The sequence below is a fragment of the Campylobacter concisus genome (assembly GCF_002913225.1).
GTDB lineage: Bacteria > Campylobacterota > Campylobacteria > Campylobacterales > Campylobacteraceae > Campylobacter_A > Campylobacter_A concisus_J.
Genome location: NZ_PPAW01000015.1, coordinates 55,506 through 253,912, shown reverse-complemented (window position 1 = coordinate 253,912; position 198,407 = coordinate 55,506). Strand labels below are relative to the sequence as shown.

The 198,407-nt window shown below is 39.2% G+C and carries 204 protein-coding genes, 2 tRNA genes and 2 pseudogenes (1 of these 208 only partly in view); 127 read left to right on the top strand and 81 right to left on the bottom strand.

Annotation, left to right across the window (positions count from 1 at the left end):
- The 3 genes from CYP26_RS03755 to CYP26_RS03745 all read left to right on the top strand — a co-directional run.
- The coding region (locus tag CYP26_RS03755; RefSeq protein ID WP_258031397.1) for a methyl-accepting chemotaxis protein at positions 1-437 on the top strand (437 nt) is incomplete at its 5' end.
- Between the two features lie 208 nt (positions 438-645).
- Positions 646-720 (top strand) — tRNA-Asn (locus CYP26_RS03750).
- Between the two features lie 289 nt (positions 721-1,009).
- Entirely contained in the window at positions 1,010-1,258 is a 249-nt protein-coding gene (locus CYP26_RS03745) for a hypothetical protein (protein WP_103630416.1), read from the top strand.
- Between the two features lie 26 nt (positions 1,259-1,284).
- On the opposite strand, the gene CYP26_RS03740 is transcribed toward CYP26_RS03745, so the two are convergent.
- Positions 1,285-2,307 carry a hypothetical protein gene (locus CYP26_RS03740; protein WP_103630415.1) on the bottom strand — a complete coding sequence of 341 codons (1,023 nt, stop codon included), beginning with the start codon at positions 2,305-2,307 and terminating at the stop codon, positions 1,285-1,287.
- 145 nt (positions 2,308-2,452) lie between these two features.
- On the opposite strand from CYP26_RS03740, the gene CYP26_RS03735 reads away from it, so the two are divergent.
- From CYP26_RS03735 to CYP26_RS03720, 4 genes are all read left to right on the top strand, one after another.
- Positions 2,453-3,931: a DUF2779 domain-containing protein gene (locus CYP26_RS03735; RefSeq protein WP_103630414.1), complete on the top strand. Its 1,479-nt coding sequence runs from the start codon at positions 2,453-2,455 to the stop codon at positions 3,929-3,931.
- Between the two features lie 55 nt (positions 3,932-3,986).
- Positions 3,987-4,823, top strand: coding sequence for a PD-(D/E)XK nuclease family protein (locus CYP26_RS03730; protein WP_103630413.1), 837 nt, complete (start codon positions 3,987-3,989; stop codon positions 4,821-4,823).
- A gap of 77 nt (positions 4,824-4,900) precedes the next feature.
- Entirely contained in the window at positions 4,901-5,194 is a 294-nt protein-coding gene (locus tag CYP26_RS03725) for a hypothetical protein (protein ID WP_103630412.1), read from the top strand.
- A 154-nt stretch (positions 5,195-5,348) separates the two neighbouring features.
- On the top strand, positions 5,349-7,097 hold the full coding sequence (locus tag CYP26_RS03720; protein WP_103630411.1) for a DUF262 domain-containing protein: 1,749 nt from the start codon (positions 5,349-5,351) through the stop codon (positions 7,095-7,097).
- Positions 7,098-7,163: 66 nt separating this feature from the next.
- Here the strand turns inward: CYP26_RS03720 and CYP26_RS03715 are convergent, their stop codons facing one another.
- Positions 7,164-7,820: a hypothetical protein gene (locus CYP26_RS03715; protein WP_103630410.1), complete on the bottom strand. Its 657-nt coding sequence runs from the start codon at positions 7,818-7,820 to the stop codon at positions 7,164-7,166.
- Positions 7,821-7,947: 127 nt separating this feature from the next.
- On the opposite strand from CYP26_RS03715, the gene CYP26_RS03710 reads away from it, so the two are divergent.
- Positions 7,948-8,280, top strand: a complete 333-nt coding sequence (locus CYP26_RS03710; protein WP_103630409.1) for a hypothetical protein — start codon at positions 7,948-7,950, stop codon at positions 8,278-8,280.
- Here CYP26_RS03710 and CYP26_RS03705 read toward each other — a convergent pair.
- From CYP26_RS03705 to CYP26_RS03690, 4 genes are read right to left on the bottom strand one after another with little or no spacing between them, the layout of a single operon-like run.
- Complete coding sequence (locus CYP26_RS03705) at positions 8,262-8,837, bottom strand: metallophosphoesterase family protein (RefSeq protein WP_103630408.1); 576 nt, start codon at positions 8,835-8,837, stop codon at positions 8,262-8,264. The two genes, CYP26_RS03710 and CYP26_RS03705, sit on opposite strands and share 19 nt — an antisense overlap.
- A gap of 16 nt (positions 8,838-8,853) precedes the next feature.
- Positions 8,854-9,390 carry a type II toxin-antitoxin system death-on-curing family toxin gene (locus CYP26_RS03700; RefSeq protein WP_103630407.1) on the bottom strand — a complete coding sequence of 179 codons (537 nt, stop codon included), beginning with the start codon at positions 9,388-9,390 and terminating at the stop codon, positions 8,854-8,856.
- A gap of 3 nt (positions 9,391-9,393) precedes the next feature.
- Positions 9,394-10,311: a helix-turn-helix transcriptional regulator gene (locus CYP26_RS03695; RefSeq protein WP_103630406.1), complete on the bottom strand. Its 918-nt coding sequence runs from the start codon at positions 10,309-10,311 to the stop codon at positions 9,394-9,396.
- Between the two features lie 53 nt (positions 10,312-10,364).
- Positions 10,365-11,183, bottom strand: a complete 819-nt coding sequence (locus tag CYP26_RS03690) for an SIR2 family NAD-dependent protein deacylase (protein ID WP_103630405.1) — start codon at positions 11,181-11,183, stop codon at positions 10,365-10,367.
- Between the two features lie 104 nt (positions 11,184-11,287).
- Between CYP26_RS03690 and CYP26_RS03685 the strand changes: the two genes are divergently transcribed.
- The gene (locus tag CYP26_RS03685) at positions 11,288-12,052 is read left to right on the top strand and encodes a hypothetical protein (RefSeq protein ID WP_103630404.1); all 765 of its coding nucleotides are present in this window, start codon (positions 11,288-11,290) and stop codon (positions 12,050-12,052) included.
- A 14-nt stretch (positions 12,053-12,066) separates the two neighbouring features.
- On the opposite strand, the gene CYP26_RS03680 is transcribed toward CYP26_RS03685, so the two are convergent.
- The gene (locus tag CYP26_RS03680) at positions 12,067-12,864 is read right to left on the bottom strand and encodes an agmatine deiminase family protein (RefSeq protein ID WP_103630403.1); all 798 of its coding nucleotides are present in this window, start codon (positions 12,862-12,864) and stop codon (positions 12,067-12,069) included.
- A gap of 134 nt (positions 12,865-12,998) precedes the next feature.
- On the opposite strand from CYP26_RS03680, the gene CYP26_RS03675 reads away from it, so the two are divergent.
- The 4 genes from CYP26_RS03675 (at position 12,999) to CYP26_RS03660 (ending at position 17,966) form a co-directional block, all read left to right on the top strand.
- Positions 12,999-13,586, top strand: a complete 588-nt coding sequence (locus CYP26_RS03675; RefSeq protein ID WP_103630402.1) for a hypothetical protein — start codon at positions 12,999-13,001, stop codon at positions 13,584-13,586.
- Between the two features lie 9 nt (positions 13,587-13,595).
- Positions 13,596-14,492 (top strand): hypothetical protein, encoded by an 897-nt coding sequence (locus CYP26_RS03670; protein ID WP_103630401.1) that lies wholly within the window; start codon positions 13,596-13,598, stop codon positions 14,490-14,492.
- A 43-nt stretch (positions 14,493-14,535) separates the two neighbouring features.
- Positions 14,536-15,816 (top strand): DUF2130 domain-containing protein, encoded by a 1,281-nt coding sequence (locus CYP26_RS03665; RefSeq protein WP_103630400.1) that lies wholly within the window; start codon positions 14,536-14,538, stop codon positions 15,814-15,816.
- 131 nt (positions 15,817-15,947) lie between these two features.
- The gene (locus CYP26_RS03660) at positions 15,948-17,966 is read left to right on the top strand and encodes an AAA family ATPase (RefSeq protein WP_103630399.1); all 2,019 of its coding nucleotides are present in this window, start codon (positions 15,948-15,950) and stop codon (positions 17,964-17,966) included.
- Between the two features lie 34 nt (positions 17,967-18,000).
- Here the strand turns inward: CYP26_RS03660 and CYP26_RS03655 are convergent, their stop codons facing one another.
- The 4 genes from CYP26_RS03655 to CYP26_RS03640 all read right to left on the bottom strand — a co-directional run bounded on the left by CYP26_RS03655 (position 18,001) and on the right by CYP26_RS03640 (position 19,701).
- A complete protein-coding gene (locus CYP26_RS03655; protein ID WP_103630398.1) occupies positions 18,001-18,462 on the bottom strand; it encodes a DUF1643 domain-containing protein in 462 nt (153 codons plus the stop codon).
- A gap of 53 nt (positions 18,463-18,515) precedes the next feature.
- Positions 18,516-19,154, bottom strand: coding sequence for a hypothetical protein (locus CYP26_RS03650; RefSeq protein WP_103630397.1), 639 nt, complete (start codon positions 19,152-19,154; stop codon positions 18,516-18,518).
- A 2-nt stretch (positions 19,155-19,156) separates the two neighbouring features.
- A complete protein-coding gene (locus tag CYP26_RS03645; protein WP_103630396.1) occupies positions 19,157-19,402 on the bottom strand; it encodes a hypothetical protein in 246 nt (81 codons plus the stop codon).
- Between the two features lie 98 nt (positions 19,403-19,500).
- Positions 19,501-19,701, bottom strand: coding sequence for a hypothetical protein (locus CYP26_RS03640; protein WP_103630395.1), 201 nt, complete (start codon positions 19,699-19,701; stop codon positions 19,501-19,503).
- Between the two features lie 651 nt (positions 19,702-20,352).
- Between CYP26_RS03640 and kwaA the strand changes: the two genes are divergently transcribed.
- The 9 genes and pseudogenes from kwaA (at position 20,353) to CYP26_RS10675 (ending at position 30,344) form a co-directional block, all read left to right on the top strand.
- Positions 20,353-20,937 (top strand): anti-phage protein KwaA, encoded by a 585-nt coding sequence (kwaA, locus tag CYP26_RS03635; RefSeq protein ID WP_103630394.1) that lies wholly within the window; start codon positions 20,353-20,355, stop codon positions 20,935-20,937.
- On the top strand, positions 20,934-21,929 hold the full coding sequence (gene kwaB, locus CYP26_RS03630; RefSeq protein WP_103630393.1) for an anti-phage protein KwaB: 996 nt from the start codon (positions 20,934-20,936) through the stop codon (positions 21,927-21,929). Before kwaA ends, kwaB begins: the two co-directional genes overlap by 4 nt.
- Before the next feature lie 473 nt (positions 21,930-22,402).
- Positions 22,403-22,990, top strand: coding sequence for a restriction endonuclease subunit S (locus CYP26_RS03625; RefSeq protein ID WP_103630392.1), 588 nt, complete (start codon positions 22,403-22,405; stop codon positions 22,988-22,990).
- A 1-nt stretch (position 22,991) separates the two neighbouring features.
- The gene (locus CYP26_RS03620; RefSeq protein ID WP_103630391.1) at positions 22,992-24,482 is read left to right on the top strand and encodes a type I restriction-modification system subunit M; all 1,491 of its coding nucleotides are present in this window, start codon (positions 22,992-22,994) and stop codon (positions 24,480-24,482) included.
- The gene (locus tag CYP26_RS03615) at positions 24,479-24,970 is read left to right on the top strand and encodes a restriction endonuclease subunit S (RefSeq protein ID WP_103630390.1); all 492 of its coding nucleotides are present in this window, start codon (positions 24,479-24,481) and stop codon (positions 24,968-24,970) included. The genes CYP26_RS03620 and CYP26_RS03615 overlap by 4 nt, the downstream gene beginning before the upstream one ends.
- 47 nt (positions 24,971-25,017) lie before the next feature.
- On the top strand, positions 25,018-25,686 hold the full coding sequence (locus CYP26_RS03610) for a restriction endonuclease subunit S (RefSeq protein WP_103630389.1): 669 nt from the start codon (positions 25,018-25,020) through the stop codon (positions 25,684-25,686).
- Positions 25,683-26,612: a hypothetical protein gene (locus tag CYP26_RS03605; RefSeq protein WP_103630388.1), complete on the top strand. Its 930-nt coding sequence runs from the start codon at positions 25,683-25,685 to the stop codon at positions 26,610-26,612. Before CYP26_RS03610 ends, CYP26_RS03605 begins: the two co-directional genes overlap by 4 nt.
- Positions 26,609-29,692: a type I restriction endonuclease subunit R gene (locus CYP26_RS03600; protein ID WP_103630387.1), complete on the top strand. Its 3,084-nt coding sequence runs from the start codon at positions 26,609-26,611 to the stop codon at positions 29,690-29,692. The genes CYP26_RS03605 and CYP26_RS03600 overlap by 4 nt, the downstream gene beginning before the upstream one ends.
- Positions 29,682-30,344 (top strand): annotated as a pseudogene (locus CYP26_RS10675) (M48 family metallopeptidase). Before CYP26_RS03600 ends, CYP26_RS10675 begins: the two are co-directional and overlap by 11 nt.
- Before the next feature lie 117 nt (positions 30,345-30,461).
- On the opposite strand, the gene CYP26_RS03590 reads toward CYP26_RS10675, so the two are convergent.
- The 5 genes from CYP26_RS03590 to aspS all read right to left on the bottom strand — a co-directional run bounded on the left by CYP26_RS03590 (position 30,462) and on the right by aspS (position 34,272).
- Positions 30,462-30,538 (bottom strand) — tRNA-Ile (locus CYP26_RS03590).
- A gap of 123 nt (positions 30,539-30,661) precedes the next feature.
- Positions 30,662-31,180, bottom strand: coding sequence for an inorganic diphosphatase (gene ppa / locus CYP26_RS03585; RefSeq protein WP_103579567.1), 519 nt, complete (start codon positions 31,178-31,180; stop codon positions 30,662-30,664).
- Between the two features lie 69 nt (positions 31,181-31,249).
- On the bottom strand, positions 31,250-31,570 hold the full coding sequence (locus CYP26_RS03580) for a NirD/YgiW/YdeI family stress tolerance protein (RefSeq protein WP_430747076.1): 321 nt from the start codon (positions 31,568-31,570) through the stop codon (positions 31,250-31,252).
- Between the two features lie 120 nt (positions 31,571-31,690).
- Positions 31,691-32,260, bottom strand: coding sequence for an adenylate kinase (locus tag CYP26_RS03575; RefSeq protein ID WP_103630385.1), 570 nt, complete (start codon positions 32,258-32,260; stop codon positions 31,691-31,693).
- Between the two features lie 254 nt (positions 32,261-32,514).
- Positions 32,515-34,272, bottom strand: a complete 1,758-nt coding sequence (aspS, locus tag CYP26_RS03570) for an aspartate--tRNA ligase (RefSeq protein ID WP_012140086.1) — start codon at positions 34,270-34,272, stop codon at positions 32,515-32,517.
- Between the two features lie 92 nt (positions 34,273-34,364).
- Between aspS and CYP26_RS03565 the strand changes: the two genes are divergently transcribed.
- From CYP26_RS03565 to mrdA, 13 genes are all read left to right on the top strand, one after another.
- Complete coding sequence (locus CYP26_RS03565) at positions 34,365-35,240, top strand: NAD(+) kinase (protein WP_103630426.1); 876 nt, start codon at positions 34,365-34,367, stop codon at positions 35,238-35,240.
- Entirely contained in the window at positions 35,233-36,753 is a 1,521-nt protein-coding gene (locus CYP26_RS03560; protein ID WP_181000851.1) for an AAA family ATPase, read from the top strand. The genes CYP26_RS03565 and CYP26_RS03560 overlap by 8 nt, the downstream gene beginning before the upstream one ends.
- Before the next feature lie 88 nt (positions 36,754-36,841).
- A complete protein-coding gene (locus tag CYP26_RS03555) occupies positions 36,842-38,098 on the top strand; it encodes a GGDEF domain-containing response regulator (protein WP_103630384.1) in 1,257 nt (418 codons plus the stop codon).
- Positions 38,095-38,880: a TatD family hydrolase gene (locus tag CYP26_RS03550; protein WP_103630383.1), complete on the top strand. Its 786-nt coding sequence runs from the start codon at positions 38,095-38,097 to the stop codon at positions 38,878-38,880. The genes CYP26_RS03555 and CYP26_RS03550 overlap by 4 nt, the downstream gene beginning before the upstream one ends.
- A 65-nt stretch (positions 38,881-38,945) precedes the next feature.
- Positions 38,946-40,157: a lytic transglycosylase domain-containing protein gene (locus CYP26_RS03545; protein ID WP_103630382.1), complete on the top strand. Its 1,212-nt coding sequence runs from the start codon at positions 38,946-38,948 to the stop codon at positions 40,155-40,157.
- Positions 40,144-41,004 (top strand): septal ring lytic transglycosylase RlpA family protein, encoded by an 861-nt coding sequence (locus tag CYP26_RS03540; protein ID WP_103630381.1) that lies wholly within the window; start codon positions 40,144-40,146, stop codon positions 41,002-41,004. Before CYP26_RS03545 ends, CYP26_RS03540 begins: the two co-directional genes overlap by 14 nt.
- 15 nt (positions 41,005-41,019) lie before the next feature.
- Complete coding sequence (gene hisB, locus CYP26_RS03535) at positions 41,020-41,595, top strand: imidazoleglycerol-phosphate dehydratase HisB (protein ID WP_180996204.1); 576 nt, start codon at positions 41,020-41,022, stop codon at positions 41,593-41,595.
- Positions 41,592-42,080 carry a KdsC family phosphatase gene (locus CYP26_RS03530; protein WP_004317467.1) on the top strand — a complete coding sequence of 163 codons (489 nt, stop codon included), beginning with the start codon at positions 41,592-41,594 and terminating at the stop codon, positions 42,078-42,080. Before hisB ends, CYP26_RS03530 begins: the two co-directional genes overlap by 4 nt.
- The gene (gene lptC / locus CYP26_RS03525; protein WP_021086384.1) at positions 42,071-42,598 is read left to right on the top strand and encodes an LPS export ABC transporter periplasmic protein LptC; all 528 of its coding nucleotides are present in this window, start codon (positions 42,071-42,073) and stop codon (positions 42,596-42,598) included. Before CYP26_RS03530 ends, lptC begins: the two co-directional genes overlap by 10 nt.
- The gene (lptA, locus tag CYP26_RS03520; protein ID WP_103568007.1) at positions 42,571-43,047 is read left to right on the top strand and encodes a lipopolysaccharide transport periplasmic protein LptA; all 477 of its coding nucleotides are present in this window, start codon (positions 42,571-42,573) and stop codon (positions 43,045-43,047) included. Before lptC ends, lptA begins: the two co-directional genes overlap by 28 nt.
- Positions 43,044-43,655 carry a ribosome biogenesis GTP-binding protein YihA/YsxC gene (gene yihA, locus CYP26_RS03515; RefSeq protein ID WP_103568006.1) on the top strand — a complete coding sequence of 204 codons (612 nt, stop codon included), beginning with the start codon at positions 43,044-43,046 and terminating at the stop codon, positions 43,653-43,655. The genes lptA and yihA overlap by 4 nt, the downstream gene beginning before the upstream one ends.
- 1 nt (position 43,656) lies before the next feature.
- A complete protein-coding gene (locus CYP26_RS03510) occupies positions 43,657-44,148 on the top strand; it encodes a hypothetical protein (protein WP_103568005.1) in 492 nt (163 codons plus the stop codon).
- Positions 44,145-45,965 (top strand): penicillin-binding protein 2, encoded by a 1,821-nt coding sequence (mrdA, locus tag CYP26_RS03505; RefSeq protein WP_103630380.1) that lies wholly within the window; start codon positions 44,145-44,147, stop codon positions 45,963-45,965. Before CYP26_RS03510 ends, mrdA begins: the two co-directional genes overlap by 4 nt.
- Before the next feature lie 1,281 nt (positions 45,966-47,246).
- Here mrdA and lon read toward each other — a convergent pair.
- Together lon and CYP26_RS03495 are read right to left on the bottom strand one after the other, a co-directional pair.
- Positions 47,247-49,664: an endopeptidase La gene (gene lon, locus CYP26_RS03500; protein ID WP_103630379.1), complete on the bottom strand. Its 2,418-nt coding sequence runs from the start codon at positions 49,662-49,664 to the stop codon at positions 47,247-47,249.
- A gap of 8 nt (positions 49,665-49,672) precedes the next feature.
- Entirely contained in the window at positions 49,673-50,320 is a 648-nt protein-coding gene (locus CYP26_RS03495; RefSeq protein WP_103630378.1) for an outer membrane protein assembly factor BamD, read from the bottom strand.
- Between the two features lie 112 nt (positions 50,321-50,432).
- On the opposite strand from CYP26_RS03495, the gene fliW reads away from it, so the two are divergent.
- From fliW to hpf, 6 genes are all read left to right on the top strand, one after another.
- Positions 50,433-50,819, top strand: coding sequence for a flagellar assembly protein FliW (gene fliW, locus CYP26_RS03490; protein WP_021087648.1), 387 nt, complete (start codon positions 50,433-50,435; stop codon positions 50,817-50,819).
- A gap of 53 nt (positions 50,820-50,872) precedes the next feature.
- Positions 50,873-55,237, top strand: a complete 4,365-nt coding sequence (locus tag CYP26_RS03485) for a hypothetical protein (RefSeq protein WP_141090079.1) — start codon at positions 50,873-50,875, stop codon at positions 55,235-55,237.
- Complete coding sequence (locus CYP26_RS03480; protein ID WP_103568605.1) at positions 55,231-55,872, top strand: type II secretion system protein; 642 nt, start codon at positions 55,231-55,233, stop codon at positions 55,870-55,872. Before CYP26_RS03485 ends, CYP26_RS03480 begins: the two co-directional genes overlap by 7 nt.
- On the top strand, positions 55,869-56,789 hold the full coding sequence (locus CYP26_RS03475; protein ID WP_103630376.1) for a prepilin-type N-terminal cleavage/methylation domain-containing protein: 921 nt from the start codon (positions 55,869-55,871) through the stop codon (positions 56,787-56,789). The genes CYP26_RS03480 and CYP26_RS03475 overlap by 4 nt, the downstream gene beginning before the upstream one ends.
- The gene (locus tag CYP26_RS03470; protein ID WP_103630424.1) at positions 56,789-57,220 is read left to right on the top strand and encodes a type II secretion system protein; all 432 of its coding nucleotides are present in this window, start codon (positions 56,789-56,791) and stop codon (positions 57,218-57,220) included. Before CYP26_RS03475 ends, CYP26_RS03470 begins: the two co-directional genes overlap by 1 nt.
- 80 nt (positions 57,221-57,300) lie before the next feature.
- The gene (hpf, locus tag CYP26_RS03465) at positions 57,301-57,828 is read left to right on the top strand and encodes a ribosome hibernation-promoting factor, HPF/YfiA family (RefSeq protein WP_004317788.1); all 528 of its coding nucleotides are present in this window, start codon (positions 57,301-57,303) and stop codon (positions 57,826-57,828) included.
- A gap of 572 nt (positions 57,829-58,400) precedes the next feature.
- Here hpf and rpsR read toward each other — a convergent pair.
- The 6 genes from rpsR to CYP26_RS03435 form a co-directional block, all read right to left on the bottom strand.
- Entirely contained in the window at positions 58,401-58,661 is a 261-nt protein-coding gene (gene rpsR / locus CYP26_RS03460) for a 30S ribosomal protein S18 (RefSeq protein WP_087582546.1), read from the bottom strand.
- Positions 58,662-58,677: 16 nt separating this feature from the next.
- Positions 58,678-59,205 (bottom strand): single-stranded DNA-binding protein, encoded by a 528-nt coding sequence (locus CYP26_RS03455; RefSeq protein WP_021087759.1) that lies wholly within the window; start codon positions 59,203-59,205, stop codon positions 58,678-58,680.
- A 13-nt stretch (positions 59,206-59,218) separates the two neighbouring features.
- Complete coding sequence (gene rpsF, locus CYP26_RS03450; RefSeq protein ID WP_004317779.1) at positions 59,219-59,638, bottom strand: 30S ribosomal protein S6; 420 nt, start codon at positions 59,636-59,638, stop codon at positions 59,219-59,221.
- Positions 59,639-59,715: 77 nt separating this feature from the next.
- Complete coding sequence (gene holA / locus CYP26_RS03445; RefSeq protein ID WP_103630375.1) at positions 59,716-60,714, bottom strand: DNA polymerase III subunit delta; 999 nt, start codon at positions 60,712-60,714, stop codon at positions 59,716-59,718.
- Positions 60,707-62,626 (bottom strand): RNB domain-containing ribonuclease, encoded by a 1,920-nt coding sequence (locus CYP26_RS03440; protein WP_103630374.1) that lies wholly within the window; start codon positions 62,624-62,626, stop codon positions 60,707-60,709. The genes holA and CYP26_RS03440 overlap by 8 nt, the downstream gene beginning before the upstream one ends.
- A complete protein-coding gene (locus CYP26_RS03435; RefSeq protein ID WP_103630373.1) occupies positions 62,623-63,441 on the bottom strand; it encodes an HDOD domain-containing protein in 819 nt (272 codons plus the stop codon). The genes CYP26_RS03440 and CYP26_RS03435 overlap by 4 nt, the downstream gene beginning before the upstream one ends.
- Positions 63,442-63,588: 147 nt before the next feature.
- Between CYP26_RS03435 and ilvC the strand changes: the two genes are divergently transcribed.
- From ilvC to ruvX, 4 genes are read left to right on the top strand one after another with little or no spacing between them, the layout of a single operon-like run.
- Complete coding sequence (ilvC, locus tag CYP26_RS03430; RefSeq protein ID WP_004317771.1) at positions 63,589-64,611, top strand: ketol-acid reductoisomerase; 1,023 nt, start codon at positions 63,589-63,591, stop codon at positions 64,609-64,611.
- 3 nt (positions 64,612-64,614) lie between these two features.
- Entirely contained in the window at positions 64,615-66,063 is a 1,449-nt protein-coding gene (locus tag CYP26_RS03425; RefSeq protein WP_103630372.1) for a divergent polysaccharide deacetylase family protein, read from the top strand.
- Positions 66,060-66,830, top strand: a complete 771-nt coding sequence (locus CYP26_RS03420) for a DNA-processing protein DprA (protein WP_103630371.1) — start codon at positions 66,060-66,062, stop codon at positions 66,828-66,830. Before CYP26_RS03425 ends, CYP26_RS03420 begins: the two co-directional genes overlap by 4 nt.
- A complete protein-coding gene (ruvX, locus tag CYP26_RS03415; protein WP_004317765.1) occupies positions 66,827-67,210 on the top strand; it encodes a Holliday junction resolvase RuvX in 384 nt (127 codons plus the stop codon). The genes CYP26_RS03420 and ruvX overlap by 4 nt, the downstream gene beginning before the upstream one ends.
- Here the strand turns inward: ruvX and CYP26_RS03410 are convergent.
- The 6 genes from CYP26_RS03410 to CYP26_RS03380 form a co-directional block, all read right to left on the bottom strand.
- The gene (locus tag CYP26_RS03410) at positions 67,205-67,999 is read right to left on the bottom strand and encodes a hypothetical protein (protein WP_103630370.1); all 795 of its coding nucleotides are present in this window, start codon (positions 67,997-67,999) and stop codon (positions 67,205-67,207) included. The genes ruvX and CYP26_RS03410 overlap by 6 nt on opposite strands.
- The gene (gene queA / locus CYP26_RS03405) at positions 67,996-69,018 is read right to left on the bottom strand and encodes a tRNA preQ1(34) S-adenosylmethionine ribosyltransferase-isomerase QueA (RefSeq protein ID WP_103630369.1); all 1,023 of its coding nucleotides are present in this window, start codon (positions 69,016-69,018) and stop codon (positions 67,996-67,998) included. Before queA ends, CYP26_RS03410 begins: the two co-directional genes overlap by 4 nt.
- Complete coding sequence (gene tatC, locus CYP26_RS03400) at positions 69,011-69,784, bottom strand: twin-arginine translocase subunit TatC (RefSeq protein WP_103630368.1); 774 nt, start codon at positions 69,782-69,784, stop codon at positions 69,011-69,013. Before tatC ends, queA begins: the two co-directional genes overlap by 8 nt.
- On the bottom strand, positions 69,784-70,182 hold the full coding sequence (gene tatB / locus CYP26_RS03395; RefSeq protein ID WP_035142300.1) for a Sec-independent protein translocase protein TatB: 399 nt from the start codon (positions 70,180-70,182) through the stop codon (positions 69,784-69,786). The genes tatC and tatB overlap by 1 nt, the downstream gene beginning before the upstream one ends.
- Before the next feature lie 67 nt (positions 70,183-70,249).
- Entirely contained in the window at positions 70,250-71,296 is a 1,047-nt protein-coding gene (gene hemW, locus CYP26_RS03385) for a radical SAM family heme chaperone HemW (protein ID WP_103630367.1), read from the bottom strand.
- Positions 71,297-71,351: 55 nt separating this feature from the next.
- Entirely contained in the window at positions 71,352-72,236 is an 885-nt protein-coding gene (locus CYP26_RS03380) for a helix-turn-helix domain-containing protein (RefSeq protein ID WP_103630366.1), read from the bottom strand.
- A 108-nt stretch (positions 72,237-72,344) separates the two neighbouring features.
- Here CYP26_RS03380 and CYP26_RS10455 point away from each other — a divergent pair, with 108 nt between their 5' ends.
- The 13 genes from CYP26_RS10455 to cmoA all read left to right on the top strand — a co-directional run bounded on the left by CYP26_RS10455 (position 72,345) and on the right by cmoA (position 84,547).
- Positions 72,345-73,367, top strand: a complete 1,023-nt coding sequence (locus tag CYP26_RS10455; protein WP_258031389.1) for a TonB-dependent receptor plug domain-containing protein — start codon at positions 72,345-72,347, stop codon at positions 73,365-73,367.
- A 46-nt stretch (positions 73,368-73,413) separates the two neighbouring features.
- Entirely contained in the window at positions 73,414-74,298 is an 885-nt protein-coding gene (locus CYP26_RS10450; protein ID WP_258031398.1) for a TonB-dependent receptor domain-containing protein, read from the top strand.
- Position 74,299: 1 nt separating this feature from the next.
- A complete protein-coding gene (locus CYP26_RS03370) occupies positions 74,300-75,391 on the top strand; it encodes a PepSY-associated TM helix domain-containing protein (protein WP_103630365.1) in 1,092 nt (363 codons plus the stop codon).
- Between the two features lie 63 nt (positions 75,392-75,454).
- Positions 75,455-75,919, top strand: a complete 465-nt coding sequence (locus CYP26_RS03365) for an RNA pyrophosphohydrolase (RefSeq protein ID WP_103630364.1) — start codon at positions 75,455-75,457, stop codon at positions 75,917-75,919.
- A complete protein-coding gene (locus tag CYP26_RS03360; RefSeq protein ID WP_103559136.1) occupies positions 75,919-77,118 on the top strand; it encodes an aspartate kinase in 1,200 nt (399 codons plus the stop codon). Before CYP26_RS03365 ends, CYP26_RS03360 begins: the two co-directional genes overlap by 1 nt.
- The gene (locus tag CYP26_RS03355) at positions 77,118-77,657 is read left to right on the top strand and encodes a HobA family DNA replication regulator (protein ID WP_021087775.1); all 540 of its coding nucleotides are present in this window, start codon (positions 77,118-77,120) and stop codon (positions 77,655-77,657) included. Before CYP26_RS03360 ends, CYP26_RS03355 begins: the two co-directional genes overlap by 1 nt.
- Positions 77,658-78,278 carry a DNA polymerase III subunit delta' gene (locus CYP26_RS03350; RefSeq protein WP_103630363.1) on the top strand — a complete coding sequence of 207 codons (621 nt, stop codon included), beginning with the start codon at positions 77,658-77,660 and terminating at the stop codon, positions 78,276-78,278.
- Positions 78,275-79,414 carry a dihydropteroate synthase gene (gene folP / locus CYP26_RS03345; RefSeq protein WP_103630362.1) on the top strand — a complete coding sequence of 380 codons (1,140 nt, stop codon included), beginning with the start codon at positions 78,275-78,277 and terminating at the stop codon, positions 79,412-79,414. The genes CYP26_RS03350 and folP overlap by 4 nt, the downstream gene beginning before the upstream one ends.
- Before the next feature lie 24 nt (positions 79,415-79,438).
- A complete protein-coding gene (locus tag CYP26_RS03340) occupies positions 79,439-80,299 on the top strand; it encodes an NADAR family protein (RefSeq protein ID WP_103630361.1) in 861 nt (286 codons plus the stop codon).
- A gap of 41 nt (positions 80,300-80,340) precedes the next feature.
- The gene (ligA, locus tag CYP26_RS03335) at positions 80,341-82,284 is read left to right on the top strand and encodes an NAD-dependent DNA ligase LigA (protein ID WP_103630360.1); all 1,944 of its coding nucleotides are present in this window, start codon (positions 80,341-80,343) and stop codon (positions 82,282-82,284) included.
- The gene (tlyA, locus tag CYP26_RS03330; RefSeq protein WP_103630359.1) at positions 82,274-82,987 is read left to right on the top strand and encodes a 23S rRNA (cytidine-2'-O)-methyltransferase TlyA; all 714 of its coding nucleotides are present in this window, start codon (positions 82,274-82,276) and stop codon (positions 82,985-82,987) included. The genes ligA and tlyA overlap by 11 nt, the downstream gene beginning before the upstream one ends.
- Positions 82,953-83,846: a bifunctional riboflavin kinase/FAD synthetase gene (locus CYP26_RS03325; RefSeq protein WP_103630358.1), complete on the top strand. Its 894-nt coding sequence runs from the start codon at positions 82,953-82,955 to the stop codon at positions 83,844-83,846. Before tlyA ends, CYP26_RS03325 begins: the two co-directional genes overlap by 35 nt.
- On the top strand, positions 83,843-84,547 hold the full coding sequence (cmoA, locus tag CYP26_RS03320; RefSeq protein WP_103630357.1) for a carboxy-S-adenosyl-L-methionine synthase CmoA: 705 nt from the start codon (positions 83,843-83,845) through the stop codon (positions 84,545-84,547). Before CYP26_RS03325 ends, cmoA begins: the two co-directional genes overlap by 4 nt.
- Before the next feature lie 145 nt (positions 84,548-84,692).
- On the opposite strand, the gene fdhF is transcribed toward cmoA, so the two are convergent.
- A complete protein-coding gene (gene fdhF / locus CYP26_RS10600; protein WP_346311040.1) occupies positions 84,693-86,969 on the bottom strand; it encodes a formate dehydrogenase subunit alpha in 2,277 nt (758 codons plus the stop codon).
- Between the two features lie 360 nt (positions 86,970-87,329).
- On the bottom strand, positions 87,330-87,602 hold the full coding sequence (gene rpsO / locus CYP26_RS03305) for a 30S ribosomal protein S15 (protein WP_004317763.1): 273 nt from the start codon (positions 87,600-87,602) through the stop codon (positions 87,330-87,332).
- 146 nt (positions 87,603-87,748) lie between these two features.
- Between rpsO and CYP26_RS03300 the strand changes: the two are divergent.
- The 7 genes and pseudogenes from CYP26_RS03300 (at position 87,749) to CYP26_RS03270 (ending at position 94,257) form a co-directional block, all read left to right on the top strand.
- Positions 87,749-88,153, top strand: a pseudogene (locus CYP26_RS03300) (Rrf2 family transcriptional regulator).
- Between the two features lie 2 nt (positions 88,154-88,155).
- Positions 88,156-90,351 carry a flagellar biosynthesis protein FlhA gene (gene flhA / locus CYP26_RS03295; protein ID WP_103630355.1) on the top strand — a complete coding sequence of 732 codons (2,196 nt, stop codon included), beginning with the start codon at positions 88,156-88,158 and terminating at the stop codon, positions 90,349-90,351.
- 9 nt (positions 90,352-90,360) lie between these two features.
- Positions 90,361-91,386 carry a DHH family phosphoesterase gene (locus tag CYP26_RS03290; protein WP_103630354.1) on the top strand — a complete coding sequence of 342 codons (1,026 nt, stop codon included), beginning with the start codon at positions 90,361-90,363 and terminating at the stop codon, positions 91,384-91,386.
- Complete coding sequence (locus CYP26_RS03285; RefSeq protein WP_002942640.1) at positions 91,383-91,610, top strand: hypothetical protein; 228 nt, start codon at positions 91,383-91,385, stop codon at positions 91,608-91,610. The genes CYP26_RS03290 and CYP26_RS03285 overlap by 4 nt, the downstream gene beginning before the upstream one ends.
- Before the next feature lie 9 nt (positions 91,611-91,619).
- Entirely contained in the window at positions 91,620-92,030 is a 411-nt protein-coding gene (locus CYP26_RS03280) for a tetratricopeptide repeat protein (RefSeq protein WP_103630353.1), read from the top strand.
- A gap of 17 nt (positions 92,031-92,047) precedes the next feature.
- Complete coding sequence (locus CYP26_RS03275; RefSeq protein ID WP_002942659.1) at positions 92,048-92,977, top strand: aspartate carbamoyltransferase catalytic subunit; 930 nt, start codon at positions 92,048-92,050, stop codon at positions 92,975-92,977.
- A gap of 2 nt (positions 92,978-92,979) precedes the next feature.
- Positions 92,980-94,257 (top strand): dihydroorotase, encoded by a 1,278-nt coding sequence (locus CYP26_RS03270; RefSeq protein ID WP_021084352.1) that lies wholly within the window; start codon positions 92,980-92,982, stop codon positions 94,255-94,257.
- 88 nt (positions 94,258-94,345) lie between these two features.
- On the opposite strand, the gene CYP26_RS03265 is transcribed toward CYP26_RS03270, so the two are convergent.
- From CYP26_RS03265 to CYP26_RS03235, 7 genes are all read right to left on the bottom strand, one after another.
- Positions 94,346-94,519, bottom strand: a complete 174-nt coding sequence (locus tag CYP26_RS03265; protein WP_258031388.1) for a hypothetical protein — start codon at positions 94,517-94,519, stop codon at positions 94,346-94,348.
- Between the two features lie 367 nt (positions 94,520-94,886).
- Positions 94,887-95,597 carry a 3-deoxy-manno-octulosonate cytidylyltransferase gene (gene kdsB, locus CYP26_RS03260; protein ID WP_103630352.1) on the bottom strand — a complete coding sequence of 237 codons (711 nt, stop codon included), beginning with the start codon at positions 95,595-95,597 and terminating at the stop codon, positions 94,887-94,889.
- Complete coding sequence (gene thrC / locus CYP26_RS03255; RefSeq protein WP_103630351.1) at positions 95,594-97,057, bottom strand: threonine synthase; 1,464 nt, start codon at positions 97,055-97,057, stop codon at positions 95,594-95,596. The genes kdsB and thrC overlap by 4 nt, the downstream gene beginning before the upstream one ends.
- Complete coding sequence (cutA, locus tag CYP26_RS10670; protein ID WP_103578738.1) at positions 97,054-97,368, bottom strand: divalent-cation tolerance protein CutA; 315 nt, start codon at positions 97,366-97,368, stop codon at positions 97,054-97,056. The genes thrC and cutA overlap by 4 nt, the downstream gene beginning before the upstream one ends.
- Positions 97,369-97,418: 50 nt before the next feature.
- Positions 97,419-98,339, bottom strand: coding sequence for a tetraacyldisaccharide 4'-kinase (locus CYP26_RS03245; protein ID WP_103630350.1), 921 nt, complete (start codon positions 98,337-98,339; stop codon positions 97,419-97,421).
- Positions 98,332-99,462: a DegT/DnrJ/EryC1/StrS family aminotransferase gene (locus CYP26_RS03240; protein WP_103620621.1), complete on the bottom strand. Its 1,131-nt coding sequence runs from the start codon at positions 99,460-99,462 to the stop codon at positions 98,332-98,334. Before CYP26_RS03240 ends, CYP26_RS03245 begins: the two co-directional genes overlap by 8 nt.
- Positions 99,463-99,472: 10 nt before the next feature.
- On the bottom strand, positions 99,473-100,210 hold the full coding sequence (locus CYP26_RS03235; protein WP_103630349.1) for an NAD+ synthase: 738 nt from the start codon (positions 100,208-100,210) through the stop codon (positions 99,473-99,475).
- Positions 100,211-100,330: 120 nt separating this feature from the next.
- Between CYP26_RS03235 and CYP26_RS03230 the strand changes: the two genes are divergently transcribed.
- Positions 100,331-100,933: an MBL fold metallo-hydrolase gene (locus tag CYP26_RS03230; protein WP_103630348.1), complete on the top strand. Its 603-nt coding sequence runs from the start codon at positions 100,331-100,333 to the stop codon at positions 100,931-100,933.
- Between the two features lie 137 nt (positions 100,934-101,070).
- On the opposite strand, the gene dnaK is transcribed toward CYP26_RS03230, so the two are convergent.
- From dnaK to CYP26_RS03215, 3 genes are read right to left on the bottom strand one after another with little or no spacing between them, the layout of a single operon-like run.
- Positions 101,071-102,942, bottom strand: a complete 1,872-nt coding sequence (gene dnaK / locus CYP26_RS03225) for a molecular chaperone DnaK (protein ID WP_103630347.1) — start codon at positions 102,940-102,942, stop codon at positions 101,071-101,073.
- 31 nt (positions 102,943-102,973) lie between these two features.
- Complete coding sequence (gene grpE / locus CYP26_RS03220) at positions 102,974-103,516, bottom strand: nucleotide exchange factor GrpE (RefSeq protein WP_009294121.1); 543 nt, start codon at positions 103,514-103,516, stop codon at positions 102,974-102,976.
- Positions 103,513-104,307 (bottom strand): HrcA family transcriptional regulator, encoded by a 795-nt coding sequence (locus CYP26_RS03215; protein WP_103630423.1) that lies wholly within the window; start codon positions 104,305-104,307, stop codon positions 103,513-103,515. The genes grpE and CYP26_RS03215 overlap by 4 nt, the downstream gene beginning before the upstream one ends.
- Before the next feature lie 368 nt (positions 104,308-104,675).
- Here CYP26_RS03215 and CYP26_RS03210 point away from each other — a divergent pair, with 368 nt between their 5' ends.
- The 3 genes from CYP26_RS03210 to CYP26_RS03200 all read left to right on the top strand — a co-directional run bounded on the left by CYP26_RS03210 (position 104,676) and on the right by CYP26_RS03200 (position 105,526).
- Positions 104,676-104,921, top strand: a complete 246-nt coding sequence (locus CYP26_RS03210) for a DNA-binding protein (protein WP_009294123.1) — start codon at positions 104,676-104,678, stop codon at positions 104,919-104,921.
- Entirely contained in the window at positions 104,922-105,101 is a 180-nt protein-coding gene (locus CYP26_RS03205; protein WP_103630346.1) for a hypothetical protein, read from the top strand. It abuts the gene before it with no gap.
- A 272-nt stretch (positions 105,102-105,373) separates the two neighbouring features.
- A complete protein-coding gene (locus CYP26_RS03200) occupies positions 105,374-105,526 on the top strand; it encodes a hypothetical protein (RefSeq protein ID WP_258031386.1) in 153 nt (50 codons plus the stop codon).
- A gap of 165 nt (positions 105,527-105,691) precedes the next feature.
- Here the strand turns inward: CYP26_RS03200 and dsbD are convergent, their stop codons facing one another.
- Complete coding sequence (gene dsbD, locus CYP26_RS03195; RefSeq protein WP_103630345.1) at positions 105,692-107,419, bottom strand: protein-disulfide reductase DsbD; 1,728 nt, start codon at positions 107,417-107,419, stop codon at positions 105,692-105,694.
- Positions 107,420-107,526: 107 nt separating this feature from the next.
- Between dsbD and ppk2 the strand changes: the two genes are divergently transcribed.
- Positions 107,527-108,336 carry a polyphosphate kinase 2 gene (ppk2, locus tag CYP26_RS03190; RefSeq protein WP_002942696.1) on the top strand — a complete coding sequence of 270 codons (810 nt, stop codon included), beginning with the start codon at positions 107,527-107,529 and terminating at the stop codon, positions 108,334-108,336.
- A 54-nt stretch (positions 108,337-108,390) separates the two neighbouring features.
- Here ppk2 and CYP26_RS03185 read toward each other — a convergent pair whose 3' ends face one another.
- The 6 genes from CYP26_RS03185 to CYP26_RS10240 form a co-directional block, all read right to left on the bottom strand.
- A complete protein-coding gene (locus CYP26_RS03185) occupies positions 108,391-108,822 on the bottom strand; it encodes a trehalose-6-phosphate synthase (RefSeq protein ID WP_103630344.1) in 432 nt (143 codons plus the stop codon).
- A 114-nt stretch (positions 108,823-108,936) separates the two neighbouring features.
- Complete coding sequence (locus tag CYP26_RS03180) at positions 108,937-110,256, bottom strand: major outer membrane protein (protein ID WP_103630343.1); 1,320 nt, start codon at positions 110,254-110,256, stop codon at positions 108,937-108,939.
- A 290-nt stretch (positions 110,257-110,546) separates the two neighbouring features.
- Positions 110,547-110,786, bottom strand: a complete 240-nt coding sequence (locus CYP26_RS03175; protein ID WP_035142306.1) for a hypothetical protein — start codon at positions 110,784-110,786, stop codon at positions 110,547-110,549.
- A gap of 44 nt (positions 110,787-110,830) precedes the next feature.
- A complete protein-coding gene (locus tag CYP26_RS03170; RefSeq protein WP_103630342.1) occupies positions 110,831-111,364 on the bottom strand; it encodes a thioesterase in 534 nt (177 codons plus the stop codon).
- An 8-nt stretch (positions 111,365-111,372) separates the two neighbouring features.
- Positions 111,373-112,242, bottom strand: a complete 870-nt coding sequence (gene cmoB / locus CYP26_RS03165) for a tRNA 5-methoxyuridine(34)/uridine 5-oxyacetic acid(34) synthase CmoB (RefSeq protein WP_103630341.1) — start codon at positions 112,240-112,242, stop codon at positions 111,373-111,375.
- Position 112,243: 1 nt separating this feature from the next.
- Positions 112,244-112,411 (bottom strand): hypothetical protein, encoded by a 168-nt coding sequence (locus tag CYP26_RS10240; protein ID WP_002942642.1) that lies wholly within the window; start codon positions 112,409-112,411, stop codon positions 112,244-112,246.
- 91 nt (positions 112,412-112,502) lie between these two features.
- On the opposite strand from CYP26_RS10240, the gene CYP26_RS03160 reads away from it, so the two are divergent.
- Genes CYP26_RS03160 through CYP26_RS03145 form a run of 4 tightly spaced genes read left to right on the top strand, consistent with a single transcriptional unit; the run spans position 112,503 to position 115,459 of the window.
- Positions 112,503-113,582 carry a transglutaminase-like domain-containing protein gene (locus tag CYP26_RS03160; protein WP_103630340.1) on the top strand — a complete coding sequence of 360 codons (1,080 nt, stop codon included), beginning with the start codon at positions 112,503-112,505 and terminating at the stop codon, positions 113,580-113,582.
- Entirely contained in the window at positions 113,579-113,902 is a 324-nt protein-coding gene (locus tag CYP26_RS03155) for a hypothetical protein (RefSeq protein ID WP_009294140.1), read from the top strand. The genes CYP26_RS03160 and CYP26_RS03155 overlap by 4 nt, the downstream gene beginning before the upstream one ends.
- A complete protein-coding gene (locus tag CYP26_RS03150; RefSeq protein WP_103630339.1) occupies positions 113,895-114,152 on the top strand; it encodes a heavy-metal-associated domain-containing protein in 258 nt (85 codons plus the stop codon). The genes CYP26_RS03155 and CYP26_RS03150 overlap by 8 nt, the downstream gene beginning before the upstream one ends.
- A 17-nt stretch (positions 114,153-114,169) precedes the next feature.
- Positions 114,170-115,459 carry a M28 family peptidase gene (locus tag CYP26_RS03145; protein ID WP_103630338.1) on the top strand — a complete coding sequence of 430 codons (1,290 nt, stop codon included), beginning with the start codon at positions 114,170-114,172 and terminating at the stop codon, positions 115,457-115,459.
- A gap of 35 nt (positions 115,460-115,494) precedes the next feature.
- Here the strand turns inward: CYP26_RS03145 and nth are convergent, their stop codons facing one another.
- The gene (gene nth / locus CYP26_RS03140; RefSeq protein ID WP_258031385.1) at positions 115,495-116,127 is read right to left on the bottom strand and encodes an endonuclease III; all 633 of its coding nucleotides are present in this window, start codon (positions 116,125-116,127) and stop codon (positions 115,495-115,497) included.
- Between the two features lie 93 nt (positions 116,128-116,220).
- Between nth and CYP26_RS03135 the strand changes: the two genes are divergently transcribed.
- The 7 genes from CYP26_RS03135 to CYP26_RS03105 all read left to right on the top strand — a co-directional run bounded on the left by CYP26_RS03135 (position 116,221) and on the right by CYP26_RS03105 (position 123,551).
- Positions 116,221-117,039: a peptidylprolyl isomerase gene (locus CYP26_RS03135; RefSeq protein WP_103630337.1), complete on the top strand. Its 819-nt coding sequence runs from the start codon at positions 116,221-116,223 to the stop codon at positions 117,037-117,039.
- 15 nt (positions 117,040-117,054) lie between these two features.
- On the top strand, positions 117,055-118,119 hold the full coding sequence (gene fbaA / locus CYP26_RS03130) for a class II fructose-bisphosphate aldolase (protein WP_103630336.1): 1,065 nt from the start codon (positions 117,055-117,057) through the stop codon (positions 118,117-118,119).
- 4 nt (positions 118,120-118,123) lie between these two features.
- Positions 118,124-119,437: a MotA/TolQ/ExbB proton channel family protein gene (locus CYP26_RS03125; RefSeq protein WP_103630335.1), complete on the top strand. Its 1,314-nt coding sequence runs from the start codon at positions 118,124-118,126 to the stop codon at positions 119,435-119,437.
- A complete protein-coding gene (locus CYP26_RS03120; RefSeq protein WP_103630334.1) occupies positions 119,434-120,525 on the top strand; it encodes an OmpA family protein in 1,092 nt (363 codons plus the stop codon). Before CYP26_RS03125 ends, CYP26_RS03120 begins: the two co-directional genes overlap by 4 nt.
- Positions 120,518-121,369, top strand: a complete 852-nt coding sequence (locus CYP26_RS03115; protein ID WP_103630333.1) for a pyridoxal-phosphate dependent enzyme — start codon at positions 120,518-120,520, stop codon at positions 121,367-121,369. Before CYP26_RS03120 ends, CYP26_RS03115 begins: the two co-directional genes overlap by 8 nt.
- A complete protein-coding gene (gene hisD, locus CYP26_RS03110; protein ID WP_103630332.1) occupies positions 121,366-122,658 on the top strand; it encodes a histidinol dehydrogenase in 1,293 nt (430 codons plus the stop codon). Before CYP26_RS03115 ends, hisD begins: the two co-directional genes overlap by 4 nt.
- 137 nt (positions 122,659-122,795) lie before the next feature.
- A complete protein-coding gene (locus CYP26_RS03105; RefSeq protein WP_181000849.1) occupies positions 122,796-123,551 on the top strand; it encodes a flagellin in 756 nt (251 codons plus the stop codon).
- Between the two features lie 516 nt (positions 123,552-124,067).
- Here the strand turns inward: CYP26_RS03105 and CYP26_RS03100 are convergent.
- Positions 124,068-124,802, bottom strand: coding sequence for a HugZ family heme oxygenase (locus CYP26_RS03100; RefSeq protein ID WP_181000848.1), 735 nt, complete (start codon positions 124,800-124,802; stop codon positions 124,068-124,070).
- A gap of 192 nt (positions 124,803-124,994) precedes the next feature.
- On the opposite strand from CYP26_RS03100, the gene CYP26_RS03095 reads away from it, so the two are divergent.
- Genes CYP26_RS03095 through CYP26_RS03075 form a run of 5 tightly spaced genes read left to right on the top strand, consistent with a single transcriptional unit; the run spans position 124,995 to position 129,312 of the window.
- Complete coding sequence (locus CYP26_RS03095) at positions 124,995-125,978, top strand: FecCD family ABC transporter permease (protein WP_103630330.1); 984 nt, start codon at positions 124,995-124,997, stop codon at positions 125,976-125,978.
- Positions 125,975-126,742: an ABC transporter ATP-binding protein gene (locus CYP26_RS03090; RefSeq protein ID WP_103630329.1), complete on the top strand. Its 768-nt coding sequence runs from the start codon at positions 125,975-125,977 to the stop codon at positions 126,740-126,742. The genes CYP26_RS03095 and CYP26_RS03090 overlap by 4 nt, the downstream gene beginning before the upstream one ends.
- A 19-nt stretch (positions 126,743-126,761) precedes the next feature.
- Complete coding sequence (locus CYP26_RS03085) at positions 126,762-127,571, top strand: ABC transporter substrate-binding protein (protein ID WP_103630328.1); 810 nt, start codon at positions 126,762-126,764, stop codon at positions 127,569-127,571.
- 8 nt (positions 127,572-127,579) lie between these two features.
- A complete protein-coding gene (locus tag CYP26_RS03080; protein ID WP_103630420.1) occupies positions 127,580-128,797 on the top strand; it encodes a radical SAM protein in 1,218 nt (405 codons plus the stop codon).
- Positions 128,794-129,312 (top strand): flavodoxin family protein, encoded by a 519-nt coding sequence (locus CYP26_RS03075; RefSeq protein ID WP_103630327.1) that lies wholly within the window; start codon positions 128,794-128,796, stop codon positions 129,310-129,312. Before CYP26_RS03080 ends, CYP26_RS03075 begins: the two co-directional genes overlap by 4 nt.
- 443 nt (positions 129,313-129,755) lie before the next feature.
- Here CYP26_RS03075 and rpoD read toward each other — a convergent pair whose 3' ends face one another.
- Positions 129,756-131,609 carry an RNA polymerase sigma factor RpoD gene (rpoD, locus tag CYP26_RS03070; protein ID WP_103630326.1) on the bottom strand — a complete coding sequence of 618 codons (1,854 nt, stop codon included), beginning with the start codon at positions 131,607-131,609 and terminating at the stop codon, positions 129,756-129,758.
- Positions 131,610-131,758: 149 nt separating this feature from the next.
- On the bottom strand, positions 131,759-134,704 hold the full coding sequence (locus tag CYP26_RS03065) for a TonB-dependent receptor domain-containing protein (protein ID WP_103630325.1): 2,946 nt from the start codon (positions 134,702-134,704) through the stop codon (positions 131,759-131,761).
- 188 nt (positions 134,705-134,892) lie between these two features.
- Here CYP26_RS03065 and CYP26_RS03060 point away from each other — a divergent pair, with 188 nt between their 5' ends.
- Positions 134,893-135,702, top strand: a complete 810-nt coding sequence (locus tag CYP26_RS03060) for a flagellar hook-basal body protein (RefSeq protein ID WP_103630324.1) — start codon at positions 134,893-134,895, stop codon at positions 135,700-135,702.
- A 15-nt stretch (positions 135,703-135,717) separates the two neighbouring features.
- Positions 135,718-136,506: a flagellar basal-body rod protein FlgG gene (gene flgG / locus CYP26_RS03055; RefSeq protein WP_002942100.1), complete on the top strand. Its 789-nt coding sequence runs from the start codon at positions 135,718-135,720 to the stop codon at positions 136,504-136,506.
- 121 nt (positions 136,507-136,627) lie between these two features.
- Here flgG and CYP26_RS03045 read toward each other — a convergent pair whose 3' ends face one another.
- The 3 genes from CYP26_RS03045 to CYP26_RS03035 all read right to left on the bottom strand — a co-directional run bounded on the left by CYP26_RS03045 (position 136,628) and on the right by CYP26_RS03035 (position 138,859).
- Complete coding sequence (locus CYP26_RS03045) at positions 136,628-137,371, bottom strand: tetratricopeptide repeat protein (protein WP_103630323.1); 744 nt, start codon at positions 137,369-137,371, stop codon at positions 136,628-136,630.
- Between the two features lie 78 nt (positions 137,372-137,449).
- Entirely contained in the window at positions 137,450-137,890 is a 441-nt protein-coding gene (locus CYP26_RS03040; RefSeq protein ID WP_103630322.1) for a hypothetical protein, read from the bottom strand.
- A 9-nt stretch (positions 137,891-137,899) separates the two neighbouring features.
- Positions 137,900-138,859: a tetratricopeptide repeat protein gene (locus tag CYP26_RS03035; RefSeq protein WP_103630321.1), complete on the bottom strand. Its 960-nt coding sequence runs from the start codon at positions 138,857-138,859 to the stop codon at positions 137,900-137,902.
- Positions 138,860-139,008: 149 nt separating this feature from the next.
- Here CYP26_RS03035 and CYP26_RS03030 point away from each other — a divergent pair, with 149 nt between their 5' ends.
- The 16 genes from CYP26_RS03030 (at position 139,009) to glyS (ending at position 152,246) form a co-directional block, all read left to right on the top strand.
- On the top strand, positions 139,009-139,671 hold the full coding sequence (locus CYP26_RS03030) for an AzlC family ABC transporter permease (protein ID WP_103630320.1): 663 nt from the start codon (positions 139,009-139,011) through the stop codon (positions 139,669-139,671).
- Positions 139,668-140,003, top strand: a complete 336-nt coding sequence (locus CYP26_RS03025; RefSeq protein ID WP_002942137.1) for a branched-chain amino acid transporter permease — start codon at positions 139,668-139,670, stop codon at positions 140,001-140,003. Before CYP26_RS03030 ends, CYP26_RS03025 begins: the two co-directional genes overlap by 4 nt.
- Positions 140,004-140,118: 115 nt before the next feature.
- Positions 140,119-141,135, top strand: a complete 1,017-nt coding sequence (locus tag CYP26_RS03020) for a type II asparaginase (protein WP_430747075.1) — start codon at positions 140,119-140,121, stop codon at positions 141,133-141,135.
- Positions 141,136-141,242: 107 nt separating this feature from the next.
- Positions 141,243-141,734: a DUF1877 family protein gene (locus CYP26_RS03015; protein ID WP_103630318.1), complete on the top strand. Its 492-nt coding sequence runs from the start codon at positions 141,243-141,245 to the stop codon at positions 141,732-141,734.
- A gap of 250 nt (positions 141,735-141,984) precedes the next feature.
- Entirely contained in the window at positions 141,985-142,584 is a 600-nt protein-coding gene (locus tag CYP26_RS03010) for a LysE family translocator (RefSeq protein ID WP_103630317.1), read from the top strand.
- Between the two features lie 10 nt (positions 142,585-142,594).
- Positions 142,595-143,488 carry a DUF4299 family protein gene (locus CYP26_RS03005; protein ID WP_103630316.1) on the top strand — a complete coding sequence of 298 codons (894 nt, stop codon included), beginning with the start codon at positions 142,595-142,597 and terminating at the stop codon, positions 143,486-143,488.
- Positions 143,489-143,638: 150 nt separating this feature from the next.
- Positions 143,639-144,493, top strand: a complete 855-nt coding sequence (locus CYP26_RS03000; protein ID WP_103630315.1) for a hypothetical protein — start codon at positions 143,639-143,641, stop codon at positions 144,491-144,493.
- Between the two features lie 278 nt (positions 144,494-144,771).
- Positions 144,772-145,257: a 3-isopropylmalate dehydratase small subunit gene (locus tag CYP26_RS02995; protein WP_103630314.1), complete on the top strand. Its 486-nt coding sequence runs from the start codon at positions 144,772-144,774 to the stop codon at positions 145,255-145,257.
- Between the two features lie 9 nt (positions 145,258-145,266).
- Positions 145,267-146,334 (top strand): 3-isopropylmalate dehydrogenase, encoded by a 1,068-nt coding sequence (gene leuB, locus CYP26_RS02990; RefSeq protein WP_009294095.1) that lies wholly within the window; start codon positions 145,267-145,269, stop codon positions 146,332-146,334.
- Entirely contained in the window at positions 146,331-146,576 is a 246-nt protein-coding gene (locus CYP26_RS02985) for a hypothetical protein (protein WP_103630313.1), read from the top strand. Before leuB ends, CYP26_RS02985 begins: the two co-directional genes overlap by 4 nt.
- The gene (locus tag CYP26_RS02980; RefSeq protein ID WP_258031384.1) at positions 146,558-146,980 is read left to right on the top strand and encodes a CiaD-like domain-containing protein; all 423 of its coding nucleotides are present in this window, start codon (positions 146,558-146,560) and stop codon (positions 146,978-146,980) included. The genes CYP26_RS02985 and CYP26_RS02980 overlap by 19 nt, the downstream gene beginning before the upstream one ends.
- On the top strand, positions 146,940-148,106 hold the full coding sequence (locus CYP26_RS02975; protein WP_103630311.1) for a CCA tRNA nucleotidyltransferase: 1,167 nt from the start codon (positions 146,940-146,942) through the stop codon (positions 148,104-148,106). Before CYP26_RS02980 ends, CYP26_RS02975 begins: the two co-directional genes overlap by 41 nt.
- Positions 148,107-148,204: 98 nt before the next feature.
- A complete protein-coding gene (locus tag CYP26_RS02970; RefSeq protein ID WP_103630310.1) occupies positions 148,205-148,684 on the top strand; it encodes a tRNA (cytidine(34)-2'-O)-methyltransferase in 480 nt (159 codons plus the stop codon).
- The gene (locus CYP26_RS02965) at positions 148,681-150,075 is read left to right on the top strand and encodes an endonuclease/exonuclease/phosphatase family protein (protein ID WP_103630309.1); all 1,395 of its coding nucleotides are present in this window, start codon (positions 148,681-148,683) and stop codon (positions 150,073-150,075) included. Before CYP26_RS02970 ends, CYP26_RS02965 begins: the two co-directional genes overlap by 4 nt.
- Positions 150,076-150,078: 3 nt before the next feature.
- The gene (locus tag CYP26_RS10235) at positions 150,079-150,231 is read left to right on the top strand and encodes a hypothetical protein (RefSeq protein WP_181000847.1); all 153 of its coding nucleotides are present in this window, start codon (positions 150,079-150,081) and stop codon (positions 150,229-150,231) included.
- Complete coding sequence (glyS, locus tag CYP26_RS02960; RefSeq protein WP_103630308.1) at positions 150,228-152,246, top strand: glycine--tRNA ligase subunit beta; 2,019 nt, start codon at positions 150,228-150,230, stop codon at positions 152,244-152,246. The genes CYP26_RS10235 and glyS overlap by 4 nt, the downstream gene beginning before the upstream one ends.
- A 41-nt stretch (positions 152,247-152,287) precedes the next feature.
- Here glyS and CYP26_RS02955 read toward each other — a convergent pair whose 3' ends face one another.
- From CYP26_RS02955 to alaS, 8 genes are all read right to left on the bottom strand, one after another.
- Positions 152,288-153,031, bottom strand: a complete 744-nt coding sequence (locus CYP26_RS02955; protein WP_103630307.1) for a phosphoethanolamine transferase — start codon at positions 153,029-153,031, stop codon at positions 152,288-152,290.
- The gene (locus tag CYP26_RS10170) at positions 152,991-153,173 is read right to left on the bottom strand and encodes a hypothetical protein (RefSeq protein ID WP_141090078.1); all 183 of its coding nucleotides are present in this window, start codon (positions 153,171-153,173) and stop codon (positions 152,991-152,993) included. Before CYP26_RS10170 ends, CYP26_RS02955 begins: the two co-directional genes overlap by 41 nt.
- Positions 153,174-153,257: 84 nt before the next feature.
- Complete coding sequence (locus tag CYP26_RS10665; RefSeq protein WP_181000846.1) at positions 153,258-153,401, bottom strand: phosphoethanolamine transferase domain-containing protein; 144 nt, start codon at positions 153,399-153,401, stop codon at positions 153,258-153,260.
- A 284-nt stretch (positions 153,402-153,685) separates the two neighbouring features.
- On the bottom strand, positions 153,686-154,000 hold the full coding sequence (locus tag CYP26_RS02945) for a helix-hairpin-helix domain-containing protein (protein WP_103630305.1): 315 nt from the start codon (positions 153,998-154,000) through the stop codon (positions 153,686-153,688).
- 8 nt (positions 154,001-154,008) lie between these two features.
- Positions 154,009-155,937, bottom strand: a complete 1,929-nt coding sequence (locus CYP26_RS02940) for a transglycosylase domain-containing protein (RefSeq protein ID WP_103630304.1) — start codon at positions 155,935-155,937, stop codon at positions 154,009-154,011.
- Entirely contained in the window at positions 155,934-156,476 is a 543-nt protein-coding gene (gene maf / locus CYP26_RS02935) for a septum formation inhibitor Maf (protein ID WP_103630303.1), read from the bottom strand. The genes CYP26_RS02940 and maf overlap by 4 nt, the downstream gene beginning before the upstream one ends.
- Positions 156,476-156,973, bottom strand: a complete 498-nt coding sequence (locus CYP26_RS02930) for a 3-isopropylmalate dehydratase (protein WP_103573022.1) — start codon at positions 156,971-156,973, stop codon at positions 156,476-156,478. Before CYP26_RS02930 ends, maf begins: the two co-directional genes overlap by 1 nt.
- On the bottom strand, positions 156,970-159,528 hold the full coding sequence (gene alaS, locus CYP26_RS02925; protein ID WP_103630302.1) for an alanine--tRNA ligase: 2,559 nt from the start codon (positions 159,526-159,528) through the stop codon (positions 156,970-156,972). Before alaS ends, CYP26_RS02930 begins: the two co-directional genes overlap by 4 nt.
- A gap of 170 nt (positions 159,529-159,698) precedes the next feature.
- On the opposite strand from alaS, the gene CYP26_RS02920 reads away from it, so the two are divergent.
- Genes CYP26_RS02920 through CYP26_RS02910 form a run of 3 tightly spaced genes read left to right on the top strand, consistent with a single transcriptional unit; the run spans position 159,699 to position 162,030 of the window.
- Positions 159,699-160,568 carry a Gfo/Idh/MocA family protein gene (locus CYP26_RS02920; RefSeq protein WP_009294081.1) on the top strand — a complete coding sequence of 290 codons (870 nt, stop codon included), beginning with the start codon at positions 159,699-159,701 and terminating at the stop codon, positions 160,566-160,568.
- Positions 160,568-161,521, top strand: a complete 954-nt coding sequence (gene hemH, locus CYP26_RS02915; RefSeq protein WP_103630301.1) for a ferrochelatase — start codon at positions 160,568-160,570, stop codon at positions 161,519-161,521. Before CYP26_RS02920 ends, hemH begins: the two co-directional genes overlap by 1 nt.
- 47 nt (positions 161,522-161,568) lie before the next feature.
- Positions 161,569-162,030 carry a response regulator gene (locus tag CYP26_RS02910; RefSeq protein ID WP_103630300.1) on the top strand — a complete coding sequence of 154 codons (462 nt, stop codon included), beginning with the start codon at positions 161,569-161,571 and terminating at the stop codon, positions 162,028-162,030.
- A gap of 88 nt (positions 162,031-162,118) precedes the next feature.
- Here CYP26_RS02910 and CYP26_RS02905 read toward each other — a convergent pair whose 3' ends face one another.
- The 13 genes from CYP26_RS02905 to sstT form a co-directional block, all read right to left on the bottom strand.
- Entirely contained in the window at positions 162,119-163,951 is a 1,833-nt protein-coding gene (locus CYP26_RS02905; protein ID WP_103630299.1) for a peptidoglycan D,D-transpeptidase FtsI family protein, read from the bottom strand.
- An 8-nt stretch (positions 163,952-163,959) separates the two neighbouring features.
- Entirely contained in the window at positions 163,960-164,253 is a 294-nt protein-coding gene (fliE, locus tag CYP26_RS02900; RefSeq protein ID WP_002941937.1) for a flagellar hook-basal body complex protein FliE, read from the bottom strand.
- Complete coding sequence (gene flgC, locus CYP26_RS02895) at positions 164,253-164,753, bottom strand: flagellar basal body rod protein FlgC (protein ID WP_009294076.1); 501 nt, start codon at positions 164,751-164,753, stop codon at positions 164,253-164,255. Before flgC ends, fliE begins: the two co-directional genes overlap by 1 nt.
- 8 nt (positions 164,754-164,761) lie before the next feature.
- Positions 164,762-165,196: a flagellar basal body rod protein FlgB gene (flgB, locus tag CYP26_RS02890; protein ID WP_103630298.1), complete on the bottom strand. Its 435-nt coding sequence runs from the start codon at positions 165,194-165,196 to the stop codon at positions 164,762-164,764.
- A 62-nt stretch (positions 165,197-165,258) separates the two neighbouring features.
- The gene (locus CYP26_RS02885) at positions 165,259-165,855 is read right to left on the bottom strand and encodes a thioredoxin (RefSeq protein WP_103630297.1); all 597 of its coding nucleotides are present in this window, start codon (positions 165,853-165,855) and stop codon (positions 165,259-165,261) included.
- A gap of 8 nt (positions 165,856-165,863) precedes the next feature.
- Positions 165,864-166,316, bottom strand: a complete 453-nt coding sequence (gene smpB / locus CYP26_RS02880; protein ID WP_035142320.1) for an SsrA-binding protein SmpB — start codon at positions 166,314-166,316, stop codon at positions 165,864-165,866.
- Positions 166,317-166,330: 14 nt separating this feature from the next.
- On the bottom strand, positions 166,331-167,074 hold the full coding sequence (locus CYP26_RS02875) for a 4-(cytidine 5'-diphospho)-2-C-methyl-D-erythritol kinase (RefSeq protein WP_103630296.1): 744 nt from the start codon (positions 167,072-167,074) through the stop codon (positions 166,331-166,333).
- Complete coding sequence (csrA, locus tag CYP26_RS02870; protein ID WP_002941828.1) at positions 167,071-167,301, bottom strand: carbon storage regulator CsrA; 231 nt, start codon at positions 167,299-167,301, stop codon at positions 167,071-167,073. The genes CYP26_RS02875 and csrA overlap by 4 nt, the downstream gene beginning before the upstream one ends.
- Positions 167,295-168,116 (bottom strand): tRNA pseudouridine(55) synthase TruB, encoded by an 822-nt coding sequence (truB, locus tag CYP26_RS02865; protein WP_103630295.1) that lies wholly within the window; start codon positions 168,114-168,116, stop codon positions 167,295-167,297. The genes csrA and truB overlap by 7 nt, the downstream gene beginning before the upstream one ends.
- Positions 168,113-170,182, bottom strand: a complete 2,070-nt coding sequence (locus CYP26_RS02860; RefSeq protein ID WP_103630294.1) for an ATP-dependent helicase — start codon at positions 170,180-170,182, stop codon at positions 168,113-168,115. The genes truB and CYP26_RS02860 overlap by 4 nt, the downstream gene beginning before the upstream one ends.
- 51 nt (positions 170,183-170,233) lie before the next feature.
- Positions 170,234-170,683: a hypothetical protein gene (locus CYP26_RS02855; RefSeq protein ID WP_103606013.1), complete on the bottom strand. Its 450-nt coding sequence runs from the start codon at positions 170,681-170,683 to the stop codon at positions 170,234-170,236.
- A 1-nt stretch (position 170,684) separates the two neighbouring features.
- A complete protein-coding gene (locus CYP26_RS02850) occupies positions 170,685-172,406 on the bottom strand; it encodes a M3 family oligoendopeptidase (RefSeq protein ID WP_103630293.1) in 1,722 nt (573 codons plus the stop codon).
- 87 nt (positions 172,407-172,493) lie between these two features.
- Positions 172,494-173,861: a serine/threonine transporter SstT gene (gene sstT / locus CYP26_RS02845; protein WP_430747074.1), complete on the bottom strand. Its 1,368-nt coding sequence runs from the start codon at positions 173,859-173,861 to the stop codon at positions 172,494-172,496.
- A 138-nt stretch (positions 173,862-173,999) separates the two neighbouring features.
- Between sstT and metK the strand changes: the two genes are divergently transcribed.
- The gene (gene metK / locus CYP26_RS02840) at positions 174,000-175,205 is read left to right on the top strand and encodes a methionine adenosyltransferase (protein WP_103630292.1); all 1,206 of its coding nucleotides are present in this window, start codon (positions 174,000-174,002) and stop codon (positions 175,203-175,205) included.
- A gap of 46 nt (positions 175,206-175,251) precedes the next feature.
- Here metK and CYP26_RS02835 read toward each other — a convergent pair whose 3' ends face one another.
- A complete protein-coding gene (locus tag CYP26_RS02835) occupies positions 175,252-176,544 on the bottom strand; it encodes an apolipoprotein N-acyltransferase (RefSeq protein WP_181000853.1) in 1,293 nt (430 codons plus the stop codon).
- Here CYP26_RS02835 and yajC point away from each other — a divergent pair.
- From yajC to CYP26_RS10435, 14 genes are all read left to right on the top strand, one after another.
- Positions 176,520-176,792 carry a preprotein translocase subunit YajC gene (gene yajC / locus CYP26_RS02830; RefSeq protein ID WP_002941849.1) on the top strand — a complete coding sequence of 91 codons (273 nt, stop codon included), beginning with the start codon at positions 176,520-176,522 and terminating at the stop codon, positions 176,790-176,792. The two genes, CYP26_RS02835 and yajC, sit on opposite strands and share 25 nt — an antisense overlap.
- On the top strand, positions 176,792-178,372 hold the full coding sequence (secD, locus tag CYP26_RS02825; protein WP_087582390.1) for a protein translocase subunit SecD: 1,581 nt from the start codon (positions 176,792-176,794) through the stop codon (positions 178,370-178,372). Before yajC ends, secD begins: the two co-directional genes overlap by 1 nt.
- A 2-nt stretch (positions 178,373-178,374) precedes the next feature.
- Positions 178,375-179,346: a protein translocase subunit SecF gene (gene secF / locus CYP26_RS02820; protein WP_021092267.1), complete on the top strand. Its 972-nt coding sequence runs from the start codon at positions 178,375-178,377 to the stop codon at positions 179,344-179,346.
- A 9-nt stretch (positions 179,347-179,355) separates the two neighbouring features.
- Positions 179,356-179,694: a DUF6394 family protein gene (locus tag CYP26_RS02815; RefSeq protein WP_002942000.1), complete on the top strand. Its 339-nt coding sequence runs from the start codon at positions 179,356-179,358 to the stop codon at positions 179,692-179,694.
- An 8-nt stretch (positions 179,695-179,702) separates the two neighbouring features.
- Complete coding sequence (gene leuS, locus CYP26_RS02810) at positions 179,703-182,168, top strand: leucine--tRNA ligase (RefSeq protein WP_103630290.1); 2,466 nt, start codon at positions 179,703-179,705, stop codon at positions 182,166-182,168.
- 3 nt (positions 182,169-182,171) lie between these two features.
- Positions 182,172-182,711: an LPS assembly lipoprotein LptE gene (gene lptE / locus CYP26_RS02805; protein WP_103630289.1), complete on the top strand. Its 540-nt coding sequence runs from the start codon at positions 182,172-182,174 to the stop codon at positions 182,709-182,711.
- The gene (locus tag CYP26_RS02800; RefSeq protein WP_103630288.1) at positions 182,692-184,266 is read left to right on the top strand and encodes a GGDEF domain-containing protein; all 1,575 of its coding nucleotides are present in this window, start codon (positions 182,692-182,694) and stop codon (positions 184,264-184,266) included. The genes lptE and CYP26_RS02800 overlap by 20 nt, the downstream gene beginning before the upstream one ends.
- Positions 184,263-185,465: a Mur ligase family protein gene (locus tag CYP26_RS02795; RefSeq protein ID WP_103630287.1), complete on the top strand. Its 1,203-nt coding sequence runs from the start codon at positions 184,263-184,265 to the stop codon at positions 185,463-185,465. The genes CYP26_RS02800 and CYP26_RS02795 overlap by 4 nt, the downstream gene beginning before the upstream one ends.
- On the top strand, positions 185,446-188,391 hold the full coding sequence (gene mfd, locus CYP26_RS02790; protein WP_103630286.1) for a transcription-repair coupling factor: 2,946 nt from the start codon (positions 185,446-185,448) through the stop codon (positions 188,389-188,391). The genes CYP26_RS02795 and mfd overlap by 20 nt, the downstream gene beginning before the upstream one ends.
- Positions 188,388-189,152: an ATP-binding protein gene (locus tag CYP26_RS02785; RefSeq protein ID WP_103630285.1), complete on the top strand. Its 765-nt coding sequence runs from the start codon at positions 188,388-188,390 to the stop codon at positions 189,150-189,152. Before mfd ends, CYP26_RS02785 begins: the two co-directional genes overlap by 4 nt.
- Positions 189,149-189,817 (top strand): endonuclease III domain-containing protein, encoded by a 669-nt coding sequence (locus CYP26_RS02780; protein ID WP_103630284.1) that lies wholly within the window; start codon positions 189,149-189,151, stop codon positions 189,815-189,817. Before CYP26_RS02785 ends, CYP26_RS02780 begins: the two co-directional genes overlap by 4 nt.
- Positions 189,818-189,910: 93 nt before the next feature.
- A complete protein-coding gene (gene cysK, locus CYP26_RS02775) occupies positions 189,911-190,816 on the top strand; it encodes a cysteine synthase A (protein ID WP_103630283.1) in 906 nt (301 codons plus the stop codon).
- A 4-nt stretch (positions 190,817-190,820) separates the two neighbouring features.
- Positions 190,821-191,372: a serine O-acetyltransferase EpsC gene (gene epsC / locus CYP26_RS02770; protein ID WP_103630282.1), complete on the top strand. Its 552-nt coding sequence runs from the start codon at positions 190,821-190,823 to the stop codon at positions 191,370-191,372.
- Positions 191,373-191,412: 40 nt separating this feature from the next.
- A complete protein-coding gene (locus CYP26_RS10435; RefSeq protein WP_258031380.1) occupies positions 191,413-192,204 on the top strand; it encodes a hypothetical protein in 792 nt (263 codons plus the stop codon).
- Positions 192,205-192,228: 24 nt separating this feature from the next.
- Here the strand turns inward: CYP26_RS10435 and CYP26_RS02760 are convergent, their stop codons facing one another.
- Positions 192,229-192,531 (bottom strand): c-type cytochrome, encoded by a 303-nt coding sequence (locus tag CYP26_RS02760; RefSeq protein ID WP_087582377.1) that lies wholly within the window; start codon positions 192,529-192,531, stop codon positions 192,229-192,231.
- Between the two features lie 92 nt (positions 192,532-192,623).
- On the opposite strand from CYP26_RS02760, the gene gmhB reads away from it, so the two are divergent.
- The 5 genes from gmhB to CYP26_RS02735 are packed head-to-tail and all read left to right on the top strand — an operon-like array spanning position 192,624 to position 196,477.
- The gene (gmhB, locus tag CYP26_RS02755) at positions 192,624-193,139 is read left to right on the top strand and encodes a D-glycero-beta-D-manno-heptose 1,7-bisphosphate 7-phosphatase (protein ID WP_103630281.1); all 516 of its coding nucleotides are present in this window, start codon (positions 192,624-192,626) and stop codon (positions 193,137-193,139) included.
- The gene (rfaD, locus tag CYP26_RS02750; protein ID WP_103630280.1) at positions 193,136-194,125 is read left to right on the top strand and encodes an ADP-glyceromanno-heptose 6-epimerase; all 990 of its coding nucleotides are present in this window, start codon (positions 193,136-193,138) and stop codon (positions 194,123-194,125) included. Before gmhB ends, rfaD begins: the two co-directional genes overlap by 4 nt.
- Positions 194,118-195,536: a D-glycero-beta-D-manno-heptose-7-phosphate kinase gene (gene rfaE1, locus CYP26_RS02745; protein WP_103630279.1), complete on the top strand. Its 1,419-nt coding sequence runs from the start codon at positions 194,118-194,120 to the stop codon at positions 195,534-195,536. Before rfaD ends, rfaE1 begins: the two co-directional genes overlap by 8 nt.
- Positions 195,511-196,080 carry a D-sedoheptulose 7-phosphate isomerase gene (gene gmhA / locus CYP26_RS02740; RefSeq protein WP_103630278.1) on the top strand — a complete coding sequence of 190 codons (570 nt, stop codon included), beginning with the start codon at positions 195,511-195,513 and terminating at the stop codon, positions 196,078-196,080. Before rfaE1 ends, gmhA begins: the two co-directional genes overlap by 26 nt.
- 1 nt (position 196,081) lies before the next feature.
- Complete coding sequence (locus tag CYP26_RS02735; protein ID WP_103611238.1) at positions 196,082-196,477, top strand: SseB family protein; 396 nt, start codon at positions 196,082-196,084, stop codon at positions 196,475-196,477.
- 733 nt (positions 196,478-197,210) lie between these two features.
- Here CYP26_RS02735 and tilS read toward each other — a convergent pair.
- On the bottom strand, positions 197,211-198,203 hold the full coding sequence (tilS, locus tag CYP26_RS02730; RefSeq protein ID WP_103630277.1) for a tRNA lysidine(34) synthetase TilS: 993 nt from the start codon (positions 198,201-198,203) through the stop codon (positions 197,211-197,213).
- On the bottom strand, positions 198,200-198,407 hold the end of the coding sequence (gene rimO / locus CYP26_RS02725; RefSeq protein ID WP_103630276.1) for a 30S ribosomal protein S12 methylthiotransferase RimO. Its footprint extends 1,103 nt past the window's final position; only the last 208 of its 1,311 coding nucleotides appear in the window; its start codon lies off the right edge, out of view — the gene reads right to left on this strand; it ends in the stop codon at positions 198,200-198,202. Before rimO ends, tilS begins: the two co-directional genes overlap by 4 nt.

The following is a 198,407-nucleotide window of genomic DNA, read 5'->3' as shown; positions in this document are numbered from 1 at the left end:
ATGCTATCTCTCAAAAGACAGCTGATGTCATAAGACAAAGTGATGAAATTAAAAACATCATAACTATCATTAGAGATATAGCAGATCAAACAAACCTTCTAGCTCTTAATGCTGCAATAGAAGCAGCCAGAGCAGGAGAGCATGGTAGAGGATTTGCAGTTGTTGCTGATGAAGTTAGAAAGCTAGCTGAGAGAACTCAAAAATCTCTAGGAGAGATAGAGGCAAATACAAATGTATTAGCTCAATCAATAAATGAGATGAGTGAATCAATTAAAGAGCAAAGTGAAGGAATCAATATGATAAATCAATCAGTTGCTCAAATAGATCACCTAACAAAAGAGAATGTTGTAATTGCAAACCAAGCAAATGAAGTAACATCAGAAGTAGATGAGATGGCTAAAGCTATAGTTGAAGATGTTAGGAAGAATAAATTTTAAAATACTTCTGATTTAGAGTTTTAAATAAACTCAGATTTGAACAAAACTACCAAAACAAAACGATCTTGTTTTGGTAAAACTCTAAACCACTCAGGCAATTTGCTTGAGTGGTTTGAAATATATAATTTATTAGAAAATGGCTAAAATTTTTAGTTATTTAAGCTATTTTTAAATGATTGCTAACTATAATACGACTTCTTTTAAGTATTCCGGATTAGCTCAGCGGTAGAGTAGGTGACTGTTAATCACTTGGTCGCTGGTTCGAACCCAGCATCCGGAGCCATTTCTTTTTATATATTCTTTTCAAATCCCAATTTTAACGATATTTCAAAAACCTTAAGATTTCTTGTTTTTTATATTTTCCCCCTTTATTTTCCCTCAGTTTTATTTAATATTTTAAAATTTTCTATTTTACTCTAATGTGTTTTTTGTATATTATTTTTTTGTTTTAAAGAGTTGTAGATAAAACATAAAATATTTTTACCATAATTCGCTCTAAGTTGTCCTATAATTGACGTTAATAAAGAATTAGACAACTTAATGCTGCAAAAGCAAAATCCAAGAAGTTAAGCATGTTAGTAAAATTCTTTAAAACTAAAAACGGCGGTAGTATTGCTGGCATCAACTATCTTTTAAATCATCGGGTGAAAGACAATACAGCGTTTGTTTTAAAAGGTAGCGAAGTGATTACTAGGCAGATAGTATCCAATATGACCAAAAAACAAAAATTTTGTATCGGTTGTTTGAGTTTTGAAGAAGCTGATATTGATTCGAATGCCAAACAAAAGATTATAATGGTTAGGTCATCTGCCTATTTATAAATTTCACCTTTTATAAGCTCTCTACCCTAACAATAATCAAGCGGATCAAAATCACTATACTCTTTTTCATAGTCTATATCTTCAGCCCAGTAATCAAAGCACCCAAGCTCTTTTAACGCTAGCCTTAGCTTCTTTCGCTCAAAATGCTCATATCTAAAGCTTATCGCGCGTTTTAAGATCCCTCTTATAAATTTTCTATCACTGCTAAATTTTTGTGCTGCACTTTTTAAAGTTGCTATGACATTTTTTATAAACACACCTTTGTAATAAGCCACTCCTAAAGCTTGAAGTAGCATTATCCTTGCTTTGTCAATAACTTTATTTTCATAGAAAATTTCTGCTATTTTTATGCATATTAGCGTGTCTTTTTCGAAGTAGATATCATTATCCCAAAGGCCAAATTCGTCTGATATCTTATCTAAACATATATTTTCTTCTACACTGCAGTTATTATAGGTGTCAAATTCGACATCAGGTCTTAAAAACCACTCAAATTTTATCTTCGCGTTTTTGCAGATGACGTAAGTTTGCCAGCTTTTTTTAGAAATTCTCATGGCGTAGTTAAATAGCTTGTGCTCGAGTTTTATGAAGTAACACTTGCTTTTAAGTGGGATTATCTTCACTGCTTCGCTTTTTGAAATTTGGTCCGCGATCTCTTTGTAGTATGAGAGCGGTTTTATCTCGCTTTTGATATATCTTTCTGCCTCATCAGCCACAACGAAAAATTCTTCTTTTGTTGTGGTGGCTTTTATTAGTTTTTTGAAAGCTTCACGAGCCCATTTGTGAAAGCCTATATGTGAAAAAAGATCGTCTTCTAGTTCATGTACTTGCCCAAATATCTCGGCACTTTTGCTCTTTTGCATGAGCTTAAATATAGCTGCTGCACCGGCTATGCCGTTTTCAGGCCCGCCGCACATCGTGCGGTATATCCATCTTGCACAGACGAAACATTGATTTGGTGCATCATTTAGCAAATGACCTAACATATCCTTTGCTTGCTTCTCTTTGCCGGCTTCAAATAGCTCTTTTATCTGTTTGATCTTCTTCATCGCCACTCCTTTTTGGGATGAATTCTAAAGTAAAAAACGGACAAAATTTATTCCTATTTTGTTGGTATGATCCCACAAAAGGACGTTAAAACAAAGATCTTTTTGACGATATATAGAAATAAAACAAATTTTAAAGGCATAGGTAATGGCGCTATCTAAATCCCTCTACATCCGTGGTCTTCAGTGTGAAAAGAGCTTGTGGCTTAAAAAGAAAAGGCCTGAGGTTTTGCAAGCTCCAGATGATAGCGCGCAGGCTGTGTTTGATACTGGCACATCGGTAGGCGAGCTAGCCTGTGAGCTATTTAGCGGTGGCGAGAGGATAGAATACACTGGCGACTTTGTCTCGCAGATGGCAAAGACAAAAGAGCTTATGGGGCGTGGCACAAAGGTCATATATGAGGCTACTTTTTGCCTTGATGGCATTCTTGTGATGGTCGATATCCTCCGTATTTGCGAGGACGGCCTCATCATCAACGAAGTAAAGAGCTCAACATCAGTAAAAGACGTCTATATCGATGATGCAAGTATCCAGTACTACGTCATTAGCTCGCTTGGCTACAAGGTGAGTGCCGTAAATATCATCCACATAGATAATAGCTACGTAAGAGGCGAGAAACTCGAGCTTGATAAGTTTTTTCACGCCGAAGACGTGACCGAGCAAGTAAAGCAAAAACAAGCAGATATCCCTCAAATTTTAAGTAAATTTGACGAAATTCTTAGCAAAGACACTGAGCCAGAGATTGATATCGGCCCACATTGCTCAGACCCTTATAATTGCGACGCTTGGGAGTACTGCTGGCGCAAGCAGCGAGGCATACCAGAGTATAGTATTTTTGACATATCTCGCCTAAGAAGCGATAAGAAATTTGAGCTTTATAAAAGTGGTGTGCTTAAATTTGAAGATATCAAAGAGCTAGATAAATTTAACGCCTCTCAGCAGATCCAAATCCGCTCCGAACTATCCAAAGAGCAGATCATAGACAAAGAGGCTATCAAAGAATTTCTAGACACTCTTAGCTATCCACTCTATCACCTTGACTTTGAGACCTTTCAGCAGGCCGTACCTGAGTTTGTGGGGCTTAGTCCATACGAGCAGATACCTTTTCAGTTTTCTATCCATAAAGATGATGGCAAGGGAAATTTGGAGCATTTTGAGTTCTTGGCTGAGGTCGGGGCCGATCCTAGATATGAGCTAGCGCTAAATTTGATCAAATTTATCCCGCAAGATGCCTGCGTGCTAGCCTATAATATGAGCTTTGAAAAAAGGGTGATAAGACGTCTTGCTGAAATTTATCCGCAAATTTCAAATGAGCTTATGGCTATCCACAACAACATAAAAGACCTGATGGCGCCATTTGCTAGCAAAAGCTACTACCACCCAAAGATGCAGGGCAGCTACTCTATAAAATACGTCCTACCAGCGCTCGTGCCTGAATTTGAGTCGGCATACAAGGATCTAAATTTGATCCATCACGGCGGCGAAGCAATGCAGGCCTATGAGGCTATGGCATATATGCCAGCCAAGGAGCGTGAGGCCTATAAAAAGGCACTTTTGGCATACTGCAAGCTAGATACTTTAGCTATGGTTAAGGTTTTAGAAAAACTGCGTGAAGTAGCAAAATAGACAAAAAGTGTCTGCTTTGCCGGCTATAATGCTTTAAAAATTAAAGGAGAAAAGTATGGATATAGAAAAATTTGAATCTATGCTAAAGCAAATCAAAATCCTAAATGACAAGCTAGAGATCAAAAAACTACGCGGCAATAACGACTATAACTTATTTTTAGTACTTCTTGATATAAATGATGAGGTGCGATTACACTCACGCTTTATCTATTCACTACTTGATCCAAATTCGTCACATTATCAAAAAGAGTTATTCTTAGAGCTTTTTATAAAAGCATGCGGGCTAGAAAATTTTGGACTAGACCCGCAAAGCGCAAAAGCCTATAAAGAATACAAAAACATAGATATCTATATAACTGACGGCGCGAAGCATATTATTTTAGAAAATAAAATAAATGCCGGCGATCAAGAAGCCCAAATAAAAAGGTATATAGAAACCATCCAAAAAGAAAACGACAGCGAAGCTGAAATTTACGTACTATTTTTATCGCCACAGGGGCGAGAGCCTAGCGGCTATAGTTTGAGTGGGCTAAAAATCGAAGACGGCAAATTTTTAGAAAAAAACGTTGATGAAGTGGCTAACTTTAAGGCGATTTCATACGACAAAGAGATAATGGCGTGGCTTGGCTTATGTCTTGATGAGGCTGGAAATTTGGCAAATTTAGCCGCCGTGATATCGCAATACAAAAACGTAATTGAAAAAATTTATGGAAAATATAAAGGAGTGCAGATGGATGAAAGAAAAATAATCGAAATAATACTTAAAAACTATGACTTAGTCGATGAAATAAGAAGTAAATACTTTGATATGGCCAATGCAAATAGACTTAATGAATTTATGTCAAATGTAAAAATTGAACTCGAAAAAGATTATCACAAGAATGGTGCGTAGAAATAGAAGAAGCTGATGCTAGTAGATATTTTACACCTATATATATTTTTAAAAGAAGTTGGGATAATGGCTATTTATTGGCATTTGTTTTAGAGTTTGATAGTAAAAATTTTTTATATCCATATATCGGACTCGCTTATGATACAGATAGAATAAATAAGGCATACGTTGATAGCATACAAGTTAAAATTTCTAGAGAATGGAATATAGGTACAAGATTTGCTAGATGGAAGTGGCTAAAAAAAGATCAGTTTTTGAGAGAGATAATTTTTTATAAATATAGCGAAGCCGAACTAGTGGATGAACTAATAAAAATGAAAGATGAGCTAGAGCCATTAGCTGATGAAATCGCTAAATTAATCGAGGTATAAGTCATGCACGACACAATACTTCAAGCAAAAGAGATCATTAAAAACGCAGACGCCATAGTTATCACAGCAGGTGCTGGCATTATTTGGATATTAATTCTTATAAAAATATAAATTTAGTTATAATGATAATATAAAATTTTACAAGGGGTAGAATATGGCTGGGTTTCAGCAAATAAAAATAGCAGAGGCAATACGAGAAATAGGGGCGGACAAATATCTTATTCCCGCATTTCAAAGGGAGTATGTTTGGTCTGGAGAGCAAGTAGAGAGACTATTTGATTCTATTATGCGAGGCTACCCTATTAGCTCTATGCTTTTTTGGAAAGTTAGAAGCGAAAGTGCAGAGCAATGGAAGTTTTACAGTTTTTTGAGATACTTTCGAGAATGGTATCATACCCATAACGAATACAAGCCCACCAAGAGTATTGGCGAATTTTCGGCCATACTAGACGGGCAACAAAGATTAACTTCTCTATATTTAGCGCTTTGCGGCGAATACCATACTCATAGACCGTATAAAAAATGGGAAAATACGGACGATAAATTTAAAATTTGTGAGCTTTATTTTAACCTAACCGCAAGTCAAGAGCCTAAAAATGATAACGTAGAATACGAATTTTTATGGTTGGAAAAAGCTGAAACCGGTAGTAAAAAGATTTATACGGATAAATTTGGACAAAAATGGTTTAGATGTAAGGATATATATCCTCATAGTGATGATGAAGTGAAGGCTGTGGAAATACAAGGAAAATTTGAACTGTCTAATAAAGAAACTAAAAATTTGGCGCTTTTCGAAAAAAGAATATTCTCAGAAGATATTATCAGCTTCTACCAAGAAGACGACCAAAATCCAGAAAAAGCAGTGAATATATTTATTCGTATTAACTCGGGCGGGACACACCTTAGCTATTCTGATATCTTATTTAGCTATGCTATTGCAAACTGGAAACAAAAAGATGCAAGAAAAGAGATCAATGAACTTGTCGATTTTATAAATGACTCTAAAGGCTTTAATATCTCGAAAGATTTAGTACTAAAAGCATTTTTGTATTTATATCACGAAAATATAAAATTTGACATAGGTAGTTTTAATAACGGATTTATAGAAAATATCGAACAGCAATGGGATAACATAAAAATGGCCTTTCATAGCATTTTTGATTTGCTCGAAAATTTTGGGTTTAATGCGCAAACAATGAGTTCAAATAATGCAATTTTACCGGTACTTTATTATGTATATCATAAAAATTTGGCTAGCTCCATAGTTCACGGTACTGGGCAAAAACAAACTAGAGAAGTTATAAAAAAATACTTACTAAGGGCTACGCTATTTAAGCCGTTTGGAGGAAGCGCAGATAGCGTTTTAACCGCAACGAGAAAAGTATTTAAAAAGGATTTTGACGGTAAAGTATTTTTTGACGACAACATTGATGAATTTCCGTTAGAGGGTATTGAAAAGTCTTATAAATATAACAATACTATCGATGATGACTTTTTGCAAGATTTGATGCTGTATAGAAAAAATAGTCCAGAAGCCTTTGCCGTCTTATCTATCTTATATCCAAATTTAGACACAAAGAATAACTTTCACAAGGACCATTTGCATCCAGAAAGTAAGTACAAAGAGTATAAAAAATTGATGGAGAAAAATAAAAAAGAATACTACGATTTTTCCATGTACGACGCTCTCCCTAATTTACAGTTACTAGATGCAAACGAAAACATGGCTAAAAATGATAAGAGTCTTGAAGAGTGGGTTGAAAGCGAATGCAGAAATAAAGACAAGAGTAAATTTTTAAAGGATCATTTAATACCTGATGTTGATTTATCTTTAGATAATTTTGATGATTTTTATGAAAAGCGTGAAAAGCTAATGATAAGCAAATTACGAGAGTTACTATAGGATACACTTTGTAGTTGTATAAATATATTTAAGCCCTGATTTCTGGGCTTAAATATTTTACATATCTCACATTTGATAAGCTAAAAGATGTTTATAAAATTTTTGAGTGGGTATTTGTCTAAAACGGGTGATAAAATTTTTATAACTTTTTGGCAAAATTTTATATTCAAAATCAAACCAAGAGGTCAAAAAACTGTTACGAATATACATATTATCAAAGTCTTTAAAGGTGTTTGCCTCTCTAACACCCTTTGGCAGATATATGTTGTAGTCATCAGAGCTTACAATAGGCATCCAAATGAGTTTCTCGTTGAGCGAGGCACCTATTTTTTCCTTTTTGTAGTATAGCCTTGGCTCAAAATGCCAACATATATCATCAATAGATAAAATTTCTTCTATAGTTATTGAGGCGCTAGACATCTTAGTGAGTATGATCGAGCAGTCAAAGCCATGTGGTCGCCCGTCGTAGCATAGCTCTATACCACTAAGATCATCATCTTCAAAGTAAAAGTCCTGTAACTCAACAGAGAGAATTTCCTCCTCGTAGTCTTTCATATAAAAAACAACCTCGCAGACAATGTCTATCATATCTTTATCATGGTCAAGATATGTCTTAAAAAGCTCCTTAATGCGCAGATACTCTGCTGTCATCTCGCGCTGTATCTCAAGTAGCTTTTGATCAAAAGCTACCAAAAGCTCTTTTTCTTCTTTGGTGCAAACCATTTTTTACCTCCTAAAAATTTAAGAGGATATTAGCGAGAGTTAAAGACAGAAAAATGTCTGTTTTTTGGATATTTTATAGACAAATTTTGTCCAAATTTTTATTTATAATAAAAACATAGGAGCAAAAATGAACGAGCAAGAAATTTGGCAAGAGTATGATGAGTTTTCTTTTTTGGCGCAGGCTAAGTCAAGCTATGACTACGTAAATAATGCAAATTTTACTAAATATAGCAATACGAAAATGTCAAAAGATTTTTACAGGCAAGCCGTTAAGGCATTAAATAATGCGTATGATGTTGTTACTGAGGCTAAATTTATACTGCAAAATCTAAAAAACGACTTTGGCTGTGAGAGCGAATTTATAAAAGAGATATGTTTTCAAATTTTAGATATAGAAATGACGCCATACGAGCATCAAGAGGTGGCTAAAATGATAGAAAACTATATCTCTATCTCTTGATAAAATGGCTCTTTTGCACCGCTACTTGCAGAGTTATAAATTTTAACTCCGTTTAAAACGTCCGTGCGAGATTTTGGCTCATGTATATGCCCACAAAGGATGATCTTTACATTTAAAAGATTATTTTTAATAAGCCTTGCAAGCTCCATATCTCCGTGATCCTTGTCATTTTTACTGATGCTCGTGCTTGTCTTTGCTGGTGGGACGTGGGTCAGCAAGATATCGCACTCTGCAAATTCAAGCAGATCATCACACAAGTAAGGCACGCAGCCAAATTTAACGCCGTTTATAGTCTTTATAGCGCCATCAGAGTATATGCCACTTATAGACTTTAGCCAAGAAGGCGGCATATCGTGGTTGCCAGAACACACAAATACCGGCTTTTTAAAGCTTTTTAGCCATAAAGTAGTTTGCTCTTTTTCTTGTGCGCTCTCTTTGCATAGAAAATCACCGCTAAAACAAAAAATGTCAAATTTGTCTTGAAGGGCTAAAATATAGTCAAAATAGCCAGAACCAAAGTGCAGATCGCTAGCGTGAAAAAGTTTTAAGCCACTCATTTGTATCTATCAGCCTTTAATCCACAAGTAAATTTGTGATCAAATTTACCATCATATCTTTTTGCTTTGGCTCGCTTTGAGCAATGAACAGTGCAAGTGCAACAAGGGCGTTGTCGTTTATCCTTAGCTCGCCACTACTTTTATAAAGAAGCCTGCACTTTGATAAAAACAAGATAAATATAAATGATCCGATGCGTTTGTTGCCGTCGCTAAAGAGGTGGTCTTTGATGATGTAGTAGATCAAATTTGCCGCTTTTTCTTGCGGGCTTGTTAAAAGATCACATCCGCCAAATGTCTGATAGATATTTTTTATTATCCCTTCAAATTCATCTGCCTTTTGAACGCCAAAGATATTTGACGCCTCGCCCCTTTTTATAAGCTCTCTTTTTAGCTCATCCACTGCTGTTAGCACCTCGTCATATCCAAGAGTAAAATTTTCGCCCACATCGCTTTTGTAAAGACCAAGTGAGCCATCATCAAATTTTTGCAGTAGCAACCAGCTCTTTTTGTAGTATCTAATAAGCTCTAGTGTCTCTTTATCATTGCTGCCCATGGCTTAGAAATTTATCTCTTTTAGATACTCGCTGACATCTTTTTTGACCTCGTCAGCCAGCTCCTTTGGCTCAAGCACTTTGATAAATGGCAGGTAGTAGTATATGAGCGGTTTTATCTCCATTATGTGCGTAAATTCTATCTCTATCTCGACTGAGCCGTCGCTATCTTGGCCAGTTATGCGCTGCTTTGCGTGTGGCTTTCGCTCGAAGTATTTTGCTACTTCTGGCGCTAGCAGTAGCCTTGCTGTTTTTGGGGCTTCTAAATTTGCCCATGCTGAATTCATCGCCTTTACACGCTCATCTAGCTCGCTACTTAGCTCAAATTTATCCCCACTACGCTTTATATCTTTTATGCTCTTTAGGTGAAATTTCTTAAATTTATTGCCCTTTTTGCTATCAAGCAAGAGCAGATACCAAAATCCCTCAAAAAGTGCCAGTTTTAGAGGCTTTACAAGAAACTCAAAGCCATTATACGTGCATGTTATCTCCGCTTTTTCTCTTATAGCATCCTCAAGCGCTTGAAAATTTACAAGATCCTCCTCGCTTAGCTTTTCGTTGTTTATGTTTGTCAGTATCGGGTGGTTTAGCTGCTGAGAAATTTGCTCTAGAAGCACGTGAGCCTTGCTGTAAAAATTTGATCCCATGTTTTTTGCCACGTTATCAAGGATATTTAGCACCACTCTATCATCGCCGTTTAGTCCGTCGCTCGCGTCCTCGTCGTTTAGGCTCCAGTAGTGTCCCTTTTTGACGGCGCCATACTCTCTTAGCGTGTCGTAAAGGTCGCGCTGGATGGTCTTTGAGGTCACTCCAAGCATGGCTGTTAGCTCTTTTATCGTGTGCGGTCTCTCTCTTAGCTTTAGGGCTATAAAATTTATACGTTCAAATTTGCTGTTTTCTTGTTTGGTTATGATGGGTTTCATTTGCTCTCCTAGTTTGGGGATTATATCCAAATTAGGACTAGAGGATGTCTTTTTTAGCATAATATCTGCCTAAGACCATCTAGCGCGCCACATTTTAGACTTATGCCGATATACTGCGAGATGTAGTTATCTCGTGGGTTTATGCGGATAAGAGTTGCTTTTTTGGAGCGTTTAACGAATTTCTCACCAAAATTTCTAATTGTTGGCACCGCAAGCCCAGCGCCCAGCTCTATGATCACAAAGCGGCTATCTTTGTTTTGCTCCAGCCACGCTTCATATCTTCTATACTGCTCGTTTATTCGCCTTGTATTTACCATCCAGTCGTAAAACATCACGATATTTGGGCGGCTCACACAGCCACACTCTGGGCAAACTGGCATATCTAAAGCTATAAATTTCTCTTCATCTACTTTTATATCGCTACAAGTCTGCCATATAGCGCCATCACGCTTGTGGATGCACTGAGAGTAGTGGATAGAGCCATGGCACTCATAAATTTTATCTTCGCTAAAGCCGGCTTTTTGAAAGTGACCATCGACATTTGAAGTATAGACGAAGTAGTTGTCGTTTTTGCTTTTTACAAGATCTAAAAGTAGCCTAAAACCCTCATGAGGTTCTGTCTTTTTGTATAAATTTAGCCTGTGCCCGTAAAATGCCCATGCTAGCTTTGGATCATCTAAAAACCACTGCGGATTTGCCATATCTTCAAAGCTTAAATTTTTCTCCCTTAAAAGTGGATAGGCTCTCCAAAACCCTAGATCTCCCCTAAAATCAGGCAACCCACTATCAACACCCATTCCAGCACCTGCTGTGATGATGACCGCATCGGCCTCCGCGATGATCTTTTTGATCCTGTCTATCTTCTCTTGCATTTTTATCCTTTTTAAGAAATTTTGGTAAGTATAATGAGTTGATCAGACATTTTTGTGTCCGCTCTCTTTTGGTAAAATAGTGAAAATTTTATGAAGGAGAGAAGATGACAAAGAAATATAAAACTAAAATGGAGGATAGTTTTAAAACAAAAGTTCAGCTATTTTTGTTTGACAAGGCTTTTTCTTGGGACAACTTGGATGAAAATGGATGCAATGATTACTACATTATGAGTAATATTGAAACTATAAAAAAGGATTTTAAAAATTTTAAGGTTACTAATGAAGTAGCAAATTTATATAGTAGTAAATACTATCAACTTGAGATAAATAGTGATAAAAGTAAAATAAAGCACAAGGGCAAAGAGTTAAACATTATGATTATAGAACAAAGACAATATTTTGTTCAAAAATCTAAAGAATTTACAGAAATTTTAGATGCACTGGAAAAAGAATATGAAAATGATTTTAAAGAAAAGTTTTCTGAAACAGATTTTAATAAGATGCTTGACAAAACAACTTGCTCATATTGCGGTATAAGCCTAGCTCAGATCGAGGAGCTTGGCAAAAAAGGCAAGCTAAATAATAAAAGAAGCGATACCCGCGGATATACGCTAGAGATAGATAGAATGCTACCAAATTTGGAGTATAGCAAAAAGAATTGTTGCATGGCTTGCTACTGGTGTAATAATGCAAAAACCGATGAATTTTCACCAGAAGAATTTAAGCCTATTGCTGAAGGTATTAGAAAGACTTGGAATGAAAGACTGAAGGCTATTGGGTATAGCGAAGAAGAAATAAAAGACGTGCCAGACCCAGAAATTTGGAACACTAAATTTGATACAAGCATGGAGCCAGATATAGAGAAATAATTAAGGCGGTAACTCTACCGCCCAAATTTCTCCGCCGTTATGCAGTGTAGAGCACCGCCAAGCTCTATTATCTCGCTTAAATTTATCGTCTCTACTTTATAGTCACTATAAAATTTCTTGATCTGCTGCAGCGCAACATCGTCATCATCTATGCCATATATTGGAACTATTAAAATATCCTTAATTTTAATAAAATTTAAGTAAGCGCCCCAGTCTCTCTTTTTAGTGAAAAATCCATCTTTATACTTCATAAATTTCACATCCAAACCACTCTTTTTAAGGGCTTTTATAAGCCTATCATTAAAGCTTTTACTCTCATTTGAAAAGTCATTTACTAACACGCTATTTTCATCTATCCACCTCACCATGGCGTCACTGTGGCCTAGCATATCGTAAGGCTGCTTTGGTATGATGATGAGCTCATTTAGCGCGCATTTTTGCTTTATAATTTCAGCTATCTCGGTTTTTATCTTCAGTGGATTTTCTCTAAAAATTTTATCAGTCATGATGGCTTTGCCTCCAAACCTTACGAAATTTCCGCCGTCTAGGGCTAAATTTATATGCTCTTTTAATGGCTGGATATTTGTTCTTAGGTGACTATATTTTTCATCTTTTAGGTAGTCTGGATCGTAGTCGTAAGAGATAAGGCGCCCATCATCAAGCAAAATCGGCATAAAGTCCCTCATCCAGATGTCTTTAGTCTCTAAAAACTCGTATTTGACCCCGTATCTGTCAAATATCTGGCACAAGCTTTTGGCTGTTTTGGCGTGATGTTTTGCCAAAAGTGTGGAAAGTAGGATAGTTGGCTGCATATTTGCTCCTAAATTTTATAGTTTTTGTGAAATTTTACTAGTAAATTTCTAGACATTTTTTGTCCATTTGAGTTGCTATAATTTCACAAATCACAAAAAATGTATCGGCGATAAAAATCAAAAAAGGATAATCAATGATCTACGAGCAACTTAAAATTCTCACACAAAACAGCGACAAAAAGGCGCTCTCAAAAGCACTTGGCTATGTTAGAGAGCAAAATTTCACAAGAGCACTTGCAAATTTAGAGGCGGCAAAGAGCCTTGATGAGTTTATCACAAAGGGGCACTTTGACTGGGCGCACAGCTCAGAAACGCTCATCCTAGCCCTTAGCAAGCACTTTGCTCTTAACATAGACGCAGAGCTTGGCGAGGTGCAAAAACTCTACAACGAGCGAGTAAAATTTAGAGGCTCATATATCTATATAGATACGGATTTTAAGCGCAAGAGTGAGCCTATATTTGCCCTTGCTATGGCGCAGCACTTAAGATATATCAGCCTAACACCATTTTTAGATGAGCTTTGTTTTAAAGCATTAGATGAGCAGCTAAAAGCTATCTCAAAGATCACTAAAAGCTACTATCAAAAAACGAAAACTCTGCCTATTTTTGGTGCCATAACTGGCTTTAAGCTCTATTTTCTAGGCAAAAATTATTCACTTGATACAAACGGAAATTTTACAGATAAAGAGATCGCCGAACAGGTGGCGGTGATTAAATTTTAAAGGACAAAAATGGGACAATTTACAAAGGAGCAAAGGCGAAAGCTAAATAGCATAAACGAAAGGCTCTATGACCTTGAGCGCCGTGTCGTGCCACGTGCAAAGCAGATAAATATGTCGGTAAAAGATGTAAAAGAGGCATGTGATCATTTTTGTGAGCTATTGCTCTATTTTTACTCAAAGGATGAACTTCTTATGCGATATGGGCAGTTCATGAATCACATAGATGACTACTTTTATACGGAAAATCAAAACGAATTTAGAAACTGGCCCACGCATGAGATGTCTGGCGAGTGGCACTGCTGGTTTTACCACTGCCTATATGACCATACGGATCTTAGCTGGGATGAAATTTTAACTATCGACAGGATGGAGGGCAAGCTTCGCTCATACTACGACTATACGCCTATAGACCTTTGCCTAAAAAAGCTAGAGTGTAGCGAGAGAGAAGAGTATATCTCTGATGCCAACAAAGATCAGTGGGAGCAGATAGAGAAGATAAATAAAGCGCTAGCTAGCTACCAAGATATCCTAATAAGAGATGCAAAAATGCTTGAAAACAGGCTAAAAGCAAGGTTTGAGGGTGGATTTATCGAGGATTATGCTATGGAATTTCGTTTGGTCTTTCGCTTGCGCGAAGATGATCCAGATTATGATGAAAATGACGACAATTTCTTAGCCATCATCAATGAGCCTATCGTTCCTGGCGAAATGAGCAAGCAAAAGAGCCGCTGGACGCAAAACTGCAATGAATATTTTGGTAGCTCTGTCTATTTTGATAAGAAGGCATATTTTTGCTATCTATTTGCAGCTTTTAACAATAACACACATATCAATAAGATCAAAGATATACTTCGTATAGGCTCTGTTGATATGACACTTTGCTGGGATGAATACTATGAAATTTAAAGAAAAAATAGCATAAGATAAAGATAAAAAATGGAGGTGAAAAATGACAAATCAAACAACGATAAAGTGCCCAAACTGTGGGTGTGAAATAGATATAAATGACGCCTTATATCATCAGCTAGAGGGAAAATATAAAGGTGAATACCTAGCCCAAAAGAAGCAGCTTGAAGCTGAACTTGAGGCTAAAAGAAAGGAACAGGAGGCTTATTTTGAGAGTTTAAGAGCAAAAGAGCAGCAACTGCAAGATCAAAAAGAGAAATTTGAGGAAGAAATCAAAAAAGCTACGCAAATACAGCTAAAAATGGAAAGAGCAAGACTTCAAGAGGAGCTGCGAAAAGAGATACTTGACGAGCAAAATGAGTCGGTGGCGCTCTTGCAAAAACAGCTTGAAGAGAAGTCAAATCAAGTAAAAGAGCTAAATATTACAAAGGCTCAAATTTTGCAGCTTCAAAGGGAAAAAGAGGAGATGGAGTCTGCCATAACTGCAAAGGCCGAGCTGGCATTAAATGAAAAGCTAAAAGAAGAAAAAGAGAAGATACAAAAGGCTGCAGATGAGCAAAATGAGCTTAAATTTAGACAAAAAGAGGAACAGCTAAAACAGCTTCAAGAGCAACTTCAAATAGCCCAAAGAAAGGCCGAGCAAGGCAGCATGCAGCTTCAAGGTGAGGTGCAGGAGCTCGCGATAGAAGAGTGGCTGAGGGAGAAATTTCCATTTGATACTATTGATGAGATCAAAAAAGGTGCAAGAGGTGCTGACTGCGTGCAGATCGTGCATACAAGAGAGTCTCAAAACTGCGGAACGATATATTATGAGAGCAAGAGAACGAAAGAATTTCAAAAGTCTTGGATAGAGAAATTTAAGGCTGACATGAGAGAAAAAGGTGCTGATATCGGTGTCATAGTTACTGATGCTATGCCAAGTGATATGCAAAGGATGGGGCTATATGAAGATGTTTGGATCTGTACGTTTGAGGAATTTAAAGGCTTAAGCGCTGTTTTAAGAGAACAACTCATAAGGATACACCACGTCTTGATCGCGCAAGAGAACAAAAGTGACAAGATGAGCTTGCTCTACCACTTTTTAACCAGCAATGAGTTTAAAATGCAAATAGAAGCGATAGTTGAGGCATTTTCAACCATGCAAAGTGACCTAGATAGCGAAAAGCGCGCGATTCAAAAGATATGGAAGCAAAGAGAGAAACAAATCGAAAAGGTACTAGATAACACCATAAGTATGTACGGCTCTATAAAGGGCATCGCTGGAAATGCGGTAGCAAATATAAAAGCCCTTGAGCTACCATATAGCAGCGATACACAGGAGTGAGTTAAAGAGCGTTAAGGCGCTCTTTTTAAATTTTTTCTCACAAAAATTTCTCAAATTTTTATAATTATGGACATAAAAATGTCTTTTATGCCGAGTAAAATAGCTTCAAACAAAAGCAAAAGGAATTTGTCGTGGAAAAAGAGATTTTTTACGTAGATAGCGAGATATATGAGCTTACGACACTTTGGACACTTCGTACTATTTTTAATCTTGGAGGAGAAAAAGAGTTACTAAGAAGCGGATGTGACGATGTTTTAGATTTTTTGGGTATCGAGTCAAAAGAGCCCAAAGAAGAAGAGATTCAAAATCTTAAAAACAGATTTGAAATTATTGAAAAAAGTCAAATTTCATGCGGACTAAAAGATCTTGAACACAATCTAAATTTACTTCAAGAAAATTTAGGTATAAATAGTACCGAGAGAGATATTTTGAGATTTGTTGCGATCATGTACAACTACGAAGTGATATCTAATGCTTGCAGTTTACTAGGAGATCTAAACAACATACAAGCCACAAAAGCCATCTCAAAGATACTAAATTTACGTTTCAGCGATGTTCAAAAAGCCTTTAGAAAAGATGGAATCTTTGCCAAGACTTCGATTGTAAAACTAGAAAATAATGTGCATAACCTAAAATATAAAATCGATGTCATAAATAATAACTTTATGTGTGATTTGTTTGTTAAATGTGAAAGCATGGACGAGATATTTGAAAGTGCGATAAAGCCATGTAGCAAGACAAATTTAACTACAAAAAACTATCCTCATATAAAAGAAGATGTGAAAATTTTACTCTCGTTTCTAAAAAATGCTATTCGCAAAAAGCAAAAAGGAGTAAATGTGCTTCTATACGGCTCAGCAGGAACTGGTAAAACTGAGCTTAGTAAAGTGATAGCCAGTGAGCTAAATTTAAAGCTTTATGAAGTAGCTTATGATGACGAATACGGATATGCGACTGAGGATCGAAGGCTAAGGTCATATTGCCTTGCACAAAACGTATTGTCTACTGGATCAAATTTGCTCATGTATGACGAAGCAGAAGATATATTTAACACAAATAATGACGAGAAAAGGCAGTATGGCAAAGCCTTTATAAATAGATCTCTTGAGACTAACGAAGTGCCAACTATCTGGATAACAAATAATATCCTTGATATGGATGAAGCCGTAGTTAGAAGGTTTAACCTAGCCATAGAGATAGGCATACCAACTGAAGATGTAAGAGCAAAGATCATAAAAAAATATAGTGAAAATTTGATAGATAGTAAACTCGTAAAAAAGCTAGCTAAAAATCAATTTGTAGCCCCAGCAGTCGTTAGTAACGCTAGCTTAGTCGTTTCAAATTTAAACACAAAAGATAAAAACAAAGCCTTTGAGCGAGTGATAAGCAACACTTTAAAAGCACAAGGATACGATGAGATAGAAAAAGACGAGAAGCCAAGCGTTGATCTGCCAAGTAGCTATGATCCAAATTTTGTAAACTCAGACTGCGACCTAACCGAGCTAATTCAAGGCATAAAAGAAAGCAAAAACGCAAGGATATGCCTTTACGGTGTGCCTGGAACTGGCAAAAGCGCTTACGCTAAATTTATCGCTAAAAGCCTAAAAAAGCCTATCATCATCAAAAAAGGAAGCGATCTTTTATCTATGTATCTGGGAGAAACTGAGAAAAATATAGCACTAGCCTTCAAAGAAGCCAAAGATCAACATGCTGTGCTAGTCTTTGACGAAGTTGATAGTTTTTTGCAAGATAGAAGCATGGCTGCAAGAAGCTGGGAGGTAACTCAAGTAAATGAGATGCTAGTGCAGATGGAGAGCTTTGATGGCATATTTATCGCCACGACAAATTTGATAGATAATCTTGATAAAGCCTGTCTTAGAAGATTTGATCTAAAGCTTGAGTTTGGATACTTGCTGCCAGAGCAAGCGCAAAATTTATTTAAAAAAGAGTGCGCGCTGTTAAAAGTCAAATTTGACGAAAACGCAAGCAAAAAGGTCTCAAACCTAGGCTTGCTAGCGCCTGGAGACTTTGCCAGCGTGAGAAGACAAGCTAAATTTAGGCCTATAAAAAATGGCGACGACTTTTACCGAAGGCTTGAGCTTGAAGTCGCACTAAAAAATGAAGAAAAGAGTGCGAAGATAGGGTTTTAGGAGAAGCTTTATCTCCTAACCCATACAGAGTGGTTTAAAATTTTTGAGGTTTTAAGTCAACTTTTAAAAATAATGGATGAGCAGGTTCTCCGCTGGCATTTAGTTTTATGTAAAATTTATTTTTTAGGGCATCTAGTACCTCTTTGCTCCTGCCTTGATACGATCCATTATTTCCCCAAGCGCATACTACTTTATCTACTTTGCTTGAATAATCTGCAAGCATTTTGTCGTTTTCTTTACCTATTGGATCTTTTACAGAGAATATAGCAGATGGATCTGTTGAAACTATTGCAAATAAATTAAGCATATAAAAACCTCCGTAACCCCAGTATTGCGCAAATTTTATACATTTTTTTATAGTGGAATCATCTTTGGTTTCATCTGCAATGGATGGATTTAATCCTACAAAAACAAGCATTGGTTTATTTTTATCCCAAACTCTTGTTAAAATATATCTATATTTCCTATCTTGTGAGAAAACCGCTGAACATTCCATTGTGTTGTCCTTTCAAAAAAATATTTTTCAATTATACCAAAAACCGTCATTATTTAAAAAACAATATCTTTTGCATTGTAAAAATTATTTTTAATAATATTAAAGTTTTTATCCACCAAACCAAGATAGTTATTCTTTTTTATTACAATCTTTTCATCATAGATAAATTTATATTCATCACATTCGATTGTTGTGATAAAATCGTTTCTATAAAGCCTATATTTACCATTGGCCAAGGAGTGGCTAAAAATCCCATTGCAAACATAGAGATTATCGCTTGCTTCGATAAAAATTTCAGTATCATCGCTCCAGCCGCTTTTTAGTGTATATTTGCCTTCTTTTTGAATGATAAATTTATCTCTATCAACCATCCAAATTTCATCAATATCATCCTTGTGTATCACGGTATGATCTTTTAGTACAAATGCTTTTTTATCAAATTCTTCACCGTTTATCAGCTCTGTACTAGCAGCTTTTATCGTGGCGATATCACCATCATAAAAAGATATAGAAATTTCGTCATATTCTTCTTCTAAAAGCACATTACCTTCTGTATCACAAAGTCCAAATTTAGGCTGGTAAAAATCATATGGACTTTTTTCGGATCGGCTAAAAGCAAAAAGTCCAAAAGCCAGATAGTTAAAAGAAAAATAGTTCGCCTCTAATTTGATATTTTCTTGGTGGTCTATCAAGCCTATTTTGTTATTTTTTCATAATAAAATATCTCTCCATTATAAATATCTTGTTCTATATCAGTTTGCACCATTATTTTGTTGATATAAAAGTAGTCAGTAAAAATGGGTTTATTATTAGCTAGATCAAAGTCTTCATTTTGACATTTTTCGTTACGAAGTTTTACAATTGTGTCGCAAATCATACTAACATCTAAATATTTTGATGGTACTTTTATATTTCCTTCTAAATCACTAACACCAAACAAATTTTCGTTCTCTGGATTTTTTACCGCAACTAAATTTTTTTCTAAAAATTTACCAGAAATAACCTCTTTTACTGTTTTGGTTATCGGATCAAAAAGTTCTATCTTGCTGTTATTAAAAGTATCTTCGTTGTCACTTTTGCTAATTTATACCCCTTTTTAATGTATCTTGTATATTTTTCAAGTAATATTCTATATTTTAGCTTAAATGCCATCAATACGCCGTTTCCAAGCAGCATGGCTGTATTTGATGGATTTACGGCAAAATTACCTTGTTTGGCAAAAAGTTTATACGATATCACGCAATACCTATCTTTTTTATTTAGAATTCATAGTAAAAAAACGAAAATAAAAATGTCCTATTTGATACAAAATAACTTAGATATGCAAATTTGCAATTGCTATAAATATAAAAAATTTTTAAAAAGCATTATAAAAAATTTTATTACTAAGAGATATTGTTGTTGACTTAATAATAAATATAGGATTTTAGGGATTATTCCTAACGAGATGTTTTGTCTGACTTATCAGATAAAACACTCACCTAACTATTAGGGTTTGTTTTAAAAAAAACATTTAGTCGACAATCCAAAAGATGAGCAGGAGAAAAACTGCTGAGATAAATTGCAGGTTTTTAAAATGGATTGGTTTATCAAAAAAATGCCATCAAAAGATAATATAAATAGATTTTATGCTTTAAAAATCAAAAATTTTCAACAAAAGATAAGTAAAAATTAAAATTTTTACATCAAATGTCAACCAGCGCTATATAGTAGTTGTAAATGTGCTTTCAATAAGTATTACTAACAATGAGATACTAAGAAACATATAAAATTGATGATGAAATTTAACTAATATTTGATAAAATCCAAAGCAATTAAGAGCAAATTTAAACTCTAAAATTTTACGATATGGACTTTGCCAAAATTAATTGGTAATCAGGTAAGAATAAAATGGTAAATAATATTAAAAAAATCAATTTATACATTATATCTTTATCGCTGCTATTTGTTTTTATGATAGTGGCAACGGCTAGTATTCCATGCGACAATTTTGATTTTAAAAACTTAGATAGTTGGTTTGTTTTTATAAAGATAAATTTTTTAAGCATTATTTGCTTTTGTATGTTGATTTATAGTTATTGTTCATATAAAAATTTTCAAGATAGTTTAAAGGGAGCAACACAAATTCCTTTTGAGATCAGAAAAATAGAAAGCATAAACTATGAACATTTAACTTTTTTGACAACATATGTTGTGCCTTTGATAAGCTTCGATTTTAATAAAACAAGGCAAATAGTTATCTTATTTTTATTGCTTATAGCAATTGGTGCTATTTATATAAAAACGGATCTTTTCTATGCAAATCCATCTCTTGCACTTCTTGGTTTTCAAATTTATAAAGCAGATGGAAATTTTAAAAATGGAGATAGAATCGGTATTATTTTGATTAGTAGGGAAAAACTAACTCCTGGACAGAAAGTTTCATATATAAAACTAGATAATAGAATTTACTATGTAAAAGGAAATAGTTTATGAACATTCAAGACCTAAGAGAAGAGCTTCAATATTTTTATGATAATCAAAAAGGTATTGGGATATCTATATATGCTCTTTTAAACACTACAAACAATAACAATCTATTCAAAATCAATATAGAAGATGAAGCTTCTGGGTCTTTAAAAAATATGTTTTTGAATAGTATAGAAAATTTAATTATGAAACAAGATGAGTTGTTTTTATTAAATTTATCCACTTGCGATGAGAGAACAAATGCAATTTATTTGTATGACATAGATGAGATTCCTGAAGATTTATTGCATATTGATACAATTTTAAATAGTGATGATGTCGAACTTATGAATATTGAGGAGTTGCGAATGTCATCAATTAAGGCTTTACTAGTTGAGATAGGTAACAATGAAAAACAGACTATTTTATACAAGACCATGACTCCTATAAATGTATTTAAAAGTTCTCCAAAATATGTTTTTTTAGGAAAAGAATTTGGAGAACACCCAACTCGGCTAAGGAAAATAGATGAAGATTTACTCAGAATAACTTCGCAATTTCAACTTATAAAAATATCAAATAATTTAATTGTAATGGATGTAAATGTGATAGAAAAAAATTTCGGTTTTGATAAAATTATAAAAAAAGAAGCCACTATTGGCCTTAATGCCATCAAAGCAATGTCAATTGTTGATAATATAGAGGTTTTAATAGAGTTGATTGAAAATTTAAGGTATGCTAGAAAATTTATAAAAATAGCTAAAAACTCTCCAGTAATCAAAGCTAATATCCCAAATCAAAACATCATAAATTTCTGCAGAACGTATACATCGATAGCTGGAAAAATAAAATTTAATACTGAGGGCACTAAAATTATTTTAGATACAAAAGCATCAAAAGACTGTTTTATAAGTTTATTAATGGATAATTTCTTAACATCTGAACTTACGCAATTTCACTATGAAAGTGTTGCAAAAGATAATTTGGAAAATAATAGTGCAGATAGTATCCAAGAATAGCGATGCCATATAAATTTACGAATTGGACATTGAACTAACTTATTTAATTCACTTCAATTTAAATAAGAATGCAATTGGTGTTGCGACGACTTCAAATTCCACTAGCGATTAAAAAGTGTCTATTTAAGTTAACGAGGTGGTATCAGATAGTGAATTTATCTTATAAAAAGTAATATATCAAAGATTAAAGTTAAGCTTGTAAAGTATTTGGCTATGGTAGAGAAGTTTTGAGGATTAAAAAATAAAAGTAGATTTAAAATGCTTTCTCCAAACTTTTTAAGAGCATATGAGAATTACTAAAATTAGGATTTTAAAAAAACACTATGTGATCTCTTTGGATATTTATTTTGCAAAAAGTAGTAATTTTTTTGTATTATTTATGAAATAGTATAAAAATCTATTGACATTTTCCATCTTACCTGATATACTTCGCCTAGTATTATTTGGAAAATAATACATAAAAAGGCTCTAAAATGATAAATTTAAACAAAATAGCCGAGATAAAAACCGGCTTAGTGTTAAGTAGGAAAAAGGCTGAGGCACATAGTCCGTCCGAGCACTCGTATAAAATCGTATCGCTAAAGTCGTTTACAGAAGATGCGTATTACGATGACGCTTTTGTGGACGAATTTATATCTAGCGAGCAGATAAACGAGGAGTATAAAGTAAGTCAGGGCGATATCTTGCTGCGACTTAGAGAGCCGAATTTCGCCGTTTATATAGACAAAGAGTATAGCGACCTCGTCTACACGTCTTTGATGGTGCGTATAAGGGTTAGTAGCGATAAATTTGATCCGCATTTTGTGGCGCATTATCTAAATAGCAGCGCCGTTAAAAGAGCCCTTGCGCCAGATGTTTCAGGCACTGCTATAGCGATGATAGGCGTTGCAAGCTTAAATAATATAAAAATACCAGCCATAAATTTGCAAACTCAAAACAAGATAGTAAAATACCTAAATTTAGCCCGCCAAGAGAGCGAAATTTTACAAAATTTGATAGCTGTAAAGCAAAAATACCACAAAAGCATATTTGAAAATTTGATAAAAAAAGAGGAGAACTAAGATGCAAAAGACCACACAAGATACCATAAACAACGTAGTTTGGAAGGCTTGCGACACATTTCGCGGCACGATGGATGGAAGCGACTATAAAGACTATGTTTTAACGATGCTTTTTGTTAAGTATCTATCTGATTTTTACAAAGAAAAGCTTGAGCAACTAAGAGCCGAGTACGGCGAGAAGCGCGAGAGGATCGAAGCAAAGCTAAAGAAAGAGAAATTTAAGCTTGATGAGAGTTGCACCTTTGAGTATCTTTTAGCGCACAAAGAGGCTGCAAATTTAGGCGAGATAATGAACAAAGCGCTAGAAAAGATCGAAGAAGACAACAAAGATAAGCTTGAAGGCATCTTTAGAAGCATCGACTTTAATAACAAAAACAAGCTTGGCGACACAAAAGAGAGAAACGCTATCTTACAAAATTTACTAGAGGATTTTAGCGACGCTAGACTAGACCTTCGCCCGTCTATGCTTGAGGGTAACGACATAATCGGCGACGCATACGAGTATCTTATAGCTCATTTTGCAAGTGACGCTGGCAAAAAAGGCGGAGAGTTTTATACGCCAAGCGAGGTTTCGACGCTTCTTGCAAAGCTGGTTGAGCCAAAAGAAGGTGATATGATCTATGATCCTACTTGTGGCTCTGGCTCGCTTCTTATCAAGGCTTCAAAAGAGATCGGCAGCAAAAATTTCCGCCTTTACGGACAGGAGAAAAACGGACAAACTCACGCACTTTGCAAGATGAATATGTTCTTGCACGAGATAAACGACGCCGTCATCGAGTGGGGCGATACGATCAGAAACCCGCTCCATCTACAAGATAACCTTATCAAAACATTTGATATAGTCGTGGCAAATCCCCCTTTTAGCCTAGATAAATGGGGCGCTGATTTTGCCTTAAACGATCCTTTTATGAGATTTACTAGCTACGCTTTGCCGCCAAAGAGCAAGGGCGACTACGCATTTGTCGTGCATATGATAAAAAGCCTAGGTAGTAACGGTAAAATGGGCGTCGTGCTTCCGCATGGCGTGCTATTTCGTGGATCTAGCGAGGGCAAGATACGCCAAAAGCTGATCGAGGAAAATTTGCTTGATGCTGTTATCGGACTACCGGAAAATTTATTTTACGGCACGAGCATCCCTGCTTGCATACTCGTTTTTAAGAAAAACCGCGTAAACGAAGACGTGCTATTTATCAACGCTAGCAAAGAATTTGAAAAAGGCAAAAACCAAAACTCGCTAACCGAGCAAAATATAAAAAAGATAGTCACTACCTATAAAAATAGAAGTGAGATAGAAAAATACTCCCATCTAGCAAGCCTTAGCGAGATAAAAGAGAATGATTACAACCTAAACATCCCTCGCTACGTCGATACTTTTGAAGAAGAAGAGGCTGTGGATATCGAGGCTACAAAGGCTGAGATTTCACGCCTAGAAGCCGAGCTAAAAAGCGTTCAAAGCAAGATGAGCGAGTATCTTGCGGAGCTTGGGCTATGAGCGAATTCAAAAATTTGCCTAGTGGATGGAAGGTTATGAAGCTTGGGGAAATAGCTGAAAAATCTATTCTTAAAAATAGAAATAGTTTGATTAAGTTAGTTTTGTCAAATTCTGCCATTGATGGATTGATTGCACAAAATGAATATTTTGACAAAGATATAGCAAATAAAGAAAATATACAAGATTATTATGTAGTTGATATTGGAGATTTTGTTTACAATCCAAGAATATCTCAGAATGCACCTACTGGACCGATAAATAGAAATATGTTGTCTAAAGGCATAGTGTATCCATTGTATACGGTTTTTAGTGTGCAAGATGAGACATTAGCAAAATTCTTAGCATACTTTTTTAAAACGATTATATGGCAAAATAAAATCAAAAGTGTAGCAAACTACGGTGCTAGGCACGATAGGATAAATATAACAGATAATGCTTTTTTTTCTTTGAAAATTTTACTTCCGCCATTAGACGAGCAAAAAAGATAGCGGAAATTTTATCTACTTGGGATGAGGCTATAAATTTAACTATAAATTTGATAGAAAACAAAAAGCAGTTTAAAAAAGCCCTTATGCAAAATTTACTCATAGCAAAAGTTCGCTTTCCTGAGTTCAAAGACGAGTGGCGAGAAACAAAACTTAAAGACATTTGCATTAAAATGCGTTCCGGTGGAACACCAAAGTCAACTAATAAAAAATTTTATAATGGCAATATTCCTTTTGTAAAAATAAACGATATGACGCTTGCGGGTAAGTATATTTATGACACGCAGACAAAAATCACAGAAGAAGGTTTAGAAAATTCTTCGGCTTGGCTTGTTCCTAAAAATAGTTTAATTTATTCAATGTATGCTTCATTTGGTTTTGTTTCTATTAATAAAATAGAGGTTGCTACAAGTCAAGCAATGATGTGTATCGTTCCAAATTTATCTAAGGTTGCTTTGGAGTATTTATATTATTTTCTTGATGATTTTCAAAAAAATGTTTGCTCTTTTGTAGAAACTGGAGCACAAGGAAATTTAAATGCCGAGATAGTAAAAAACTTTAAAATAAAACTCCCAAATTTAAAAGAACAACAAAAAATCGCAGAGGTTTTAACGGCTAGTGATGATGAGATAAATTTACTAAATTTAAAGCTTGAAAATTTGAAAAAACAAAAACAAGGCTTGATGCAAAAGCTACTAAGCGGAAAGGTGAGGACGTGAAAGGGCAAGAAAAATTTGAAAGTCAATTTATAATTCATTACTATTTGGGTGATAATTCACATTCTATGAATACTTTTGTAAGAAACGCCATGGAAAAAGATTTTCTAAGCATTGTTAATACAATTAGCTCTTCATTGAACTTAAAAATTGAATTAGAAAGCCGAGCTGCAAAAGAGGGTGGGTTTATTGAAATTTTGGACATAATAGAGGCACATTCTGTTTCATCAACAATTATAGTATCGTCGGCCGGATATGCCATTAAAAGATTTTTAGAATATCTCTTAACTGGCGCATATAAAAAGAATAAGCTTGAAAATGAAAAATTAGAATTAGAAATTTTAAAGCTTAAAAAAGAGTCTGCGGGAATAGATGACAATCAATTGGAGCAAAAACTGGCAAGACCGATTTCAAATTACTATGCAAAAATAGAAAAATACGAAAAAATACGAGCAGTTGGATTTGGAAATGAAGTAAATAACGAATATGTAGTTCAAAGGGATGAATTTAGAGATTTTATATTGGTTGACGATAAAGAAGAGGAAATAGATGATGATGCAAACATAGAATTAATATCGCCTGTTTTAAAAGAAGGTAGGCATAAATGGCGTGGAATTTATAGAAATGAAAGTATAGATTTTAGTATGGGAGATAGCAAATTTAAAAACGATATTATAGGCGGAAGGTATGATTTTGGCAATGGGTCATTTATCAATTGTCAATTATGTATAACAAAAACATACGATGAATTTGGAAATGAGTGCAAAAATAGATCTTATAGGGTCGCTAAAGTTTATGAAACAAAACGAGATATTTTAAATAACTGGGTAGCTACTAATAAGGGAATAAAAAAACAAAAGAATAAATTCAAAGATAGTTTTAAAGGCAAAAACCTATTTTCTGATCTTGAGGATGAGGAGACAAAATGACCCCCGATACTTCAGAATACAAAATCCAGCAAAACAGCATAAATTTACTACGAAATTTAGGCTATAAATTTATAAGCAGAGAAGAAAATTTAAAGCTTCGCGGCGGCAAGTCTAGCGAGGTTTTGTTTAGGGAAATTTTGATCAAAAAGCTTGGCGAGATAAACGGCTACGAGTATAAGGGCAAACGATATAAATTTAGCCAAAGCAGTATATTAAAAGCAGTCGATGAGCTGGCGGGGGTTTCACTAAACGAAGGGCTAATGGTCGCAAATGAAAAGATCACAAATTTGCTGTTGCTTGGCACTAGTATCGAGGAAAATTTAGAGGACGGAACGAGAAGGAGTTTCTCTTTTAAATTTATAGACTTTGAAAATTTACAAAACAACGACTTTTACGTAACGGAAGAATTTGAAGTAAGCAGGGCAAATCAAGGCGAAGTGCAAAAGCACAGAAGGCCTGATCTCGTGCTTTTTATAAACGGCATACCTATAGTCGTGATAGAACTTAAAAAATCAAGCGTGAGCTTTGAAAACGGCATAAAACAGCTCGAAAAAGAACAGGGCAAAGATGAGATAGCGCACCTTTTTAAATACGTCCAGCTAACTATCGCGGCAAACGGAAGTGGGGCAAGATATGGCACTACTGGAACGCCGTTTAAATTTTATAGCGTGTGGAAAGAGCAGGACGAAGCTAAAGCAAAAGAGAGCTTAAAGAGCTTGATAAATGGTAGAGAGGTGAGCACGCTTGATATGACGCTCTTTGCGCTACTATCTAAAGATAGGCTGCTAAGGCTAGTTAGGCACTATATAGTGTTTGATAAGAAAATGAAAAAGGTTTGCCGCTATCAGCAGTTCTTCGCTATCGAAGAGACGCTAAAGAGGGTATCGGCGAAAAAAGACGGAGCAAGAGCAGGCGGACTCATCTGGCATACGCAAGGAAGCGGTAAGTCGCTCACGATGGTGATGCTAACGAAGCTTTTAAAGCAAATTTATATAAGCTCAAAGATTATCTTAGTAACTGATAGGATAGATCTAGATGGGCAGATACACGAAACCTTTGAAAACACGGATGTAAAAGCAGGACGAGCAAGTAGCGGAAGCGATCTAATAGAAAAGCTACAAAGCGGCGTCAGCGTGATAACTACGCTCGTGCATAAATTTGAAAAAGTGAAAAATCAAAAGGTAGTGATAAGGGACGGTGATATATTTGTGCTAGTGGATGAGAGCCACCGCACGCAAGGCGGCGATCTGCATAAGGCTATGAAAAAGGCGTTGCCTCTTGCTTGTTATATAGGATTTACGGGTACGCCGCTTTTAAAGCGTGAGAAAAATAGCTTTGCTAAATTTGGCGGAGAAATTCATAGATATACGATAGATGATGCGGTAAAAGACGGAGCTGTGCTGCCGCTACTTTATGAAGGGCGATATGTGGGTCAAGAGGTGCTAGACCCTGAGGGGCTAACTAGGAAATTTGATCTCATATCAAGAGAGCTTGGCGATGAGGCTAAGAGGGACTTGCAGCAAAAATGGGCGAGGTTTGAGCGTGTGGCATCAAGCGAACAAAGGCTAGAGCTAATAGCTGTGGATATAAATGAGCATTTTAAAAAGACGCTAAAGATGACAAATGGCGGTTTTAAGGCGATGTTAGCAACGCAAAGAAAATACGACGCCATAAAATATCATAAGATATTTGAGGAATTTGGAGAGATAAAAAGTGCCTATGTGATATCAAGCAACGAGCATGAGGAGCTAGATGGTGGGCATAAAGAGTATGTCGCAAAGGAGTGGCAAGATACTATAAGGGGCTACGGTAGCGAGGAAGCTTATCTAAAGCATGTGAAGGATGAATTTGTTTATGGCGACGAGATAGATTTGCTTATCGTCGTGGATAAGCTTTTAACGGGATTTGACGCGCCAAGAGCAAGCACACTTTATATAGATAAACAGCTAAAAGAGCATAATTTACTCCAAGCCATAGCTAAAGTAAATAGGCTTTATGACGGAAAAGATTATGGCTACATTATTGATTATAGAGGGCTTCTTGGCGAGCTTGATCAGGCGCTTACTAGCTATGCTTCGCTAAGCGGTTTTGACCCAGAAGATATAACTGGAGTCGTAATAGACGTAAGAAGTGAGATCGTAAAGGCAAAGACCTACTATACTCATTTAGACGATCTTTTTAGCGGTGTGAAATTTAAAGATGATCTGGAAAGCTACGTGGCGGTTTTAGAAGACGCGCAAAAAAGAGACGACTTTAAAGAGTGGCTATCACAGTTTGCTAGGGCGTTTAAACTATCGCTTTCTAGCGAGAAAATTTATGACATATTAAACGAAGAGGAGATCAAAGCTTATAAACAAAGGGTTAAATTTTATAACGAGCTAAGAAAAGCGGTGCAACTAAGGTATCACGAGGCTTGCGACTTTGGCAAATACGAAGCGCAGATGCAAAAGCTGCTCGATATTTACGTAAATGCACAAGGGGTCAATGAGCTTACGAGGCTTGTAAATATCTTTGAGACAGAATTTGACGATGAGGTGCAAAGAGTTGAGGGCAAAAACGCAAAGGCTGATACGATCATCAGTGCCGTAAGCGCGGTAGTAAAAGAGAAAATGGACTCAAACCCAGCGTTTTATAAATCAATAGCGCAGCAGATACAAGACATCATCGACGAATACAAGGCAAAAAGGCTAGGCGAGGAAGAAAAGCTTGCCAAAGCAAAACTGCTAAAAGACCTAATAACGGGCGCTTTAAAGCCGAGCGAAGACAGGTATCCAAAAGAATTTAATGGTAAGAAAATTTTATTTGCTATTTATGATAATTTGCTTGATATTTTAGGCGATGTGGGGCTTGCGGATATAGAGGAGGTAGCTAAAAATTTGAGCCTAAATTTTTATGAAATTTATGAAAAAGCCTCCAAAAAACCAGAATGGCACAAAAATAAAGATGTAGAAAACGAGATAACAAGCGCTATGGAGGACGCTCTTTGGGAGGTAGAGGATGAATACGGCGTATTAATCGACAAGAAGGAGAAAATTTACCAAACTATCCGTGGAATAGGGATAAGCTTCTATGTCAAATGAGGTGAAAATCATCAAAAAAGAGGTGAAAAACATTACCTTAAAAGTTAGACCAAATGGCGAAGCTATCCTAACCGCGCCAAAAACGGCAAGCGATGAGCATATAAAATTTATTATAAAAAAAGAGCCAAATGGATAGCGCAAAAGCGTGCTTTTTTTGCCTCGTTTAAGACGCCACAAAAAGAATACGTAAGCGGCAAGGATTTTAGATATCTTGGGCGAAGTTATAGGCTAAAAGTGGTGCAGTCAAAATATGAGTGCGTAAAGCTACAAAGAGGTTATCTTGAGCTATTTGTAAAAGATAAAAACGACTTAGAGCGAAAAGAAAAATTGATCTATGAGTGGTATCACGAAAAGGCGATGCTCTGTTTTTTTAATATCTTGCAAGAGTTTAACAAGATAGTAAAACAAGACATTAAAAGCGTAAAAATAAGGTAGATGAAGACGAGGTGGGGGGGGGAGTTGCAATCCTTATAAATCATATATAAATTTAAACATAGAGCTTATCAAAAAGCCAAGAGCGTGTATCGAGTATGTTGTATTTCACGAGCTAGTGCATCTTCTCTATCCTGATCACTCAAAGAAATTTTATGACTATCTAGCGCTTTATATGCCTGACTGGCAAAAGCGAAAGGAAATTTTAGAGAGAGCTTAAAAATTTGGCTTATATTTTGGAATATTTAAAATTTTTACATTTTTAAATTTTGAAAAATATTTTAAAATTTAAAGAAAAAATGGTGAAATCTTGATCTTATGATGTTGGTGAAATAGGTGGTGGGTTCACCAGGACTCGAACCTGGGACCATCCGGTTATGAGCCGGATGCTCTAACCAACTGAGCTATGAACCCACAGTTGAAAGAAAATCGTATTATACAAGAAAAAGCTTATCTAAATATAAAAATAGCCTTTTTTATGTGGTGCATAAAATGAGCAAATTTAAAAGAGAAAAGCCCTAAAATAGGGCTTATAAATTATTTATAATTTTTTATTGCAGCGTCTAAAATCTCTTTTGCAGCGTTTGCATCTTTAAATTCTTTCACCTTAACCCATTTGTTTGGCTCGAGAATTTTATAAGTTTCAAAGAAATTTTTGATCTTATTTAGTGTTGCAGTTGGCAAGTCTTCGTAGCTTTTTATCGCTTCATATCTTGGATCGATCTTTGTAACTGGCACAGCTAAAAGCTTCTCATCCATGCCTGCTTCATCCTCCATCACCAAAACGCCTATCAAACGGCAAGGGATGACGCTACCAGCTTGGAGTGGATACTCGTTTAGCACCAAAATATCAGCTGGATCGCCGTCAGCTGCTAGTGTGTTTGGAACAAAGCCATAGTTTGCTGGGTAGAACATCGCTGAGTAAAGCACACGATCAACCACGACCGCACCGCTATCTTTGTCGATCTCGTATTTGATATTTGAGCCATAAGGTATTTCGATTACGGCATTGATTTTGTCTGGGTTTGAGCCAGCTTTGATCTTTGAAACGTCCATATATTCGTCCTTTTTATTAGAAATTTTCGTGATTTTAGTATTTTTTGCATTAAATACGCGTAAATTTAACTACTTTATAACCTCTACGCTACCTACGTCGATCTTCGTTTTTGTGAAGTCTTTATCCACCTCGCCTCTTATTCTTAAAAGCGTATCTTCGTTGGCTGTTATATTGCCCCATTTTTTGTTGTCGATCTCAACTACGATAACGTCGCCATTTTTATCAACAAATTCATATTTGTCTGATTTGATGTGCGACTTTATCTTGCCCTCAAGCACGACTTTGGCGTCGTCATTTAGTTTTAAAGCCTCTTTTACACTTATCGTCTCGCTTGAGTGTTTTGATGCGAAGCCTCCAGCCATTGCGATACTAGCAGCTAGTGAAGCGATAATGATTTTTTCATTTTTATCCTTTTTTGGTTGGTTGTTAAATTTAAAGGATATTACATTTTTGGTGTTAATAAATGGTAAGTTTTAAAACCTTGCACCTTTTGATGCAAGGTCTGTGAGTTATATAAGTTTAGCTAGTAAATTTTTGATGTCAGCTACGATCTCGTCGATGCCGCGTTCGCCATTTACTACGTGAAGTAGCTCTTTTTCGCTGTAAAACTTGCGTATAGGTTTGATCGGATCAATATAGACTTTCATGCGGTTGTTAAAGACTTCGTTGTTATCGTCAGCGCCTCTTGCACGGCCAAGCACTCTAGCTCTTGCCACATCTTCGCTAACATCCACTTCGATGACGCCTTTTAGAGAAATTTCATCTTGCTCGCTTAAGACTTTGTCAAGCTCAGTCATTTGCTCAACGCTTCTTGGGTAGCCGTCGATTATGATATTTGATTTATTTGAGCTTTTGATGGCTGATACGATCGCATTTACGACGACGTCAAGTGGGACCAAATTTCCTTTTGAGATAAAGCCGTCTATCAGTTTGCCAAGCTCGCTACCACTTGCGACTTCAGCTCTTAAAAGATCGCCAGTTGAAAAGTGTGCAAATTTCTCATCATGCTGTGCGATGATCGATGCGTCTGTTGTTTTGCCGCTGCCTGGAGCGCCGATGATTAAAAATAAATTTTTCATTTTGTCCCTTTTATTGCCTTTGTCTTTTGAGCGCTTTTTGCGGAGCTAGTAAAATTTAGCTTGATGAACTAAGTGTTCTATCTGCACAAAATTTTACGTCGCAACCACAAAAATCATCTCAAACTACTTAGGCAAGTTTTGATTTAATTAGCCGCCAAGTTGGAGGCATCTTTTTATAAATTTAAATTTAGGATGGAATTTTTTCTAAGAAAAATATTTAAAGACAAAATTCCATCTCTTTTTAAAGGCAAATTTTAAGCCTTTTGCTCTTTTTCTCTTATCCTTAGTCCTAGCTCCCTAAGCTGTTCGTTGCTGGCGTAGCTTGGTGCCTTTGTGAGTGGGCACTGAGCGCGCTGTGTTTTAGGGAAGGCTATGACATCACGGATCGAGCTTGCTTTATTTACAAGCATATTTAGTCTGTCAAAGCCGATCGCGATACCACCATGTGGAGGCGCGCCAAATGTCAAAGCATCAAGCAAGAAGCCAAATTTCTCACGCTGCTCGGCTTCATCTATGCCAAGAAGTTTAAATACTTTTTGTTGGATGTCGTTTTTGTGAATTCTTATGCTTCCGCCGCCAAGCTCAAAGCCGTTTAGGACGACGTCGTGAGCGATAGAGAGGATATCTTCAAGATCAGGCTCATCTATATTTTTTGGCATTGTAAATGGGTGGTGCATCGCAGAGTAGCTGCCATCGTCATTTTGCTCAAACATTGGGAAGTCAAGCACCCATAAAAACTCAAGTCTGTCTTGATCGATGATGCCCATTTGCTCAGCTAGGAAAATTCTAAATCGTCCCATATAATCAAGTACGATCTTCTTCTTACCAGCGCCAAAGAATACGACATCGCCAACTTTTAGCTCACATCTTGAGACGATCTCGTCAAGATCGCTTTGCTCGAAAAATTTGCAAAGCGGGCCTTTTAAGCCATCTTCTTTCATCTGGAAGTATCCAAGGCCTTGTGCGCCAAATTTACGTACAAATTCCTCAAATCTATTCATCTCGCGCTTACTAAAGATATTGTCGCCATTTGGCACTTTTAGCGCTTTTATGCGGTTTTTCTTCTTATCTTTTGCGATAGAGCTAAAAATTTCATTGCTTGAGCGCTCAAAAATATCGATCACATCGATCATTTTTAGATCATATCTAAGATCAGGCTTGTCTGAGCCGTAAGTCTCAGTGGCCTCTTTGTAGCTCATACGTCTAAATGGCGTTTTGATATCGTGTCCGCAGGCTTTAAAGATATCTTTTAGCATAGTCTCTGCCATATTTATGATATCTTCTTGCTCGACAAAGCTCATTTCGATATCTATTTGAGTAAATTCTGGTTGGCGATCAGCCCTTAAGTCCTCGTCACGGAAGCATTTTGCTATCTGAAAATACTTATCAAAGCCAGAACACATTAAAAGTTGTTTAAATAGCTGCGGGCTTTGTGGAAGCGCGTAAAACTGGCCCGGATATACACGGCTTGGCACTAGGTAGTCTCTCGCACCTTCTGGAGTTGCACGTGTTAAAACTGGAGTTTCAAACTCGATAAAGCCCATTTTATCTAGACTGTTTCTAGCTGCGATCGCCGCGCGAGAACGCATTTTAAAGATATTTTGCAAGCGCTCGCTTCTTAGGTCTAAAAAGCGGTATTTTAGCCTGATATCCTCATTTACGCTCTCATCGCCTATCATAAATGGTAGTGGCTCGCTTGGATTTTCGATGATTAGCTCGCTTACTATCACCTCTATCTCACCAGTTTTTAGCTTTGGATTGGTTAGTCCTTCGCCTCTAGCTCTTACTTTTCCTTTTGCTTTTAAGACATATTCATCTCTTACTTTTGCAGCCACGTCGTGTGCTTCTTTGCTGTCAGCAGGGTCACAAACTAATTGTATAAGCCCGCTAACGTCTCTTAAGTCGATGAAAACAACGCCACCGTGGTCTCTATATGTGTTTGCCCAGCCACAAAGTATTACTTCTTTGCCGATATCAGCTTTGCTAAGATCGGTGCAATAATGACTTCGCATAAAATGCTCCTTTGCAATGTTTTTTAGGCAATTATAATCGCTTTTTTCTTTTGAAAAGCTTTGTTAAAATAAAATATGTTACAATCATTTCTATGAAAAATGAACAAAAATTTAATACCACAAACGCCAAAAAAGTGGGACTTGTCGCGAAAGATTACCCATTATTTAAGCAGGATTTAGCAAAGCTAGAAAAAATTTTAAAAAAGTATAACGCAGAAATTTTGCTTGAAAAAAGCTGTGCAAAGCAGGTAGAAAAAAGTGGCTTTGAGCTGATAAAACTAGCCAAAGAGTGCGAATTCCTTATCACGCTTGGCGGTGATGGCACGATCATCTCAACTTGCAGAAAGCTAGCTCACATCTCGCCACTAATCCTAGGCATACACGCTGGCAGGCTCGGCTTTTTGACAGATATCACGATAAATGAGAGTGAGAAGTTTTTTAAAGACTTTTTTGATGATAAATTTGAGGTAGAAACGCCTTTTATGCTTGATGTTACGCTTCATAAAAATGATGGCAAAACTGAGAAAAAGATAGCATTTAACGACGCGGTCATAGTTAGTAAAAATGGCGGTTCGATGACGCATATCGAGGCACTTTTAAATGAAAAGTATTTTAACTCATATTTTGGTGACGGTGTCATAGTGGCAACTCCTGCTGGCACTACTGCTTATAACATGAGCGCACATGGCCCTATCATATATCCATTGAGCGAAGTTTTTACAGTAACTCCCATCTGTTCGCACTCGCTCACGCAGCGTCCAGTTGTGCTTACCAAAAATCACACGGTTAAATTTAGAACAAAAAGCGACGCCATTTTAGTAATAGACGGCCAAGACCGCTTTGATATGAGTAAAATTTCAGCTGTTAGCATGAGCCTGAGCGAGAAAAAAGCGAGGCTGATACGCCATATTGGCAGGGATTATTTTCAAATTTTAAAAGAGAAACTTCACTGGGGTTATAATGATTGATCGAATTTTGATTAAGGATTATCTAAATTTTAAAAATGTCGAGCTAAATTTCAAAGAGGGTCTTAGCGTATTTACGGGAGTTAGCGGCGCTGGTAAGTCGGTGCTGATGAGTGCCATAATGGCCGTTTTTGGGCTAAAAGATAGCGAGGCAAGGCTGATAGAAGCTGACGTGGAGCATAAATTTGAGCTTGATGAGTTTGGCATAGAAAACGAAGAGGTCAATATTTTCAAGCTTTTAAAAGATAAGAGCACGAGATATTTTATAAACCAGCAAGCCATCTCAAAGAAAAATTTAGCCCAAGTGGCGCGCGAGCACATCAAATATCTCTCGGCAAAAGAGGCAAATGAATTTGAAAATGAGAAATTTCTAAATTTGCTTGACAGGCTTGAAATTTCAAAAAATGAGAAATTTAAAGAGATAAAGCAGGAATTTGAAGAGACGTTTTTAGAATTTTCTAAAATTTCAAAAGAGCTAGCCACTATAAAAGATGAAGAGAAAAAGGTCGAGGAGCTAAAGGAGCTTGCTAGCTTTGAGATCGAGAAGATAAGAAGTGTCGGGCCTAAAAAAGGCGAGTTTGAAGAGCTTATGGAGACTAAAAAAAGGCTTAGTAAAAAGGATAAGATAAATGAGGCGTGGGCTAGAGCTGAGCGGATATTTGAGCTAGAGCACAGCGTAAATGAGGCGCTAAGTATCAGCGACCTTGATAACGGCTTTTTTGAAGATGCGATGAACGAGCTAAGAGTTGCACGTGATAGCCTAAATATGGAGGAGCTTGATGATATAGACGTGGAGAGCGTGCTTGATAGGATAGAAGCTCTTAATGCCATCATTAGGCGCTATGGCAGCGAGGAGGAGGCGCTAGAGGCGCTTGATAAAAAGGAAAAAGAGCTTGCTAGATATGAAAATTTAAGCTTTGAAAAGAGCGAGCTTGAGAAGAAATTTGAAATTTTAAGCAAAAAGGCAAATGAGCTATCCAGCACATTAAGCAAAGCACGAGGCGTAAATTTAAAAGAGCTTGAGGCGATGATAAATTTATACCTAAAAGAGCTTTATATGCCAGATATCACGCTAAGGATCGAGGGCAAAAAGCTTGATATTTTAGGCGCTGATGAAATTTGTTTAAATTTAAATGAGACCTCGCTTAAAAATTTAAGCTCAGGCGAGCTAAACCGCTTAAGGCTGGCTTTTATAGCTGCTTCTAGTGAGATCACAAAAACAGGCGGAGATGTCATAATTTTAGATGAAATAGATGCAAATTTAAGCGGAAAAGAGGCGATGAGCATCGCAAATGTCTTGCTTAAGCTAGCAAATTTTTATCAAATTTTTGCCATTTCGCACCAGCCACAGCTTAGCTCAAAGGCAAATTCGCACTTTTTAGTAGAGCGTCACGGCGAGAGCTCAGTCGTAAGAGAGCTTGACAAAGAGGAGCGTGTAAATGAGCTTGCACGTATGATAAGCGGCGAGCATATCAGCGAAGAGGCGATAAATTTTGCAAAAGGACTTTTAAAATAGCTTGAAATTTAAGTTTTAAATTTAAGCTTTGTGATTAGGTTTATTTGTTAAAATCCGAGCTAGTTTAATAAAAAATCGCAGGAATAATATGGAAAGAATTCTAGTAGTTGATGATAATAAGGCACTTGCTAAGCTAATCGTCATGCAGATGGAAAAGAGCATTGAGGATATGGCGATCGACGTTGCGTATGATTTTGCCGAAGCCCAGATGCTTATTAGCGAGCACGGCAAAGATTATTTTATGACTATCTTGGATCTAAATTTACCTGACGCACCAAATGGCGAGATCGTTGATTATGTCCTTGCTCAAGGGCTCTGTGCTATCGTTTTAACTGGCAGCATCGATGATAAGACGAAAGAATTTTTTATAAACAAAGATATAGTTGATTACGTCTATAAAGGCAACATGGATGATATCAACTACATCTTTCAAATGATAAATAGACTAAGTAAAAATAGACAATACAAAGTCCTTGTCGTTGAGGACTCACTGCCTTTTAGAAATATGATAAAAAAAATCTTAACTAGCCTTCAGTTTAAGGTCCTAGCAGCAGCCCACGGCGAAGAGGCGATGAGCTATTTTGCTGATAATCCTGATATAAATTTAATTATAACTGACTATAGAATGCCTGTTAAAGATGGTTTAGAAGTCTTAAAAGAGGTTAGAAAAGAGAAAGATAAAAACCACCTTGGCGTGATCGTGATGACTTCGCCTAGCGAAAAAACAGATGCTGCGATATTTTTAAAAAATGGAGCTAGTGACTTTATAGCAAAGCCATTTTCTAAAGAAGAGCTTATTTGTCGTATAAATAACACCATTGAGGCGATGGAGAATATAAATAAGATAGCAAATTTTGCTAACCGCGACTTTTTAACTGGCGCTTATAATAGAAGATATTTCTACCAAGATATAGAAGAATACGTTCAAACAGCTGAAGAGCTTGATGAGCCTTATGCGTTTGCTATGCTTGATATAGATCATTTTAAAAAGATAAACGATACATACGGGCATGATGGTGGCGACAAGATACTAAAATCACTCGCAAAAATACTAACTGACAACACAAAAGGAAGCGATGTGGTCGCTAGGTTTGGCGGCGAGGAGTTTTGCGTCGTTCTTAAAAAGATAGCAAAAGAGGAGGCGATTAAATTCTTTGTAAATTTAAGAGCAAAAGTGGCTGAAAATGAGGTAGTGATAAAAGATAAAATCGTAAGAGTCACTGTTTCTATCGGCATATCTTTTGGAAAAGGTCACTGCGAGATAGATGATATGCTCGAAGCTTGTGACTCAGCGCTTTATGTCGCTAAAGAAAATGGTAGAAATAGGGTAGAAATAGCTTTATGATTATAGATACGCATTGCCATTTGGATAGTAAAGTTTATGATTTTGACCTAGAGCAAATTTTATCTGAAGCTAGAAATTTAGGGCTAAAAGGCTTTATTATCCCTGGAGCTGATATTAATGATTTACCAAAAGCGGCTAAAATAGCGCACGAAAAAAATGACATTTTCTTTGCCGTTGGGGTTCATCCATACGATAAAGAGAATTTTGATATTGAAACTTTAAGAGAATTTGCCAAAGATAAAAAGTGCGTGGCTATCGGTGAATGTGGGCTTGACTACTACCGCTTGCCAAAAGATGAAGAAGAGAAGATAAGAGAAAAGCAAGATCAAAAACGTGTTTTTTTAGCTCAACTTGATTTGGCTGTTGAGTTAAACAAACCCGTTATCCTCCACATCAGAGAGGCTAATGAGGACTCTTTTAACATTTTAAAAGAGTATGCGCCAAAGCTTGAAGCTGGAGCGGTTTTGCATTGTTATAATGCTTCGCCACTTCTTTTGGAGCTTTGTAAATTTGGGAATTTTTACTTTGGCATAGGTGGCGTTTTGACATTTAAAAACGCTAAGAATTTAGTTGAAATTCTGCCAAAAATTCCTTTTGATAGGGTATTGATAGAGACTGACGCTCCATATCTTACGCCAGAACCAAATCGTGGCAAGAGAAATGAGCCGGCGTTTACGACATTTGTTGCTAAAAAGATAGCTGAAATTTTAAACCTTGAATTTGAAGTAGTTTGCAAAACGACTTCAGATAATGCCAAAAGGTTATTTAAGTGCTTTGCCTAAATTTTGGGCATTGTGCTTGCTTAAGATGCTAGCATCATTAAGCTTTGACACGAAAAAGGATAGAAATGAAAGCAATGCTTAAGATATTTTTATTATTTGCATGTAGCACCTTGCTACTAGCAAACGCCCCTGAGAAGAGCTCTTACGACACTCAGGTTAAAATTTTAAAAGAGCTAGACATCGATGCTAGCTTTATGAAAACTTCTCACTATGCAAAGATGAGACAAGGCATACAAAACTCACAGGTAAGAACATTTACAGATGCCTTGAAAAATGGCTATATGTATATACCAATGATTAAAGAGCAGATCAAAAAATCAGGCGTACCTGAGTCATTTTTCTACCTAGCGATGATAGAGTCAGGCTTTTCAAATCATACTGTCTCAAATGCTAAAGCTACTGGTATGTGGCAATTTATGGAGCAAACAGCAAAAATTCACGGCCTAAAAGTAGGACAATACACCGATGAGAGAAAAGATCCAGTCGAATCAACTGTCGCAGCTACAAACTATCTAAGATCGCTTAAAAATCAATTTGGCAAGTGGTACTTGGCAGCAATGGCATATAACTGCGGCGATGGTGCGTTAAAAAAAGCTATACAAAAAGCTGGTACAGACGATCTTGTAACACTTCTTGATGCTGAGAAAAAATATCTCCCAGCTGAGACTAGAAATTTCATCATTAAAATTTTAAGAGCGGCATATATTGCAAAAGATGCGGACTTTTTGATATCTAAGGAGTCGTCTTTACTAAACATAAATGGTGGATTAAGACTTACGAAAGTAAAAGTACCAGGCGGTACAAATTTAGCTCAGATAGGCGACAGCATCGGTCTTAGTACAAAAAAGATGAAAAGCAATAACCCACATTTAAAATTTGTATTTACTCCTCCAACTTTAAAAGATTATTACGTTTATATCCCTGAAAATAAAAAGCAACTTTTCTCAGATAATTTCAAACCATTTAATGGCAAAAATAACTTCTACACATACACAGTAAAAAAAGGCGAGACCTTGCTCTCTATCTCTAAAAAAACAGGCGTTAGCCACAGAGCGATCAAAGACTACAACGAGCTTAGCACAAATGCAGTAAGCTATAATCAAAAACTAATCATCCCTTTTTCTACTCAAAACAAATCTCACAACTACGTAGTTCAAACAGGCGATACGATCGCATCTTTATCAAAGAAATTTAATGTAAGCGAAAAAGATATAAAAGATGCAAATTCTTTGGCTAGTTCAAATTTAAATGTCGGAGCAAATATTGTCATACCGTAAGAGCCTAAATTTCTACTTAGGACTAAGTTTTACACTTCTAATCACTGGCTGTTCTTGGAGTGGGGCTCCATTTACTCCAAGTGGCCCAACTAATGTAAGAGGCAACAACTCCGCCTCAGTTCAAAAAGCAACAATGAGACCATACACGATAAACGGCAAAACCTACTACCCAACAGTCGTAAGTGTCGGCGACAAAGCTAGCGGAACGGCAAGCTGGTATGGCCCAAATTTTCATGGCAAAACGACCTCAAATGGCGAAGTTTATAATATGTATAATATGACTGCGGCGCATAAGACTTTGCCGATGAATACAATACTTAAAGTAACAAATTTAAGAAATCAAAAAAGTGTTATCGTGCGTGTAAATGACAGAGGACCTTTTGTAGCTGACAGGGTGCTTGATCTTTCAAAAGCAGCCGCGATGAAGCTTGATGTCATCGGCACTGGCACAGCTCCAGTTAGTATGGAGGTTATCGGCTTTAATGAAGACATTAACGCTGTTACAACTGCTAGCGCGCAACCAACAAAACCAACAAGCACTGGCATAAAAGTGCCAAATCCAGTCTCTCCAACAGCTCCGGTTGGTGGCATCGTGATCTCATCAGAGCAACGCGTTGTGGGTGGAGATTTTATGGTGCAAATTGGCTCATTTAAAAACCTTGAAGGCGCAAACAGATATCAAAGAGAGCATCAAAGCATAGATGGCTATAGATCAGTCGTTAAGACATTTACGATAGATGGCTCAACTATTTATAGAGTATTTTTAAATGGCTTTAGAAGCGAGGACGAGGCTAGGGATTACGCAAGAAGCGGTAAATTCCAAGGCGCATTTATAGTAAGAGGTTAGGGCGTGAGAGAGGAAATTTTAGAACTAACTAGAAACACAAAAGAGACGCAAATCTCGATGAAACTTAAAATTTACGGCTCTGGAGTTGCAAAGATTAACACAGGCATAGGCTTTTTTGATCATATGCTTGAAGCTTTTACCAAGCACTCCTTGCTTGATCTTGAAATTTCATGTAAGGGTGACACACATGTGGATTTTCACCACAGTGTAGAGGATGTTGGCATAGTTTTGGGACAGCTTTTAAAAGAAGCTTTGTATCCATTAAGCGGTGTTGAGAGGTTTGGCGAGGCGAGCGTTGTTATGGATGAGGCGGCTGTTTTTTGCGCACTAGATCTTAGCAACAGAGCCTACCTCGTATATGAAAATTTTAATGAAAATGCCAAGGTTGGCGAGTTTGACACTGAGCTTGTAGAGGAGTTTTTTAGAGCAGTTGCGATAAATTCAGCTATCACTCTTCATTTAAATCAAATTCGCGGCAAAAATACTCATCATATCATTGAAGCAACGTTTAAATCATTTGCCGTAGCACTCCGCAGAGCGCTTGCTAAAAATGCAAGGATCGGCACTCCAAGCACTAAGGGCGTTTTATGATAGAAATTATATTTTTAGACGTTGATGGGTGCCTCACTGATGGCAAGATCATCTACAATGCAAACGGCGAAGAGCTTAAATTTTTTGATGTAAAAGATGGCTACGCGATAGAGAGCTGGCTAAAGCTTGGTAAGAAAGTGGCTATCATCACTGGCAGAAAGTCAGCTATCGTTGAGCGAAGAGCTGAGGATCTAAAGATAAATCACGTCTATCAAGGCGTTGGAGATAAATTTGAGGTAGCAAGCGAGATACTAAAATTTGAAGGGCTTAGCTTTAAAAATGCAGCGGCCATTGGCGATGACTATAACGACTATAAAATTTTAGACGCAGTTGCTTGGAGCTTTAAGCCAAAAGATGCCATTAAAGAGCTTGATGTAAAGACAAAGCTAAAGCACAAAGGCGGCAATGGCGCTGTTAGAGAGATGATCGAGATGATCATAAAATCAGAAAATTTATACGACGAGTGGTCTAAGCGTTGGTTGTAAAAATTTTCTACTTCGTCGTGGCTATTTTTAGTGCTGTGATGATATTTTTAGCGGCTCAAGACCCATATCTAGCAAATGTTCTAAAGGTTGATACCAAGATATCAAATATGCAGGTAAATGACGTGGTTGATTACGAGATAAACTCAACTAAGATAAGCGGAGTTTATGAAAGTGACGAGCTAAACAGATATAGTGACAGGGATGAATTTTTAGACTTTAAAGCGAGAATTTTAAGGGGAAATTTAAGACATTTTCTAAGCTCAGACAAGGCTATCTCGCAAAATGATGAGATAATCTTTCAAAAAAATGCGAACTATGAAAACAACGATAGTTTGAAATTTAAAAGCGATGAAGTTATATATAACACAAAGACAAAAATAGTAAGATCAGAGGCAAATTTCACCATCACTAGAAATGGCGACAAAGCACTGGGTGATAGTGGCAGCTATGATCTTGGTAAAAAACAAACGCAGATAAAAGGGTTAAGGGCATGGGTAGAAGAAAAGCAGCGATTTTAGCGATGATTTTGGGCTTTACATTTTTAAATGCAGAGCAAGTTGAGATCACTTCAAATGATTTTTTCGCAGATGAAAATAAGCAGATCAGCGAATTTGTAGGCAATGTAAATATCAAAAAAGGCTCATACGACGAGCTAAAAGCAAACAAAGTCGTTGTGCATTTTGATAAAAAGCGCCAGCCAGTAAAATACGTAGCAACAGGCAACGCTAGAGCTAAAATTTTTATGAAAGATAAGCACTATGACGGCAAGGGCGACACACTCACATACGAGCCTGCAAAGCAAACATACACAGTAACTGGCAACGGCTATTTGCACGAGGTAGAGACTGACAAAAATGTCTATGGCGACAAGATTGTAGTCAATCAAAAAGATGGCACATATAGTGTAAATAGTGACGAGAAAAAGCCGGTTAAATTTATCTTTCAGATCGAGGATAAAAGTAAGTGATAAGAGCTCTTGGCGCTAAATTTATCACTTCAAGCCCAAGCATAAAAGAGGCTCCAAGCTTTGTGACAAGCGAGGTGGTCTTTTTGGGCAGGTCAAATGTGGGTAAAAGTAGCCTCATAAACGCACTTGTAAATCAAAAAAATTTAGCCAAAAGCTCGTCCACTCCTGGTAAAACGCAGCTTATAAATTTCTTTGAGGCTGAGTTTTGTGAGGAAAAAGAAGAGGGCGAAAAAGAGAAATTTAAGCTCATCTTAGTCGATCTACCAGGCTTTGGCTACGCAAAAGTGGCAAAGTCAAAACACGATGAGTGGCGTAAAAATTTAGATGAGTTTTTGAAATTTAGAAGCGACATCAGACTTTTTATACATCTAATCGACGCTAGGCACTTTGACCTAGACATCGACGTAAACGTGGATACTTACTTAAAAAGCTTTTTAAGAGCTGATCAAAAAATCTTAAATTTATACACAAAAAGCGACAAGCTAAATCAAAGCCAAAAGAGTGCGATAATGAAATTTGACCCAAGCGGCATTTTGGTCTCGACACTCAGCAAAAGCGGCATCGACAAGGCACGGGAAGCTATCATAAACCACGCTCTTGGTAGGTAAAATGCAAACCATAAGCAGCTTAGACATTAAAATTTTTAAAGGCTTTTGGTGGGCCATTTTTTTGCTCTCTTACGAGATCGCAACTACGCAGTTTGGCTTCTTGCCGCCACTTATTGGCATTTTTTTTACATATATGATTTTGGAGTATTCAAGAAAACAAAAGCAGTATGATGAGTTTAAGCTTTCGTGGTATTTTTCGCTCATTTTCTTGGTCTTTGCCGAGCAAATTCACGGCTTTTATCTCTTTTCAACGATCATTGCATTTTTGCTATTTTACAACTTCGTGCTAGACTGGCTCTATACGACGATGAAGTGGCGAAACTGCCTGCTCATAATCTTTGTCGCCTCTGGCTATGTGCTAACTTTTCTTGTAAATAATCTTTTTGCCTACGTCTTAAACGAGCCAAATTTGACTTTTAGCGCAGAGTATCTCTTTTTCATAGCGCTTGAAAGTGTGCTTGCTATCGTGCTTTTTAGGGACAAAGTGCTATGAGGATGCGTATAGTTTTTGGCGTGATCGCTCTTTTTTGGATCATGCTTTTGGGGCGGATTTACCACCTAAGTGTAAATTCAAACACCTACTACAACGAGATCGCCGAGCAAAATGCGATAAAAACTATCTACATCCCGCCAGTTAGGGGCATCATCTTTGATGCGCACGACAAGCCTATGGCGGTCAATCGCTTAGGTTTTTCTATCTATGTAAAGCCGCACCTTAGCGCAAACAAAAAGGTGAAAATTTTAGACGATGAGTTAGCCTACATCGGATCGCTATTTGGTGATCTAAACGTCACAAAGCTTAAAAATGAATATATAAAAAACGACTCAGCCTATAACCAAGACTTCATAAACGTGGTCGAATTTGTTGATTATGATAAATTTTTGCCATTTTTTGCGCCTCTTTCTCTGCGTGAAAATTTAGAGATAAGACCAGCTTCGAAGCGCCACTATCCATATAATGACCTGGCTTCTCACATCATCGGCTATGTCGGCAGAGCAAACCAAAAAGATATGGAAAATGACCCTTTAACAAAGCTAACAAACTATATCGGTAGAAGCGGCGTAGAGCGCTTTTATAACCCGATCTTACAAGGGATTCAAGGTTTTAAAAAGATCAAGGTAAATGCACTAAATGAGGAGATCGAGCAGGTGAGCTATCAAGCGCCACAAAGCCAAAACATAAAGCTTGCCGTCGATCTTGAACTGCAGCAGTTTGTCGCTGATGTCTTTGGCAAAGAAGCAGGAAGCGTCATAGTTATGAGCCTAAAAGATGGCGCTATCATCGCTGCTGGAAGCTTTCCAGAGTATGATCTAAACCCATTTGTGCTTGGTATCAGCCAGGCTGAGTGGGAGGAGCTTGTAAAAAACGTCGATCACCCATTTACAAATAAGCTGATAAATGGCCTTTACCCGCCAGGATCTGTCGTAAAAATGGGTATGGCGCTTGCCTTTTTGGATAATGGCATGAGCAAATATGATAGCTTTTTTTGTAGTGGCTCGTATGAGCTTGGAGGGCGTAAATTTCGCTGCTGGAACTCGCATGGTCACGGCACGGTCAATATGAATACGGCCATTAGAGAGAGCTGCGATGACTATTTTTACAAGGGTAGCCAAAAGATCGGTATAGACGCCATTGTGCCGATACTTGAGCGCATGGGCTTTGGTAGGAAAACGGAGGTTGATTTGCCAAATGAATTTGTGGGAACACTGCCAAGTAGAGAGTGGAAGATGAGGAAGTATGGCAAGGCGTGGTTTCAAGGCGAGACGCTCATCACCTCTATAGGACAGGGAAATTTTCTAGTTACGCCTATGCAGGTAGCTAAATACACAGCAGGCCTTGCAACTGGGCTAAATGTGACGCCGCATTTTTTAAAGAGCATAGATGGCAAGGATGTTGATTTTACGCCAACAGATGATGCTTTTACGCCGTTTGAGAAATCGCAGCTACCTGCCATTAGGCATGCGATGTATGAGGTAGCAAATCACCCAAGAGGCACGGCAAATAGGCACTTTGTGGGAAGTCTTGTAAAGGTCGCTGCAAAGACTGGAACAGCCCAGGTCGTTGGCATCTCGCAAACTGAAAAGAAACGTATGAAAGAGGAGGATATGGTGTATCTGCAAAGATCTCACGCGTGGATGACAACCTATGCGCCTTATGAGGATCCACAATACGTCATCACAATGGTTGTCGAACACGGCGGCCACGGTGGTAGCGCTGCTGGACCAAAAATCTCTCAAATTTATAACAAGCTAGTTGAAATGGGATATATAAAGCTAGATAAAGTCCAGACTGAGAAAGATAAAAAATAGAAATTTTAGCAAGTAGAGGTGAGCTCTAAAATTTTTAAGAATATATGTAAAATTTTAGAGCCAAATAAACTCTAAATTTGCGAGTAAGTTTCTGAGTATATTCTTTTTTGGATTTTGCTTTGCGAGCCACAAGCAGAATGTAATTCAATTTTTTATACTTTTTTAACAAAAAATATAAAGCTTACAAATTTTAAAATCTTACTCACTAGCCTTAGCAACTTACTAAATTTAGGGCATATAGTCATTCACCACTAAAATCAGAGCCTACTCGTTTATGAAATTTTAAAATTTCTTAAAACAATACGCATGCCGTGCAAAACACTAGTGCAGCGCCTCTGATGTTCGAAGACTTTTACTTTAAACTTCGTATTATAACTGTAATCAGACGAGGAATTTAAGAAAGATGGATAAGTGACAGACTTTCGTGTCTGCTACGTCGTTGCGAGCATACGAAGCAAAATTTAAGTTCCACTGTCTCCCTTTGAATAAAATAAATTTACAAATTCAATAAAGCCTTCTTATAAATTTTAAAATTCCATTCACTCGCAAGAGTTGGCTACTAAAATTACTCGTTCATGAAATTTTAAAATTTGACATATACTCGTCTAACACAAAAACGCATGCAGTGCAAAGCACTGAAGCATGCACTTCTAACGCGCGAGGGGATTGGAGGATTAAAAAGGGGGATAAGGGGACGGCCTCGTAACTCAAGTCCCCTTGTCTCCTTTTTTAATAAATTTATATCGCAAAACAAATTTTAAAATCTTACTCACTCGCCCTAGCAGCTTACTAAATTTAGGGCTCATAAATATTCGCCACTAAATTTAGAAGCGTGATATGCTCGCTCATAAATTTTAAAATTTAAATTACAGATTTTAAAAATAAATTTACTATTTCATAAATTTTAAAATTCCACTCACTCGCAAGAATTACATACTAAAATTTGGCTTCGCTTGCCGCTTAGCTCAAATTTTAGAGCCGAAATTGCTCGCTAATGAAATTTTAAAATTTACTTGACACTCACTTGATTTAGCAAAGCAATTTTACAAATTTTAAACTTTACTTGCTCGCCTTAGTAATTTACTAATTTTATAAATTTAGAGTCGTGATACGCTCGCTCATAAATTTTAAAATTTGTTTTTTAGTGTGTCGCATGTGTTATGTTATTTAAATTATTAACTACATCTATGCGCTATATGACTTTTTATTTGGGTTTTAGGATTGTCAAAATTTATAAATTTCTCTAGCCCCAAGTGAGACAAAATGGGGCTAGAGTAGGGATTATTTTTTGGCTACAAGAGCGTTTTTTAGTACATCATCGATCGTATCAACGGCGATGATATTCATATCAGCTTTTACCTCGGCTGGGATATCGACAAGGTCGCGGTCATAGTTTTTACGAGGTATTAGAGCTGTTTTGATGCCAGCTTTGTGAGCGGCTATAAGCTTTTCTTTTAGTCCGCCGATAGGTAAAACTCTGCCAGTTAGCGTGATCTCGCCAGTCATTGCGATGTCGTGTTTGACCTTTGTGTCAGTTAGTATCGATGCGATCGCAGTTGCCATCGTGATGCCAGCGCTTGGGCCATCTTTTGGCACAGCACCTTCTGGCACATGCAAGTGAAGGTCGTAGCGTCTATAAACGTCGCTGGCTTCTAGCTTGTGCTTGTCATCATCAAATTTTGGCACGATAGCCATCGGCACTTTTAGCTTTTTGTTATCTATCAGCACTTTTACCACGCTAAATGCGATCTGAGCGCTCTCTTTCATCACGTCACCTAGCTGACCGGTGATCTGCATATTGCCTTTGCCTTGGATCCTGATAGCCTCGATCCTTAGCACGTCGCCACCGACACTAGTCCACGCGAGGCCATTTACCAAGCCGATCTGATCTTTTTTATCCGCTGGCTCGATCTCATAGACCTTTTTTTCTAAAAACTCTTTTAAATTTTTAGCCGTGACGCTGATCTTGCCTTCGTTCTTTTTGGTGAGGATATTTTTGGCGACTTTTCTTAGTATGTCAGCGATCCTGCGGCGTAAATTTCGCACGCCACTCTCTCTTGTGTAGTCGCTAATTATTAGCTCAAGTGCCTCTTTGCTGATACTAACGTCGCTTGGTTTTAGGCCGTGCTTTTTAAGCTCTTGAGGCAAGAGATATTTTTTAGCGATCTCAAATTTCTCTTGTGGGGTGTATGAGCTAAGCTCGATAAACTCCATCCTGTCGCGAAGTGCGGCTGGTATCATGCTCACGTCATTTGCTGTGGCGATGAAGATGATCTTGCTAAGATCGATGTTGAAATTTAGGTAGTAGTCTCTAAATTTATTATTTTGCTCTGGGTCCAAAATCTCAAGTAAAACAGCAGTCGGGTCGCCTCTGTAGCTTCTGCCAACCTTGTCGATCTCATCTAGTACAACCACTGGATTCATCTGCTTGGCTTCTATGAGCCCTTGCACGATGCGGCCTGGCATAGCGCCTATATAGGTGCGGCGGTGACCTCTTAGCTCGTTTACGTCCTCAAGTCCGCCAAGAGCGATCCTGACTAGCTCGCGCTTTAACGCCTTTGCGATCGAGTTTGCAAGGCTTGTTTTACCCACGCCTGGAGGGCCTGCAAAGCATAAAATGGCGCCGTTATTTACCTTTTCGCCAACACCCCTAAGCTCCAAAAGCTCACGCAAGGCAAAATACTCCTCTATGCGCTCTTTTGGCTTCTCTAAGCTATAATGATCGGCATTTAGATGCTTGCTCACTTCAGTGATAGAGGACTTTTTCTTAGCTATGTTTTCAAATGGAATTTCAAGCACCCAATCAAGGTAGCTTTGCAAGGTGTTTGCGTCAGCTGAGTCTGGGTGCATGCGAGAGAGCTTATCTATTTGTTTTTTGATCTCTTTATAGGCATCCTCAGCCATAAATTTCTTCTTCGCATCAAGCTTTTTATTATACTCCTCAAGCTCCTCTTCACGGCTCGTGTCCGCTCCGAGCTCAGCTTGAATTTGCTTTAGTTGCTCTTTTAAAAAGTACTCTTTGTTCGTCTTGTCGATCTTTGAATGAACCTTATTTTTGATCTCTTTTTGAAGCTTGTTTGCCTCGATCTCTTCGATGACGTAGTCGATGAGTTTTAGTAGGCGCTGTTCTAAATTTTCTTCGACAAAAAAGCTATAAGCGATCTGTTTTTTTAGGCGAAGCGCGCTTGAGACTAGGTCGCAAACCCTGATCGCCTCAGCACTCTCTTCGATCGTCTTTAAAAGATCAGGCGGGAAAAAGTGGCTAAACTGCGAAAGCTCTCTTACTTTTTCTCTTAAAACTACGATGAGAGCGTCAGTTTTGACCTGTGATGGGCGCTTGACGTGGAGCATATCGACGATGCCACGGAGTGGGTTTATGCCTGATTGTTTTAAAATTTTACCTTTGTCGATGCCCTGAAATAGCACTTTTACGCGTCCGTCAGGCAGTGGCACACGGCGCATTATCGTGCCGATAACGCCTGCGTCATAGATGCCGTCAAAGTCTCTAGCGCCGTCTTGCTGGGGCTTTGTAGGCACGACAAGGATCGGCGTTTCACCTTGTATGGCAAGTTCAAGCGCTTTTAAATTTTCTTCGTCGCTTAAAAAAAGCGGTGTTATCATAAATGGATATAAAAATAGCTCATCCTCAACTATGATAGGGATCTCAGTTGGGAAGCCTTTGTTTTCGTTTATTTGCAAAATTTCTCCTATTCAAACAGTTTTCTATACCATGCCACGTCAGGTTTGATAAGATCAGAGCTTCTAAATGGCGACTCTTCTAGCTTTTGCTCGTAAATTTTAGCCGAAACGTCACGGCCAGTTCTCTTGTAAAGATCTGCTATTTGCATATCTAAGAAGTAAAGAGCTAGCTTAAATTTGATGAGCATGGTCTCGATAAGCGGCTTATACTCGGTATTTGGATACATATAAAGAAATTTCTCGATCTCAGTTACGCTATCCTCCATTAGCTTTTGGTTGCGGTTTGGCTGGGTAAATGAGTCAAAATTTGCTTTTATCTTTAGGTACTGGGCAAATTCTGTTTTTGGGCCGTTGTCGCCGTATCTTTTGATGTACTCATCAAGATAGTGATTTGCCATGAGATACTCTTCGTCATTTGCGTGAGCTTGGGCAAGGATGAGTAAAATTTGCTCCAAAAGTGGGCTTGCAACGTGCTCGCTAGCCATTGAAACGTAGTGTTTATCAGCTGACTCCAAGTCGCCATCTTTGATATCAGCGATGACCTGAGCGTACCACTCGTCTGGAGTTAGATTGTAAAGTTCGGTGTATTTTTCAGCACAACCACTAAAAAGCCCTAAAAGAGCTACGACTGCTAGAAATTTAGAAAATTTTTTCATGCTTTTCCTTAAAAATTTTAAATTCGCTTATTTTACATTTTTTGGCATTATTTTTGTATAAATTTTTTAAAACTATGCTAAAATAAGGCAATTTTACAAAACAGGAGTTAGTATGATTTTTAGTGTTAAAAGCCCTATTTTAGGCTTCGAGCATATCAAGACGATGGAACTTATTGAGCTCGATAAATTTTTTGTTAAGCTAGCAAGCAAAGATGACGAAACGTCTTTTACAATGATAAATCCTTTCGCGTTAAGAAGTTATGAATTTGACATCCCAAGCTACTACGAAGAGCTTATGGACATTAAAGAGAGTTCGCAACTTAGAATTTACAACATCATCGTAGTTGCGCTTCCGCTTGAAAAATCAACCGTGAATTTCGTAGCTCCTATCGTTTGTAATATGGACAATATGACTTTATCTCAAGTAGTGCTTGACGTTACAAAATATCCACAATACGGACAAGCTGAAATGATAGAAAATTTCATACAAAAGCAGTAAAACATCTATAAAATCAATGATTGATTTGTTATTGTTATAAGGAGGGCATTTTCTTGCGTAGGATAGTATATCTACTCTGTTTTGTTGTTACATTTAGTTTTTCTGCAGTTAGAGAGTGTACGCCAAGTGAAAAAATTTCTTTCGGTTGCAACCTCTCCCCACTTGGCAATATAAGCTATAAATGTATGATAGATGACGAAGAAGATAAATTTGGCTATTCTAAAAATATCCCACATTGTATAAAAAAACTTGATAGAACATGGAGTATGTATACGACAAGTTTCTCTGGTGGGGATGCAAATAATGGTGGCACTGCAAATGATGGATACTATCTTTATTCATTTGTAACAGGCTATAATAGTCAAGGAAAGCCATTGATAGATGCGGAACCTTTAGTAGGAGCGTTAGATAATAATGCCAAAGATGGTATTACTATAAGAAAGATAGACGGCAAAAATATCACTAGGGTAAATGGAGATATGGCTGTTATTGGTGCAACTATTATGCTGCCAAATGAATCACCTTATAATAAAGGATACAGCTTTAGTGGCGGAGCTGCATCTGGTCTTGTAAATAAAACTTTCATAAATAATGCAAATTTCCCTGCAAATAGCTCTAAAATTTGCCAAACTTATTTTAAATACTATCCAAATGATCCTTCTTATTGTCAAAATTCAGAGCAATCCACTTTTGACTTTAGTGAAAAAGTTAGCCATATTCAAAAACACCTAACAGGCAAAAACATAGTATATGCTAGGCTTTATTGGGCTGGAGCTATAACACAAAACTGGAATGTTCCATACGATACAGCAGATAGTGGTATAAATTTTTATTCAAATGCTATGAAATTTTTAAAGGGATACTCACAGATAGATTTTAAAGTCCCTGGTAATTCGCAAGTGATAACGATAGATGCCAAACCAGAAGATGTAAGATGGTTTGGTTCTTTTAGTGAGTATCGTCCAAAGTCAATGTCGTATGATGCTTTAATGGATGCGTCGTGGGTTCCTAATATTGGTCACCAATGGACACCGATTAAAGCTGGTATAACTTATCTTTATACAGCGAGTGCAGATGTGACGAAAGAGGTAAAAGGGAGTTTTGGTGAATCAAATGCAAGTAGGACATTTGCAGCTGGAAATATAAGAGCTACTTCTGTTGATGGGACTTGTGATTTTATAGATATAAATGATCCATATGTATATAACCGTTTTGGTGCGATTCGAGATTTGTCTTGGTGTAGAACGGGTGTGCTTTCATATTTTCTTGGGGAAAATGACAACGGCTACTGGGATCAATACTCTCCTTCACAATATGCTGGTTGGACTTTGCTTATCATATATGATTTTGATGATGAAACTGCCATAGAAAATAACATAGAACCAAAGATGATAACTATATATGATGGTCTTAAGATGTTGGCACCAGAACCGATAAAAGAAAATAGCTCTCCTACTGTTCATACTAATAGTTATGATATAAGTTTTGATAATATTTATATGCCAAGAAGTGGAAACATGGATGCATCACTGACAGTTTTTGCCCTTGGTTCTAAGCGTGAAGTAGATGGAGAAAAGATACAGATACAAAAACCGTATTTGCCTTTTGATAATAATGGCAATAGCGATACGGTATATAATGTAAAAAGCCCGATAAATAATCAATTTAACTCGTCTTTTACAAAATTTGACAAACTGATGAACCCTGAGAGAATTTATAATAATCAGCTAGACCTAGATGTCTTTAATGTATCAAATTTTATGTATCCGGAACTAAGAAAAGTTAATATGAAATTTACAGTTGCCGAAAATAACTATGGTGGAGTAAATAGTGAGCCTATAAATTTAGCTCTTGTGGCTTTTTCTACTCGCGTGTATAGACCAAGTTTATGTTATATGGAAGATATTAGCTATAAAAAGCCAAATGAAGCAAGCTTTACACCACTGGTAAAAAACTCATCTATCAGCACAAATTTGCCAAAAGGCACTACTTTAAGAACTATCTTAAAGCTAACTAATCCTACAAATGAGTTGGCTCAAAATATTGCTTTAAAAGTAAAAATAGATCCAAGTCAGACATATGTTGAAAACTCATCAGCAGCGATAAAGATTACTGCAAATTCTTCTTTTTCTGAGAGTGATCCATATTATGGGAGGATCATTAGTGATAATACTGGCTTACAAAGGGCGAGTAATAATGTTTTAACATTTTTTGTCGGACATGGTGCAAATGCAGTTACAGGCGAAGGTGGCTCTCTAAATGCAAATTTTAGCAATTTTTCTTATATGGTTTTTGATACGAAACTTGATTCTAAATTTGCAGAAAATAGCTACAAAGCTACAATCGAAAATAGCACTATACAATTAAAGCCTTATGACACGTATATAAAAAAATGCGATCCTTACTCTTATAATATAAAAATGGAAGACGATGAGCCTAATGACTTTGTGCCAAGCACTAATCAAGACGATGGAAGCGGAAAGAATAAAAATAGACTTCTTACTCAAATAATAGGAAAGCCTTTTAATGTATATATAACAAACTACGGAGAAGACGGTAGCAAAAAAGAGCCAAATTCTTTGGTTGGAGATGTAAAGGTAGAGTTAGTTAAATCTTGTGATGATGATACAAGTTTATATGTAGGCGAAGATAAAAATCTATATAAAAAAGATGATGTAAAATTTAATGAAAAAAGCGAGGTCTTACTAGAGGGCATCAAGGTAGATAAGGCATATAAGAGCCTTAAATTTAGAATTTCACATACCAGAGCCTCACAAGTCACTCCTGCGACACAGACCAAGATCGTAGCGTGCGAAAATTTAGATGACTTTGCTGTTAGACCTAGTTATTTTGCTGTATATGACACAGATTTAAATGCTGTTGTAAGAAAAAATCTCGACCTTGTAGGTGGAAAATCATATACAAACTACAAGCTCGCTGCTTTAACAAGTGATGACGTAATAGCAAAAGGGTATATAAATACGATAGATGGCATAAGCAATTCAAATGAAGTTGCCGGTCTTCATCCTATGAATTTAGTCGGTTGTGATGCTTCAGGGTTAGTGAGCGACAATAGACTAAAAGTTGTTTTTGATAAAGAGAATAAAGCCATCGGTAATATTTTTAGATTAAATTCTTCTGGGGCTGAAGAACCATTTTCGTTTTCTGATATAGGTAATGCATACTTTGAGATAAAAGATACAAGCTATACTAGAAACGATAAGCATGTAAGTCCAAGAGCAGATGACTGCGTGAGAGACTCAAGCGAGAATGACCCTAGTAAAGACCCAGACAACGAAGGTAGGGTTGGTTGCGATATGGCGATAAGACAAGGAAATAATATTTTATTTCAATTTAAGCCAGAAGATCTTGAGATAAGTAATCTAAAAATAATACCAAGCGATAGTGTTACCTATATCGATAGTAGTTATCATCAAAAGGTGAAAGTGACTTTTGACGTTGTAGCAAGGCTATTTAACCGCGACACTGCAACTTTTTATAAAGACGGATGCTATGCTAATGTCACTAGTTTTGATATAGGGCTTGATCAAGTGCCATTAAACTACACAGATAATGATGGAAATGCTGGCACGCTTGAAAAAGCAAATGATGAAATTTTATTCTTTCAGGTACCTTTTTCAAGGACAATAAAGAGCATTGGGCCAACTGCGACAAAAGGAATGTTCTATGTTGATAAGAGTGCGTTTAAAGATGGTAAAGCGACTGCTGAGGTTTATTTTAACTTTGCTAGAAAGGTAAATCTTGCGAAAAATCCTTTCACAGTCTCAAGTGATGACTTTGGATTTAAAAGCATAAGCGATGGAAAATTAGGCAGTGCGCCATATACAAAACCAAGCCCTAGCGAAAAAACATCTGCTAAACTTTACTATGGCAGGGTCTATGCTCCATATTATGAGGGTTCGTATCTAGGATTTATAGCGAAAATTTACTATGGAGCTTATTGCAATGGGTGTGACAAAAATGAATATATGAAAGACCAAACAACTGGAGAGACATGGCAAGAATTTCCATCGGCTCCTTTTTGGTTTGTTAATCCACGCTATAGAGCAAGTATGCTTGCTTTTTCAGATTTTAGTTTTACAAATAAAATTAGTGAAACCATTTTAAGAAATAATGTAAGTGCTGTCCAAGACGGAGTTCAAACTATCTTTATAAGCAATCCAAAAGCAGTCACTGATGTGGTTAAAATGCATGCAAGAGAGTGGCAAATATATAATGAATTTGATAAAAATGCAGTGACAAGCGACTTTAATGTGAGATTTCTCGTGCCAAATGGTGACTGGGCAGGTAAAACACTAAAAAGTGGCTCAGATAAAGGCGACGTGGGAAATGTTGTAGGTGGTGAAAATAACTTTAACGATCTAAGCGATAAGACAAATAGGAGAATTTCTTGGTAAAAAGAGGCTTTTCTCTTATAGAGCTTATCCTATCTATCATCGTCGTGGCGATCGTTAGCATTTCAATACCTCTGGTTTTAAAAACGACATCCGAGCTAAATCAAAAGGCTATTACACAAGAGAGCTTGATGAATGCTAAAACCTATATAGGACTTATCTTAAAAGCTCCTTTTAGTAATAGGATCATAAAAGCCTCAAACGTTAGTGCTAGTGCTGAGACAGCTTACTTCTTTCCTATCATCTTAAAGCCAGGTGATCAAAGAAATGAATTTTATAAGATAAACAAAATAACAGGCGATGGGCACAGAGTTTTTGCCTATGAAAACTCACCAGACCTTGAGCCACCTGATACATCGATAAGGTCGGTAGATTATTACAGCAAAAGAAATAAAAATTTAAACACGGCAAATCAAACTAGAGACTATATCGTCGGTTCAGAATATAACGCTACAATAAAAAATGGCAATGGAGACTTTAAGCCAAATTTACCACTAAAAAGCAGTGATGTAAAAGAGATAATTGTAACTGCTACTGCATATAAAAATGACACAAAACAAGAGACGACATCAGTGCTAAAAGCCTACGCTTTTAACCTAGGCGAGAGTGGCTCGCTAAATACGAAAGTGTGGAAATGAAAAGAGCCTTTACGCTCCTTGAGCTTATAATCGTCATAGTCATCCTTGGCATCATCGCTATGATGAGCTTTAATGCAATGATGAACATCTACTCAAACTACTTTCAAACAAGGACGGTAAATGAGCTCGAGACGCAAACAGAGATCGCACTGGAGCAAATTTCAAAGAGGCTAGAGCACCGCATAAAGCCAAGCGTGATCGCTAGAAAACCTAGTGGAGGGTTTTTGCCACTAAACGATAGCAGGGTAAATTTAAATAGTGGCTATGAAATTTTAGAATTTATCCCTTATGCGTATGAAATTTTTAATGACGTGCCTTCTGGTAATAAAGCAGGCAGATATAGTGGCTATGTGGATCTTGCTAATAGCTCGCCAACAACTGGTCTGATAAGTCCTGGAAGTAATTTCGCCACCGAAGTCATTGAAACCATAAAAGACCTAACTTGCAAAGATGATGCGAGTGGATGTGTGGATTTTGAAAATAAAGATGGTGGCGTTGTAGCGATATTTTCTGATGTTTATTATGATGTGCAAAACTCTTTTGGATATAAAGATAATCTAAATTTAGATATAGCAAAAGTTGGCGTAAAAAGCACTGATGGCAATACTCTAGAAATTTCAGGATTTGCTAACAAGCAAATTTCAGAGCAGTATCATCTAGCCTACACTGCAAACGCCATAGTACCAGAGCAAAGCGCTGATCTAAAAGATACTGCAAATGGCGTCTTTGATCTAAATTTATACTACGACTATCGTCCATGGATGGGTCAGGGCTATAAAAACGGCGAAAAGGCAACCCTTGCTAAAAATGTTACGAGATTTGTCTTTATTGAAAAAAATGGTGTCATCGTGCTAAAACTTTGCATGAGGGCAAAAAACTCAGAGATAACCATCTGCAAGTCAAAGGCGGTTTATTGATGAGGCGAGGTTTTACACTCATTGCGGCGATATTTTTTGTAGTGATCGCAAGCTCTATTTGTATGCTAGCTCTTTCGATCGCTAGCACTTCAGTTAAGCAAAATAGCGAAATTTATCTAAGAGAACAAAGTGAGCTAGTGGCTCGTGCGGCGACTGAGTATGCCATACTGGCCATTATAAGCAATGATTTTAGTACTACTTGCATTGGAAATAATGACCAAGCTATAACTGGCGAATTTGGCGACCTCTTTACCTTTAAAGTATTTGTAAAATATTTTGGCGATATGGGAGATGCTTGTAAAAACAAAGATGCTGTTATAGTAAAAGGAGCAAATCAAGGCACGATAATGCTCGATGTCTTTGTCAGCTCAAAACCGGGAAAAGCCTCAAATCCTATAAATTTTCACAAACGAACTCTTCAAAAACTTTAAAATTTTATAAAGATTTTACTTTAATTTGCTTTTAGTTTCGCCGTGTTATAATCATCTTACTTTCTATAAAGGAGATTGCGATGAACATAAGCATTGTAGGAAAACAATTTGAGCTAACAGAGCCCATCAAAAACTATATCCAAGACGCTTTTGACACCCTTGGCAAGTACAACCTTGACATCATCTCAGCAAGATGCGTAGTAGGAGCAGATGAAAAGCAAGGTAAAAAGGGCTTTAATGCAGAATTTTCTCTAAATATGGCTCACAAAGACACGATAGTCGTTCGCCAAAAAGATAAAGATCTCTATGCGGCGATAGATCTTGCTATCGAAAAGGCTTCAAAAGTTTTAAGAAGAGAGCACGATAAGAAATTTACAGTAAAAGGTAAGGCTGATGATAAAGAATTTCGCTCTAGAATAGGTGAAGAAAAGATCGAAGGTGTCGAAGAGATCGTGCCTATGGAGCTTGAAATTTACAAACCTCTTGAGGTAGAAGAAGCGCTTGATAAACTAAAATCAAGCGATAAACAATTTTACGTATTTAACGATGTCGATGCCAAAATGCGCGTCATCTACAAAAGAACAGACGGAACTTTTGGTCTTTACTAAAACTAGGGGCGCTTTGCCCCTAAATTTATTATCCATTTTTAACTTGCTATTTTTTAATTTTAAATTTTATTTTGTATTCTCTAGCATTTTTGTTGTGCGGCGAAAATTTCATGGACAAGTTCTAAATTTAACTTGCAAATAATATAAAACTGCGTAGCCAAATTTAAAAACCTTTGTGGAATATTTGTTGTTTAAAAGTGGCGCATAAATTTAAGAATTCAGTGAGTGAAATTTATGAAAAAGCTTTCAAAAACTTGATGAAATTTAATATGTAAATTTAAAAGCCAAACAACATCTAGGCAAATTTGGCTAGTTTGATGGTTTTGAAATGCTTATAAAATTTAAAAATCAGCTAGTAAATTTATAAAAAGTTTTTTATAAAAGCATGATAAATTTAAGACGTAAATTTAAAAACCAGACAACATCTAAATAAATTTGGCTAGCTTGGTGATTTTAAAATGTTAATAAATTTAAGATTGTGATGAGCAAATTTTATAAAAACTTAGAAATAGTAAAAATTAAGAGTTAAATTTAAAAGATTTTAGCCCAAGATAGGGCTAAAAATTTATGGATTATAGACCTTCAAAAGGATTTGAAGCTACGTCTTTGCGATCAACTATGTAAGGTATGATAGCTGCGTGGCGAGCTCTCTTGATCGCTTTTTCTACCATCTCTTGATATCTTTTTGATGTGCCAGTTAAGCGTCTTGGCATGATTTTAAATCTCTCTGACAAGCAATACTTTAAAAGTGAAGTGTCTTTGTAGTCTATAAAATCAATCTTTGCTTCTGTAAATTTGCAATATTTGCGTGAATATTTTCTTTTTTCTGCCATTTTTTATCCTTTAAAATTAAAACGGTATTTCTTCATTGTTGAAACTATCAGCATCAACGTCTATATCAGGAACTTCTGAATAACTCTCTTGCTTTCTTTGCGGAGCAGCTTGCGGTCTAGCTTCTTGTTGGCGGTTATATTGGTTATTTTGATATCCGCCTTGCTGTCCGTAGCCACCGCTATTTTGGCTATTCATAGAGTATCCGCCTTGTTGCGTTTGGTTATTTGAGCCAAGCATTTCCATGCTCTCAACGGCGATAGAGTGTTTTGAGCGATTTTGTCCGTTATTGTCGGTCCACTGATCAAATTTGAGTCTTCCTTCGATAAGCAGCTTCGATCCCTTGTTGAGATATTGGTTTGCTATCTCTGCACTCTTGCCAAAAAATGATATATCAATAAAGCAAGTCTCATCTCTTCTTTCCCCATTTGAGGTGATTTTGCGTGTCACAGCTATACTAGAATTTCCTATGGCAACGCCGCTAGTAGTATATCTAAGCTCTATATCTCTGGTTAAATTTCCAACTAATACTACTTTATTGAACATTTTTTATCCTTGATTATTCTTCTGTAAATGTTTGCTCGTCTACTTTTTCAGCTCTTGGCTCGCGTGGCGCTCTTGGCTCGCGAGGTTCTTTTTTTATAGTTTGCTTGATACCTTTGCAAAGTCTTTCCCAAGCTGCAATTTCGCGTTTGTTTTCATATTTAACGCTTAAAAATCTTATGATATCTTCTGTGATTCTTACGTTTCTTGTAAGCTCTGCAAGAAGTGCTGGTGGAGCTTTGTAATAGATAACAAAATATGTTCCACGCTCATATTTTTTGATGGTATAAGCTAGTTTTCTAGTGCCCATCTCAACGACAGTAGCGATCTCGCCGCCGTTTTTTGTTATGACTTCTTTTACGAAATCAACCTTAGCTTTAACTTCCTCTTCCGTCAATGTCGGCTTAAGAATGAATAAAAGCTCGTAATGTTTCATTTTTTCTCCTTATGGATATTTAGCTCACTTTGTGAGCAAGGATTTTGCATTAAGCAAGGGTGGATTTTAGCTTAAATTTACTTAATATTTGCTGTTGATATGAGGTGCTGCAGATTTAAAATGGTTGATAAGACGAAAATTTCTTTATCCATTTTTGTATTTGTTTTTAGCTCTAGCTCGGCTAAATTTAGGGTTTTAAATATCTCTAAATAGGCATTTAAACTTAGCTTTAAGCTATTTGCTTTTAGTAAATTTGCCACATTTACAGGCGGCTGATAACCGATCGCTTCGTCTAAATTTAAGCAGCCATTTATCTTTATGTAAGAGTAAATTTTAAATAGCCTAAAAAATGCTTTGTAAAGTGAGTTTAGAAGTAAAATTTCATTAAAATTTGGATCTTCTAGGTAGGTAAAAAAGTCGTTTTTTATATCTTTTAGAGCCATAAATTTATTGAAAAAATCATCAAAATTTATCCCGCCAAGTCCAAAGACCAGCCTTTTTACATCGTCTTGTTCGATGTGGGTGTTTAGGCTCTTTAGTTTTGTCAGCTCGCTTGCTGCAAGGTATAAATTTTCATTATGTGTAAAATAAAGCTCATAAAGTGCGTTTTTGGTTATGTTTAGGCCTATCTTAGCCGAGCTTTTGGCTAATAAATTTATCGCTTCATCTGGGTTTGAAGGCTTGAAAAATCTAGCAAAATTTGCCCCAAAAGCCTTTTGCGTATCAAAAACTAGCTTCATATCAGCTTCATAAAGCTCAAACAAAAAGTAGTTGTCCTGGCTCTTTGAACAAAGTGAGATGAGCTCTTTTAGCTCTTTTGCTGGGATCTTTTTGTCGCTTTTTACATAGAGGATATTTTTGCCGCCAAAAAGCGACTGCTCACTTAAGTGAGAGCTTGCTTGCGCGTAGTTGTATTCGTCAAAATAAAGGCTTAATAAATTTGCATCTTCACTTGCATAAAAGCTCAAAATTTCTTTGCCAAAAAGCTCAATCTGAAACTCGTCCGCGCCAAAAAGCAAGAAGTAGTTGCTTAAATTTGCGTTTGCTAAATTTAGCTCCAAATCTTTTCTATACATCGATCTTTCTTACCACTTTTGCAAAAATTTTAGCACTCGCGATGTCGGCCTCTGTGATCTTTACGACAAGCTTTTGAAGTAAATTTGCGCTGTATCCAGTGATGAAAATCCTAGCTCCAACGAAATAATCATCAAGCTTGGCAACCAAGACATTTTGGTTTTCGCTCACGTAGCAACGCACCTCTTTGCCGATGTTTGCGGCTGCCCAGCGTGCAAATTTCCTATCCATAAAGTCGTAGGCTACCTTGTCGGCCTCTCTTTCAAGCTCGCTTAAGGTTGCACATGTGCTTTGGATGTTTAAAAGCAAGAAGTTGTAAAGCTTCTCATCTTTTGAAATTTTAGCCTTTAAAAGTCTGTGTAAAATAAGGTCAGAATAGCGTCTAATAGGGCTTGTAAAGTGCGTGTATCTATCAAATCCAAGCCCAAAGTGGCCTAAATTTTCACTTGAGTATTCAGCCTTTTTTTGAGACTTGATGATGAGCTTATCTATCTCTTCGCGGTTGCCCAGCTCATCGGCCTTTGCTTGGATCTTTCTTATCAAATTTGCAAGGTCGCTCTCGTAGGTAAAGTCAAGCCCCAAAAGCTGCAGGTCTTCAAGCAAGGTATCTATCTTTTTAAAATCAGGCGATGCGTGGTTTCTAAAAACGCCCTTTGTGATGAGCTTAGCAGCAGCTTTGTTTGCTAAAAGCATGCAGTCCTCGACTAGTCTATGTGAATCAGAGTCGCTTTCAAACCTAGTTTGTGAAATTTGACCCTCTTCATCAAGGCTCATTCTAAGCTCTTTTGTCCTGAAGTCAAACGCGTGCAAAAGCCTTTTTTTGCGAAGCTTTGTGGTGAGTTTAAAAAGTGGCTTGATCCATGAAATTTCACACTCTCTTTTGCCCTCTAAAATTTCATCGATCTCATCGTAGTTAAAGCGCCTTTTTGAAAGGATTATCGCCTCAAAAAGCTCCTCTTTTTTTACCTCGTTGTTTGCATCGAGTGAAATTTTAAAACAAAATGCAAGGCGCGGCACGTCTGGCTTTAGCGAGCAGATATTTTCACTAAGCGCTCGCGGCAACATCGGCACTGAGATGTGCGGAAAGTAGATAGAAAAGCCTCTTTTTTTAGCCTCGCTATCAATGGCGCTATACGCGGTCACATACTCGCTTACATCGGCGATTGCTACGTAAATTTCACGCTTTTTCTCATCAAAATATATGGCATCGTCAAAGTCTTTAGCATCGACTGGATCGATCGTGCAAAAATCTAAATTTCTTAGATCAACCCTGTTTGGATACATGCTAGCATCGACTTCATCACCAAATGCCTTTGCTTCAAGCTCGCAAGCCTCGCTAAATTTATCATTTTTATTATAAATAGCAAGCGAAATTTTCTCATCGCTTAGCGGGTCTTCTAAATTTCCTAAAACCTCGACTATTTCGTTGTTTAGGTTGTTTATCTTTAGTAGCGTCCCAAGCGGGAGCATCTTTAGGCTTTTTTGCGTTGCTTTTAGGGTTGTGCTTAGCCCTGTTTTTAAATTTACCCCTAAAATGGCCGCCCCAAAGCGTTTTGTATAGACCACGCTTGTCTCATTTGCAAGCTTTAGGCTCATCACTATCTTAGCACTTTGGCGTTTTTTCTTAAGTGGCAAAAGCTTTGCTAACACGATATCGCCAAGGTGGGAGTTGTTTAAATTTTTATTTTCTACGATGATATCTTGCTTGAAGCGCTTGTCAAATGGCATGATAAAGCCAGTTGCATTTTGGCTGATGTCTAGCTTACCGCAGACATAGCCGTTGTTTAGGTAAAATTTATCTTTATGTAAGCTTATGGCACCAAGGTTTAGGAGATTACGCAAGACCTCTTTATCTTCGTTTGATACCTCTTTTTCTTTGATGCCAACGAGAAGTGATGTTAAAAATTCTTTCACAAATTGTCTTTGACTTTGCTAACAGCCATTAAAAATGTATCTCTCTCAAAGCCATATTCGTTTATAAGAAGTGTTGCGTTATTTACGCTCACATCATCAAGCTGGTTAAAGATATTAACCGCTGTTTTTACTACTTTTAGTGCTCTTGCGCACTCTTTTATATGATCAGGTGCTTCTTCTGGAGTGTTTGAGTAGAGGATAGAATTTCCAAGCTCGATCTCTAAATTCCACTGCTCAAAAATTTTAGCTGTAACCTCTTCGTTTGTGATGTCTAAAATTTCAGACTCTAAAAGCGCAAGATCATAGGTAGATGAAATTTGTTTTAACTTTGTTTTAAACTCGGCAACTTGGTTATTTTCTGTGAGCTCATGTGCTAAAACTATCTTGCCAACTTCCAGCATAAATGAAGCAGGAGAGAGAATTTCTAGATTTTTAGGTTTTATCTTAGAGTACCAGTGATACATCAAAGCATTTTGCATGATTGAGATATTTAAAAAATCTTGTGCGGTAATGTCATACGGCTCTAAATTTATAGAAAAGGTCTTTTTAATGGCACTTGATAGCGCAAAACCGCGGATAGTAGCCATGCCAAAAAGTGAAATGGCTCTTGCGATAGTTGTGATCTCTTGAGAAAATCCGTAAAGTGGTGAATTTGCTGAACGCAAAATATTTGCTGTTAGCATAGGGTCTTTTTCGACCACTTTTGTGAGGTCATTTATCGAGCTATTTTCGTCAGCATGTAGGCGCTGGATCTGTATGACAGTGTCGTCTAGTGGCGGAAGCGCTTTGATTTTTTTAAAAATTGATTCATTCATGTAAAGTGACTCTTTAGGTTAAAAATTTTGTCACATTATAGCAAAAAGCTGCAGCATAAAACTTAAAGATACTTTTTTGCTCTTTTTCAGCAACGTTTTTGTTGCTAAAATGTATAATTTCGCCAAATTTTAACAACAGGAGAAACAATGGCTATAAATGTTTATTATGATAAAGACTGCGATTTAAGCCTTATTCAGAGTAGAAAAGTAGCAATCATCGGCTTTGGCTCGCAAGGTCACGCACACGCTGAAAATTTAAGAGACAATGGCGTAAGTGTCGTAATCGGTCTTGCAAAAGGTGGCAAAAGCTGGGCAAAAGCTGAGGCAAAAGGCTTTGAAGTAAAAACTGTAAGCGAAGCTACAAAAGGCGCTGATGTAGTTATGATCCTAACACCAGATGAGCTTCAAGCTGAAATTTATAAAAATGAGATCGAGCCAAATTTAAAAGATCACGCTGCTATCGCATTTGGACATGGTTTTAATGTTCATTTTGGACAGATAAAAGCTCCAGCAAACATAGACGTCATTATGATCGCTCCAAAAGCTCCAGGACACACAGTTAGAAGCGAATTTTTAAGAGGTGGTGGCATACCTGATCTTATCGCTGTTGAGCAAAATGCAAGTGGAAAGGCTAAAGAGATCGCTCTAAGCTATGCTTGCGGTATAGGTGGCGGTAGAACTGGCATCATTGAGACAACATTTAAAGATGAAACTGAAACAGATTTATTTGGCGAGCAAGCTGTGCTTTGCGGTGGTCTTTGTGCACTTGTAAATGCTGGATTTGATACGCTTGTAGAGGCTGGATATGAGCCTGAGATGGCGTATTTTGAGTGCTTGCACGAGCTAAAACTAATCGTTGATCTAATGTATCAAGGCGGCATGGCTGATATGCGCTACTCTATCTCAAACACAGCTGAATACGGCGACTACGTAAGCGGCGTAAGAGTAGTTGGCGAAGAGAGCAGAAAAGCTATGAAAGAAGTTTTAAGAGAAATTCAAAATGGTAAATTTGCAAAAGACTTCATCCTAGAGAGAAAAGCAGGATATGTTAGAATGAACGCTGAGCGCGGTATAGCTGAGAGAAGCTTGCTAAATAAAACTGGCAAAAAACTTCGTGCAATGATGCCTTGGATAACTAACGGCAAACTTATAGATCAAAGCAAAAACTAAGCCTTGAGCGAAAAAAAGACTACAAAGAAGCGTCCTGCAAAAAAGAGTGCAGGTCGCTCTCATAATAAAATTTTCCTTGGTATCGGCGTCATCGCTGCTATTTTGATAGTGGCACTCATCGCAGCTCTTAGCATCAAAAACAAAGATGTTGAGCAGATAAGCAAGGTAAATGAGCCAAAGAGCGAGAAGCAAATTTCAAAAAAAGCTGAGCAAAAAGTTGCTAGCAAAGATAAAAAACAAGAGTATGAGAAGAGAAAATACCCTCTAAAATTTGATGAAGATGAAAATTTAAGTAAAATTTTTACCGATCCTAAACACAAAAGCGAACTTGCTCTAAAGCCAAAAACTGAGCCAAAAGAGCAAAAAAAGATAACTCCTGAGATAAAACCTGAAGTAAAAGTAGAAGCTAAAAAAGAAGAGCCAAAAAAAGAGCAAAATGATACTAAAAATTTGCTTGCAAATTTATATAAAAATATGCAAAGTAGCGTAGATACAAGCTCTGAAGCAAAGAGTGAAGAAAAGCCTGAGCAAAAGGTCGAGCAAATAATCGAGCCATTTTACGCAGGCAAAAATGAAGTAAAAGCAGATGCAAAAACAGAGCAAAACAAAAGCGCTGAAGCAAATTTAAGCATAAAAGAAAATTTAAAGCATAGTGAAATTTTAAAACCAGAACCTGCTAAAAAAAGCGGGATTGAGCCTGGCAAAAAAGACAAGAAGCAAATTTACAGCGAAAAACCGCAAAAAGAAAATGCTAAAAAAGATGACTTTGCGGTTGTGCCATTTACTCCAAATAGCAGCGTAAAAGGGCGCGCGAAGCTGGTGCTAATAATCGATGATGTGGCGACTTTTGAGCACGCTAGCATGGTAAAATCAATCGGTCTAAAGATAACGCCGTCCATTTTTCCAGCTACAAAAACTCACCCAGATACACCTTCGATCGCTAGGTCGTTTGAGTTTTATATGATACATCTGCCGATGCAGGCAAAGCACTTTGATAGCCCAGAGATAGGCACGCTCACGGTAAATGAGAGCTTTGAGAGTATGCTTGAGAAGATAAAAAAGATACGAAGAGACTTTCCGCGTGCAAAATATACAAACAACCACACAGGATCACGATTTACAAGTGATTATGACGCGATGGATAAGGCATATAGAGCGCTGATAGAGCAGGGCTTTATCTTTGTTGATAGTAAGACGATCGCTCAAACAGCCGTGGCAAGGGCTGCGAAAAAATATAATCAACCTTACATTTCAAGAGATATATTTTTAGATGATGATCCATCGGCTAGTGCGGTTAGGCGAGAGCTTGTAGCCGCTGTAAATTTAGCCAAAAAAAGGGGCTACGCGATCGCCATCGGACATCCAAAGAAAAATACGATCGCAGTGATAAAAGCTAGCAAAAACAACATCTTAAAAGATGTAGAAGTTGTTTATCTAAAAGATATTTTATGAAGCTTGAAATCATCCCAGAGGCGCTAAATAGGCTAAAAAATCCCCCAAAAGAGCTAAATTTCATAGGTGACACCTCGCTTCTTAGTATGCCAAAAGTCGCAGTCGTTGGCTCAAGAAAGGCAAGTGTCTATACAAAAGAGTGTGTCATAGCACTTTGTGCAGCGCTAAAAAGTGCAAATGTCTGCGTGGTGAGTGGTGGGGCTATCGGTGTGGATATCACAGCTCATAAAGCCGCCATGCCACGAACCATCGGCGTTTTTGCAAATGGGCTTGACATCATCTATCCAGCTCAAAATAGGGCGCCGATAAAAGAAATTTATGAAAAAGGCTTGGCTCTAAGCGAGTATGACGATGGCGAGCCACCGATCGCTTATAGGTTTTTAGAGCGAAACCGCATAGTTGTGGGGCTTGCACAAGCTCTGGTTGTCGCTCAGGCTGATCTAAGAAGCGGCTCTATGCAAAGTGCAAGACTGGCAAATGAGCTTAAAATCCCTCTCTTTGTCCTGCCGCAGCGCATAAATGATAGCAATGGGACAAATGCCTTGCTAGCTAGCAAAAAGGCCGAGCTTATCGATGATTACGTTAAATTTGCCTCGCTTTTTGGTGAGGTAAAAGAGCAAGAAAAAACAAGCGATGAGATCTTGAAATTTTGCAAAAACGGAGTTAGCCTTGATGAAGCATTGTCTAAATTTGGCGAGATCATCTACGAGTACGAGCTTGATGGGCTGGTTGAAATTTCAAATTTAAGAGTGAAAAGCGCGCTATGAGAGAGAAATTTATGGCGATCGATGTTGGACTAAAGCGCATAGGGCTTGCTTTTGGTTTTGGCGAGGTCGTGACACCGCTTGAGCCAGTTCTTAGAAAAAACCGCAACCAAGCCGCAAGAGATGTGAGCCAAAAAGTAAATGAATACGCTCCAAACACGCTAGTGGTGGGCGTTCCGATCGGTGGTAGTAGTGAGGATGAGATGAGAAGGCGCATAGAGCACTTTGTCTCGCTTCTTGACGTGCAGGCTAATATCGTCTATCAAGACGAGGCCTTTAGTAGCAGCGAGGCAAGTGAAATTTACACAAATACAAAGCGAGATGGCAGGCTTGATAGCGTTTCAGCCACCATTATCTTAAAGAGATACCTAAAAATTTTATAAATTCCTAGCCACTATCCCCAAAGTCTCGTGCAAACTATCGCTAGTAAATGGCTGTCTAAGTGTAGTCATCTTCTCGCTTTTGATGCTTTTTGCTTCATCCTTGCTGATGATGACGATGTAGAAATTCTTAAGCTTTTGATAAGTTAGCATCTCGTCAAGCCTTGTTTTGTCGCTTAGATACTCCTTTTGCACGAAGATGATGTCTGGCTTAAAAATGGCATCTTTTATGTGCAAATTTAAACTCTCAAAGCTCTTTTGTTTGCTGAGCTTTAGCCCAGTAAAGCTTAGCTCATGACTTAGCGTTAAAAATAAATTTTCATCATCGCAAGCTATGATCGCATTTTTGCCTAGAAGGCTGGCTATCTCCACGCTTTGCCTTTTAAATGTCCCACTTTTTGGCAGTGGCACGCTTATGTTTATATTAAAGCCGTCCTCTGCTTTACTCATCTTGGCATTTAGCTCTTTTAGTAGCTCGCCAGCTTCTTTTACTAGCCTCTCATTTGGCTTTTGCGGGCATGAAGTGCATCTTATATGTATGTCAAAATGCACCAAACTTAGGCTATAGCTTACTAGAGTAAAGGATATGAGCAATTTTGAGTTGCTAACGCTATTTAGGTAAAATTTGCTTAAATTTTTGATCGCGCCTATTAGCTTGTGTGCTTCAAAGCTTAGATAGCGTGGGTAGTTTGGGTTGTAGTTAAAGACGATGGCGTTATCTCTAGTGGTTGCGTCCTTAAAAAGTGCCTCTAAAAAAAGCTCCATTTGCGCGACAAAATCGACATTTTTCATATCACAAGCATCCCATCGCCATAAGAGTAAAATCTATACTTTTCGCTAACTGCCGTTTCGTAAATCCTCATCGTCTCTTCAAGCCCTATAAAGCTAGTAACTAGCATTATCAGCGTTGATTTTGGTAGGTGAAAATTTGTTAAAAGGTAGTTTTGTCTGATAGGCTTATTGTTTAGATTTAAAAATAGCTTGCAAAAGCCGCTTGGCTGCTTGCTTCTAGCAAATTCTTCAACGCATCTAGTAACTGTCGTGCCAACGCCAAGGATGGGCTTATTTGAGCTTATGATCTCTTGAGCTTTTTTGCTTAGCTCGTAAAACTCAGAGTGCATTTTGTGGTCATTTATGTTTTGGCACTCCACGCCCTTAAATGTCCCAGCGCCCACGTGAAGCGTGATGTAGGCGACCTCGTGCTTTGCCTTTATTCTCTCTAGCATCTGCTCGCTAAAGTGCAGACTAGCTGTTGGAGCTGCCACTGCGCCGCTATTTTTAGCAAATATGCTTTGATACCAGCTCTCATCGTCCTTTGTATCGGCTCTTTTTATGTATGGCGGAAGTGGGACGTGGCCGATCTTTTCTAGCTCGCTAAAAAGTCGCGCCGTATCTAAAATAACGCCATTTTTGGTGAAATTTACCACCCTTGAGCCATCATCATTTAGCTCAAGAACATTTACCTTTATATCATCAGCGAAATTTAAAACGCTACCGACACTTACTCTGCCCCTTATATAGACGCTAAATTTATTATCACCAACTGGCTGATTTAGCATCACTTCGCAGGCTCCGCCGCTTTGCTTGTGCCCTAAAATGCGGGCCTTAACTACCTTTGTATTGTTAAAAATGACTGCCGCGTCATCTGGGATGAGGCTGGCTAGATCTTTAAATTTATAGTGTTTTATCTCTTTTGTTTTTTTAAGATAAACTAGCAATCTTGCCTCTTCTTTTGGCAAAACTGGCTCTTTTGCGATGAGCTCACTAGGCAGAAAATAATCATAACTTGAGATGTCGTTTATATCACTCATCGTCGCTGTCGGCGTCAACTTGCTCTTTGACGTCCTCTTTTTTCTCATCTTCGTCCTCATCGCTTTTACCAGCTTTTTTGGCTACGATGATAGAAATTCCATAAAGTCCGATGAGCGGCACTGCCATTAAAATTTGACTTATTACATCAGGAGGTGTCACTATGGCTGCAAAGATAAAGATGACGACCACTGCGTATCTAAAGTACTCTTTTAGCATTTTGTCATCGACTAGACCGATCTTTGCTAAGAAAAATGTAATAACTGGCAGCTCAAATGAAATTCCAAAGCCGATCAGCAGTTTCGTGAAAAAGCCCACGTACTCGCCTATGCTTGGAAGTGCTGTAAAGAGCTGACCGCCAAAATTTACCAAAAATGTAAAGCCAAGCGGGATGACCACGTAGTAGCAAAATGCCGCCCCGCACGCAAACATAAATGAAGCAGAGAGGACAAATGGGATCACATATTTTTTTTCATTATCATAAAGTCCAGGTGCGACAAATAGCCAAAACTGCCAAAAAATGATAGGCAAAGCAAGCACCAAGCCAGCAAAAAAGGCGACCTTCATCGCAGTAAAAAATGGCTCTTGGATCTGTGTAAAGATGATGTTTGAGCCAGCTGGCAAGACCTGCTTTAACGGCTCACTCATCCATGCAAGCAGTGGATTCCAAAATGTAAAACAGATGCCAAAACAGACAAAAACGCTTACTATGCTTATAAAAAGCCTCTTTCTAAGTTCGATCAAATGGGGTCTTAGCTCTTCAAACATTACGCCTCTTTTTTATCGTTTAAGATCGCATCTTTAACTAAATTTGTTGGATTTTTTATATTTTCTACCGTTTTTTTCGTGTCGCTTACGACATTTTGAATGCTCTCAGTGACGTCGCTTGCACTTTTTTTGATCTCGTCAAGCTCTTCAAATGTGAGCTTTTTACGCACGCTTTGCGCACTTTGAGTTATGCTCTCTTTGTATTTTTGAGCGTCTTCTTTGAGCTCGGCTATCTTCATTTCTTGATCAAATGTTGATTTTGCGTCGTTTATACCTTTTTTAAACATCTTTAGAAATTTGGCGATCTGCACCATAGCGCTTGGCAGCTTGTCAGGGCCCAAAACTAGCACAGCGATCACGGCGATGACCAAGATCTCAGAAAAACTCATTCCAAACATTTTTGCCTCTGTTAAATTTTATTTAAGCTTTGTATTTTATCTTGACTTTGCTCAAATTTTTATAAATTTAGCCCTCGATAAAGAGTGCGATCTCGTCGCTTAATAAGAAATTTGGGTTGTAAAATTTGCTATCTTTAAAGAGCAGTTTTTCATTTTCTACAAGTAAATTTGCTCTTTTTTCCTGAGCCTCGCTTAAGCGCCCAGCCTCCACGCCTACGATGCTTCTAAGCCCTAAAAATATATGCTCTCTTGCTAGCTCGCTTGGGCTTAAAATTTCTTTTTCTCTATGCGTTGGCTGCGTGATATAGGCGTCTATGCTACTTTTGGCGTAGTATCTGGTGCCACCCACAAAGCCCACGCTAAAAGCTCCAACGCCAAGGTAGTTTTTGCCTTGCCAGTAGCCAAGATTGTGCTTGCAAATTTGCCCGAAATTTGAAATTTCATATTGTTTAAAACCAGCCCTCCCGATCTGCTCTATCATAAATTTAGCTAAAGTGTCGCTATCCTTTTTATAGCTTTTTTTGCCAGAAAATGGGGTATTTTCTTCAAGCGTGAGCGAGTAGGCGCTAAGATGCGTGATAGCAAGGCTTTTTAAATTTTCAGTCTCAGCTAAAAGGCGCTTTTTGGTATCAAATTTAGTGTCGTAGATGAGGTCTAAATTTATGCTCTTAAAGCCAGCTGCATGGGCATTTTCAACTGCTTTAAAAATTTGCTCCCTGCTGTGGATACGCCCTAAAAATTTAAGCTTATCTTCAAAAAAGCTTTGCGCGCCAAAGCTTATGCGGTTTGCACCTAAATTTTTTACATGCTTTAGCCAGGCTAAATTTGCAGAATTTGGATTTGCTTCAAGCGTTATCTCAGTTTTAGGCGTGCAAAGTGGAGCAAAAATGCTAAAAATTTCATCATAAAGCTTAGCATTTACCGCACTTGGTGTGCCGCCACCAAAAAATATGGTTGAAATTTCTTTTACATTTTGGCTTTTTAGCTGGAAATTTAGATCAAGGCAAAGCGCTTTAAAATAGGCGCTAACCTTCTTAAACTCGTCATCGCTTGAGCCAAAGGCGCAGTAAGGACACTTGCTCTCGCAAAATGGCACGTGGATATAAACTTGCAAATTTCTCTCTTTTTTAAATTTTGGCGATTATAAGAAATTTGGCATTTAGCGCAGTTTAAAAGTAGCTTTTTTGCCTTATTAGCTCGCTTGGTAAAAAGCCAAAAGTGCCTTTAAAAATTTTTGCAAAATGTGCTGCATTTGTGTATCCAACGATGCTGGCAGCCTCTTTTATGCTGATATCATTTTGTTTTAAAAGGGCAAATACAAGCTTTAGCCGCTCTTTTGCTAAAAGCTGATAGATCGTCTCTTTGAAAAAGAGTTTAAAATTTTTCTTAAGCCAAAAGTCATTAGTGCCGCAAAGATGGGCTAGCTCTTTGATACTTGGGGGATTTTGCATGCGAGTAAGTAAGATTTTCTTAGCCTTTAAAAGCACTTTTTCTTCGTCACTGCTAAAGCAAATTTTCTCATCTTTTAAAGCTTTGCTCTTGTAGATAAGCTCTAAAATTTTTGACTCTATAAAGATCTCTCTCATCATGCCATCATATAAATTTGTCGTCTCAAGCTCGTTTAAAACGCAAATTTGAGCCTTATCTTTTTTGTATTTTATAAGATCAAATTTCTCTTCAAATTTTAGCTCACTAAAAATTTCAAGCTTATTTGCGTAGTGCTCTTCAAAAAGCAAGGTTTTAGTTTTATAAAATTTATTTTGATATTCAAAAACACCTTTTAAGCTATCATTTACCAGCCCTATGCAAAACTCATCCCTGCTTAAAAGATACTCTTTTTTATCAAGTTTAAAGCAAAGATTGTCTTTTGCTTCGTTAAACATCAAAAATAGATATTTTTTATCTCCCTCGCTCTCTCTTTTTATGATTTCGTTGCATAAAATCTCGCTTTTTAGGTAGCTTATGCCATTATTTTGTTTAAAAAATTCTACATTTATCCGCTTGTTGCTTTGTGAGATTTTACTTATGCCATATCTTTTATCTAAATTTATCATTTTATCCCTTGAGCGTTAAATTTAATCCCTCTAGCGTTATGTCTGATATTGATAACGATTATTTTATTTTAGTAAAATGTGATTTAAATTTTAATAAGGAGTTTTTTTGTGAGAAGTCTATTAAAAATTTCTATTTGTGCGGCAGTTTTTATAAATTTACCGCTTTTTGCAAATGAAGATAAAGTTCTGCCAGAGGTTAAAGTAGTGAGCGCAACTGGCTTTGAGCAAAACATAAAAGACGCCCCTGCAACGCTTAGCGTCATCACTCAAGATGCACTAGAAAAGAGAAATCACAAGGACGTTGAGAGCATGGTAAAAGACGTGCCAAGCCTTTTTGGAACGACTCCCGAAGCGGCAAATAGACGAGGAATTTCTATACGCGGATTCTCTCCAAGATTTACTAAAATTTTAGTAAATGGCATGCCAGTGCCAGGAGATAACGCTTATAAGGGGCTAAGAAGCGTTGGAGGCTCATATAGTTTCATCCCACCAGCAAGTGCGATAAGCCGTATCGAAGTGATACGCGGTCCTATGAGCTCGCTTTATGGCAGTGACGCACTGGGCGGTGTGATAAACATCATAACAGATGAGTTTAGTAACGACTTTCATGCAAATCTTGGCTCAAGCTATAAATTTGCTAGAAATAAAAATATAAGCGGCGAGTTTTACAACAGCCTCTATCTACACTCTGGGCTAATAGACGATGTTTTAAGCATCTCAGTTTATGGCAAAAATTTAAACAAGTCAGAGGATAAAATCTCATACGCAAACAGAGAGCAAAAAGATAGAAATTTTGGCACGAAGCTCTTTTTTAGACCAAATGAAAACAACGACATCACGCTTGAACTTGCAAGAAGTGATGTGAAATATAAAAGAAGCAAAGGCAAAACACTATCAACTGGTACTAACTCGGTTGCTAGTGAGAGAATAAAGGGCGATATGATAAATTTAAGCCACGAAGCAAGGCTTGATAATATCTTGCTTCAAAGCTACCTGTCTTACGGCAAGATAAAAGAGATCGCTCAACAAAATTTGACGCTAAAAACACTAAATTTCGACACAAAAGGCTCATATTTTACTGATAACAACGCCTTTACTTTAGGGCTAAACGCCAAAAAAAGAAAAGCTTGATGAAAAGGCAACTACAGCAGACGCTGCAAATGTAAAAAGATATGACATTTCGCTTTACGGCGAGGATGACTATCACCTTACAAAAGACTTTATATTAAGCACTGGAGTTCGCTATAACTACGACGAGAACTACGGTTCGCACGTTTCACCAAGAATTTATGGTATCTATAACTTAAATGACTTTTTTGCCCTAAAAGGCGGAGTTAGCACAGGATACGCGACTCCTGATATCAAGCAACGCACGCAAGATCTTGCTATGCCGTTTGCTGGAGGGCTTGGAGCACAGCTTGGCAGAAGCGACCTTAAGCCAGAGACAAGCGTGAGCTATGAATTTGGCGGCGTTTATAATGACAATGAAGGCTTTGAAGCTTCACTAACTGGCTTTTACACGAGCTTTAAAGATATGCTAGGCACAGAGCGTATATGCACTCCAAGACCTGGTAATCCTTGCACGCATAAAGGTAAAATTTATCGCCGTGGGATTTGGGAGAGTGTAAATGTCGGTAAGGCTGAAATTTACGGAGTCGAGCTAACAAATGAATGGCAGGTAACAAACGCTCTTAGGCTAAATCAAAGCTACGTCTATACAAGATCAAAGCAAAAAGATGGAACGGAGATAGGCAAAAGCTTAAACAACTATCCGCTTCATACATTTAAATTTGGAGCGAACTACGAGCTAAACAGATGGCTAAATTTCTGGTCACAGATAAATTATTATGGTAGGAGTAAAGACTCACTTAGCTACGATGATGACATCAGACCTTATGTGATCGCTGATCTTGGCATAAACTACAACGTAACAAAGAATTTCAGTCTAAATTTGAGCGTTTATAACCTCTTTAATGAGTACTTTACGACAAGATCTGGCAGATACGACATCTTGATAGCTGACGGACAAAAGATCGAGCTTGGCTTTAATCTAAAGTTTTAAAATGATAAAAATTTTGAAAAAATTTCATCTTATCTTGGCTTTTATCTTTGCCTTGCCGCTTCTTGTGCTTAGCATTAGCGGGGCGATCATCTCGTATCACGATGAGATAATCGATATCTTTAGCAAAGATGAGGTTGTGGCTGGTAAAAAGCCTTTAGAGATAGATGAAATTTTAAAAATTTTTAGCAAAAGTGAGCCAAATTTTAATCTTAGCTACCTAAAGATAAAAGCAGAGGCAAACAAGGCTTACGTCATAAGCGGAACTAACGAAAATGGCGAGTTTGAGTCGTTTTTCATAGATCCTTATACTGGGGAAATTTCAGGCAAAAATAGCGCAGAGAAATTTATAGGGCTGGTTTTAAATTTGCATAAAAACTTAGCCCTTTCGCTTTTTAAAAATGAAAATTTGAGTAAATTTGCAAGCGAGCTAGTAGCACTCTCTACGCTTGCGTTGCTTTTTATCTTGATAAGCGGGGCGGTGATATATTTTTGGAGATTTAGAAGCAGGGTGGGAGATGCTTTTAAGCTAAATTTAAAGGCAATAAAATTTGCGTTTTTGTATTCATTACACGGCTTTTTGGGTATCTATCTTGGCGCTGTTTTAAGTGTGATTTGTATTAGCGGGCTTTACTTTTCTTATGAGAGCTTTGCTAAGGTTATAAATCAAATTTGTGGCGAAGAAAAGGTCTTTAAAAAGCCAAATTTTACAAACAAAAATGGCTTTAGCTTAAGCGACGAGCAAAAGGTGGCAAACCTTAAAAAAGCTTATGAAATTTTCATCTCTAAATTTGGGGACGAGTTTGAGGCTTTAAATTTTATAGCAAATAGCGGCGGCGTCAAATTTATGCTCTTTTACCTGCCAAAAGGTGCTAGCGAGAGAGAAGGCGTTAGGCTTTTAGTAGATACTAAAAGCGAGCAAATTTCAAAAAATGCCATGCCAAAGTCATTTGAAATTTATAAATTTATGCTTGATTTGCACGCTGGATATATCTTTGGTGAGCTTGGTAAATTTATATTTTGTCTAGCATCATGCGGTGTGGTTTTACTACTTTTTAGTGGAGGTACGATTTATTACAAACGGCGCAAAAACTAACTTCATTTATCTATCTCTTAACTCTTTTTCGTTATCATCTCAAATAAATTTTTTGGAAAAGACATGCAAAAAAAATATAGACCAAATGTAGCAGCTGTCATTTTGTCTAGTGCTTACCCTTTTAAATGCGAAATTTTAGTCGCAAAAAGGGTTGATATGGACGATATCTGGCAGTTTCCTCAAGGTGGCATAGACGAAGGCGAAAGTCCAAAGCAGGCACTAAAAAGGGAGCTTAAAGAGGAGATCGGAACTGATAAATTTGACTTCTTAGAAGAGTATCCTGATTGGCTTAGCTACGACTTTCCAGCAAATGCGTCAAAGAGATTTTATCCATTTGATGGGCAGACGCAAAAGTACTTTTTGGTTAGGCTAAAAAATGGTGCTAGCATAAATTTAAAGACCGAGCATCCAGAGTTTAGCGAGTATAAATTTGTAGATATCAACAAGGCTTTAGAGGGGATAAACCACTTCAAAAAGCCTATTTATGACAAAGTTTTGAGTTATTTTAAAGAGAAAGGATATTTTTGATGTTAATCGTTCAAAAATTTGGCGGAACTAGCGTAGGCACGCTTGAGCGCATCGAAGCTGTGGCAAACAGGGTCATAGAGACTAAAAACAGCGGCGCTGACGTTGTGGTCGTAGTTTCTGCGATGAGTGGAGTTACAAATCAATTGGTTGAATATAGTGAGTATTTCTCAAAGCACCCAGACGGCGTTGCTACTGATATGCTTTTAAGCTCTGGGGAGCAAGTAACCACCGCGCTTTTGACGATTGCGCTTAATGCAAAAGGCTATGCATGCGTAGGACTAACTGGCGCAATGGCTGGGATAATGACTGATGATGTGCATACAAAAGCTAGGATAGAAACGATAGATACCACTAGGCTAAAAGCTGAGCTAAAAGCTGGCAGGATCGTCGTCGTAGCAGGCTTTCAAGGCATAGATGACAAAGGCGATATCACTACACTAGGTAGAGGCGGAAGTGACCTTAGTGCAGTTGCATTAGCTGGGGCGCTTGAAGCTGATCTGTGTGAAATTTTTACCGACGTTGATGGCGTTTATACGACTGATCCAAGGATAGAAAAAAAGGCAAAAAAACTAGAAAAGATAAGCTATGACGAGATGCTTGAGCTTGCCTCTGCTGGGGCAAAAGTGCTTCAAAATCGCTCAGTCGAGCTAGCAAAAAAACTAAATGTCAAACTAATCACAAGAAGCAGTTTTAACCACAACGAAGGTACATTAATAGCAAAGGAAGATAATATGGAAGCGGTTTTAGTAAGCGGTATAGCATTAGATAAAAATCAAGCAAGAGTAACTTTAAGAGGCGTAGTCGATAAGCCTGGCATCGCAGCTGAAATTTTCACAGCTCTAGCTCATCAAAATATAAATGTAGATATGATCATCCAAAACGTAGGACACGACGGCACGACAAATTTAGGCTTTACAGTGCCACAAAACGAGCTTGACCTAGCAAAAGAGACTATGCAAAAGCTCTCAGCTGCAAAACATGTCGAGTATGACGATGCGATCGTGAAAGTCTCGGTTATCGGCGTAGGCATGAAGAGCCACAGCGGCGTAGCATGTCTAGCATTTGAGACGCTTGCAAAAGAGGGGATAAATATCCAGATGATCTCAACAAGCGAGATAAAAATTTCAATGATCGTCGATCAAAAATATGGCGAGCTCGCAGTTCGCGTACTTCACGATGCGTATAAGTTAGATAAATAATGCAAGATTTTATCCAATGGACGCTTGAGACTATAAGAAGCGAAAGATATATGAGCTGGATGGAGGAGAAGCGCGTCGAATGGACGCCTTTGCTTGCATCTAGGCTTAAATTTTTGCTTGATAGCAAGGCTTTTATAGTCATCTGCGACGATGAGCGAGAGTGGTTTGAAAACTATCTTTTAAGAAATATCAACCGCACAAAAAGCGAGCGTCCATTTTTGCCATTTTTTAGCCTAAGATCGCTCTATCCAGCCTTTGACAGCGTCGAGACGAACGAGCAAAAACAGCTTTTAAAAGATATGCTAAGTCTTGCCTTTCCAAATGGCTACATCTTTTTTTACATCGGCAAAAGCATAGACAAGCGTGCAAATTTAGCTAAGACTGATGAAAACAGCTATATGTGGCTCTTTGATGAGCAGGCGCAAAACAGCTTCACGCTAAGCTCGAGCGATGAAAACTTAGACATCAAACTTCTAAATTTATATAAACTTTTTGACAAGAGCATAGACGCCGTGCTCTTTGCAAAGGTGATACTCTAAATGCTTAATAAAATCGTCATAACAAGCGATTTTGAAAATTTAAAAGCCAAGCTTGAAGCCGAGTTTGGCGTAAATAACTTAAGATTTTTTATAAGCGATGATTTTTTGCTTGAAAATGCAAAAGAGGTTATCGCAGAAGCCTACATCGCCGAAAAAGATGAAAAAATTTTAGTCATAGAGGCGAAGTCTTTTCGCACCGAGGCTCAAAACGCACTTTTAAAGATCATCGAAGAGCCCCCAAGAAATATCAAATTTATAATAGTAACGCAGAGTAAAAATTTACTTCTACCAACGATAAGATCAAGGATGCTCATAGAAAATAAGCTCACCAAAAAGCCAAAAATGAGTGTGGAGCTAAATTTAAAAGCCCTTAGCCTAAAAGAGCTAACAAGCTTTATCGACCAAAAGATAGCAGAGGAGCAGGCGCAAAAATTTGGCAAAAACGAGCTAAAAGAGCTTGTCGGAGCCATCGTGACAAAGGCGGTTGATAGCGGGTATAAATTTAGCGGCGAGGAGATGGAGTATTTTTTCTCACTCATCAAGCTTGCCGATCTAAACGCCAAGTCTCACGCCGTCTTAACGCCACTTTTGCTTACTATCTTTGAGAAAGGACGACGTTGAAATTTTATAAGATAAATAACAAAAGCGACTTTGATCAAATTTGCAAGGCTGTCTCGCCAAGCCCTGCTGGTGCGAAGCTCATGCACGAAAAGAGCGAGATAAATTTTATCTTCATTGACGAGATAAAGACCCCAGCGGCAAATATCCTAAAACAAGACGCTCTAAGCGTTGGGGCTGAGCTGGTGACACACAAAGATACTATTTTAGGGCGCGAGAGCCTAAACAAAGCCTTACTAATGGCGACAAACGCGCAGCTTAGGCAGTTAGCTAAAAAAGAGAAGCTGCAAGACTTTGGACTTAAAAAGCTCGCCACCTTTTTAGAGACTAAATTTACAAAGCCAGCAAAGCCTTTTATAATGGGCGTTGCAAATATAAATTCAGATAGTTTTAACGAGCAAAGCCGCATAAATACACAAAATGGCATAGCAAAAATCGAAGCCATGATCGAAGCAGGCGCAGACTATATCGATCTTGGAGGCGTTAGCTCAAGGCCAGGGAGCGAGTATTGCGGTAGCAAGGAGGAATTTAGGCGCATAAAAGATATTGTGGAGGAAATTTACAGGCTAAATTTACACGAAAAGGCAAAATTTAGCCTTGATAGCTTTGATCCTTATTGCTTAGAATTTGCGCTAAATCACGGCTTTAAGATGATAAATGACATCACAGCAAATGCCTCTCTTGCCACACTTGCTGCAAGATACGACGCGCAGTTTTGCATGATGCACATGCAAGGTGATCCTGTCACCATGCAGATCGCGCCAAAGTATAACGACTTAATTGGCGAAATAACTGATTTTTTCGAGCAAAAGATAGCCCTTGCAAGGGAGCTTGGCGCTAAAAAGATAGTGCTTGATGTAGGCATTGGCTTTGGCAAGACGGCTGAGCAAAATTTGCTGCTTATTAAGCATTTGGAGCATTTTTTGAAATTTGACGGCCCGCTACTTGTTGGCGCTAGCCGCAAATCAGTGATAAATCACTATTATAAAAGCGAGGTCAAGGACCGCCTGCCAGGCTCACTTTATCTGCACCTAAAAGCCTTTGAAAACGGTGCGCAGATCATTAGAACGCACGACGTGGCAGAGCACAAGCAGCTTTTTGATATGCACGAGGCGATGAGCCAAGCCACGCTTTGGTAGGGCGCTTGGCTAAAAAGAGGCTAGATGAAAAATTTACTTCCACCGCCTTGGATCAAATTTCCCCAGATTGATCCATTTTCCATCGGCTGGAGGATGGGCGCTGGCGAGGATTATAAGTTTAAATTTAACGACTGGCTTAAAACGCTAAGCCAAGATGAACGTAGCGAGTATCAGCAGCTCTTTGCTGAGCCTGCGACGTGGCGTGGCTACTGGGATGAGAGACTAGGCTCTGATGAAAGCACGCTTTTTATCAACAATGAATTTGTCACCGACCTTTGGGAGCGTGAGCCTAGATATGAGTTAAAGTGGCTTAAGAAGCGCCATAACGCAGGTAAGTCGGATAAATTTCTATTTTTTTGGGGTCATCAAAAGAGCGCAAATTTAAGCGCAAGCTGTCTAAGTCAGTGGTACGGTTCTAGTTTTTGGGAAGATGAAACTAGATACCTTTGCGCCGAGCAATATATGATGGCTAAAAAGGCTGAGTGTTTTGGCGATGACGAGGCTTTTGAGCAAATTTTATCCGCCAAAGATCCAGCGCAGATGAAGGCGCTTGGTAGGCAGGTGCGAGGCTTTGACGCTAAGGTCTGGGACGAGGTCAAATTTAGCGTCGTGCTAAATGCGAGCTATCTAAAATTTAGCCAAAATGCCCATTTGCGTGAATTTTTACTTCAAACTGGGAGCAAAATTTTAGTCGAAGCAAGCCCAGTTGATAAAATTTGGGGCATAGGCTTGGGCGCAAGCGATGAAAATGCGCAAAATCCTATGAAGTGGCGAGGGCAAAATTTGCTTGGCTTTGCGCTGATGAGAGCTAGAGACGAGATAGCAAAGGTCTATAAAAATGTCCATTTATGTGACGCGAGAGAGTTAAATTTGGATCATTTATAAAGTATGTTTAAGATAAAATGCGGTGTAAATTTGGAGCAAAAATGACAAAACAAGAGTACGAAAGAGCAATAGATACGCTAAATGCGTGGGCAAGGGCCTACTACGACGAGGACGAGCCACTTGCAAGCGACGAGGAGTATGATGCGCTATATCATGCGGTTTTAGCCTTCGAGCAGGCAAATCCAAGTGAAATTTCGCTATTTTCGCCGACTAAGCGAGTGGGCGGAGGCGTAAAAGAGGGCTTTAGCAAGGCAAGCCACATAAAGCGCATGTGGAGCATGGAGGATATCTTTAGCCTTGGCGAGCTTGATGCGTGGCTAAAGCGCGGCGAGAAGGAGAATTTGACCTTTGTTGCAGAGCCAAAATTTGACGGAGCGAGCCTAAATTTACTCTACGAAAATGGCGTTTTAGTTAGGGCGATAACCAGAGGTGACGGCGTTACAGGCGAGGACGTGACGCAAAATGCAAGGACCATTAGCTCGGTGCCAAAGAGCATTAGCTACAAAGGGCTCATTGAAATTCGTGGCGAAGTCGTCATAAGAAAAGATGATTTTGAGCTACTAAACGCAGAGCGCGCAAAAAATGGCGAGGCGCCGCTTTCAAACCCTAGAAACGCAGCCGCAGGAAGCCTTAGACAGCTTGATAGCGCAGTCACTGCAAAAAGAAAGCTACTTTTTATACCTTGGGGCGTGGGCGAGCAGAGCCTTGGGCTAAAAGATCACAGCGAGGTGATGAAATTTGTGCGTGATCTTGGCTTTGAGAGAGATGATTTTTTCAAAATTTTAAAAAAAGATGAGCTTGAGACTGCCTATAACGAGCTCTTGGCAAATCGCGACGCAAAAAGTGTGATGATGGATGGCATGGTGATACGTGTAAATGACCTTGCTCGCTGTGAGCAGCTAGGATATACGGTTAAATTTCCAAAATTTATGGTGGCGTTTAAATTTCCAGCCATTGAAAAGGTTACAAGGCTAAGAGATGTCGCACTTCAGGTCGGTAGAAGCGGTGTAGTAACGCCTGTTGGTGTGCTTGATGAGGTAAATATAGATGGCGCAAATGTAAAATCCGCCACCCTTCACAACTTTGATGAGATCGAGCGCCTTGGCGTCATGAAAAACGACTACATCGGCATCATCCGCTCAGGAGATGTGATACCAAAGATCACAAAGGTTTTTAAAGATAGGCGAGATGGCAGCGAGCAAGCGATAGAAAGGCCTAAATTTTGCCCAGTTTGCGGCTCGCACCTGCTTGATGAAGGGGTCTTTGTAAAGTGTCAAAATTTAAGCTGCAGAGCAAGAGTGGTGGGCTCGATAATTCACTACGCATCGAAAAAATGCCTAAATATCGACGGCCTTGGCGATGCGATCGTAAATTTGCTATTTGACAAGGGGTTGATTGCTTGCATTAAGGACATTTACAGCCTTAAATTTGATGATCTCATGGCGCTTGAGGGCTTTAAAGAGAAAAAGGTAAATAACCTTTTAAATGCGATCGAAGCTAGCAAAGGTGCGGAGCTATCGCGCTTTATCACAGGTCTTGGTTGCGAGCACATCGGCGAAGTGGCGGCAAAGAAGCTAGCAAGTAGTTTTGGACTGGGCTGGCTTGATGCTAGCTTTGAGGAGCTAACCTCGCTTGAAGGCTTTGGCGCGGAGATGGCAAATAGTTTAACCGACTTTGCCGAGGTAAATAGAGCAGAAATTTTAGCTCTCAGCCAGATCGTGCAGCCAAGCGTAACGCAGACGCAGAGCATCTCAAATGCGCTAAGTGGCAAGACGGTCGTTATAACTGGCACGCTAAGTCGCCCAAGAGATGAGATAAAAGCCGAGCTAGAGAGTTTTGGCGCAAAGGTTTCTGGCTCAGTTTCTAAAAAAACGGACTTCGTGCTAGCTGGCGAGGAGGCTGGCAGCAAGCTAGAAAAAGCAAATGAGCTAGGCGTGCTGGTGATCGATGAGAGCGAATATGAGAGGCTAAAACTTGAGGTTTGATAACTACGTCGCAAGCGTTTTAAATATAAGTAGAAACAAGGCGAGCGAGCTGATAAAGGGCGGCAAGGTGCTAATAAACGGCGAAATTTGCACCAAGGTTTCAAGCGAAGTTAGCGAGGCTAAAATTTCACTGCTTGATGAAATTTACGTTGGGCGAGGTGCGCTTAAGCTAAAGAGCTTTTTGGAAGCGATGAAATTTGATCTAGCTGGCAAAAACGCACTTGATATCGGCAGCTCAACTGGCGGCTTTATGCAAATTTTACTTGAGCGTGGCGTAAAGAGCGTGACTGGCGTTGATGTGGGCACTGATCAGCTAGACGCCAGCCTAAGAAGCGACGAGCGAGTGAAAATTTATGAGAAAACTGACGTCAGGGAGTTTGCAAAGCAAAATCAAAGCAAATTTGATCTCATAACCTGCGACGTGAGCTTTATCTCTTTGGCTGAAATTTTGCCAGCCATTTGCGAGCTAGCAAGCGAAAATTCTCTCATCATAACGCTTTTTAAGCCACAGTTTGAAGTGGGCGTTGGCGTAAAACGCAGTAAAAAAGGCGTTGTCACCGACACTAAGGCTGTAAATTTAGCGATGAAGCGCTTTGAAGTGCTAGCAAGTAGCTTGAAATTTGAACTGATAGCTTGCAAAGAGTGCGAAGTCAAGGGAAAGGAAGGAAATGCCGAATTTTTCTACGCTTTTAACAAAAGATAACATCACTGCCGTTGCGATCGGGCACTTTGACGGCGTGCATAGGGGGCACAAGCAGCTTATAAAGCAGCTTGGCGAGTTTGGCGGACTTGTTGTCATCGATAAAAATAAGGCCAACATCACGCCAAAGTTAAAGCGAGCCGAGTACTCAAACTATCCTTGCTTCTTGTATGATTTTGAGAGTATAAAAGGGCTTAGCGGTGAGGAATTTATAGCACTTTTAAAGCGGGATTTTAAAAATTTAAAAAAGATCGTTGTTGGGTTTGATTTTAGATTTGGCAGAAATAGAGCGTGGGACAAGCACGATCTGAAAAGAATTTTTGATGGCGAGGTAGTCGTCGTTGATGAGGTTTGTTATGACGGCATGGGCGTGCATAGCTCATCCATCAGAGAGCTGATACGTCAAGGCAACATCGATGAGGCAAACAGGCTAATAGGCAGGGAGTACTCGATCGAGGGCGACGTGATAAAAGGGCAGGGCATCGGCGCAAAAGAGCTGGTTGCGACGCTAAATTTGGACGTCAAGAGCTATCTTTTGCCACGCGAGGGCGTTTATGCGACAAGAACGAGGATGGGCTCATACACCTATGGCTCGGTCACTTTTATAGGCAACAGACTTAGCACGGATGGAAATTTTAGCGTCGAGACGCACATCTTAGACGAAGTCGCGCCAAAAGTGACAAAGCACGTCGCCGTTTGCTTCATAAAACGTTTGCGCGATAATAAGAAATTTAATAATCTTAGTGAGCTAAAAGAGCAGATAAAACGCGATATAAACGAGGCTAGGCAGTGCGTGGGCGTGTGCGATCTCTTTTTTGGAGAGACGATGAGATACTTTGACGGATATGGAGCTGGTATATGAGAGATGAAATTTTTAAAGAACCTATAAGCAAGCAGTTTGAATTTGATGACTTTGTGGCGAGCGTTTTTGATGATATGATCTCGCGCTCGGTGCCATTTTACGATGTTAGCTCAAATTTAAACGCAAAGTTACTGGCTAAAATTTTGCCAAAATCAGCAAAAGTGTGCGACCTTGGCTGCTCTACGGCAAATAGCCTGCTTTTGCTAAATAACCTTAGAAACGACCTCGTTCTAAGTGGCGTGGATAACTCTGAGGCGATGCTAGCAAACGCTAAAAACAAGGCAAAAGCTTATGGGGCTGATATTGAGTTTATTTTGGGTGACATCACAGAGTGCGAGCTAGAGGGCTTTGACGCGGTTTTGGCAAACTATACTTTACAGTTTATCAGACCGCCAAAAAGAGCAAATTTGGTGCAAAAAATTTATAACGGACTAAATGAAAATGGAGTTTTTTTGTTTAGTGAAAAGATCATTTTTGATGATAAGAAGCTTACAAAAAGCGTTATAGAAATTTACGAGGACTACAAGCAGGCGCAAGGCTACTCACGCTACGAGATCGCCCAAAAAAGAGAGGCGCTTGAAAATGTGCTGGTGCCATACACAGAAGAAGAAAATAGAAGCTTAGCCCTAAATGCTGGCTTTAAGCGTGTCGAGAGCACGTTTAAATGGGGAAATTTCATGAGCTTTTTGGCGTTTAAGTAAATTTAAAAATATCTGCTTTTGTATTTAAATATAAAATTTAATCACAAACAGTGAATTTAAAATTTAGATTTTGCTTTGTAATGTCAGCATTTTTGGATAATGAAATTTAATAGTAAAGAAATTTAGCGGGAGTTACCCGCTAAATTTACTCATTTATCGCTGCGTTTCCGTGGTGGTGGAAGTCATCGTAGATGATCTTAGAAGTTTGGAATTTCTCGCGTTTTAGCTCGCGAACTCGTAAAAATTCCTCTTCATCGATCTTTTTGATCTGGATAGCTGCTTTAAATGTCGGAGTCTTGCTGATGTAGTCCCAACCGCTGCTTGTTAGCTCGTTGCAAGAGCTCTCCCAGTAGTGGAAGGTCATCTGGATGATGCCATCAGGCACGATGTCAGTCACTTCAGTTTTTACGACGATGTAGCCGTATCTACTCCAAGCTTTGATGAAGTCGCCTTGTTTTAGCCCGTATCTTTCTGCAAGCGCTGGGCTCATCTCAGCGATAGGTCCGATGCTATCTCCGCCCTCTTCGATGGCGCGTGAGCGTCTTGTCATGGTGCCAACGGTGTATTGATAAACCTTTCTTGTAGTTAAAAGCTGTATCGGATACTCAGCGTCAGTCTTCTCATCGACTGAACCAGCCATGATAGGATACTCTGGTGACATATTCATCTTCTTAGCAAACTCAAGTTTTGCGCTCTCGATCTCATCAGCCTTATCCACAAATAAGCAAGGCACAAAGCGGCCTTTGCCATCAGGTGTAAAGAATTTCTTATCAAGATAGAGGCTCTGACCGCCCATATCATCTTCAGTTGGGCATGGCCAGTGAAGTCCGTGATATTTTTTAAGTCTATAATAGCTCATGCCGCCGTAGCGTCTAGGGTCGCATTTTCTAACTTCTTCCCAAATTTCTTCTGGTGAGCTAAAATTAAAACCCTCAGTTGCGCCCAAACGGCGTGCGATCTCACAAACGATCCACCAGTCTTGTCTAGCATCGCCTGGAGGTGTGATAACCGCTTCGTTGTGTTGGACACGGCGCTCTGCATTTGTGTAAAGACCCTCTTTTTCGCTGCTTGCCACGCCAGGGAGAACGACGTCAGCTTTTAGTGATGTTTCAGTTAAAAATAGGTCTTGAACCACGTAGAAATCGACATTTGCGATGCCTTTTAAGAAGTGGTTTGTATTTGGCTCAGAGATGACTGGGTTTTCGCCGATAGTCCAGAAAAAATGCACTCTGCCATCAAGGATCGCATCAGGCACTTCAGTTTTATGGATGCCTATCTTTGAGTTTAAAAATCCAGGTTCTAGGTGCCACATTTTCTCAAACCAAGCTCTTTGCTCTGGGTCGGTGACTGAGCCAAGATTTGGGAAGATATTTGGTAAAACACCCATGTCGCAGCAGCCTTGAACGTTCTCTTGACCTCTAAGTGGCAAGTCGCCTGTGCCAAGCTCGCAGATATTACCAGTGATCAAAAATAAATTTGATACGTCACAAACTCCGCCAACGCCGTGGTTGAAGTGAGTTACGCCCATGCCGTGAGTGATGACGGCTGGTTTTGTGGTGGCATACATTCTAGCAGCTGCTCTGATATCCTCTGGATTTAGCCTTGTGTATTTCGCTACAACCTCTGGGGCATAGTCTTTTACGGCTTCTTTAACGTACTCGATGCCTATTGTGTGATCTCTTACAAATTCTTCATTTACAAGGCCTTCTTCGATGATAGTGTAAAGAAGTGCGTTGATAACTGGGATGTTGTGCTCAGGCTCTAGCTGCAAATGGATGTCGGCTCTACTTGCAAACTCGGTCTTGATAGGGTCGATAACGATCAGTTTTGCGCCGCGGTTTAGCGCTCTTTGGATGTGCATAGCTGCTATTGGGTGGCCATTTTCTGGGTTTGAGCCTATCATTAATATACAGTTACTATAAACTCCGATCTCTGTAAAGCTATTTGTGGCAGCTCCGTTTCCGATTGTTTTAGCAAGTCCTGCTACTGTCGGAGCGTGTCAAATTCTAGCGCAGTGATCGACGTTATTTGTGCCTATGACTGCACGCATTAGCTTTTGAGCGACGTAGTTGTCCTCAAGCGTACAGCGTGCTGAGAAGTTTCCTGCTAGTGAGTCAGGGCCGTATTTCTCTTTTGCCTCTTTCATCTTTTCTACGACAAGATCAAGCGCCTCGTCCCAGCTAGCTTCTTCAAATTCACCATCCTTTGAAAAGACTCCGTTTTTCTTTCTAATAAGCGGCTTTGTAAGTCTGTCTGGACTTGCAACGTAGTCCCAGCCATAAAAGCCCTTTAAACATAAATTTCCTTGATTGACTGGATTGTCTTCGACGCCAGTAGCGGCACGAACGACGTTGTTTTCCACGTGCAAGGTTACTTGACAGCCTGTCCCGCAATAAGGACAGATGACTTTGCCTTCTTTCATCACTTTCTCCTTCTAATTATGCATTTTTTGCATATTTATTTTGAGTAATATTACTAGCGCGAAACTTAATCTTTTATGAAAAATTCTTTATTTAAAAAATAAATTTTAATTTTAAGTTATATTTTATATAAAAATTAAAAAGCCGAATATATAGGAATTTAAAAAATATGCTAAATTTGCAGAAATTTCTAAAATTTATCAAATAAGAAATAAATTGTGTAAATTTGACACATAAGCTGAAAGATGAAAAATTAAATTTAAATTGAGTTTGAGGCAAGATGTTTAAACTATAAAAATAAAGAGAAATTTTGTAAAGTAAAAAGTGAAATTTAAAGGGAGAGCAGATCGCTCTCCGTGAGATTATTTATCTCTTAAGCCAAGCTCAGAGATTAGTTTTGAATATGTAGTGTAGTCTTTGTTTTTAAGATACTTTAAAAGTCTTTTTCTTTGACCAACTAGTTTCAAAAGACCTAAACGTGATGAAAAGTCTTTTTTGAAAATTTTAAGGTGTTCTGTAAGTTCAGTTATTCTAGCTGTTAAAAGAGCTATTTGAACTTCTGGAGAGCCTGTATCTCCCTCTTTTCTAGCGAATTTCGCAACTATTTGAGCTTTTTTAGCCGAATCCAAAGCCATGATGACCTCCTGATTGGTGAATTTTGGAAGAGCGATTATAGCATTTAAAACATAAAGTTAGATAAAATTACGCTTTTTAAAAATTAATGAAAAATGCAGTAAAAATTTAATAGAATTAGGGCTATTTAAAGAGTTAAGGAAGATAAATGCTTTTTACAAAGGCAAGCGAATACGCTCTACTTTCGCTTATTTTAATATCTCAAAAATCATCGCCAGTTGATGTCGATACGATCTCAAATGAGCTTAAAATTTCAAAAAGCTTTCTGGCAAAAATTTTACAAAATTTAGCAAAAGATGGAGTTTTAAAGTCATTTAAAGGAGCAAATGGCGGTTTTGCACTAAACGGCGAACCTGAAAATTTAAGTATAAAAAAGATAATAGAATGCGCTGAAAAACGCGAACTAAGCGTCTTTTAGTGCTCATCTTCAGCCCTTGGTTGCCCGTCAAACAAAGCCTCAAGCTGTCAAATTTGGTCGATGTTTAGCGGCCTTCAAGGCAAGATCGACGAGATGCTTGACGCGATCAAATTAAGTGACATCGTTAAGAAGTAAAGTTGGCAAAGCAAAAAAATAATATTTTGACTCTTGTCGCACCGTTTCTTGCGCCAATTGTCAAATTTAAAAGTCTTAGCATCGTTGGCATCATTGTTGCCATCCTTGCTATCATCATCGTGCCGCTTCCAAGTGCGGTCCTTGACTTTTTCTTGGCACTTTCGATCTCGATTTCGGTGCTTATTATTTTGATCTCGATCTACGTGCCAAAACCAACTGACCTTAGCACGTTTCCGACGCTCATTCTCATCATCACGCTTTTTCGCCTCTCGCTAAACATCGCAACCACGCGTATGATCTTAAGCGAGGGTCACAACGGCCCAGAAGCGGTCAGTGAGATCATCTCAAGCTTTGGAAATTTCGTCGTTGGTGGCAACTTCGTCATCGGCACCATCGTCTTTTGTATCTTGGTGCTCATAAATTTCATGGTCGTAACAAAGGGCTCGACCCGTGTGAGCGAGGTGCAAGCTCGTTTTACACTTGATGCGATGCCAGGCAAGCAAATGGCGATAGATGCGGACCTAAACGCAGGTCTAATAGACGAAAAAACGGCGCGCGAAAGACGTCAAGCCATCATCGGCGAGGCAAATTTCTACGGAGCGATGGATGGTTCGTCTAAATTTATAAAAGGTGACGCCGTAGCCGGTATCATCATCACTATCATAAACATCATCGGCGGCTTTGCTATCGGCTCGTTTCAGCACGGCCTTGATATGGCGACATCGGCTCAGTACTACACGATCCTAACTATCGGTGATGGCCTAGTTAGTCAGATCCCAGGACTTATCACTTCAACAGCGACTGCCATCATCATCACAAGGGCTAGCAAAGACGATGAGGACTTTGCAGAAGGCACGCTAAATCAGCTCTTGGGGGATTATAAAACCTTGCTGATAGTAGGCTTCATACTATTTATGTTTGCCCTTGTTCCAGGACTTCCGACGCTTTCGCTTGGCTTTATAGCACTGCTATTTTTGGGGCTTGGCTACATCATCAAGCAGACCAAAGATGGTGGGCTAAATTTAAACCTTGCGCCAAAAGAAAAAGCAGCTGGCAAAAAAGCTGGCGGCGCTGCGCCAAGCGGGACAGGGGCAGCAGCTGCGAGTGGTGGGGCTGCTAAGGCGCCAAAGAAGAGCGACGAAGAGATCGCAAGAGAAGAAGAGACAAAGATAAATGATATCTTAAAGCTTGAAATTTTAGAGCTTGACCTAGGATACGGCCTATTAAAGCTAGCTGATGTTGATCTAATCGAGAGAATTCGCGCTATGAGGCGAAATATCGCTTCAAGTCTTGGCTTTTTGATGCCAAAGATAAGGATCCGCGACAACCTTCAGCTACCACCAAACGAGTACCGCTTCAAACTAAAAGGTATCATCATCGGTCAGGGAGAAATTTATGCGGATAAATTTCTAGCGATGGATAGCGGACTAGTGAGCGAGGATATCGAGGGTATTCCGACAAAAGAGCCAGCTTTTGGGCTAGACGCTCTTTGGATCGATGCTAGCGTCAAAGAGGACGCCATACTTAGTGGCTACACGATAGTTGATCCTGCAAGCGTCATCTCAACGCACATGAGCGAGCTTATCAAGCAAAACGCAGCCGAACTTCTAACTCGCCAAGAGACGCAAAATTTACTAGACAAACTAAAGATCGACTACCCAGTCGTGGTCGAGGATACGCTAAGGATCGCACCTATAAATTTGATCCAAAAGGTCTTAAAAAGGCTGCTTAAAGACAATATCCCGATCAAAGACCTACTTAGCATACTTGAAGCCATCAGCGACATCGCTGAGGTTAGTAAAAACTTAGACATGATCATCGAGCACGTGCGTGCAGCACTTTCGCGTGTCATCACTTCGCTTTATGTAGATGAAAAGGGGCAGCTAAATTTCTACATCCTAGACACTGCCGCACAGCAAAAGCTCATGGATGCGGTGCAGTATAAAGACGGCGCATATCACTTGATGATAAACGTGGCGCAGACATCATCTATCGTGCAAGCACTTAGGCGTGAAAAAGAGAAGCGACCGATGAGCCAGCACGGAGAAATGGTGCTTTGCGTGGAGCCAAGCTTACGCAAATTTATAGCAAATATCTGCGCAAATTTCGCCATCGACATAGTGGTACTAAGTTTTGCTGAGATCTCGGCAAATACGCCATTTGAAACGGTTGGCGTCATAGAAATAGAAAATTTATAAAGGAAAAAGATGAAAATTTATCACCTCTCACACACCGATCTTGACGGATACGGCGCGCAATACATAACAAATTTTTACTTCAAAGATGTGAAATTTTTAAACTCAAACTACGGCAGAGAGATAGATGATAAATTTGCTCAAATTCTATCTGAGATAGATGCTTCAAATGATGATAAAAACGTCATTTTGATCACCGATCTAAATTTAAGCCTAGCTCAGTGCGAGAGCTTTGAGGAGATGATAGATGGTAAAAATATAAAGCTATTTTTGCTAGATCATCACCAAAGTGGTGCCGAGTGCGCGAGCGCTTACTCATGGTATTTTTTAGATAGCTCAAGGTGCGCCACAAAGATCACTTACGACTTTTTTGCGGGTATTTTTGGTCAAAACAAAGAGCTTGAAATTTTTAGTGACGTCGTAAATGCCGTGGATATCTGGCTAAAAGATGATAAAAATTTCGAGATGGGTAAGGTCTGCTTGGGGCTTGTGGCAAACGCCAAAGAGATAAATAAGGTGATGTTTGAAGCTGAAAATAACCTCTATATGGATCACATCTTAAAAGAAGCGAGCAAATTTTTTAACGAGAAAAACGACTATATCGGACTTGACATGCAGGTGCATGCCATTAAAAAGTCATTTTTCAAAGAGAATAAGGACGATACGCTAAGCAATCTGATCTCAAACTACGTCGTAAAAAAACTTAGTGAAAACAAAGATAAATTTAGCATCACTTATAAAGATCATAAAGGAATTTTGACCTACAATGTCGGCAATGTTTCGGTTATCGGCAACGACTTTTTAGTGGCAAATCCTGAATTTGACTTTTTTATCGACGTGACAAATAAAAAAACGCTAAGCTTTCGCGCAAATGGCAAGCTTGACGTTAGCGCCATGGCAAAACACCTAGTTGGCGGCGGCGGACACGTCAATGCAAGCGGCGGGCTCTTTGCAAATTTCAAAGATGGCTTTAGCTATGAGCCGATCAAGGCGCAGATAGTTGATCTGATAACTAAAAAAACACAGGAGGAGATATGAAAGAAGAAGAGGTAAGCGTAGAGGAGCTTAGCTACGAGCTTAGCATGGTGCTTGAGGCGATGTTTTACTATGCTGGCGTGAAAAAAGACAAGCTTGAAGAGGCGGCAAATCTCTATGTTGAGTGCATCGACGATGCGTTAGAAAACTCTGACGCTAGCGGTAGCGACGAGGTTATAGAGATAGTTGAATATATGAAAAAACACCATCCAAAGTTATTTAAATAAGGAGAAAATATGAAGAAAATTTTAGTTTTTGCAGCGGCACTTTTTGCGTTAAATGCTATGGCAAATGAAAATTTAGACAAGGCAAATGAGCTTTATGCAAAGAAAAATTTTAACGAGGCCTATCTTGCGTTTAACAAAGCTTGCGGTGAGGGCGAGAAAAAAGCTTGCACGATGAATGCGATCATGCTATTTAACGGCGATGGCGTGGCAAAAGATAGAGCTCAGGCTGAGAAAATTTTTACGAAAATGTGCGATGAAAACGAGGGTATGGCCTGCGAAAAACTAGGCGAAATGACAGCTTATGGCCTTATAAAAGGCAAAGACGATAATGAAGCAAAAAGCGAAGAGAAGGCAAAAGCTTTGTTTAAAAAAGCTTGCGACAACGGCTACAAACCAGCTTGCGACTTTGTAACAAAATAGATCAAAAAGGGCTTAAAATGGGCTACAAACATAAAGATTTGATAGGAACTAGAGAGCTTAGCAAGGAAGAAATTTTATATTTTCTAGAGGCGGCGAAAGAGTTTAAGGAGCTAAATTTAAGCCAAGTGAAAAAAAATGACTACCTTCGTGGAAAGACCACGATCAACGCATTTTATGAAAACTCGACTAGAACTAGAACATCCTTTGAGATCGCGGCAAAGAGGCTTGGAGCTGACACGATAAATTTTAGCTCATCAAGCTCGAGCGTAACAAAGGGCGAGAGCCTAAATGACACGATGAACAACATGGCTGCTATGAGAACTGATATCATCGTGCTTCGCCACCCAAGCTCTGGAGCGGCGAAATTTGCAGCTGATAGGACAGAAGCTAGCGTCGTAAATGCAGGAGATGGCACAAATGAGCACCCAAGCCAAGCTCTGCTTGATCTTTTCACACTAAGAGAGCATGGCAAAATTTTGGATAAAAATTTAAACGTGGCGATCATCGGTGACATCGCTAGAAGCCGCGTGGCAAGGTCTGACATCTGGGCGATGAAGAAATTTGGCATAAATTTAAAGCTATTTGCACCAAGGATGATGATGCCAAAAGATGCTGAGGTATTTGAGTCTCAAATTTGCAAAAATATGGAGGAGGCTTGCGAGGGCAGCGACGTCATCATCATGCTTCGCATCCAGCTAGAGCGTGGCGGTGCGGACGTGGCATTTCCAAGCTCGAGAGAGTACTCGAAATTCTTTGGACTAAATAAAAATAGGATAAAGCTAGCAAAGCCTGATGCGATCGTGCTGCACCCAGGACCGATAAATAGGGGCGTGGAGTTAAATTCAGACGTGGCTGATGGCACGCACTCAGTCATACTAAATCAAGTTGAAAACGGCGTTGCTATAAGAATGGCGATACTAAATACGCTTGCAAAAAATAGGGGCTAACGATGAAAATAGCAATAATTAACGGCACTATCGTAAATAGCGACGAGAAATTTAAGGCAAATATCCTAATAGAAAACGGCAAAATAGCCAAAATCGGAAGTGAGAAATTTGAGGCTGATAAGGTCATAGACGCTACAAATAAGCTTGTCATGCCAGGACTTATCGACATGCACGTGCATTTTCGCGATCCTGGTCAAGAGTATAAAGACGACATCATCTCAGGCTCGCAAGCGGCTGTGGCTGGAGGAGTGACCACCTGCCTTTGCATGGCTAACACAAACCCAGTAAATGACAACGCCTCGATCACAAGAGCGATGATAGAAAAGGCTAAAAACTGCGGGCTGATCGATCTTTTGCCAATCGCTGCTATCAGCAAAGGGCTTGGTGGCAACGAGATCGTTGAAATGGGTGATCTTATAGAGGCTGGAGCAGTTGCATTTAGTGATGACGGCCTACCAGTGACTAGCTCAAGCGTGATGAGAGCGGCACTTGAGTACTCAAGCATGTTTAATAGCTTTTGTATAAGCCACTCAGAGGACTGCTCGCTTTGCAGGCAGGGCGTCATGCACGAGGGCAAGGTCTCAGCCATACTTGGACTTCGCGGCATGGCAAGGGAGAAAGAGGAGATCGCAGTGAGCCGTGATATGCTGCTTGCAAAACTCACCAAAGCGCACATCCACATCGCTCACGTAAGCTCAGAGTACTCGCTAAAGATCATCGAAATGGGCAAAAAAGAGGGCATAAACATCACTTGCGAGGCGACACCTCACCACTTTAGCTTTAGCGACGATGAAATTTTGAAAAATGCCTACGATACAAATTTCAAAATGTCACCGCCACTTCGTGAGATAAGCGACGTAAAAGCGGTAAGAGAGGCGCTAAAAAGCGGACTTATAGATGTTATCGCTACCGATCATGCGCCGCACCACACAGATGAAAAGATAGTGGAATTTGATAAGGCGCCATTTGGTATCATCGGACTTCAAACACTTGTACCACTCACTCTTAAACTCGTAAATGAGGGAGTTATAAGCTTAGAGCGCATGGTAGAGCTAACATCTACAAACGCAGCTAAGATGCTAAATTTAAAAGATAAAGGCAGACTTGCTGAGGGCATGCTAGCTGATATCGCGGTGATAGACCCTGAGATCGAGTACGTTTATGACGAGAAGATAAACCGCTCAAAATCGGTAAATTCTCCACTCTTTGGCAAAAAGCTAAAAGGCGCAGCGACTACTACTATAAAAAGTGGCAAGATCGTTTATGAGTTTGGAAAATAATCTAAATTTGCTCGTGCTTGCGGGCAAATTTGGTTTAGATGCTTTGAGATATAAAATTTGCTAGAAATTTCTAGCAAATTTTAGTTTTTTATGAGTTATATTTTTTAACGATACCGCGAACTACTTTTTTGATAAAAAGCGCAGAGGCGACTTCGCAGTGCTCTCTTGTAGAGTGAGGTGAATAGATGTTTGGTCCAATAGAACATGCAATAAGACCCGCTTTTTTCTCCAAAAGCACTCCACACTCAAGGCCTGCATGCACAGCTGTTATCCTTGCATTTGGCTTATAAATTTTAAAACATGCCAACAAATAGAAATAGAAGCTAAATTTAGCTTTGCACCAAGGTAGCAACGCAACTAAAATTTAACCAATTTTTTGCCAAACAACGTGCGGACAAGACCACGAGATCAAAAAAACTTCAGTCAAGTTTGCAATTTAGAACATCTCAGCAAATAGACAAAATTATTCAAATAAATTGAAAAATATGAAGTTTGCAGTAAATTTAAACCAATAACAGGGCTAAATTTAGCTAGACCACAAAATCAAAGACAAAAAATCAGCCAAACCATTACCCAATTTAGGTTTTGCTCTGCGGCAACCAAAACGCCCAAACAGAGCAAATTTAGGTTCATTTGCCAAATTTAGCTAGCGCTCTTTGGTAGTCCTCTTCGCTGTCGATACCGATACTTTGGCTTTTAACCTCTAGCATCGCTATCTTTTTGCCATTTTCTAGGGCGCGCAGCTGCTCGAGCTTCTCGGTGTTTTCAAGGCTTGAAGGTAAGAGGCCACAAAACTCTTTTAGGCTCTTTACACTGTATCCGTAGATGCCAAGGTGCGCCTTGTAGTTTTTGCACTCGCTTCTGTTAAATGGTATCCTCGATCTTGAAAAGTAAAGCGCATAGCCCTCAAAATCGGTCACCACTTTGACTAAATTTTTATCATCAGCAAACTCATCGTCCATCTTTTTGTAGCAAGAAAACATAAATGCTTTCCCCTTGTTTCGCTCGCAAAATGCCCTAAATTTAGCGATATTTTCAGGCTCGATAAATGGCTCGTCGGCTTGCACGTTTATGATGATCTCGCTCTCACTTAGCCCCAAAATTTGCGCCGCTTCGTTTATCCTATCAGTGCCACTTTGATGATCTTTACTAGTTAGCACCGCTTTTATGCCGTGAGCCTTGGCGATACCAAGCACGCTTGGCTCATCCACCGCAACCGCCACATCGTCCACGCCACTTACCCTAAGAGCCGTCGCCACAAACATCGGCACGCCGTTTATCTCTTTTAAAATTTTATTACTAAACCTTGTTGAGGCAAGGCGGGCTGGGATGATTATCATCGCTCGATCCATTCTAGGACGCACTTTTCGATCTCGTCCTCTTTTATGATGTTTTTATGCAAAATTTTCGCGCTAAATAGCGAGTTTATCGAGCTTGGCACGCTGTCATTTAAGATTTTAGCGGTCTTTGCTAAGGCGTCTTTTTCATCTTTTATATCTTTTATCTGGCACGCTTTGATCATGCTTGGCGTAAATTTCACCCAGTGCGCGGTCGATGTGATGACGCTTACTCGGCTAGCCTCCACCATTTTAAAGCAAGTAGCCGTATGCGGATCAATCGCGTAGCCGTCCTTTGCGAGCTTTGCGATATATGCCTCGCACTCTTTATCATCGCACCAGCTAGCCTCAAAGTCCTCTTGTAGCGCTTCAAGCTCTTGTTTGCTAAGCTTATAAAATTTATTTTTAGCAAGGCTTTGCATGAGCTCGTTGGTTCTAACGCTACCAAATTTATAAAATAGCAAGCGCTCGACGTTTGAGCTTATCAAAATGTCCATGGCTGGGCTTATTGTCTTAACCAGCTTTTTGTCTCTGAGGTCGTAAACGCCGGTCGTAAAAAACTGCGTCAAGATGTTGTTTGCGTTTGAGGCGATCTTGATCTTGCCGATCTTTGCGCCCATTTTTTTAGCGTAATACGCCCCAAGAGCGTTGCCGAAATTTCCACTTGGCACGATGATGTCAAAGCTCTCGTTTGCTTTAAGTGCCTTTTGCTTTAGTAAATTTGCGTAGGCATAGGCGTGATAGATGATCTGAAAGAGAATTCTGCCAAAATTTACCGAGTTTGCCGCGCTTAGTTTAAGACGCTTTTTCTTAAGCTCGGCCTTAAATTTATCATTTGCAAGCAGCGTTTTTAGCGCCCTTTGAGCGTCGTCAAAGTCGCCTTTTATGCCAAAAACCTTTAAATTTTTACCCTGCATGGTCTGCATCTGAAGCTTTTGAACCTCGCTCGTGCCGCCATCTGGATAGAGGCAAACGACCTTTATATTTTCATCATTTGCAAAAGTCTGAAGTGTCGCAGGGCCTGTGTCACCGCTAGTTGCGCACATGATAAGGTATCTTTCGCTCCTTTCCTTTGCTAGCTGGCTAAGCAGCGAGCCAAAAGGCTGAAGCGCCATATCCTTAAATGCCCTAGTTGGGCCGTGATAGAGCTCATTTACGTATAAATTTTTATCTATTTTTTTAAAAATGACTGGGTGCTTTGGATCATCAAAGCTTGCATATCTCTTAAGAGCTTTTTTGAAAAACGCCTCTGGCACATCAAATTTAAATAGCGATATGATGTGAAGTGCGAGCTTTTCGTAGCTTAGGCTTGAGAGCTCTTGCCACTTTGCCCTTGTTATCTTTGGTAACTTCTTTGGCGCGTAAAGTCCGCCGTGAGCGGAGCTTGGACTAAGCATGGCTGTGCTTAAATTTACGTTTTTTACCTTTTCATCTTTTACGCTTCTAGTTGGTGTTAGTCTCATTTTTTGCCTTTTTTGGTTGATTTTTTTATCCAATTTTCATATTTTTTAAAAACCTCTTTTGGCTTAAGTGCCAAAATTTCTGGGGTTTCGTAGCTGTGGTGCTTTCTTATAAATTTAGCTACTTTTTTAAATTTTGCGTCCGTTTTTATGAGTAAAATTTGCTCTTTTTCATCACAAAGCTTCTCTTGCCAAAGATAAATGCTCTTTGCGCTAAAGCTACTCACGCAAGCTGCAAGTCCCTTTTTCACGAGCTTTTTGCTTAGTTTTTTTGCCTCTTTTTTCTTTGCGACTGAGGTGATTAAAATTCTCATTTTGACCTAAATTTTCCTTTTAAAAAGTGGCTCATTATAACAAAATGGGCTTAAATTTGCTGCGCCAAAACCTTTTTAAACTCCTCGCTTAGCGTAACTTCAAGCGTGATAAGCGATACTCTCAGCCCAAAATCCTTTACCTTTACATAGTCCTTTTGCGTCATCAAAAGCGAAGTGGCACCGTAACTTTGCAAAATTTCACTTAGCTCTTCTTTTGAAAAGTCGTAGTGATCAGGGAAAAAGACCTGCCCCACGCACTCGCTAAAAAATGCTTCAAGGCGGGCTGGGTTTGCTATGGCGGTTACTAGTACCATTTTTTCGCTTTTATTTAAAATTTCGCTCTTTCTAAAGTGAGTTTGCCCCTCACGTGCGATGAAATTTGCAAATTTATAAAAGCTAAATGGATATCTATAAGCCCCGCTTGGCAGGCAAAGCTTTAGCTTTGGCTCTGGGTTTGGGCGCACCAAAATGTCAAATTTGGCTATATCAAATTTAGAAAATCCATCATCCAGCAAGATATACTTTGCGCCATGCTTTTTGGCGTAGTTTATAGCTACTTTTCTATCTTCACTAACGATGACGTTTGCGTTTTTTAGGCTTGTGGCGTATATCATCGCTTCATCGCCGCTCGCTGCAACGTCAAGTAAAATTTCGCCATTTCGAGCGACTACCTGCATGCCCTTGCTCTTTCTTTTATAGCCTCTAAGCACGATAAATGCGCCCTCATAATTTTTAGCGATAGCGACGCAAAGTGGGGTCTTGCCGCTTCCTCCAAGGGTTAAGTTTCCAACGCTTATTATCTTTATGCCAAACTCTTTTTTTTGCGCGATAAATTTCTTGCAAATAACGACAAAAGCGTAGACAAGACTTAGTGGCAGAAGTAAAAATGCTAGTAAAATTTGAAAGAAATTTGGGCGAAAGAAGTAGTCATTCGCCCAAGAGTGTAAAAGGATGTTAAATTTCTTAAACACGAGATTTAGAAATTTCTTTCACCGTGCTGCAGATGTATTGCACCTCTTCGTCGCTCAAACTATGATAGATAGGTAGCGACAAGACTTGTTGATATGTCTTTAGAGCATTTGGGAAGTCATTTACTTTAAGCGAATATTTATTTTTATAATAGCTTAGCAAATGTATCGGTATGTAGTGCAGCGAAGTGTGAATTCCACGCTCCAAAAGCTCTCTAGCAAAGCTGTCGCGGTTTTTATTTATCTTGATGATGTACTGAGTGTAAATGTGCTCGCGTTTTTTGACTGGAGTTGTGATGTTGTGACACTCTTTAAGCTCTTTATCGTAAATTTCAGCGATCTTTTTTCTACGTTTTATAAGCTCGTCTGTCTTTTCAAGCTGAGCGATAGAAAATGCCGCATTTATCGAGTTTATGTCATATTTTAAACCGATATCAACAACGTCATAGATGTAGCTTAAACTACCAAATTTATCTATACCATTTACAAGGGCATAGTTACGAAGTAGTTTTGCTTTTTTATAGACCTCTTCGTCATTTGTTGTGAAAAATCCAACTGTTGAGATAGGATTTTGCACGCGTGAGTTTGTCTGAAAGCATGACAAAAACGAGTCTGAACCAACCTTTTTGCCGTTATATGTAAGACCTATGCCTCGGTTTGCATCATCTAAAACGACGATGCCATATTTTTCGCAGATAGCCTTTATCTCATCAAGCTTAGCACTTTGTCCAGCGATGTGTGAGATGAAAGCACACTTTAGTTTTTTGTGATTTTGCTCTTTTAGCACCTTTTCAAGGGCTTCTGGGCTGATGTTAAAGTCCTCTTCATCGATATCGACAAATATAGGCTCAGCATCAAAATGTCTAACTGCTTGAGCCACGCTAGGGAAGGCATTTACCGAGCAGATGACCTTATCGCCGCGCTTTGTGTCCATCGCACTTAGCGCTAGATGGTGCGCTGCTGCGATGTTGTTTGTAGTGATAACAAATTTAGCACCAAAGTACTCTTTTAGCTTTTCTTCAAATTTAGCAACTGTATCAGTGGCATTTTCAGAATGCAAAGCCTCTTCGATAAGCTCACTTTCGCGCTCAGTGATAGTTGGTTTGTAAAACGGAATTTCTCTCATCTTTAATCCTTTAAATTTTCACTATCAACGGCATTTGTCGTTTAAACCTGTTTGAAACAACTCTATTTTCTATATCCAAGACCGCTTTTGATCCAAATTTTTTGATGGCTTGCTCCTTGTTATTTTCTAAATTTTGTAAAATTTCATCGATGACAGCGTAGCTATAACCTATGTCGCCCTCGTCACTTTGCCCATCCCAAAGATCAGCAGAAGGCGCTTTTTTGATAAAAATTTCATCAACACCAAGATGTTTTGCAAATTCAAAAATTTCACTCTTATAAAGCTCACCGATAGGGTTTATGGCACATGCCAAGTCCCCAAATATCGTGCCATAGCCAAGCATAAGCTCACTTTTGTTGCTTGTGCCGATGACTAGAGCGTTTATACTAGATGAATAATCATAAAGCAAGCTCATTCTAACTCTAGCTGCTAAATTCCCTTTTCTTAAATTGCTTAAATTTGCATCTATCGTTTCGTAAAAGGCATTTAAAATGCCCTCTATGGATAAAACCTTGTATTTTATGTTTAATTTTTCGCATAAATTTAAGGCGTCATCCATATTTTGTCTGTTTGATGATGCTGTCGGCATGATGAGTGCATGAGTTTCATCTGGTTTTGCTCTAGCACAAAGTGTCGCAACCACAGCAGAATCAATACCGCCACTTACGCCTAATAGTAGCTTTTTACCTTTAGTTTTATCTTTTAAGCTAAAAACTAAGGTTTCTTCTATTTTTTGATACCCCTTCATTGTCCCTTTGCCTAAATTTGCTTCCTTTTGCAAAAATTATACTAATTAAATTTAAAATTTTTCTTTAAGTTTAAGTAAAAAGATGCAAATATTTAAGAAATAATAAATTTAAGGTAAAAAATGAGAGTAATGCATAAAAATTTTGGCGATTTTGGGACAAATTGCTACATCGTTACCAAAAATGGCTCAAGTTTGGTGATAGATCCAGGCGACGGCGCAAAAGAGTGGGTTTTGCAAAATGCACAAAATTTAAAGGCGATACTTTGCACTCATGGACATTTTGATCATATTTACGACGTGAGCGAGCTAAAAAATGAGCTAAAAATCCCAGTTTATATCAATAAATTTGATGCTTTTATGTGTGAGAGTGACATTTTTGGCTATATGAAAAATACCTTTGTGCCAGACATTTTAGTTGATGGCGATGAGAGCTTTGCGGTGGGTGACTTTTCTTTTAAATTTCACCATTTCCCAGGGCATACACCAGGTTGCTCGATGATAGAGATAGAAGACGCGATCTTTAGTGGGGATTTTTTATTTAAAGGTAGCATCGGGCGCTGGGACTTTCCATATTCAGATAAAAATGAGATGCTAGAAAGCTTAGAAAAATGTAAAAATCTAAAGGGCGACTTCGCACTTTATCCAGGACACGGCGAAGGCAGCACGCTAAAAGCCGAGAAACAAGAGCTTGATAGGTGGATAGAGATCGTAAGAAGGTCTTAAATTTTTAGACGCGGCTAAATTTTAAAAATTTATACTTTTCATCTTACAAGATGATGTAGCAAGCGTGTATTAAAAAGTGTTTATAGGTTTAAATTTATAAGCTAAAAGAGCAAGGCAAGTGCCCTGCTCTCTTTGTCTTATTCAACTTCAGCGTCTATTACGTCGTCGTCTTTTTTATTGCCACCGTTTGCACCAGCGTTTTCATCTTTTTTATACATAGCTTCTGCAAGTTTGTGGCTAGCTTTGCTTAGAGCTTCTACTTTTGCATCGATCTGCTCTTTTGAAGAGTTTTCGTCTTTTAGAACCTCTTTTAGATCATTTAGCGCAGCTTCGATGTTGCTTCTATCATCGGCTGGGACTTTCTCGCCAAGCTCGCTCATGCTCTTTTCAGTTTGATGAACAAGCGCGTCTGCTTGGTTTCTAGCTTCAACTGCATCTTTGCGTTTTTTATCCTCTTCTTTGTGAAGCTCAGCATCTTTTACCATACTATTTATCTCATCTTCGCTAAGACCGCTTGATCCTGAGATAGTGATGTTTTGGGCTTTGCCAGTAGCTTTATCTTTTGCTGAAACGGTTAAAATTCCGTTTGCGTCGATGTCAAATTCAACTTCTATTTGAGGCACGCCTCTTGGAGCTGCTGGGATACCCTCTAAGTTGAAGTTACCAAGTGATTTGTTATCCCTTGCAAACTCACGCTCGCCTTGTAAAACCATGATAGTAACGGCACTTTGGTTATCTTCTGCAGTTGAGAAAACTTGACTTTTCTTAGTTGGTATAGTTGTGCCTTTTTCGATGATCTTAGTCATCACGCCGCCAAGTGTCTCGATACCAAGGCTAAGTGGAGTAACGTCAAGAAGTAGCACGTCTTTTACGTCGCCTTTTATAACCGCACCTTGGATCGCAGCACCGATAGCTACGACTTCATCTGGATTTACGCTCTTATTTAGCTCTTTGCCAAATGCCTTTTTAACCTCTTCTTGAACAAGTGGCACACGAGTTGAACCACCGACCATTACGACCTCTTTGATGTCACCCTTGCTTAGACCTGCATCTTTGATGACTTCATTTATCTTAGTGATAGTCTCGCCCACAAGTGAGTCGATCATGCCTTCAAATTTAGCGCGAGTTAGCTTTTTGACAAGGTGTTTTGGGCCAGTCGCATCAGCTGTGATAAATGGTAAATTTATCTCAGTCTCTTGAGCTGAGCTTAGCTCTTTTTTAGCATTTTCAGCGGCTTCTTTTAAGCGTTGAAGTGCCATGATATCGCCTTTTAGATCGATACCAGTTTCATTTTTAAACTCACTTACTAGCCAGTCGATGATCTTGTTATCAAAGTCATCACCACCTAAGAATGCATTACCGCCAGTTGCCAAAACTTCAACGATGTTATCGCCAGTTTCAAGCACTGTAACGTCAAATGTACCACCACCTAGGTCATAAACTAAAATTTTCTCAGCATCTTTTTTATCAAGACCATAAGCAAGTGCCGCAGCTGTTGGCTCGTTGATGATACGAAGCACGTTTAGACCAGCGATCGTTCCAGCTTCTTTTGTAGCCTTTCTTTGGCTATCGTTAAAGTATGCAGGCACTGTGATAACCGCGTCTGTCACGCTCTCGCCAAGGTATGCTTCAGCGTCTTCTTTTAGTTTGATAAGAATTTTTGCTGAAATTTCTTGCGGAGTATAGACCTTGCCAGCGATCTCAACCGCGCAAGCGCCATTTCTATCTACAACATGATATGGTAAGCGAGCCTTTGCCTCTTCAGCATTTTTTTCATTGCTCATCAAACCCATGATACGTTTGATAGAATATATCGTTTTTTCAGGGTTTGTAACTGCTTGACGTTTTGCAACATCACCTACTAAAATTTCACCTTTGTCCGTAAAAGCAACAACAGATGGAGTTGTGTTTTTACCCTCTTTGTTTGGGATAACCTTGCTCTCGCCGCGCTCAAAAACGCTCACACAAGAGTTTGTTGTACCTAAGTCTATACCTATAACTTTTGACATATTTTTCCTTTATTAGATTTATTTTTTAAATTTAGTTTGCCACACTGACCATAGCTGGGCGCAAAACCCTACCATTTATCATATAGCCTTTTTGTAAAGCTTGCACGATCTGACCGCTTTGCTTCTCCTCACTATCGACCCTTAAAACGGCATTATGCACATTTGGATCAAACTCGGCATCAGTTGCGATCTCGCTCACGCCATGCTTTTCAAAACATTTCTTAAACTGATTTATCGTTATCAAAATGCCCTCTTTGATCTTTTTAGCAAATTCATCATCCTCTGGGTCAAAATTTGCAGCGATCTCGAGCGCATCGATGACTGGTAGCAAGTCCCTTGCAAATTTCTCATTTGCATAGCTTGCAACGTCTGCTTTCTCTTTTTCATAACGCTTTTTGATATTTTCAAACTCAGCATTTGCTCTGTAATATTTATCAGTGATCTCGCCAAGCTCTTTTTCGAGCTTCTCAACTTTTGAGATATCGCCAAGTGCGTCTAAATTTACGCTATCGCTAGCTGCCTCTTGCACAGGCTCGACCTCAGGCAGATTTTGCTCTTTTACCTCTTCGCTCACGCGGCCTCCTTTATTAGATTTATAAATTTCACATAATCAGTATAAACACTGCCAGCGCAGATCATCTGCGCCTCGCTACCAAGGTAGTTTGCTTTAAATTTAAGCCCCATGTAATTTTCATCAAACATAGGAGAAAATGTAAGTTCTTCATCCATCTGCAAGCTAAAACTTGGGTCAAAAACCATCTTAAAGCGTCTATCCTTAAACATATCAAAGGCTAAAATTTCATTTTCTTGGAAGTAAATTTTAGTTCTTTTAAGCTCTCTTATCTTGTTTTTTAGTTCGCTTAAGCCAACTTGAGAGCAGATAAGCTCAAGCTTGTCTAAACTAACTCCGATAAGGTTGTTTAAAAATTTATACATCCTAGCATCAAATTTGATAACGATCTCATCGCCACTAAAATTTAAAACCAGATACCTATCATTTAAATTTAAAATTTCTAGCAACTCCTTATCGATCGTGCCAAAAATCATACAATAAAGCTCAAATTTATCACAGAGCATCTTTAAGCTTCTTGGATCATTTATCTCTAAATTTATGTCGCTTTCAGCAAAAATTTCGCTCCAATATCTCCTCATCGCAGCAATAGTTGGGATCCTGCCGCCACTGATGTGAAGTTTTGTGATCTCACCCTCATCTGAAAGCTTTTTGAAATAAACACGTATCGTAGATGCTGGTATCGCCACGCTCATGCGAGAGCCAAGCTCGTTTGAGCCAATAGGCGCATTGTTCTGCAAATAGGCTTCAATGATAGAATTTAGTATCAAATCGCGTTTATTTGTTTTACTCACTTTTAGCACTCTTTCTTTTTAATTGCTAAGCGGATTATACAACTTTAGTTTATCAATGTCAAGTATATAAGTTAAAAAAATTTATTTATATATATTTAGCCTATATAACTAAACTTTTCTAATGCCTATATTATAAGCTTTGCGTAAAAAGAAATAAAATTTAAAACAAAATAAGAAATTTAACTTCAACATAAAAACCCGAAATTTCTAATTTTATTCAAAAATTTAAAAGATTTTTATACGTTTTAACGTATATTATAAATAATTTTTAGTATATTTAATACTTAATATTGATATTTATATACTATTTTATATTATTTATATAATATTTTAGGTATATTTAATGATAAATAACGTATAATTCTTCAATGATTGAAACAAGTGATATATTTAATTTGCTTCACAATGCAGTTGAGGCAAAAAATATCGGTAAGAAAATTTCACAAGCAAAAATGGCAGAGGATCTTGGCGTGCCGATGAGGACATATCAGGACTGGAGGCTTGGTAACTCAAAGCCGCAAGCTGCTGCTGCTGTTTGCAAACTGCTATGTGAGCTTGACGATGATGAAATATTATTTGTTGTCAATAAGATGAGAAAATTGCTAGGAAAATAGATGGAAAATTTAACACAAAAAGAGAGAATCGACCTTGAGAGCGTTTTTGCAGTCATTTGCACTAAAAAAGAGTCAAAAATTTTAGTTACCTACAAGGATCTATGCTCGGCTGCAGCTTCAAAATTTCATTTAGTTAAAAATAAGATCAAAAAAGTAAGAGAAAAGAGAGTTAAAATTTAGCCATTTTGGCTTTAAATTTAAGCGTTTTGATAAGGGCTATAAATTTAGGCTTTTATCAAAACAAATTTCATCCTACCTATTTATATAGGGTTTTGCTCCGCTTATCTTAACGAGCATCTATCTTAGCCACCAAAATATCTATAAATGGTGGCTTTAGTAGCCAAACGCAAATTTATCAAATTCAATGTCACTATCCTATTTTATCCGCTTCTTTATTGCGTATTCTTTTTACATTTATTATCTATAAACTTGGGGAGTTTTTTGCAAGGTCAATGAGTAAAGATGGACTAAATAGAATGGAGTTTGAAATTTCAGAGCTTGCAAAGGCGGTTGGCTTTCATGTTATTTCAAAAGATAGAAACCCAGCTTGGAAGCCTATAAATGATAAATTTGCAAGCGATATCTTAGATGAACTTAAAATTTAATAAATTTAAGATAATTTGCAAGTTTTGCTTTTGCGATTTTACTCACGCTGCCGCACGATATAAATTTACTTATTTGCTACATTTTTAGTTAGCTACAAGGTCTGCAAAGCCTAGAGAAATTTGGCTGATAAATTTACAAATCACAGCTAAATTTGCCACTAAAGTCTAAATTTTCTCAATCTTTGCTATGAAATTTTTAGCATTTATAAAGCCGATCGTTCTAAGTGATTTTTGCTCTTCACCGTTTTTAAAAAGTAGAAGTGCAGGCGGATCGATGAGCTCAAAATTTCTTAACATCTCATCATTTTGCACCCCGCCACTTGTCACGTCGATGCGAATAAGCGTAAAATTTGCCAAAGCATTTTTCACGCCAGCGTCCTTAAAAGTGATATGCTCTATCTCTTTGCAGCTCGCGCACCACTCGGCGTAAAAATCCACCAGCACTGGCTTGTTTGAGCTTTTTATCATCTCATTTAGCTCGTTTAAATTTTTAGCTTGTTTGAAATTTAGCTCGCTCTCGTTTTTGGCTAAATTTAGCCCAGAAAGCGGCGAAAATGCGTCTTTTGAGCCTAAAAATGCGCCAATTATTAGCATGAAAGAGTAGATAAAAGCTAGCATGCAAAGTGCTTTTTTAAATTTAGCCCAGCCGTTATTTGCTGCCTCAAACGCCCCAAGATAAATGGCTGCAAAGACGCCTATGACGCCATAACCAAGTAGCTCAAAAAACGCTCCAAGCACGCGTGCAAGGATCCAAACGGCCATGATGAGCATCAAAAATCCAAAGAGTTTTTTAACTTCATCCATCCAACCGCCAGGTCTTGGTAGGAGCTTGCCAGAGCTTAGCCCTATCACAAGAAGCGGTGCGCCCATGCCAAGCCCCATGACAAAGAGCATGATGCCCCCATAAAGTGCGTCGCCGCTTTGCGCTATGTAAAGAAGTGCGCCTGCTAGTGGTGCTGCCACGCAAGGCGAGACGATGAGCGCTGAGGCAAAGCCCATGATGAAAACGCCGATGAGACCTGAGCTGTTTTGTGACTTTTTGCTGATCAAGTTTTCAAATTTAGAGGGCAGCTTGATGTCGTAAAAGCCAAACATACTAAAACTTAAGATGACAAAAATGGTCGCAAATGCGCCGAGCACGTAGATGTTTTGCAAAGCCCCTGCGATGCCAAAGCCAAGTAGACTTGCTCCAACGCCAGCAAGCGCGTAAGCAAGGCTCATCGCAACTACATAAACTAGCGAAAGCAAAAAGCCTTTTTTAGCATTTAGACTGCCGCCCTTTGAGACGATGATGCTTGATAAGATCGGTATCATCGGGAATACGCAAGGTGTGAGCGAGAGTAGGAGGCCGTAGCCAAAAAATGTCGCAAGCGAGATAAAAAAGTTTTTGTTGCTTAGCTCATCGGCGATGCTTTGATCTTCTGAAAGCTCGGTAAATTCAGGATTGATTTCATCTTTTTGCTCTTTTTCAAAGGCTATGATGCTAAATTTGCCAAATTTCTCAAAGATGTCATAAATTTTAGTTTGTGGGCGGTAACAAATGCCATTTTTAGCGCAACCTTGATAGCTTAAATTTAGCCTAGCGTTGCCGTTTTTAAGATGCTCTTTTACTAAATTTAGCGGGATAAACAGTGAAAAATCTTTTGGGTAAATTTCGTATTCGCCAGCGTTTTCACTCTTTGGCATATTTAGCAAAGAATTTATCTTCTCTTCGCCAAGCTTAACCTCAAAGCTATCTTTATAAAGATAGATATTTTCACCAAATTTAAACTTGATCTCAACGCCTTGTTCGTCGATACTTGGGCTTAAAACAAATGCCTTGCTAACATCTAAAACCTCGGCAAAAAGTGAGCTTGCAAACAAAATAAGAGAAAAAATAAATTTAAAAAACATGCTAATCCTTGCTAAATTAAAAGAGATGATTTTAGTCTAAATTCTTAAATTTATTCTATTTTATAGTAAAATCGTGAAAAAGCGTGAAATTTTTAAAAGGAGCGATGATGTCAAAAGATAAAAAGCACCAAAAGAGCGATAAACTTGGCTATGAAGAAGAGCTAAGGCTGCTTCAGATAGAACTTTTAAAATTCCAAAATCATGTCAAAGACAAGGGGCTTAGGGTGCTCATGCTAATGGAGGGTCGAGACGCGGCTGGCAAAGGCGGCACGATAAAGCGCCTAACAGAACATTTAAATCCACGTGGTTGCCGTATCGTAGCGCTTACAAAACCAAGCGACGTCGAGAAGACGCAGTGGTACTTTCAAAGATATGTAACACATCTGCCAAGCGCTGGCGAGATAGTGATCTTTGATAGGAGCTGGTACAACAGGGCTGGGGTTGAGCCAGTGATGGGCTTTTGCACGCAGGCTGAGCATAAAGAATTTTTGCGTGAAGTGCCAAAATTTGAAGAGATGATCATAAACTCAGGCATCATTTTTTTTAAAATTTACCTCTCGATCACAAAAGAGGAGCAAAAAAAGCGCTTTAAAGAGCGTCTAAACGACCCGCTAAAGCAGTTTAAGATCTCTCCAGTAGATCAAAAAGCGCAAGAGCTTTGGGATCAGTACTCCATCGCCAAATACTCGATGCTACTTGCCTCTCACAACAGCATCTCGCCGTGGGTGATCGTCTCAAGCGACAATAAAAAAGAGGCAAGGCTAAATGTCTTTAAATTTATCCTAACTCATGTCGAGTATCCAAAAAAGATAGATGAGTATCTAAAATACGACAAAAGTGTCGTAAGAGATGGAAGCGAAGAGATCAAGCGCATAGAAGAGGGGTTAAATAAAGATAAGTTAAAGAGCATTGACTAAATTTATTTAGGCTTGGCTGTAAATTTTGTGCTTTAAATTTACGGTCAAGTTTTGCTAAAGCCACCACATAAGTTTTGCCAGAATGACCATTATCAGACAAAGCACAAGAGCTATGAGATGTGAAAATTTACCAAATGGATCTGGCTTTTTTAAGATAGTGACATTAAAAACAGAGATGAAAGTGATAAGGCACATTAGAAGCAAAACTGCGATCTTTGCTAGCAAAAGCTTTTGAAAGTTGCTCTGCCACCAACCATGATCACCTCCAAGATAGTCCTTTGCCATATATGCCCCGCTTATCAAAAGTAGCAAAAATGCCGTGCCAAAAACCTTTGCACTGCCTTTTGTGTAGGCTTTTTTGACAGCTTCAAGAGTTTGTGGGTTTATCGTTTTTTTGGCAAATGGATATATGCAAACATCAAAAAATACATATCCTATAAAGATAATGGCACAAACTAAATGCGTAATGAGATAAAAAAGATACATTTTTTGCCTTTTTTGTTTGGCATTATATAAATTTTATTGGTTATATTTGCTGATTTTGATTAAGTATTGAGAAGTCTAGAAGATCCGAGCGAAAGCTCGCTCGGATAAATGTTTTTAGAAGCTATATTTTGCTTCAAATCTGATACGATCTTGTTTGTAGCTTTCGCCGTCTTTTTTGTCTTTAGCAGCTGCATACCAAGAAAGGAATGTGAGTTTTTTGCTGTATTTATAGCTAGCATCAAGAGACCATTCGTTTCTTTTTGCTCTCTCTTTGCCAAGCGCATAGCTTGTACCTTTACCTTGAGTATATCCAGCACCAAAGCCAAATTTATCTATATCATATCCAGCATTAACAAACCAGTAGTCGTTGTTGCCTTTAATATTGTTGTAGTATTGTGCTCCACCAGCCATCACACCATTTAGGATTTTTGCTGGATTGATTAGATCGCCGTTTCCATCAAGTGTTACAAATGAAACTTTGTCTTTATTTTTTGCATCACTATTTTTGTTTTTAGCATCAAAGTCCAAATAACCAGCGTTAAATTTAGCACCAAATGCTTTTAGACCAGCTTGAACCGCCCAGAAATTTGCATCAGCTATATATTTGTGATCTGAGTCATTATGAACAAATTGACCTTTTAAGTTTAGGTTTACATCATCAGTAGCATTAAAGCTAACACCAGCTTCAGCACCATAAAGTGTAGCAGCCTCTTGAACATTTGCAATAGCAACTTTAAACGCTACTGGATCATAGCTACCAATTGCACCTAAGTAATAAATATTACCAGCGATATCACTCAAACCAGTTCCAAGCATTTTTAGTAATGGACCATTAATGTCTGGACTAACGTTTTTATATTTAGTATTGCCAAACGCATCTTTTTTTGCTAGTCCAGTTGCAGGATCAATGTCTATCTCTGCAGCATTGTCTATTGCATCAAATGCTGCTGCTGCTAGAGTAAGACCTGGGACATCGGTATTTATTACTTTTATACCTGTGCCTGCCACATCTTTGGCATCATAAAATGTGCCTAATTTTTGTTTACCAGCTGTAACGGTAGTATTGCCAGCTTTATAACCTAAATACATCTCATAAACGCCAAATGTTCCAGTTGTATTTGTTTTGTCTGTGCCAGCTCCTGCATTATCTCCTGAGCCATCTGTCGCTTCATATCTTAAATTTAAAACACCAAAGAAGTTATCATCTATTGCAGCTTTAAATGCTGTTTGCATTCTAAACACATGGCCAGCGTTGCTACCTTTTACAGTATTATTGACCTTTGAATTTTTAGTACTATCATTTGTATAACGATATCTTGCAAATCCTGAAAGATCTACGTTTTTTATAGCTTCTTCAAGTGGAGTTGCACTTGCAACACTTGAAAATGCACCTAAAGCAACCAAAGCAGCTAAGCTAACTTTTGTAAGTTTCATCTAAATCTCCTTTTGATAAAAATGTTTTGACAGGATATTATCATAGAAAATTAATTTTATAGCTTAAATTTCACTAAAATTTAAAAAAATTGTTACCGATCATTTACCAAAGTAAGATAATGAGATAAGATTTATCTTTAAAAAATTAAAAATTTATGTATTTTTTGAATAGTAAAATTACTTGAGCTTTTAGTTTTCATTTATATTTATAGAATTTAACGCGGAGTAACCTATAAAAATAAGACCAAAAACGAATATTGCAACAAGAATATAACCTAACATAAAAACTCCTATTTCTTTAAATCTCTAATTTCTTTCAATATCAATTTAATTTTACTATTCGTATATTTTATAAGTGATAATAAAATTATCTCAGCGAATGCAGCCAAAATAAAAAGAGGAATTGTATCTTGGAAAATTTTATAATTAGTAGCACACCATCCGCCAATAGCTATAAAAGTTGCAACAAAAATACCTAGCCAAAACTTTAACAATCCTAATCTCTCTTTTGCTTCGTCTAATTTTGGCATATCATTCCTTTTTTGATTTTAACTGCTATTATATCACGTTCGCCTTATCTGTTGGCCTGCGCCTCTTCGCGCTCTTTCTTTTGTCTTATGGCGGCTTCTTTTTGGATATTTTTTTGCTGAGTGACAAAGATATGCTCTTCGAGCGTGACCAGCTGAAAGACACCTTCAAAGACCTTGATCTCTTTTACGTAGCCTATCACTTTTACCTCTCTTTTTCTGCTCTCTTCAAACCTTGCTTGTGCGTCAAATTCGACCACATCGCCAAGTTTGAGCGGTCCAAAGAAATTTATCCTAGCACCGATGCTAACACAAAATTCTTCATTTATAGCTAAAAGTGCTGCGTAGTTAGCCCCCATAAAGACAAAACCGCTATGTATGAGCCCCTCAGCGTCACTTACCATGTCAGCCGTGGTAAAAAATCTAGTTTTTGCGTGATTTTTCTCAAGTAAAAATGCCGTTCCACTAAAATTTAGCTTTGTTAAAGGAGCTGTTTTTATCTCGTTTCTTAGCGGGTTTTCGTCCTCTGGGAGGATTATTTGTGATTCATCTTTTGCTTCAAAAATATTTTCATCTGCCATATTTATCCTTAAATTTTAACTCTTACATAGGCTCTTTTTGGTGCTGGATAGCCCTCGATGGTCTTTGTATTATCGTCTGGGTCTAAGAAATTTGAAAGACTCTCTCCATCTATCCACTGCGTTTTTCGCTGTTCGTTTAGGTCAGTCGCCTTTGTATCAAGCAGGGTAAAGTCCTTAAATTTCGCCCTCTCGCACCAGTTTTGAAGCGTACTAAGCGTTGGCACAAAGTAGATATTTGGAATTTTTGAGTACCTATCTTTTGGACTAAGTGCAAAGTCGCCATCCATATCTATATACATCGTATCTAAAAATAGCTCGCCGCCAGGATTTAGCGTGCCTTTTAGCTCTTTTAGCATCTTTATAGGATCGCTTCTATGGTAGATGACACCAAGGCAAAAAATAGTGTCAAATTTCGCTGCGTATTCTGGCAAGCTCTCTACCCCAAGAAGCTCATAGTTGATATTTGAGCGGATAAATTTATTTAAAAACTTAAACTGTAAATATGTATGCACGCTAGGGTCAAAGCCAGTTATGCTTTTTGGGCCGTACCCAAGCATCTTAAACATATAATATCCATTGTTGCAACCCACGTCAGCCACACTTTTGTTAGCTAAATTTAGATGTGGCGTTAGGATATTAAATTTAATAAAACTTTGCCACTCGCTATCTATATATATATCATCAAGTAAAAATGGCCCTTTTCGCCAAGGTTTTAGGCTAAGGGCGAGGTTGTAAATTTCATCTTTGCTTGCAGCGCTCAGCTCTTTAAATTTGACATTTACACTATCAGAGAGGCTAAATTCGCAATCAAAATTTGATAAATTTTCTATTTTATTTAAAATTTGCTTTTGCTGCTCGTTAAATTTGCTAAGATCCACGCTATTTCCAGTCTACGATGTTATGCGGACACTCTTTTTGGTAGGTGCCAGTCGCGTCATAATACTCTTTACAATCATTATAATATTGAGTCGAAACTCCACGCTCATTCATATAAAGACAACCGTTGCAAAATAGCGCTATAAAGCCTAAAAATATAATCTTTTTCATGTGGCGGATTTTATCATAAATAAAAATTTTATGCTAGAATAGCAGGCAGTTTTAGAGCCAAGTTTGGCTAAGATTAAGCAAAAGGCATTTTATGCAAAGAAGAGATTTTTTTAAATTCAGTAGTTTTTTAGGTGCAGCAAGTCTGCTTCCAAGTGTCACTCTAGCTAGCGACGAGCCAGCAAACCCAGTAGTTAGAAATTTTGACGTAAATTTCAAACATCTGCTTCTTGAAAAGGGCAAAAGCTCGAGAATTTGGCTGCCACTCCCACTAAGCACCACTTATCAGCAACTAACTCAAGACTACGTCATAAACACAACCGCTAAAAACGTCTATATCTCAGACACGCTAATACCAACAATGTATGGCGAATTTGAAGAAAATGAGCAAAGACCTATTTTAAATATCCAGTTTAAGATCCAAACAACAGAGCGCAATACCGACTTTAGCAAGGTAAATTATGATCCAAACGAGAAGCTTGATCCTGCGATTTTGGAGTTTTTAAAACCAACTTCACACATCCCAACAGATGGCGTCGTAAGAGCAAAAGCGCTTGAGATTATTGGCAATACTAAAGGTGATTTGGAGCGTGCAAAAGCGATATATACGTGGGTTGCAAACACTATGCAGCGTGATAACAGCGTCCTTGGATGTGGTACTGGCGATGTTAAAGCCATACTTGAAAGTGGCAAGCTAGTTGGCAAATGCACCGACATAAACTCAGTTTTTGTGGGACTTTGCAGATCAGTTGGCATCCCAGCAAGAGAAATTTTTGGCATTAGAGTTGGTCAGTCTAGATTTTCAGACCAAATGGGTAGCGCAAAAGACGGCGTGGCTAAAATTTCAGGCGGACAGCACTGCAGGGCTGAGTTTTACCTAAAAGGCTATGGTTGGATACCGGTTGATCCAGCTGATGTCACAAAGGTAAGACTGGGCGAGAAATTAACAAACGACGACGCTAAGATCGTAGCTATTAGGGATTATTGCTTTGGCAACTGGGAGATGTGCTGGATAGGCTTTAACTACGGCCGCGACTTTATCTTAAAGCCAACTCCAGAGCAAACTCCGCTAAACAACTTTGGCTATCCATACGCTGAGGTTGATGGCAACACGCAAAATTATTATTCGCCAAAAGAATTTAGCTACGACTACGTATCAACAGAGCTAAAATGAGAGCCTTTTGGCTGATACTAACATCCATAGGTAGTGCTATCGGCGCTACCTTGTGCTGCTTGCCGGCACTTCTTTTCTTGCTTTTTGGCACATCTTTTTCATTTCTATCTTGGACACAAAATTTATACGAGTACCGCGTCCCTTTAAGCGTCGTGGCTGTCATTTGCTTTGTGATCTCAGGTGTGGCTCTATTTTACAAGCCAAAAAGCTGCAACCTAAGCTATAAAAAGAAAAAATGGATACTTATATATATACTTTTTGGAGTGATTTTGCTTTTACTCCTTACATATCCGGAGCTTTTAGGAGAAATTTATGCGTAAAATTTTAGTTTTAGCCATTCTTGCACTTAGTTGCTACGCTGAGAAAACGATAGAGATTTCAGTGCCTAGCATGCACTGTCCGCTTTGCACAGCGATAGTGCGAAAGGCTGCACTTAGCGTTAAGGGCGTAAAAAAGGCAGACGTATCGCTAAAAGAGCGAAAAGCTGTCGTTGTAGCAGATGATAAGGTCGATGAAAAAGAGCTTTTAAAGGCGGTCGATGCGACTGGCTATAAGGGCGAGATAAAATAAATTTAAAGGAGGCAAATATGTCAAAGAGCGAAGTTCTAACGAAATTTGAGACACTTGCGACGATACCGCACTGCAGTTACGATACTGACAAGATGCGTGATTTTCTGGCTAGCTATGCAAAAGACAAGGGCTGTGAGGTCGTGGTCGATAGCTTTGGCAACGTTCATGCCTTTAAGGGCAAGCCAAAAATTTGCTTGCAAAGCCACTACGATATGGTCTGCATGGGCGATGCGCCAAAGATCGAGATCGTTTATGGCGATGATGGCTACATGAGAGCTAAAAACTCGTCTTTAGGCGCTGATAACGGCATAGGCGTGGCTATAATGATGCAGATGATAAGCGAATTTGACGACATAGAGTGCCTCTTTACAAACAACGAAGAGGTCGGCATGGTCGGAGCTGCTGGCTTTAGCGGCGATCTAAAAGCCGATAAGCTTTTAAATTTAGACAGCGAAGAGGACGACCGCGTAACTATCGGCTGCGCTGGCGGTGTAAATTTATTTGCTACTATCTCGCTAGAAAGCAAAAAGACAAAAGAGAGCACGCTTTACGAAGTAAAAGTAAGCGGCCTACCTGGCGGACACTCTGGCAACGAGATACATAAAAATATCCCAAATGCGATCAAGGTTTTGGCGGCATTTGTGACTAAAAATGGCTGCAAGCTTGTTAAATTTGAAGGTGGCGAGCGAAGCAACTCTATCCCAAGTAGCGCAACTGCACTAGTTCTAAGCGATAAGGAGCTAAAGAGCGAGTGTGAGAATTTAAGCGTGAAAAAGCTTGGCGTAAGAGATGAAATTTTAGAAAATGGCGAGAAAATTTTAGCTCTTATCAACTCATTTTCACAAGGCGTAAGGGCCTATAACTGCGAGCTAGGCATACCGCAAGATAGTGTCAATCTCTCTTTGGCAAAGATCAAAGACGACGGCACGCTTGAGGTGGAATTTTTCGCAAGATCTATGAGCAAAGACGGCCTAAATAGAATGGAATTTGAAATTTCTGAGCTTGCAAAGGCAGTTGGTTTTAACGTCATTTCAAAAGATAGAAACCCAGCTTGGAAGCCTATAAATGATAAATTTGCAAACGACATCTTAGAAGAGCTTAAAATTTATAAGCCAAATGCGAGGATAACAGCCGTGCATGCTGGACTTGAGTGTGGAGTGCTTTTGGAGAAAAAAGCAGGTCTTAGTGCATGTTCAATAGGACCAAACATCTACTCACCTCACTCTACAAGAGAGCACTGCGAAGTCGCCTCTGCGCTTTTTATAGAAAAAGTCGTTCGCGGTATCGTTAAAAAGTATAACTCATAAAAACAAAATTTGCTAGAAATTTCTAGCAAATTTTTCTATATCACCTTATCCTTGCTCTTACAAAGATCACTTAATATGCACTCGTGGCAGAGTGGCTTTTTAGCCTTACAGGTGTAGCGCCCAAAAAGAACCATGCCTTGATGAAGCTTGCCAAGGTCGGTTTTAAAGGCACGGCTTAGATCATCCTCAGTCGCTTCTGGCGTCTTTGCGCTGCTTAAACCAAGCCTGTGTGATACTCTAAAAACATGCGTATCAACAGCCATTACATTTGCATTTGTAGCCTCTAAAAGCACGACGTGAGCGGTCTTTTGCCCAACTCCAGCAAGGGCTTTTAGCTTCTCTTCATCAAGTGGAATTTCTCCGCCATAAAGCTCAACCACACTGTTTGCCATTTTGATCAAATTTATGGCTTTGTTGTTAAAAAAGCTGCATGAGTTTATCATCAGTTTTAGACTGGCTAAATTTGCACTAGCTAGCTCAAAAACGTCTTTATATGCTTCAAATAGGGCAGGGGTGATCAAATTTACCCTTTTGTCTGTGCACTGAGCTGAGAGCATGACGCAGACAAGAAGTTCATATAAATTTCTAAACTGAAGCTCGCTTTTTGCGTCCTTAAATTCGGCCAAAAGGCGTGTTTTTATCTCTAAAATATCTTTTTTTGTTCTCATTTGGCTATTTTACCTAAAATTACATATTAAATGAAAAGTTAGCGCATTATTTGCTATAATCGTGCCTGAAAATCAATTTTTTAAAGGATTTGTATGAAAAAATTTTTATTTCCAGCAGTTTTGAGTTTAGCGACAGCTATCAGTTTGAATGCAGCAGTAGTTGCAACAGTAGATGGTGACGCTATAAACGACAGCGATATTTCAGCGCTTTTATCAGCAGCTATGCCAGGTTTTGACGCTAGCAAGCTTCAGCCAAATGAGAAAAAACGTATAATCGACGATCTAATCAACAGAAAACTTCTTTTAAAAGACGCAAAAGCAACAGGCATTGAAAAAGATGTTGATTACATCAAGGCTGTAAAAGCTGCACAAGAAGGCATCGCAGTTGAGCTTTATATGAGAAAACTATTTGACGGTATAAAAGTAAGCGATAGCGATTTAAGAGATTTTTATAACAAAAACAAAGCTAGCATGAACCAACCAGCTCAAGCAAGAGCAAGACATATCTTAGTTGAAGATGAAAAAACAGCAAACGACATCATCGCTCAACTTAAAAATTTAAAAGGCGAGGCTCTAACTAAGAAATTTGCAGAGCTAGCAAGCCAAAAATCAATCGACAAAGGCTCAGCAGCACACGGTGGCGAGCTTGGCTGGTTTGGTCAAAGCCAAATGGTAAAACCTTTTGCAGACGCAGCATTTTCAATGGCTAATGGCACAGTTTCAACTAAACCAGTTAAAACTCAGTTTGGCTACCATGTTATCTTAAAAGAAGATGGCAAAGCTGCTGGTACTGTAAGCTTTGAACAGGCAAAACCAGAGATCGAGCAAGCTGTAAAAATGGAGAAATTCCAAGCTGCTGTTAGACAAAAAAGTGAAGCTCTACGCCAAAAAGCAAAGATAGAATACAAATAAAATTTGGAGGATAAAATGGGCGTTTTAGATATCGTAAAACCTGGTGTTTTAAGCGGAGATGATGTAACAAAACTTTATGCTTATGCCAAAGAGCAAGGTTTTGCAATACCTGCTGTAAATGTCGTAGGCAGCGACTCAGTAAATGCTGTTTTAGAAGCGGCAAAGGTTGCTAACTCGCCTGTTATCGTTCAGTTTAGTAATGGCGGTGCAGGTTTTTACGCTGGTAAAGCCTGCGAAAACGCAGCCGTTCTTGGTGCGATCGCTGGAGCAAAGCATGTTCATTTGCTAGCTCGTGCTTACGGCGTGCCAGTCATCTTACACACTGACCATGCTGCTAGAAAGCTTTTGCCTTGGATAGATGAGCTAGTAAAAGCAAGCCATGAGTATAAAAAAACTCACGGTGTGCCACTTTTTAGCTCTCATATGCTTGATCTTAGTGAAGAGAATATCAACGAAAATTTAAGCACGTGCGAGAAGTATCTAAAAGAGCTTAGCGAGCTTGGTATTAGCCTTGAGATCGAGTTAGGCGTCACTGGTGGCGAAGAAGATGGCGTAGATAACACAAGCGTTGATAACGCGCTTCTCTACACCCAGCCAGAGGACGTCGCGCTTGCTTATGAAAGACTAAGCAAGATAAGCGATAAATTTAGCATCGCAGCTAGTTTTGGCAACGTCCATGGTGTCTATAAACCGGGCAATGTCGTGCTAAGACCAGAAATTCTTAAAAACTCACAAGCTTACGTCGCTAAGAAATTTAATACAAAAAGCGACAAGCCAGTAAATTTTGTATTTCACGGCGGTAGCGGCAGTGAGCTAAAAGATATCAAAAATGCTGTGAGCTACGGCGTTATCAAGATGAACATCGATACCGATACGCAGTGGGCATTTTGGGACGGCGTGCGCGAGTATGAGGCTAAAAATAGAGCGTACTTGCAAGGGCAGATCGGCAATCCAGAGGGTGAGGATAAGCCAAATAAAAAATACTACGATCCAAGGAAATGGCTAAGAAGTGGCGAGGAGAGCATGGTTAAGCGTCTTCAGACTGCTTTTAGCGATTTAAACTGCCTAAATAGGAACTAATCCTATGCAAAATCAAAATGATTTTAGTGAGCTAAGCGTGCCAAAGGAGCGCCAAGCTCACTCTTTCTTTGTCTTTTTTAAAGTTATCTTTATCCCTTTAGCTATCTACATCTTGGCGATACTAGCGTATCTTGGCATTATAAATTTTCAGATGAAGCTTCATACCATCGTGATGATGGGCGTTATACTTTTTGTGGCATTTATATTTTCACGCCATAGCGCCTTGGTAGCCTACTCAAATTTCTTAGCAAATGCCAAAGACTACAAGATAAGGCTAAAAGAATTTATCATCACTCATCTATTTGAAATTTCAAGCGTCAAAAAGGCAAACGCAAAATTTGAAGATTTTTTTGAGAGTTACACAAGAAATTTTAGAAATGACAACCTGGCAAACATCGGGCAAGCAGTCTTTCCTATGCTTGGAATTTTGGGCACATTTATCAGCATCGCTATCTCCATGCCAAGCTTTAGCTCAAGCACCGCAAACGGACTTGAAAAAGAGATCGCTATACTGCTAAACGGCGTAGCTACGGCGTTTTATGTATCGATATATGGCATATTTTTAGCGCTTTGGTGGATGTTTTTTGAAAAGATCGGCATTAGTAAATTTGAGAAATTTTATAGCGAGCAAAAAGAGCTAAGCCGTGAGTTTTTCTGGCAAGAAAATGAGCTAAATGCAAATTTCATGAAAGCAAGTGTAGGCTACTTTAAAGATAGTCACGATGCCTTTAAAATGGTGCTTGATGATAAATTTATAAAAGAGCTAAGCGAGCAGACAAATGAGAAATTTAACACTCTAAAAGAGCTTTGCGAGGTTGAAAAAAATATCATCAATCAAAGCAAAGCAGAACTTAGCGCAAGTTTAAAAATGCTAAATGAATCTGGGCTAAAACAAGATGAATTTGTAAAGATCCACTCCGATATACTAAAGGCAGTTGGCGCATTTTCTAACGCCTTTAAAGATATGGAGGTTAAAATTTTAACCGAGCATGCAAAGCTTGGCGAGATTTTTAGCAGAAATTTAAACGCCACAAAAGAGAGCCAGCTAAAATTTGAGCAGACTATCAAGAGTTTTGATGCCATTTTAAAAGAATTTTCTCTCTCTTTGATGAAAGAGCAAAACGAGGCGTTAAAGGCATTTAGAGCCTCACTTGTGGAGAGTGCAACGATATTTAAGGCAGCCTACGAGCAAGAAGGCAGGAGCTTGGAGCGTGAAAAAGAGCGCGAGAGCCTCATTGCTGAGCTTAAGAAGAACATAGATGAGATCGACAAAGAAGCAAATTCTGTAATAGAAAAAATCGAAAATCTAGTGCAATGAAAATAAACAAAAATAACGAGGATCAATCGAGCTTTTGGGTTTCGTACGCAGACTTGATGGCAGGTCTGCTCTTTGTTTTTATGCTGCTAATAGGCGCTGTCGTCGTAAAATACGTCCTAACTCAAAACACTCTTGAAAATAAAGAGCAAGCCATCATCGCAGCACTAGCAAATTTAAAAGACGCTCAGGGCAAGAATTTCACCCTCGAAGAGCTAAATGACGCCCTAAAAAGCGAGCTTTCAAAGATAAGTGACGAAAACATAAATTTAAAAAAATCAAATGAAATTTTTGTCATCCAAATAGACGCCCTAAAAGAAAAACTAGCCCAGCTCATAAGCGAAAATAAGGACGCAAATGCGAGCATAAAAGAGCTAAATGCTAGCATTTTTGATCTAAACCAAAAAATGATCGTGCTAAATGATGAAATTTTATCAAAAGATAGAGCGCTTAGCGATGCAAATACAAGCGGCGAGAAAAATTTAGCCAAGATCGCCTTTTTGCTCGAGCAGGTGAGCAAAAAAGAGGCTAGATATGACGAGCTTTTAAGGGATCTAAATGTCACTCGTGACAGGGTCAAAAACCTAACTGGCATTAGAGTAAAAGTGATCTCCGCCCTAAAAGATAGGCTAGGATCTAGCATCGAGATCGACCCAAACTCAGGCGCGCTAAAGCTTAGCTCCTCAGTGCTTTTTGACAAGGGCAGTGCGGTCTTAAAAGAAGAGGTCAAAGAGGAGTTAAAGGCCACACTTAGTAAGTATTTTGACGTGCTTTTAAATGATAAAGAGATCGCCTCAAACATCGACCAGATCGTCATAGAGGGCTTTACAGATAGCGACGGAAGCTACATTTATAACCTAGAGCTTTCGCAAAAAAGAGCCTACGCTGTGATGGAGTTTATAAACTCATTTAGCGACGATGCTCGCCTTAGAAAACTGCTTGTCGCAAGTGGGCGAAGCTACAACGAGCTAGTTTTTAAAGACGGAGCCGAGGACAAGGACGCTTCAAGGCGTATAGAGATCAAATTTTCACTCTCAAACAAAGAGGCTATCAACGAGATAGAGAAATTTTTGGAGTTTAAGGGTGATTGATAAAATTCGCTTAAGAGGGCGAGAATTTTGGCTTTTAAGGGACGATCTGCTAGGCGAGTTTAACGGCAACAAAGCAAGAAAGCTAGAGTATTTTCTAAAGGCCGATCTTAGCGGCATCAAAGCCATCGTATCTCACGGCTCAAGCCAGTCAAATGCGATGTATAGCCTAAGTCTTTTTGCCAAACTAAAAGGACTTAAATTTTACTACGTTGTCTCTCATCTAAGCTCAAATTTAGAGCAAGATCCAGTTGGAAATTTCAAATTTGCACTTGAAAATGGCATGGAAATTTTTGTAAAAGAAGAGCGTGAGAAATTTGCTAAAGAGCTAGCAAATAGCCAAAACGCACTTTTTATAAACGAGGGCGTGGCGCAGAGTGAGGCTGAGCTTGGCTTTATCACGCAGGCACGCGAGATAAATGAGTGGAGCAAAAAAAGTGGCATAAGGCCTGACATTTTCTTGCCCTCAGGCACTGGCACAAGCGCATGCTGCCTGGCAAAGCACACCGATCTTAGGGTTTTTACAGCCCCTTGCGTAGGAGACAGCGACTATCTCAAAAAGCAAATTTATGAGCTAGATAAAAACAGCAAAGTGCAAATTTTAAATCCGCCAAAGAAGTATCATTTTGGAAATTTATACAAAGAGCTTTATGAAATTTGGCTTGAAGTGTGCAAAAGTGGCGTGGAGTTTGAGCTGATTTACGACCCAGTGGGCTTTATGACGCTTTTTGCAAATTTAGACAAATTTGGGAGCGAAATTTTATATATCCACCAGGGCGGAATTTTAGGTAACATTACACAAAAGCAAAGATATGAGAGAAAACTAAAAATAAAGGATCATAAATGAAATTTTTACACAGCAGCGACGCTGACTTTGAGAGTAGATTTTCGCAGCTTGTTAGACGAAGTGACAACGACATGAGTGCCGTGATGCCAGTAGTTGCGGGCATCATAGACGAAATAAAAAAAGATGGCGATAGCGCGCTTTTTTCGCAGATAAGCAAATTTGATAAATTTAATGTCACAAGCAAAAACGACATAATAATCGACGTAAAAGAGATGGAAGCAGCCTATAACTCACTAGATAACGCCCTAAGAGTAGCTCTAAATTTAGCCCATGACAGGATAAAAAGCTATCACGAGCGCACAAAACCAAGCGACTGGACATATAAGGACGAGCATGACATCTTACTTGGCGCAAAATACACCGCAGTTGATCGCGCTGGCCTTTATATCCCAGGCGGCAAGGCGGCATATCCTAGCTCACTTCTTATGAACGCTATCCCAGCAATCGTTGCAGGCGTAAAAGAGATCGTAGTTTGCACTCCAGCGCCAGAGGGCAAGGTAAATCCTCTACTTCTTGCTGCGATGCATCTTTGTGGCATCAAAACAGCCTTTAAAATAGGCGGCGCAAGTGCGATCGCAGCGATGGCTTACGGCACAGCAACCGTGCCAAAGGTGGATGTCATCACAGGACCTGGCAATATCTATGTAGCGACTGCTAAAAAGCTAGTTTATGGCGACGTAAATATCGATATGATCGCAGGTCCAAGCGAGATAGGCGTGATCGCTGATGATAGCGCGGACCCTCGCCACATAGCGATCGATCTACTCTCACAAGCCGAGCACGACGAGATCGCGAGTGCCTTTTTGATAACGCCAGTGGAGGCCTTCGCAAGGGCAGTGCAAAGACATATAGAGGATGAGCTAAAAACACTAAAACGTGAACCAATCGCTAGTGCTAGCATGAGAAACAAAGCTGCTATCATCGTCGCAAAAGACTTGCAAGAGTGCTTTAAACTGATGAACGAGCTTGCTGTGGAGCACCTAGAGATCGCTACAAACGACGCTTTGAGCTATATGGACGAGGTAAAACACGCTGGTGCGATATTTTTTGGACACTTCACGCCTGAAGCGATGGGCGACTATTTAGCTGGACCAAACCACACCTTGCCAACTGGCGGAAGTGCGAGATTTTACTCACCGCTTGGAGTTGAAAATTTCATGAAGCGAAGCTCTATCATCTCGGTTAGCAGAAAGGGCATCATGCACCTTGGCAAACCATGCATGCAGCTAGCCGAAGCCGAAGGACTAACGGCCCATAAAAGATCAATTGCTGTTAGACTAGAAGACTAAAAAGGGCAAAGAATTTAGGAAAAATGGCTTTTTTCTAAATTCTTTTTATAATATTTTTTGCTTTAAGAAATATTTTTGCAACTTTTTATGAAATTTATAGTAGAATCCATCACGAAACTACTAAAAAAGGAGTTGATATGAAGTTAGGAACTTATACTGCAAACCAGGCTTCAGGAAACTATTATTTAGATCAAGCTAAAAATAGCGAGAAAAAGGCGCTAAACGCCATCTCTGCAAATAGCGAGATCAAAGCATCAGGTGCAAATTTGCAAATCGCAGAGAGCTTACTTTCGCAAACAAATGTCCTAAATGAGGGCATGGCAAATGCAAACGATATGATCGGCATGCTCCAGATCGCTGACTCAACGCTTTTAAATTTAAGCGAGAGCGCTGATAAGATCGGTGAGCTATCAAGCAAGCTTTCAAACCCAGCTCTTTCAGCTAACGAGCAAAAGGGCATAAAAGGCGAGATAAATGCGCTTAAAAATGCGATGAGTGATAGCGTAAAAGAGGCTAAATTTAACGGTAAAAACGTTTTTGACGCAGAGCTTGGCTTTTTCACAGGTGAGGGCACAAAAAATATAAATTTAAGCACAAATGCTCTTTTAAATGTTAAAGAGGATGGCTCAAATTCAGGCGATATTTTGAAAAATATAAATTCACTTCGCTCTGAGATCGGCTCGACACAAAACGCTGTATTTAGAGGTATGAACGCTCTAGCTGCTAGAAGCGTAGCAAATGCTAATAGCATAGAAAACCTTGATAGTAGCGACATCGCAAAGAGCCTGGAAGAAAATTTACAAGCAAATTTAAAGCTACATGCTGCCTCTTTAGCTAAAGCTCACGATACTACGAGCTTGGCTGCAAAACTAGATAAACTTCTAGGTGAATAAATTTTTACCGGTCTTGTGCCGGTAAAACTTCTTTTTACTTCAAAAATTTTTAAAAATATAAAAAAATTAGCTTTTAAATTTAACAGTTGCTCTTTGATATGTCGCAAATTTAAGTGCGTAGTTTTTGGTGCAGTAAATTTGCTAAAAAGTATGGCTTGGTGGCTTTTGGTGTAGTTTGCGAGTTTTTAGTTGAGCTTTGCATTTTTATATAAGCACGCCATGGGTTTTTGCTCTATTTTTGAAGCTTGTGGCTTTTGGCAAGTTAAATTTCATAAAGAAAAACGCAAAAGTATTGAGATTTGATTTTGTTTTTTAATTTTAGAAACTATCTAAATTTAAAAGCAAGCTCGCAAATGCCAAAGTATTAAATTTGCAAGCCAAAGAAGCGAAGCGATCTATCGAGTATTTATAGCCGAAATTTAAATTTCAAATTTTAAATGTAATCATTTGAAATTAAGAGCAAAACCATAAAATCAAAAAAGATAAATTTGCAAGACAAAAGCCTTGCAAATTTGATTATTTTTTAGTGTGAGGATTATTAACTCTGCCGCTATCAACGACTTGAAGCCCTACTGTGTCGTACGCTGCGCCAAAGCCTTTTACGTATCTGCCCTTTGTTGGGGTTAGTTTTATGATATAAAAGTCCTTCATCTCTTTGATAAAAGCAAGGGCTGACTCGTTTGCAAATTCTTTCTCAAATTTTGCCATATACTCATCTCTCACGCTCTCGCTCATAAACTCAGCTCTAGCCTCAAAGCTCACTCTAATGCGGGCAAATAGGCTTTTTGCATCCTTTTCGTCTTGAATAAATAGGAGAGAAATTTTGTCTGGATTTTGCTTGATCGCGTGGTAGTGCTTCGCAACTGACGAGATGCAGATGTAAAACTCATCGTTTTCTTTTATAAAAGGCGAATACGACGAGACTGCGGAGCCGTCAAGTATGCTTGAGATAACGACGGTTTTAAAGCCGTTTATAAATTTCATCATCCCGCTTTGCACGCTAGAGTTGTTGGTGTCGCTTTTTATGCTCATATAAAGCTCAATGATCGACTCTCTAAAGCCATCGCCGCTTGCTTTGCTTAAAAATGGTACAAATGTTGTTGCTTGGTCGCAGCTGATCTCCATGCCGTCTTCGTTTATGTCGGTCATTTTGACGTTTGTGGGCTCATCTACGCCGCTAAATTTCTTACAAAACGCGATCACGATATCCAAATGGTCGCTATTCATGTGGTCCAATGCTCTTTGTTTCAAATCATGCTCCTTGTAAAATAAAATTTAAAATTGAAAAATAATACTAAAGCAATTCTTAAAATTGATTAAAATTATCATTAACATTTATAAAGCGAAAATTAAGCTTATTTTCTTAAAATTACAAACTAACAATATTATTTTAAATTTTTAATGATTATTTAAATTTATGGTTAAATGTAGTAAAGGAAATTTATGCACAGCAGTAGCAAGCTCGCCATTTTGCTTATTTTGCTCATTATTTTTCTCTCGTTTATTTCGCTTAGTATCGGTGGCTCTGATATAAGCATGGAGGAGATCTTAAATTTTATGTTTAACAACAAAATAGACGAGATGAAAGAGACGATATTGCTTGATATTAGGCTACCAAGGCTTGTTATGGCGCTACTTATCGGCATGTTACTTGCTAGCTCTGGCGTGGTGACGCAAAGTGTATTTTTAAACCCTTTGGCAGACCCATATATCATCGGCATAGCTGCTTCTGCGACATTTGGTGCAGTGGTGGCATATCTGCTTGGACTATCTGAAATTTATTACGGAGTTTTTGCTTTTTTATCATCAAGCCTGCTAACACTTGCCATTTTTAGTGTTTATAATCGCAGTCGCTCTATCGCTACGCTTCTGATAATCGGTATCGCTTTTTCGTCATTTTTGGGAGCATTTACGAGCTTTGCGACATATCTTATCGGCGAAGATAGCTTTAAGATAGTGGCATGGATGATGGGGTATCTTGGCTCTGCATCGTGGCAAAAGGTCGGCATCATCGCTGTTCCGCTCATATTTTGCATGATATATTTTTACCTAAAACGCTTTGAGCTAACGATACTTTTAAGCGGCGAAGAGGAGGCAAAAAGCCTTGGTATCGACGTGGACGCCCTTAAAAAGCGCCTGCTAGTTATCGCCTCGCTCACGGTCGCTTTTTCGGTTGCATTTACCGGCATGATAGGCTTTGTGGGGCTCATCATCCCACACTCTTTTAGGATGCTTCTAAACACCTCAAACAACGCCATTTTGCTGCCACTCTCCACGCTTGGCGGTGGGGCATTTTTGCTTGCTTGTGACGTTGTTGGTAAGAGCGTTTTAAGCCCAGTTGAGGTGCCAGTTGGCGTCATCAGCGCATTTTTTGGTGCGCCATTTTTTCTATTTTTGGCACTTTATCTAAAAAGGAGCGTGCATTGAGCGTTGAGGTTTTAAATTTAAGCTTTTCATACGCTCAAGCAAGCGTATTAAAGGATATTAGTTTTACCGTACAAAGTGGCAAATTTATAGGACTTTTGGGCTCTAACGGATGTGGTAAATCAACCCTTTTAAAATGTATCTTAAATTTGCTTCATCCAAGCTCTGGAAGCGTGCAAATTTTAGGAAAAGAGGTGCGAAGCTACGGCACAAAGGAGCTTGCAAAAACGGCTAGCTTTGTGCCACAAAAAAGCGCACTTACGATGCCTTTAAGCGTTTTTGAGCTTGTGTTGATGGGTAGGTACGCTCACCTAAAAAGCTCTTTTAGCGGTTACAGCCAGCATGATATCGCCTTGGTGGACGAGGTCTTGCAGACATTTGGGCTGGCTAAATTTAAAGAGAGGGTGGCAAGCTCACTAAGTGGTGGCGAATTTGCAAGGGCGCTGCTAGCACGTGCGGTGGTTAGCGAGCCTAAGGTTTTGATACTTGATGAGCCAACATCTGCCCTTGATCTAAGTCACGCCATAGATGTGCTAAAGCTTTGCTCTAAGCTCACTCGTGAGCTAAATTTAGTGACGATAGCGGTGCTTCATGATCTAAATTTAGCCTCGCTGATATGTGATGAAATTTTAATGCTAAAAGGCGGCGTGATCGCCCATAAGGGCAGTGCTAGTGAGCTTTACGTGCCAGAAATTTTAGATGAAATTTACGGTCTTAAGGCTGAGATCGTATATAAAAACGATATGCCATTTGTCTTACCGAAATGATAAATTTAAAGGAGATTTTATGAAAAAATTGTTTTTAGTTTTTGCATTTTTGTTTGGTTTTAGCGGTGTTAGTCTAAACGCTAAAAGTATTGTTGTGCTCGATCCTGCGGTGGTTGAGATGATCTATATGCTAGAGGCGGAGGATCAAATCGCTGCTATTTCTACTTTGGAATTTGGCAAAATTTGGCCTGAGGAAAAGACGGCAAAACTAAAGAGCGTTGGCACATACACAAAGCCAAATTTAGAGCGCATAGTCGAGCTAAAGCCTGATCTTGTAGTCACCAGCTTTCACTCTGATGGCGTAAATGCTGATCTTGCTAAATTTGGCATAAAAACGCTTACCATGCAGGCAAATAGCGTGGATGATATCTGCAAAAATATAGAAAAAATGGGCGAGATCACGGGTAAAAGTGAGCGTGCCAGCGAGCTTGTGGCTAAGATAAAGCAGGACTTTTTGAAATTTCAAAGCTCAAATTTAAGTGGCAAGAAAATTTTAGGCGTCTACGCAGCAACTCCGCTTGTCGCCTTTAATGACGCTAGTTTGCCTGGCGATATCTTTGCTAAATTCGGTATGAAAAACGTCGCAGGTGGCCTAGCTGGAACGATGCCGATCGTTCAAAATGAATTTATCCTAGCACAAAATCCAGACTTTATCATCGTGGTCGGCGCAAAGGATGGCAGCGACTTTTTGGCGCAAAATCCAGTGCTAAAAGCAACGAGCGCAGCTAAAAACTCTAAAATTTTAAACGTCCCATCAAGCCTTGTTTTACGCGGCACACCTCGTATAAATGAGGCGGCAAATACGCTATTTGAGATACTTGGCAAGTGAGCGTGCAAATGTTTAGCAAACGCATAAAAGGCCATAGCGTAGCCCCATCAAAGTGCCCTGATATGGTGAGCGAGGATGAGCTTTGGGAATTTTTAGAGAGCGCGCCAGATGAGAACGAGGGGGTTATCTACATCCACGTGCCCTTTTGCGACAATATCTGCTCGTTTTGCTCGATGAATAGAACAAAGCTTGAAGACGAACTCGACGACTACACTAAATTTCTGCTAAGCGAGATAGAAAAATACTCCGCCACGAACTATCTAAAAGCCAAAAAGATAGCCAGCGTCTACTTTGGCGGCGGCACACCGACCATACTAAAAGAGAGGCATTTAGAGCAGGTGATAGGGGCGCTTAAGAGTAGTTTTAATATCCTGCCAGAGTGCGAATTTAGCCTAGAAAGTACGCTACACAATCTAAATTTAAGCAAGCTTCGGCTTCTAGGCGAGCTTGGCGTGAACCGATATAGTATCGGCGTGCAGACCTTTAGCGAGGCTGGCAGAAAGCTGCTAAACCGCACGCATAGCTCGGATGGGGCGATAAAGCACCTAGGCACCTTGCGCGAGAAATTTAGCGGCATGCTCTGCGTGGATATCATATATAACTACCCCAATGAGAGCGTGGACGAGGTGGTAAGAGACGCCAAATTCGTAAGAGAGCTAGACATCGATAGTGCGAGCTTTTACTCGCTGCAGTTTTTGGAGGGCTCGGTGCTTAGCAAGACTATAAGTGAGGATTACTACGACGTGGAGGTCGATAGGGCACTGCACCACGCATTTTTGGATGAAATTTTAAGCCAAGATGACTATGAAATTTTAGAGTACACAAAGGTCGCCAAAAAGGGCAGGGATCAGTACAAATACATAAGGCTCTCTCACGCGGGTGTCGACGTGCTGCCACTTGGCAAGGGGGCTGGTGGCAGGCTAGGGGAGTTTGGCATCTACAACATGAGCCAAAAGATGAAAGTCATGGGGCGCATGAGCGCTAGGCAGATGGAGTTTGACAGGTTTGTAAATCTCTTTCAATATCCGCAAATAAGCCTTGAGCGTGTCCGTAAATTTGTGAGTGAGGCTTGTATGGAGGAGCTAATGGGGCTTTTTAAAAGGTGTGAGGAAAACGGCTATCTAAAAATAGAAAACGACTCTTTAAATTTCACAAAAGATGGGGTATTTTGGGGAAATTCTATCGCAGATGCAGTGATGGAAATTTCTAAGAAGGAGTTTTTATGAAAAGCATCGTGATATACACGTCAAAAAGTGGAAATACAAGAAAAATAGCAGAGGCTGTGGCTAGCGAGCTTGGCTGTGAGGCGCTAAATTTCGCTGTGGCTGGCGAGCTAAATTTGAATGACTTTGACTTCGTAGCGCTTGGATACTACATCGATCAAGGCTCGCCGGAGAAGGAATTTAAGAAATTTATAACTCAAAATGTAAAAGATAAAAAAATGGGCTTTTTTATAACGCTGGGTGCTGATGTGCCAGGTGCGCACGCCACGCAGGCGATAGAGCAGGGCAGGGAGCTCTTTGCGCAAAATGGCAACGAAGTCTTACGCACATTTATCTGTCAAGGCGCGATCGCTCCTGAGGTGATAGAGCAGTTAAAAAAGCTTGGCAAGGCTATGCCTGATGATCCGAGGTTTGCCCTGACGCCTGAGCGACTTGAGCGCTGGGAGCGAGCCAAAACGCATCCAGATGAGGCCGATATAAAGGCTGCAAAAGAGGCGTTTAGGGGAGTGGAAATTTAAATTTGATCTTTTGTTTTTAAATTTGGAGTTTTTTGGTGTGAAATTTGATCTTAAAAGCTAAATTTATCTATGTTGATTTTAAATTTCAATTCTAAAGTTACACTAAATTTGATTAATTTTTAAAAGTCTTTGGCTAAATTTGGCTAATCTTTTTTAAAATTTAACTCAAATAACTCCTTTGGCTTGCTGTAAAATTTAAAATTTGAGCGGACAGCTATTTAAAACCGACAAAAAGAGGGTTCGAAGTTTGAGCAATATTTTTAGTGCTATTTCGCATAAAATTTAAAATAGCAAATTTAATTTACAAAAATGGATAGCTAAATTTCAACAAATTTTGACTGGCTGCGATATGACGTGAAAGTTTTAGTTTAAAAGCCTGCCATAACCTGCCAAATTTTTAAAAAAGTAAAATTTAATATAAAGAGAGTTGAAATTTAAAAGTCTTAGCCCTCGATATAGTTTTTGAGTTTTCTACCAACTTTTGGGTGTTTTAGTTTTTTAATAGCCGAGCTTTCTATCTGGCGGACACGCTCACGAGTGACGTTTAGTGCCTTACCGATCTCTTCAAGTGTGCGGTCGCTCTCATCTTCAAGCAAGCCAAATCTCATCGAAATAACTGCCTTTTCACGCTCATTTAGCTGTGAAAGCACATCGTCGATCTGCTCTCTAAGGTCACTTTTTAAAATTTGATCTATCGGTGATAGCGAAGTTTTGTCTTCAACAAAATCTCCAAATTTACCGTCCTCTTCGTTTGCGATAGGAGCTTCAAGGCTGATAGGCTCTTTTGTGATCTTAATCACCTGTTTTACCTTATCAACGCTTAGTCCGACCTCTTTTGCTATGACGCTTACGTCAGGCTCTTTGCCCTCTTCTTGGAGGTATTTGCGGTTGATTTTGTTGATGCGGTTTATCGTCTCTATCATGTGGATAGGTATCCTGATCGTTCTTGCCTGATCGGCGATCGCACGCGAGATAGCCTGGCGGATCCACCATGTGGCGTAGGTTGAAAATTTATAGCCTTTTCTATATTCAAATTTATCAACCGCCTTCATGAGGCCGATGTTGCCCTCTTGGATGAGATCTAAAAACGGCAAGCCCCTGTTTGTATAGCGTTTTGCGATACTTACGACTAGACGTAAATTTGACTTGGCCATTCTAGCTTTTGCTTCGTCTGAAATTTTCTTTCCACGCTTGATCTGCTCTAAAATTTCTTTTAGCCTTGCTGGCTCAAGGTCAAAGCCTTGTTTGCTCGCCTCTTTTGTCGTAAAAAGCTTTTTGATTTCGACGTATGTTGAGACCATCGTAGCCTCTGGCACGCGAGCTGCGATCTCTTCTTTACTAAGTTTGATGATATCTTTTAAGATGCTTTTGTGATTTTTCTTAAGCTCGTCACTAAACATCGGCAAGCGATACTCCAAGCGTTTTAGCTCTCTGTCAAATTCATCGTCGCTTTTAAGAGCTGTCTCCATTGATTTTACGATCTCGCTGATAAGTTTACTTGTTGGGCCAAGATCCATCAGCTTCTCTTTTAAAATTTTCTTTTTAAACGCAAGCGTCATCTTTGAAGCTGTGTCGTCGCTTTCTACCTTATCTTGCTTATTTGCAGTCTTTAGCCACTCTTTTTTAGCCTTTTCAAGGGCTTTAAAGCTCTCTATAACTTTTTCTGCGCGTTTGTCGTTTTTGGCTGATTTTTTGGGAGCTTCGTTCTCTTCGTTCTCCTCATCCTCTTCGTCTATATCCTCTTCGCCATCTTCATTTTCATTTTCGCTCTCATCTTCAAAGCTTTTAAAAAGCTCTTTTACGCGGCGTTCTCTATTGATAAGTGGCTCTTTGTAATCAAGTATGAAATCGATCAAAAACGGCACCGAGCAAAATGCATCGATGATAATATCCTCGCCAAGCTCGATCCTCTTGCTGATCTCGACCTCCTCTTCTTTTGTAAGAAGTGCGATCTGACCCATCTCTCTTAGATACATCCTTACCGGGCTATCAGATCTTGACCACTCTAAAAGGTCTGTTTCGCTTGAAAGATCGAGGTCTTCGTCGATATCTTGGTCGCTTTTTTGAGCATTTTCTTGACGTTTTTTGGCGTCAGCTAAATTTCTAAGCTTTGCAGCTTCAGCAGATGTGATGAGCTGGACTTTGTTTGTTTTTGCGAGTTGTTCTATCTTTTTTACTATCGTAGCCGTCGGAGCTTTGTCTAATAATTTTACTAATTTTTCGTATGTCAAAAAGCCTTTTGCATTTTCAGCAAATAGCTCTTCTATCTGAGAAAAAGAGTCTTTTGCGGCGCTCATAAATTTCCTTTCAAATCATGTGATTGTGGTTTAAGTGTTGGTTAAAAGAAAGTGGATTATACCCAAAAATTTTAAAAAGTGTATAAAAATGGCGTAAATTTATATAGAAAAACTGCCACAATATCTCAAATCATGGCAGTTTAAATTTACTAAAATGTCATCTCAAATGTTAGCTTGAAATTTCTACCAGGTGCGTAAAATCTAGCTAGGCCCCTGCCAGTGTCTTTATCTACCATGTTGTTTGTGCCAAAGGTTCTGATGCTTCTTGCGCTATCCCAGCTCATATATTTTCTATCTGTGATGTTATAAACGCCTGCTGTAAAGGTAAAATACTTCATCGGTCTATAAAATGTTACAAAGTCAATTAGGCTATATGTGTTGCTGACATATCTGACGTAAGTATTTTTTGCGTCTGGGTCGTCTTTGGCGTAAATATTATAGGTATCTTCTGGGCGTTTTGCTTTTACATGTGTGACGTATAAATTGGCGCCAAATTTATCATTTTTTGTATGGTAGCCGACGTTATAGACAAATTTAGCTGGCTGAATGGCGTTCATCGGAGCTTCTAGCTTGCCGCTCTCATCTACTGACATTCTGCCTTTTTGATATAGGTATTTGTAGCCAACGTTAAAGCCACTTAGTTTCTCGTAAACTTGCTCTAGGTCTAAATTTGCGCTTAGTTCAACGCCTCTTACGCGAGCCTTTGCTCTGTTTACGTTTTGGTATTTTTCTACTGGCATTCTACTGCCTGCGTTACCGTATGTTAGTGTGCCACGGCCGATGTATTGGAGATCGATGAAGTTTTTATAGTCGGTTTGAAAGAGATTTATCGTAAAAAAGCTAGGTGAATTGTGAAATGTCACAGCAAATTCTTTTGTCTTTGCGATCTCAGGTTCGAGGGCTAAATTTGGAAATATCGTAAAGTCAGGGTGCTGAAATGTAAAGTAAATTTCATCAGATGTTGGTGCTCTAAAGCCATTTGCATATTTTGCCTGAAGTCTCACGTGATCAAATGGATCGTAATTTGTCGAAAGTGCGTAAGAGTGATGGTCAAATTCTCTCTTTTGGCTTGCTAGATAGATCGCATTTTCTTCAGCATTTTGCCTTCTTGCTTCTTGTGTATTTCCAGTAAGTGGTATAAAAACGCCAGCAAAGAGGTCGGTTGGTATCTTTGGTGTCTCGCCTGGTTTGTAGCTTGGGTTGTGTTTTATCTTGTCATATCTATAGCTTAGATCTACGCTTAAATAGTCGGTCAAAGATACGTTATCACCCATATAAAAGGCATTTGTCTTCGTCTCAACTGGTATTAAGAAGCTAAACGTATCATCTTCATGGCTACAAAGTGTTGTAAATTCGTTTCCTTTATATGGCATACACTTATTTGGTTTCCAGTCGCCAAGTATAGTGGCTCCCTTGCTTGCATCAGCCTTGCCAAAAAAGTATTTTGCCCACCATGCTTTGTTGTGTGCTTCGTATCCTTGCTTATTTACCATGCTTTTATCGGTTTGGTTATAAAGTCCGCCGTATCTAAAGGCGTGGTTCATTTTAAAAAGTGTAAATTCTTTTGTGGCGTCTAAATTTACCTGTTTTGTATCGGTATTTAGGTCTCTATCCTTCCAGCTATTTTCCACATATCCAGGATATCTTGGCAAAAATAGTTCCTCCCCTCCGGGGGTTTTTGGGGTAATCTCTGCATATTTTCCGTTTCCATCTGGCATATCTTTTGGAGTTAGATTATAAGTTTTGTATGTATAGGTATTTTTATCAAAAAGAGTTAGTGGTTTTGAGCAGTCGTATTGGTTACAATCAACATAAATATTAGATGCTCCAGATAAAAGAGATGGTTTGTTTGATATACCTTCATAAAAGGTATCCTTTATCTCGTTGCCATGGCTATCAACCACTATATCTTCATCATAAAAAAAATTAGCTCCAGGATAGAATTCTTTTTGTATTGTTTTAGTGCTTAGCCCACCACCATACTTATCCACCAGTTTACCTTCGTTATTTATCTTTAATCCTGATGGGTTCAGTAGACCTTGACAGTCGTTTTTATCGCAGTACTCATCAGTCCTTGCTTTTAGCTGGATCTTTTGGTTTGAGTATGTTATCTTCATACTATCCCAAAATGGGTTTTCGTCGTAGTTTTCGTATGTGTAAAAGGTATTTTCACGTTTATTTTTATCATTTACGTGCCTTGTGTCGGTGCTATAGACTATGTCATTTATATTACCACTTTGAAAAAGAGCAAATTTATACGACCAGTCGGTACCTGTTACGTTTTTAGTGCTTCTATCAAGGCCTACGCTAAAGCGGTTTGTTTCGTTGAAATTTACGCCAAATTTAAGTAGTCTGCTGTCTGTTCTAATAGTATATGGATCTGGCTTCTCTCTTTCTTTGCCAAGCACTTCATCGTCGTATGTTTTATAGCCCCAGTTTTTCATCTCGTGGCCCTCTCGTTTTGTCGTAACAAAGAGTATGTCAAACCACTTGGCACGTGCAGCCATGGTGTGAGAAAATAGATTTTCGTCGTTTGCTGAGGATTTTTGTGCTTTAAAGCCGTAAAACCAGTCTTTTTCAGTCAAGTAATCTCTTGCGTCCTTTGTCTCAAACATCACAGAGCCACCAAGCGCGCCTGAGCCTGTTTTTATACTATCAGCACCTTTTGTGATATTTACTTGTTGTATGTTTTCTATCTCGACGCCGTTTCTTGTGTTGTTAAAATTTCCATATCCTTCAAAGAGGTCTTTAAAGCCTTGTGATGAGAGCGTTTCAGCTTGCGCAAGTCCGTCTATGCTGATAGCCACGCGGTTTTCATCAACACCCCTTATCGCATAGCCGCTAGTGCCAAAGCGACCACTCTCAACTACGCTAACGCCAGTGTCATAGCGCACCATATCTCTAGTGTCGCTTACTTGCTGCTTGGTAAGCTCTTTGGCTGTCTTTTTTACCTCACTGATCTTTTTGTTCTTTACATCTTCTTGTTCTGCTGTTACTTCAATGCCGCTAAGCTCGACTTCTTTTGCATTTTCACTTTCTTGGGCTGATAAATTTAAACTAGTACAAAGTAAGATAACCAGCGAAGCCTTTTTCATAAATTTTATATCCTTTCTGTTATTTTTATTGTTTTTAATAATTATTATCTATATTGGGTTTGAGAATCTTAGCGTTAAATAAATAAATTATTTATTAAACTTTATGAAATATTTAATAATTAAAAAATCAAAATTTTGGAACGGCTATTGCTTTAAGACTAGGACAATAATGAATTTTAGGAAATTTTATGCAAAATGGTTATTATCAAGCCACTGCTGGCATGGTAACGCAGTTTAACAGACTAAATGTCATCTCAAACAACCTTGCAAATGTAAATACGATCGGCTACAAGCGAAATGACGTAGTCATCGGCGACTTTGCGAGAATTTTTAAAGAGACGCAAGATGAGCTTCCGCTTAAAAATCACACAAAAGACGGAGCTAAATTTCTAAACAGAACGCTTGATCGCGTGCCACAAGTGAGCGAAGAATACACCGACTTTAGCGCTGGTGGCTTTAAATACAGCTCAAACACACTTGACTTTGCGATAAAAAGAGACGATACTTTTTTCTTAGTTGATACTCCAAATGGCGTAAAACTAAGCAAAAATGGCTCTTTTAGCCTTGACGCGGACGGATATATCGTCACAAAAGAGGGTTATAGGGTGCTGCCAAGTGGCTATGAGGCGCAAAATCCTGGTCAAAGAGGCATCCAAGTGCCACAAGGCGAGGTGCTAACCGTTGATAAAAATGGAAATTTATACTCAAATAACAATCAATTTTCTAAATTTTACATCGCTCAGCCAAGAGAGATAAGAGATCTAAAAAAGGTCGGCGACAATCTCTTTGAAACGAGAAATTTTGACGACATAACCGAGCTTGATGAGGCTGATAGCGTGATGCAGGGCTACGCTCAGATGTCAAATGTAAATCCAGTCTTAGAAATGGTGGGTCTAATAGAAACCCAACGCTTAGTTGATATGTATCAAAAGGTTATGACAAGCCACATGACTGACCTTAACCAAGATGCTGTTCAAAAACTAGCCCTAAAAGCTTAATAAAAGGATAAAACTATGATGAGATCACTTTACACTGCGGCTACTGGCATGATCGCCGAGCAAACGCAGATAGACGTAACCTCACACAACATTGCAAACGTAAATACCTATGGATATAAGAAAAATAGGGCTGAATTTGCCGATCTTATGTATCAAGTCATGGAGTACGCAGGCACTGCCACAAGCCAGACTACCACAAGCCCGACAGGCATCGAAGTAGGTCTTGGCGTGCGCCCAACAGCGATAAATAAAATTTTCTCTCAGGGTTATTTTAAAGAGACTAGCAACAACCTAGATATGGTCATAGCTGGCAACGGCTTTTTTCAAATTCAACTCCCTGATGGCACGACGGCTTACACTAGAAACGGCGCATTTAAGCTTGATGCAAACGGCACGATCGTAAATAGCGACGGCTACCAGCTCATCCCTCAGATCACAGTCCCTGCAAATGCGACACAAATTTCAATAGGCACAGACGGCACCGTCTCAGTTTTGCAGGCTGGCGAAACCGATATGGCTCAGATAGGTCAGATCGAGCTAGCAAATTTCATAAACCCAGCCGGTCTTCACTCGATGGGTGATAACAATTACCTTCAAACAAGCGCTAGCGGCGACGTGGTGGTAGGTGTAGCAGGCCTTGACGGACTTGGCACCATTAGACAGGGCTTTGTCGAGATGAGTAACGTGCAACTTGTTGAAGAGATGACTGATCTCATCACAGGTCAGCGCGCATACGAAGCGAACTCAAAGGCGATAACTACGAGTGATTCGATGTTAGAGATAGTAAATGGACTTAAAAGGTAGGTAATATGGACGCGACTTTGGCTATTGTTGGACTCATACTCGTTGCTTTTACGCTTGATGTTTTTTACTTTTCACATAAAACCCCAAAGGGCAAGGGCCCCAAAAGTCAGGTGCATTAAATTTATAGGCCATTGTAAATTTGGCAGTCTTCGTCGTTGCCTAGCTCGCAGGACTTGCCAAAGTACCTTTTGGCTAAATTTTTATCTCCTTCTGTTTTATAATAAATAACTCCAAGGTTGTGACAACTATCCCCAAAGTCCATTTCGCAAGCTTTTATGAAGAGTTTGCTAGCTCTTTTTTGATCTTTTTCTACGTATTTTCCGCTGTGAAGCATCATGCCAAGGCTATTGCAGCCAGCAGGGTGGCCTATGTCGCAGCTCTTTTCAAAGAGCTCTTTTGCCTTTTTGGCGTCTTGTTTTACGCCATTTCCGTCATAGTATAAAAGTCCAAGTCCGTAGTATCCGTCGCCATCTTTTAGCTCGCAAGCTCTTAAAAAGAGCTCTTTTGACTTTTGATAGTTTTTATCTAACGTATAGACAAAGCCAAGCCTTGCGCAGCCAAAGCCATCGTTTAACTCGCAGCCCTTTTGGTAAAATTTGGCTGCATTTTTGTTATTTACATCTTTTATGTAGTCCATGTCATAAAGCACGCCCACGCTACTGCAAGCGCCTGCGTGTTTTAACTCGCAGGCTTTTTTGTAAAACTCGCCCGCTTTTTGGTAGTTTTTGCCCTCTTGAAATTTATTAGCAAGCTCAAAGCAGCTTTTAGCATCTTCGTTTTCGCACCTAGACTCAAGTGATTTTGTCTCTAAATTTGCGCCCCACAAAAACACCGCAGAGATTAAAAATAAAACGACCTTCTTCATGGACTGCCTTTTAAAAAATTTAAATAAGTTTAGATAAAAAGCTCTAAATTTATAGTAAATATACTTTTAGGATCAAATTTAATACCCAAGCTTATCTAATAAATTTCTCATATCGCAGCCCTTTTTAAAGCCTAGCTCGCATGATCTTTGAAAGTAGCTTTTGGCAGTCATTTTATCCTCTTTTTTGCCGTTATCTAAAAGCGCGTAGTTAAGAAATCTTGCATATCTATTTAATATGATAGTTTGATTAAGCTCGCTATTAACGTCGTTGTAGCCATTTATATAGGTGAGCGCAGCGCTATAGCAACCCTCTTTCATATCATTTTCGCAAGCTACTAAAAATATCTTTTGTAGCTTTTTAAACTCTTTATCATCGCTTGAAGAGTTATAAATTTTTGTAGCAGCCTTATAACAGCTCGTTAAATTTGCTCTTATATCGCCCTCGCTTTGGCACATCTCGTCTAAATTTTCTGCATTTAAAAGCACAATGAGGGATAAAAACAAAATCAAATTTTTCATAAATGCTCTTTAGTGAAAATCTCTAACTATCTCGCAAGCCTCTTTAAGGCCTAGTTTGCAAGCTTTTTTAAGCCATTCTTTTGCCAACTTTTTATCCTTTTTTGTGCCTATGCCATGGTAGTAAAAGTATGCAAGATGTTTGCACCCACTTGCGCTATCTAGCCTGCACGCTTTGTTGTAGTATCTAAACGCCACTTCATCGTCTTTTTCTACGCCAAGTGCGTCGTCGTAAAGGCTGGCTAGGTTATTGCAAGCATCGGCAAAGTCAAGCTTGCAAGCTTTAAAATAGAGCTTGTTAGCCTTTTCATACTCTTTTTGCTCTTGATATAAGCTCGCTAGGTTGTAGCAAGAGATGCTAAAGTCGCTATCACAAGCCTTTTTGTAAAGCTTTACCGCTTCTTTGTAGTCGCGCTTTACGCCAGGGGTGTTGTGGTATAAAACCGCTAGGTTGTAGCATCCTTCATAGAAATTTTGCTCGCAAACTTCTTTGTAAATTTTAACAGCCTTTTTATAGTCTCTTTTTACGCCACTGCCGTTATTATATAAAACTGCGATGTTAAAACAGCTTTGTATAAAAGCTAGATCGCAGCCTTTTTTAAAAGCATCTAAAGCCTTTTTGTGATCTTTCATCTCTTGATACTCAACACCAAGGTTGTGACAGGCAAATTTATTGCTCTCATCACAAGTTTTGTTAAGAATTTCTAGTGATTTTGTCGCGTCTTTTTTTACGCCAAGCCCGCTTTTGTAAAACTCAGCCAGATAGATACATGCGTCTAAATTTTTAACCTCGCACTCACTTTTATAAACTCCAAATAGCCTTTTATACTCATCATCGCTATATTTACGGCTAAAATCAATGCAGTTATCCTCGATATTGCAGCTATTTGCTTGAGGGATTTTGATATTTGGATTTGTCGTTAGAGCTATTAAATTTAGTGTTAAAAATATTAGTAAAACTATCTTTTTCATAGAAATTTTCTTTATAAATTTTGTTGTTATTTTATAAAATTTAGTTTTAAAATGCGAGTAAGCAGTTAAATTTATAAAAGCAAAAACGCCTCTTTAAATTTAAATTTTTAAATTTTTGCTAATATTTTGGCTTTTTATGAAGGTAAAATTTGACATTTAGCTACGTTTTTAAACTATCCATTCCTATCTTTATGGGTTTTTTCCCTCTTGGCATCGCCTTTGGCATTTTGGCTAAAAGCATGGGAGTGAGCGCATTTATCGCTGTGGCGCTTAGTATGCTTGGATATGGCGGAGCAGCGCAGTTTATGATGCTTTCACTCTTTAGCGTCGGCACGAGCTATGTTGAGGTCTTTATCGTGAGCTACCTTGTAAATTTGCGCCACACTTTTTATGGAATTTCACTTTTAAAAGAGTATAGCGGGATCAAATTTAGGCTTTTAAACATCGCTTTGCTAACGGATGAGACCTTTGCAATATTTAAAAATTTAGGGCTAAAAGATGCGAATGATCGAAGTTTTGTCTTTACTTGGCTAAATGTGCTTTCTTGGTCATACTGGGCGGCTGGGACGCTACTTGGAGCGATACTTGGTGACTTTATCAAGGCCGATACAAGGGGACTTGAGTTTAGTTTGACCTCGCTTTTTATAGTGGTCGTCATCGAGATGTTTAAAAATGATAAAAATTACCGCGTGCTCTTTGCGGCGGTCTTTTTTGGCGTGCTTGGAGTGAGCCTATTTCCAGCTAAATTTGTGCTTGTTGGCTCGATGGCGCTTTGTTTTATATTTTTGCTTTTGTTTAAGGATAAAATTTGATAAGTGTAAGCTCAAGCGAGATGGTGCTTTTTGTGGCGGTGCTTTTAAGCGCCTTGGCTACTTTTATAACGAGGGCGACGCCGTTTTATGCGTTAAGAAACTATAAGCCAAACCCTTATTTGGACGCCATTGAGAAGCACATGGGCATGATGATAATGGTCGTTTTGGTCTGCTACGGGCTAAAAGATACGAAATTTAGCGAGTTTCCATACGGCTTAAGCGAGATAGTGGCGGTTTTTACGGCTGTTTTGGTGCATTTGAAATTTAAAAACGCCCTTCTTAGCATAGTCGTTTCGACTGGAATTTATATGCTTTTGATAAGAATTTTTTAAATAAATATAAATTTTGAAAATTAATAAATTTTTTAAATAAAGGACGTTATAATGCTCTAGCAAATTTTAATGCAAAGGAGCTAAAATGCGTTTAATCTTTAAGGCGGTGTTACTCATGATTTTAGGTGCTACTTTAGCGGTTGCTAAGCCAACCATCTACATCCTAGCTACTGGTGGAACGATAGCAGGAAGCGGCTCAGGCTCGCTTGATTCAAGCTATACTTCTGGAACTGTTACGGTCGATAAACTAATCGCAGCCGTGCCAGATATCAACAAGATCGCTACCATAAAAGGCGAGCAAATTTCAAATATCGGCTCACAAGACATGAACAACGAAGTTTGGCTTAAGCTTGCAAATAGGATCAATGAACTTCTAAACAGCGGCAAAGCTGATGGTATCGTCGTTACTCACGGCACAGACACTATGGAGGAGACAGCTTACTTCTTAAATTTAGTCGTTAAAAGCGACAAACCAGTTGTGCTTGTAGGTGCGATGAGAAATAGTGGCTCACTAAGCGCAGACGGCCCACTAAATTTATTTAACGCTGTAAATGTAGCTATCAGCAAAGATAGCGTAGGCAATGGCGTTGTAGTCACTATGAATGACGAAATTCACGCGGCTCGTGAGGTGACAAAAACCAACACTACAGGCGTTGATACATTTAAATCACCAAACAGCGGCAAGATCGGCACAGTCTTTTATGGTAACGTAAAATACTATATGAATCCAATCAGAAAACACACAGCAAACTCAGCTTTTGACCTAACTGGCGTAAAAGAGCTTCCAAGAGTTGATATCATCTATTCTCACGCAAATGACAACCCTGACTTTGTAAATGTAGCTGTCAAAAACGGCGCAAAAGGCATCGTTAGCGCTGGTCTAGGCAACGGCAACCCTTACTTTAGCGTGTTAGAGGCTCTTGGTGAGGCTTCAAAAGCTGGCGTAGTGGTAGTTCGTGACTCACGTGTGGGAAGCGGCGAGACAACTATGAACGGCGAAGTTGATGACGCAAAATACGGCTTTTTAACAAGCGACAACCTAAACGCTCAAAAAGCTAGAGTGCTTTTGATGCTTGCGCTTACGCAAACAACTGATAAGGCTAAAATTCAAGAGTTTTTCTTAACTCACTAAGCGCAGCGTCTCGCGATATTTGCACTTATTTAATATTACGGCGGAACTATTAAATTTATAGTTCCGCCCTCTCTTTTTCAAATTCACATTAAATTTAAGGCTCTAAAATGGGTATCAGCGCGCACTACTATGCCTACTCGCAAGATGATATAGAGATGATAAAAAATGGCGGTGGCGGCGAACTTTTGGACGAATACGACATGGGTAATTTTTGGGACACGATGTGTAAGATGCTAACTGGCACAAATTTTCAGGAGAGGCTTAAGGCTGGCGATATTTTTAGCTCAAATGAGCCTTTTGGTTGGGCTATTTTTGGGCATAGTGCGCTAAACGAAGAGCTAAGCGAGATGATCTCTTATGCTAACGCTTCGGATGTAAAAGAGGTGGCTGAGACGTTGAAAAATGTTGATATCAACGCACTTTTAGCAAAGATAAATTTAAAAGAATTTGCTAGCTCAAAGACATATCCTGATATTTTTGGGGGCGAGAGCGAATTTGAAGATATAAAGGCGAGTTTAAAAGAGCATTTTGCTGGGCATTTAAATTTTTATCAAAAAGCCGCGAGTAATGGGCTTGGCGTGATAATAGTAATAGCCTAAATTTATAAATTTTTAGTGGGGCTATTTTGCTCTAAATTTAGCTAGCTTTGAAGGCAATTAAATTTATAGAGTGCCCTAAATTTGCCATCTAGGCTGTGAAATACACACAAAATCGCCCTTGTTTTTGCGCTAAATTTATTAAATTTATATGTCTAGCACCAAAAGCAGGCTAAATTTGCTAATAAAGCGCTCTTTTATCATAAATTTATAGATTTTGATTTAGCATTTCACTAAATTTTTAAGGCGCTTCATGAATTTCTTGCTCTTTTTTGTCACGATTTTTCCGATCTCGATGATGCCAGGTATCAACATGACTTATGCGATGAGCGTTGGCATGAGTCTTGGATACAAGCACTCATTTTTCGTGATGGCTGGGCAGCTTTTGGCGATCGCTTTTGTCTCATTTAGCTGTATGCTGGGCGTAGGAGCGGTGCTGCATCACTTTGAGTACGCATTTAAGGTGCTAAATATCATCGCAGGCCTTTATATGCTCTATCTTGGTGCGATGCTCTTTTTTGGCAAGGGCGAGCTTAGCATCACAAATGTCTCAAATTTGCCAAGCAAAAAGCAGATGTTTATAAATGGCTTCATCGTTAGCGCCTCAAACCCAAAGGCGTGGATATTTTTATCAGCCTTGCTGCCTACATTTTTAGACAAAGACGCCCCATTTAGCCTAGTTCGCATGTGCGTTATCACTGTAACGCTCGTTTTCATCGAGTTTTTATCGCTAAATATCTACTCACTTGGCGGAGCTATGCTAAAGAAATTTTTACAAACGCACCTAAGACTACTTGAAATTTGCACCGCCGTTATAGTTTGCACGATCGGCGTGCTTTTACTATTTAGATAAAGGAGAATTTATGAGTTTGACATTTAGTGTAAAAAATAAAAAGAAGCTACTTGGCGGATATGCAAAGGCGCTAAGCGAGCGTGAAATTTCAGCTCTTGTTGAGGGGCTTTTCTTTTTTAACAGCGAGCAAGAGGAGCCAAGCGCAAATGAGCTTGGCGCTGACGTGATGATAGCAGGCGTGTGGCAAAAGAGCGTTCGTGGCTTTGAGCTAAACTACGAAGATGGCTGCTATATCGTGCGTGTTTATACTCCAAGTGGCGTCGGCGACTGGCAGATCGCACTTGAGCTACTCTCAAAGCTCTCGGCTCAAACTGTCTCAAAAATAGAGTGCGACAACGAAAAAATTTATGATAGTGAGCAAATTTTAAAATTTGACTACGAGGCTGACATCATGTGGGGGCTTGAAGCGTTAAAAGATATAAAAGAGAAAAATCAAACGCTTTACATCTCTGGCGTGGAGCGAGACGTGGCGTTTGACGCAGTTATGGTAGATGAAATTTTTGCTAGTGCCAGCCCTGCGGCTAAATTTGATGAGATGATGAGACGGGTGCAGTATCTTGACGCATATAGCGCAAAAGAGCACCTCTATCAAGACAAAGACGGCAACGAAATTTTTGGCGCATATACTCTTAGTGAAAATTTACCGACCATCTTACCTTATGCTCCATCTCCGTCGTGGCAGGCGCAAGAGGCGCTTGGGGATCGCAAGGTCTCGCGCTGGGTGCTTACGCTAGTTGTAGGTGTGCACGATAACGACGCTCACGTGCTTGATGAGTGTGAATATGGAGCTTTCATGGCAAATTTACCAAAAGAAAAATACCGCTTCATCGACGCTGCAAACGTGCTTGTTGAGCCACTTAGTGAAGAGGAGATGAAAGAAATTTTGCAAAAGGCAAAGGCTTAAATTTATTAAACCCCAAAAAAATGTAAATTCACCTCAGACTTGCTTAAAATTTAAGCCAGTTTAAGCGCATTTTTAAGCTCATAAAAGCTAGAATTTTACTGACTATACCGCTTTTTGAGTATGATACGCATGGTTTAAAAAGGATAAAAAATGAAAATTTTAAAGGCTATTTTAGCGGCGGCATCGGCGGTTTGCTATCTAAACTCGGCCGTTTTACCAGAAAGCGACTGGAGCAAAAAGGATCTAAAAGGCGAGGTCAAAAGTATGACGGCTACGGAGTATGAATACTCTATAGACGGCTCCGGCGCGCTAGAAAATACTCGCGTAAAGCGGACGGAGTTTGACGAAAACGGCTATATAGTGCAAGAAACCGAGCACATAAACGGCGTGCCAAACAGCTCGGTTTTGTTTGAGTACGGCAAAGACGGGCTAATCCGCAAAAAATATCAAGATAGCGCCGTTTATCTCTACGAATACGAATTTGACGGCGAAAATTTAGTCGCGACGGCCAAAGAGCAGCACGTGGAGGATAGATTTTACCCGCGCACGGAGAAAACTACTTACGGCAAGGACGGCAAAATGATCGCTCGGGCTGTGTATTCGGGCAGGGAACTAGTGATAGACGATAGCTACGTCTACGACGAAAAGGGCGTTTTAACGCGGATAGAAGATAATATGGAGCCGCGGCACGGCATAGAGATAAGCTTCGAGCGCAAGCCAAACGGCGAATATGAAAAAATCACGCAAGCCCCGAACTCAAAATGGGTTTATTACTACGCCGCAAACGGCGACGAGATGGAGTATACGTCGGTAAATTACTTCGGCTCTGAGGCAAAAATCTGGCAAATCTTGCAGTTTAAAGACATAACGAGGGACGAACGGGGAAATTTGACGCATAAAACCTCAGTCAAATTTAAGCCCGCGGACAAATACTATGAAAACGGCGACATAAAAGAGATCGGTCTATACAAAAAGCTACAAATCAGCTACGAATACTACGAATAAAATAACCGCTCTTAAATTTACAATCCTGCTGGCGGAGGCTAGCTGGCTTGATAAAACTGAGCATCGACATTAACTGCTAAACTAGGCGGTGCATGTTTTTATTTTTACTTTTTAGCCATTTTGCCACTAAATTTAGTAAGACTTAAATTCTTAGCTCATACGCATCGCTTAAAAGACCTTAAATTTACCCACTCTAACCGATAGCTGCCGAGTTTTGATTATTTATTTAGCTTCTTTTGGTTAAAATCAGCCCAAATTTACAAAACTAAAGGTTAAAAATGAAAGAAGGCAAAGTTTGGAAATTTGGCGATAATATCGACACCGACATCATCATCGCTGCAAGATATTTAAACACTTCAGACGAAAAAGAGCTAGCAAAACACATCATGGAAGACGCTGATCCTAAATTTAGCTCAAAAATAGCAAAAGGCGACATCATCGTAGCTGGCGAAAATTTTGGCTGCGGTAGCTCAAGAGAGCACGCCCCACTAGCGCTAAAAGAGGCTGGCATAGCAGCTGTTGTGGCTAAGAGCTTTGCGAGGATTTTTTACAGAAATAGCTTTAACACAGGGCTTTTGATACTTGAGATAAAAGAGACTGATGAGATAAACGAGGGCGACACGCTAAAGATCGACGTAGATAACGGCGTCATCGTAAATGAAAGCACAAAAAAAGAGTATAAATTTAACGCTATCCCGCCATTTATGCAAGAGCTTTTAAACGCTGGCGGCCTTATCGAATACGCAAAAGCGAAGATGAACTAAGGAGCGGCGATGAAAAACTATAAAATTTGCGTTATAAAAGGCGATGGCATCGGCCCTGAGATCATCGACGAGGCGATAAAGGTTTTAGACGTCGTAAGTGCCGAGTTTGGTATCAAATTTGAGTATGACTACAAGCTTATGGGCGGCGCAGCCTACGACGTTTTTGGCGAGCCACTGCCAGATGAGACGCTAAGCTCGGCACTTAGTAGCGACGCTGTGCTTTTTGGAGCGATCGGTGGCGAGAAATGGGACAGCCTGCCAAGGCACCTAAGGCCAGAGAGTGGGCTTTTAAAGATCAGAAAAGAGCTAGAAGCTTATGCAAATTTACGCCCAGCTATCATCTTTGACGAGCTAGTGGATGCTAGCACGCTAAAGCCAGAGGTTTTAAAGGGCGTTGATTTTGTCGTGGTTCGTGAGCTAACTGGTGGGCTTTATTTTGGTCAGCCACGTGAAAAAGGCGAAGATAGAGCGTTTAACACGATGGTTTATACTAAATTTGAGATCGAGCGTATCGCAAAGATCGCCTTTGAGACGGCTATGCTTCGCAAGAAAAAGGTCTGCATGGTCGATAAAGCAAATGTGCTTGAGACAAGCCAGCTTTGGCGCGAGGTGACAAGCGAAGTGGCAAAGGGCTATCCTGAAGTAGAGCTTAGCTTTATGTATGTCGATAACGCAGCGATGCAGCTAGTAAGGGCGCCAGCAAATTTTGACGTCATACTTACTGAAAATTTATTTGGCGACATTTTAAGCGACGAAGCGAGCATGGTTTGTGGCTCGATAGGACTTTTACCAAGCGCTAGCATGGGTGGCAAAGTGGGAATTTATGAACCTATCCATGGCTCAGCACCAGACATCGCAGGGCAGGGCATAGCAAATCCGATCGCGACCATTTTAAGTGCAGCGATGATGCTAAGATACGCTTTTGGCGAGAGCGAAGCTGCAAATGCGATAGAAAATGCCGTAAAAACAGCTCTTGCAAAGGGATATAGAACAAAAGATATCGCCGCTTTTAACGCAGTTGAAATTTGCTCAACAAGCGAGATAGGCGACGTGATAGCAGGATTTATCAAAAAATGAAAAACACGATCACTGAAGCACTGATCTACGAGGCGCAGGGGCTAAAAGATGATGCGCTTGAAATTTACAAGAACATCTTAAAGCAAGACCCGTCAAACAAGGACGCCCTTAGCGCGATAAGCCGCCTGAGCGGACTTCGCAAGGAGCGCGTGATAAAAAACGAGCAGATGAAAGAGTTTTTTATCAGGATGAAAAGTGACGAAGAGATAAATGAATTTAAAAGGTGGTTGATAAGATTATGAAGCTTGATGATATCGCTAGGATGGCCATTAGTGAGGTTAGCGCCGAGCTTGAGAAGATAGAGGCACTGCAAAACAAAAAGCAAGAAGAGCTTGAAAGGGAGAATTTAAAAAAAGAGCTTTTGGCTATGGAGACTAGAGAGCAAGAGGCGGCTGAAGAACCAGAGCTTGAAATAAGCGCGCAAAGCGAGCCAGAGCCAAAGGTGGCGCAAATTTCGCCAAAGAGCAGGGAGATAAGCGAGGAGGAAATTTTCTTAGCAAATCTTGCTGAGCGCATCGAGGTGCTTTTTGAAGGGCTTAAGCAAACTAGCGAACAAGATCTTAGCCAAAGGCTCGAGCTAACGACTAAATTTTTAGAATTTACCCTTGCAAATATCGAAAATAGACTTCAAAATCTCTCAAAATAATAAATTTGAGGCAAAAACTGGGACAGAAATTTACAAAAATAGCGAGCTAGACTTTTTTAGATCGCTATTTGCTCCATTTAGCAAGCGTGTCTATCTAGTCGGAGGCTGCGTAAGAGACGCGCTTTTGGGACGAGAAATTTATGACTACGATATTGAAATTTATGACATAAAGCCAGCTAAATTTGACGAGCTGATGGCTAGCATAAAGGCTAGTGGTGTTGGCAAAAGCTACTTCATCTATAAATACAAAAACTATGATCTTGGCTTGCCTAGAAGCGAGAGTAAGACCGGAAATTCGCACAAAGACTTTGCTGTAAGCTATATAAATGACCCAAGCCTTGCTAGTCTTAGGCGTGATTTTACGATAAATGCCATGATGATGAATATCTTTGACGGCGAAATTTTAGACTTTCATGGCGGCAAAAAAGACCTTGCGAGCAAGACACTAAGGCACATCGATAGTGAGAAATTTAAAGAAGATCCGCTAAGGGTGCTGCGTGGCGTGCAGTTTAGCGCTAGGCTTGGTTTTAGCATAGCTGACGAGACGATAGAGCTTATGAAAACGCTTGATCTAGCGCATCTAAGCCATGATAGGATAAATACCGAACTCATTAAATTTTTTCGCTCAGAGCATCTTGAAAAAGGGGCTTTTTATCTTTTTAAGCTTTCGCTTTTTGAGCAAATTTTTGGCGTTCAAATTCGCAAGAATGATGAGTTTTTAGCTGAGCTAAAGAGCGCTAGGAAATTTGTAGATGACGAGAGGCTGTTTTTGTATATGCTTTTTGGTAAATTTGAGCTTGACGCAAAGGAAATTTTAGAGAAAATGCGCCTGCCAAAGAGCTACTTTTCTATCTTAAAAGAGCCCTATTTTAAAGAGATGCCAAGTGATAGAGAACTACTAGAAATTGCTCTAAATATGCCACTAAAATCATGGCTGGGAGCTTATAACAAAGAGCGCATAGGGCGTGCAAAAGAGCTTGGGGTCTATGAGGGTAAATTTGACGCAAAGGTCGATGTGAACGAGATCTTGGCGGCTGGCTTTAAAAATGAGATGATCGCCGCTGAGATAAAACGAAGGCAGTTGCTTGCTATCACAAAGCACCTTGAAACTCTTGCAAAACGCTAAATTTATAGATAAATAAAATTTAAATTTTAAAACTCTTAAAAGCCCATTTTGGCTAAAATGAGCCAGTTTATAACACTTTTTAAGGCAAAAATAAATTTATGTTTAACATAGTCCTAGTCCATCCTCAGATACCGCAAAACACCGGAGCTATTGGCAGAATGTGTGTAAATGCAAATTTAAAGCTGCACATCGTTAAGCCAACTGTCTTTGATCTGAGCGAAAAGGCGGTTAGACGGGCAGGGCTTGACTACTGGAAAATTTTAGATCCAAAAATTTGGGGGAGCCTAGATGAGTTTTTGGAGGCAAATTTAAGCCACAAAGAGCGATTTTTCTTTGCTACGACTAAGACAAATAGGCTTTACTACGACGCTAAATTTGAGCCAGGAGATTTTATATTTTTTGGCGGAGAGAGCACTGGACTGCCAAGAGAATTTATGGATATAAATTTTAAAAATGCCGTAACGATCCCGATGGGAAAAGAGGGCAGGAGCTTAAATTTAGCCATGAGTGCTGGCATCATCGCGTATGAGGCGATCAGACAAAACATCTCTAAATTTGACTTTAGGAGCGAGGTTTGAGAGCGCTTTTTGCATTAGTTTTTGCCGTTTTGATGGTGTTTGCAAGCGATATAAGCATCGCAACTTATAATGTGCAAAATTTATTTGACTGCAAGGATGATGGTAGCGAATATCCTGACTTTAAATCTAACACTTCAAAATGGGACTGCGAGGCGGCTAGTTCAAAACTAAAAAGAACAAAACAGGTCATAGACGCTATAAATACCGACATCATCGCACTTGAAGAGGTTGAAAACGAGCAGGTTTTAAGGGCTTTGGTTGATGGCAGTGAGTATAAATTTATAGCCTTTAGCAAGGCAAAAAACTCTCCAGTCGGACTAGCTCTTGTGTCAAAGATAAAGCCAAGTGGCAGTGAAATTTTTGAAGTGCCAAATGTAAAAACTAGAAACATTTTAAAGGTCGTTTTTGTGGTGGAGGGTAAGAAATTTAGCGTTTTTGTTAATCACTTTCCAGCTTATAAAAATGGCATAAATATGCAAAAAAAGGCCGAAAGGACGCTAAGAGCGGCTCTTATTGATGAACAAAACGCCATTGTTTTAGGTGATTTTAACTCACCTTATGGGCAAAAATCTATCTTAAACGATATCATTGCAACTCGTGGATTTTACGATCTTTATAGCTTTCTCGCCCCAAAAGATAGATACTCTCATGCAGTTCATGGCAAAAAGCGAGCCATTGATCACGTTTTGCTCTCGCCTAGCTTTATGGCAAATGGCGATCTAAGCTATGTTGATGGTAGTTTTGAGGTCTTTAAGCCAAGCTTTGTGGTCGATGAGCATGGCTTTGCAAAGAGCGATCTTTACTCAGATCACTTTGCGCTTAAATTTAAAATCTCAACCAAACCTAGCCCTGCTAAAAGTGGCAAGCTTGCGAATGAAAATTTGAAAAAAGAAGCTAAAAAAGTAGAGGATCAAAACTATAAAAAAGCTGACATTGACACGCTTTTTGAGCATCCTGAGGATGTGCCAGCGCTAGTTGAAAGAGCCGTTGTCATCTTAAAAGATAAACATGGCTTTATCATCTCGAAAAATCGCCGTGGAATTTACGTTTTTGATCCTAAAAATAGCGTCGGCGTCGGCGATGAGCTTGACATTTTGATTAGACGAGTGAAATTTTACAAAGAGGCGCTTGAAGTGAGCTCTTATGAGATCATAAATGAGCATGGCACAAAAGATGTGAGTGAAAATTTACTTGATAGCTCAAAACTAAGTGAGGCTAGAAGTGGCGACGTGATCGCTAAAATTTCAGGCAAGCTGGAGAGTGGCTACTTGCATACGCCACATGGCAAGATCAGAGTTTATAGTAAAAAGAGGCTAAAAGATGGCGAGTATAGCTTTGAGCGAGCGAGGGTAAAAATTTATAAAAACGAAAAAGAGATCGTTGTGGAGTAGATGGTGCAAATTTTAGATATTTTTATGATCGCAGTGTTTGTTTTGTTTGTGATATTTATGATAAGAGGCGTTATTTTGCAGGCGCAAGAGAAGGAGAAAGCAAGAGAGATGATAAGAGAAAAAAGAGAAAATTTTAATAAAAAGAGTGAGATATGAAAGAGTTGTTACTAGAGATCGGAGTCGAGGAGCTTCCAGCGATACCATTTTTAAGGGAGCTGCCAAACATCAATGCTAAATGGCAGGCTGTGCTTGAAAAATATAACATCAAAAGCGAGTTTAAATTTTACTACACGCCGCGCCGTTTGGTCTTTTTCCATGAGAAATTCCCGCAGGCTCAGCCAGATAGCGTGGCTAGTTTCGTTGGTGCGCCAAAGCAAGTAGCGCTAAAAGATGGGGCCTTTACAAAGGCCGCGCTTAGCTTTGCAAATAAATGTGGCATAAGCGAGAGCGAGCTTAAATTTAAAGAGATAGACGGCAAAGAGGTGCTTTACTACGAAAAAGAGGTGAAGGGCGAGCCGGTTGCTAAGATAATGGGCGACATGGTCGAGGAGTTTTTAAAGAGCCTTAGCTTTGGCAGGTCTATGCGCTGGGGCAATGGCGAGTTCGAGTTTATCCGCCCGATAAGATCGTTTTTGTGCTTGCTTGGTGATGAGGTCATTAAAATTAATAAATTTGGCGTAGAGAGCAGCAACTCTACCTATCCTCACAGAAGCATCAGCTACGACAAGATAAAAATTTCAAATATAAAAGAGTATTTTGAAGGCTCAAAGAGCCGTGGCGTCGTGCTTGAAGCGGACGAGAGAGAGAAAATAATCCTTGATGAGTTTGAAAAGATCAGCCAAAAAAGTGGGCTAAAGATCGAGATAGATAGAGACTTGCTAGCTGAAGTCGTGGCGATCACTGAGTATCCAACAGCGATTCTTGGCTCGTTTGAAGAGGAGTTTTTGGAGGTGCCAAGCGAGGTCATCATCACTTCTATGAAAGAAAATCAGCGCTATTTCCCAGTCTTTAAAGATGGCAAGCTCGCAAATGGCTTTGTGGTCGTTAGCAACGCTATTACAGATGACTACTCGCTCATCATCAAGGGCAACGAAAAGGTGCTAAGAGCAAGGCTAAGTGACGCGATGTTCTTTTGGCAAAGCGACCTTAAAGCCGAATTTGGTCCAGAAAAACTAAAAAATATAACCTATCTAAAAGAGATTGGAAGTATCTACGAAAAAGAGCTTAGAGAGTTAAAAGTGGCTAAAAAACTTGCTAGCAACTACGACGAGCTACTTAAAAAAGAGGCTGGCGAATATGAGGCGAAGCTAGAGCGAGCTGTGATGCTAAGCAAGGCTGACCTTACAACACAGATGGTTTATGAATTTACCGAGCTTCAAGGCGTCATGGGTGCTTACTACGCAAAGGCTAAAAATGAGGATGAAAATGTCGTTTTAGCTATAAAAGAGCAGTATCTGCCAGACGGCGAGGAGGCGCAGTGTCCAAGCAAGGTCTTTAGCTCGGTTGTAGCACTTTCAAATAAGCTTGATACGCTAATGGGACTTTTTAGCATCGGCAAAATCCCAAGTGGCACGAAAGATCCATACGCTCTAAGGCGCGCAGCAAATGGCGTAATAAAGATCGTTTTGGCGCACAATCTGAAATTTAACGTAAAAGAAATTTTAGAAGATATCGCAAAAGAGTATAAAAAATTTGATGTTGAAGTGCTTATAAATTTCATCCTTGATAGGCTCTATACCTTCTTTGACGCAAACGCTTCTATCGTAAAAGCGTGCATAAAAAGCGGAGAGAAAGATATCTTGGAGCTAACTAAGATGATAGATGCACTTGCTAAAATTTCAAGCGAGCCAAATTTTAGGGAGAATTTCTCGACATTTAAGCGCCTTGCAAATATCATAAAAGATGATAAATTTAGCAAGGTCGATGAGAGCCTCTTTGAGATAGATGCTGAAAAGGCCTTAAATGAGGCGTTTAAAGCGGTCGATAAGAGCCTAGCCTACGAGCCAAGGCTAAAAGCGCTATTTGCACTAAAGCCGCAGATAGATGAGTTTTTTGACAAAGTCATGATAAACGTTGAAAACGAGAAAGTGCGAAATAACCGCGTCGCGATCATCGGTCAAATTTATAGCGAGATATTAAAAGTAGCTGATATAAAAGAGATCAGCTTGTAAATTTGAGCCAGCTTCGGGCTTTGCCTAGGCTGGCTTTAAATTTACTCCCTAAAAATATCAAATTCTGGCTCATAAGCCTTAGTTTTCACTCCAAAATATCCAAGAACTGAGCTAAAGACAAAATCATGCGAAAGACTTTCGCCTTTTCTAGTTTTTAGCCTTTTTAAAAGCTCGCTATCGCTTGAAAAGATGATGGCTGGGATGTGTTTTTGCTCGTCTGGAGCGATGGAGTAAGGCAGTCCGTGTAAATATATACCATTTTCGCCCAGGCTCTCTCCATGATCTGAGAAAAAGAACATGGCAACTTCAAATTTATCTTTTTTTGCTTCAAGGGCGTTTATTAGCTCGCTTTGCAGATAGTCCTCGTATAAAATGGTGTTGTCATAGGTGTTTGCTATCTCATCTGGCGTGCATTTGTTTAGCTCGGCGGTGTCGCATGTTGGGGTAAATTCTTTAAATTTACTTGGATAGCCTTTGTAGTAGATATGGCCGTGTGAGCCTTGTAAATGCAGCACGATAAATGTAGTGGAATTTGCATCTTTTATGACCTTTTTTGCCTCATCAAATATCACTTCATCAAAACCTTCTGCTTTGTGCTCTGAAGTGTGGTTTTGATCAAGGTTGTCGCAAACCACCGCTCCTCTTTTTTCGCAGCCACCACTATTGTTGCCAAAAAAGTATGTTTTTATGCCAAGTTTATTGATGATATCAACTAAATTTTCACGAGCTTTAGCTTCGCGGTTGCTAAAATTTTCTCGCTTTATCGTTAGTAAGCGTTGCGTCATTTGCCACGTAGGTAAAAGGCAGCGGTTTTTGCGCCAAAGACTTTGCTAATCTTATACCAGAGTAGATAGGATAGTATGGGAGTAAAACGCTTATGGTTGAGGCGTTATGCTCTCTAAAAAATGATATAAAAATTTTAGACATGAGTGCCAAAGATTACGGCTGCACTTACCAAAATGCTAAAGGTTATTTTGCTCTTGATCTAAGTGCACTTTTAAAACTCCATAGCTAATCTCTATAAGCACTACATATATGCAAGGCATTTAATAGCATGCCTTTATCTATAATGACGCCATAAGCTTGCATAAAGTAAGTAGATATGCTGCTAATCATGATGAGAAAGATAGCAAGAGGTTTTAGCAAAAATGGCACAAGCAAAATACAAAAAACTCCAGCAAAGAGCAAAAGAAAAATATGCTAAGTAGAACAAAAAGCAGTATAGAAAAGACAAAGTGTCGCCCGATAAAAACCCTAAAAACATGCCCTTGAATAAAAATATATAGTTTATGAAAAACATATAAGCTACAAATAAAATTAAAAATTACAAAAAGCTTATATGTCTTATTTTGTCGATGTTTAGCATTTCTAGCCACATTCTTTCAGCGGCGTAATGATAGAGTTAAAATGCAAATGGCTAGAAATTTATAAGAGAAAAACTATTTTTTCTTTTTCTTACTTTTTAGCTTTTTGCTTTTTGACTTCTTTTTGGGGTCAGCTTTTTTGGTCTTTTGGCTATCTTTTACACTAAGCTTTTCTTTGACCTTTTGCATGTCGTTAAAGCCGATGCCTTGAACCTTCTCAAGCTCCTCGATGCTTGTAAATTTATGAGCTTTTCTATATTTTATAACATTTAGTGCTTGGCTTTTATTTAGCCCAAGGCTCATTAGTTCGCTCTTGCTAGCTGTGTTTAGATCAGCGCCGTATGCAAGGCTTGCAAGCACTAGACAAAGTAAAATTTTTAAATTTTTCATCTTATCTCCTAAAATAATAATCCATCGTTTTCTTGATCTTGAATGATGTCGTTTGTTGGCGTATTTTGCGGCAACGGTGAGTCGTTTGTGTAGTACTCGTCAGCACCGTTATAGTATCCTTTATAGACGCCATCAGGCTGCTCAAACGCACGTCTTAGGGTAGGGTAGAGCTTGATATAGCCCTCCATAAATTTCTTAAAGACAGGCGCCGCTGTCCTGCCGCCGCCCTCGACCTTTTTCATAGGGCTGTTATCGTCGTTTCCGTACCAGATGATGGCCTCTATATCAGGCGAGTAGCCGCAAAACCAAGCATCGATGTTGTTATTTGTCGTGCCAGTTTTACCAGCGATCTGCACGCCGTTTATCTTGGCGTTGCGTCCAGTGCCGTTATTTACGACGTTTTGAAGCAATGTTGTCATCAAAAATGCCTGCTCAGGTTTTAGCACCTGCTTCTTTTGAGGCTCATAGTCCATCGACGCGCCAAAGCTATTTTCTATGTGCTTAATGAGTGTAGGCTCGACCACTTCGCCATCGTTTGGAAACATCGAGTAAAATTTCGCAAAGTCAAGTGGTGAAATTCCAAAGCTACCAAGTGCGATTGATAAATTTTCAGGGATATCGTTAAAGCCCATATCCGTAAGCTGTTTGCGAACTGAGCTAAGACCAAGATCGTTTAATAAATTTATGGTTGCTAGGTTGCGAGACTGGGTTAAGGCTGATTTTATCGTGATGTAACCCTGAAAGCCGCCGCTATAGTTTTTTGGCGTCCATTCTTTGCCATTGCCCATATCAAATGTCCTAGCGATGTCAGCTACTTGAGAGACGACTGAGTAGCCGCTATCAAGGGCTATTTGATAGATAAATGGCTTAAAGCTTGATCCTGGCTGGCGCTTGCTTTGTGTGGCGCGGTTGTAGCTACTTTTTGCGTAGTCGATGCCGCCAATTAGAGCTAAAATTTGTCCGCTTTGTGGATGAGTGACGACGATAGCGCCATTTAGCATCTCTGGATTTGCCTTTTTATCTCTTTTTAAAATTTCATTGTAGCCATAGACTAGAGCGTCCTGAGCGATCTTTTGCACGTTTAGATCGACGGTGCTTTGTATCTTGTAGCCGCCAGTTTTTATATCGTCAAATTTCTTTGAAGCCTCTTTTATGATCTCATCAACCACGTAAGGGGCTTTGTTGCGTGTGAGCGTATCGTCAAAGACTGCTGGCTCTTCAAGCACGCCCTTGCGGTACTCGTCTTCGTTTATCCAGCCGATGCTATACATCCTTTCAAGCACCCTGTTTGCGCGGCTAAGCGAGAGGTCAAGGTGCTTTGTAGGGTCATAGGTGCTTGGCGCTTTTGGCATGCCAACTAGCATCGCTATCTCTTTTATGCTTAGCTCATTTAGCTCTTTTCTAAAGTATCCCTCCGCAGCTGTTTTGATGCCGTAGTAGCCGTGCCCGAAATATACGTGATTTAGGTATCTTTCGATGATGTCCTCTTTGCTAAGCTCGCTTTCAAGCTTCATAGCAAGCACAACCTCTTTTATCTTTCTTGTAAATTTCTTCTCGCGGCTTAGGGCTAGGTTTTTTATGAGCTGCTGAGTTAGCGTAGATGCGCCTTCTACTAGCTTTCTAGCTTTGATATCCTTTATCGCTGCTCTTGCCATGGCTTCTACGTTGATACCGCCATGCTCAAAGTAGCTCGTATCCTCGATAGCCACGAGCGCTTCGATGACACGTGGTGGGATGTCGTTATACTTTACGTAAATTCTGTTTTCTTCAAAGATATTTGCGATAAGCTCGTTGTTTCTATCAAAAATTTGTGTCGCAAGCTTTGGCTTGTAGTCGATGATGGTATAAGCGTCAAATCTCACCTGCGAATAAAAATATAAAAACGCTCCGCCAAGTGCGATGGCAACTACAAAGATAAATGCCAAGATATATTTCATAAAAATGCCTTTAATATTTTTAAATTTAGCCCCATTGCCGTGCTTGTCTCGCCGTGCTGGGAGATGATGTATTTTTTATTAAAATTTTCTATCGTCATGGCTCCGGCCTTGCCCTGCCACTCGCCACTTTCTAGGTAGCTTTTTAGATCTTGCTCGCTAAATTTAGCAAATTTATATGTAGTCTTGCTTACATTTGTAAGCTCAAATTCGCCTAAAAATATCATCGCCGTATAGACGCTACACTCATTGCCACTTTGTAAATTTAGCATAGCAAGTGCCTCGTTTTCATCCTTTGCCTTGCCTAAAATTTTATCCCTACAAGCCACGCAGCTATCTGCAAAGAGTAAATTTAAAAGCTTACCATTTGCCTTTAAAAACTGCTCTTTTTTAGTTTTTACGACGTTTTGGACGTAAATTTCTGGTTTTAGGCTCTTTGCTATCATGCTCTCATCAAAACTGCAAGAAATTTGTTTAAATTCTATCCCAGCATTTTTTAGTAAATTTGCCCTTGTTGGCGAGCTAGAAGCAAGAGTGATCATCAAAATCCCCTATAGCTCACGCCAAGATAGACAGCCGCGAGTGAAGCTAGTAAATTTAGAGGCGTGAAGTAGTAGATGATGACGATTAGGCTTTCGTTTAGCTCGATCATCTCGTGCGATCTTAGAGTTTTTAAAGCCTTTTTGTATCTATAAAAGATGTAGCTTAAATTTAAGAGTAAAAATAGCTCTATCGCCCATTTGGTCGCTATTATCGCACTTGCCATCGGATTTTGCATTTTGCCATCATCAAAGTAAAAGATTATTATCAGGCTAGTTAGCGCGATACCAAGAACTAGCGCAAAGATAGCTAGTCCAAAGCGTCTTATGATGTGAAGCAAGATGTGATAGCGCTCTTTATCTTCAAATTTATTTTTTATAAAATAGCTTCCAGCAAGCACCAAACCAGCTTGTAGCCCTATAAAAAGAGCTACGAAGCTAATGTGCAAGAAGATGATTAGTTGATCAAATTTAAAAAAAGCGATCTCTTGATGAATCATTTTTCTAAAGCTTGCCTTGCATATTCAAGTGAGCTTTTTATGGCATCTTCGATAGCTAGAGCATTTTTGCCGCCAGCTGTTGCAAAGTCGTCTTTGCCGCCGCCATTGCCGCCTAAAATTTGCGCTGCAAATTTAACCCAAGCGCCAGCTTTTAATGGAGCATTTTTCACGCCAGCTGCAAGAGAAATTTTACCCTCTTCATCTGTTTGGATCAGCAAAATAGCAGCCTTTTCATGCCCATTTTTAAACTCATCTATCAAAGTTTTTATGTCGCCACCATCGATGTGTGCCACACAAAGTTTAGTTTCATTTACATTTGTAAAGGCTAACTCCCCAGAGCTTTTAGCGTTTTTTAGCTTATCTTTTAAGCCCTTTATCTCGCCTTTTAGTTTCTTAACGGCATTTAGTGGCTCTGTGCTTTTTAGCTCATCTTTTAGCTCTTCAAGCTCAGCTCTAAACGACCTTGCTAAATTTAGCGCAGCCCTTGAACAAACAGCCTCTATACGCCTAACGCCAGCGCTTACGCCACTCTCTTTTGTGATGAAAAACGATCCGATCTCATCTATATTTTTCACGTGTGTGCCGCCGCAAAGCTCTTTGCTGACATCGCCAAAGCTCACAACTCTTACTTTGTCGGCATATTTTTCGTTAAATAGTGCGATCGCTCCGCTTTTTTTGGCCTCTTCAAGCTCCATGACCTGCGTTTTTGCATTTGCGCCGTTTAAGATCCACTCATTTACAAGGTTTTCGACCTTTGAAATTTCTTCGCTAGTAAGCGCCTTTGGATGAGAGAAGTCAAATCTTAGCCTATCTGCCTCGACATTTGAGCCAGCTTGAGCGATGTGTGTGCCAAGCACGCTTCTAAGGGCTGCGTGAAGCAAGTGCGTAGCGCTGTGATGTCGCGCAGTCTGGGCTCTATCACTACCCACTTCAAGCTCTACTTCGTCGCCAACTTTTAGCGCCGCGCTAGTTTTTACTAAAGATAAATTTAATCCATGAAATTTCTCAGTACCAAGCACATTTGCTTTGCCTACTATCTTGCCGCTATCGCCGCACTGACCGCCACTTTGAGCGTAAAATGGAGTGATATCAAACATCACCCAGCCCTCTTTGTCAGCGTCTAAGCTATCAACGTTTTTAAATTCTTCATCAAGCAAGGCTAAAATTTTACTTTTACTCTTAAGCTCTTCATAACCTACAAATTTATTCTCGCCAAATTTCTCAAGTAGCTCTTTAAAGTCGCCCTTCGCACTCTTGTCGCCACTGCCTTTCCAAGCAGCTTTTGCGCGTGCTTTTTGCTCGCTCATAAGCTCATCAAACCTTGCCTCATCGACTTTTAAGCCCTTTTCTCTAAGCATATCAGCCGTTAGATCAAGTGGGAAGCCAAATGTATCATAGAGCTTAAACGCAGCCTCTCCGCTAAAAATTTCTTTTGTATTTTTAAGCTCACTCTCAAATAGCTCCAAGCCACTAGCGATAGTCGCTAAAAATCTCTCTTCTTCAAGCTTGATCTGCTCTTTTACAGCCGCTTTTTTATCGTTTAGATAGGTGTAGTGTCCGCCCATAAGCTCGCAAACTTTATCGACAAGCTTATACATAAATGGCTCTTTTATGCCTAGCAAGTATCCATGGCGGATCGCACGGCGTAAGATACGGCGAAGCACGTAGCCACGGCCTTCTTTGTCAAATGTCGTGCCTTGAGCTAGCAAAAATGTGACTGAGCGGATGTGATCGCTTATGACGCGGTAGCTAGCGCCACTTTCATAGACGTATGGCTTGCCGCAAAGCTTTGCTACTTCGTTGATGAGCGGCATAAAAAGTGTGCTGTCGTAGTTGCTAAATTTGCCTTGCAAGATAGCAGTAACGCGCTCAAGCCCCATGCCAGTATCGATGCTTGGCTTTGGCAGTGGGCTTAGTTTGCCGTCCGCACTTCTTTCATACTGCATGAAAACGAGGTTCCAGATCTCTAAAAATCTATCGCCATCGCCACCCATGTAGTCTTCAGGTGTGTTAAAGTGTTCAGCGCCTTGATCGTAAAAAATTTCACTGCAAGGGCCGCATGGTCCAGTATCGCCCATTTGCCAGAAGTTATCATGGTCGCCAAAGCGGTAAATTCTCTCTTTTGCGATGTGAGTGCTCCAAATTTCAAACGCCTCATCGTCGCTTTCGTGAACGGTTACATAAAGCTTATCTTTTGGTAGTTTTAGCACCTCTGTGACAAATTCCCAAGCGTAAGAGATCGCCTCTTTTTTGAAGTATTCGCCAAAGCTAAAGTTGCCAAGCATCTCAAAAAATGTGTGGTGGCGCGCTGTGTAACCGACGTTATCAAGGTCATTGTGCTTACCGCCAGCTCTTATGCAGGTCTGACAGCTAGTGCGAATAGGTGGTGTTGGGCGTGGCACTTCGCCTGTGAAAATGCTCTTAAATGGTACCATGCCAGCATTTGTAAAAAGTAGTGTTGCATCGTTTGGCACGAGTGGTGCAGAAGCTACGACTTCGTGACCTTTTGATTTAAAAAAATCAAGATATGCCTTTCTTATATCTAAATTTTGCATTTTTATCCTCGTTAGTTTTAAAATTTTGCTTGATTTTAGCCAAAATTCGTTTGCGAAATTCTAAAAAGAGAAAAAATAGTGATATTTTGAAAACTATCTCTTGTTTTATCTATTTAAAAGCGATTTGTAAATAAAATAATTAAAAATTTCTAAAGTTTTAAAGGGTGAATGTGAAGCTAAAAATCGGCATTATCGGCTATTGCAGCACAGGTAAAAAACATTATTTAGAGCTTAGACGCTCAAACGAGTTTGAAATTTGTGGCATTTTTGACAAAGACAATGTTGATGAGTTTTGCAGAGCTGATTTTTATACTGATTTTAAAGAATTTATAGAGGTTGCCCAGCCTCAAGCAGTCGTGCTTTGCTCGCCAAGAGAGGAGATGGTGGAGGCATTTTGCCAGTGCGCAAAATACTGCCAAAACATCCTCATCTCACGTCCAGTTTTTAAAAGTATCGCAGATCTTAAAGAGATAAAATATGCCGCCAAAACAAATAAAACTAGGGTTTGCACGGGAATTTCTGAGCGTTTTAATCCAACTATCTTGTCGCTAAAAAAGGCACTTTTAAAAGAAGAGGAAATTTATAGCATTTCTATCGCTCATTTTAAGCCACTTTGCGATGGAAATATCATAAATGAACTCTCTGTTTCAGACATCGACCTAGCTAAAAACATCATAAATTCAGAAGTTAGCGACTTTTACTACACTCAAACAAACAAGACAAATGCCAAAAGTGCCGATAATGTGGCGATCAGCTTTAAGAGTAAAAATCAAATTCTAGTGCATATCACTGACTCATTTTGTGGCTCACTGGAGCGCTTTAAGATAGAGGTAAATGCAAAAAATGGCGTCTATTTTGGCGATCTCATAGATCATAAGCTTCATCAAGTGAGCGAAAATGGACAGATGAATTTGAAGATAGATACAAATAATAGCGAACTAAAAGCGCAATACGAAGCCTTTTACGATCTTTGCCAAAGTGGCGAGAGCAGCGAACTTTCAAACATCGATGACGCTATAAAAATAAGAGAACTATTTTGATGAAAAAAGCTCTTTTGCTTTTAAATATGGGCGGTGCAAACAGCCTTGACGATGTCGAAATTTTCTTAACAAATATGTTTAATGACCCATATATTTTGGGTATAAAAAATAAATTTTTAAGAAAATTTGTAGCTTTCATGATCACAAAAGGCAGACTAAAAACTGCGAAACACAACTACGAGCAAATAGGCGGAAAGTCACCACTTTGCGAGCTTACTGCTAAGCTTTGTGAGAAAGTTTCAAGTTTGCAAAATGAATTTGACGCGATTGATTTTGCGATGAACTACACTTCGCCATTTGTAAAAGATGTGCTTAAAAAGTATGAAAAATTTGATGAGATAGTTCTTTTGCCACTCTATCCTCATCACTCACAAACTACGATAACTTCAAGCTTAGCTGATTTTAAAAAGGCAAAAGAGGAGCTTAAATTTAAAGCTAAAATTTCACTTTGCGAGCCATTTTATGATGATGACGCTTACAATAAGATCATTATCTCTCATATCTGTGAAGCGGTAAAAGATATCGATATAAGCGATATTAGCCTCATCTTTTCAGCCCACTCTTTGCCTCGCAAGATCATAGAAAAGGGCGATATCTACGAAAAACACATAAACGAACATGTGCAAATTTTAGGCAAAATGCTAAAAGAGCAGGGGCTAAATTTTAAAGATGTGATCCTTGCTTATCAGTCACGTCTTGGCCCAGTTAAATGGCTAGAACCATCACTAAACGAGGCTTTGGCAAAGTGCGAAAATAAAAAAGCGCTTATCTATCCGCTATCTTTTTGCATAGATAACTCTGAGACCATTTTTGAGCTAGTTATCGAGTATGCCAAGCTTGCTAAAGAGCTAAGCTTTAGTTTTTACAAAGTCGTTCAGTGTCCAAATTTTAGTGATGAATTTGCTAGTTTTATCCTAGAAAAGTCAAAAAGTGCTAGAGAATTTAGCCTTTAGGAATAAATCTTGCTTATAAAAAGCATCTCAAATTTAAAAGGAGATGTATGAAGGTTCAAAATAACGATATTATCGATTATTTGTTACAGTCAGGCTCAGGCAAAGCTAAAGATAAAAAAAATAGTTTTGATGAAATTTTAAGTCTAACGCTTGATAAGATCACAAGCGAGGCAAAGGTTTCAGATAGGCTTGAGCAGTTTAAGAAAAGGCTTACAGAAATTGGCGCTGCTGGCTTTATAAATGAGCTAAATTCAAACAAGATAGAAGAGAAAATAGCTCAGAAAAAAGAGGAGCTAACTGAGCTTTTAAGCATAAATGATCCGACCAAAACGCAGGATCAAAAAAATGAGTTGCTTAAAATAATGGATAAAATTTTAAGTGACTACCGCAAAGAGCTAAACATGGCACTTACTAGCCAAACACTGCTTGAGAAGCAAAATAGCCTTGGCAAAAATACAAATAATTCTGTAAATTTAAGCTCTGTCTTAAATGAACTTGGACTTGCATAAATTCTGGATTTAGGCCACTTGCCTAGATCCAAATTTCTACTTTAAACCCTAAATTTGAAATTTAATATTTTTATCTTAGAAATTAAATTTAATCTAACGCTGGTTTTTGCTTTGCTTTATCGTTTTTAAGCTTATCTTTTTTAGCTTCAAACTCAGCTATGACATTAGGATCTGGAAACAAATAACCATCTTCAACCATTAGATCAACGGCCTTTTTAAATGTCGGCAACGCACTTTGCGCACCAAAGTAGTAGTAAGGCTTTTTAGGGTCTCTTGCTAAAACGCCTATGGTGTAGCTGTTGCCTCTCGTGTCATTTACGAAGCCAAAAAACGAGCCATTATAGGTGTTGCTATATCCGCCTTTGCCAGAAGCGATGTGTGCGGTGCCAGTTTTTCCGCCTATCTCAAGACCTGGCGTAAATGCCTTTAAGCCAGTACCTTTTTCAACTGTTTTTATCAAAATTCTCTTCATTATCTTTGCTGTCTCTTGCGAGATGACCTGAGCTGGCTCTGCTTTTGGCAGATCGTAGCGCTTGCCATTTCGCTCAAGATATGCCACCATGTGTGGCGTCACCTCGATGCCTTTGTTGTTAAATGTGTTATAAGCTTTCAAAAGCTGCATAAATGTCGCTTGAAGACCGTATCCGTAGCTAACTGTCGCTTTATAGGTCGATGAGTTTAGCTTCGTAACCGTTGGCATCATACCCACTTGCTCGTATGGCAGGTCGATGCCAGTCTTTCTTGAAAAGCCAAAATTTAAAAGTCCCTGATAAATTTGTGGGCCATTTAGCCTATCGACTAGCTGGATCATGCCGATGTTTGAGCTGTGCACGATGATGTCTTCAGCGCTCATAAAAGGCTCTGGGTGGGTGTCCTTGATGATCCTTTTGCCTAGCTGATAGCGGCCGTTGTAGGTATTTACAAGCTCAAAAGGATTTACCTTTTTTTCTTGAAGTAGTATGGAGAAGATAAATGGCTTAAAAACTGAGCCAACCTCGTATGCATACTCGCTTGCAGTAGAATTTAGCGCGCTGTAATCTTGCTTTCTTATGTTTGATGGATCATACCTTGAGCTAGAAGCTAGGGCTAGAATTTCGCCATTTTTGCTATTCATTATGCAGATGATTAGCTCTTTTGCATCTAAAAATTCACGTTTTTCATCTAAAATTTGCTCTAGTTTGGTTTGAAATTTAAGCGGTATAGAAAGCACTGCGTTATAGCCATCAACTCTTGTTGCTAAATTTGAATCACTGGTTAAAATTATGTTGTTGCCAATATCGCGCGGACCAAGGATTTTGGCGTTTTGTATCGGAGCTAGGTAGTCCTCGTAGTATCTCTCAAGCCCTTTTACGCCTTTACTTTTAGTAAGTGCGTCACTCTCGGTTTTACTCACGTAACCAATAGCTGGTGTCAGGGCGTCTTTAGACATAAATTTGCGGTTTTGACCGCTCTCCATCACGCGCATACCTTGAAATGAGGCAAGGCCAGTTTTTGGGTCAAGATACGAGATCAAAATGCCCTTGCGGTTTAGCTTTCTTGAAAGCTCCTGAAGATAAGTAGCGCCCTTTGCATCGATGCTGTAAGAGAGCGTGACAAGACCTTTTGTGCCGTTTATGATCTTTCTTACTTTGTTTGGATCGTCACCGCTATAAAGCGAGTAGAGCTTGATAAACATCTCTTTTTTATTTGGATCGATATTTCTGGTGTCAAGCATCACCTTGTAGAGTTTTTGGCTTGATGAGATGCTAAAGCCGTCTTTCGTGACGATGTTGCCACGGATCGCGGTATTTACGTCGCTTGTTTGAAGCTTAGGAAGCTTTCGCTCGATGCTTGCTCTATAAAATATGACAAGCACAAAGATTGAAATTCCAAAAGTAATTAATAAAAAAAGTATGGTTATTTTTGATTTTCTGGAATTCATTCAATGGCTTAAATTTGCGTTCTTGAAATTTCTTTGTATGCGCTTAGCGCTTTGTTGCGAATCTCTAGCATAAGCTTCATGCTAGTCTCTGCTTTGCCTATCGCGATAGCTGCTTGGTGCAAGTCTTTTACCTCGCCAGTTGCAAGGTCTGCGATGGCTTTATCGGCGTTTATTTGAACCTTGTTCAGCTCTTTTAAAGAGTCGTTTAATGCGTTTTCAAAGCCGCCTTCTTCGCCTGCTTTTGCTATTTTGTTTGAATTTTCGTTTTTATTTAACTTATCTAAATTTATACTATTTATCATTATGCTTGTCCTGAAATAAGTGATATCGCACTTTGTGCTATTGTTTTTGCGTTTTGAAATGACGCTACATTTGCTTGATAAGCCCTTGTCGCCTCGAGCAAGTCAGCCATCTCGATGACTGGGTTTATATTTGGAAATGCGACGTAGCCATTTGCATTTGCATCTGGGTGGCTAGGGTCGTATTTTAGTTGAAAATCCTTGTCATCGCGCACCACTTTATCTACGATCACGCTAGTTAGGGCAGGGTGAGCATTTTTGGGTGAGCTTGGGTCATCGAGTGGATTTTCATACTCAAGCAAACTTTGTGAGTTTTTAAGTTGATCGTTTAAAATTTTATCAAAGTTCATCTCTTTAAAAATGACCTCTTGCCTTCTATAAGGGCCGCCCTCAGCCGTTCTTGTGGTTTGAGCGTTTGCGATGTTTGAGCTGATGACGTTCATTCTGAAGCGTTGCGCGCTTAGTCCGTATCCGCTAATATCAAAATCATTTAAGTATGACATCATCTCTCCTAGTTCTTAGCACTTACGTCTATTACGCTTTTAAAGATATTGCTCTGAGCCTTGTAGGCGCTATCAAGGGCGTTTATCATAACTGTGTTTTTGCCCATTTCTGTTGTCTCAACATCAAGATCAACCGTATTTGCGTCATTTCTAGCCATGTGACCATCACGCAAGAAAATTTGAGCTGTGTCGCTTTTTGGAAAATCAACAGCAGCCATGTGCGCTTCGTTTGTTTTAGCTAAATTTAGTTTTTTGCTCTCTGAAACGTTATAAATTTCATTTGCTTTTTCTCTTAAAACATCTTCAAATCTTATATCTCTAGCCTTGTAAAATGGTGTATCAACATTTGCAAGGTTGCCAGAGATGAGCTTTTGGCGTAGCTCTCTGCCTGCAAGGGCTGATTCGACTAATGGGCTAGATTTTGATCTATCTAAAACAAACATTTAAAATCCTTATAAATTTTCACATTTTTATAAGCAAAAGATGTTCCAAATATAAGGCAAATTTATTTTGTTTCATAAATTTTTGCCAAATCTTCTTTCATTTTTGTGACTTTTATGCCGCCAAGATAGTATTTTACTCCGTATTGTCCGCTATCTACGTCTGTTAAAATTTGATATTCGCCATTTTTTATCACCACTTTAAAAGGTAGTGCGATCTCGTGTTTGTATTCGATATCTCTTACGATCTGCTCGGCAAGTCTGTCATTTATCTTTTGATCGTTTGTTATGAAGTAGTAGGCATTAAATTTTTGCATAAATTCATGCAAAACATACTCATTTGTGACATTTTCAAAGTGAGTTAGTCCGATTAGTGTAAATTTATCTTTGTTTTCAAGCTGATATTTTGTAAGCTCAGCTGCCTCTTTTTGGCAAGGTGGGCAAAATGTGCCAAAAATATCGATCATTAAAACCTTATTTTCATCATTTTTGATAGCAAAGCCGTGATCTTTTCTAACCAAAGTAAGCTCCCTGCCGCTTACATCTACGAGCTTAACCTCTTCGTTTGGGCTAAATTCTTTAAAATTTACGCTGCTGCTCTCATCATCGCCGCAACCAAAAAAAGCAAATAAAGCAATTATTAAAACGAGTAAATTTTTCATCTTATCCCTTAAACATATCTTTTTATGGCAGCTCTTGCCTCTTTGTCCGCCTCGCGCCTTTTTAAAGTCTCGCGCTTGTCGTGTAAATTTTTACCTTTTGCAAGCGCTAGCCTTGCTTTTACGATATTTTTGTCGCTTAGATAAAGTGCTAAAACAACCAAAGTAAGTCCATCTTGTGAGACTTGACCGAAAATTTTATCGATCTGCTTTCTATGCATCAAAAGTTTTCTGGCCGCTCGTTCATTTGGACGAAATGCGCTGTGTGTAGTCTCAAGATAGCTGATATGGGCATTTAGTAAGAAAAGCTCACCCTTTATGACGCGCACAAAGCTATCTTTTAAATTTGCTCTACCAGCCCTTAGAGCCTTGACCTCGCTGCCTTTTAAAACGATGCCAGCTTCAAAGGTCTCAAGTATGCTAAAGTCGTGCAAAGCTTTCTTGTTTTTCGCTAGATCTTTTATCAAAATTTTACCTTTTATTTTACGCTAAATACGCTACTGCCGCTGCCGCTTAGAAATTTATCCCTAAACTCGTTCATCTGTGGATAGAGCTTAAAGCATGGGGCAAAAAGATCGTTTAGCTCCTCGTTTTTATAAATTTCAAGTAGCTCTGCGCTCTTTAAATTTTGCATCTTTTTTGCAGCATTAACGTCTATGTATTGTAAGAAATTGCTTCTAAATTCTTGATAAACCATCGGTGTGGAGCAAAAAACATTTGGCGTGAAGATATTTAAATTTGGCACTTCATCGTCAAATTCTTCTATGATCTCGCCTATGCCGCTTACATTTGCTGCCTTGTAGCCGCTTACAAAAAAGGCCACATCTGCGCCGATTTTAGAGGCTATTTGCATCAAATTTTCACGTTTTATATTTAAATTTAGCTCGTCATTTACCATTAGTAAAAAGGTGGCAGCGTTTGAACTGCCTCCTCCTAGACCAGCACCTATTGGGATTTGTTTGTTGATGATGATTTTGTGAGAGCTAAAAAACTCATCTAGCTCGTTTGAAAAGCCAGCCTTTTTCAGCTCATCTATCGCTTTTTGTATGATGTTATCTTTTATATCTTTGTTGTCGCATTCGATAGCAAAAGAATTTGACCTCTCAAAATAAATTTCATCAAAAAGCTGCTCGCAAAGAACAAAACGTGACAAAATTTCGTGGTAGTTGCCTCTGGTGCCAACTACCTTCAAAAATACGTTGATCTTTGCAAAGCTTTTCATTTCTCGATTTTTTTCGCAAGCTCGTGGATATCGGCTTCGCTTGCTTTTTTGGTGGCGTGGATATTTTCGTTTTTGATATCGTTTGCCAGCTCGCTTCTTAGTATCATTGTGTTGCGCGGGGCCTCGATACCAAGCTTAACGGTGCTTTTTGAGATACTTACTACGACGACTTTTATGTCGTTACCTAGTAAAATTTCTTCGTTTTCTTTTCTTGCTAAGATTAACATTTTTCTACCTTGTTTAGAGTGTAATTTATAGTATCATCCATGATTTGGATTACGCTCATAAATTTATCATAATTTAGCAAATAAATTCCTTGTGTTTGTGTTTCAAAATCGTTAATTTTTAATTTCTTGCCGTCAAGTATGTTCTCAATATCCCCAAAATACGTGTTTTGCTCAATATTTAAAAAATTGCAAATATTTAAAAATTTTTCATTTTCATAGCGAAATTTACCCTCGCTTACCCTCTTTAATGAGCTTAAAGTTACATTATAACCAACTTTTTGCCCAAAAATTTCTGCATAAGAGCGGATGTAACTCCCCTCACTTACACTTAAACGAAGTGTCAAAAAAGGGTGTGAATAATTCAAAATTTCACTCTCATAAATTTCCATTGTCTCTGGCTTTAGCTCAAATTCTTCGCCGCTTCTTGCTAGCTTGTAAGCTCTTGTACCATTTATATGCTTGGCACTAAATTTTGGCGGGATGTAGCTTATCTTGCCTATTAGCTCGCCTCTTATGGCTTCAAGTTTTTCTAAATTTAGCTCTTTTATATTTAAAATTTCAGTGATATTTTCATTATCCATGCTTGGACTGCTCGCCCCAAGCCAGATCGTCGCCTCATAGACCTTTGGGCTTTTGTCTAAAAATCTAAAAAATTTCGTATACGAGCCAAAAGCGACTATCAAACAGCCACTCGCAAATGGATCGAGCGTGCCTGAAAATCCAGCCTTTTTAACGCCATATTTTCTCTTTAGTCGCCCTAAAAAGTGGTTTGAGCTCATGCCAGCAGGCTTGTTTGCCACGAAAATGGCGTTCATACAGCCTTTTCCACGAAGCTTGACATGATCTCTCTTACATTGCCACCAAAATTTATAGTCAGTTTAAACTCTTTTTTGATCTTGCTAACCGCACTCACCCTGCCGATACCAAAAATTTTATGTTTGACAAGGTCGCCTTTTTTAAATTCATTGCTCTGTTCGATAACTAGTGAGCCATGCGTGATACCACTCTCGCTTAAAAATCTACTCTTATTTAATCTTGTGCGCTGACCTTTGTAAAAGCGCGAATTTGCAAAGCTTAGACTAAGTGTCCTTTTGGCTCTTGTTATAGCCACGTAAGCGAGCCTGCGCTCCTCTTCGATGTCGCTGCCGTCGCCAATGAGCGGGAAAAATCCCTCTTCAAGGCCGATCACAAAAAGATGCTCAAACTCAAGTCCCTTGCTCGCATGCACGCTCATGATGCTGATAGCCTCATCGCTAATGCCGTCTTGCTCGCTTGTTAGCGTGATCTCGTTTAAAAACTCCTCCAGATCAAAGCTTGGATTTTGCTTGATCTGATCTTTTAAAACAGCGTAAAACTCGTCGATGTTTGCTGCTCTCTCAGCGCCATCTGGCAAGCTTTCGTAGTATTTTTTCACGCCAAATTTCGCTTCAAATTTATCTATTAGGTCAAAAACCGAGCTGCTTTCTTGAAGCTCTTTTAGGTTGTTTGCAAACTCAAGAAGGGCTGATTTTACCTTTTTGCTAAAGGCTTCGTCGTTATCAGAGATATTTGAGATCGCCTCAAAAATAGAAATTTTACCCTCAAATGCCATCCTTTCAAGCTTATCAAGGCTTACTTTGCCTAGTCCTCGCTTTGGGCGATTGATGATACGTCTTATTGAGAAGTCATCGTTTGGATTATTTATCAGCCTTAAGTAGCTTATGATATCTTTGATCTCGGCTCTTTCGTAAAATTTAACGCCGCCAACCATTTTATAGGCGATCTGTTCTTTGTTTAGCCCATCTTCAAGTGAGCGAGAAAGCGCGTTTATGCGGTATAAGATCGCGATATCTTTTGCTTGCACGCCTTTACTTAAAAGCTCTTTTATATTTTTTGCGATCTTGCCAGCCTCTAAATTTTCATCAAAGCTCTCTATCAAATTTACAGCTTCGCCTTCGCCTTTTGTGCCGACAAGCTTCTTGCCAAGGCGGTTGCGGTTGTGATCTATCAGTTCGTTTGCAGCCTTTAGTATCGCTTCACTCGAGCGATAGTTTTTCTCAAGTCTGATTATCTTTACGTTGCTAAACTGATCTTTGAAATTTAAGATATTATCTATCTTTGCACCGCGCCAGCCGTAAATGCTTTGATCATCATCGCCCACCACGCAGATGTTTTCATGGCATAGACAGAGTTTTTTTAGCAGTTTATACTGAAGGTCGTTTGTGTCTTGATACTCATCGACCATTATGTATTTGTAGCGGTTTGAAATTTCTCTAGCAAGCTCTTCGTTTTCGTCTAAAATTTTATATGTAAGCCCTAGCAAATCATCAAAATCAACAAGGTTGTTCGCCTTTAAATAGTCTTCATACTTTTCATAAATTTGCGCTGCTTGCTTGTAGAAGTTGTCTTTGCTCTTGTCAAAAGAGGAGAAATTTGCGTTTTTATAGACCTCTTCGACGCTTAAAAGTGAGTTTTTGTAGTTTGAAATTTCACTTGAGAGTATCGCAGTGGCGACCGGACTTTCAAAGCTTTTTATGATGCGCTTTTTATCGTCTGTGTCGATGATGACGAAGTTGTTTTTTCTGCCAAGCTTTTCTATGTAGAGCTTTAAAAACAAAAGTCCAAATTTGTGAAATGTGCAAAGTAGCGGCGAGTAGTTTTTGCCACTTTGGCTTAGCATCGCCATGGCTCTACTGCGCATCTCGTTGGCGGCTTTGTTTGTAAAAGTAAGAGTTAGTGTGTTTGCCGCGTCTATGCCGACCTCGCCGATGAGATAGGCAAGCCTAGTCGTGATCGTTTTTGTCTTGCCGCTGCCAGCGCCTGCAAGTATGAGCATCGGACCATCTATATGAGTAGCTGCTTCGCGCTGGGCTTCGTTTAAATTTGATAGTAAATTTTCCATTTTTCGCTTTTTAAATTTTCTTTTGATTTTAGCCAAAAATGCTTAAAATTACTATTTTTTCTTAAATATATCTTTATTTTTTGGGTTTTGCAAAAAGACTGAGGCTGATTTTTTAGCGTGATCGACTTGCTTCTCTTTTGGCTTGTAGATAGAGAAATTTACAAGGATCGGGCTATTTTCAACCAAAATTTGAACCACTGCGCCAAGTGGAAATGATACCACTGAGGCAAAATTTTCACTACCAAAGCCAGCCTCAAAACTTAGCTCATCTTGCGTTAGCCTAGCACTCTCAAGCGTGTAGCCACCAAGTGAGAACATAATGACTGGCATGCTAAAGCTGCCACTTATCTCATCTGGCAAGCTAGGCTCAAAGCTAACTAGCGGTAAATTTGCCATAACTGAGAAATTTACCCCCTTTTCAAGCAAAAAATCAATGCACTCATAGACGTGCATCTTCATCAAAAGCGCAAATTTCTCATCGTCTAAAATTTCGTCTAACATCTTAATCCTTTGAAATTTCTAAAAACTCATCTACTAGCTTTTTAACCTCGTTTATGCCGATCTGCCAGAAATTTTTATCATCTATGTCAAAGCCAAATTTACCAACAAGCTCCCTTGGGCTAAGACTTCCGCCAAGGCTCAAAAACTCGGTGTAAATTTCAACGAAATTTTTGCATTTGCCACTTTTATAAAGTCCAAAAAGCGCAAGCACAAGAAGCTGCGCGTAAGAGTAGGCGTAGCAGTAAAATGGCGTGTGGATGAAGTGCGGGATGTAGCTCCACCAAATTTTGTAGTAGTCATTTAGCGTGACGCTTTTGCCAAACATCTTTTTGCTCTCTCTTAGCCAAATTTTATTTAGCTCATCTAGGCTGATCTCGCCCTCGTGTGCGTGCACGGCGCGCTCAAAGGTGGTGAAATTTATCTGGCGGTAAAGCGTGGCAAATATATCCTCGATCTTGCCAGCAAGCAGTGAAATTTTCTCTTTTTTGCTAAGGCCGTCTTTTATGTGGTCAAAAACTAGCATCTCGCAAAATACAGACGCCGTCTCAGCCGTGGTTAGCGGAGTGTCTGAGTTTAGGTAGCTTACATTATAAGAGAGCTTTTGATGAACAGCGTGGCCAAGTTCGTGGGCAAGTGTGAAAAGGTCTCTTCGCTGGTTTGTGTGATTTAGCAAAACATAAGGGTGCGTGTCGCTTGATCCAGAGTGAGAAAATGCACCACCTCGCTTGTTTGGCGCTGGATAAACGTCGATCCAACCGTCATTAAAGGCGCTTTTGGCTATATCGCCAAATTTAGGTGAAAATGTCCCAAACGCCTTTAAAACTATCTTTTTACACTCATCAAATTTATACTCACCTTCGCTGCTAAGAGGCGCGTATCTATCGTAGTCATAAAGCTTTTTAAGGCCTAAAATTTCTCTTTTTCGCTCGTAAAATTTAGCAACTAGATCAAAATTTTTCTCCATCACAGCAATTAGCGAATCAACGCTTTTTTTACTGATTTGATTTTCAAGGTGTCTTTGTTCTTCAGGAAGCTTGAAATTTCGCAGCTCGCAGCTCGTTTTTAGATCAGTTTTTATCATATTATATATGTAGCCAAGAAGGTGCTGGTGCTTGCTAAGCTCATTTGAGAGGCTTTTTGCTGCTAGCTTTCGCACGCTTTGGTCGCTCTCATGAAGCTTGGCTAAAATCTCTTCTTCATTTAAAAGCTCGCCTTTAAATTTAAACCTCATCTTGCTCATGCTCTCATCAAAAAGCCTTGAAAAGCCCTCTGCTCCGGTGCTTGCCGTGCGAAGTAGCACTCTCTCTTCGGCAACGCTAAGTTGGTGCGGCTTTGCTTTGGCGAGGTTGCTTAGATAGTAGCCATATTTTTTAGAGCTTTTTATGATCTCTTCTTGTTTTTTAGGGGCAAATTCATTAAATTTGATCTCAAAAAATATCAAATTTTCATTTGCTTTTGTTGCTATCTCATCGATCTTTGCGTAAAATGCGCCCTTGCTTGTATCTTTGGCAAAATTTAAAAAAGCGTAAGTCATTACTTTTGAAATTTTAGCTATCAAACTTTCATATTCGCCAAATGCATTTAAAAACTCGTCTCTTTTTAAATTTTCATAATTTTCAAGGTATTTATCTTTAAATTTCTCGCACTCTTTTTGTAAATTTAGTGCGTTTTGCTCGCACTCTTTTTCGTTTGCAAAAAGTGCTTTTAGATCCCAAATTTGCATATTTATCCTTTAAATTTTTGGGACATTTTACAAAAAAATGGATAAAAGTAAAATTTCAGCCAAAATTTAGCTGAAATTTTATGAAGGTTAGTTTGAAGTCTCTGAGGCTACGGCTGTAAAAAGCACGTCTGATGAGCTATTTAGCGCAGTTTCAACTGAGTCTTGGATGACGCCTATCGTAAAGCCAACTGTGACAAACTGCATAGCGATGTCATTGCCGATACCAAAAAGTCCGCACGCTAATGGCACTAGAAGAAGTGAGCCGCCAGCCACGCCAGATGCGCCGCACGCACCAAGGGCTGAGATGAAGCAAAGAAGAAGCGCATCGCCAAATGTAACTGTGATAGATGGGATCGAATTTACCGCAGTAAGCGCTAGAATGCTAATGGTAACTGCCGCACCGCCCATGTTTATGGTAGCACCAAGTGGGATAGAGATCGAGTATAGCTCCTCTTTTAGGTTTAGTTTTTTGCAAAGCGCCATATTTACAGGGATGTTTGCAGCCGAGCTTCTTGTAAAAAACGCTGAGATAGCGCTCTCTTTTAAGCAGATCATCACAAGTGGATAAGGATTTTTCCTAGTTAGTGCAAAAACCATCGCTGGATAGACGATAAATGCCACTACAAGCATCGCTCCAACAAGAACTAAGATCAGCTTGAGATATCCTGCAAGTGCCTCAAATCCAGTGTCGTGAATGCTGATAGCAACCATACCAAAGATGCCAAACGGTGCAAGTCTAATGATAAATTTAACGATATGAGTTACGCCGTCGCTTATATCTTTAAATACCTTTTTGGTCTCATGTGTAGCATATCTCATAGCGATGCCGCCACCTATCGCCCAAGTGATGATGCCTATATAGTTGCCATTTGCTAGGGCGGTTATCGGGTTTTCAACCATTTTATAGATAAGATCTTTTAGCACGTTTGTGATGCCTTGAGGTGCTGACATATCCGCACTTTGCAGACCTTTTAGCGGTATCTCGATAGGAAATAAAAAGCTAGCAATAACCGCCACAACAGCTGCTAAAAAGGTGCCAACAAGGTAGAGTGTGACGATCTTTTGCATACCTTTTGTATGACCAAAATCCTTTAAAATGATAGAGGTTGCAACTAAAACAAATACAAGAATAGGTGCAATCGCTTTTAGAGCGCCTTTAAATAAATCTCCTAAAACTGAAGCTGAAGTAGCGATAGAATCAGCCGAACTAGCCTTTTCTTTGGCCTCATCAAGCTGTTTTGCTTCATCTTGGCTAAGGCGAGTTTTTATGACTTCATCTACGCTTAAGCCACTCTCTTTTTGAATGGTTTGAATTTTAGCTGAGATTTGGTTGTAAGGGGCTGCCTGATAATGTGTGTAAAAGCCAACTAGGGCACCTAGGATGATACCAACTAAAATTTGAACGATCAAATTTCCATCGGCGTATCTTCTTGCAATGTTTTTAAACATATTCATTTGACACCTTAATAAATTAGTTTTTTGTTGATTTTAGCTAAATGATTTTTAAATATAAAGAAATTTAAAAAGATTAATTGGCTTTTTATATAGATTTGTTACAATTACGCGAAAATTTAATCAAGGAAAAGGACGAAAATGTATCTATTTACTTCTGAAGTTGTAAGTCCAGGTCATCCAGACAAATGCGCTGATATCATCGCTGATAGCATTGTTGATACTATCTTAACGCAAGATCCAAATGGACGCGTCGCAAGCGAAGTTTTTGTAGCTGGAAAAAACATAGTAATAGGCGGAGAGATAAACTCAAAGGTAAAACTCTCTTATAAAGACTACGAAAAGATCGTAAAGGACGCTCTTGCGCACATTGGATATGACGGAAAGAGCAACTTTACAAAAGAGCAGTGCTTGCATCCAGACGATATCGAGGTCAAAGTCTGCTTAAATCAACAAAGTCCAGATATAAATCAAGGCGTTGATCAAAGTAGTGGTGAGATCGGAGCGGGAGATCAAGGCATCATGTTTGGCTTTGCGAGCTGCGAAGCGAAAGAATTTATGCCAGCAGCTATAACTTACGCAAGAATGCTTTGTGAAAAAGTCTATAAATTTGCCAAAGCAAACCCTGATAAGCTTGGTGTTGATATAAAAACTCAAGTTACGATTGATTATGGCAGTAAAGACAACTTTGAAAACTGCAAACCTCAAAGTATCCACACTATCGTCGTCTCTGCTCCTTGCGTGGAGAGCATGAAGATAGAAGAGCTTCGCGCACTAATACAAAATTTAATAGACGAAACTGGCCTTCCAAAAGAGCTATATAATAAAGAAAAAACGATCATCTATATAAACCCAACAGGCAGATATGTAAATCACAGCTCACTTCACGATAGCGGCCTAACAGGCAGAAAGCTAATCGTTGATAGCTTTGGCGGATATAGCCCGATAGGCGGTGGCGCTCAGTCAAGCAAGGACTACACAAAGGTTGATCGCAGCGGTCTTTACGCAGCGCGCTGGATAGCTAAAAACATAGTCGCTGCTGGCCTTGCTAAAAAATGCATCGTTCAGATAAGCTACGCAATAGGCGTTGCAAAGCCAACTTCAGTTAGCGTTGATACTATGGGAACTCATGCAAACGGCGTAAATGACGATATGCTTTCAAATTTTGTAAGCGAGCATTTTTCTCTAACACCTCGCTGGATAACAAATAAATTTGGTCTTGACAAGCCAAGCAAAGATACATTTTTATATGCAAAAGTAGCTGCAAAAGGTCAAGTAGGAAATGCAAAATATCCTTGGGAAAAGCTTGATGCGGTCGATACTTTCAAGGCTTTACTAAAAAAATAATCAAAAAAGTGGCTTTTTATCTAAAAAGCCACTTTAAATCTCCCTTTTAAAACTCATCCCAAAATGCTTTTTTAGGCAAAATGATCTCGCTTTTTGAGCCATTTACGCTGTGATAGACCGCTTTATTATATTTTGTAGCAAGGTGTTTTATAAGCACTCTTTGAAGCACAGGCTCGCTACTTGGCACAAACCAGCCGTTGTTTGTGATAGCTACGACCACGTCAAATTCACCCTTATAAAGCTCTTCTCTCGTTGCCTCGTAACAGATAGCATTTCTGATTTTAACTCCGTCTATCTCATAGTCACTAAAATTTTCTGCTTTTTTAAAGTCGCTACCTCCGCCAAAAAATAGCTTATTTACTGCATCTTGCATAAATTTTGGCAAAGGAATTTCTTCTCCAAATGGCACTAAAAATTTCTTATCCATTCGTCTAAGAGTGCCATCTTGAAACAAAAATGCAGAGTTATAAATTTGCTTATTTTCATAAGCAAGCGCGCCAGCTACGATGGTTATCTGTTTTGAAAGCTCTTTTAGCTCATCAACAAGTAGCGGCTCATTTGTCATAAATAATGGAAACGCACTCTCTGGAAGCACGATAAGGCGTTTTTGCTCGGCGATAGCGCTATTTATCAAGTCTAAATTTTCATTTGTAAATTTCATGCGCAAGCTTTTATCCCAGCGTACCCTTTGAGCGACATTAGTATTTACTAGCTCCACGTCAAATGGCAGAGTCTTTGCCTCGCTACTTTTAAACTGCAAAGCTGCGATCAGACAGATAAAAGCTAGGATAAATTTTAAAATTTTACCTTTTAAACTCAAAGAAATGGCTGCTAAAAATATAAATATAAGCCCTCTAGTACTTGGCTCAAAAGCGCCTAAAACAAGTGTAGCCTCAAGGTTAAACCAGTTAAAGCCAAATGGATGCACATAGCTTATTAAAAATAGTAAAACGGCTCTTAGTGCCACAAAGCTTGGAAAAGAGGCTATCCAAAATAAAAGTCCATAAACAAGGGCTACAAAGAGGATGACAAATGGGATAAGCCAGACAAGCTCGTAGTAGATGAAGCTAAAGCCGATCCAGTAAAACCACAAAATCCCAGTGAAAAATCCAGCCGCAAAAAATCCAGCTCTGCTTAAATTTATGATGATGTAAATTCCAGCTAGCGTGAGAAAAGGTGAGATGAAATTTAAAATTTGATTTTCAGCCATAGCTAAAAAAATGAAATTAGAAAGCAAAAAAGCACCGACAAAGGCTTTTATTATAATTTTAGTGCTAAAATGTCCGTTTAAAAATCTTACAAATAAGGAAATCCATGCAAAACGCTGATTTTTTAACATCATTACTACCTCTTGTTGTGCTTTTCGCCATATTTTACTTTTTGGTTATCAGGCCTCAACAAAAACAACAAAAAGCCCACGCAGCAATGCTTGCAGCTCTTGACAAAGGCGATAAGATAGTAACTAATGGCGGACTTATATGCGAAGTGATTAAAGCCGAAAATGATTTTATCAAAGTTAAACTTAACGATGATGTAATCGTTCGTATAGCACGCGAGTTTGTAGCTAAAAAGATCGAAGATAAATAATGCGTAACGCAAGAGTTACATATAGGCTGATTATATTAATATTAGCCTTGGTTTTTGGTTTTGGCTTTTCGGTGCCATCTTTCTTTCAGACCCAAAGCGGAGCTAAAATTTCGCTAGGACTTGACCTTCAAGGCGGTCTTCATATGCTTCTTGGTGTTGAAACTAACGAAGCCATCCACTCTAAGATCAAGTCAATCGCTGGAAGCATAAATTATTACGCTAAAAAAGAAGATGTGCTTATTGATAAATTTAAGATAAAAGAAGATAGTGTTGATTTTGCGCTACTTGATAGTGACGAGGCTCCAAAGGTTGATAAGGCTTTGGCTGAGATAAAAGGGCTTGATATCAAAAAAGATGGCCTAAACTATCATATCACTCTTACAGAGCAAGAGAGGCTTGATACGATCGAGTATGCGATCTCACAAGCTGTTGAGACCATTAGAAACAGGCTTGATCAGTTTGGTCTAGCTGAGCCAACAGTCGCTAGACAAGGCAAAGACAATATCCTAGTCGAGCTTCCTGGCATAAAAACCGAAGAAGACGAGCAAAGAGCGAGAGATCTTATCGCAAAGGCTGCTCACTTGCAGCTTATGGCAGTTGATGATAAAAGACAAGATCAGGCTAATACAATGAGCGAGGCCGAGGCTGAAAGCTATGGTGACGTGATCTTTAAGGATGCTAAAAACGACCGCGTAAAATATGTCGTTAAAAATATCCCTGTGCTTGATGGCTCGATGCTAACTGACGCAAAGGTTGCATTTTCTCAGCAAAATAACCTACCGATCATAAATTTCACACTAAATTCAGAAGGTGCTAGAATTTTTGGTGATTTTACTGGTGCAAATGTCGGTAAAAGACTTGCTATCGTGCTTGATGGTAAGGTCTATTCAGCTCCAGTTATAAATGAAAGAATAGGTGGCGGCAGCGGCCAGATCAGCGGTGGCTTTACACTTGATGAGGCTCACGATGTGGCGATCGCACTTAGAAGCGGCGCACTTTTGGCACCTGTTAAGATGCTAGAAAAAAGAAGTGTCGGCCCATCTTTAGGTCAAGAGAGCATCAATCAAAGCATGGTAGCACTTGCTGCTGGATCTATTTTAGTCGTGCTATTTATGCTAGTTTATTATGGAATTTCTGGAATTTTTGCAAATATCGCGCTAGTTGCAGACGTTGTTATATTAGTAGCCGTCATGGCGCTTTTTGGAGCGACGCTTACTCTGCCAGGTATGGCTGGTATCGTGCTAACTATCGGTATGGCGGTTGATGCAAATGTCATCATAAACGAGCGTATACGTGAGCTCTTGCGTGAAGGCGTGGCGATAAGAACGGCCGTGCAAAAGGGCTATGAGCACGCTATGAGTGCGATCATCGACTCAAACTTAACTACTATTATCACAGTTGCAGTGCTTTATGCTTATGGTACTGGTCCAGTTAAAGGCTTTGCTGTGACAATGGCCATAGGTATCATGGCTTCGATGCTAACGGCCATTTTAGGCACACATGGCATGTTTGATGCAGTCATGGACAAGATAGAAAAAAGCGGAAATACCAGACTTTGGTTTGGTTATAAAAGGAGCTAGAGATGCAAATTTTTACTAAGGCAAAAGTTTATGATTTTATGCGGTTTAGATTTGCTTCATTGGCACTTTCTATATTTTTATTTGTTGGCTCGATCTTTTTGCTTGCAACAAAGGGTTTAAACTACGGCATCGATTTTTCTGGTGGTACGCTTATCCAGCTAAAATACGACACCAAAGCGCCACTTGATAAAATTCGCGACGCTTTTGGCACAAATGAAGTGCTTAAAAACGCCTCTGTTACTGAGTTTGGAAGTGAAGATGAGGCTGTTATTAGATTTTCAGGATCAAGTTCAAATTTAACTGGTGACATCGGCACTGAGATAAAGCAAATTTTAAAAGATACTGGAAATTTTGAGGTAAGACGTGTCGATATCGTTGGTCCAAAGGTTGGTGACGAGCTTAGGCAAAAGGGTCTGATGGCTCTTGGAATTTCACTAATTGGCGTGCTTCTTTATATCACATTTAGATTTGAATGGCGATTTGCGCTAGCTGCGATCGCAACCGAAATTCACGATATCGTTATAACTGTTGGTGCTATTTCACTATTTGATATCGATGTAAATTTAGACACACTAGCGGCTGTATTAACGGTGCTTGGCTACTCGCTAAACGATACGATCATCATTTTTGACAGGATAAGAGAAGGCATAAAAGAGAGTAAGAGAACTGATATCGAGGGCGTTATCAACGAGTCAGTTTCAGCCACGCTTTCAAGAACTATCCTAACTTCAGCCACTACGATGATGACTGTTGTTGTGCTATTTTTGTTTGGCGGAGATATGATACATGGATTTTCATTTATCCTTATCGTTGGTATCGTTATAGGAACGATCAGCTCGATCTACATCTCATCACCATTTCTTATCTGGTTTAAATTTAGCATTGAGCATTTTAGAGCTAGAGAGGCTGAGAAGCAAAGGATCAAAAAAGAGCGTGATAAAGAGCGTGCTATGTTTGAAAAAGGCGTTGTGTAAGGAGGGATAATGAACTGGGGAAAAGTTATCTACATATTTTTTGCGCTGATGAGTCTTACGACTACGGCGGAGTTTTTATATGATAAAAATGAGATTGCCCTTTTTGTGGCAGCTAGTATAAATTTGGTTTCTACGCTACTTAAGATCGGCGTTAAAAATTTACTATCAGCTGAGCTTTTTGCTAGCTCGCTGGTTGCTGATTTGCACCTTATACCAGCTTTTGTTATTTTGCAAGTATCTGAAAATGCAACTCTTAGCTATTCGTTAGCTATTGGAGCAGTCATTGCAAATATCTTTTCACTAGCCTTGGTACTAATAGAATCAAGCAAATCACAAGAAGAATTTTAGGAGAAAAAATGGCTGAGAAGAGAAAATATGAGCCTTTAAAGATAGAAAAAAAGTGGCAAGAAATTTGGGATAAAAATGAAGAATTTGAACCAAAAGATGATCTAAGCTTGCCAAAAAAATATATCCTAAGTATGTTTCCATATCCAAGTGGACGCATACACATGGGGCATGTGAGAAACTACTCTATCGGCGATGCGCTGGCTAGATCATATAGAAAAAGCGGCTACAACGTGCTTCATCCTATCGGATTTGATAGCTTTGGTATGCCAGCTGAAAACGCAGCCATAAAACATAAAATTCACCCTAAAATTTGGACTTACGAAAACATCGACTATATGAAAAAGGAGCTTGCAAGCCTTGGCTTTTCGTTTTCTAAAAAGAGAATTTTAGCCACATCTGACCCACTTTACACAAAGTGGGAGCAAAGCTTTTTTATAAAGATGTTTGAAAAAGGGCTTGTTTATAGAAAAAATGCCATCGTAAACTGGTGTGAATACGATCAAACCGTGCTTGCAAACGAGCAGGTTGAAGACGGCAAATGCTGGAGGTGTGGTAATGATGTGGTGCAAAAAGAGCTTCCAGGATATTACTTCAATATCACAAAATACGCTAGCGAGCTACTTGATGACCTAAAACTTCTTGAAGGCAAATGGCCAAATCAAGTCATCACAATGCAAGAAAACTGGATCGGTAGAAGCTATGGGCTGGAGTTTAAATTTAGCCTTGATGAGGCATCAATGGAGATTTTGGGCGGTAAATTTGATGGTTTTGAGGTATTTACAACAAGACCTGACACGATTTATGGCGTTAGCTACACAGCCCTTGCGCCAGAGCATCCTATCGTAAAAGCACTTCTTGAAAGTGATAAATTTGATGAAAGCAAGAAGGCAAAGATAAAAACAATACTTAATCAAAGCCCAAGAGAGCGTCAAGCAAGCGATAAAGATGGAGAATTTTTAGGAATTTACGTCGTTCATCCACTTACAAATGAAAAGATCCCAGTTTGGGTTGCAAATTTCATCCTAGCTGACTACGGCAGTGGCGCTATCATGGCTGTTCCTGCGCACGATCAAAGAGACTTTGAGTTTGCAAGCAAATTTAATCTACCTATAAAACCTGTCGTAAAGCCACTTGAGGGCGAGAGTGACGGCTCTAAAGCTTACTCAGAATACGGCGTTTCTATAAATTCTGAGCTGATAAACGGACTTAATTCAGAAGAGGCTAAAAGCTTTATAATAGAGAAATTTGAAAAAGATGGGCTTGGTAAGAGGATCACAAACTACAAACTAAGAGATTGGGGAATTTCTCGCCAAAGATACTGGGGTGCGCCAATACCAGTTGTGCACTGCAAATGCTGCGGCGTAGTGCCTGAAAAAGAGGAAAATTTACCTATCGCGCTACCTGAAGATGTTGAGATTACAGGCGAGGGCAACCCACTTGATAAACACCCAACTTGGAAATTTACAAAGTGTCCAAAATGCGGCAAAGACGCGATCAGAGAGAGTGATACGATGGATACATTCGTAGAGAGTAGCTGGTATTTTGCTAGATTTGCAAGCGATGAGAAGACGTGGGAGCAAAAAGCGCTTGATGAAAAGAGCGTGAACTACTGGATGAATGTAGATCAGTATATCGGCGGTATCGAGCATGCGATCTTGCACCTTTTATACGCTAGATTTTTTCAAAAGGTTTTAAGGGATCTTGGCTATCTAAGAGATGATGAGCCATTTGAAAATTTACTTACTCAAGGCATGGTCTTAAAAGATGGCAAAAAGATGAGTAAAAGCAAGGGTAACGTCGTAGATCCTGATGATATCATAAATAGATATGGCGCCGATACGGCAAGGCTTTTTATCCTATTTGCAGCGCCTCCTCAAAAAGAGCTTGAGTGGAACGATAGCGCAGTTGAGGGCGCATTTAGGTTTTTAAATAGGCTTTGGGAGAAGGCGCAAACTATCAAAAAGATAGATAAGCTACCTGAGATAGATCATGAAAGTCTAAGCAAAGATGAGAAATTTGCAAGGCTAAAAATTTATGAAGCGCTTAAAAAATCAACTGAGGTTTTTGGCGATACATTTGCGTTTAATACTTTAATCGCTGCTTGCATGGAGGCACTAAACGCTATAAATGCGCAGGATAATGACGATGTAAATGCTGAGGGCTTTTTCATCATCTTAAATTTACTAGAGCCTATCGTGCCGCACATTGCAAATGAGCTTAGTGAGGAGCTTTTTGGTAGAAAAAATTTCACAAAGATAGCTGTAAAAGAAGAGGTCTTTGTAAAAGATAGCATCGCTCTTGCAGTTACAGTAAATGGCAAGAAAAGGGCTGAGTTTGAAGTGGCAGCGAGCGAGAGCGAGAGTGAAATTTTAAAACAAGCTAAGCAAAACGTGGCTAAATGGCTTGAAGGAAAAGAAATTTTAAAAGAGATTTATATAAAAGGCAAATTGGTAAATTTTGTCATTAAAGGATAAATTTTGAGATATTTTTTAGCGTTTTTTATTACGATATTTATATGCGGATGTGGCTATAAACCAGTTTCAAAGATCTCGCAGGATTTGGTTGGAGATAGAGTTTATGTTGATGTTATCATTAGCAAAGAAGAGCCAAAAAATAGTGTCTGGATAAAAGACGCCGTAAAAGAAGGCATGGTCGCAAGACTACATAAATCACTATCAAGCAAAGATAGTGCTGACACTACGATAATAGTTTCGGTAAAAAGCTTAAATTACGAGGCAATCATCTATGATGAATATGGCTATATCACATCTTATAAAGCTCTTTTAACTCTAAACTATAAAACCAAATTTAAAGATGGTCGTGTCGTAGATATACCTGCTACTGGCGAGTATGATTTTAGTGTGGCAAGACGTCAAAAGAGCGTAAGATACGCAGATAGTGTTATTAGCGATACTCAAAAATATGAAGCCATAAAAGAGGCTTCAAAAGAGGCGTTTGATGAGTACATCGCAAATTTAGCTGTAAAAGGATATAAAAATGGCAGCAGTAACCGTTAGTCAAATAGTCAAGGAAGCCTTAAGCGAGATAAAAGATCGCCATTTGATGCTAACGCCAGAAAACTACACCGAAGTTTATAATGAAATTTCTAAAAAATATGGCTTTACAACTGAAGAGAGCAAAAAGATAGAAAAATATATCTCAAGGCTTGGTGATGACTACAAGGCGCAAGCTATAAGTCTTCATATAAAAACGGTTGATGAGTTTGTTGCTTTTATGACCGCTAGGCTCTCTCATGGTGCTAAAAATGGCGCAACCCAAGTGGTCGATGATAAAAAGTTAAAGTCACTAAATGCCTTTGCAAGAAGAATTCTTCAAGCCATCTCTATGCTTCACAACAAAGATGCAAAAGCTCTAGCAGAGCAGGGTATGCAGCTACTTGCTAGAAGATATGATGAGAAAAATCTTGAAGAGATGTGCCTTAAATGGTTTGACTTTGTAAGCTCTTACGATACTGAATTTTTGGACTTTTTGAAATATTACGGTGTGAGAGACTTTGACGATCTAAAGACTATGAGCGCTGAGCTTGAGAAATTCTTATCTCAAAAAAATGAAAATGCAGAAGAAAACACTTTAGTTGAGCTTTTAAATTTTGCGCTTGAGCCTTCTATCACAAAGGAGCTTGGCGAGGAGCTTAGCACCATTAGAAGCGTTTTGAAACAAAATCCACAAAGCCTAAATAGCAAAGAATTTCAAGATAAGATAAAGGGCTTTGTCGATCGCAGGATAGAAGAGGATAGAAGCGAGATCATCGAAAAAGTTGGCTCGATAAATAATATCTTGCAAAACATAGGCGATAGAATTTCTGACATCGCAGCTAGCTCAAAAAGTAGTTCGGCTAAGGCGCAAAGCATCAAAAATGATCTTAAAAATGTAAATTTAAATGAAAATAGCATAGATCATGTAAAAAGTATGCTTATCGAGATCGCAGGTGCCTTGGAGATCGAGAGCAAGGAGCTTGGTCTTGAGATGAACAGCAAGCAAGCTACCATTTCTGAGCTTCAAAACAGGGTCACAAGCCTAGAAAAAGAGCTTGAAGCTGCTAAGCTTGAGAGCAAAGAGGACTTTTTGACAAAAGTGGCTACAAAAAGAGCTTTAATGAGTGAAATTCAGCGTATCGAGGAGGCTTATAAACGTTACGGCACGGACTATTCGATCTGCTTTGTTGATATTGACTTCTTTAAAAAGATAAACGATACCTACGGACACGAGGCTGGCGATGTGATCCTTTCAGCCGTGGCTCAAGTGCTTAAGAAAAATGCTAGAAAGGTTGATTTTGTCGGTAGATACGGCGGCGAGGAATTTGTCATTTTGCTACCAAGTACGAGCTTAAAAGATGGTGTTAGATTTGGCGAGAAGCTAAGAAGTATGATCGAAAATTTCAAATTTATCTATAAAAATGAGCGCATTAAAGTTACTATTAGCTCTGGTGTGGCGACAAGAAGTGCAAATTTAAGCGATACGATGACGCTTGAGGGCGCTGATAAGATGCTCTATCTTTCAAAAGAGGGCGGCAGAAACCAAGTCATGCCAAAGATAATCGAGGAAAAATGAGCCTAGCGAAATTTCTTGACGGCAAGCCACTTTACTACAAAGAGATCGACTATGGTAGGATCATAAGGGCTTATGATACGATCAAAGGTCATCTAAAACCTTTTAAGATAATCCACATCATCGGCACAAATGGCAAAGGTAGCACGGGCCGCTTTTTAGCGCAAATTTTAAGCCAAAATGGGGCAAAAGTAGGCCACTACACAAGCCCACATATATTTAAATTTAACGAGCGATTTTGGTTAAATGGCGAGGTCGCTAGTGATGAAATTTTAGAGAGAGCTCATGAGCGTTTGCAAGCTCTTTTGAGTGATGAGTACAAGATAAAAACGAGCTATTTTGAGTATATGACGCTGCTTTCTGCAGTTCTTTTTGAGGGTTGCAACTATTTTGTCTGCGAGGCTGGCATGGGCGGCGTGCTGGATGCGACAAATGTCTTTGAAAAAGAGCTAAGCATCTTTACTCCGATCGGCTTTGACCACACGGCGATATTAGGCAACAGCTTAGAAGAAATTTCACGCACGAAATTTGAAGCCATGGGTAAAAGAGCTATTTTAAATGATGAGATGAACGAGATAAGTATCGCTATCGCAAGAGAGATCGCAAGCGAAAAAGGCGCAACTCTGAGCTTTCCAAGAGAAATTTTAGCCAAAGAAAATTTAAACGAGATCGCAAACTACGCAGATAAATTTAATCTACCAGAGTTTTTGCGCTCAAATTTAACTCTAGCCTACGCCGCGGCTAAAATTTTAGATAGCAGCATAGATATCAAAAAGCTTGGCGCTTTATCGCTTCGTGGTAGATGTGAAAAGATCGATTCAAATTTATATGTGGATGTCGGTCACAACGAGCTTGGCGCAAAGGCTGTGGCTAAGAAATTTAGCTCTGATGAATTTAGTGGCAAAAAACTAACGCTAGTTTATAACTCATTTTTGGATAAAGACTTCAAGGCAGTTTTGGCAGCTCTAAAGCCAGTCGTTGAGAGCGTGCTGCTTTATCACTACCACTGCGAGGGCAGGGAGCTTGGCGGAGAGCTCATAAACAAAGCGCTAAACGAGCTTGAAATTTCGCATAGAGAGTTTGAGCCAAGCGATATGAACGATATAAAAGAGGCAAAAAACGGCAAAATTTACCTAGCATTTGGCTCGTTTCACCTAGCCGAAGCCTTTTTAAAAGAGTACTATGCAAGCAAAGGTCTATGAGTATCTTTTAACGCATGCCCCACAAATTCTCATCTGCGAAGATGACAAAGAGGCGGCACTCTGCGCTGATGCAGCCAGTTTTGCTGGCTTTAGCGCATTTAAACTACCTGATTTTAGAGCTAAAAAGGGCGATGATCTAAGAAGCTTTAACGAAGAGCTTTTTGAAATTTCATCCGTGCTTAGCAAATACTATAAATTTGATGGCAAAAAGATCATCATAAGCCCATTTAGCACGCTTTTAAACCCACTTCCAACGCAAAAAAACCTAGAAAGCTCAACAATCAAGCTAAAAGATAATCTAAATTTAAACGAATTTGCCGACTTGCTCATACGCTTTGGCTACGAGTGCGTCGATATCGTTGAGAGCGTTGGTGAGTTTAGCATACGTGGCGAAGTCGTGGACATTTACGGCGTAAATATGGACGATCCTGTTAGAATTTTGCTCTTTGGCGATGAGGTGGAGAGCATTAGAAACTATAACACCTCCACGCAAATTAGCAATAAAAATGAGCTAAGCGAAGCCGAGATCGTGCCATTTATCGCAAATCTTAGCAAAGATGAGTTTGAAAAAGTGAGCCAAAAGATCGAGGATATGCAAAGCGACGCCTTGGTGAGCGACCTAAATTCGCTTGGATTTTGGGCGATAGATAGCTTTAGCGACTACTTAAAAGAATTTGACTCAAAGCTGGTTAAAAAGATAGATTTTGAAATTTATGATGCGGCTGAGGAGAAATTTAAGGGCATTGAAATTTTGCCTGAGCCAAAGGTTTATAAAGACCTAGAAGTTACTTTAAATTTTGACTTTTTTGAACTAAATAAGAGCAAAAATATAACCGTTCTTTCAAGAAACGAAGGGCTTTTTAAGGGCTATGAGCTTGATAGCTTTGCCAACGTAAAGCTTGAAATTTCGCCCCTTGTAGTAAATTTAACCTCAAGCGACAAGATCGTAGTCTCACTAAATAAATTTGAGAAAAAAAGGCGAGTAAAACGCTCAAGCCTCGTGGTTGATGAGCTAAAAGTAAATGACTACGTTGTGCATGAAGAGTATGGTATAGGCCGTTTTTTGGGGCTTGAAAAGATCAAAGTTTTGGGTGCGACTAAAGAATTTGTGGTTATCGCCTACCAAAATGACGACAAGCTTCTTTTGCCGGTTGAACATCTAAATTTGATAGATCGCTACATCGCGCAAAATGGCTCTATGGCAGTGCTTGATCGCCTTGGCAAGGCAAATTTTGCCAAGATAAAAGAGAAGGTTAGAGAAAAACTCTTCGCGATCGCCTCAAAGATCGTAGCGATGGCAGCAAAAAGGGAGCTAATCGCAGGCAAAATTTTACAAAAAGAGGATATCTCTTATCTAAATTTCGTCCAAGATGCTGGTTTTTCATACACGAGTGATCAGCAAAAGGCGGTAAATGATATAAAAGATGAGCTAAAAAGCGGTAAGGTGATGGATAGACTGCTTAGCGGCGATGTTGGCTTTGGCAAGACTGAAGTTGCGATGAACGCTATATTTATCTGCATAAAATCAGGCTTTAGTGCATTTTTCTTCGTGCCAACGACACTCCTTAGCTCGCAGCACTACAAGACGCTAAGCCAAAGATTTAGCAAATTTGGCATAAAGGTCTTTAGGCTGGATCGCTTCTCAAGTGCTAAAGAAAAGGCAAGCTTGCAAAAAGCACTAAAAGAAAATGAGCCCATAGTTTGCGTGGGTACGCATGCGCTTCTTGGCGTAAAGGCTGAAAATTTAGGGCTTATCGTGGTTGATGAAGAGCATAAATTTGGTGTTAAACAAAAAGAGCAACTAAAAGAAATTTCTCAGCACTCACACATCTTAAGCATGAGCGCCACGCCGATACCAAGAAGCCTAAATATGGCGCTTAGCAAGATAAAAACATATAGCATTTTAGCCACTCCGCCAAGCTCGAGGCTCGATGTGAGAACGAGCGTGAGAGAGTGGGACGAAAAGGTCGTTAAAGAGGCTATCATGCGTGAGCTAAGACGTGGCGGACAGGTCTTTTACATCCACAACCACATCGCTGACATCGAGCAGACGGCAAATGATCTAAGAAAAATTTTGCCAAAGCTTAGAATTTTGATACTTCACTCGAAGGTAAATGCGAAAGTCACTGAAGATGAGATGATGAAATTTGAGCGTGGCGAGTATGACTTACTACTTTGCACCAGCATCGTTGAAAGCGGCATCCACCTGCCAAATGCAAACACCATAATCGTAGAAAATGCTAATAAATTTGGCATGGCTGACCTGCACCAGCTGCGCGGTCGCGTGGGTAGAAGCGACAAGCAGGCTTATTGCTACTTTTTGGTTGAGGATAAAGATGCCGTTAGCAAAGACGCGCTAAAACGACTTGTGGCCCTTGAGGGCAACTCATTTTTGGGCGCTGGCTCGGTGCTAGCCTATCACGACCTTGAGATAAGGGGTGGTGGTAATATCATCGGCGAAGCACAAAGCGGTCACATCGAGGCTATCGGCTACTCGCTATATCTAAAAATGCTAGAAGATGAGATCAACAAGCTTCTTAATCAAGACTCCGCAAAGCTTGATAAGATCGATCTAAAGCTTAGTGTGAGCGCCTTTTTAAATCAAGAATTTATAAGAGAAGATAGGCTCAGGCTTGAAATTTATAGACGCCTTAGCAAGTGCAAAGAGGTCGCCGAGGTCTATGAGATACAAAGCGAGCTTGAGGATAGATTTGGCAAGATTGATACCTTTACAAAGCAGTTTTTAGACCTTATCATCATCAAAATTTTAGCTCTAAAAGCTGGCATAAAGACGATCTCAAACAGCGAGCAAAATATACTAATAACAAAAAATGACGACGAGAAGATCAGGCTAAAGTCACGCAGCAAGGACGACGACGATGTTTTGGCTGAAATTTTGGTCTATCTAAGAAAGGATAAGAGATGATAGATTGGGGCGTGAAGTACGCAGCGATATATAAGAGCACAAAAGGGATGCTAAAGCCGGTTGAGGATATCGATTTTGTTGATATTGACTCACTTTATGGATTGGAGAAACAAAAGGAAATTTTACTACAAAACACACTAAATTTCATCGACGGCAAAGAGGCAAACCACGTGCTTCTTTGGGGCGAGAGAGGATGTGGCAAGTCAAGCCTTGTAAGGGCTGTTTTTACTAAATTTTATAAAGAGGGACTTCGTATCATTGAGATTGGCTGCGAGGATCTAAAATACCTTGGCGACATTATCGATGAGATCAGAAAAAGCGAGTTTAAATTTATCATTTTTTGTGACGACCTAAGCTTTGAAAATGGCAACAATGAGTATAAATTTCTAAAGCCTATCATGGATGGCTCTATTCAAAAGCCGCCAAAAAACGTCCTTTTATATGCCACTTCAAACCGTAGGCATCTAATAAGCGAGTTTAAAAGCGAAAATGAAAACTCAGAGCTAATAGACGGAGAAATTCACTACAGCGACGCAGCTCAGGAGAAAATTTCGCTCTCAGACCGCTTTGGACTTTGGATCAGCTTTTATCAAGGCAATTACGATGAGTACCTAAAAATGGTTGATTTTTACTTTAAAGACTACGCAGGCGACAAAGATGAGCTTCACACGCTTGCTAAAAATTTCGCCACCCTTAGAGCTAGCAGAAGCGGTAGGACAGCAAAGCAGTTTTATCTAACTTTTAAAGAAAATTTAAAATGAGATCAACTGATCTGTTTTTGGCTCTACTAAATCACAAAATTAGAAATTTTGACGAGCTAAAATGGCCAGGCGAGGGCACTTTCGAGGTCATTTTGGGCGCTATTTTGGTGCAAAATACCAACTGGAAAAACGTTGAAAAAGCGCTGGATAATCTAAAAAAAGCGAGCAAAGATAGCCTGCAAGGCATTTGCACGCTTGAAAACAGCGAGCTTGCCACGCTCATAAAGCCAAGTGGCTTTTACAACACAAAGGCAAAACGGCTAAAGACGCTTTGCCTAGCTATAAAAAATGAATTTGAGAGCTTTGATAATTTTAAAGAAAACGCTAGCCGTGAGTGGCTCATAAGCGTAAAAGGCGTTGGCGCTGAGACTTGTGATGCGATACTTGCTTATGCTTGCGGCAAGCCTTATATGGTCGTTGATGCTTATGCGCTTAGGATAATGGCATATTTTGACTACATTTTTGAGAGCTACGACGAAGCGGCTGAGTGGTTTAGCTCGCTTGATTATGATGAAATTTATAAATTTCTTGATAGTGAGAAATTTGACGAAACTGAGGTTTTAAAGCTCTATCATGCGCTTATTTTGGAGTTTTGCAAAGAGAATTTCAAAGGCAAAATTTTAAGCCAAAGCGGACAAGAGGTGCTTGATAGCATTAAAAACTAAATTTTTATTTTAAATTTAGCGCAAATTAGGACTTTTTATGTTTTATTTTAAATTCTATGCTAAATTTACGAGAAATTTATTTTAGGAGGAGTGATGATCTACGATAACATCGTAAAAACGATCGGTAATACACCTATCGTAAAGATTAAAACAGGTGCTGACGAGGCTGAAATTTACGTAAAATTAGAGTTTTTTAACCCAGGCGGCTCTGTAAAAGATAGGATCGCATTTAATATGATCACAAAAATGCTAGCTGATGGCACACTAAAACATGGCGACACTATCGTTGAGCCAACAAGCGGCAACACAGGCATCGGCGTAGCTATGTGCGGTGCTGCGCTTGGCTTTAAAGTGATCCTTTGCATGCCTGAGAGCATGAGTATCGAAAGACGCAAGATCGTTGCAGCTTATGGCGCTCATCTTGAGCTAACTCCTGCAGCTGGCGGTATGAAAGCAGCGATTGCAAGAGCTACTGAGCTAGCTTCTCAGCCAAATCACGTAATGCTAAGCCAGTTTGAAAACAAGTACAACCCACAAGCTCACGAGCTAACAACAGCTGCTGAGATCGTGGCTGATTTTAGCAGGCTTGATGCCTTTGTAGCAGGCGTTGGCACAGGCGGCACGATAAGCGGCGTGGCAAAGGTTCTAAAAGAAAAAGGCTATGACACTAAGATCATCGCAGTAGAGCCTGAGGCATCACCAGTTTTAAGTGGCGGCAACCCAGGACCACATAAAATTCAAGGCATCGGAGCTGGATTTTTACCAAATACAATGGATATGAGCCTAGTTAGCGAAGTAGAAAAAGTAAGCAACGATGACGCACTAAACGCAGCTAGAGCGATCGCAAAGAGCGATGGTTTGATGATAGGCATAAGCGGCGGCGCTTCTTATGTGGCTGCAAAAAGAGTGGCTAAAAGACTTGGCGCTGGCAAAAAAGTGCTTTTCATAGCTCCAGATAACGGCGAGAGATACCTAAGTACAGAGCTTTACGGAGCGTAAAATTATGTGGGAGAGTCTAAAAGAGCTAGTTCAAACCGTCCGTGAAAAAGACCCATCGGTGCATAGTTGTTGCTTTTTGGCGATACTTATAAACACTCCTGGCATCCATGCGGTTTTATTTCACAAAATTTCACATTTTTTATATGAAAAAAAGTGGTTTTTTCTAGCTAGACTCATCTCGCAAATAGCAAGATTTCTAACAGGCATCGAGATCCACCCAGGGGCTAAGATCGGTAGGAGATTTTTCATAGATCACGGCATGGGTGTGGTTATCGGTGAGACGGCGGAGATCGGCGATGATGTGATGATGTATCATCAAGTGACACTTGGCGGCACTGGAAAAGAGTGTGGCAAACGCCATCCAACCATTAAAAATGACGTGACTATCGCCGCTGGCTCAAAGATACTTGGGGCTATAACGATCGGCGAAAATGCCAAGATCGGTGCAAACTCGGTCGTGCTAAAAAATGTCCCAGCAAACGCAACTGTCGTTGGCATACCAGCAAGGGTTGTCAGGGTAAATGGCTCTAAATTTGAACCAGAATTTATCATCTAAAAGCAAAATTTGATCTCCCCGCGCAGCAAGGAAAGCTAAAATGCAACTTTTTGATACGGAAAATTTACTATCCATTATGTTACCAGCGTTTTTTAGCTTTGCGCTGCCTATTATAATATTTGTCATTTTAGTAAATTTGATAACAAAATTTATCAGGCGAAAACTGCGCCAAAAAACTTACGTAAAATTTAATCAAAGAAATATAGCTGATACATTTAGCGCAAAAGAGATAGCGAAGAAATTTGACAAAAAGGCAAAAGATGTAAATTTGGCTTTGCTAAATTTGGGCTTTATAAAAAAATGTGACAACGGCTACAACGTGACAGATGTTGGCAAATACTATGGTGGCAAGCAAAACTACTATATGGGCAGTGCTAGCGTTAGGTGGGATGAGAGGATAGTTTATAACGAAAATTTCATGGATGAAATAGCAAAAATCGGCGCAAAAGTAGCCAAAGAAGAGCAAAAAGAAGATTTTAGAGAGAAATTTAAGGCCGAGTACCGAACAAGCGACGGCCACTACGTAAGAAGCAGGGCAGAGCTAGTCATCGCAAACTGGCTTTTTGCTGAGGGCATAGCCTACGCTTATGAAAAAAGAGTGCCGATAAAAGAGGACATATATTGTGATTTTTACATACCAAAAGGCAAGGTCTATGTTGAATTTTGGGGCTTGAAAGATGACGAGGCGTATATAAAAAGAAAAGAGCAAAAGATAGAGCTTTATAAAAAATACAATCTAAATTTAATAGAAATAGACAACAATACAATCAACAACATCGATGACTATCTGCCAAAAGAGCTTTTGAAATTTGGTGTGAGTTTAAATTTGTAGAAAAAGGGGCGAGCGCCCCTATAATTATTTTAGTGTTTGGATGTATTCTGCAACTGCTTTGATGTCGTCGTCGCTCATTGGAGTAGCGATCGGTTTCATCATAGCGCCAAGACCAAATTTATTTGCTCCTGTTTTGTAGCCTTTTAGAGCTGCTTCGATAGCTGCTGCATCAAGTGATGTTAAAGCTGGAACTTTGTTATTGAAAACTTTTTCAGCTTTAGCGCCATGACAGGCAACGCATTTTTTATAGATAGTAGCGCCATCTGCAGCGAAAGCAGCAGTTGAAAGTAGTGCTGCAACACTTGAAACGATTAGTAGTTTTTTCATTTGTCATCCTTTTTAAAAAACGTGCCGGCATTATAATACAAAAATGTAAATTTGCAAGGGGCGGGTTAAAATATTTTGGCTATAATCACCAAATGATAAAAGAAACAGCCAATAAAGCACTTTTTTTAGACCGAGATGGCGTCATAAATGAGGACGCTGGATACGTTTGCGAGATCAAAGACTTTAAATTTATTGATGGCATTTTTGATGCGTTGAGGGAATTTGCTGAGGCTGGCTACAAGCTCTTTGTCGTGACAAACCAGTCAGGCATCGGCAGGGGCTACTACACACAGGAGCAGTTTGACGCTCTAAACAAATTTATGCTAGAAAGCTTTAAAAAAGAGCAAATTTTTATCACCAAAGTCTATTTTTGCCCGCACGCTCCAGAGCAAAAATGCACCTGCAGAAAGCCAAATCCAAAAATGATACTTGATGCTTACAAAGAGTTTAACATAGACCTTGAAAACTCGCTCATGATAGGCGATAAGCCAAGCGACGTCGAGGCTGGCAAAAGGGCAGGTGTGGGTAGAAATTTCTTGCTTGATGGCATAAATTTTAAAGATGTAAGAGATGTTTTAAATAAGCTAAAAAAGGAAAAATCACTATGAATTTAAACGGAAAAAAGATAGTTATAACTGGCGGTGCTGGCTTTATCGGCTCAGCTTTGGCGCACTATTTTGATGAAAACTATAAAGACGCTCACGTGCTTGTAGTGGATAAATTTAGAAACGACGAGACATTTAGCAATGGCAACCTAAAAAGCTTTGGACATTTTAAAAATTTACTTGGCTTTAAGGGTGAAATTTACGCTGGCAACATCAACGATCTTAGCACGCTTGAGAAGATAAGAAATTTTGCTCCAGACGTCATCTACCACGAGGCAGCGATCTCAGATACGACCGTAAAAGAGCAAGATGAGCTAATAAAAACAAATGTAAATGCCTTTGTAAATTTACTTGACATCTGCGAGAGTTTGGGCGCAAAGATGATCTATGCTAGCTCAGGGGCGACTTATGGTAACGCAAAGAGCCCACAAACCGTTGGCGAGTGCGAAGCGCCAAATAACGTATATGGCTTTAGCAAGCTAAGCATGGATAATATCAATAAAATTTACGCAAAGCGCGGCGTGAGCGTGGTTGGGCTGAGGTATTTTAATGTCTTTGGCAAGGGTGAGTTTTTTAAAAATAAAACCGCCTCGATGGTGCTGCAGTTTGGTCTGCAAATTTTAGCTGGCAGGACCCCAAGGCTCTTTGAGGGTAGCGACCAGATCAAGCGTGACTTTGTCTATATAAAAGATATCATTGACGCAAATATCAAAGCACTTGACGCGCCAAGTGGCGTATATAACGCAGCTACTGGCAAGGCAAGGAGCTTTCAAGATATCGCTGACATCTTGCAGCGCGAGATCGGCGTAAATTTAGGCAACGAATACATAAAAAACCCATTTATCGGCTCATATCAGTTTCACACCGAGGCCGATGTCACCCCAGCACGCGAGGCATTTGGCTTTAGCGCGACTTGGAGCTTGGAAGAGGCGGTAAAAGACTACTTGCCAGAGATAAAGAGAATTTATAAGGAAGAGATAAATGGCTAAGAGAGTTAAAATTTTAGTCGTAGGCGATCTCATGCTGGACCACTACATCTGGGGCAGTTGCGAGCGCATCTCGCCTGAAGCGCCAGTGCAGGTTGTTAAGATAAATAACGAAACCTATACGCTTGGTGGCGCTGGCAATGTGGTGAGAAATTTACTCTCCCTTGGCGCAAATGTGAGCGTGGCTAGCGTTTTGGGCGATGACGAGGCTGGCAAAAAGATAAAAGAGAAGCTTGCCGAGCTAAATGTAAAAGATGAGCTGATCCTTACTGAAAAAGGGCGTGAAAGCTCGATAAAAAGCCGTATCATGGCATCTCACCAGCAAGTTGTCAGGATCGATAAAGAGAGCGTTGTCAAGATAAATTTAGAAGATGAGCTTGTCTTAAAAGTCAAAGAAAATCTTGCAAATTTCAAGGCCGTCTTGCTAAGTGACTACGGCAAAGGCGTGCTTAGCGAGAAGGTTTGTCAAGAGATCATAAACGAGTGCGTGAGGCTAAAGATCCCAGTTCTTATCGATCCAAAAGGTAGTGACTACTCAAAGTATAAAAACGCGACCCTTCTAACGCCAAATAAAAAAGAGGCGAGCGAGGCTACAAATTTAAAGATAAAAGATAAGGCCGAACTTGAAAAGGCGATAAAACAGCTAAAAGACGAGCTAAATTTAACCTATTCGATCATCACGATCTCAGAAGAGGGAATCGCGCTATATGACGACAGGCTGCACATATTTGCGGCAAAAGCAAAAGAGGTCTTTGACGTCACTGGCGCTGGAGATACGGTGCTAGCGACACTTGGCTACATGCTAGCAAACGGGGCTGATATAAAAGAGGCGATAAAGATAGCAAACCTCGCTGCAGCCGTCGTCGTGGCAAAGATCGGCAGCGCAACGGCTAGCTTTAGCGAGATCGAGCAGCTGCTAAATAGCTCATTTGGGGCAAATTTCGAACACAAGCTTAAAAGCGTTGAGGAGCTAGAAGAAATTTTGAGCCAAAAGGGCAAGAAAAAGGTCGTTTTCACAAATGGCTGCTTTGATATCTTGCACGCTGGACACGTAAAATACCTAGCCCGTGCAAGGGAGCTTGGCGATCTTTTGGTCGTTGGGCTAAATTCAGACGCTTCAGTTAAGAGGCTAAAAGGCGAAGCAAGGCCTATAAACTCGCAAGATGACAGAGCTTGCGTGCTAAGCGGGCTTGGATTTGTTGATTACGTCGCGATATTTGATGAGGATACGCCTTTAAATTTGATAACAAAGATAAAGCCAGACGTGCTTGTAAAAGGGGCTGACTACAAGGGCAAAGAGGTCGTTGGCAGCGAGATCGTAAAAGAGGTCAAGCTGATTGACTTTGTCGAGGGCAAAAGCACAACAGGGATAATAAAAAGGATAAAAGATGCTAAAAACAATGATAAAAAATGAGCTCGAGGCTCACCAAAAGACCTTTAACGAGCATTTAAATTTGCTAGATAGCCTAGAGCGCGCTTGCCAGATGGTGGCTGATACGCTAAAAAATGGCAAAAAGGTGCTCATTTGCGGTAACGGCGGCTCTGCGGCGGACGCTCAGCACTTTGCAGCCGAGCTAACTGGCAGATATAAAAGCGAGCGCCAGCCACTTCCAGGCATCGCGCTAACTACCGATACTTCGGCACTTACAGCCATTGGCAACGACTACGGCTTTGACTATGTTTTTTCACGCCAGTTTGAGGCCTTGGCTCAGCCAGGCGACTTGCTCGTGGCGATCTCAACGAGTGGCAACAGCAAAAATGTCCTTGAAGCTATAAAAAGTGCCAAGAAAATGGGCGTATCGGTGCTTGGACTTAGCGGCAAAGGCGGTGGTGCGATGAATGAAGGATGTGATCTAAATTTAGTCGTTAGCTCAAGCGATACAGCAAGAATTCAAGAGTCGCACATCTTTTTCATACACACGATCTGCCAAGCTGTAGATGAGGCTTTTAAGGGCTAAAATGCAAGAAGCGATGGATAAATTTTTAAGTGATCCTAGCCAGCAAAATGAGATAAATTTGATATCGGCTTTAAAAAAGGCTACTTTTTTTGCTCCAGTGCTTTTAAACCAAGCGCTCGCAAAGCCTGATGGTGGTGTAGTTTATGAGGAGGAGGGCTCAAATATCAAATTTATCCTGCTTGAAGATGAGGGCGAGAAGCTTAGCTATTTTCCGGCATTTACAAGCAAAGAGGCGATGAAGCTTTGGCGAAACGACAGCGAGCAAGAAAGCATAGAGATAGGTCTAAAAGAGTATCTTGCGATGCTAAAAGAGAGCAGTTATGCTGGCGTCGTTGTGGATGCTTTTAGCTATGACTTTGTGCTAAAAAGAGAGCTGATAGAAAAAATCCTCGCCTAGCGCGTAATAAAATTTATAAAATTTTACGTATTATTTTATGCAAAAGGATTTGATGAGGTAAATTTAGACTGCTGGATTGTTTAAATTTATTTTATGGGCTGGCTTTTTGCTGTGATCGGCGCTGGTTTATAAATTTGACTTGTTGGACGCGTTTATTAAATTTGATATTGTAGATGGGCTAAATTTAATAAGCAACAAATTTCACTATCTCGTTTGTAAAATTTAGTTTTGTATATATTTGTTTGTTGGTAGAAAAGTTAAATTTGATATACGATTTTATAGCCACAAGACCGCTATGAATTTTAAATTTAAGTTGAAGATCGGCAGCTATCCTGCAACAAAGATATGTGTATCAATTTTACCGATAGAAATTTTAAATTTTGCAGACTTAACGCTTTAGTGTGAGGATCATAAGGGTAAAATTTAGCGTTAAAAACTTTAATTTTGTTCTTTTGTGGATTAAATTTATAGCCTTTATACTCTAAATTTAAATGCAAAAGCAGTTTATCTCAGAGATAAAATAACTAAAATCAAATTCACGGTTTTTACTCTAATTATTAATGTTTGTGTTGATAGTTGGAGCAAAGTTTAGTTTTAAATTTGACCTTTGTAGATCAAATTTGCAGATAGAAATTTTAAATTTTTGCAAACTTGTTAAGATTGTTGTAGAAAATTTGGTGATAAAAAGTTTTAAATTAACATTTAGTGGATCAAATTTATAGCCTAAAACGCTTTATTTGCTAAAAAATTTAGAAAGATTTTCTATTTGAGCGTCACTTTTAAAAAGATAACCCCTATTTATCGCTGGGATTTTGAAAATTCTAGCTCTTTCTTTGAACTCTTTTGACATTACGGCTTTGCAAAATGGTGTAACCAAAAGGCTTGAGACAGCGTAGCCAACGGCGATCTTGCCGCTTAGCACCACGCTTGTTTGTCTTGCTAAATTTGCGCTTAGCTCATCTTTTTGAGCCTTGCTTAAAAGCACATTTAGCTCTTTTGCCGCCATATCAACGCCCCGAACGACGTTACTATCATTTTTTATAATGAAAATTTCATCATCTATCTTTGTAATATTTGGCAGTAAATTTTGCCTATCAGCTTCCAAAAACTCAAAACTTTTTTTTACGCCGCTAAAATATTCGTCCAAAAACGGATCGCTAAAATTTAGTCTCACAAAGCTTCTTTTAAGCTTGCCATCTAAATTTGTCTCATCGACAAAATAGCGCAAACCTTGCTCATCAAGGTAGTTTTGAAGCTCTTTTTTGCGTAAATTTAAAAGCGGTCTAACCAGCCAAAAGTGTTCTCTTCTCTCAAGCTCGCTCATGCCAAAGAGCTCTTTTAGCCCAGCGCCCTTGCCAAGCTGCATCAAAAACCACTCAAATTTATCATCAAATTGATGCGCTAAGATTAAATTTTCATAGCCATATTTTTGGCAAATTTCACCAAAAAACTCATACCTCGCTTCACGCGCATTTTTTTCAAAATTTGACCCAGCTAAATTTACACTTTTTACGTAGATCTTTTTGCTAAATTTGCTGGCAAGCTCTTTGGCGCTTTCAACTTCAAATTTGCTCTCCTTTCTAACGTTGTGATCGACTATGGCTAGATCAAATTTGATCCTAGCTTCTTCTAAAATGTAAAAAAGTGCAGTGCTATCGACGCCGTGCGAGAAGGCAAGCAGGTTTGCGCCTGAGCTTAGCCTGCCAAGCACATTTTGGCTTATCATTTTGCTTTTTTAATGATGGTGGCGACTAGTTTTTGATCAACCACGCCAGTGACCTCGCAAAGATAAAGAGAGCCGATCTCAAGCTCTTTTACGTCGCTTTCATTGATCAAAATTTCGCCGTCTATATCTTTGTCCCAGATATCTTTTTTGGCTGCGTAAAACATCTCGCCCTCGCTGCTAATGCCCTCAAGCGATGCATAAATT

Excerpts from the sequence above, each read along its gene's own strand:
- flgG (WP_002942100.1), top strand. The coding sequence starts at position 135,718 with ATGATGAGATCACTTTACACTGCGGCTACTGGCATGATCGCCGAGCAA.
- metK (WP_103630292.1), top strand. The coding sequence starts at position 174,000 with ATGTATCTATTTACTTCTGAAGTTGTAAGTCCAGGTCATCCAGACAAA.
- CYP26_RS03455 (WP_021087759.1), bottom strand. The coding sequence starts at position 59,205 with ATGTTCAATAAAGTAGTATTAGTTGGAAATTTAACCAGAGATATAGAG.
- CYP26_RS03160 (WP_103630340.1), top strand. The coding sequence starts at position 112,503 with ATGCAAAGAAGAGATTTTTTTAAATTCAGTAGTTTTTTAGGTGCAGCA.
- holA (WP_103630375.1), bottom strand. The coding sequence starts at position 60,714 with ATGTATAGAAAAGATTTGGAGCTAAATTTAGCAAACGCAAATTTAAGC.
- CYP26_RS03185 (WP_103630344.1), bottom strand. The coding sequence starts at position 108,822 with ATGTATCTTTTTTATCTCATTACGCATTTAGTTTGTGCCATTATCTTT.
- CYP26_RS03125 (WP_103630335.1), top strand. The coding sequence starts at position 118,124 with ATGCAAAATCAAAATGATTTTAGTGAGCTAAGCGTGCCAAAGGAGCGC.
- sstT (WP_430747074.1), bottom strand. The coding sequence starts at position 173,861 with ATGAATATGTTTAAAAACATTGCAAGAAGATACGCCGATGGAAATTTG.
- hisD (WP_103630332.1), top strand. The coding sequence starts at position 121,366 with ATGAAATTTTTACACAGCAGCGACGCTGACTTTGAGAGTAGATTTTCG.
- hemH (WP_103630301.1), top strand. The coding sequence starts at position 160,568 with ATGAAAAAAGCTCTTTTGCTTTTAAATATGGGCGGTGCAAACAGCCTT.
- queA (WP_103630369.1), bottom strand. The coding sequence starts at position 69,018 with ATGAGTGATATAAACGACATCTCAAGTTATGATTATTTTCTGCCTAGT.
- dnaK (WP_103630347.1), bottom strand. The coding sequence starts at position 102,942 with ATGTCAAAAGTTATAGGTATAGACTTAGGTACAACAAACTCTTGTGTG.
- CYP26_RS03355 (WP_021087775.1), top strand. The coding sequence starts at position 77,118 with ATGCAAGATTTTATCCAATGGACGCTTGAGACTATAAGAAGCGAAAGA.
- CYP26_RS03075 (WP_103630327.1), top strand. The coding sequence starts at position 128,794 with ATGAAAAGCATCGTGATATACACGTCAAAAAGTGGAAATACAAGAAAA.
- CYP26_RS03475 (WP_103630376.1), top strand. The coding sequence starts at position 55,869 with ATGAAAAGAGCCTTTACGCTCCTTGAGCTTATAATCGTCATAGTCATC.
- mfd (WP_103630286.1), top strand. The coding sequence starts at position 185,446 with ATGCAAGCAAAGGTCTATGAGTATCTTTTAACGCATGCCCCACAAATT.
- flgB (WP_103630298.1), bottom strand. The coding sequence starts at position 165,196 with ATGTTTGTTTTAGATAGATCAAAATCTAGCCCATTAGTCGAATCAGCC.
- flgC (WP_009294076.1), bottom strand. The coding sequence starts at position 164,753 with ATGTCATACTTAAATGATTTTGATATTAGCGGATACGGACTAAGCGCG.
- lptA (WP_103568007.1), top strand. The coding sequence starts at position 42,571 with ATGGGTAGAAGAAAAGCAGCGATTTTAGCGATGATTTTGGGCTTTACA.
- secF (WP_021092267.1), top strand. The coding sequence starts at position 178,375 with ATGCAAATTTTTACTAAGGCAAAAGTTTATGATTTTATGCGGTTTAGA.
- CYP26_RS03170 (WP_103630342.1), bottom strand. The coding sequence starts at position 111,364 with ATGGCAGATGAAAATATTTTTGAAGCAAAAGATGAATCACAAATAATC.
- CYP26_RS03045 (WP_103630323.1), bottom strand. The coding sequence starts at position 137,371 with ATGAAGAAGGTCGTTTTATTTTTAATCTCTGCGGTGTTTTTGTGGGGC.
- CYP26_RS03575 (WP_103630385.1), bottom strand. The coding sequence starts at position 32,260 with ATGAAAAATTTATTTTTAATCATCGGCGCTCCAGGCAGCGGCAAAACA.
- CYP26_RS03715 (WP_103630410.1), bottom strand. The coding sequence starts at position 7,820 with ATGGTTTGCACCAAAGAAGAAAAAGAGCTTTTGGTAGCTTTTGATCAA.
- CYP26_RS03685 (WP_103630404.1), top strand. The coding sequence starts at position 11,288 with ATGACAAAGAAATATAAAACTAAAATGGAGGATAGTTTTAAAACAAAA.
- ilvC (WP_004317771.1), top strand. The coding sequence starts at position 63,589 with ATGGCTATAAATGTTTATTATGATAAAGACTGCGATTTAAGCCTTATT.
- CYP26_RS03340 (WP_103630361.1), top strand. The coding sequence starts at position 79,439 with ATGAAAAATTTACTTCCACCGCCTTGGATCAAATTTCCCCAGATTGAT.
- CYP26_RS03615 (WP_103630390.1), top strand. The coding sequence starts at position 24,479 with ATGAGCGAATTCAAAAATTTGCCTAGTGGATGGAAGGTTATGAAGCTT.
- rpsR (WP_087582546.1), bottom strand. The coding sequence starts at position 58,661 with ATGGCAGAAAAAAGAAAATATTCACGCAAATATTGCAAATTTACAGAA.
- CYP26_RS02995 (WP_103630314.1), top strand. The coding sequence starts at position 144,772 with ATGAAAGAAGGCAAAGTTTGGAAATTTGGCGATAATATCGACACCGAC.
- gmhB (WP_103630281.1), top strand. The coding sequence starts at position 192,624 with ATGATAAAAGAAACAGCCAATAAAGCACTTTTTTTAGACCGAGATGGC.
- rpsO (WP_004317763.1), bottom strand. The coding sequence starts at position 87,602 with ATGGCTTTGGATTCGGCTAAAAAAGCTCAAATAGTTGCGAAATTCGCT.
- CYP26_RS03085 (WP_103630328.1), top strand. The coding sequence starts at position 126,762 with ATGAAAAAATTGTTTTTAGTTTTTGCATTTTTGTTTGGTTTTAGCGGT.
- CYP26_RS02930 (WP_103573022.1), bottom strand. The coding sequence starts at position 156,973 with ATGATTCATCAAGAGATCGCTTTTTTTAAATTTGATCAACTAATCATC.
- CYP26_RS03420 (WP_103630371.1), top strand. The coding sequence starts at position 66,060 with ATGAAGCTTGAAATCATCCCAGAGGCGCTAAATAGGCTAAAAAATCCC.
- hpf (WP_004317788.1), top strand. The coding sequence starts at position 57,301 with ATGAACATAAGCATTGTAGGAAAACAATTTGAGCTAACAGAGCCCATC.
- CYP26_RS02940 (WP_103630304.1), bottom strand. The coding sequence starts at position 155,937 with ATGAAATATATCTTGGCATTTATCTTTGTAGTTGCCATCGCACTTGGC.
- CYP26_RS03020 (WP_430747075.1), top strand. The coding sequence starts at position 140,119 with ATGATTTTAGGTGCTACTTTAGCGGTTGCTAAGCCAACCATCTACATC.
- CYP26_RS03695 (WP_103630406.1), bottom strand. The coding sequence starts at position 10,311 with ATGAAACCCATCATAACCAAACAAGAAAACAGCAAATTTGAACGTATA.
- kwaA (WP_103630394.1), top strand. The coding sequence starts at position 20,353 with ATGGTAAATAATATTAAAAAAATCAATTTATACATTATATCTTTATCG.
- CYP26_RS10435 (WP_258031380.1), top strand. The coding sequence starts at position 191,413 with ATGCAACTTTTTGATACGGAAAATTTACTATCCATTATGTTACCAGCG.
- CYP26_RS03545 (WP_103630382.1), top strand. The coding sequence starts at position 38,946 with ATGAAAGCAATGCTTAAGATATTTTTATTATTTGCATGTAGCACCTTG.
- CYP26_RS02835 (WP_181000853.1), bottom strand. The coding sequence starts at position 176,544 with ATGTTAAAAAATCAGCGTTTTGCATGGATTTCCTTATTTGTAAGATTT.
- CYP26_RS03280 (WP_103630353.1), top strand. The coding sequence starts at position 91,620 with ATGAAGAAAATTTTAGTTTTTGCAGCGGCACTTTTTGCGTTAAATGCT.
- CYP26_RS03155 (WP_009294140.1), top strand. The coding sequence starts at position 113,579 with ATGAGAGCCTTTTGGCTGATACTAACATCCATAGGTAGTGCTATCGGC.
- CYP26_RS03655 (WP_103630398.1), bottom strand. The coding sequence starts at position 18,462 with ATGGAATGTTCAGCGGTTTTCTCACAAGATAGGAAATATAGATATATT.
- kdsB (WP_103630352.1), bottom strand. The coding sequence starts at position 95,597 with ATGATAATCATCCCAGCCCGCCTTGCCTCAACAAGGTTTAGTAATAAA.
- tatB (WP_035142300.1), bottom strand. The coding sequence starts at position 70,182 with ATGTTTGGAATGAGTTTTTCTGAGATCTTGGTCATCGCCGTGATCGCT.
- CYP26_RS03600 (WP_103630387.1), top strand. The coding sequence starts at position 26,609 with ATGACCCCCGATACTTCAGAATACAAAATCCAGCAAAACAGCATAAAT.
- CYP26_RS02855 (WP_103606013.1), bottom strand. The coding sequence starts at position 170,683 with ATGTTAGACGAAATTTTAGACGATGAGAAATTTGCGCTTTTGATGAAG.
- rfaE1 (WP_103630279.1), top strand. The coding sequence starts at position 194,118 with ATGGCTAAGAGAGTTAAAATTTTAGTCGTAGGCGATCTCATGCTGGAC.
- fbaA (WP_103630336.1), top strand. The coding sequence starts at position 117,055 with ATGGGCGTTTTAGATATCGTAAAACCTGGTGTTTTAAGCGGAGATGAT.
- dsbD (WP_103630345.1), bottom strand. The coding sequence starts at position 107,419 with ATGTTTTTTAAATTTATTTTTTCTCTTATTTTGTTTGCAAGCTCACTT.
- CYP26_RS03145 (WP_103630338.1), top strand. The coding sequence starts at position 114,170 with ATGTCAAAGAGCGAAGTTCTAACGAAATTTGAGACACTTGCGACGATA.
- CYP26_RS03380 (WP_103630366.1), bottom strand. The coding sequence starts at position 72,236 with ATGATAAATTTAGATAAAAGATATGGCATAAGTAAAATCTCACAAAGC.
- nth (WP_258031385.1), bottom strand. The coding sequence starts at position 116,127 with ATGAGAACAAAAAAAGATATTTTAGAGATAAAAACACGCCTTTTGGCC.
- CYP26_RS03010 (WP_103630317.1), top strand. The coding sequence starts at position 141,985 with ATGAATTTCTTGCTCTTTTTTGTCACGATTTTTCCGATCTCGATGATG.
- CYP26_RS03060 (WP_103630324.1), top strand. The coding sequence starts at position 134,893 with ATGCAAAATGGTTATTATCAAGCCACTGCTGGCATGGTAACGCAGTTT.
- CYP26_RS03230 (WP_103630348.1), top strand. The coding sequence starts at position 100,331 with ATGAGAGTAATGCATAAAAATTTTGGCGATTTTGGGACAAATTGCTAC.
- CYP26_RS03135 (WP_103630337.1), top strand. The coding sequence starts at position 116,221 with ATGAAAAAATTTTTATTTCCAGCAGTTTTGAGTTTAGCGACAGCTATC.
- CYP26_RS02850 (WP_103630293.1), bottom strand. The coding sequence starts at position 172,406 with ATGCAAATTTGGGATCTAAAAGCACTTTTTGCAAACGAAAAAGAGTGC.
- CYP26_RS02875 (WP_103630296.1), bottom strand. The coding sequence starts at position 167,074 with ATGAAAAGCTTTGCAAAGATCAACGTATTTTTGAAGGTAGTTGGCACC.
- CYP26_RS02860 (WP_103630294.1), bottom strand. The coding sequence starts at position 170,182 with ATGGAAAATTTACTATCAAATTTAAACGAAGCCCAGCGCGAAGCAGCT.
- cysK (WP_103630283.1), top strand. The coding sequence starts at position 189,911 with ATGATCTACGATAACATCGTAAAAACGATCGGTAATACACCTATCGTA.
- CYP26_RS03720 (WP_103630411.1), top strand. The coding sequence starts at position 5,349 with ATGGCTGGGTTTCAGCAAATAAAAATAGCAGAGGCAATACGAGAAATA.
- CYP26_RS03240 (WP_103620621.1), bottom strand. The coding sequence starts at position 99,462 with ATGAGAGAAATTCCGTTTTACAAACCAACTATCACTGAGCGCGAAAGT.
- CYP26_RS10240 (WP_002942642.1), bottom strand. The coding sequence starts at position 112,411 with ATGAAAAAGATTATATTTTTAGGCTTTATAGCGCTATTTTGCAACGGT.
- CYP26_RS02945 (WP_103630305.1), bottom strand. The coding sequence starts at position 154,000 with ATGAAAAATTTAAAAATTTTACTTTGTCTAGTGCTTGCAAGCCTTGCA.
- CYP26_RS03550 (WP_103630383.1), top strand. The coding sequence starts at position 38,095 with ATGATTATAGATACGCATTGCCATTTGGATAGTAAAGTTTATGATTTT.
- CYP26_RS03360 (WP_103559136.1), top strand. The coding sequence starts at position 75,919 with ATGTTAATCGTTCAAAAATTTGGCGGAACTAGCGTAGGCACGCTTGAG.
- cutA (WP_103578738.1), bottom strand. The coding sequence starts at position 97,368 with ATGAGAATTTTAATCACCTCAGTCGCAAAGAAAAAAGAGGCAAAAAAA.
- CYP26_RS02780 (WP_103630284.1), top strand. The coding sequence starts at position 189,149 with ATGAGATCAACTGATCTGTTTTTGGCTCTACTAAATCACAAAATTAGA.
- CYP26_RS03705 (WP_103630408.1), bottom strand. The coding sequence starts at position 8,837 with ATGAGTGGCTTAAAACTTTTTCACGCTAGCGATCTGCACTTTGGTTCT.
- CYP26_RS03530 (WP_004317467.1), top strand. The coding sequence starts at position 41,592 with ATGATAGAAATTATATTTTTAGACGTTGATGGGTGCCTCACTGATGGC.
- CYP26_RS03495 (WP_103630378.1), bottom strand. The coding sequence starts at position 50,320 with ATGAAAAAATTTTCTAAATTTCTAGCAGTCGTAGCTCTTTTAGGGCTT.
- CYP26_RS10170 (WP_141090078.1), bottom strand. The coding sequence starts at position 153,173 with ATGTCTAAAATTTTTATATCATTTTTTAGAGAGCATAACGCCTCAACC.
- glyS (WP_103630308.1), top strand. The coding sequence starts at position 150,228 with ATGAAAGAGTTGTTACTAGAGATCGGAGTCGAGGAGCTTCCAGCGATA.
- CYP26_RS03690 (WP_103630405.1), bottom strand. The coding sequence starts at position 11,183 with ATGCAAGAGAAGATAGACAGGATCAAAAAGATCATCGCGGAGGCCGAT.
- cmoA (WP_103630357.1), top strand. The coding sequence starts at position 83,843 with ATGAGAGATGAAATTTTTAAAGAACCTATAAGCAAGCAGTTTGAATTT.
- CYP26_RS03105 (WP_181000849.1), top strand. The coding sequence starts at position 122,796 with ATGAAGTTAGGAACTTATACTGCAAACCAGGCTTCAGGAAACTATTAT.
- CYP26_RS03510 (WP_103568005.1), top strand. The coding sequence starts at position 43,657 with ATGCAAACCATAAGCAGCTTAGACATTAAAATTTTTAAAGGCTTTTGG.
- CYP26_RS03035 (WP_103630321.1), bottom strand. The coding sequence starts at position 138,859 with ATGAAAAAGATAGTTTTACTAATATTTTTAACACTAAATTTAATAGCT.
- CYP26_RS02970 (WP_103630310.1), top strand. The coding sequence starts at position 148,205 with ATGTTTAACATAGTCCTAGTCCATCCTCAGATACCGCAAAACACCGGA.
- CYP26_RS03210 (WP_009294123.1), top strand. The coding sequence starts at position 104,676 with ATGATTGAAACAAGTGATATATTTAATTTGCTTCACAATGCAGTTGAG.
- CYP26_RS02795 (WP_103630287.1), top strand. The coding sequence starts at position 184,263 with ATGAGCCTAGCGAAATTTCTTGACGGCAAGCCACTTTACTACAAAGAG.
- CYP26_RS02815 (WP_002942000.1), top strand. The coding sequence starts at position 179,356 with ATGAACTGGGGAAAAGTTATCTACATATTTTTTGCGCTGATGAGTCTT.
- CYP26_RS03370 (WP_103630365.1), top strand. The coding sequence starts at position 74,300 with ATGATAAAAATTTTGAAAAAATTTCATCTTATCTTGGCTTTTATCTTT.
- kwaB (WP_103630393.1), top strand. The coding sequence starts at position 20,934 with ATGAACATTCAAGACCTAAGAGAAGAGCTTCAATATTTTTATGATAAT.
- CYP26_RS03675 (WP_103630402.1), top strand. The coding sequence starts at position 12,999 with ATGATCTACGAGCAACTTAAAATTCTCACACAAAACAGCGACAAAAAG.
- CYP26_RS03180 (WP_103630343.1), bottom strand. The coding sequence starts at position 110,256 with ATGAAACTTACAAAAGTTAGCTTAGCTGCTTTGGTTGCTTTAGGTGCA.
- maf (WP_103630303.1), bottom strand. The coding sequence starts at position 156,476 with ATGATCACTCTTGCTTCTAGCTCGCCAACAAGGGCAAATTTACTAAAA.
- CYP26_RS03015 (WP_103630318.1), top strand. The coding sequence starts at position 141,243 with ATGGGTATCAGCGCGCACTACTATGCCTACTCGCAAGATGATATAGAG.
- CYP26_RS03680 (WP_103630403.1), bottom strand. The coding sequence starts at position 12,864 with ATGCAGCCAACTATCCTACTTTCCACACTTTTGGCAAAACATCACGCC.
- leuS (WP_103630290.1), top strand. The coding sequence starts at position 179,703 with ATGGCTGAGAAGAGAAAATATGAGCCTTTAAAGATAGAAAAAAAGTGG.
- CYP26_RS02905 (WP_103630299.1), bottom strand. The coding sequence starts at position 163,951 with ATGAATTCCAGAAAATCAAAAATAACCATACTTTTTTTATTAATTACT.
- CYP26_RS03200 (WP_258031386.1), top strand. The coding sequence starts at position 105,374 with ATGAGTAAAGATGGACTAAATAGAATGGAGTTTGAAATTTCAGAGCTT.
- CYP26_RS02785 (WP_103630285.1), top strand. The coding sequence starts at position 188,388 with ATGATAGATTGGGGCGTGAAGTACGCAGCGATATATAAGAGCACAAAA.
- CYP26_RS03350 (WP_103630363.1), top strand. The coding sequence starts at position 77,658 with ATGCTTAATAAAATCGTCATAACAAGCGATTTTGAAAATTTAAAAGCC.
- CYP26_RS03410 (WP_103630370.1), bottom strand. The coding sequence starts at position 67,999 with ATGAAAAATGTCGATTTTGTCGCGCAAATGGAGCTTTTTTTAGAGGCA.
- CYP26_RS03005 (WP_103630316.1), top strand. The coding sequence starts at position 142,595 with ATGAGTTTGACATTTAGTGTAAAAAATAAAAAGAAGCTACTTGGCGGA.
- CYP26_RS03095 (WP_103630330.1), top strand. The coding sequence starts at position 124,995 with ATGCACAGCAGTAGCAAGCTCGCCATTTTGCTTATTTTGCTCATTATT.
- rfaD (WP_103630280.1), top strand. The coding sequence starts at position 193,136 with ATGAATTTAAACGGAAAAAAGATAGTTATAACTGGCGGTGCTGGCTTT.
- CYP26_RS03175 (WP_035142306.1), bottom strand. The coding sequence starts at position 110,786 with ATGCCAAAATTAGACGAAGCAAAAGAGAGATTAGGATTGTTAAAGTTT.
- CYP26_RS03730 (WP_103630413.1), top strand. The coding sequence starts at position 3,987 with ATGGATATAGAAAAATTTGAATCTATGCTAAAGCAAATCAAAATCCTA.
- CYP26_RS03290 (WP_103630354.1), top strand. The coding sequence starts at position 90,361 with ATGAAAATTTATCACCTCTCACACACCGATCTTGACGGATACGGCGCG.
- CYP26_RS02885 (WP_103630297.1), bottom strand. The coding sequence starts at position 165,855 with ATGAAAAATTTACTCGTTTTAATAATTGCTTTATTTGCTTTTTTTGGT.
- ruvX (WP_004317765.1), top strand. The coding sequence starts at position 66,827 with ATGAGAGAGAAATTTATGGCGATCGATGTTGGACTAAAGCGCATAGGG.
- CYP26_RS03150 (WP_103630339.1), top strand. The coding sequence starts at position 113,895 with ATGCGTAAAATTTTAGTTTTAGCCATTCTTGCACTTAGTTGCTACGCT.
- truB (WP_103630295.1), bottom strand. The coding sequence starts at position 168,116 with ATGAACGCCATTTTCGTGGCAAACAAGCCTGCTGGCATGAGCTCAAAC.
- CYP26_RS02985 (WP_103630313.1), top strand. The coding sequence starts at position 146,331 with ATGAAAAACACGATCACTGAAGCACTGATCTACGAGGCGCAGGGGCTA.
- tatC (WP_103630368.1), bottom strand. The coding sequence starts at position 69,784 with ATGTTTGAAGAGCTAAGACCCCATTTGATCGAACTTAGAAAGAGGCTT.
- CYP26_RS02955 (WP_103630307.1), bottom strand. The coding sequence starts at position 153,031 with ATGACGCAACGCTTACTAACGATAAAGCGAGAAAATTTTAGCAACCGC.
- CYP26_RS03275 (WP_002942659.1), top strand. The coding sequence starts at position 92,048 with ATGGGCTACAAACATAAAGATTTGATAGGAACTAGAGAGCTTAGCAAG.
- alaS (WP_103630302.1), bottom strand. The coding sequence starts at position 159,528 with ATGCAAAATTTAGATATAAGAAAGGCATATCTTGATTTTTTTAAATCA.
- aspS (WP_012140086.1), bottom strand. The coding sequence starts at position 34,272 with ATGCGAAGTCATTATTGCACCGATCTTAGCAAAGCTGATATCGGCAAA.
- rpsF (WP_004317779.1), bottom strand. The coding sequence starts at position 59,638 with ATGAAACATTACGAGCTTTTATTCATTCTTAAGCCGACATTGACGGAA.
- CYP26_RS03325 (WP_103630358.1), top strand. The coding sequence starts at position 82,953 with ATGCCGAATTTTTCTACGCTTTTAACAAAAGATAACATCACTGCCGTT.
- thrC (WP_103630351.1), bottom strand. The coding sequence starts at position 97,057 with ATGAGACTAACACCAACTAGAAGCGTAAAAGATGAAAAGGTAAAAAAC.
- CYP26_RS02760 (WP_087582377.1), bottom strand. The coding sequence starts at position 192,531 with ATGAAAAAACTACTAATCGTTTCAAGTGTTGCAGCACTACTTTCAACT.
- CYP26_RS03745 (WP_103630416.1), top strand. The coding sequence starts at position 1,010 with ATGTTAGTAAAATTCTTTAAAACTAAAAACGGCGGTAGTATTGCTGGC.
- tilS (WP_103630277.1), bottom strand. The coding sequence starts at position 198,203 with ATGATAAGCCAAAATGTGCTTGGCAGGCTAAGCTCAGGCGCAAACCTG.
- CYP26_RS03000 (WP_103630315.1), top strand. The coding sequence starts at position 143,639 with ATGAAAATTTTAAAGGCTATTTTAGCGGCGGCATCGGCGGTTTGCTAT.
- CYP26_RS03435 (WP_103630373.1), bottom strand. The coding sequence starts at position 63,441 with ATGAATGAATCAATTTTTAAAAAAATCAAAGCGCTTCCGCCACTAGAC.
- ppk2 (WP_002942696.1), top strand. The coding sequence starts at position 107,527 with ATGTCAAAAGATAAAAAGCACCAAAAGAGCGATAAACTTGGCTATGAA.
- CYP26_RS03270 (WP_021084352.1), top strand. The coding sequence starts at position 92,980 with ATGAAAATAGCAATAATTAACGGCACTATCGTAAATAGCGACGAGAAA.
- CYP26_RS02800 (WP_103630288.1), top strand. The coding sequence starts at position 182,692 with ATGGCAGCAGTAACCGTTAGTCAAATAGTCAAGGAAGCCTTAAGCGAG.
- CYP26_RS03735 (WP_103630414.1), top strand. The coding sequence starts at position 2,453 with ATGGCGCTATCTAAATCCCTCTACATCCGTGGTCTTCAGTGTGAAAAG.
- CYP26_RS03285 (WP_002942640.1), top strand. The coding sequence starts at position 91,383 with ATGAAAGAAGAAGAGGTAAGCGTAGAGGAGCTTAGCTACGAGCTTAGC.
- fliW (WP_021087648.1), top strand. The coding sequence starts at position 50,433 with ATGATTTTTAGTGTTAAAAGCCCTATTTTAGGCTTCGAGCATATCAAG.
- CYP26_RS03565 (WP_103630426.1), top strand. The coding sequence starts at position 34,365 with ATGAAAAATGAACAAAAATTTAATACCACAAACGCCAAAAAAGTGGGA.
- rpoD (WP_103630326.1), bottom strand. The coding sequence starts at position 131,609 with ATGAGCGCCGCAAAAGACTCTTTTTCTCAGATAGAAGAGCTATTTGCT.
- CYP26_RS03235 (WP_103630349.1), bottom strand. The coding sequence starts at position 100,210 with ATGAAGGGGTATCAAAAAATAGAAGAAACCTTAGTTTTTAGCTTAAAA.
- CYP26_RS03740 (WP_103630415.1), bottom strand. The coding sequence starts at position 2,307 with ATGAAGAAGATCAAACAGATAAAAGAGCTATTTGAAGCCGGCAAAGAG.
- secD (WP_087582390.1), top strand. The coding sequence starts at position 176,792 with ATGCGTAACGCAAGAGTTACATATAGGCTGATTATATTAATATTAGCC.
- CYP26_RS03555 (WP_103630384.1), top strand. The coding sequence starts at position 36,842 with ATGGAAAGAATTCTAGTAGTTGATGATAATAAGGCACTTGCTAAGCTA.
- gmhA (WP_103630278.1), top strand. The coding sequence starts at position 195,511 with ATGCTAAAAACAATGATAAAAAATGAGCTCGAGGCTCACCAAAAGACC.
- CYP26_RS03080 (WP_103630420.1), top strand. The coding sequence starts at position 127,580 with ATGTTTAGCAAACGCATAAAAGGCCATAGCGTAGCCCCATCAAAGTGC.
- CYP26_RS03620 (WP_103630391.1), top strand. The coding sequence starts at position 22,992 with ATGCAAAAGACCACACAAGATACCATAAACAACGTAGTTTGGAAGGCT.
- ppa (WP_103579567.1), bottom strand. The coding sequence starts at position 31,180 with ATGGACGTTTCAAAGATCAAAGCTGGCTCAAACCCAGACAAAATCAAT.
- CYP26_RS03560 (WP_181000851.1), top strand. The coding sequence starts at position 35,233 with ATGATTGATCGAATTTTGATTAAGGATTATCTAAATTTTAAAAATGTC.
- CYP26_RS03710 (WP_103630409.1), top strand. The coding sequence starts at position 7,948 with ATGAACGAGCAAGAAATTTGGCAAGAGTATGATGAGTTTTCTTTTTTG.
- yajC (WP_002941849.1), top strand. The coding sequence starts at position 176,520 with ATGCAAAACGCTGATTTTTTAACATCATTACTACCTCTTGTTGTGCTT.
- CYP26_RS02735 (WP_103611238.1), top strand. The coding sequence starts at position 196,082 with ATGCAAGAAGCGATGGATAAATTTTTAAGTGATCCTAGCCAGCAAAAT.
- CYP26_RS03470 (WP_103630424.1), top strand. The coding sequence starts at position 56,789 with ATGAGGCGAGGTTTTACACTCATTGCGGCGATATTTTTTGTAGTGATC.
- CYP26_RS03665 (WP_103630400.1), top strand. The coding sequence starts at position 14,536 with ATGACAAATCAAACAACGATAAAGTGCCCAAACTGTGGGTGTGAAATA.
- CYP26_RS03040 (WP_103630322.1), bottom strand. The coding sequence starts at position 137,890 with ATGAAAAATTTGATTTTGTTTTTATCCCTCATTGTGCTTTTAAATGCA.
- epsC (WP_103630282.1), top strand. The coding sequence starts at position 190,821 with ATGTGGGAGAGTCTAAAAGAGCTAGTTCAAACCGTCCGTGAAAAAGAC.
- CYP26_RS03700 (WP_103630407.1), bottom strand. The coding sequence starts at position 9,390 with ATGGGCAGCAATGATAAAGAGACACTAGAGCTTATTAGATACTACAAA.
- csrA (WP_002941828.1), bottom strand. The coding sequence starts at position 167,301 with ATGTTAATCTTAGCAAGAAAAGAAAACGAAGAAATTTTACTAGGTAAC.
- ligA (WP_103630360.1), top strand. The coding sequence starts at position 80,341 with ATGACAAAACAAGAGTACGAAAGAGCAATAGATACGCTAAATGCGTGG.
- fliE (WP_002941937.1), bottom strand. The coding sequence starts at position 164,253 with ATGATAAATAGTATAAATTTAGATAAGTTAAATAAAAACGAAAATTCA.
- CYP26_RS03065 (WP_103630325.1), bottom strand. The coding sequence starts at position 134,704 with ATGAAAAAGGCTTCGCTGGTTATCTTACTTTGTACTAGTTTAAATTTA.
- CYP26_RS03205 (WP_103630346.1), top strand. The coding sequence starts at position 104,922 with ATGGAAAATTTAACACAAAAAGAGAGAATCGACCTTGAGAGCGTTTTT.
- leuB (WP_009294095.1), top strand. The coding sequence starts at position 145,267 with ATGAAAAACTATAAAATTTGCGTTATAAAAGGCGATGGCATCGGCCCT.
- mrdA (WP_103630380.1), top strand. The coding sequence starts at position 44,145 with ATGAGGATGCGTATAGTTTTTGGCGTGATCGCTCTTTTTTGGATCATG.
- CYP26_RS03670 (WP_103630401.1), top strand. The coding sequence starts at position 13,596 with ATGGGACAATTTACAAAGGAGCAAAGGCGAAAGCTAAATAGCATAAAC.
- CYP26_RS03625 (WP_103630392.1), top strand. The coding sequence starts at position 22,403 with ATGATAAATTTAAACAAAATAGCCGAGATAAAAACCGGCTTAGTGTTA.
- CYP26_RS02910 (WP_103630300.1), top strand. The coding sequence starts at position 161,569 with ATGAAGGTTCAAAATAACGATATTATCGATTATTTGTTACAGTCAGGC.
- CYP26_RS03365 (WP_103630364.1), top strand. The coding sequence starts at position 75,455 with ATGCAAAAAAAATATAGACCAAATGTAGCAGCTGTCATTTTGTCTAGT.
- CYP26_RS03120 (WP_103630334.1), top strand. The coding sequence starts at position 119,434 with ATGAAAATAAACAAAAATAACGAGGATCAATCGAGCTTTTGGGTTTCG.